General features: G+C 57.4%; 206 protein-coding genes, 1 tRNA gene and 1 pseudogene (1 of these 208 only partly in view). 94 read left to right on the forward strand and 114 right to left on the reverse strand.

All coding sequences use genetic code 11. The features are described 5' to 3' along the window. Positions 1-272, reverse strand: the start of a protein-coding gene (locus ACR0AY_RS14205; protein ID WP_170392952.1) for a sugar ABC transporter substrate-binding protein. 748 nt of this gene lie to the left of the window's left edge; only the first 272 of its 1,020 coding nucleotides appear in the window; it begins with the start codon at positions 270-272; its stop codon lies off the left edge, out of view. 186 nt (positions 273-458) lie between these two features. Between ACR0AY_RS14205 and ACR0AY_RS14210 the strand changes: the two genes are divergently transcribed. The 4 genes from ACR0AY_RS14210 (at position 459) to ACR0AY_RS14225 (ending at position 2,629) form a co-directional block, all read left to right on the forward strand. Then, complete coding sequence (locus tag ACR0AY_RS14210) at positions 459-1,658, forward strand: ROK family transcriptional regulator (RefSeq protein WP_170402926.1); 1,200 nt, start codon at positions 459-461, stop codon at positions 1,656-1,658. A 47-nt stretch (positions 1,659-1,705) separates the two neighbouring features. After that, positions 1,706-1,975, forward strand: coding sequence for an HlyU family transcriptional regulator (locus ACR0AY_RS14215; protein WP_170513166.1), 270 nt, complete (start codon positions 1,706-1,708; stop codon positions 1,973-1,975). 17 nt (positions 1,976-1,992) lie between these two features. Continuing rightward, entirely contained in the window at positions 1,993-2,313 is a 321-nt protein-coding gene (locus ACR0AY_RS14220; RefSeq protein ID WP_170513169.1) for an ATP-binding protein, read from the forward strand. A 181-nt stretch (positions 2,314-2,494) separates the two neighbouring features. Next, positions 2,495-2,629, forward strand: coding sequence for a hypothetical protein (locus tag ACR0AY_RS14225; RefSeq protein ID WP_480454316.1), 135 nt, complete (start codon positions 2,495-2,497; stop codon positions 2,627-2,629). A 1,104-nt stretch (positions 2,630-3,733) separates the two neighbouring features. Here the strand turns inward: ACR0AY_RS14225 and ACR0AY_RS14230 are convergent. Genes ACR0AY_RS14230 through ACR0AY_RS14240 form a run of 3 tightly spaced genes read right to left on the reverse strand, consistent with a single transcriptional unit; the run spans position 3,734 to position 6,362 of the window. Continuing rightward, positions 3,734-5,062 carry a sensor histidine kinase gene (locus ACR0AY_RS14230; protein ID WP_170513172.1) on the reverse strand — a complete coding sequence of 443 codons (1,329 nt, stop codon included), beginning with the start codon at positions 5,060-5,062 and terminating at the stop codon, positions 3,734-3,736. Next, complete coding sequence (locus tag ACR0AY_RS14235) at positions 5,062-5,721, reverse strand: response regulator transcription factor (RefSeq protein ID WP_170424792.1); 660 nt, start codon at positions 5,719-5,721, stop codon at positions 5,062-5,064. Before ACR0AY_RS14235 ends, ACR0AY_RS14230 begins: the two co-directional genes overlap by 1 nt. 38 nt (positions 5,722-5,759) lie before the next feature. Then, positions 5,760-6,362 carry a PepSY domain-containing protein gene (locus ACR0AY_RS14240; protein WP_480454317.1) on the reverse strand — a complete coding sequence of 201 codons (603 nt, stop codon included), beginning with the start codon at positions 6,360-6,362 and terminating at the stop codon, positions 5,760-5,762. A gap of 198 nt (positions 6,363-6,560) precedes the next feature. On the opposite strand from ACR0AY_RS14240, the gene ACR0AY_RS14245 reads away from it, so the two are divergent. After that, the gene (locus ACR0AY_RS14245; RefSeq protein ID WP_480454319.1) at positions 6,561-7,667 is read left to right on the forward strand and encodes a hypothetical protein; all 1,107 of its coding nucleotides are present in this window, start codon (positions 6,561-6,563) and stop codon (positions 7,665-7,667) included. 253 nt (positions 7,668-7,920) lie between these two features. Here ACR0AY_RS14245 and ACR0AY_RS14250 read toward each other — a convergent pair whose 3' ends face one another. After that, complete coding sequence (locus ACR0AY_RS14250) at positions 7,921-8,109, reverse strand: hypothetical protein (protein ID WP_170424798.1); 189 nt, start codon at positions 8,107-8,109, stop codon at positions 7,921-7,923. A 329-nt stretch (positions 8,110-8,438) separates the two neighbouring features. Between ACR0AY_RS14250 and ACR0AY_RS14255 the strand changes: the two genes are divergently transcribed. Continuing rightward, complete coding sequence (locus ACR0AY_RS14255; protein WP_480454321.1) at positions 8,439-8,825, forward strand: excinuclease ABC subunit A; 387 nt, start codon at positions 8,439-8,441, stop codon at positions 8,823-8,825. Positions 8,826-9,156: 331 nt separating this feature from the next. On the opposite strand, the gene ACR0AY_RS14260 is transcribed toward ACR0AY_RS14255, so the two are convergent. Further along, positions 9,157-10,035, reverse strand: coding sequence for a LysR substrate-binding domain-containing protein (locus tag ACR0AY_RS14260; protein WP_170513175.1), 879 nt, complete (start codon positions 10,033-10,035; stop codon positions 9,157-9,159). A 136-nt stretch (positions 10,036-10,171) separates the two neighbouring features. Between ACR0AY_RS14260 and ACR0AY_RS14265 the strand changes: the two genes are divergently transcribed. Both ACR0AY_RS14265 and ACR0AY_RS14270 read left to right on the forward strand, forming a co-directional pair. Continuing rightward, positions 10,172-10,897 (forward strand): SDR family oxidoreductase, encoded by a 726-nt coding sequence (locus tag ACR0AY_RS14265; protein ID WP_480444244.1) that lies wholly within the window; start codon positions 10,172-10,174, stop codon positions 10,895-10,897. Positions 10,898-10,908: 11 nt separating this feature from the next. After that, the gene (locus tag ACR0AY_RS14270) at positions 10,909-11,295 is read left to right on the forward strand and encodes an ectoine synthase (RefSeq protein WP_170513181.1); all 387 of its coding nucleotides are present in this window, start codon (positions 10,909-10,911) and stop codon (positions 11,293-11,295) included. A 123-nt stretch (positions 11,296-11,418) separates the two neighbouring features. Here ACR0AY_RS14270 and ACR0AY_RS14275 read toward each other — a convergent pair whose 3' ends face one another. The 5 genes from ACR0AY_RS14275 to ACR0AY_RS14295 all read right to left on the reverse strand — a co-directional run bounded on the left by ACR0AY_RS14275 (position 11,419) and on the right by ACR0AY_RS14295 (position 13,250). Next, complete coding sequence (locus ACR0AY_RS14275; protein ID WP_170513606.1) at positions 11,419-11,598, reverse strand: malonyl-CoA decarboxylase domain-containing protein; 180 nt, start codon at positions 11,596-11,598, stop codon at positions 11,419-11,421. A gap of 54 nt (positions 11,599-11,652) precedes the next feature. Beyond that, positions 11,653-11,820, reverse strand: coding sequence for a malonyl-CoA decarboxylase N-terminal domain-containing protein (locus ACR0AY_RS14280; protein ID WP_170513185.1), 168 nt, complete (start codon positions 11,818-11,820; stop codon positions 11,653-11,655). After that, the gene (locus ACR0AY_RS14285) at positions 11,805-12,044 is read right to left on the reverse strand and encodes a hypothetical protein (protein ID WP_170513188.1); all 240 of its coding nucleotides are present in this window, start codon (positions 12,042-12,044) and stop codon (positions 11,805-11,807) included. The genes ACR0AY_RS14280 and ACR0AY_RS14285 overlap by 16 nt, the downstream gene beginning before the upstream one ends. 111 nt (positions 12,045-12,155) lie before the next feature. Further along, positions 12,156-12,821 carry a GntR family transcriptional regulator gene (locus tag ACR0AY_RS14290; RefSeq protein WP_170513191.1) on the reverse strand — a complete coding sequence of 222 codons (666 nt, stop codon included), beginning with the start codon at positions 12,819-12,821 and terminating at the stop codon, positions 12,156-12,158. A 42-nt stretch (positions 12,822-12,863) separates the two neighbouring features. Beyond that, positions 12,864-13,250, reverse strand: coding sequence for a YciI family protein (locus ACR0AY_RS14295; RefSeq protein WP_170513194.1), 387 nt, complete (start codon positions 13,248-13,250; stop codon positions 12,864-12,866). Positions 13,251-13,334: 84 nt separating this feature from the next. Between ACR0AY_RS14295 and ACR0AY_RS14300 the strand changes: the two genes are divergently transcribed. The 10 genes from ACR0AY_RS14300 (at position 13,335) to ACR0AY_RS14345 (ending at position 21,547) form a co-directional block, all read left to right on the forward strand. Further along, on the forward strand, positions 13,335-14,219 hold the full coding sequence (locus ACR0AY_RS14300; protein ID WP_170392801.1) for a fumarylacetoacetate hydrolase family protein: 885 nt from the start codon (positions 13,335-13,337) through the stop codon (positions 14,217-14,219). Next, complete coding sequence (locus tag ACR0AY_RS14305; protein WP_170513197.1) at positions 14,216-14,881, forward strand: malonic semialdehyde reductase; 666 nt, start codon at positions 14,216-14,218, stop codon at positions 14,879-14,881. Before ACR0AY_RS14300 ends, ACR0AY_RS14305 begins: the two co-directional genes overlap by 4 nt. Positions 14,882-14,899: 18 nt before the next feature. Beyond that, on the forward strand, positions 14,900-15,355 hold the full coding sequence (locus tag ACR0AY_RS14310) for an OsmC family protein (protein ID WP_170513201.1): 456 nt from the start codon (positions 14,900-14,902) through the stop codon (positions 15,353-15,355). Positions 15,356-15,390: 35 nt separating this feature from the next. Further along, on the forward strand, positions 15,391-16,464 hold the full coding sequence (locus tag ACR0AY_RS14315) for a C4-dicarboxylate TRAP transporter substrate-binding protein (RefSeq protein WP_170513204.1): 1,074 nt from the start codon (positions 15,391-15,393) through the stop codon (positions 16,462-16,464). 30 nt (positions 16,465-16,494) lie between these two features. Continuing rightward, entirely contained in the window at positions 16,495-17,046 is a 552-nt protein-coding gene (locus ACR0AY_RS14320; RefSeq protein WP_170513207.1) for a TRAP transporter small permease subunit, read from the forward strand. Then, positions 17,043-18,347 (forward strand): TRAP transporter large permease, encoded by a 1,305-nt coding sequence (locus ACR0AY_RS14325; protein ID WP_480454324.1) that lies wholly within the window; start codon positions 17,043-17,045, stop codon positions 18,345-18,347. The genes ACR0AY_RS14320 and ACR0AY_RS14325 overlap by 4 nt, the downstream gene beginning before the upstream one ends. Positions 18,348-18,357: 10 nt before the next feature. Further along, positions 18,358-19,224 carry a dioxygenase family protein gene (locus tag ACR0AY_RS14330; protein ID WP_170513212.1) on the forward strand — a complete coding sequence of 289 codons (867 nt, stop codon included), beginning with the start codon at positions 18,358-18,360 and terminating at the stop codon, positions 19,222-19,224. Between the two features lie 21 nt (positions 19,225-19,245). Beyond that, complete coding sequence (locus ACR0AY_RS14335; RefSeq protein ID WP_170513215.1) at positions 19,246-20,052, forward strand: amidohydrolase family protein; 807 nt, start codon at positions 19,246-19,248, stop codon at positions 20,050-20,052. A 68-nt stretch (positions 20,053-20,120) separates the two neighbouring features. Continuing rightward, on the forward strand, positions 20,121-20,426 hold the full coding sequence (locus tag ACR0AY_RS14340; RefSeq protein ID WP_170511728.1) for a hypothetical protein: 306 nt from the start codon (positions 20,121-20,123) through the stop codon (positions 20,424-20,426). 8 nt (positions 20,427-20,434) lie between these two features. Then, positions 20,435-21,547, forward strand: a complete 1,113-nt coding sequence (locus ACR0AY_RS14345; RefSeq protein ID WP_170513218.1) for a cytochrome c peroxidase — start codon at positions 20,435-20,437, stop codon at positions 21,545-21,547. 58 nt (positions 21,548-21,605) lie between these two features. Here ACR0AY_RS14345 and ureG read toward each other — a convergent pair whose 3' ends face one another. The 9 genes from ureG to ACR0AY_RS14390 all read right to left on the reverse strand — a co-directional run bounded on the left by ureG (position 21,606) and on the right by ACR0AY_RS14390 (position 26,966). Beyond that, positions 21,606-22,247 carry an urease accessory protein UreG gene (ureG, locus tag ACR0AY_RS14350; RefSeq protein ID WP_170513221.1) on the reverse strand — a complete coding sequence of 214 codons (642 nt, stop codon included), beginning with the start codon at positions 22,245-22,247 and terminating at the stop codon, positions 21,606-21,608. Next, positions 22,244-22,897: an urease accessory UreF family protein gene (locus ACR0AY_RS14355; RefSeq protein WP_170508689.1), complete on the reverse strand. Its 654-nt coding sequence runs from the start codon at positions 22,895-22,897 to the stop codon at positions 22,244-22,246. Before ACR0AY_RS14355 ends, ureG begins: the two co-directional genes overlap by 4 nt. Beyond that, positions 22,881-23,333: an urease accessory protein UreE gene (locus ACR0AY_RS14360; RefSeq protein ID WP_170392789.1), complete on the reverse strand. Its 453-nt coding sequence runs from the start codon at positions 23,331-23,333 to the stop codon at positions 22,881-22,883. The genes ACR0AY_RS14355 and ACR0AY_RS14360 overlap by 17 nt, the downstream gene beginning before the upstream one ends. A gap of 28 nt (positions 23,334-23,361) precedes the next feature. Beyond that, entirely contained in the window at positions 23,362-23,586 is a 225-nt protein-coding gene (locus ACR0AY_RS14365) for a DUF1127 domain-containing protein (protein WP_170392788.1), read from the reverse strand. Between the two features lie 121 nt (positions 23,587-23,707). Beyond that, positions 23,708-25,417 (reverse strand): urease subunit alpha, encoded by a 1,710-nt coding sequence (ureC, locus tag ACR0AY_RS14370; RefSeq protein WP_170513224.1) that lies wholly within the window; start codon positions 25,415-25,417, stop codon positions 23,708-23,710. Then, complete coding sequence (locus tag ACR0AY_RS14375) at positions 25,417-25,722, reverse strand: urease subunit beta (RefSeq protein ID WP_170402578.1); 306 nt, start codon at positions 25,720-25,722, stop codon at positions 25,417-25,419. Before ACR0AY_RS14375 ends, ureC begins: the two co-directional genes overlap by 1 nt. Next, the gene (locus ACR0AY_RS14380) at positions 25,719-25,880 is read right to left on the reverse strand and encodes a peptidase M23 (RefSeq protein ID WP_170392785.1); all 162 of its coding nucleotides are present in this window, start codon (positions 25,878-25,880) and stop codon (positions 25,719-25,721) included. The genes ACR0AY_RS14375 and ACR0AY_RS14380 overlap by 4 nt, the downstream gene beginning before the upstream one ends. 14 nt (positions 25,881-25,894) lie before the next feature. Further along, entirely contained in the window at positions 25,895-26,197 is a 303-nt protein-coding gene (locus tag ACR0AY_RS14385; protein WP_170424902.1) for an urease subunit gamma, read from the reverse strand. A gap of 1 nt (position 26,198) precedes the next feature. After that, on the reverse strand, positions 26,199-26,966 hold the full coding sequence (locus ACR0AY_RS14390) for an urease accessory protein UreD (protein WP_480439375.1): 768 nt from the start codon (positions 26,964-26,966) through the stop codon (positions 26,199-26,201). A 443-nt stretch (positions 26,967-27,409) separates the two neighbouring features. Here ACR0AY_RS14390 and urtA point away from each other — a divergent pair, with 443 nt between their 5' ends. The 5 genes from urtA to urtE all read left to right on the forward strand — a co-directional run bounded on the left by urtA (position 27,410) and on the right by urtE (position 33,375). Further along, positions 27,410-28,690 carry an urea ABC transporter substrate-binding protein gene (urtA, locus tag ACR0AY_RS14395; protein ID WP_480454328.1) on the forward strand — a complete coding sequence of 427 codons (1,281 nt, stop codon included), beginning with the start codon at positions 27,410-27,412 and terminating at the stop codon, positions 28,688-28,690. Between the two features lie 63 nt (positions 28,691-28,753). After that, positions 28,754-30,706: an urea ABC transporter permease subunit UrtB gene (gene urtB / locus ACR0AY_RS14400; RefSeq protein WP_170513227.1), complete on the forward strand. Its 1,953-nt coding sequence runs from the start codon at positions 28,754-28,756 to the stop codon at positions 30,704-30,706. Positions 30,707-30,709: 3 nt separating this feature from the next. Then, positions 30,710-31,939 (forward strand): urea ABC transporter permease subunit UrtC, encoded by a 1,230-nt coding sequence (gene urtC / locus ACR0AY_RS14405; RefSeq protein WP_170513230.1) that lies wholly within the window; start codon positions 30,710-30,712, stop codon positions 31,937-31,939. Beyond that, positions 31,936-32,676 (forward strand): urea ABC transporter ATP-binding protein UrtD, encoded by a 741-nt coding sequence (gene urtD / locus ACR0AY_RS14410; protein WP_170392779.1) that lies wholly within the window; start codon positions 31,936-31,938, stop codon positions 32,674-32,676. Before urtC ends, urtD begins: the two co-directional genes overlap by 4 nt. A 3-nt stretch (positions 32,677-32,679) precedes the next feature. Then, the gene (gene urtE / locus ACR0AY_RS14415; protein WP_170513232.1) at positions 32,680-33,375 is read left to right on the forward strand and encodes an urea ABC transporter ATP-binding subunit UrtE; all 696 of its coding nucleotides are present in this window, start codon (positions 32,680-32,682) and stop codon (positions 33,373-33,375) included. A 265-nt stretch (positions 33,376-33,640) separates the two neighbouring features. Here urtE and ACR0AY_RS14420 read toward each other — a convergent pair whose 3' ends face one another. The 8 genes from ACR0AY_RS14420 to ACR0AY_RS14455 all read right to left on the reverse strand — a co-directional run bounded on the left by ACR0AY_RS14420 (position 33,641) and on the right by ACR0AY_RS14455 (position 44,023). Beyond that, positions 33,641-35,062 (reverse strand): AMP-binding protein, encoded by a 1,422-nt coding sequence (locus ACR0AY_RS14420; RefSeq protein WP_170513235.1) that lies wholly within the window; start codon positions 35,060-35,062, stop codon positions 33,641-33,643. Then, the gene (locus ACR0AY_RS14425; RefSeq protein WP_170513238.1) at positions 35,055-35,900 is read right to left on the reverse strand and encodes a hypothetical protein; all 846 of its coding nucleotides are present in this window, start codon (positions 35,898-35,900) and stop codon (positions 35,055-35,057) included. The genes ACR0AY_RS14420 and ACR0AY_RS14425 overlap by 8 nt, the downstream gene beginning before the upstream one ends. Continuing rightward, positions 35,897-37,228, reverse strand: a complete 1,332-nt coding sequence (locus ACR0AY_RS14430) for a hypothetical protein (RefSeq protein WP_170513241.1) — start codon at positions 37,226-37,228, stop codon at positions 35,897-35,899. Before ACR0AY_RS14430 ends, ACR0AY_RS14425 begins: the two co-directional genes overlap by 4 nt. Further along, positions 37,225-38,325: a DUF3419 family protein gene (locus ACR0AY_RS14435; RefSeq protein ID WP_170513244.1), complete on the reverse strand. Its 1,101-nt coding sequence runs from the start codon at positions 38,323-38,325 to the stop codon at positions 37,225-37,227. The genes ACR0AY_RS14430 and ACR0AY_RS14435 overlap by 4 nt, the downstream gene beginning before the upstream one ends. Next, positions 38,318-40,774 carry a PEP/pyruvate-binding domain-containing protein gene (locus tag ACR0AY_RS14440; RefSeq protein ID WP_170513247.1) on the reverse strand — a complete coding sequence of 819 codons (2,457 nt, stop codon included), beginning with the start codon at positions 40,772-40,774 and terminating at the stop codon, positions 38,318-38,320. Before ACR0AY_RS14440 ends, ACR0AY_RS14435 begins: the two co-directional genes overlap by 8 nt. Next, on the reverse strand, positions 40,771-41,682 hold the full coding sequence (locus tag ACR0AY_RS14445) for a UbiA family prenyltransferase (protein WP_170513250.1): 912 nt from the start codon (positions 41,680-41,682) through the stop codon (positions 40,771-40,773). The genes ACR0AY_RS14440 and ACR0AY_RS14445 overlap by 4 nt, the downstream gene beginning before the upstream one ends. Continuing rightward, positions 41,679-42,866: a hydroxymethylglutaryl-CoA reductase gene (locus tag ACR0AY_RS14450; protein WP_480454331.1), complete on the reverse strand. Its 1,188-nt coding sequence runs from the start codon at positions 42,864-42,866 to the stop codon at positions 41,679-41,681. The genes ACR0AY_RS14445 and ACR0AY_RS14450 overlap by 4 nt, the downstream gene beginning before the upstream one ends. Before the next feature lie 476 nt (positions 42,867-43,342). Further along, positions 43,343-44,023, reverse strand: coding sequence for a TetR/AcrR family transcriptional regulator (locus ACR0AY_RS14455; RefSeq protein ID WP_170513256.1), 681 nt, complete (start codon positions 44,021-44,023; stop codon positions 43,343-43,345). A 29-nt stretch (positions 44,024-44,052) separates the two neighbouring features. Here ACR0AY_RS14455 and ACR0AY_RS14460 point away from each other — a divergent pair, with 29 nt between their 5' ends. Next, the gene (locus ACR0AY_RS14460) at positions 44,053-44,997 is read left to right on the forward strand and encodes an alpha/beta hydrolase (protein WP_170513259.1); all 945 of its coding nucleotides are present in this window, start codon (positions 44,053-44,055) and stop codon (positions 44,995-44,997) included. Positions 44,998-45,085: 88 nt separating this feature from the next. Here the strand turns inward: ACR0AY_RS14460 and ACR0AY_RS14465 are convergent, their stop codons facing one another. Continuing rightward, positions 45,086-45,496, reverse strand: a complete 411-nt coding sequence (locus ACR0AY_RS14465; protein WP_480454332.1) for an alpha/beta hydrolase — start codon at positions 45,494-45,496, stop codon at positions 45,086-45,088. A 20-nt stretch (positions 45,497-45,516) separates the two neighbouring features. Between ACR0AY_RS14465 and ACR0AY_RS14470 the strand changes: the two genes are divergently transcribed. After that, positions 45,517-46,614 (forward strand): GlxA family transcriptional regulator, encoded by a 1,098-nt coding sequence (locus tag ACR0AY_RS14470; RefSeq protein ID WP_480439367.1) that lies wholly within the window; start codon positions 45,517-45,519, stop codon positions 46,612-46,614. Here the strand turns inward: ACR0AY_RS14470 and ACR0AY_RS14475 are convergent. The 9 genes from ACR0AY_RS14475 to ACR0AY_RS14515 all read right to left on the reverse strand — a co-directional run bounded on the left by ACR0AY_RS14475 (position 46,592) and on the right by ACR0AY_RS14515 (position 56,292). After that, positions 46,592-47,524: a 3-hydroxyacyl-CoA dehydrogenase NAD-binding domain-containing protein gene (locus ACR0AY_RS14475; RefSeq protein ID WP_170513265.1), complete on the reverse strand. Its 933-nt coding sequence runs from the start codon at positions 47,522-47,524 to the stop codon at positions 46,592-46,594. The genes ACR0AY_RS14470 and ACR0AY_RS14475 overlap by 23 nt on opposite strands. Next, a complete protein-coding gene (locus tag ACR0AY_RS14480; RefSeq protein ID WP_170513268.1) occupies positions 47,524-48,264 on the reverse strand; it encodes an SDR family oxidoreductase in 741 nt (246 codons plus the stop codon). Before ACR0AY_RS14480 ends, ACR0AY_RS14475 begins: the two co-directional genes overlap by 1 nt. Further along, entirely contained in the window at positions 48,264-49,682 is a 1,419-nt protein-coding gene (locus tag ACR0AY_RS14485) for a gamma-aminobutyraldehyde dehydrogenase (protein ID WP_480454334.1), read from the reverse strand. Before ACR0AY_RS14485 ends, ACR0AY_RS14480 begins: the two co-directional genes overlap by 1 nt. 10 nt (positions 49,683-49,692) lie before the next feature. Then, positions 49,693-50,625: a 3,5-dioxohexanoate:acetyl-CoA acetone transferase gene (gene kce, locus ACR0AY_RS14490; RefSeq protein WP_480454336.1), complete on the reverse strand. Its 933-nt coding sequence runs from the start codon at positions 50,623-50,625 to the stop codon at positions 49,693-49,695. Next, on the reverse strand, positions 50,625-51,416 hold the full coding sequence (locus ACR0AY_RS14495; RefSeq protein WP_480454337.1) for an SDR family NAD(P)-dependent oxidoreductase: 792 nt from the start codon (positions 51,414-51,416) through the stop codon (positions 50,625-50,627). The genes kce and ACR0AY_RS14495 overlap by 1 nt, the downstream gene beginning before the upstream one ends. An 8-nt stretch (positions 51,417-51,424) precedes the next feature. Beyond that, positions 51,425-52,951 carry a choline-sulfatase gene (gene betC / locus ACR0AY_RS14500; RefSeq protein WP_170513277.1) on the reverse strand — a complete coding sequence of 509 codons (1,527 nt, stop codon included), beginning with the start codon at positions 52,949-52,951 and terminating at the stop codon, positions 51,425-51,427. Then, positions 52,948-54,069, reverse strand: coding sequence for a ring-hydroxylating oxygenase subunit alpha (locus ACR0AY_RS14505; RefSeq protein WP_170513280.1), 1,122 nt, complete (start codon positions 54,067-54,069; stop codon positions 52,948-52,950). The genes betC and ACR0AY_RS14505 overlap by 4 nt, the downstream gene beginning before the upstream one ends. Positions 54,070-54,259: 190 nt before the next feature. After that, a complete protein-coding gene (locus ACR0AY_RS14510; RefSeq protein ID WP_480454339.1) occupies positions 54,260-55,627 on the reverse strand; it encodes a sensor histidine kinase in 1,368 nt (455 codons plus the stop codon). Further along, positions 55,624-56,292, reverse strand: a complete 669-nt coding sequence (locus ACR0AY_RS14515) for a response regulator transcription factor (RefSeq protein WP_170424968.1) — start codon at positions 56,290-56,292, stop codon at positions 55,624-55,626. Before ACR0AY_RS14515 ends, ACR0AY_RS14510 begins: the two co-directional genes overlap by 4 nt. Before the next feature lie 139 nt (positions 56,293-56,431). Here ACR0AY_RS14515 and ACR0AY_RS14520 point away from each other — a divergent pair, with 139 nt between their 5' ends. The 5 genes from ACR0AY_RS14520 (at position 56,432) to ACR0AY_RS14540 (ending at position 62,076) form a co-directional block, all read left to right on the forward strand. Further along, entirely contained in the window at positions 56,432-57,520 is a 1,089-nt protein-coding gene (locus tag ACR0AY_RS14520; RefSeq protein WP_170402506.1) for a type 2 periplasmic-binding domain-containing protein, read from the forward strand. Between the two features lie 79 nt (positions 57,521-57,599). Further along, positions 57,600-59,630 carry a tripartite tricarboxylate transporter permease gene (locus tag ACR0AY_RS14525; RefSeq protein ID WP_170513284.1) on the forward strand — a complete coding sequence of 677 codons (2,031 nt, stop codon included), beginning with the start codon at positions 57,600-57,602 and terminating at the stop codon, positions 59,628-59,630. Between the two features lie 92 nt (positions 59,631-59,722). Next, positions 59,723-60,811, forward strand: coding sequence for a 4-oxalomesaconate tautomerase (locus ACR0AY_RS14530; RefSeq protein WP_170513287.1), 1,089 nt, complete (start codon positions 59,723-59,725; stop codon positions 60,809-60,811). 51 nt (positions 60,812-60,862) lie between these two features. Beyond that, the gene (locus ACR0AY_RS14535; RefSeq protein WP_170513062.1) at positions 60,863-61,099 is read left to right on the forward strand and encodes a hypothetical protein; all 237 of its coding nucleotides are present in this window, start codon (positions 60,863-60,865) and stop codon (positions 61,097-61,099) included. Further along, on the forward strand, positions 61,096-62,076 hold the full coding sequence (locus ACR0AY_RS14540) for a D-2-hydroxyacid dehydrogenase family protein (RefSeq protein WP_170402496.1): 981 nt from the start codon (positions 61,096-61,098) through the stop codon (positions 62,074-62,076). The genes ACR0AY_RS14535 and ACR0AY_RS14540 overlap by 4 nt, the downstream gene beginning before the upstream one ends. Here ACR0AY_RS14540 and ACR0AY_RS14545 read toward each other — a convergent pair. After that, entirely contained in the window at positions 62,045-63,109 is a 1,065-nt protein-coding gene (locus ACR0AY_RS14545; protein ID WP_170513290.1) for an AbrB family transcriptional regulator, read from the reverse strand. The two genes, ACR0AY_RS14540 and ACR0AY_RS14545, sit on opposite strands and share 32 nt — an antisense overlap. Positions 63,110-63,187: 78 nt before the next feature. On the opposite strand from ACR0AY_RS14545, the gene ACR0AY_RS14550 reads away from it, so the two are divergent. The 3 genes from ACR0AY_RS14550 to tcuB are packed head-to-tail and all read left to right on the forward strand — an operon-like array spanning position 63,188 to position 66,334. Next, on the forward strand, positions 63,188-63,868 hold the full coding sequence (locus tag ACR0AY_RS14550; RefSeq protein WP_170513292.1) for a GntR family transcriptional regulator: 681 nt from the start codon (positions 63,188-63,190) through the stop codon (positions 63,866-63,868). 11 nt (positions 63,869-63,879) lie between these two features. Beyond that, positions 63,880-65,274 carry an FAD-dependent tricarballylate dehydrogenase TcuA gene (gene tcuA / locus ACR0AY_RS14555; protein ID WP_170513295.1) on the forward strand — a complete coding sequence of 465 codons (1,395 nt, stop codon included), beginning with the start codon at positions 63,880-63,882 and terminating at the stop codon, positions 65,272-65,274. Next, positions 65,264-66,334, forward strand: coding sequence for a tricarballylate utilization 4Fe-4S protein TcuB (gene tcuB / locus ACR0AY_RS14560; RefSeq protein WP_480454342.1), 1,071 nt, complete (start codon positions 65,264-65,266; stop codon positions 66,332-66,334). The genes tcuA and tcuB overlap by 11 nt, the downstream gene beginning before the upstream one ends. Positions 66,335-66,559: 225 nt before the next feature. Here the strand turns inward: tcuB and ACR0AY_RS14565 are convergent, their stop codons facing one another. After that, entirely contained in the window at positions 66,560-69,652 is a 3,093-nt protein-coding gene (locus tag ACR0AY_RS14565; RefSeq protein WP_480454344.1) for a hypothetical protein, read from the reverse strand. Between ACR0AY_RS14565 and ACR0AY_RS14570 the strand changes: the two genes are divergently transcribed. Next, positions 69,651-69,932, forward strand: a complete 282-nt coding sequence (locus ACR0AY_RS14570; protein WP_170513302.1) for a hypothetical protein — start codon at positions 69,651-69,653, stop codon at positions 69,930-69,932. The two genes, ACR0AY_RS14565 and ACR0AY_RS14570, sit on opposite strands and share 2 nt — an antisense overlap. A gap of 554 nt (positions 69,933-70,486) precedes the next feature. Here ACR0AY_RS14570 and ACR0AY_RS14575 read toward each other — a convergent pair. From ACR0AY_RS14575 to ACR0AY_RS14660, 18 genes are all read right to left on the reverse strand, one after another. Beyond that, positions 70,487-70,561: transfer RNA gene (locus tag ACR0AY_RS14575), tRNA-Phe, on the reverse strand. Positions 70,562-70,640: 79 nt separating this feature from the next. After that, positions 70,641-70,823, reverse strand: a complete 183-nt coding sequence (locus tag ACR0AY_RS14580; protein ID WP_170513305.1) for a DNA gyrase inhibitor YacG — start codon at positions 70,821-70,823, stop codon at positions 70,641-70,643. Further along, positions 70,820-71,842: a ribonuclease E/G gene (locus ACR0AY_RS14585; RefSeq protein WP_170513308.1), complete on the reverse strand. Its 1,023-nt coding sequence runs from the start codon at positions 71,840-71,842 to the stop codon at positions 70,820-70,822. The genes ACR0AY_RS14580 and ACR0AY_RS14585 overlap by 4 nt, the downstream gene beginning before the upstream one ends. Then, a complete protein-coding gene (locus tag ACR0AY_RS14590) occupies positions 71,839-72,417 on the reverse strand; it encodes a Maf family protein (protein WP_170513311.1) in 579 nt (192 codons plus the stop codon). Before ACR0AY_RS14590 ends, ACR0AY_RS14585 begins: the two co-directional genes overlap by 4 nt. A gap of 10 nt (positions 72,418-72,427) precedes the next feature. Further along, positions 72,428-72,646, reverse strand: coding sequence for a translation initiation factor IF-1 (gene infA / locus ACR0AY_RS14595; protein WP_005978431.1), 219 nt, complete (start codon positions 72,644-72,646; stop codon positions 72,428-72,430). Between the two features lie 90 nt (positions 72,647-72,736). Beyond that, complete coding sequence (locus tag ACR0AY_RS14600) at positions 72,737-73,612, reverse strand: carbon-nitrogen hydrolase family protein (protein WP_170513314.1); 876 nt, start codon at positions 73,610-73,612, stop codon at positions 72,737-72,739. 333 nt (positions 73,613-73,945) lie between these two features. After that, positions 73,946-74,182 carry a hypothetical protein gene (locus tag ACR0AY_RS14605; protein ID WP_170513318.1) on the reverse strand — a complete coding sequence of 79 codons (237 nt, stop codon included), beginning with the start codon at positions 74,180-74,182 and terminating at the stop codon, positions 73,946-73,948. Between the two features lie 134 nt (positions 74,183-74,316). After that, complete coding sequence (locus ACR0AY_RS14610) at positions 74,317-74,871, reverse strand: DUF333 domain-containing protein (RefSeq protein ID WP_170402456.1); 555 nt, start codon at positions 74,869-74,871, stop codon at positions 74,317-74,319. A gap of 86 nt (positions 74,872-74,957) precedes the next feature. Then, a complete protein-coding gene (locus ACR0AY_RS14615) occupies positions 74,958-75,302 on the reverse strand; it encodes a DUF427 domain-containing protein (protein ID WP_170392698.1) in 345 nt (114 codons plus the stop codon). Between the two features lie 63 nt (positions 75,303-75,365). Then, positions 75,366-77,156: an aminopeptidase P family protein gene (locus ACR0AY_RS14620; RefSeq protein ID WP_170513321.1), complete on the reverse strand. Its 1,791-nt coding sequence runs from the start codon at positions 77,154-77,156 to the stop codon at positions 75,366-75,368. 77 nt (positions 77,157-77,233) lie between these two features. Then, positions 77,234-78,400, reverse strand: coding sequence for an alpha/beta hydrolase (locus tag ACR0AY_RS14625; protein ID WP_170597488.1), 1,167 nt, complete (start codon positions 78,398-78,400; stop codon positions 77,234-77,236). Positions 78,401-78,665: 265 nt separating this feature from the next. Then, positions 78,666-80,543, reverse strand: a complete 1,878-nt coding sequence (gene cobT / locus ACR0AY_RS14630; RefSeq protein ID WP_170513326.1) for a cobaltochelatase subunit CobT — start codon at positions 80,541-80,543, stop codon at positions 78,666-78,668. 121 nt (positions 80,544-80,664) lie between these two features. Continuing rightward, complete coding sequence (gene cobS, locus ACR0AY_RS14635; protein WP_010437533.1) at positions 80,665-81,651, reverse strand: cobaltochelatase subunit CobS; 987 nt, start codon at positions 81,649-81,651, stop codon at positions 80,665-80,667. Between the two features lie 145 nt (positions 81,652-81,796). After that, on the reverse strand, positions 81,797-85,144 hold the full coding sequence (locus ACR0AY_RS14640; RefSeq protein ID WP_170513329.1) for an error-prone DNA polymerase: 3,348 nt from the start codon (positions 85,142-85,144) through the stop codon (positions 81,797-81,799). Next, the gene (locus tag ACR0AY_RS14645) at positions 85,141-86,616 is read right to left on the reverse strand and encodes a Y-family DNA polymerase (protein ID WP_170513332.1); all 1,476 of its coding nucleotides are present in this window, start codon (positions 86,614-86,616) and stop codon (positions 85,141-85,143) included. Before ACR0AY_RS14645 ends, ACR0AY_RS14640 begins: the two co-directional genes overlap by 4 nt. A 101-nt stretch (positions 86,617-86,717) precedes the next feature. Then, positions 86,718-87,449 carry an amino acid ABC transporter ATP-binding protein gene (locus tag ACR0AY_RS14650; protein WP_170513334.1) on the reverse strand — a complete coding sequence of 244 codons (732 nt, stop codon included), beginning with the start codon at positions 87,447-87,449 and terminating at the stop codon, positions 86,718-86,720. Further along, a complete protein-coding gene (locus tag ACR0AY_RS14655; RefSeq protein ID WP_010437538.1) occupies positions 87,449-88,282 on the reverse strand; it encodes an amino acid ABC transporter permease in 834 nt (277 codons plus the stop codon). The genes ACR0AY_RS14650 and ACR0AY_RS14655 overlap by 1 nt, the downstream gene beginning before the upstream one ends. A gap of 1 nt (position 88,283) precedes the next feature. Further along, positions 88,284-89,099, reverse strand: a complete 816-nt coding sequence (locus ACR0AY_RS14660) for an ABC transporter substrate-binding protein (protein ID WP_170402438.1) — start codon at positions 89,097-89,099, stop codon at positions 88,284-88,286. 322 nt (positions 89,100-89,421) lie between these two features. Between ACR0AY_RS14660 and ACR0AY_RS14665 the strand changes: the two genes are divergently transcribed. Beyond that, entirely contained in the window at positions 89,422-89,982 is a 561-nt protein-coding gene (locus ACR0AY_RS14665) for a CHAP domain-containing protein (protein ID WP_170392689.1), read from the forward strand. Positions 89,983-90,152: 170 nt separating this feature from the next. Here the strand turns inward: ACR0AY_RS14665 and ACR0AY_RS14670 are convergent, their stop codons facing one another. Further along, positions 90,153-90,578 (reverse strand): GFA family protein, encoded by a 426-nt coding sequence (locus tag ACR0AY_RS14670; protein ID WP_223116959.1) that lies wholly within the window; start codon positions 90,576-90,578, stop codon positions 90,153-90,155. 241 nt (positions 90,579-90,819) lie between these two features. Beyond that, a complete protein-coding gene (locus ACR0AY_RS14675) occupies positions 90,820-92,211 on the reverse strand; it encodes an aminotransferase class III-fold pyridoxal phosphate-dependent enzyme (RefSeq protein WP_170392687.1) in 1,392 nt (463 codons plus the stop codon). Positions 92,212-92,432: 221 nt separating this feature from the next. Here ACR0AY_RS14675 and ACR0AY_RS14680 point away from each other — a divergent pair, with 221 nt between their 5' ends. After that, the gene (locus ACR0AY_RS14680) at positions 92,433-94,061 is read left to right on the forward strand and encodes an acyl-CoA synthetase (protein ID WP_170513337.1); all 1,629 of its coding nucleotides are present in this window, start codon (positions 92,433-92,435) and stop codon (positions 94,059-94,061) included. Here the strand turns inward: ACR0AY_RS14680 and ACR0AY_RS14685 are convergent. The 6 genes from ACR0AY_RS14685 to ACR0AY_RS14710 all read right to left on the reverse strand — a co-directional run bounded on the left by ACR0AY_RS14685 (position 94,058) and on the right by ACR0AY_RS14710 (position 98,570). Further along, complete coding sequence (locus tag ACR0AY_RS14685; RefSeq protein ID WP_170402428.1) at positions 94,058-94,390, reverse strand: DOPA 4,5-dioxygenase family protein; 333 nt, start codon at positions 94,388-94,390, stop codon at positions 94,058-94,060. The genes ACR0AY_RS14680 and ACR0AY_RS14685 overlap by 4 nt on opposite strands. Positions 94,391-94,478: 88 nt before the next feature. Beyond that, entirely contained in the window at positions 94,479-95,117 is a 639-nt protein-coding gene (gene maiA / locus ACR0AY_RS14690; protein ID WP_170402426.1) for a maleylacetoacetate isomerase, read from the reverse strand. A 7-nt stretch (positions 95,118-95,124) separates the two neighbouring features. Further along, positions 95,125-95,667: a VOC family protein gene (locus ACR0AY_RS14695; RefSeq protein ID WP_170392683.1), complete on the reverse strand. Its 543-nt coding sequence runs from the start codon at positions 95,665-95,667 to the stop codon at positions 95,125-95,127. A gap of 4 nt (positions 95,668-95,671) precedes the next feature. Then, positions 95,672-95,869, reverse strand: coding sequence for a DUF2783 domain-containing protein (locus tag ACR0AY_RS14700; protein WP_170392682.1), 198 nt, complete (start codon positions 95,867-95,869; stop codon positions 95,672-95,674). A 5-nt stretch (positions 95,870-95,874) separates the two neighbouring features. Beyond that, positions 95,875-97,485, reverse strand: coding sequence for an FAD-dependent oxidoreductase (locus tag ACR0AY_RS14705; RefSeq protein ID WP_170402424.1), 1,611 nt, complete (start codon positions 97,483-97,485; stop codon positions 95,875-95,877). 134 nt (positions 97,486-97,619) lie between these two features. Beyond that, complete coding sequence (locus ACR0AY_RS14710; protein ID WP_170513340.1) at positions 97,620-98,570, reverse strand: MBL fold metallo-hydrolase; 951 nt, start codon at positions 98,568-98,570, stop codon at positions 97,620-97,622. A gap of 52 nt (positions 98,571-98,622) precedes the next feature. Here ACR0AY_RS14710 and ACR0AY_RS14715 point away from each other — a divergent pair, with 52 nt between their 5' ends. Continuing rightward, positions 98,623-99,186, forward strand: a complete 564-nt coding sequence (locus tag ACR0AY_RS14715; RefSeq protein WP_170513343.1) for a DUF2585 domain-containing protein — start codon at positions 98,623-98,625, stop codon at positions 99,184-99,186. A gap of 20 nt (positions 99,187-99,206) precedes the next feature. On the opposite strand, the gene fahA is transcribed toward ACR0AY_RS14715, so the two are convergent. After that, the gene (fahA, locus tag ACR0AY_RS14720; protein ID WP_170513345.1) at positions 99,207-100,466 is read right to left on the reverse strand and encodes a fumarylacetoacetase; all 1,260 of its coding nucleotides are present in this window, start codon (positions 100,464-100,466) and stop codon (positions 99,207-99,209) included. Positions 100,467-100,488: 22 nt separating this feature from the next. Next, entirely contained in the window at positions 100,489-101,112 is a 624-nt protein-coding gene (locus tag ACR0AY_RS14725) for a LysE family translocator (protein ID WP_170513349.1), read from the reverse strand. 65 nt (positions 101,113-101,177) lie between these two features. On the opposite strand from ACR0AY_RS14725, the gene ACR0AY_RS14730 reads away from it, so the two are divergent. Further along, entirely contained in the window at positions 101,178-101,630 is a 453-nt protein-coding gene (locus tag ACR0AY_RS14730) for a MarR family winged helix-turn-helix transcriptional regulator (RefSeq protein WP_170392676.1), read from the forward strand. Positions 101,631-101,692: 62 nt separating this feature from the next. Next, on the forward strand, positions 101,693-102,928 hold the full coding sequence (locus ACR0AY_RS14735) for an adenylate/guanylate cyclase domain-containing protein (RefSeq protein ID WP_170392675.1): 1,236 nt from the start codon (positions 101,693-101,695) through the stop codon (positions 102,926-102,928). Positions 102,929-103,060: 132 nt separating this feature from the next. Here the strand turns inward: ACR0AY_RS14735 and ACR0AY_RS14740 are convergent, their stop codons facing one another. Further along, complete coding sequence (locus tag ACR0AY_RS14740) at positions 103,061-103,870, reverse strand: division plane positioning ATPase MipZ (RefSeq protein ID WP_170402416.1); 810 nt, start codon at positions 103,868-103,870, stop codon at positions 103,061-103,063. A gap of 218 nt (positions 103,871-104,088) precedes the next feature. Between ACR0AY_RS14740 and ACR0AY_RS14745 the strand changes: the two genes are divergently transcribed. From ACR0AY_RS14745 to ACR0AY_RS14755, 3 genes are all read left to right on the forward strand, one after another. Then, positions 104,089-104,976, forward strand: coding sequence for an AEC family transporter (locus ACR0AY_RS14745; RefSeq protein WP_170513352.1), 888 nt, complete (start codon positions 104,089-104,091; stop codon positions 104,974-104,976). 118 nt (positions 104,977-105,094) lie between these two features. Beyond that, a complete protein-coding gene (locus ACR0AY_RS14750) occupies positions 105,095-106,684 on the forward strand; it encodes an MFS transporter (RefSeq protein WP_170392671.1) in 1,590 nt (529 codons plus the stop codon). Positions 106,685-106,735: 51 nt separating this feature from the next. Then, positions 106,736-107,413, forward strand: coding sequence for an SOS response-associated peptidase (locus ACR0AY_RS14755; RefSeq protein WP_170513355.1), 678 nt, complete (start codon positions 106,736-106,738; stop codon positions 107,411-107,413). An 85-nt stretch (positions 107,414-107,498) separates the two neighbouring features. On the opposite strand, the gene rpmE is transcribed toward ACR0AY_RS14755, so the two are convergent. Together rpmE and rplS are read right to left on the reverse strand one after the other, a co-directional pair. Beyond that, a complete protein-coding gene (gene rpmE, locus ACR0AY_RS14760) occupies positions 107,499-107,720 on the reverse strand; it encodes a 50S ribosomal protein L31 (RefSeq protein WP_170392669.1) in 222 nt (73 codons plus the stop codon). Between the two features lie 11 nt (positions 107,721-107,731). After that, positions 107,732-108,115 (reverse strand): 50S ribosomal protein L19, encoded by a 384-nt coding sequence (rplS, locus tag ACR0AY_RS14765; protein WP_170328369.1) that lies wholly within the window; start codon positions 108,113-108,115, stop codon positions 107,732-107,734. A 370-nt stretch (positions 108,116-108,485) separates the two neighbouring features. Between rplS and ACR0AY_RS14770 the strand changes: the two genes are divergently transcribed. Continuing rightward, positions 108,486-109,286, forward strand: a complete 801-nt coding sequence (locus ACR0AY_RS14770) for a glycoside hydrolase family 25 protein (RefSeq protein ID WP_170392668.1) — start codon at positions 108,486-108,488, stop codon at positions 109,284-109,286. Positions 109,287-109,288: 2 nt separating this feature from the next. Here ACR0AY_RS14770 and trmD read toward each other — a convergent pair whose 3' ends face one another. The 12 genes from trmD to ACR0AY_RS14830 all read right to left on the reverse strand — a co-directional run bounded on the left by trmD (position 109,289) and on the right by ACR0AY_RS14830 (position 116,748). Next, positions 109,289-110,092 (reverse strand): tRNA (guanosine(37)-N1)-methyltransferase TrmD, encoded by an 804-nt coding sequence (gene trmD, locus ACR0AY_RS14775; protein ID WP_170392667.1) that lies wholly within the window; start codon positions 110,090-110,092, stop codon positions 109,289-109,291. Then, positions 110,089-110,904, reverse strand: coding sequence for a hypothetical protein (locus ACR0AY_RS14780; protein ID WP_170425117.1), 816 nt, complete (start codon positions 110,902-110,904; stop codon positions 110,089-110,091). Before ACR0AY_RS14780 ends, trmD begins: the two co-directional genes overlap by 4 nt. Then, positions 110,904-111,407 (reverse strand): ribosome maturation factor RimM, encoded by a 504-nt coding sequence (rimM, locus tag ACR0AY_RS14785; RefSeq protein ID WP_170392665.1) that lies wholly within the window; start codon positions 111,405-111,407, stop codon positions 110,904-110,906. The genes ACR0AY_RS14780 and rimM overlap by 1 nt, the downstream gene beginning before the upstream one ends. Then, entirely contained in the window at positions 111,400-111,546 is a 147-nt protein-coding gene (locus ACR0AY_RS14790) for a hypothetical protein (RefSeq protein WP_170392664.1), read from the reverse strand. Before ACR0AY_RS14790 ends, rimM begins: the two co-directional genes overlap by 8 nt. Positions 111,547-111,548: 2 nt before the next feature. Beyond that, positions 111,549-112,184 carry a 5,6-dimethylbenzimidazole synthase gene (bluB, locus tag ACR0AY_RS14795; protein ID WP_170392663.1) on the reverse strand — a complete coding sequence of 212 codons (636 nt, stop codon included), beginning with the start codon at positions 112,182-112,184 and terminating at the stop codon, positions 111,549-111,551. A 12-nt stretch (positions 112,185-112,196) separates the two neighbouring features. Then, positions 112,197-112,586 carry a 30S ribosomal protein S16 gene (gene rpsP / locus ACR0AY_RS14800; protein WP_010437590.1) on the reverse strand — a complete coding sequence of 130 codons (390 nt, stop codon included), beginning with the start codon at positions 112,584-112,586 and terminating at the stop codon, positions 112,197-112,199. 43 nt (positions 112,587-112,629) lie between these two features. After that, complete coding sequence (locus ACR0AY_RS14805; RefSeq protein WP_170392662.1) at positions 112,630-112,926, reverse strand: chorismate mutase; 297 nt, start codon at positions 112,924-112,926, stop codon at positions 112,630-112,632. Further along, complete coding sequence (locus ACR0AY_RS14810) at positions 112,923-113,462, reverse strand: GNAT family N-acetyltransferase (protein ID WP_170513361.1); 540 nt, start codon at positions 113,460-113,462, stop codon at positions 112,923-112,925. Before ACR0AY_RS14810 ends, ACR0AY_RS14805 begins: the two co-directional genes overlap by 4 nt. Then, entirely contained in the window at positions 113,459-114,010 is a 552-nt protein-coding gene (locus tag ACR0AY_RS14815; RefSeq protein ID WP_170513364.1) for a GNAT family N-acetyltransferase, read from the reverse strand. Before ACR0AY_RS14815 ends, ACR0AY_RS14810 begins: the two co-directional genes overlap by 4 nt. Next, positions 114,007-114,519 (reverse strand): GNAT family N-acetyltransferase, encoded by a 513-nt coding sequence (locus tag ACR0AY_RS14820; RefSeq protein WP_170513367.1) that lies wholly within the window; start codon positions 114,517-114,519, stop codon positions 114,007-114,009. The genes ACR0AY_RS14815 and ACR0AY_RS14820 overlap by 4 nt, the downstream gene beginning before the upstream one ends. Before the next feature lie 41 nt (positions 114,520-114,560). After that, the gene (ffh, locus tag ACR0AY_RS14825) at positions 114,561-116,069 is read right to left on the reverse strand and encodes a signal recognition particle protein (RefSeq protein WP_170402391.1); all 1,509 of its coding nucleotides are present in this window, start codon (positions 116,067-116,069) and stop codon (positions 114,561-114,563) included. Between the two features lie 160 nt (positions 116,070-116,229). Further along, positions 116,230-116,748, reverse strand: coding sequence for a hypothetical protein (locus ACR0AY_RS14830; protein WP_170513371.1), 519 nt, complete (start codon positions 116,746-116,748; stop codon positions 116,230-116,232). 89 nt (positions 116,749-116,837) lie between these two features. Between ACR0AY_RS14830 and ACR0AY_RS14835 the strand changes: the two genes are divergently transcribed. Continuing rightward, entirely contained in the window at positions 116,838-117,368 is a 531-nt protein-coding gene (locus tag ACR0AY_RS14835; protein WP_170513374.1) for a prolyl-tRNA synthetase associated domain-containing protein, read from the forward strand. On the opposite strand, the gene ACR0AY_RS14840 is transcribed toward ACR0AY_RS14835, so the two are convergent. After that, positions 117,369-118,109, reverse strand: coding sequence for an aspartate/glutamate racemase family protein (locus ACR0AY_RS14840; RefSeq protein ID WP_170513377.1), 741 nt, complete (start codon positions 118,107-118,109; stop codon positions 117,369-117,371). 64 nt (positions 118,110-118,173) lie between these two features. Further along, the gene (locus ACR0AY_RS14845) at positions 118,174-118,755 is read right to left on the reverse strand and encodes an FMN-dependent NADH-azoreductase (RefSeq protein ID WP_170392654.1); all 582 of its coding nucleotides are present in this window, start codon (positions 118,753-118,755) and stop codon (positions 118,174-118,176) included. 120 nt (positions 118,756-118,875) lie between these two features. On the opposite strand from ACR0AY_RS14845, the gene ACR0AY_RS14850 reads away from it, so the two are divergent. From ACR0AY_RS14850 to ACR0AY_RS14865, 4 genes are all read left to right on the forward strand, one after another. Beyond that, a complete protein-coding gene (locus ACR0AY_RS14850; RefSeq protein WP_170513380.1) occupies positions 118,876-119,754 on the forward strand; it encodes a LysR family transcriptional regulator in 879 nt (292 codons plus the stop codon). Beyond that, positions 119,751-120,662: a DMT family transporter gene (locus ACR0AY_RS14855; protein WP_480454349.1), complete on the forward strand. Its 912-nt coding sequence runs from the start codon at positions 119,751-119,753 to the stop codon at positions 120,660-120,662. The genes ACR0AY_RS14850 and ACR0AY_RS14855 overlap by 4 nt, the downstream gene beginning before the upstream one ends. Before the next feature lie 57 nt (positions 120,663-120,719). Next, the gene (locus ACR0AY_RS14860; RefSeq protein ID WP_170513383.1) at positions 120,720-120,998 is read left to right on the forward strand and encodes a hypothetical protein; all 279 of its coding nucleotides are present in this window, start codon (positions 120,720-120,722) and stop codon (positions 120,996-120,998) included. Positions 120,999-121,079: 81 nt separating this feature from the next. Then, on the forward strand, positions 121,080-121,493 hold the full coding sequence (locus ACR0AY_RS14865) for a universal stress protein (protein WP_170513386.1): 414 nt from the start codon (positions 121,080-121,082) through the stop codon (positions 121,491-121,493). Here ACR0AY_RS14865 and ACR0AY_RS14870 read toward each other — a convergent pair. Further along, complete coding sequence (locus tag ACR0AY_RS14870; RefSeq protein WP_170392649.1) at positions 121,490-121,822, reverse strand: ArsR/SmtB family transcription factor; 333 nt, start codon at positions 121,820-121,822, stop codon at positions 121,490-121,492. The two genes, ACR0AY_RS14865 and ACR0AY_RS14870, sit on opposite strands and share 4 nt — an antisense overlap. Before the next feature lie 231 nt (positions 121,823-122,053). Between ACR0AY_RS14870 and ACR0AY_RS14875 the strand changes: the two genes are divergently transcribed. The 5 genes from ACR0AY_RS14875 (at position 122,054) to ACR0AY_RS14895 (ending at position 124,624) form a co-directional block, all read left to right on the forward strand. Continuing rightward, complete coding sequence (locus ACR0AY_RS14875) at positions 122,054-122,386, forward strand: AtpZ/AtpI family protein (protein ID WP_170392648.1); 333 nt, start codon at positions 122,054-122,056, stop codon at positions 122,384-122,386. 2 nt (positions 122,387-122,388) lie between these two features. Beyond that, positions 122,389-123,147 (forward strand): F0F1 ATP synthase subunit A, encoded by a 759-nt coding sequence (locus ACR0AY_RS14880; RefSeq protein ID WP_170392647.1) that lies wholly within the window; start codon positions 122,389-122,391, stop codon positions 123,145-123,147. A gap of 48 nt (positions 123,148-123,195) precedes the next feature. Beyond that, the gene (locus tag ACR0AY_RS14885; protein WP_005981269.1) at positions 123,196-123,420 is read left to right on the forward strand and encodes a F0F1 ATP synthase subunit C; all 225 of its coding nucleotides are present in this window, start codon (positions 123,196-123,198) and stop codon (positions 123,418-123,420) included. A gap of 86 nt (positions 123,421-123,506) precedes the next feature. Continuing rightward, positions 123,507-124,058 carry a F0F1 ATP synthase subunit B' gene (locus ACR0AY_RS14890; protein WP_170513389.1) on the forward strand — a complete coding sequence of 184 codons (552 nt, stop codon included), beginning with the start codon at positions 123,507-123,509 and terminating at the stop codon, positions 124,056-124,058. Between the two features lie 5 nt (positions 124,059-124,063). After that, entirely contained in the window at positions 124,064-124,624 is a 561-nt protein-coding gene (locus tag ACR0AY_RS14895; protein ID WP_170392645.1) for a F0F1 ATP synthase subunit B, read from the forward strand. An 81-nt stretch (positions 124,625-124,705) separates the two neighbouring features. Here the strand turns inward: ACR0AY_RS14895 and ACR0AY_RS14900 are convergent, their stop codons facing one another. Further along, the gene (locus ACR0AY_RS14900; RefSeq protein WP_170392644.1) at positions 124,706-125,476 is read right to left on the reverse strand and encodes a FadR/GntR family transcriptional regulator; all 771 of its coding nucleotides are present in this window, start codon (positions 125,474-125,476) and stop codon (positions 124,706-124,708) included. A gap of 151 nt (positions 125,477-125,627) precedes the next feature. Here ACR0AY_RS14900 and ACR0AY_RS14905 point away from each other — a divergent pair, with 151 nt between their 5' ends. The 5 genes from ACR0AY_RS14905 (at position 125,628) to ACR0AY_RS14925 (ending at position 132,190) form a co-directional block, all read left to right on the forward strand. Then, complete coding sequence (locus ACR0AY_RS14905) at positions 125,628-126,821, forward strand: aminotransferase-like domain-containing protein (RefSeq protein WP_170513392.1); 1,194 nt, start codon at positions 125,628-125,630, stop codon at positions 126,819-126,821. A 45-nt stretch (positions 126,822-126,866) separates the two neighbouring features. Further along, positions 126,867-127,262, forward strand: coding sequence for a hypothetical protein (locus ACR0AY_RS14910; RefSeq protein ID WP_170392642.1), 396 nt, complete (start codon positions 126,867-126,869; stop codon positions 127,260-127,262). Positions 127,263-127,403: 141 nt separating this feature from the next. Further along, positions 127,404-130,859, forward strand: a complete 3,456-nt coding sequence (locus ACR0AY_RS14915) for an AAA family ATPase (RefSeq protein ID WP_170513395.1) — start codon at positions 127,404-127,406, stop codon at positions 130,857-130,859. 54 nt (positions 130,860-130,913) lie between these two features. Then, on the forward strand, positions 130,914-131,267 hold the full coding sequence (locus tag ACR0AY_RS14920; RefSeq protein WP_170513398.1) for a hypothetical protein: 354 nt from the start codon (positions 130,914-130,916) through the stop codon (positions 131,265-131,267). Between the two features lie 125 nt (positions 131,268-131,392). After that, positions 131,393-132,190 carry a class II glutamine amidotransferase gene (locus ACR0AY_RS14925; protein WP_170392639.1) on the forward strand — a complete coding sequence of 266 codons (798 nt, stop codon included), beginning with the start codon at positions 131,393-131,395 and terminating at the stop codon, positions 132,188-132,190. A gap of 10 nt (positions 132,191-132,200) precedes the next feature. On the opposite strand, the gene ACR0AY_RS14930 is transcribed toward ACR0AY_RS14925, so the two are convergent. Genes ACR0AY_RS14930 through ACR0AY_RS14940 form a run of 3 tightly spaced genes read right to left on the reverse strand, consistent with a single transcriptional unit; the run spans position 132,201 to position 135,259 of the window. Beyond that, positions 132,201-133,364 (reverse strand): lytic murein transglycosylase, encoded by a 1,164-nt coding sequence (locus ACR0AY_RS14930; protein ID WP_480454351.1) that lies wholly within the window; start codon positions 133,362-133,364, stop codon positions 132,201-132,203. 12 nt (positions 133,365-133,376) lie between these two features. Continuing rightward, positions 133,377-134,297 (reverse strand): adenosylcobinamide-phosphate synthase CbiB, encoded by a 921-nt coding sequence (gene cbiB, locus ACR0AY_RS14935; RefSeq protein ID WP_170513402.1) that lies wholly within the window; start codon positions 134,295-134,297, stop codon positions 133,377-133,379. Next, positions 134,294-135,259: a threonine-phosphate decarboxylase gene (locus ACR0AY_RS14940; protein WP_170513404.1), complete on the reverse strand. Its 966-nt coding sequence runs from the start codon at positions 135,257-135,259 to the stop codon at positions 134,294-134,296. Before ACR0AY_RS14940 ends, cbiB begins: the two co-directional genes overlap by 4 nt. 181 nt (positions 135,260-135,440) lie before the next feature. Here ACR0AY_RS14940 and ACR0AY_RS14945 point away from each other — a divergent pair, with 181 nt between their 5' ends. After that, positions 135,441-135,803 (forward strand): response regulator transcription factor, encoded by a 363-nt coding sequence (locus tag ACR0AY_RS14945; protein ID WP_008756687.1) that lies wholly within the window; start codon positions 135,441-135,443, stop codon positions 135,801-135,803. Here ACR0AY_RS14945 and ACR0AY_RS14950 read toward each other — a convergent pair. Then, positions 135,785-136,774, reverse strand: coding sequence for a glutathione S-transferase family protein (locus tag ACR0AY_RS14950; RefSeq protein WP_170513408.1), 990 nt, complete (start codon positions 136,772-136,774; stop codon positions 135,785-135,787). The genes ACR0AY_RS14945 and ACR0AY_RS14950 overlap by 19 nt on opposite strands. Before the next feature lie 212 nt (positions 136,775-136,986). Between ACR0AY_RS14950 and ACR0AY_RS14955 the strand changes: the two genes are divergently transcribed. Continuing rightward, the gene (locus ACR0AY_RS14955) at positions 136,987-137,340 is read left to right on the forward strand and encodes a hypothetical protein (protein WP_170513411.1); all 354 of its coding nucleotides are present in this window, start codon (positions 136,987-136,989) and stop codon (positions 137,338-137,340) included. A gap of 90 nt (positions 137,341-137,430) precedes the next feature. Here the strand turns inward: ACR0AY_RS14955 and ACR0AY_RS14960 are convergent. Both ACR0AY_RS14960 and ACR0AY_RS14965 read right to left on the reverse strand, forming a co-directional pair. Then, positions 137,431-138,129: pseudogene (locus ACR0AY_RS14960) on the reverse strand (fumarylacetoacetate hydrolase family protein). Positions 138,130-138,159: 30 nt separating this feature from the next. Beyond that, a complete protein-coding gene (locus ACR0AY_RS14965; RefSeq protein WP_170513414.1) occupies positions 138,160-139,332 on the reverse strand; it encodes a MalY/PatB family protein in 1,173 nt (390 codons plus the stop codon). A 94-nt stretch (positions 139,333-139,426) separates the two neighbouring features. Between ACR0AY_RS14965 and def (ACR0AY_RS14970) the strand changes: the two genes are divergently transcribed. From def (ACR0AY_RS14970) to speB, 6 genes are all read left to right on the forward strand, one after another. Then, on the forward strand, positions 139,427-139,945 hold the full coding sequence (gene def / locus ACR0AY_RS14970) for a peptide deformylase (protein ID WP_170392632.1): 519 nt from the start codon (positions 139,427-139,429) through the stop codon (positions 139,943-139,945). After that, positions 139,942-140,436 (forward strand): peptide deformylase, encoded by a 495-nt coding sequence (gene def, locus ACR0AY_RS14975; protein WP_170513416.1) that lies wholly within the window; start codon positions 139,942-139,944, stop codon positions 140,434-140,436. The genes def (ACR0AY_RS14970) and def (ACR0AY_RS14975) overlap by 4 nt, the downstream gene beginning before the upstream one ends. 23 nt (positions 140,437-140,459) lie before the next feature. Further along, a complete protein-coding gene (gene fmt / locus ACR0AY_RS14980; RefSeq protein WP_170513420.1) occupies positions 140,460-141,374 on the forward strand; it encodes a methionyl-tRNA formyltransferase in 915 nt (304 codons plus the stop codon). 6 nt (positions 141,375-141,380) lie between these two features. Beyond that, positions 141,381-141,617, forward strand: coding sequence for a hypothetical protein (locus ACR0AY_RS14985; protein WP_170392629.1), 237 nt, complete (start codon positions 141,381-141,383; stop codon positions 141,615-141,617). Position 141,618: 1 nt separating this feature from the next. Further along, entirely contained in the window at positions 141,619-141,855 is a 237-nt protein-coding gene (locus ACR0AY_RS14990) for a GlsB/YeaQ/YmgE family stress response membrane protein (protein WP_170392628.1), read from the forward strand. Between the two features lie 62 nt (positions 141,856-141,917). Next, positions 141,918-142,739 carry an agmatinase gene (speB, locus tag ACR0AY_RS14995; RefSeq protein ID WP_170513426.1) on the forward strand — a complete coding sequence of 274 codons (822 nt, stop codon included), beginning with the start codon at positions 141,918-141,920 and terminating at the stop codon, positions 142,737-142,739. On the opposite strand, the gene ACR0AY_RS15000 is transcribed toward speB, so the two are convergent. The 7 genes from ACR0AY_RS15000 to ACR0AY_RS15030 form a co-directional block, all read right to left on the reverse strand. Further along, positions 142,736-143,335: a COG3904 family protein gene (locus tag ACR0AY_RS15000; RefSeq protein ID WP_170392626.1), complete on the reverse strand. Its 600-nt coding sequence runs from the start codon at positions 143,333-143,335 to the stop codon at positions 142,736-142,738. The genes speB and ACR0AY_RS15000 overlap by 4 nt on opposite strands. A gap of 24 nt (positions 143,336-143,359) precedes the next feature. Further along, positions 143,360-143,983 (reverse strand): trimeric intracellular cation channel family protein, encoded by a 624-nt coding sequence (locus ACR0AY_RS15005; protein ID WP_170392625.1) that lies wholly within the window; start codon positions 143,981-143,983, stop codon positions 143,360-143,362. Next, positions 143,980-144,447, reverse strand: a complete 468-nt coding sequence (gene rnhA / locus ACR0AY_RS15010) for a ribonuclease HI (protein ID WP_170513429.1) — start codon at positions 144,445-144,447, stop codon at positions 143,980-143,982. Before rnhA ends, ACR0AY_RS15005 begins: the two co-directional genes overlap by 4 nt. Further along, entirely contained in the window at positions 144,440-145,027 is a 588-nt protein-coding gene (locus tag ACR0AY_RS15015) for a class I SAM-dependent methyltransferase (protein ID WP_480454354.1), read from the reverse strand. The genes rnhA and ACR0AY_RS15015 overlap by 8 nt, the downstream gene beginning before the upstream one ends. Beyond that, a complete protein-coding gene (locus ACR0AY_RS15020) occupies positions 145,024-145,476 on the reverse strand; it encodes a DUF3429 domain-containing protein (protein ID WP_170392622.1) in 453 nt (150 codons plus the stop codon). The genes ACR0AY_RS15015 and ACR0AY_RS15020 overlap by 4 nt, the downstream gene beginning before the upstream one ends. Then, entirely contained in the window at positions 145,473-146,423 is a 951-nt protein-coding gene (gene ispH / locus ACR0AY_RS15025) for a 4-hydroxy-3-methylbut-2-enyl diphosphate reductase (RefSeq protein ID WP_170392621.1), read from the reverse strand. Before ispH ends, ACR0AY_RS15020 begins: the two co-directional genes overlap by 4 nt. A gap of 202 nt (positions 146,424-146,625) precedes the next feature. Then, entirely contained in the window at positions 146,626-147,201 is a 576-nt protein-coding gene (locus ACR0AY_RS15030) for a LabA-like NYN domain-containing protein (protein WP_039541714.1), read from the reverse strand. Between the two features lie 126 nt (positions 147,202-147,327). Between ACR0AY_RS15030 and folK the strand changes: the two genes are divergently transcribed. The 15 genes from folK (at position 147,328) to ACR0AY_RS15105 (ending at position 158,378) form a co-directional block, all read left to right on the forward strand. Then, positions 147,328-147,909, forward strand: coding sequence for a 2-amino-4-hydroxy-6-hydroxymethyldihydropteridine diphosphokinase (gene folK, locus ACR0AY_RS15035; RefSeq protein WP_480454356.1), 582 nt, complete (start codon positions 147,328-147,330; stop codon positions 147,907-147,909). A gap of 94 nt (positions 147,910-148,003) precedes the next feature. Next, on the forward strand, positions 148,004-148,357 hold the full coding sequence (gene rpoZ, locus ACR0AY_RS15040; protein ID WP_010437681.1) for a DNA-directed RNA polymerase subunit omega: 354 nt from the start codon (positions 148,004-148,006) through the stop codon (positions 148,355-148,357). Positions 148,358-148,382: 25 nt separating this feature from the next. Continuing rightward, positions 148,383-150,515, forward strand: a complete 2,133-nt coding sequence (locus tag ACR0AY_RS15045; RefSeq protein ID WP_170513441.1) for a RelA/SpoT family protein — start codon at positions 148,383-148,385, stop codon at positions 150,513-150,515. Positions 150,516-150,531: 16 nt separating this feature from the next. After that, positions 150,532-151,230 (forward strand): DUF2062 domain-containing protein, encoded by a 699-nt coding sequence (locus ACR0AY_RS15050; RefSeq protein ID WP_170392618.1) that lies wholly within the window; start codon positions 150,532-150,534, stop codon positions 151,228-151,230. Further along, the gene (locus ACR0AY_RS15055) at positions 151,223-151,969 is read left to right on the forward strand and encodes a pyridoxine 5'-phosphate synthase (protein ID WP_170392617.1); all 747 of its coding nucleotides are present in this window, start codon (positions 151,223-151,225) and stop codon (positions 151,967-151,969) included. The genes ACR0AY_RS15050 and ACR0AY_RS15055 overlap by 8 nt, the downstream gene beginning before the upstream one ends. Beyond that, positions 151,966-152,589: a LysE family translocator gene (locus tag ACR0AY_RS15060; RefSeq protein ID WP_170425202.1), complete on the forward strand. Its 624-nt coding sequence runs from the start codon at positions 151,966-151,968 to the stop codon at positions 152,587-152,589. The genes ACR0AY_RS15055 and ACR0AY_RS15060 overlap by 4 nt, the downstream gene beginning before the upstream one ends. 16 nt (positions 152,590-152,605) lie before the next feature. Beyond that, entirely contained in the window at positions 152,606-152,932 is a 327-nt protein-coding gene (locus ACR0AY_RS15065) for a Dabb family protein (protein ID WP_170513443.1), read from the forward strand. A gap of 27 nt (positions 152,933-152,959) precedes the next feature. Next, positions 152,960-153,937: an NADPH:quinone reductase gene (locus ACR0AY_RS15070; RefSeq protein ID WP_170513446.1), complete on the forward strand. Its 978-nt coding sequence runs from the start codon at positions 152,960-152,962 to the stop codon at positions 153,935-153,937. 1 nt (position 153,938) lies between these two features. Then, entirely contained in the window at positions 153,939-154,358 is a 420-nt protein-coding gene (gene acpS, locus ACR0AY_RS15075) for a holo-ACP synthase (RefSeq protein ID WP_170392613.1), read from the forward strand. A 59-nt stretch (positions 154,359-154,417) separates the two neighbouring features. Next, a complete protein-coding gene (gene lepB, locus ACR0AY_RS15080; protein WP_170513449.1) occupies positions 154,418-155,257 on the forward strand; it encodes a signal peptidase I in 840 nt (279 codons plus the stop codon). Next, positions 155,254-155,931 carry a ribonuclease III gene (gene rnc / locus ACR0AY_RS15085; RefSeq protein ID WP_170402298.1) on the forward strand — a complete coding sequence of 226 codons (678 nt, stop codon included), beginning with the start codon at positions 155,254-155,256 and terminating at the stop codon, positions 155,929-155,931. The genes lepB and rnc overlap by 4 nt, the downstream gene beginning before the upstream one ends. A gap of 109 nt (positions 155,932-156,040) precedes the next feature. Then, on the forward strand, positions 156,041-156,463 hold the full coding sequence (locus tag ACR0AY_RS15090) for a GNAT family N-acetyltransferase (protein ID WP_480454358.1): 423 nt from the start codon (positions 156,041-156,043) through the stop codon (positions 156,461-156,463). 168 nt (positions 156,464-156,631) lie between these two features. After that, positions 156,632-157,540, forward strand: a complete 909-nt coding sequence (era, locus tag ACR0AY_RS15095; protein WP_170513452.1) for a GTPase Era — start codon at positions 156,632-156,634, stop codon at positions 157,538-157,540. A gap of 55 nt (positions 157,541-157,595) precedes the next feature. Further along, entirely contained in the window at positions 157,596-157,925 is a 330-nt protein-coding gene (locus ACR0AY_RS15100; RefSeq protein WP_170402292.1) for a DUF1491 family protein, read from the forward strand. A gap of 129 nt (positions 157,926-158,054) precedes the next feature. Further along, on the forward strand, positions 158,055-158,378 hold the full coding sequence (locus tag ACR0AY_RS15105) for a SemiSWEET transporter (RefSeq protein ID WP_170392607.1): 324 nt from the start codon (positions 158,055-158,057) through the stop codon (positions 158,376-158,378). A gap of 9 nt (positions 158,379-158,387) precedes the next feature. Here ACR0AY_RS15105 and ACR0AY_RS15110 read toward each other — a convergent pair whose 3' ends face one another. After that, positions 158,388-158,777 (reverse strand): VOC family protein, encoded by a 390-nt coding sequence (locus tag ACR0AY_RS15110; RefSeq protein WP_170402289.1) that lies wholly within the window; start codon positions 158,775-158,777, stop codon positions 158,388-158,390. 168 nt (positions 158,778-158,945) lie between these two features. Between ACR0AY_RS15110 and recO the strand changes: the two genes are divergently transcribed. Next, on the forward strand, positions 158,946-159,671 hold the full coding sequence (gene recO, locus ACR0AY_RS15115; protein WP_170513454.1) for a DNA repair protein RecO: 726 nt from the start codon (positions 158,946-158,948) through the stop codon (positions 159,669-159,671). Here the strand turns inward: recO and ACR0AY_RS15120 are convergent. From ACR0AY_RS15120 to ACR0AY_RS15130, 3 genes are all read right to left on the reverse strand, one after another. Beyond that, positions 159,655-160,047 (reverse strand): META domain-containing protein, encoded by a 393-nt coding sequence (locus ACR0AY_RS15120; RefSeq protein ID WP_170513456.1) that lies wholly within the window; start codon positions 160,045-160,047, stop codon positions 159,655-159,657. The two genes, recO and ACR0AY_RS15120, sit on opposite strands and share 17 nt — an antisense overlap. Before the next feature lie 12 nt (positions 160,048-160,059). Further along, positions 160,060-160,602, reverse strand: coding sequence for a hypothetical protein (locus tag ACR0AY_RS15125; protein ID WP_170402284.1), 543 nt, complete (start codon positions 160,600-160,602; stop codon positions 160,060-160,062). 216 nt (positions 160,603-160,818) lie between these two features. Further along, entirely contained in the window at positions 160,819-162,510 is a 1,692-nt protein-coding gene (locus ACR0AY_RS15130; protein ID WP_170513458.1) for an acyl-CoA dehydrogenase family protein, read from the reverse strand. A 144-nt stretch (positions 162,511-162,654) separates the two neighbouring features. On the opposite strand from ACR0AY_RS15130, the gene ACR0AY_RS15135 reads away from it, so the two are divergent. Beyond that, positions 162,655-163,419, forward strand: a complete 765-nt coding sequence (locus ACR0AY_RS15135) for a sulfite exporter TauE/SafE family protein (RefSeq protein ID WP_170392601.1) — start codon at positions 162,655-162,657, stop codon at positions 163,417-163,419. Here the strand turns inward: ACR0AY_RS15135 and ACR0AY_RS15140 are convergent. From ACR0AY_RS15140 to ACR0AY_RS15150, 3 genes are all read right to left on the reverse strand, one after another. Next, positions 163,416-163,958, reverse strand: coding sequence for a hypothetical protein (locus tag ACR0AY_RS15140; RefSeq protein ID WP_255611805.1), 543 nt, complete (start codon positions 163,956-163,958; stop codon positions 163,416-163,418). The two genes, ACR0AY_RS15135 and ACR0AY_RS15140, sit on opposite strands and share 4 nt — an antisense overlap. A gap of 32 nt (positions 163,959-163,990) precedes the next feature. Next, on the reverse strand, positions 163,991-164,281 hold the full coding sequence (locus ACR0AY_RS15145) for a hypothetical protein (RefSeq protein WP_170392600.1): 291 nt from the start codon (positions 164,279-164,281) through the stop codon (positions 163,991-163,993). A gap of 320 nt (positions 164,282-164,601) precedes the next feature. Beyond that, positions 164,602-166,200 carry a phosphoenolpyruvate carboxykinase gene (locus ACR0AY_RS15150; protein ID WP_170513460.1) on the reverse strand — a complete coding sequence of 533 codons (1,599 nt, stop codon included), beginning with the start codon at positions 166,198-166,200 and terminating at the stop codon, positions 164,602-164,604. A 344-nt stretch (positions 166,201-166,544) separates the two neighbouring features. Here ACR0AY_RS15150 and ACR0AY_RS15155 point away from each other — a divergent pair, with 344 nt between their 5' ends. From ACR0AY_RS15155 to ACR0AY_RS15185, 7 genes are read left to right on the forward strand one after another with little or no spacing between them, the layout of a single operon-like run. Further along, positions 166,545-167,249 carry a response regulator transcription factor gene (locus ACR0AY_RS15155; RefSeq protein ID WP_170392598.1) on the forward strand — a complete coding sequence of 235 codons (705 nt, stop codon included), beginning with the start codon at positions 166,545-166,547 and terminating at the stop codon, positions 167,247-167,249. Between the two features lie 32 nt (positions 167,250-167,281). Next, the gene (locus ACR0AY_RS15160; RefSeq protein ID WP_170392597.1) at positions 167,282-168,991 is read left to right on the forward strand and encodes a sensor histidine kinase; all 1,710 of its coding nucleotides are present in this window, start codon (positions 167,282-167,284) and stop codon (positions 168,989-168,991) included. Between the two features lie 3 nt (positions 168,992-168,994). Continuing rightward, complete coding sequence (locus ACR0AY_RS15165; protein ID WP_170425232.1) at positions 168,995-169,465, forward strand: phosphoenolpyruvate carboxykinase (ATP); 471 nt, start codon at positions 168,995-168,997, stop codon at positions 169,463-169,465. Next, positions 169,462-170,343 (forward strand): RNase adapter RapZ, encoded by an 882-nt coding sequence (gene rapZ / locus ACR0AY_RS15170; RefSeq protein ID WP_480454360.1) that lies wholly within the window; start codon positions 169,462-169,464, stop codon positions 170,341-170,343. The genes ACR0AY_RS15165 and rapZ overlap by 4 nt, the downstream gene beginning before the upstream one ends. Further along, positions 170,340-170,732 (forward strand): PTS sugar transporter subunit IIA, encoded by a 393-nt coding sequence (locus ACR0AY_RS15175; protein ID WP_170392594.1) that lies wholly within the window; start codon positions 170,340-170,342, stop codon positions 170,730-170,732. The genes rapZ and ACR0AY_RS15175 overlap by 4 nt, the downstream gene beginning before the upstream one ends. Positions 170,733-170,748: 16 nt before the next feature. After that, complete coding sequence (locus ACR0AY_RS15180; protein WP_170392593.1) at positions 170,749-171,018, forward strand: HPr family phosphocarrier protein; 270 nt, start codon at positions 170,749-170,751, stop codon at positions 171,016-171,018. A gap of 34 nt (positions 171,019-171,052) precedes the next feature. Continuing rightward, complete coding sequence (locus ACR0AY_RS15185) at positions 171,053-171,952, forward strand: lysophospholipid acyltransferase family protein (protein ID WP_170392592.1); 900 nt, start codon at positions 171,053-171,055, stop codon at positions 171,950-171,952. 79 nt (positions 171,953-172,031) lie between these two features. Here the strand turns inward: ACR0AY_RS15185 and ACR0AY_RS15190 are convergent, their stop codons facing one another. Next, positions 172,032-172,907: a 3-hydroxybutyryl-CoA dehydrogenase gene (locus ACR0AY_RS15190; RefSeq protein WP_170513461.1), complete on the reverse strand. Its 876-nt coding sequence runs from the start codon at positions 172,905-172,907 to the stop codon at positions 172,032-172,034. A 163-nt stretch (positions 172,908-173,070) separates the two neighbouring features. Here ACR0AY_RS15190 and ACR0AY_RS15195 point away from each other — a divergent pair, with 163 nt between their 5' ends. Further along, on the forward strand, positions 173,071-173,889 hold the full coding sequence (locus tag ACR0AY_RS15195) for a DUF6473 family protein (RefSeq protein WP_480454362.1): 819 nt from the start codon (positions 173,071-173,073) through the stop codon (positions 173,887-173,889). Positions 173,890-173,952: 63 nt separating this feature from the next. Here ACR0AY_RS15195 and ACR0AY_RS15200 read toward each other — a convergent pair whose 3' ends face one another. From ACR0AY_RS15200 to ACR0AY_RS15225, 6 genes are all read right to left on the reverse strand, one after another. After that, positions 173,953-174,882, reverse strand: coding sequence for an electron transfer flavoprotein subunit alpha/FixB family protein (locus ACR0AY_RS15200; RefSeq protein WP_170402252.1), 930 nt, complete (start codon positions 174,880-174,882; stop codon positions 173,953-173,955). Next, positions 174,882-175,640, reverse strand: a complete 759-nt coding sequence (locus ACR0AY_RS15205) for an electron transfer flavoprotein subunit beta/FixA family protein (RefSeq protein WP_170425241.1) — start codon at positions 175,638-175,640, stop codon at positions 174,882-174,884. The genes ACR0AY_RS15200 and ACR0AY_RS15205 overlap by 1 nt, the downstream gene beginning before the upstream one ends. A 185-nt stretch (positions 175,641-175,825) precedes the next feature. Further along, positions 175,826-176,398, reverse strand: a complete 573-nt coding sequence (locus ACR0AY_RS15210) for a cob(I)yrinic acid a,c-diamide adenosyltransferase (RefSeq protein WP_170425243.1) — start codon at positions 176,396-176,398, stop codon at positions 175,826-175,828. 3 nt (positions 176,399-176,401) lie between these two features. After that, complete coding sequence (locus ACR0AY_RS15215) at positions 176,402-176,602, reverse strand: twin transmembrane helix small protein (protein WP_170392587.1); 201 nt, start codon at positions 176,600-176,602, stop codon at positions 176,402-176,404. A 79-nt stretch (positions 176,603-176,681) separates the two neighbouring features. Next, a complete protein-coding gene (locus tag ACR0AY_RS15220; RefSeq protein ID WP_170513467.1) occupies positions 176,682-177,509 on the reverse strand; it encodes an SDR family NAD(P)-dependent oxidoreductase in 828 nt (275 codons plus the stop codon). A gap of 69 nt (positions 177,510-177,578) precedes the next feature. Continuing rightward, positions 177,579-178,220 carry an SH3 domain-containing protein gene (locus ACR0AY_RS15225; protein WP_480454364.1) on the reverse strand — a complete coding sequence of 214 codons (642 nt, stop codon included), beginning with the start codon at positions 178,218-178,220 and terminating at the stop codon, positions 177,579-177,581. Between the two features lie 200 nt (positions 178,221-178,420). Here ACR0AY_RS15225 and parC point away from each other — a divergent pair, with 200 nt between their 5' ends. From parC to ACR0AY_RS15240, 3 genes are all read left to right on the forward strand, one after another. Further along, positions 178,421-180,769, forward strand: a complete 2,349-nt coding sequence (gene parC, locus ACR0AY_RS15230) for a DNA topoisomerase IV subunit A (protein WP_170513470.1) — start codon at positions 178,421-178,423, stop codon at positions 180,767-180,769. Between the two features lie 97 nt (positions 180,770-180,866). Beyond that, entirely contained in the window at positions 180,867-181,457 is a 591-nt protein-coding gene (locus tag ACR0AY_RS15235) for a hypothetical protein (protein ID WP_170392584.1), read from the forward strand. 116 nt (positions 181,458-181,573) lie between these two features. Continuing rightward, a partial coding sequence (locus tag ACR0AY_RS15240) for a GTP-binding protein (protein ID WP_036223564.1) occupies positions 181,574-181,664 on the forward strand: 91 nt, incomplete at its 3' end.

Below are 181,664 nucleotides of genomic sequence, written 5' to 3' on the forward strand. Positions count from 1 at the left end.
GCTGTCAGCAGAATGCCTTTTGCGCCATCGAGAATGCAGGTTTCAATGGCCTGAACCTGAGTTTCATGGTCGCCATCAACCTTGCCGGCAAACGCCTTGAGCGTCATGCCCAGCTCTTCTGCCTTGGCGGTTGCGCCTTCCTTCATCTTAACGAAAAAGGGGTTGGTGTCGGTCTTGGTAATCAGGCAGACGGTTTCACCAGCCGCTTGCGCGGATGCAGCGGCCAAAGTCAGCGCAGTCGCGGATGCGGCGAGCTTGAGTAGATTTCTCATGTTGTCCTCCCAGAAAATTGTTGTGGCCCCGCGCGGAATAGCGACAAGGCGGGCCTCCATCCTCCAATGAAGGTCCCGTTCAAGAAACCGTGATTCTAGCCTCTGTGTCAATAAATAAATAAAGTTTATTTATTAATTTGCCCACGTATCTTTTCATAAGAAAACAAGGTGTTTATGTTTAAGGTTATGGAAAGAGAGGCGTTGAAAATACTAACCGGCGGGGTAAGCCAAAGCGGTGTTCGTGATCATAACGAACGCCTCATTCTGACGGTTTTACAACGGCATGGACCTGCTGCCGGGGCGGACGTCGCGCGGCTGACGGGCCTGTCACCCCAGACCGTGTCGATCATTCTGCGTAAGCTCGAAAAGGACGAGATTCTCAAACGTGGGACGCCGTTGAAGGGCAAAGTTGGGAAACCTTCGATCCCCATGGAGCTCAATCCCGAAGGCATTCTGTCGGTGGGAATGAAGATCGGTCGCCGCAGCGCCGATCTTCTTTTGATCGACTTCACCGGTAAGCCACGCCAACAGCTCTCGACGACTTATGACTACCCGCTACCCGAAGCAGTGTTCGGGTTTCTGGAGGTAGGATTGGAAGAGCTTCTGGCCAATGAACCCCAGAAACTTCGGGACCGTGTATGCGGGATTGGAATCGGAACACCGTTCGAGCTGTGGAAGTGGCACGACCTTTCTGGGCTTGCGGCTCAGAAATTCAGGTCCTGGAGAAACGTGAACTTCTTTTCCGAGGTGGCCAAGTTCAGCGAACTGCCGGTCTTTGTGGTCAATGATGCTACTGCCGCGTGTCACGCGGAGCACCTCTATGGCCGCGGGGCTGAGTATCGAGACTATTTTTATTTCTTCATAGGCTCAATGATTGGCGGAGGCGTTGCATTGAATGGCACCGTATTTGAGGGCAACCAAGGCAATGCCGGTGCCTTGGGTGCCATGCGAACGACGGGTCCTTTGGGTGAAAGCCAGCAACTGATTGACACTGCATCGCTGTTCCTGCTCGAGGACAGGTTGATAGAAGCGGGTGTTGATCCGGGAATTTTGTGGAAAAAGCCGCAGGACTGGAGCAGCATTTCTCGCTATGTCGAACCATGGATCGGTACCACCGCGCAGGAACTGGCCAAAGCTGCGCTGTCTATTTGCGCAGTCATCGACTTTGAGGCAATTTTTATCGACGGCGCATTCCCATCTGAAATACGGGAGGAGTTGGTCTCACGGGTTCGTCGTTACCTAGTCAACCAAGATAAACGCGGTTTGATTCCTCCGGTTGTAGAAGCTGCGGCTGTCGGAGAAAACGCCCGCGGGATTGGGGCGGCAAGCAGCCCGATTTTCCGCCAGTTTCTATTGAACACTAATGCTGGGCTTTCTGGGATGTAGTCGAAATTCATAGGGGTCAAATTTCCTAAGTAGAAAGGAACCGCATAATGTCAATCTTCTCAAAACTCTTTGGTGGCGGTGAAAAGTCGGAGCTGCAACCGGTCTCGTACAAAGGGTTCGACATTTTCCCCGTTTTGATTGCCGAGGGCGGAAAGTATCGCCTGTCGGCCCGTATCGAAAAAATCATCAACGGAGATCGTAAGACCAATGCGCTGATCCGGGCGGATGTCTTCGAAAGCCGGGATCAGGCCGAGAGCTTTAGCATCACCAAGGCGAAACAGGTGATCGACGAGCAAGGCGAGTGTATTTTCGGTTAACCGAAGGCAATGAAGGGATGCTGAAACAGCTCTGCACAAACCTTTTGCAGAACTCAAACGGTCATTGTCCAGAACAGTCCAAAACTGTCCTGATTGTTGAGCAAGAAGAAAGCACCATTACGCTCTCGGTTGTTGGCGATGGTCCTGGCGTTCCCGAAAACACACTGGGTAAGCTTTTTATTCCATTCGATAAACTAGAAAGTGAACGGAACAGTGTTGGGAATGGTTTGGGATTGGCGCTGTTGAAAGCTATCGCATATCATCATTCATCGTTCTTATCGACCACAAATAACTCAACTGGGTTGACTGTCTCAATTCAATTCGAAGTTGCGTGGTGACACATAATAAGTGAGCGAAGCTAACTTGGTACTTATGAAACATGGGGCCATAGAAGGTAGTCAAACGATCGAGGCCGGGCGAAATTGTCTCGAAACAGCGTTAATTTAAGGTGCTGACAGGGCGAGGGATGTCCCGCTTTGATGTAATCGGGTAATTCGGCGCGGTGGTGTGGATCAATTAGTGGACCATAATTGGCTCAAGAAGAAGGACGAACTGCTGAAACGAGCTGAGTCGGATCTGACGTTGTACGACTTGATCCTGATAATGGCTTTGACAGCACCTTCTCTGGCCCGCTGGTCGTCGGGCCTCGATTGATCGAGTGTTCTTCAGGTTCAGCGTATTGGAAACGTCCCAGCGATTGACATCGAGTACCCGAACCGAATTAAATCGGTTTGTTCGGTCTTGATATGGTTGGCGAACTACCTGAGGACCGTGCGGACCGGAATATCGGGCTGCTCTGATGTAATGGAAAACCTTTGAGTTGCAAAAGGCAAAACCAGTGCGCCCAAAAAAGATCGAATGCCTCAAATTCAATGGTTTGCGTGTCGCCGAATGGCAAAAACTATGTGTCGCCCCAAATTCCTGTTGAACGTCGCACCAACCTGACCCTACCGTCTCAGTTGGACCAGAAACGAAGTGAGCGTTCGATATCGGAAGGCACCCCAGATGTTGGACATTAACTGATATTGACTTTCGCGTTTTAAACTGACCCAAGTTCCCCATGTTAATACTCCAGCAGAGAGTTACGTGTGATCTGGCTTTCCTTTTGGAGGATCAAGTCTGATTTGCAGATCAGACAGCGAAGCTGCCTGTTCCCGCTGATCTGCCACGTGGCGAACGCGGGAGAGGGTGAGGCTATGCTATTCGACAGGGGAAGTGCGGCCCGCAGGCACCGCCGAGGACACAGTATTGTCTAATAGGGGTGCCCGAGGGGAAGGCAGAGCCTTGTCCCTTACGGCCAGAGGCGTTTGGCTCGTCCAAATCCCGCTGGCCCAAAACAGGAGCGGCTGGGCGAGCTAAATAGTAACTAGTAGGGTCCAAACCAGCCTAAATTTCTGGGGTACGTCGTTAAGGAACATGCCGAGACCCAAACCGCCATTGTCGATGGTATGTGACAGCATATCGGGTACTCAACCAAAGATCGCTTCACTTAACATCCCTAGAGACATTCGCGCTTCCCTTCGATGTGGTCAAATCGCTCAGCGCTTGCGAAACTAGGCAATTTTGATGCCGTGCAGCCACAACCGCAATTCGTGCAATAGCGACGTTGGGACTACCATAGCCCCGCTACCAGCAGAGGTGCAGAGATAATTCAAAGCTGACAATGGATTGGATCTTGAGCGATCGATACTTTGCGGGCGAATGTCGTCTTTTGATTGCTTGCGATCAACGACTATTTCTAACCAGATGCGGCCACCTTTAGCTTGATATAAGTATTCGGCAGGCCAAGCCGCCAAGATCCGCTGATTTCTCCAGTTTTAGTTTGCCGCCGTAAGCGTTCATCAGATCAACACAGATTGCCAAACCCAATCCTGTGCCGCTGACAGAGGTATCCAACCGACCTCCGGATCGAACTACTCCCTCACGTGCATCCTTCGGAATACCTTGTCCGTCATCCTCAACGCAAATCTCAATGCCGCCGTCTACACGCTTTGCGGCGATGTGAATTGTTGTCCGACACCACTTGAGCGCGTTGTCGAGGAGGTTTCCCATCACCTCTTCGATGTCCTGAGTATCCATTCGAACCTGAATCCCATCCTCACAATCTGTCGTCAGAGATTTTCCTTCGCGTTCTGCCATGACCGAAAACAGTCTGGATAACCTGTTGACGGAATTGGTAAGGTCAGTTCGTGAATGCGTAAGTTCTGCGGTGTTCGACGCACGCATACGCGCAAGTGAGCGCTTTAGCTGAGCATCAATTCGATTTAACGCGTCATCTGCAGATTCGATATCTGCACCCGCGTCCGACAAAGTCGCCAGTTCATTTCTGAGAATTGCCGTCGGTGTTTTGAGCGCATGTGCCAGATCCGCAGCTTGTCGCCGAGAACCAGACACAATTTCACGATTCCTGTGCAGCAATTTATTTAGGTCCTGAACAAGCGGCGAAACCTCTTCTGGGTAATCTTCCGGAATCAAGTCATCTCCCTTGTCCCAGCGATGCACCACATCTGCGCGCAGTTTTTTGAGTGGGCCAATAATTGCTGACATCAACAACAACGAACCGGCAACTCCAATCAAACCAACCAATCCAAAAACCGGTAGCAAGTTGTTTTGCGCGGCTCTGCGTTCGCTTATCAGCTCTCGCCTGCTTTCGGCGACCGTTACGCCCCACTCGGTTCCGTCTTCGAATGTGATTCTCTGATATGCGCTACGAACGGCTTCGCTGTCCGGACCTGTGGTGTTCCAAACGATTGCCTCTTCGCTCACACGTACAGGTTCGGAAATTGTCTCGTCAAAGAGCGAGGCTGATGTGAATGTAGCCCCGTTTCCATCGGTAACCTGCCAGTATCTGCCTGAATACGGCGTTCCATAGGCTGGATCGAATATCAGTTCGCGCAATGCCTCAGGGTTATGCGTCGTTGCGCTCAAACCGACAACGAGTTGGGTGTGCCGGTCACGTAGCGTCTGGTCGAATTGTTCCAGAACACGTGTGTTGATGTACGAAAACACAATCAACGTTCCGACGCCGACAGAAAGCGCGCCTGTCGCAAGGCCGCCAAGCAAAGCGCGTTGGCGCAGCGATAACATCAGGCCGTATCGATCATATAGCCGCGTCCTCTGACCGTTGTAATAAGGTCAGAGCCCAGTTTCTTTCGCAGCCGGGTTATGAAGACGGCAATGGTGTTCGAATCCCTGTCACCGTCATATTCATAGATATGCTCTGACAACTCGGTACGTGACACCATGCGTCCCATGTTGTGGGCAAGGTATGTCAGAACTGCGATCTCTTGCGCCGTCAGATCAACAGGAATGCCGCTCACGCTGACGCGACCGTTTCGCGTATCGAGCATAACGTCCCCCATTTCGATAACCGGGTTCAACTGACCGCTTTGTCGGCGCAAGATGGCCCGTACACGAGCGGCCAGCTCGGGCATGTGAAATGGCTTGGTCATGTAGTCATCAGCACCTGCATCAAGACCATCCACGCGCTCGCTCCACCCATCGCGGGCGGTGAGGATCAACACAGGTGTCTTGACGCCCGCGCTGCGCCATTCGCGCAGGACAGAAATACCGTCGCGTTCCGGCAACCCGATGTCGAGGATGATCATGTCGTAAGGTTCGGTCGCACCCAGGTGCAGGGCGTCAGTACCATTCTTGGCCACATCTACCACGCGGCCTTCTGCGCTAAGAAGTTTCTTAATCTGCTCGCATAGCTGCGGTTCATCTTCGGCCAGAAGTACTCTCATATTCAAAAACTACAGTCACAAGGGCTTTGATTTAAGCCCTATTTTTTACCGTTGCCCTTGCCGTTCCCGCCAGAGTTGCCGCCGCCGTTACCACCGCTATTACCTCCGCCGTTTCCACCACCATTTCCACCTCCATTGCCGCCGCCGTTGCCATTGCCGCCGCCGTTGCCATTGCCGCCGCCGTTGCCACCGCCGTTTCCACCAGCATTGCCATTGCCACCGCTGTTGCCTTTGTTTCCACGGCTCGCAGAAGCTCCACGATTGCTGTTGGTGTCGCGGCTGTTGTTGGCGTTGGCGGGGTTCGAACGGGCTGCTTTCGATATTTGACGCCCAACACTGGATCGATTGGAAACGACTGTACCGGACTGGGCATTCACAATGACACTGACAATTTTTCCATCAGGCTTTTTGACAAGAATGCGATAGTAAATCTGATCGGACTGAAACGCTCGTGCATCGACAGGGGTGCCGCCATAGGCTTTTTCGACACCTTTGATAACCCGTTTCAAACGAATGGTGTCCCCGGTCAGGGTCGCTTTGCGCAGTTCACCTTGCTTGAGCTCGCGTGTCTGGGCAGCCGCTTCCCCAAAAGGCAAAGCAACAAGCAGGCTTGCAACCACCAAGATCACCTTCGCGCGCATGAAAGTCCTCGTATTTCGCGGCTAGAGACTACGTCTTTCGACATGAACCGATGATGAACAAGCAGTTAGCCCTGCGTTCAAGCACCCTCAAGTTAAATGGCAAGGAGCATTGGGGATTCGTGCGTGAATCGAGACTATTGAACATAGCGAGTTGTTTCAGAAAACTGATACCCGCTGATTTCCACCGAGGAGGTCGATATGAAAATCACCAGTTTGAGACTGCTAAAAGCATCGACCCTGGCAATCGCGTTGTTGGGATCTACAGCCATCGTAGCCACCGTTGCGGTGCCGGATATTGCATTTGCAAAGGAGGGCAAAGGCAATGGCGGTGGAAAGGGTAACGGTGGAGGCAACGGCAAAGGCGGCGATAAAGGAAACGGTGGAGGCAACGGCGGCGGAAAAGGCAATAGCGGTGGCAAAGGTAACTCTGCCAGCGGAGATCGTGGTGACCACAGTTTCGCCGGTAACAAAGGCGGAAAGAAAGGTGCCGACAAAAGTCTTGGTGGCCGAAACACCGGTAAATCCAAGACAAAATCTTCGCGCTCTGCTTTGGGCAAGGGCGGTCGTTTTTCCTTGAAGGATATCTTTAGCGGCAAAGGCAAGTCGAGAACGGTTGCCACATCTGGAAAACGCTCGACCACCAGCGGTAGCAAACAAAAGCCCAGGACGTACAAGAAGCCTTCGAAAACAGTAATTGTCGAAGAGTCCATTCGCCCAGCGGTCAGGGAAAAGGGGAACAAGATGGCGGCACTTCTTGGTGCCCACCCGTCTGAGTTAGGGGCGCTCAATGCCGCCAACGCCAGCGCAACTGCATTAGAAAATGCAGCGCCCAATTCCCGCGTAGGCCGAATTGCCAATTATCGAGATACCGTGTTGGCCGGAGAACCCTTGCGCGAAGAGCTTGAGGAACAATTGGAAGAGCTCGCTGGCTTGGAGCCACCGGAGCGGACTGTTCCTGAGATTGAAGAAGACCTCGAAGCCGCGTTGGGTGAAGTCCAGGAAAACCAGGAACGCGTCGAGGATCTCGAACAAGCGCTGGAAGACGCAGGCGGAACGGACCCAGAGATTGAGGAGCAATTGGATGAAGCCCGCGCTGATTTGGACTCTTCGATCGAAGCAGCGCAGGACCTGAAAGATGAACGTCAGGCTGCCGTCGAATACGAAGAAGCGACTGAACAGGTGCAAGAACTGGCTGACCAGGTCGAGGAACAGGAATTGACCGAACGGGAAGCACTGGAAGCCGCCGCAAACAAGCCCGTGACCGACGCCGTTGAACATGAGGTAAAGGCGCTGTTGGGTCTGTAACGAAAGACAACGGCTCTCTGCGTCAATCAACCCGCAGTACTGACCACTCACGGAAGTACTAAAGCCCGGGTCAGCCAAAGGCTTCACAGGATGGGTAGCGGCTGGCCGGATACTTTTGCGCATCAAGGGCTACGCCCTTTTTCCCAAAGGCATAAGAAAGAAATCCCGCCCCATAACTGGAGCGGGATTTAGTTTTCAATTCCAATATCTAGGACGAATACCGGGAATTGTGCGGGGGTCTGCTGAACTGCCTTCAGACGTTGTTATGTGCCTCGGAAAGCCGCTTGTTTTTGACGATCTGTGTTAATGCATTTTCGATAGGAGGGAAGCGACCACTGCTCGATTTGGTCGTGGTTGGCAAACGTTCTTCGGCGATTTTGCCGGAGGTTTGCATCACAGCTGTTGTGCTGGACTCTTCAGTCACAAAGGCAGACTTGATCATGCGTTTCCCCTTGTCAGCGATCAAATGGAACAACGTCCCGAATGATCCAACACCATCACTATGCCTGAGATTGTTTGAACACTCTGAGAATACATTGTTCACGTTCAGTTAATGTTGTTCGCGAAATAAAGACAAACGAATAGGCGGGCGACCAGATGGAAGAAGAACATCCCGTTTCGATGCTTTAGTTGAATTTGCGATGACAATCGCAGCCGATGATTTCAGCTCGTGAATAAACTGCTGCATCGGAAAGCGACTCTTCGCTTATGAACTCGCCAAGGCCCATTCAAGATCATATCTAGGCTAAGAAGCTGAAAAAGGCGCTGGGAATGAAAAAGATTGCTGGGATTCTGGCGGTGGCACTGACCGTGCAAGGCGCGTCATTTGCGAACGCCAGTGTCAGCTTGTGGAGCTTTAGCACGGGGCACGTTAGCGGAACCGGCGCTACCTCGCCGATCCATGTGAAATCCAAATCCGGACATTGTCCGCCGGGCTTGGCAAAAAAGGCAATCCCGTGCGTACCGCCCGGACAGGCAAAGAAATATCGACGTGGCGATTACATCTACGATGGGTATGTCCGCATTGATGATCCCAGCCGTTGGGGACTACGGCGCAACGGATATTACGTGCGTGCCGGAGATTATGTTTACGAAGTAAACCGTGAAACACATGAAGTGCTGAACCTGATAGGGGCAATTGCCGACATTCTGAATTGAGAAATGTTATCGTTTACTGACTTGCATCTCTGTTTGCCGCCATTCGGTTGGATAGCGGCAGTCAAAGGTGTGGGTGGTAGAAACAGACATTCTTCGCGTGAAGGATCAATTACTGCTATCTGGCTATTGAAGTAGTGTTTCGTTTGGTCCGTAAGCGAGCTGATCATTCAACTAGAGATCGCTTCGCAATACATCCGTTCAGAGATGTTTGCGGTTTATTGGACGGTACATCGACTACAAATCTGTTGGGCACATTAGATGAGTTGCAAAATGGGTATGTGTGACACACGAACCAGGGGCCGTTTTTGCTGCCATCAAAATAGCCCAAGCTCTAAATAGACATCAGCCAATTCTTGAAGGCTCTTACTGTGACCCGATCTTGATCTCCTGGGCGACAAACTAAGTAGAGGCCCCGGTTCAATGGAACGCGGCTTTCGTCCAAGCGAATTAGCCGGCCAAGCTTAAGGTCTCTCTCCGCCAAGAGGTGTCTCGCCAAGGCGACGCCTTGGCCGTCGATCGCCGCTTCTAGAAGGACGGCGCTGTCCACAAAATTGATGTTCCGCGCCTTAATGTGATCCGCGTCCAGCCCAACTTGTGTGATCCAACTGTCCCAACCTGCGTTGAAGTTGTCATGCAACAATGGGAAGTTTGCCACATCCTCGGCGCGCATCGGAAGCTGTGATTTTTCGACGAGCGTTGGTGCAGCGACGACGATCAATTCCTCTTGTCTGATTTGCTCATGATAAAGCCCATCCCAACCGGGTTCTCCAAACCTTAACGCAACGTCGACATCGGACCTGTCGAAATCTGCAAAGGTATCATTTGTATCCAGCAATAGCGCAATTTCCGGGTGCTCTTGCTGAAACAAACTCAGCAATGGCACAAGCCACTTCAGGGCCAGAGACGTCGACAAAGACACTGTGATCGACTGGCGTTGATGAAGGCGTCTCACCTCTGTCACGCCCATCTGCAACGCAGAAAACGCTCCACGCGTTGATTGATGCAGGCGTTCCCCGGCGTCTGTAAGATTTACGCCATTGGGGTGGCGGTGGAAGAGCGTTACGCCAAGATGCTGCTCCAGCAATTTGATCTGCCGGCTGATCGCCCCATGCGTTACGTTCAACACGCCCGCTGCCTTGGTCAGGCTGGAATGTGTCGCGGTCTCGTCAAAGGCCTGAAGGGCGCGAAGATGTCTAAGGCTTTTCGACATGTGAGAAAAACTAACAGGCTTATCAAATAAAATCGATAGGATCTATTGGTTACAAAGAGTTATAACGGGGTGACTCTAAGAAATCTCACGGGTTTATTTGGACGAAGGTCACATGTCAGCTTTCAAAGTTGCGCTCATGACAGGTACGGGGCAAGGCATCGGCCGAGGGTGCGCCGTTGAAATGGCTAAAGCCGGCTACAAACTCTCTTTAATGTCCCCGTCCAATCGTTCGTTAGCGTTGGCGGAAGAGCTTGGCGGCATTGGCCGTCGAGGCTCGGTTCTTGATGCGGATGATCTGCAGGCGTTGGTTGACGACACTATGCGCGAGTACGGCCGGATTGATGCCATTGTCAGTAACATGGGGCATGGCGGATCCGTGCCTGAGGCCATCAAAACCGTTGGCTTCGATCCTGACTTTGACGGACCGCTTTTGGAACTCAGCGACGAGTTATGGCACGAAAGTCTGGACATGTATGTGCTAAATGTCGTCAAGATCGCCCGTATCGTCACGCCCATTCTGATCGAACAAGGCGGTGGTGCATTCGTTAATATCTCATCCATGAACACAATCGAGCCACGTGCGCCCTATCCCATGAGCATGCTGCGTGGAGCATTGCATAGTTTCTCAAAGCTTTACGGGGACCGATATGCACGGCACAACATTCGCATGAACAACCTTCTGCCGGGGTTCTGCGAAAACGTGAACCTGTCCGAACAGGCACGCCGGGAAATCCCAGCACAGCGTGCGGCAACTTTTGAGGAAATCGGACAGGCGTGCGTGTTTCTCGCCAGCGAAGGAGCTCGCTATATCAACGGCCAGAGCATACTGTCTGACGGAGGCATGAACCGCGCGGTCCGATAGAGAACAGTGAAATGATTGTCAGAGCACTCAAAAATATTCTTGGAACAGAGCGGGACGTCTTTGGCCCGGGCTGGAACAGCAGACGGCTGCTTCTGGCCTCAGATGGTATGGAGTTCACGCTCACTGACACACTCATCAACCAGGGTGCAGAGTTGGAGCTTGAATACACCCATCATCTGGAGGCGTGCTATTGTATCGAGGGTAAGGGCAGAATCAGAGCAGCCGAAGATGAAACCTGGCATGCCCTTGTGCCATTCACCCTTTACGCGTTGGATCAACATGACAGGCATGTGGTGCAAGCCACAAAGGCCGATCTGAGGCTTGTCTGTGTCTTCACTCCACCGCTCAGAGGGCGTGAAGTGCACCGCGAAGACGGAAGCTACGGCCCGGGAACCTAACCGGGGCAGCTATTAGCAGAAAAACAAAATCCGGTCGCAAGGGCGTAGTTGAAAGCGGCAACAAGCAGCAAAAACAGAACGGTAAACCGGCTAACATTACTTTGCTGCCTTTCTTGGCCGTGGTTAGTGTCGCAGCAGCGTTGATAGAAGCGTGTCAATCGTATCTGGGATAACAGCAGTAAGAGCGACCTCAACGAATATCAGTTGCGCATCTGGGAACGCAGGATGAAAGGCCGCAAAATAACGACAATCTGGCTGATAGCGCATTCGCCCCAAATCGTCCAGATCGTTGATCCCGTGCATCGCCTCATAGGTGATGATCTTGTAAAGAAAACGGGCGGGGCTATCTCGGCTGATTTACTTTAGGACAAAGAAGCCTAAATTGAACCGGCTGCACAACAAATGGACGAAATAAATATCTGTTCGCTTGAGTTCCGGGTTGGATTGGAGAAAGCGCAGCATGTCGACGCGCATGGCCACAAGTTCCTGCGTCGCACCAGACGGCAGGTTCAACCGTCGCAACAACTCTTGCCGCCTTGGCCCTGAAACTTCACTAAGCCTTTATAAAGACTCACACTTCGATCATTGGCGTAGAGGCGGGCTGCTTCAGAAAGCTGATTTGCGTCCAACTCAAGTTGGTCATTCAAATAGACAAAAAAGTCTAGTTTTTCCGCATCATTCAGGGTGTGGTAGCGCTCAAGGATCGTAGACGCGAGCGTGAAACCTGATACTTCACCTTCGGCAGACAATAGCGCTTCACATAGTTCGGCAATGGACCGTTTGTCATCTTGGCCACGCCTATTTCAGTACGCTCCAGAAATTGGTTCAATAGATCACCCAGAAACCAATTCCGCTGCATTTCAGGGCTCCATCTGACTACTCAGGTATTCGCCTGTTCGACGATAGTGATCAACTAGGTGCCGAGTTGCGCTGTCCGCGTCGTGATTTAGTGCGGCGTCCAAGATTTGCTGATGCTCAGCGGCAATGTCCCGCTTCTTGTAGCTCGAACCGCCAGCCGCCAGATAGCGATAGCGAATGTTCAGGTCGTATAGCTGCGAGCAATACCGTAGCAGCAATGGCAGTTTTGCATTTTCCAACAAGGCCATATGAAACGCTTTGTGGGCGTCTTCGAAGTCAGGCGCACCTTTTTGACTGGCCTTTTTCATATGATGGTGACGCAAGACTAGCCTGTCCTCCCAAGCTCCGTCTGCATTGACGATGGAAGCGCGCAGCGCTGTTTCCTCGAGGTTGCATCGCAACAGAAGTATTTCTTCGAAGTTACACTTGCTGACCGGTGCTGCCCGAAATCCGCGCTGATCAATCCGCTCGACCAACATGTCCGATGTCAAAAGGCTAAGCGCTTCGCGAACCGGACTAGCGCCGGTGTCCAAAAGCCCCCGAAGCTGCTCGATCTTGAGTTTTTGCCCCGGAGGTAATTCTCCGGTCAGGATCATTTCGCGCAGCCTTCGATACGCGCCATGCGTGGCTGATGTCTCTTTACCCTCAGTATCAAGCATGGCGTCCATATCCGACCGTTCCTTTGTTCGAGGCAAAACTTTTGATTGCTCTTAACTGAGGGCACTCGTTCCAGTCGATGGGCCAACTGAAAGGCTCAGCGAGCCTTCGTTGATCATCCAGCGCCGAAGTTCAAATTCGCGCGCACCGCTTTGGTGCATCGGATCGTCCTCGGCCAGTTTTCGGGCAGCCTCAAGACTGTCAGCACGATAGATAATCAGGCCCATTCCTTGCATGTGCTCACCAGTCTCATCCGACATTGGCCCTGCAAAAGCCAGCTGTCCCGCGCGTTCAAGCTGTGCCTGATAGGCCAGGTGGTCAGGTAGCGACGCCTTTACATCTTCGGGTTTTTTGGCAGGAGTGCTGAGTACTACGTAGAGTTCCAAAGCAAGTGCACCACGGCTTTTTGCTTCTGATTTGTAGTTCGCCCAGGCAACCATTTGCGTCCTCCAAAAATATCGATATTATTTGACATATTGCAAAATAGTCGGCAAAAATCAAGTGAACTGACATGGATGGTGAAAATGAAATACCTGGTGGGAGAGACTTTGGATGGCACAGCGGTTTTTGCTGTAAACGGTGAAAACGCAGTGAATCTAACGGCTTTGAACCCTGTCGTCGGTTCGGATTTGATGGGTTTGATAGCCAAGCCTGAACTGGCCGACTCACTTGCCCCCAAAATTGACGCGGCAGACAGTGTGCCCGTGTCTTCCATCACTCCGGCATTGCCCGTTGCCGCTCCCGGAACGATCATTTGCATGGGGTTGAACTACACGGACCACATCAAGGAAGGCGGGTATGATATCCCGGAGTATCCGACGCTGTTTATGCGTGGGAAGAATTCGATCATGGCGGCAGGGCAACCTATGGTGCGGCCTACCTGTTCCGAGAAACTCGACTACGAAGCCGAGCTTATGCTGATCGTTGGAAAACGCGGCCGTCATATCTCGGAAGAGGACGCATTGGATTATGTCTTCGGCTACACCGTGTTTAACGACGGGTCGCTGCGGGATTATCAGCGTAAAACCGTTCAATGGACGCCCGGCAAAAACTTCGATGACACAGGCGCGATCGGCCCTTTCACTGTAACGCCGGAAGATTTGCCGGAGGGAGCATCCGGCCTGAAAATCGAAAGCCGCGTGGGGGACGAAATCCTGCAAAGCTCGAACACCGCCAACATGATCTGGGGGGTCCCTCAGGTCATCGCCACGATCTCGGAATATACCACGCTCGAACCCGGTGATCTGATTGCGTTGGGTACGCCGCCGGGTGTTGGTCACGCCAAAAAGCCCAATCCACGTTGGTTGAAGCCGGGTGAAACCGTCGAGGTCGAAATTGAGGGCATCGGCATATGCGCCAGCCCCGTCATTGACGAAAAGGACGCCGAGACTAAGGTGGCCGCAGCATGAGCGCACCAACCGGGGCAGAGCTGGAGGCACTTCGCGCAAAGGCGCAGCAAGATCATCGCGATCTGCGCGAGCGTATCCCACGTCTTTCAGACGACGCAATTGCCCTGATCCTCCGCGAATCCAGATCTCATTACGCCTGGACCGACAAGGCTGTTTCTAACGAATTGCTTGAAGAGATCTACGACATCACGATCAACGGCGCGACCAGCATGAACACGCTGCCCGCCCGCTTCGTTTTCGTGAAAAGTGCGGAAGGTAAACAGCGCCTAGCCAAGTCGTTAAAGCCGAAGAACGTGCCAAAGATGATGGATGCGCCGGTCACTGCGATCATTGCTTATGATATGGACTTCTGGAAGGAATTACCTTTTCTTTTCCCGCACGAAGATCGACGGCCACTTTTCGAAACTAATCCCGAATATGTAGCCGATACAGCGTTTCGCAATGGAACGCTTCAGGGCGCTTACTTTATGATCGCGGCCCGGGCTGTCGGGTTGGACGTCGGCGCCATGTCTGGCTTTTCAAACAAGATCGTCGACGAGGAATTCTTCGCGGGCACAACGCTCAAGTCGAACTTTCTTTGCAATCTGGGCTACGCAGACGAAACAGGATTGTTTCACAAGTTGCCTCGCTTCTCATTCGAAAAGGTTTGCTCTTATGCATGAGGAGGTGACGCTGTGGCGATGAAAGTCAAACCTGTCGTAACCTACCGTACGACAGCTCAATGCCCGACACACGCGCGAACCGAGATCCCAATTCGCGATCTGGACGTGATTATCGACGAGCCCGTGGAACGAGGCGGAACAAATCTTGGCCCGTCTCCGACCGAAACCGCAATGGCAGCCCTGATCGCCTGTACGAATGTCATCGGGCACAAGAACGCACATCGGTTGGGAGTTGACCTCGGCACTGTGACAATCGACGCGAAATGCAGGCTGGATCGGCGCGGTGTCCTGATGGAAGAGGAGATCGATGTTCCGTTTCCCGAAATCGAACTCACTGTGAAGTGCGATACGCCCGCCAGTCAGGAGGATCTGACACGCGTGGGCGAGGAGACAGCCAAGTATTGCGCCATCGCAAAACTGTTTCAAGCGGCAGGCACGGACCTGACCGTCAACTGGGTCAAAACCAACCAATAAAAATCGACAGGACCCGACTTTCTGGGAGGAGAGAAATGAAAAACTGGACTAAACGCAGCCTAATGGGATTTGCTCTGGCAGGCACCATGGCGTTGCCTCTTGCAGCAGAAGAGACCATTTCCGCCGTCGTGATTGATGGCTATCCCGATCGGGCCTTGTGGGTGAAAGAATTCACCAACTTCTTCATTCCAGAAGTGGACAAGCGGCTGGCCGACTCCGGCGACTACAAGATGAACTGGCAAGAGAACTATGGCGGTTCGATCGTAAAGCCGAAGGGCGTGCTGGAAGGGATCCAGCTTGGCCTTGGCGACATCGGCATTGTCACAACTATCTTCCATTCGTCCAAGTTGCCCAGTCAGGGGATATCGGGGTCGACCCCCTTCGTGTCATCGGACTCTCGCGCGGTAGCCAAAGCCGTGGATGAGATCGCGCGCGAATACCCAGCGATGCAAAATGAGTTCGCTGCGCAGAACCAAGTTTATCTGGCGACCGGTGTAGTGCTCGATACCTATCAGGTTTTTTGTACAGAGCCGGTCTCGGCTGTTTCTGATCTGGAAGGCCGAAAAGTGGCAGGGGCGGGACTGAACCTCCGATATCTCGAAGGTATCAAAGATGCAGCGGGGGTTCGTGGTGGCCTGACCGATTTCTACAATATGCTGCAAACCGGCCTTGTTGATTGTGCGATGCTGTGGCCTGAAGCCGCCAAGACCTTCAAGATCGCCGAAGTGGCTCCCTACATGCTCAAAGCTGACTTGGGTGCCGTGAACTCCAAGACGATCACGGTGAATTCTGACTATTGGGCAAAGTTGCCGGATGAAGTCAAAGGCGTTCTGCAGGCCGTCGCAATTGACTACCGTGATCATGTGGCCGGCATCGCTATGGACCGGGCTGCGGCCTCAAGGGACGCATACACCGAAGCCGGCGGGACGATTGTCGAAGTTTCGGACGAAGACCGAGCGGCCTGGGCCAACGCAATGCCAAATGTAGCACAGGAATGGGCAGCCACGCTGAATGAGAACGGTGAACAAGGCGACGCGATACTGGCCGCTTATCTCGGCAAGCTGCAGGACGCCGGTTTTATCGGAGTGCGTGACTGGACGGCCGAGTAACAGTCTGGCGATCCACGAAAGGGGCCTTTCATGCTGAAGACCGCAGTTGCTGGCTTGTCGCGGGTCGCCAATTCGCTTGCTATCGCCGCCAACGCATTGGGTACGCTTGTCGTCCTTGCGTTGGTGGTCATTCTGAATGTCGACGTCATTGCGCGCGGTCTGTTTTCGGCACCTCTGCGTGGCACCTATGAAATGGTGCAATTTTCGGTCGTGATGATCGTTTTTTTGCAGCTGGCCGACGTAGTCAGAGTGGATCGGCTGACGCGCTCGGACGGGTTTCTGAACCTGCTACACCACCGCCGTCCTGGGCTAACGGCCAACCTGAGGCGCATTATCAATGCCATCTCCGCAATTTTTATGGCGTTGATCGCCTATGTGACCTTTCCCGAATTTCTGCATATGTGGGAGACACAGGACTACTTCGGAGTTCCCGGTCTTTTCACATTGCCATGGTGGCCGGTCAAACTGGTCATCGCGTGCGGTACTGCGCTTGCCTGCGTGATCTTCTTTCTCAAGGTTGTCACGGCGCAGGACCGCCCGCATCTAATTCGCACCCCTGAACATGACGAGGCCGCAGAATGACGCCGATTGAGATTGGCCTGATCTCGGTCGTTGCCATCGTCTTTCTGATTTACGCAGGCGTCTACATTCCGATTGCTTTGGGCGTGGTCTCGTTCGTGTCGATCTGGCTGGTGCGGGACAATTTCACGCTTGCGCTCAACCTGCTGAAAGTGGCGGTCGGCGACAGCGCGATGGAATACAGCTTTGCAACCATCCCATTGTTTACTTTTATGGGGCTCATTGTCTCAAAAGCCGGGTTGGGCAGGGACATCTACGAAGTCATGACCATGCGATTTCGCAAGGTCAAAGGCGGTATCGGTATGGCAACCGTTGGAGCCAACGCCGTCTTTGCCGCAGTGACTGGGTCGTCAATAGCCTCCGCATCCGTGTTCACCAAGGTCTCGGTCCCGCAGATGATGGCGCAGGCTTATAACCCACGGTTTGCTGTTGGCGTGGTCGCCGGGTCTTCGGTTTTGGGGATGATCATCCCGCCCTCGGCGATGCTGATCATCTATTCCTTTGTCGCCGAGCAATCTGTTGGGGACATGTTCCTTGCGGGGGTTATTCCGGGGATCATGCTGGCGATCGCTTATGTAGGCGCGATTTGGGTTATGGGTCGTTTCACCCCAGCATTCGTCGGTGGCCGCGTTGTCGAAGACACCGAGTGGATGTCAGGGCGCGAGATAGCCTCCAAAACACTGCCGACACTGTTCATCATTACCATCGTCCTTGGTGGTATCTACACAGGTTGGTTGACTGCCGTAGAAGCAGGGGCCGCCGGAGCTCTCGTTGCGCTAATCATCGCGGTTGCCCGTAAGTCGATGTCACCACGCGCATTCTGGGACGCGTTGCTGGAAACCGGTCACATCACAACCGCGATCCTGTTCCTGATCACGGCCGCTTCAATCTACAGCCGCATGCTGGGGCTGGCCGGGCTGCCCAATCAACTGCAGGATCTGCTTGCGGGGAATTCCGCATCTTTCTGGTCGATCATGCTGCTCTATGTTCTGTTGATGCTATTTCTGGGGACATTGCTCGACACCGCGTCGATCATTCTGATTGTGGTACCGCTGTTCCTGCCCATGGCCGAAGCGCTTGATATGTCGCTGATCTGGTTTGGCATTATCACCGTGGTCGGGGCTGAAATCGGTCTTTTGACACCACCTTTGGGTATATCCTGCTTCGTTATCAAATCCACGATTAACGATGACCGCATATCACTTAAGGACGTGTTCATGGGCGCACTTCCCTTTGCGTTCGTGATGCTGATCGTTCTGTTCATTCTGATCGAGTTCCCGATCCTCAGCCTTGCCCTGATTTAAGGAGGACAAGATGCGCTCTGTCACCAAATACAATATCACCGACGTCTTCATGGGGTACCTGTCCAAAGATACTGATCCACGGATGCGTGAAATCATGGGCTCCCTGGTCAAACACCTCCACGACTTTGCGCGGGAAACCAACCTGACGCATGACGAGTGGCGGGCCGGGATTGCGTTTCTGGAAGGCTGCGCTGCGGTGGAAACCGAGGATAGGCATGAATTCGTGCTAGCCTCGGACGTGTTGGGCCTGTCGTCATTGGTTGATATGCTGCATTCCAGTGCCGATGCGACCAGTTCGTCCGTTTTAGGTCCATTTCACGTCTCGGGCGCCCCCCCGCTGCCAATCGGTGGCGATATGAAGCGTCACTACGGCGGGCCGGTTCTACTTGCAGAGGGCGTGATCCGCGATACCGAAGGTCATCCGATTGCCGGGGCAGAACTGGATATCTGGCAAACGGCACCCAACGGCCTCTACGCCAGTCAAGATGAAGAACAGGACACCTATTCTTTCCACGGGCTGATGTCAGTTGGCGATGATGGCAGATATGCGTTCACCACAGTTAAACCAGTTGAATACACCGTGCCGTCTGACGGGCCAGTCGGTGATATTCTGCGCGCTTGTGGTCGCCATCCATGGAGGCCCTCACACTTGCACTTTATCGTCAAAGCCCCCGGGTATCGCTCACTCGTGACGGAGATTTTTCCGGACAATGATCCCTATTTAGATCAGGATACTGTCTTTGGCGTTCGGGACGATCTGGTAATGACATATGTTGAACGACCTGCATCAGAATTTCCCGATGGCATGGAGCTTTCTGGTAAGATCGCCGAACCTTTCTTGCACGTGAATTTCGACGTGACGCTTGCCAGGGTCTGAATGATATTGAGGAGGCTTGAGGTGCTGAAACATATCTCCATTTTAAGTGCAGCGTTATTTTGCAGTACCGCCGTCGCAGAACAGCGACCGATCTTTGACGCACATATTCACTACAGCCACGATGCCGTCAAACTGGTTCCACCTGAACAGGTGGCCGAAATCCTTCGAGATGCAGGCGTGCGTAAAGCGCTGATTTCCAGCTCGGATGACAATGGCACTCAGCTATTGTTGGCCGTGGCACCGGACATCGTTGTTCCGGCGCTTCGCCCTTATCGTCGTCGCGGTGAGATCAACACCTGGATGCACGATGAAACTGTAATCGAGTATCTGGAAACAAACCTGGCAAAAAACAACTACGAGGCCATCGGCGAGTTTCACGCTTACGGAGATGACATCAAAACGCCGGTCATCCAACGCATGATTGCACTGGCGAAAGAGCGGAACCTAATCCTGCACCACCATGGTGATCGCGAGGCCGTTGATTTGATCTTCGAAACATGGCCGGAAGCTCGGGTATTGTGGGCCCATTCTGGGTTTGACGATCCAGCCAGTGTGGTCGATGCGCTAGACATCTATCCCGGGCTATGGGCCGATCTGGCATTTCGTTCGGACATGGTTTCGCGAGGCCGTGTCGACCCGGATTGGAGGGCTGCGTTCCAAGCCCATCCCGATAGGTTCATGGTCGGTACGGATACGTTCGCACCTGAACGTTGGTACTACGTAGGCCCTCATGCCGATTTTTCGCGTGAATGGTTGGATTTGCTGCCGGACCAGATCGCAGACAACATTGCCTATGCTAACGCAGAACGTTTGCTGGCATCAGAATGACCCACTGCGCTGCTTGGTTTCTTATATGGTCCAGCGCGGCGGTTGCTTGTGAAGCGACGGGGCAACGCATGAATTCGGAAGTTCAAAACGCACCCAAGGTTTATCTGGCGGTCGACGAAATTCCGTTGGCCCAACCGTTTTCGGTGTTGGTTTCAGTTTGTAGTGAAACTGCTGTGGGCCAAATGCGTGTGGATGCAATCATGCCCGATCATCAACATGGTATGAACTATACTCCCAAGGTTACCGCATTGGACGGCGGAGTGTTCCGAATTGATGATATGTTGTTTCACATGCCGGGTTTGTGGGAGCTGCAAATCGATGTCGACGTCAGTGGCCAATCGGTTTTCTACACGTCAGAAATTGCTCTGAAATGAAGCTGTGGATGACAGCTGCGCTAATTTTTCTGACCGGGGCAGTACGTGCAGATGTCTTGTTGACCGAAGACGAAATTGAACAAACGTTGTCCTTTGGGCCGTGGCCACCATCCTTCCAGCCGGATCCAAGCAATAGATTTTCCAAAGACGCCAGAGCAATCAAGCTCGGACAGGCTTTATTCAACGATCCGGTATTGTCAGTCGATGGTGCATTTTCCTGTGCAAGTTGTCATGATCCTGAACAGGCATTTACGACGCCGGAGGCGCGGGCACTCGGTCGTGATTTATTAAATCGAAACACACCATCACTGCGAAACCTTGCCGGGCTGCGCTGGTATGGTTGGGGTGGCAAAAGCGATAATCTTTGGGCAGCCAGCCTGCATCCGATCATCGAAGAACAAGAGATGGCGCATAGTGCCGAAAGCCTAAAGATAGCTATCTCTGAAAGTACCTACATAGATGATTTTGAAGCCATATTTGGTCACCTCCAGGATCAAAGCCCTGAACTTTTTCTGGTGAATACCGCAAAAGCTCTTTCTGCTTACTTGGAGACCTTAGCCACCGACCGGACGATATTTGACGATTTTCGCGATGCTTTGGAGCGCCGAGATATTGCAGCGGCTAAGGAATACCCCGAAGCAGCTCAGCGAGGTCTTCAGCTCTTTTTAGGGCGCGGGAATTGCGTATTTTGCCACAACGGTCCGAGGTTTTCCAACAACGAGTTCCATAACGCTGGTGTGCCATATTTTCTGAATGAAACCGAGGTTGACCAAGGTCGGTTCGGAGGATTGAACATTTTACTCTCTAGCCCCTACACATTGGACGGCGACTGGAACGACGATCCGGAAAAGAAAGATGCCTGGGCCGTGCGAAATGTACGCAGGAGCCATTCTGATTTTGGAACCTTTCGGACGCCCAGCCTGCGGGGAGTGGCTGAAACCGCTCCTTACATGCATGACGGCAGCTTAGATGATCTGAAATCTGTGATACGGCATTACAGCAAAATTGATACTGAAAGGCTGCACGCCGACGGTGAAGCCATTCTTTCGGAATTGAATTTGTCTGAGCAGGAGATTGCAGACTTAGTTGCGTTTTTGGTCACGCTCTCCAAGGATTCTTAATAAAGCACTGGTGTAAAGGGCTTGGGAATGGGCTAATTGGCGAGCTATCTTAGCCTTTTCATCTCTGGGTCCAATTCGCTTCCGAAATTCTTAAACCTCCGCCTTTCACAAGCAGATCCACAATTGCGTCGACCCCGCTTCTGTGACGAAGTGACGAAAACAAGAAGGGCCTTCCTTTACGCATCATTTTCGCATCACGTTCCATAACCTGCAGCGAAGCGCCAACATGCGGTGCAAGGTCGGTCTTGTTGATTACAAGGATGTCTGATTTCGTAATCGCCGGCCCGCCTTTCCTGGGTATTTCTTCGCCTGCAGCGACATCGATCACGTAGATGGTCAGATCCGCCAGCTCCGGGCTGAATGTGGCCGATAGATTGTCGCCTCCGCTTTCAATCAAAACAATATCGAGATCCGGATGACGTGTCTGCATCTCGGCGACGGCGGCCAAATTGATCGAGGCGTCTTCGCGAATTGCTGTATGCGGGCAACCGCCAGTTTCGACGCCGATGATCCTGTCCCGCGGCAGGACCTGCATGCGCATCAGCGCTTCGGCATCTTCCTGCGTATATATGTCGTTAGTAATAACTCCCACCGAACAGACATCGCGCAGCGCTTCAGACAAGGCGGCGGTCAAAGTGGTTTTTCCGGCTCCTACTGGGCCTCCAATACCTACGCGAAGCGGGCCGTTAATACTGGTCATGTGCGGAAAATCCTCGAATATTGTGTTTCGTGCCTCATGGCCGCAATGTCCCCCAAGAACGCGGTAGAGCTTAACTCGTCCAAGCTCGCCTTTTTTGCCCTTTCAGCAATCTGGGCGCACAACGGTGTCAGCTGGCGGATCAACCGCTGCGCATCGGTCTGTCCCAGTGGTACAAGGCGCGTCGCACAGGCGGCAAGGTTGCTTGCGAATGCTTGCAGAAACATCTTGGTCGTCAGCTGCAAGGGAAGGTTTTGAAGTCTTGCAGCCCGTCCAATCGAGACGGGGTAGGTGAATTGCCCAAGGTCCAATTCCCAGACACCTTTAGTGACGTTTCCAAAGGCCTGTCCCAGCAACTCGGTTTCCATGAGCCTTTCGGATGTCGCACAAAAGGCGCGCGCCGCGATATCGACGTTGATCAGTTCTTCTTTGTCATGCGCGTTGAAGGCCGCCACAACGAACACAGCATCATTCCACCCAGAGCCATGTTCAAGCACATCTGAAATCCAGGCTTCAGTATCCCGAGAATTCGCGACAGTTCCCCCGTCAATCGCAGCTTCAAGCCCGTGAGAGTAGGCAAACCCCCCAACAGGATAGGCAGGGGACAACCATTGTGTCAGCGTCAGGATGTCGGCGTCAGTGGGTGTGGCCATGGGTCCTGCCGTGGCCATAGGCCCCGCCTTCGGGGTTGAATGGTTCATTCACCTCTCGCACCTTTGCTCCGATTTTAAGAAGCATATCACGGATGACGTGATCGACTTGGATCAACAGGCGGGTCTTTTCGATCTGACAAGGCGTGTGCCGATTGCCGATATGCCAGGCGATACGTGTCAGGTCCGGTGCTTTTACCTCCAGCAACACTTCCGGTGCTGCCTGTATTTCCACTTCGCGACCGTCGTCCAAAACCAACGCGCCACCGTGGTTCAGTGAGGTCGTTTGCGCGAGATCGATGAGAATCTGTTCGCCGCTTTCGCAGGTAAGAACCTTACGCCGCAAAAAACGGTCGTCGTAGGTCAACGAGAGACAGTCTGCCGGATCGCCATGCGTGTGATCCGAATACTGGCGCGCAGTGCAGAGCAGGGCGGTCATACCATCACCTCCTCTGCAGCGGGAATAGTCAGAGCCAGATTGAGTCCGAGAACACTCGGTGCACGATCCGTTCGCGCGTCAGACCGCGGTTTTTCAGCTCTTCGTCGCTGAGCGATTGCAGGAATTCGACTTGCCGGACGCGAGATTGAGCTTCGGCTACACTGATCAGGGCCGAGTAAATTGACGACCCGATGGATACGATTAAACCGGCCAGCGAAAAGCGCGTGTTTGTATGTGTTGCTGAGTGTGCCATTTGGACCCTCGTAAACGTTGGTCCTCCCATGGGTTTTTATATCTGTCATATTGGCCTCACTTAGAAGTGCGTATTTGGTCATTGCTGCCTTGCACGCGCCGCAACGCAGCACATTTTTTGATCAGAATAAAAAATATCGTTGCGCCATCGGCAGCGTTTCGGCGGGTTGGCAAGTCAGCAATTCGCCATCCGCACGCACCTCGTAGGTTTCCGGGTCGACCTCGACATGCGGTGTCGCGTTGTTCAACAGAAGATCCTGCTTGCCAATTTCTCGTGTGTTTTGGACGGCGACGGTTTGCTTTGCCAATCCCAGTGTATCACCGATCCCATCTGCATGGGCCGCCTGCGAGACAAATGTGATCGCCGAGTTTTCCACCGACCGTCCGTAAGCGCCAAACATTGGGCGACTATAAACCGGCTGCGGTGTAGGGATCGACGCGTTAGGATCGCCCATTTGCGCGCAGGCTATGGTGCCGCCTAGCAGAACCATCTCGGGCTTCACGCCGAAAAAGGCCGGGTTCCAAAGGACGAGGTCAGCGCGTTTGCCTTCCTCGATGCTCCCGATCTCGTGGCTGAGCCCATGGGCAATAGCAGGGTTGATCGTGTATTTGGCAATATAGCGACGGACGCGAAAGTTGTCGTTCTCACCGGTTTCTTCGGGCAGGCGCCCGCGCTGTTTCTTCATCTTGTCAGCGGTTTGCCACGTGCGGATCAAAACCTCTCCGACCCGACCCATGGCCTGACTGTCAGAAGCGATGATGCTGAAGGCGCCCATGTCATGCAGGATGTCCTCGGCCGCGATGGTTTCGCGCCGGATGCGGCTCTCGGCAAAGGCCACGTCCTCGGGGATGGACTTGTCGAGGTGATGACAGACCATCAGCATGTCCAGATGCTCTTCGACTGTGTTCACCGTGAAGGGTCGCGTCGGGTTGGTCGAGGACGGCAACACATGGTTCTCGCCACAGATCTTGATGATATCTGGGGCGTGGCCACCACCTGCACCCTCGGTGTGGAAGGCGTGGATTGTACGGCCTTTCATGGCCGCCACAGTGTTTTCGACAAAGCCGGATTCGTTCAGCGTATCGGTGTGGATCATCACCTGAACATCCATCGCGTCGGCCACCGACAGGCAACAGTCGATGGCAGCGGGGGTGGTGCCCCAATCCTCGTGCAGCTTCAGCGCACAGGCCCCGGCCTTAACCTGTTCTTCTAGCGCGGCAGGCAGCGAAGCGTTGCCCTTACCTGCAAAGGCCAGATTCATCGGGAAAGCATCCGCCGCCTGCAACATCCGCCCGATATGCCATGGACCGGGGGTGCAAGTGGTGGCCAATGTCCCATGCGCAGGACCGGTGCCACCGCCCAGCATGGTGGTCAGGCCGGAATGCAGCGCGTCTTCGATCTGTTGCGGGCAGATGAAGTGGATATGACTGTCGAACCCACCTGCCGTCAGGATACGACCCTCGCCAGCAATGGCCTCGGTTCCGGGTCCTATGATGATGTCGACACCGGGTTGTGTATCGGGGTTTCCCGCCTTGCCGATCTTGGCGATCCGCCCGTCTTTCAGGCCAACGTCGGCCTTGTAGATGCCCGAGTGATCAACGATCAGAGCATTGGTGATGACCGTATCCACAGCGCCTTCGGCGCGCGTGGTCTGAGATTGCCCCATCCCGTCGCGGATTACCTTTCCGCCACCAAACTTGACCTCTTCGCCATAGCTGGTCAGATCACGTTCGACCTCGATCACAAGATCGGTGTCGGCCAGCCGCAGCTTGTCCCCTGCGGTCGGGCCGAACATCGCGGCGTAGTCTGAGCGCTTGATTTTTGCTGGCATCAGAGTGCCCCCATGACCTTTTGATTGAAGCCGTAGACCCTGCGCGCACCACTGATCGGGATCAGCGAAACTTCGCGGGCCTGCCCCGGTTCGAACCGCACAGCGGTGCCTGGCGCAATGTCCAGGCGCAGGCCACGCGCGGCAGTTCGGTCAAAGTCGAGCGCCGGGTTGGTTTCGGCGAAATGGTAGTGTGAGCCGACCTGAACCGGGCGGTCGCCGGTATTGGCGACCATCAAAGTGATCGCATCAGTGTCGGGGTTCAGGGTAATTTCACCATCAGCCGGGAACAGCTCCCCGGGGATCATTTGTTCAGCTTTGTGATCAGCGCGACAGCAGCCAGCGCAACAACCGCCAGCCCAACGCCCATCGCCGCATAATCGGTGCCGTGCGCGTGGATATGCGTTCCATTATGGGCGGCTGCCGGGCCAGCGAAGATCAGGGCGGGGAAAAGCATGCGTGTCATATTGGTTTCCTTTTTCAGCGAATGGGGTGGTGGACGGTCACCAGCTTGGTGCCATCTGGAAAGGTGGCTTCGACCTGAACTTCGTGGATCATTTCGGGCACACCTTCCATGCATTGCTCTCGGGTGATCACCTCGGCCCCGGCTTGCATCATGTCAGCAACTGAACGCCCATCGCGTGCACCTTCGACCACGGCATCGGTGATCAGGGCGATCGCCTCGGGGTGGTTCAGTTTGACGCCGCGGTCCAGCCGTTTGCGGGCGACTTCGGCGGCCATGGCGACCAACAGTTTGTCTTTTTCGCGAGGGGTCAGGTTCATGTCAAAGCATCCAGCATCGAGGCAGCGTGTCTTTGTTCAACCGACGTAAGATCGGCATCAATGTGCCACGGAGGGCAAAGCTGTTTTCGGCAAGAACACGAGCAACCAACAGGTTATTGCGGATCATAGTCGCACCTGCGGTGTCGGGCAGCATCTGACGAATGGCATTCAGATGACCTTCGGCTGACCCCGATACAAAGACGATCAACGCCATCGCACCCGCGCCGTTTGCAATATGCGGTTTGGACAGATGTTTGTGCCAATCACCCGAGAACTGGATCGCGTCAAGGAACACCTTTTTTCCTTGGTACCGTATCTCGATCCGATCGTTTAGACGGATATCGGTCAGCGTCTCGCCCATCGCAATGCGGCCGAAGACCAGCGGCTCTACCATCAGCATCTCGGCATCTGGCGCCATCTCGATTTTCAGGCGTCGCTCCAGAGCGCTGCCATTGAACAGAATAGTCTCTTGCGGCAACCAGTTCAGCCGGGCTTCAGTCTCAACAGTCAGATGATTGGTAATCTGGCCACATTCTTGCGGCTTGGCCTTGTAGGCGCGCTCGCAGGCTTGTGTTGTCAAAGTCAGCGCCGTTCCTTTTGCTGCTTTACCGGAAAGTCGAAATGAGTCGCCTCCGGTTACGCCGCCTGCCGTGTTAAGAAGAACCGCGTCAAGATCAGGTGTGTTGGTTCTGGGGAACAGACATTTATAAGACCCGGACTGGCGAAACTTGTTCAGCACCGTCCTGTCACCCAATTGCTTGGTACTCAAACTGACGGCACCTGCAGCGCGCGGTGGAATAGCACTGTGCGTGGGCAATATGGCTGCAACGTGGGTAATAGGGCACCTTTGGAGCTTTGATTGGTGCCACTTGTTTCTCTGTTGAAGGGGCGGAACACTAATCTACAGAGTCGAAATCTGCTTAATTCGACATCGCGCGGCTAAATTTTAGACAGCGACCTCGGTCTTGGATGAAAAAATAGGCGGATCGCGCCGATTTTCCGAATTGGGTTAAAGGTAAGTTGCCAAGCTTGCTGCGATGCAGAAACCGTATGGGTGCCACCGCGGAGATGACCCGGGGGTGTGTGACGGCTGCGCGAATTGGACCTCGAACACAACCGCCACACGGAACGCAACAACAGTTGCGGGGATCAGGTAGAAGAAGAGTGTGCCTTTGTGCAAGCCCTCTCTCCCGGCCCCGCCAGGAGGATCACATGAAATCGCTCAAATCCACACTCGCCGGATCGGCAGTATTTGCTGTCATGGCCACCGCCGCCTTGTCGACCGAAGACACGATCAAGGTAGGAGTGCTGCATTCGCTTTCCGGTACGATGGCGATCTCGGAAACGACGTTGAAAGACACTATGCTGATGCTGATTGACCAGCAGAATGCCAAGGGCGGTCTGCTGGGTAAACAGCTTGAAGCTGTCGTGGTCGACCCGGCCTCTGACTGGCCTCTGTTTGCCGAAAAAGCGCGTGAGCTGCTAACCGTCCACGAGGTGGATGTAATCTTTGGCAATTGGACTTCGGTGAGCCGCAAGTCGGTTCTGCCAGTGATCGAGGAACTAAACGGTCTTCTGTTCTATCCGGTCCAGTATGAGGGCGAAGAAAGCTCTAAAAACGTCTTTTATACCGGTGCTGCTCCGAACCAACAGGCCATCCCCGCCACGGACTATTTCCTGGAGGAACTGGGGGTCGAGAAATTCGCTCTGCTCGGCACAGACTATGTCTACCCCAGGACCACCAACAATATCTTGGAAAGCTATCTGAAGCAAAAAGGTATCGCAGAAGCAGATATCTTCGTTAATTACACGCCTTTCGGCCATTCCGACTGGTCCAAGATCGTGGCGGACGTGGTCGCGCTGGGCGCGGATGGTAAAAAAGTCGGTGTGATCTCGACCATCAATGGTGACGCCAATATTGGTTTTTACAAGGAATTGGCAGCGGCTGGTGTTTCGGCAGATGACGTTCCGGTCGTGGCCTTCTCGGTCGGTGAGGAAGAACTGTCCGGTTTGGACACCACCAACCTCGTCGGTCACCTCGCCGCTTGGAACTACTTCCAGTCGGCGGATACTGAGGCCAACGCGGAATTTGTGGACACCTGGAAAGCCACCATGGGTGATGAACGTGTGACCAATGACCCGATGGAGGCGCATTACATCGGCTTCAACATGTGGGTAAACGCCGCGACCGAGGCCGGTTCGACCGAAGTCGATGCTGTACGCGCCGCGATGTATGGGCAGGAATTCCCGAACCTGACCGGAGGCACCGCTGTGATGCTGCCGAACCATCACCTCGCGAAACCGGTTCTGATCGGTGAAATTCAGGAAGACGGTCAGTTCGATATCATCAGCGAAACCGACGTCGTGCCGGGTGACGCCTGGACCGACTTCCTGCCGGAGTCGGCTGTGCTCGTCTCCGATTGGAAAGAGCTGGGTTGCGGTATGTACAACACCGAGACCAAGACCTGCGTTCAGACCCTGTCGAACTACTAACCGACACGCAAGGCGGGTTTGTTTGCCCGCCTTGCTAAAATAAAGACATTCGGGTTTCACCACATGGTACGACTTTTCCTTGCGGGCCTCGCAATCCTGTGCGCCTGCCTGACTGCCAACGCTCAAGAGGTCGGTCTACAACCGATCCTGCAAGAGCATCAGGAGATCATCGCCAAAAGCTCGCGCAAGACGATCAAACCGGCGATTGATGCGATTGCATCAAGCGGCTTGCCTCAGGCGCAAGTGATGCTTGAGACATGGGCAGCCAAGAACATGTGGATGCGCAAGTCGGACGGTCTGTTCTTTTCTGGCCAGAAAGGAGAGGGGCGGTCGTATGAATTGACCGACTTCGATACCGGAGAAGTCGTCGGTACATTTGAGAAATCCGAGCTTAGGCAGCTGAAGCCCAACAGCGGTATCCGCGCGATGATCGGGACCGCTCTGGTCCAGTTTCAATTGACCGATCCGGATCGCGCAAAACGTCTGGCCGCATTGCAATCCATCCAACGTGATCCCGAAAGTGCACTCTTGGAGCCACTTCGCGCTTCGATAGGGGATGAACCCGAAGCAGAATTGAAGGCGCAAAAGCAGCGGCTGGAACGGTTGCTGACGATTGGTTTTGACGAAGATACCGCAGCCCGCGTGGCGGCGATCAAAGAAATGTCCGGCGATCTGGGCGTAGACGTTCGTGCGGCTCTGAACCCGTTGGTCGTCACTGCCCGCCAAGCCGCTACCGAATTGCCCCAGGACCTGAACGTCGCCGTTATTCTTGAAGCGGGGTCAGACGCCTTAAAATCTGACGAAGCATATGACTTGCTCGTTGCAGGAAACCTGGCCGCACCGCGTGTTTCGGCGGAAGATATCAGATCGGCACTGGCGGCCAATATAGAAGGTGGTCGTGTAGGGGGTACTCCCGTCGCACAGCTGAATTCAGATGCAATGCGCGCGCGTGCGTATACCTCTTTGGCAGAGGCGGGGACTGTGCCAGCCTTGGTCACGAACGCGGATGTCAACGCTGCAGTTAACACGCATGTATTCTTCGAAACCTACAGTGAGCCATCTGCCGAGGTCACAGAAGCAGCAGAGAAAGCCCTGCAACAGATCGAACTGAAGGTCGGCCTGAACCAAACACTCGACCTGACGCTGGACGCGATCTCACTGGCGTCGATCTATTTCCTCGCCGCCATCGGTCTGGCCATCACCTTCGGCGTGATGGGCGTGATCAACATGGCCCATGGCGAGTTCATCATGATGGGTGCTTATACCGGCTACGTGGTGCAGCAGATTATCCCTGATCATACGCTTTCGATCATGGTTGCTATTCCAATGGCTTTTGCCGTCACCTTCGCGATGGGCGTCGCTATGGAGCGGTTGGTGATCCGCTGGCTTTACGCTCGCCCGTTAGAGACGTTGCTGGCGACGTTCGGCATCTCAATTGCCCTACAGCAACTGGCCAAGAACATCTTTGGCACGCAGGCGCGCCCGCTGACTGCTCCAGGTTGGTTGGATGGTTCGTGGATGCTGAATGACGTGGTTTCAATCAGCTACATCCGCATTGCGATCTTCGTTCTGGCGCTTATTTTTCTGGGACTTTTCCTCTACGTCATCAAGCGGACGAGGCTAGGGCTTGAGATGCGTGCAGTAACGCAGAACTCGCGCATGGCGGCGTCAATGGGGATTAATCCCGGGCGAGTGAATATGCTGACCTTTGGGCTTGGCTCCGGCATTGCCGGCATCGCCGGGGTCGCGATTGGCCTATTCGCCAAGGTCACGTCCGATCTGGGCAGCGACTATATCGTGCAAAGTTTCATGACAGTGGTTGTGGGTGGTGTTGGTAACATCTGGGGCGCGCTTGCAGGTGCGGGCATGATCGGCTTCTTGCAGAAGGGGATCGAGTGGATGAACCCGTCGAACACCCTCGCGGCCCAAACCTACATGATCATCTTCATCATCATTTTCATCCAGTTTCGGCCGCGGGGCATTATCGCCCTCAAGGGTCGCGCGGCGGGGGATTGAGCCATGGAACGCAGCTTTATCGCCAAGAACCCATCCGTGCTGGTCTTTCTTGCCATCCTGTCCCTGTTCACCCTGAGCGTAACCATCCTGTCCGAGGGATTCGGGATCGGTGTAATCTCGACCAGTTTCGTCAAAACGCTGGGCAAAACCCTGTGCCTTTGCCTGATCGCAGTGGCGATGGATCTGGTCTGGGGCTTCACCGGCATCCTGTCACTGGGTCACTTCGCCTTCTTCGGGCTGGGAGGCTACATGATCGGCATGTGGCTGATGTACGAACGCACCCGCCTGATCGTCGTCGACTCGCTGGCACAGGCCGAAATTCCACCGACGTCGTCCGAAGTGGTGGACGCGATTGGTACACAAGTCTTTGGCGTTGTCGGATCGTCGGAGTTTCCGTTGATCTGGGCGTTCTCCCACAGCCTGACCCTGCAACTGATCCTGGTTGTGCTGGTCCCGGGTCTGTTGGCGCTGGTCTTCGGATGGTTGGCTTTCCGGAGCCGTGTCACCGGAGTGTACCTATCGATCCTGACACAGGCGATGACGTTGGCACTGGCCCTGTATCTGTTTCAGAACGACAGCGGGCTGCGTGGGAACAACGGCTTGTCCGGCCTGCAGAACCTGCCAGGTGTCACCGCCTCGCAGGACGTGGTGTCGATCTGGTTCCTCTGGGCCTCGGCGCTGGCCTTGGGTCTGGGCTATATGCTGGCGGCGTGGATCGTGTCAGGCAAGTTCGGATCGGTCATCCGTGGCATTCGCGATAACGAGGCACGGGTGCGCTTCCTTGGCTATTCAGTCGAGGTATTCAAGCTGGCCGTCTTCACCCTGACTGCTTGTATCGCGGCCATTGCCGGCGCGCTTTACTACCCGCAAGCAGGCATCATCAACCCCGAGGAAATGGCCCCTATCGCCTCGATCTATTTGGCTGTCTGGGTCGCCATCGGTGGACGAGGCCGATTGTACGGCGCGGTAATTGGTGCAGCTTTTGTCAGTCTTCTGAGCACGTGGTTCACGGGCGGACAGGCCCCGGATATTCCGCTTGGATTTTACACGATCAAATGGGTCGACTGGTGGCAGGTGCTATTGGGCATAACTTTTGTGTTGGTTACGCTGTTCGCCCCGCAGGGCATCGGAGGATTGTTCGACTTGTGGACCAACGGCCGCCACCCGGACAGGCATGGGGCAAATCTGGGACCAGATGACGGCGCCCTGCGCGAGAAGGAGGCCATCGAATGAGCACTTTGCTTGAGGTTAGCGGCGTTTCGGTCACTTTCGATGGCTTCCGAGCTATCAACAACTTGTCGTTTCAGATCGGCGAGGCCGAGCTTCGCGCCGTGATCGGCCCGAACGGGGCAGGCAAGACCACATTCATGGACATCATTACAGGTAAAACCCGGCCCGATGAAGGACGTGTCATCTGGGGAGAGAAATCCGTATCTTTGTTGGGGCTGTCCGAAGCAAAGATCGCGCAGGCTGGGATCGGAAGGAAGTTCCAGAAACCTACGGTTTTCGAAGACCAGACCGTGCAGGAAAACCTGTTGATGGCGCTTCAGAACAAACGTGGCTGGCTTCACGTGCTTTTCTATCGAACCTCCACTGACGATTTGCAGAAAGTTGAAGATCTGGCTGTCGAAATCGGCCTGTATCAGAATCTAAGCCGCAAAGCTGGTGAACTGAGCCACGGTCAAAAGCAGTGGCTGGAAATTGGCATGCTGCTGGCTCAGGAGCCACGACTTTTGCTCGTGGACGAACCCGCCGCCGGCATGACACCGCAGGAGCGCGAACACACCACCGACTTGCTAGTACAAGCCGCCAGAACCCGTGCCGTTGTTGTGGTGGAACACGATATGGAATTTGTCCGACGCCTGAATTGCAAAGTCACGGTTCTACACGAAGGGTCCGCCTTGGCTGAAGGCAGTCTTGATCACGTGACATCTAACCAGGACGTCATCGACGTATATCTGGGGCGCTAAACAATGCTGAAGCTAACAGATCTGACTTTGCATTATGGGCATTCGCAAATCCTCAACGGGATTTCCATGGAAGCCAGACAAGGTGAAGTGACTTGCGTCATGGGGACCAATGGTGTCGGGAAAACCAGCCTTATGAAAGCAATATCAGGTACGCATCCGCGATCGGGCGGCAGTCTGGAACTGGACGGGGAAATTCTGGGCGTCCTGCCTGCTCATCAAATGGCGTGGAAAGGTGTAGCCTATGTCCCACAAGGTCGTGAGATATTTCCTTTGCTCACAGTTCGCGAAAATCTTGAAACGGGGTATGCCTGTCTGCCTGCCAGCGAACATTTCATTCCAGGTGATACATTTGATATGTTCCCGGTCCTCAAACAGATGCAAAACCGTCGCGGAGGTGACCTTTCTGGCGGTCAGCAGCAACAGCTGGCGATCGCACGGGCATTGATAACACGACCACGCTTGCTTCTGTTGGACGAGCCGACCGAAGGTATTCAGCCCAACATCATCCAACAGATAGGCGAAGTCATCCGACACCTCAGAACCACGAGAGGAATGGCAATCATTCTAGTGGAGCAATACTTTGACTTTGCCTATGAACTTGCCGACAGATTTATCGCGTTGCGACGAGGAGAAGTCATAATCAACGGCACCAGGGAAGACGTGACACGCGATGAGTTGCTTCAGGCTGTAACAGTCTAGTGCTGATACTTGAAATTGCTTTCGGTATTGAAGGATGAAATCCAGATTTAGTTCGGGAAATAGTTTGACCCTACGAACATGTTAAGTACTAACAGTTTTTCCTTTTGAGATACCGTCGTTCGCTGACCCCAGCCTTGAGCGGAGAATAGTTTTGATCAAGTGAAGGACTTCATATCGTACTGAGGTTATGCTTGGCCTTTCTCCCAATTTGTATCGCAATTTGGGTAGTGGCGTGCAGGCTCAGTGGCCTACGAGCCATATTGCGTCAGGTTTCTATTATGCGTGTAAGTTTCGTACGATCGACTTTGGAGGCATGACGCTTGTCCATAGGAATGTGCTTAATCGAAATCACATTTGGAACGTCAAAACCAAGCGCAGATTTAGTCCAATCGTCGATGTGATCCGCGGAACCTTGGACGCAAAGTGTGGGGCCTGCTTTGGTATTGACGAGCGCGCATCGATCTACACCTGGCCATCGCTGTGCCGCGACTTCGATAGCAAAGGGGAAGAGCGTACCTGAAAAGACTTCAATTTCGGACCCGACGCGCCCCCATAACCATAAACGCCCGTCATCATCCAGCGCGCCAGCGTCACCGGTCCGGTGCCATATGACACCACCTTCTTCGATTTTGTTGTTCTTCGAATGGGTCGGGTTCAAATACCCGTCATTCACATGTGCGCCGGCGACCTGAATTTCATTGTCGCGGATGCGGAGCGTGATTTCGGGCACCGGGTATCCCACAAGAAGACCCCTTCCAACAGTCATGTCGCGGTGATCCTTCACCGAGATATCCGCGGCGTCGAGATGGGCAATCGGTTCAGCCTCGGTCGACCCATAAACGCACACAACCGACAGGCTGTGCCGGGTTCTCAACGCCTCGACAAGATTCGGAAACACCGGACCGCCGCCGGTGAACACCGTGTGCAACGGACCGGTATCGTCGGATTGAACCAGTTTTTCACATAGCGATGGTGGGATGAGGGCCCGGGTGATCTGTTGCGTTTGAAGCCAGCTTTCCAACTGCACAGTCGACATGCGGTCCAGCTTGCTGAACCTCCAGTTGGGTAGAACACTTGTGCGCCCGGCCGCCAGATTGATCAGCGTGAACACCGGAAAGGCCACCAGATCGCGCTCGGCCATACGGCTGTCGAGGAGGGGTGCGATGGCATCGTGCTGCGCCATCAAAAACGCGTGCGAGCGCGGAATGGCCTTGGGCTGGCCAGTAGTACCAGAAGTAAAGGAAATAAGGGCGATATCGTCCGGTTGTACCTTTTGCGCCACCGGGTTGCTGCGGCTTTTACCAGGCGTCAGCAGGGGCAGGGCCCAGAGATCCGGAACCAGAAATTTCAGCAAAGAATACGCACCCGCTGCACAGAACGCTTTTGGCTTCGTTGTTCGGGCGGCGTGGCGCAGACCGGCCAGCCCCAAGGCTGGCTCTGGTAAGACAACGGTTGCGCCAAGAGTCCAAAGCGCAGCCAGACTCGCATATAGGTCCGCGTTGACAGGCATGGCCAACAACACGCGATCACCTGACTGGATACCCTTGTCCTGCCACCGACCTGCCAAGTGCTGAACGCGCGTGCGCAGGGTTTGAAAGGTGATCTCGCGGCCCTTGCCGTCCACTATGGCTGTCCGGTCGGGAACCCGTTTAACCGCCGTGGCGAATTGGGACAGCAGGTCAGCCATTCAGCTTCCGTCCAAGCAAAGTATAGCGCCGGAATATTGTCGCGCCTTCCGCTGCACTGCGCTCGGCGGAGGTGTTGTCATCATGGATCAGCGCATGAATGGCGGTTTCGTACCCCATCCTGAGCGCCGCCTTGTGAAACCGGTGGGCCAGATGCCGTCCGGCGCCCGGTTCGAGACTTGCATAGGTCTTGAGGATTGCGGATGCCGGATTGGGGCCTTCGGCATAATTGGGAATGCCAAACAGAAACCCGGCCAATGTGCCGTCATGGCGGCGCGCAAAAAGGATCAGGTCGCGCTTCATCATCGGCACAACTGGCATATACATGGCCAGGAAATCTGCCTCGGATATCGGTTTGTAGAACGCGTTGCCGGAGAATGCGCGGGTTGACAGGTCGAAGACCTGACGAAACAGCGCCTCGGGGTCTGTTCCGCCCCACTCTTCCACCACGAACCCATCGCTTTCCGGCGGTGCTGACCCGGTTGCGGCTTGCAACGACACCCGGGCCGAAAAATACCGGCTGATCTCTGTAAATCCTGCCGACTGGAAAACCCTGGGCTCATGAAGTTTGTTGGTAGGCTCCATCAGGAACGGAGCGGACCCGTCGCTATCCGAGACGAACCGGTAACTGTGCCAGGTGTCGCCCGACATTGGCCCAATAATGCGGTTGAGGCCGGCGTCTTTCACCCTCTCGATCCCTTTGCACAGGATTTCGGCACCGGCTTCGGGCGTTTTGCAGGAAAAATCGCCGAAGGTCGCGGCGCGCGCGCCCTCCCAGATCGGACCGTTCAGATAAACGGTCAGCTTTGCATCCGCCGTTCTGATGATCTCATTGGTCATGAAAAAACTCCGGCAAAGAACCCACCACTTAGCGATCCAGCAACGATCCAAACGTAGTAAAGCAACGGCGGCGCGAGGGCCAACAGCGTCAGCCTGAGCACCCTATCTTTTTCGAACCAATGTGGTCGGAGCAACGGCGCTGCGGCTGAACAAGCTAATGAGAACAGGGCCAGTACAGTCAGCGGTTCAGCCCAGTTCGACTGTTCAGAATTCTGGGAAACAGCCCAAGTTCGAATGAAATAAAGGACAGCCGCAGCAAGTGGTATAACAACAGGAATGGGACGCAGCGCCACAGCAGTGAGCCCCATAGCTAACCCCATCGCACTGAGCCCAAAAAAGGAAACTGCATCCCATCCCGTTGCATTTCCCACCGCAAGCCAACCAAATCCCAAAAGCCCCAAGGCGGCTATGATATCCAGATCGGGGTACTTACTGTCACAAGGAGAAGCGGTACGCGCCCAGCCATGTGTGGCAAGAACCATGATCGGCAGTACTGTGTTCTGCAGCTTTGCGGCGGCCAGCAGCAAAAAAACCGCGACAACATAGACACGGGTCGCATGTTTGGTCAGGCCCAGTTTGGTTCCCACTACGCCGAAACTGGCAAGGGCGGCAAAGAACATGGCGGCCAACAGGGCGAGCTCTGCCAAAGAGCTGAAATAGTGGCCGTTTAGGAAAATCAACAAGCCAAGCGGCAGGAAAAGGTTGTCAAACCCGCGCCAGCTTTGTGCCTCGACCAATGTGCCAAAAGCCGCAACCATAAGGCACAACATCATGATGTTAGATGGCGGGAGTTTCGATAAGAACAAGAAGCAGATGATCGCAACCAATAGTGTTACGACAAAAAACACCACTGATCCTTCTAAGCTCTTGTCGCCATCTTCTACCACGTAGCGTTTGGTTCCATACGTGGTCCCGGCAAGCGCAGCGGCTGCATCCGCGAGTGTCAGAACGGCGATTGGCAGTATGTAGAACAGCGTGTTTTCCCCGGCTAGCAGAAAGCAAAGCCCAACTGACAGGGTGAGCAGAAAGTCGCCGTAGGACGTACGATCCACACCATGCAAAGTTGCACCCAGACCCGACGAAAAACGAGGCAGGCGTAGCACCAGCATCACCAGGATTGTGGCCGCAATCAGCATGTAAACCGGCCAGCGATCGGGAAACAACCAGGGCAGCAGCAACGCAAAGAGGCCGGTGCTGACATGCATAAGCTTGCGCTGCACTTCGGGTTTCAGGCCCGCTGTATTGGCCAGATTGCGTATGACCATCATTACGCCGACCAGAGCCAGCACCGACCCCGCCGCCAGCAGAATCTGCCCAATAACAGTCACGGTTGAAACTCTTCGACGACGAAATCCGAATAGAAGAATGCCATGTCGCGGGCCTTCTGCTGTGTTTCGATGTCGGTCAGGGTTTCAACCTTGTTTCTGAATTCCGGCGGAACCCTCCGGGGTGCCATCATGTTCCAATAGACTAGTCGGGCATTTGGCTCTGCAGCGGTCAGGATCGACCCGTAAACCTGATGGAAGGTCTCGGGCGACATGTACTCGAAGATGTCGGACAGGTTGAATCCTCTGGCTTTTTCGTCGGTCGACACAAAAGCCTCAAGCGATCCAAGGCGGATGTCGAGACGATCCAACCGGGATCGGATTGTCTCATAATGCTCGGAACGCCACGCCATCGGCAGCGCGTCGCCATGATCGCCTTTGAGAATCCAGTGCAGATAGGGATTTTGCGAGGGATCGGTGGTGACTCCCGCATGACGGATGCGGCGGGCGACATGTTGGGCCGGGCTACCCTCTACATGGTCGAAAAACGCACTGTCCCGGCCCATGCGGCCCATGACGAGGCGAGAGAAGAAGATGTTCAGCAAAAGACGCCATCGCACCGTGTTGAACCGCGTGTCGAAGAATGTCAGTCGCTCTGCGGGCGAGCGGGGAACAAACACTGCGTCGATGGTTCGGCGTGAATGCACAAGAGGCAGTAGCCAAGTTCGAAAGATGCGAAAATAGCGCTCGAACTTGCCGACGCCACCGATGCCGTGTTTTTCGACTTCCGTGATCAGAGTCCGCCAGAAAGCGCGCGTTTCGGCATCTGTGGCTTCCAAAACCTGGTTCAGCAATGCGCCCCGCCGGGTACTTCGCCGCGAGCCGGTGAGTTCAATGAATTCGGGATGGGTCAGCACTTTATAGGCCGCGATCCTGAGCTTAAGGCAGGCGATCTGGGCCGGTGAAAGATCCAGAACGACAATGCGCGCGGGATCGAGTGTCAGCATTGCCAGCGCATTATCCCCGGCAGAGCAGATGGAGACCAATGTCTTGCCCGCACAATCGCCCAGGGCGGAGGTGAGAACATCCGCGTCTTCCCACAGTTGGGCATAGCGGATATGGTCGAAATCCGCCTTTTTCTCAATCTCACTGCTATCCATCGCACCGCTCCACCGCGCCGCTTGCCCCGTCGACCCGGATCATCTCACCATCTTCGATCCAGTTGGTTGCGCCTTTCAAGCCAACCACGCAGGGGATACCCAGTTCGCGTGCGACAATCGCAGAATGTGACAACAGAGACCCCCGTTCGACGACGATGGCGGATGCGTTCGAGAATACGGCGATCCAGCCCGGATCGGTGTGGCGCGCCACGAGTATATCTCCGGGGTTTAAGGCCTCAGTGCGCGGGTCGCGGATCACGCGCGCGCGCGCCTTGATCTGACCTGCAGAACAACCTGTGCCGTGCTTCATCCGTGCAGTGTCCGCCTCCGCTTCTGCGTTCTCGGACCAAACCAGGGCGATGGCGGGGCCACGGATTTCGATGCGTTCCGGCGGATCTGGGCGTCGGGACGAGGCTTCGTCTTCCAGTTTGCGCTGCGCAACGATGCCTTTCAGATCAGGTGACAGGCTATAACCTTCGACTGCTCCGAGAACTTCATGTGTTGTCAGGAAGAATACATCCTTTGGCGATGAAAGCAGGTCACGGGCAGCGAATTCGCGGCCGATGCCCAGAAACACGCGCCGCGCATAACCAAATATGCGCGTGCGTTCAAAGCGCAGGTTTTCACGGTCGCGCACCCGCGCCTTGGTCCAGCCTAAAATCCATTTGGCGAAGTACCGTTGGAGTGGGTTTGACGGAAACAGAGCCTTCCAGTCCGGTTCATCGCCGTCCTGACGCCCGGAAGGTGGACGTTCAGCGCTGGCTGCAATGGCCAGCAACAGACTGGTCGGGTCATCGCGTAACGGAACGCTTTCCAGCTTGAGCTCTTCCGTACACCGGTCGCCGAACTTCTCAAGATACGCATCAACCTCGGCTTCGATTTGCCGGTGTCCTGACAAAACCGACAGATGTGCATTGGCCTTCAAAGGAGCGGCAAGCCCTGCCTGCCGAACCAACTCTCCCATCCGGGCGATGCGTTGCGCGGGTTCCGCCGAAACGATATCACCTTGCCCGATCATGAGGTCGTTGTGCAGGGTCAACCCGGCCTCGCCCAGCCACTTTTGCAGCAGGTTGCGCGAGCCGCCAAAGGCAATCATGCACAGGAAATCGTTGATCAGCGGGGCATCCCACCGATCCAGCAGAGTGCTTTCAATGCGCCGGTATTCCGCAGCCAGTTGGGTCGCGTTAGAGGCATCCACGTTCAGCCCCGTCTGTAATATGTCGTTCAGCCTGCGGTAAAAATCACGCCGGGTCTGCGGTAGGCGGATGGCCTGCCAGATCAGGCCGCCCGCAACCTTGGCCAGTTTCGCGTACTCCACGATCTTGTGCCAGCCGGTGGTGGGGGGTGGGGCAAGAGCATCCGTGACCTCACGCGGCATCGGTTCAGAAACGCCCATCATCGTTTCCATATAGTCGCGGTTCAGTGAAAACCCGGGCAACAGTGCCAGCGCGCGATACCAGTTGATCAGATTGTAATAGGCGCGCCCGTCCACCCGCCCCAGTAAATTGTCAAACACAGTGGGGTTCAGCGCGACCGTGTGCCGGGACACGCCCAGCAGCCTAACGAAAGCGCGATATACCTGAGAATACACGTGCAGGGCAAAGGAATAAGTCAGCGGGCTGACGATGCCCGGATAGCTTTCGACGATATTGGAATTGTCGAAAATGGTAAGCGTCTGATCTTCGAGCGGGGCAGGGCGCAGGGCCGTGGTGATCGGGCGGGCCTGCAGAATATGCAGCCCTTGCGCATCAATGGCCCATTCGATGTCCTGAGGAGAACCGAATAACGCCTCGGCCTTTCGGGCGAGGGCCGCGATGGATCGCGCCTCCGTGACGGTCAAATGTGCAGGGGCGTCAGGAGCGCTTTCCGGTAGGCCATCTGCATCGATGACCCAGTCTTCTCCGTCCGCTTCCCCTGACACAAGCTGCTCTGCAAGCCCGTCAATCGCTGAGATCACGACCACATCGCGCCGGCCACTGACCGGATCGGCGGAAAAGGCTACCCCGGCCGCTTTGGCATCGATCATGCGTTGCACGATGATCGCGGGGGCCTCGGCCTCGCCGCCGGATTTGACCGCGCGGTAGGTTTCGACCGTTGATGAGAAACCGGATTGCCAAACCTGCTTGGCCGCCGCGATCACACTCTTGCCGGGAACATTCAGGACCGTTGCGAACTGTCCCGCATGGCTGTGGTCCACGGCATCTTCGGACTGGCCAGAACTGCGTACCGCGTAAGGCCCGGACCCGAGTGTTTCAAGCGCGCTGGACACAGCCAGTCGCAGGCCTTTTTGCGCGATCGGGCCCGATTGCCCCATACGAAACGCGTCATTTGTGATGACAAAGAATGCGGGCGGGGAAAACCCGTGCTGTGTCAGATGCGACAGGGCTGCCGCTTTGCCTCCAACCACAGAGATGTCATTGGCATCCATTTGGTCGACGATGAAAGTCATGCTACGGCTCCGATCAGGTAGGGTAGGAAACCAGCCGTGGCATAGCAAAAAAATACCCACAGACCGGAAACAGTGTCCATCCTGTTTTGTGCTTTCACAGTGGGTGTCTGACCGTAGTGGAATACAGCAACCCCGCAGGGAACCAGCGCTAGTGCGCCGATCAGGGCGCTTGGCCAGCCAACTCCGGTGGCGCTTCCTGTGCCGACGAGAAGCGCGTAGGATAGCAGAACGCAGCCGATCCAGATACGTCCCGACATACGCGGACCCCATAGGGAGGAATAGCTGTCGACCCCTTCAATCTCGTTTTCGGGCGCCCACAATTTCCGCCCGATCTCAAGGACGCAGCCATTCACAAAGGACAACGCCAGGAACAGCCATAGTGAGGGCGCCGCGCCGCCTGCCGGCAGCCATTCGAGGCCAGTCAGCAATAGATCGATCAAGGGCATGATTGCCATATGGCTGAGCAGGTACAGAACCGGCCGGGCCTTCAGCCAGGCCGGGACACCGAATTCAATTGTCATCGCAGCGAGCCAGATCCAAACCGCGCCCAACAGCCACAAAACCGACGGGTGCCAGAACCAGGCAGCCGCAAGTGCAATTGGAATGGTCAGTAAGCCCAAGCTCCAAACTTCGCCTGGTGAGACCAATCCGCGTGGGATCGGCCTGTCGGGCCGGTAACGTCGATCATCCTCGGCGTCCTTGAACTCGTCACAGACCCGCATCTGGAAGAACAGCGCCATGGCCAGCACAAAACCGGCGGCAAAGGCGGGCCACTCGGGCAAGGGGCGATCTGCCAGACGGGCAGACACACAAATGCTGGCCGAGGAAAACACCAGCAGCAGGGGGACGGTTTTCTTAAGCGGAAAGCGCTCGGATTGGTAAATCCAAAATCGGTTCTGAAAGCTCATCTGTGGCGGGCCAGACTTTCATGGGCGCGGGTGAAATGACCGGCAGCAATCGCGGCGACAATGGAGATTTCGCCGCATAAACACGTGGCCGCAGCAACTTCGGCCAAAGCCGTGCCACACCCGCTGCCCCGTAGACCGAGTATGTTCAGCGCTGCTGCCTGGCTTGGCAAACCGGTTCCGCCGCCGACCGAGCCGACAAGGATGTTCGGAAGCGTGACCGAGCAGAATAGATTGCCGCCCCTAGGTTCCATACGCGTGACGCCCATTGCACTTTCGGCAACGCAGGCCGCGTCTTGTCCGGTTGCGATATAGAACGCAGCCAGCCCGTTGGCATAATGCGCCTGTGCGCCAAACTGGCCAGACAAATGTGCGCCCAGATTGGCGACACGGCCATAGTCCAGCATCGCCTCGACCGTCGTGCCCAGCGTCTTTTCGACAATCTCAGCCGGAAGCGTAACCGAGGCGCTGACTTTCCGCCCGCGCCCCGTCACCAGCCCCAGAGCCGAGGCCTTTTTGTCGCCCGAGAAATTACCTTCGACATACCAGTTCTCAATCGCAACAGGACAGCTATCCGCGATTGCGTGGCAAAGGGCGTCGGTGGCGATGGTCACCATGTTCTGACCTGCAGCATCACCAGTGGTATAGCGGCAAATCAGGAAAACGACGTTGGTGTCAATGAATGGCTCCAGTGATACAAGCTTGCCATGACGGGTCGTCGCTTCGGCCGCAGATTTGAGCCTGTCAACATTGGTCACCACCCAATCCACAAATTGCCCCGCTCTTAGCAGGCTATCGAACACAAAGGCCGGGGTCCGCAGCACGCCTTCGTATAAAACAGCGGTACTGATACCGCCCGACCGAGTGGCGGCGTAGGCGCCCCGGGCATAAGATGCGACCAGCGCTGCCTCGGTTGTTGCGAGGGGGACATGAAAGTCGCCGTTGGCGTTCATTCCGTTCAGGCGTAAGGGGCCAATAACCCCGACTGGAAGCTTAACCGTCCCGATGAAATTCTCGATATTGGCGCCATAGGTCTCGGCATCTTCGATAGCCGCCGAATCTGCAATTTGTGCCTGATCCTTGTCGCTGGCCGTTGGTTTCAACTTTTCCCAGAATCGTGCGACCATCTCCTTGGTCGGCTTGCGAGATGGGCGTAAGGTTGAAAACTCAGCATCGCTTGGCGCCATCTGCTGAGGTATCTGGTCAGCATCAAATCGTGCTTTTATGCGTTGAAGCATTTCCCGGACATGAAACGGAATTACCAATAGCGCGCTCCAATAGATTTTCTGTGCAACGCTGTTGCAACCAAAAACCGCTGCGAGGCAAGTTATCAGTCGTTTGATCGAAATCCAGTCAAATGTTCATCGATCAAGTGTTTGATCCCAAAGGGTCTCGCATTTGTCGCAGTTGAAAGTACCGGTAGGCCTGAGGACGATGATCTCGGCACGACACGCATCGCAAAAAGGGAGTGTAACCCTTTTGAAACTAAACGCTAAGCGTTCAAACTGGGGGTGCTTTTCAGATGCCTTGCTCTTTACCTGAGGTACAACCAGATCTCGCATCAGACATTATGACCAGCGAGCTACTCGGTTCATCACTATGCCGTCATTCACCCGGTGGGTGCAAGAACCCGCCATCCAAGATCTGTTTCGGTGATGATCGATCAAACGTCTGCTTTGTAGTGTGCCAGAAACATCGCGACGCAATCGTCCAATACATCTTTGGGCGTCGGGTTCTCGCCAAGGAAGAACTCTGGCCAGAAAAAGAAGTTTTTGATGAGCGCCAGAAGCTGGTTGGTCGCAAAAACCGGATCCGCCTTGCGGATCACGCCTGCATCCATGGCTTCGCTGATCAGTCTCGTTATTGGGTAATCGTGAGTTGCTGTTTCAGTGAAGAATTGCCGGGATCGGTCAAGGTCACGGATCAATTCTGCGATGACCATCCGGTTCAATCCGATGGCGGTCTCATCGGTGATCACCCCAATGTAACGCCACAAGGCTTCCTTCAATTGTTCGACGAAGTCACGATCCGGATCATAGGGCGCTGGCTCCATGCTCCGGTTTTGCTCCAGCATGATCTGTGAGATCGCCTCGAAAAGGGCCTCCTTGCTCTCGAAGTGATTGTAGAGCGTGCGACTCGATACGTTGGCTTTTTTGGCGATTGAAGTGGTCTTTGCCCCCAGAAACCCCTGCTCTTTGAACTCATCGATGGCCGCATCGATAATATCTTTTCGTTTTTTTTCAGTGCGTTTCAAGATTTCTACCTCAAAAAGTAAAAAGACGTGTTTACAAGCGCTACCTCCCCACCATAAGTAAACAAAACAATTTACTTTAGCAAGGCGCAAAGCTACCTGACCCCGAAAGGACCAAGACCATGACGACCCAAAATCTCACCGCGGGCAAAAACGAAGTTACCTTCAAATCCTTTGGCGTGGATCTGGCGGGCGATCTCTACCTGCCCGAAGGCTTTGATGAGACCAAGACCTACAAGGCCATCGTGGGGGCCAGCCCGTTCCCTCAGGTCAAAGATCAGATCCCGGCTACTTACGGGCCGGAAATGGCCGCGCGGGGTTTCATCTACCTCGGTTTCGATTACCTCGGCATGGGCTCGTCCCCTGCGCTGCCCGGAGAGTACAAGCAATCCCGCTACATGTTCCGGCTGATCGAAAACACCTGGGACGCTGTTTCCTACCTGGGTACGCTTCCTTTCGTTGACGAGATTTACGGTCTGGGTGTTTGCCAAGTCGGCTCGATCATCGCATCGGCTGCCGTGACCGATCATCGCATCAAGAAGATCGCCATGGTGTCGGGCATGATGGCGGCTGATGGTTTTCAATGGACCGACCGCGATATGGTCAACCAGCAGATCGCAGCCTCGAACGCCTCGATGCAGAAGATGTATGAAACCGGCGAGCCGGAATACGTTGCACCATTCGGGCTGAATGATGAGCAAACCCGAGAAGAATTTGTTGGATCGGGAGTCAACCCGATGGCCGGAGAATCCTATGACTACTACGGACGCGATGGGGTCAAAGGCCCTGTCGCGGTTCCGACATACACCAATATGCATATCGGCGATCAAGGTATGCAGTCTCTGATTTCCATTGGAGAAGCTTACGCCGACAAGATCGTGCAGCCATCCCTGGCAATTTACAGCAGCACGGCCTTCACAGCCCCTTGCTCAACGCAGTTCGTTGAGAAGCTGACGAATGAACATGAGGAATTGGCGTTTGATGAGTTCTCTCATGTGGACTTCTACTACAAGCCCGAGGCAGTAAAGGCGTCGACGGACGCTGTAGCAGAGTTCTTTGGCAGATAAACAGATTAGGCGGAGGTCATACAGTGGTCTCTGCCATTTCGATTGATGGAGCGCGTATCAATTGATCGTGCACTCGGGAATTTTACCGTCATCCCATGTGCTTGTCGAAGAACTCAATCATCGTTTCGGGATGTTCCCCGAAGAAGTTGTAGCCGATGAAGCGCCGCGTATCGCCGTCCTCGATCCAGTGCAGTTTCTTTTCTTCACCCGGATTCAGGTCAAAAGTGGTCTGAACGTCTTCGGGGATCGTCCAGACATCATCCTTGTTCTGCACAGTGTATGTCGGCATGGTAACGTTTTTGGCGTGAAGATGAGGGGTCATTTTGTCCAAGGGCAAGCCTTTAACCTTTTCAATCTCTTCGCCCAGAACGTTATGAAACGCAGCCAGCCCCATCGCGTCCATCGATACCATTGACATGACATTGATGGACGCGGGTTGCGTGCAAACAAACGCTTTCACGTCATCAATGTATTTGAGGCATTCCGTCATGGTGTGCATCACGACACTGAGCCCGTGAATTGGTAACTTTTGCACTCCTGCGAAACACGATTGACAATTTTGGACTCCATTTTACAGAATCGGCCATGATCCATCCAATTGATCGCAAGCTAGATATCGTTGTCCTGGTGAGTCCGCATTTCAATGTTTCGGCGACTACGTCTTTCGTGGATCCTTTCAGAATAGCCAATTACCTGACAGGTTCGGCTCGATTTTCTTGGACCTATGTCTCGGACCTCGGTGGACCAGTTGAGTCTAGCAGCGGCCTAGTCGTTGACACTGCCCCATTGGCGGCCGTGACGGGGCGCAAGCCCTGGCTGGTTCTGGTGAGTACAAGTTGGTCACCTGAACGTCACGGAACATCTCAGTTTAAGGTGGCCCTTCAGAAGTGGGAGGCGTGCGGAGCAATCGTTGGCGGCTTGGATACTGGTGCGATTGTTCTTGCGGCTGCTGGACTGCTTAAAGGCAAGACAGCGACGGTACACTATGAGCACATCGATGCCTTTGCTGAAATGGCCCATGATACCACAGTGTCAGAGAACATGATTGTTATGGATGGAAAGATGTTCACTTGTTGCGGGGGTTCCGCGGCGACTGATCTGGGTTTGCGGTTTGTGCACTCTGTCGATGGTGAGAGTATCGCCAATGCATCTGCGCGATATCTTTTTCATCACAATGTACGCGGTGAGGGCCAATCACAGAACCCCAAAGACGTGGAGCCACTGGGGTATGTCACCTCTGGGGTGGTAAGGGACGCAATCGACTTGATGGAGGCACATTTGGAAGCCACTTTGTCGATCCCTGAAATATCAGCGAGGTTGAAGATTTCGCAACGACAACTTAGCAGATTGTTTCAGCAATATGTCCAGAAGTCGCCGATCGAGTACTACCGTGACATACGCCTTGATCGCGCGCGTGGACTAGTAACCCAAACAGAGCTGAAATTCAGCGAGATTGCAGAAGCATCAGGATTTAACGGGCAAGTTCATTTCAGCCGGGCATATCGAAGCCGTTTTGGCCTCACACCAACTGCAGACCGTATTGAAGGCCGTACTCCATTCGAGTTCCGCGCGTGGCCAATGTTCAAGCCTGATATTAAGTCCGAAGGTGTTGGGTAGCTTTTTGCATCGCCGTAAGCATCTTGTCGCGTTGCGCTGATAACTCTTCGGTACTTTGCCCCTGAGTTTGATCGTTAATGCCATCGACCAGTTTATTGATGACATCCTCATCAAGACGAGGGTTGCCCAGGTCGTCCCACCAGCCATTGAATGTATCCTTGAAATGGTTACAGAAGGCCCGCAGACCGCCGTCGCCTGCACCTAGGTGGAAAAGCGTCGTCGGACCCATCGCGGCCCACCGCAATCCGGGGCCGGCCCACATCGCTTTATCGATGTCTTCGACACTGGCAACGCCTTCAATCGCCATATGGACGGCCTCGCGCCATACTGCAGCTTGTAAGCGGTTTGCGACGTGTCCGGGCATGCCCTTCTTGATCCGGATCGTGACTTTGCCCAGGTCTTCGTAGAACGTCTCCGTTCGGTTCAGAACATCTGAACCGGTGGCGTCGTTCGCCGTCAACTCGACCAGCGGAATGAGATGTGGCGGGTTGAACGGATGACCTAAGATGAGCTTACTCGGATCGCGCCATCCCTGTTGGAGAGCATCGAGTGTTAGGCCGGATGTTGAGCTTGAAACTATTACATCAGCGCTTAACTCTGGTTCAACTTCCGCATAGATGGAATGTTTGATCGGCAACCGCTCCGGCACATTCTCCTGAATGAACTGCGCGTTTCGCACGGCCTCAGCTGCGGTCGGTGCAAAGGTGATCGCATCTCGGGTAGCGTGGCCAACTTGGCCCAATTCTTCTAACGCAGGCCACGCCATTTCAATGTATTTACGGACGGATGCCTCAGCGTTCGGATCGGGATCAAATACGGTCACACTGCGACCCGACGCGAGAAACAGCGCTGCCCAGCTTGCCCCGATGACACCGGCTCCGAGAATGGCTGTTCTTTCGATTTCCGACATCAGAACAGTCCCGGATTCAGGGGGGAGGCCGCAGTCATACCACCGTCCACAGTGAACAGTTGGCCAGTCGCAAAAGACGACTCGTCAGAAGCTAGCCAAACAGCCATCGCAGCAATGTCTGCGGGCTTACCAAAGCGTTTGACCGCATGGCGTGCCAGCGCTTCTGTTCTAGCCTTTTCCGGGTCATGGGCGAGTTCGAATGCTGCGTCCAGCATGCCCGTCTCAATCCATCCCGGGCAGATTGCATTGCAGCGCACCGCAGGTCCATGGTCCACCGCGATAGAGCGTGTAAGCCCATGCACAAACGCTTTTGAAGCATTGTAGAGCGCCATCGATGGGTCAGCGGCATTGCCCGAGATCGAACCAATGTTGATGATCGAACCACCCTGAGACATTTTCGGAATAAAGGCGCGGCAACAGTTAAAAACGCCTCGTGCGTTTACTCCCATCACCAAATCCCAATCCGCGTCTGTGCTTTCGGTCACTGTTTTTTCGACCTGAACGCCGGCGTTGTTTACCAGGATATCTACCAGGCCGATTGTTCGGGCAGTACGTGCAACCGCTTCGGGATTGGATACATCCAGCGTGTACCAGGTTACTTGATCAGGTAGATCATCTGGTTGAGGGCCGCGCCCGCAGGTGGCGATAGCCGCACCTTCGGCTGCGAAGGCCTCAACGATGCCGCGACCAATGCCCTGTTTGCCGCCTGTAACAAAGGCGCGTTTCCCAGCTAACCGCATCAGTGTGCCACCATAACGTGACGGACTGCGGTGTAAGCATCCAGCGCATAGACCGACATATCACTGCCCGTGCCTGAGCCCTTCATCGCGGCCCATGGCATCTCGGGGGTCGCAACCCCATGCGTGTTTACCCAGGTGAATCCATAGCGCAACTTGGACGTCATTTGCATTGCTCTCCCAACATCTCGTGTCCAAACCGATGAGGCCAACCCGTAAGGTCCGTTGTTGGCGATCTTCAACGCATCTTCTGCCTCAGAAAACTGAGAGACAGTTACAACGGGTCCAAAAACCTCATTGCGGGCAATCTCTGCAGTGTTGTCGACATTGGCGATGACTGTCGGCTGGTAGAAAAAGCCGTCTTCTTCACCAGACGCCCCACCAGAAACGATTTCAGAGCTGCTGCGTGCGCGATCAACAAAACCCGCTACACGATCCCGCTGAGCCGCAGAGACAAGCGGGCCCATTTCCGTTCCTTCAGCTTTCGGTGCACCGATCTGGATCCGGCCAACCTGATCGGCAATCGCGGCCACAAGTTTGTCGTAAACACTGTCTGCAACCATCACGCGGCAAGGCTGTGCGCAGTCCTGACCGGCATTGAAGTAGCTGCCATAACGGATCGTCTCGGCCACAGCATCGAGATCAGCATCATCAAAGACAATGACCGGCGCTTTGCCACCCAATTCCAGATGAACGTGTTTAATTTTCTGGGAAGCAGCCCGCATTGCAGCCATGCCTGTCGCCGGAGAACCCGTAACACTGATCCCTTCCATCTGTGGGCTGTTCATCAGGGCATTCCCCACGCCGGGCCCGCGACCATGGATCACGTTAAGCACGCCTTTTGGCAGAACATCTTGTAACAGTTCTGCAAGTCGCAGAGTAGATAGCGGCGTGATCTCGGACGGTTTCAACACCACCGAACATCCTGCCGCAATTGGTGCAGCAATCTTCCAGGACGCCATCATCAGCGGGTAGTTCCAAGGGGCGATGGCGGCGACAGGGCCAATGGGGTCGCGCCGGATCATCGACGTATGACCCGCGACATACTCTCCAGAGGCAGACCCCATCATGGTGCGCGCAGCCCCGGCGAAAAAGTGAAAGACATCAATCGTCAGCGGCATTTCATCATCATGAGCCGATGGCCAGGGTTTTCCCACATCTAGGCTCTCAAGTTCTGCCAACTCCTGGCTGTTCGCCTCGACAACATCAGCTATCTGAAGCAAGATTGTAGCGCGTTCTGCAGGGGTCGTAACCGAAAAGGTCTCAAATGCCTCTGCTGAGCCGCGCACCGCCGCCTCGATCTGTGCATCGCTGGCTTCTTTTGCGGTACCAATAACCTCTCCTGTTGCAGGGTTCAGGATGTTCAAGGCGTCGCCGGTGCCTTCAACCATTTCGCCGTTGATCAACATGTTCGTCTGCATATGCGTCTCCTCAGAAGCCAACCTGATCGCCGCCTTTTAGTGCGAGCCGCATGCGCGCTTCTGCTGGCGTCGCGACTGTAAGGCCAAGGTTTTCAACGATTGATCGGATGCGCGAGACCTGTTCCGCGTTAGATTTTGCCAACTCACCCTTGCCGATGAACAGGCTGTCTTCGAGACCGACACGCAGGTTACCGCCCCGCATCGCGCTTTGGGTCGCAAATGGCATTTGGTGACGACCAGCGGCAAGGACCGACCATTCGTAATTCTCTGCTCCGAACAGCTTATCGGCTGTGTTGTGCATGTGTGTCAGATGGTCCGCATCTGCGCCAACGCCACCCAAGATGCCAAATACCATCTGAATGAAAAATGGCGGTTTGATCAGGCCCTGATCCACGAACCAGTTGACGTTGTAGAGATGTCCAAGATCATAGCATTCGAACTCGAACTTGGTGCCGTGATCTCCACCAAGTTTTTCGATGGCGTAACGAATTGTTTTGAAAGTGTTGGGAAAGATAAAGTCTTCCGTCATCTCCAAAAATGGCCGTTCCCAGTCGTGCTGAAACTCGGTGTATTTCTGCAGCATCGGAAAGATACCAAAGTTCATGGATCCCATGTTGAGCGATGCCATCTCTGGGCTGGTAGATGTCGCCGCCCGCAGCCGCTCATCCATCGACATCCCCAAGCCGCCGCCGGTCGAGACATTCATCACAACATCGGTGGACTGCTTGATTACGGGTAGAAATTGCTTGAACAGCTCAGGTCGGGGATCGGGTTTTCCTGTCTCCGGGTGCCGTGCGTGCAGGTGAATGATCGATGCCCCTGCCTGGGCCGCCTCAATACTGGCCGTCGCAATCTCGGCCGGTGTAATCGGCAGATGCGGTGACATTGACGGCGTATGGATGCCTCCGGTCGGCGCGCAAGTGATAATGACTGGCTTGGGCATCAGAGCTTCATCTGCTGCACTTGTGCAGACAGCCCCCCGTCCAGAACCCACAACTGGCCAGAGGCATAGCGCGCCTCGTCCGAGGCAAGCCAGTTGACCAGATTTGCAATATCCTCGGGCGTCCCGTAGGTCCGCATCGGATGAACATCGCGCACGGCCTTTTGCAGCGTTTCAATGTTGCCACCTCCTCCGCCGGATCCATCGCCGTTGAAGAAGCTCTGCAGCATTGGAGTGTCGATATAGCCAGGGCAGATGGCATTCACCCGGATACCTTCTGGGCCATGATCGCAAGCCATTGCGCGGGTCAAAGCGTGAACTGCACCCTTGGTCGCGCAATAGGCCGCAAGCCCAGGGTCTGCGATGAACCCGTCGTAGGAGCCAAAATTGATAAGGCTTGCGCTATTCCCTGTCTTCGCCGCTTCGCGCATCAATGGGATGGCGTATTTCGAGGTCAGGAACGTGCCCGTGGAATTAACCGCAAAGCTTTGATTCCATTCCTCCAACGTGGTCTCTTCAACCGTTTTTTCGATCTCAATCCCCGCCGCGTTCACTAGGATGTCCAACTTTCCGTGTGCGGCGCGCACATGATCCATCGCCGCAACCGAGTCTGCTTCTTGAGTCACATCCAGCTTAACAAAATGACTGCCGTCGTCGTCGTGTTGATCTAACGACCCTTCCGGTGTGAGGTCAGCGGCAAATACCGTTGCGCCTTCTCTTAGAAACCGAGCGACAATCGCGCGCCCGATTCCACCGCGGGCACCAGTCACGAGAGCAACTTTTCCGTTCAGCATCATTTGTTTCAATCCTTCAATGGCGGATAGCGGTAGCGGCGTGCAGCCACTGTCCAATCCATATTGTTGCGTACATACTGCTGACTTGCATCGGACGGCGGGTTGTAGTCCCAAGGCTCGCTGGCACCAGCCTCCATCGCGGCATGTAATGCACGGCGCGATTTTTGTGTGGCGATTATCTTCTTTCGCAAAGCACTGCCGTCCCACCGTTCGGCGACTTCAGCCGCAAAACGAGCTTTAGCGTCGGAGTAGCTTGGGTCCGAAGCTAAATTCTTCGTTTCCATCGGGTCAGCACTCAGGTCATAGAGCTGCGGTGGGTCGCTATCACAATGAATATATTTCAAGGGCCCGCGCCGGATCATGATCACAGGATAGCCCGTCATCTCGGCACAATATTCTCCGATCGCCTCATCAACTGAATCTTCTTCACCCCGAGCCAGAGGCATAAGGCTACGACCGTCGATCGGCTCTCCGATCATCGTCTCATCACCGCCACCGATGTCGATAAATGTCGGCAATAGATCAACCAGTGACACTGCATTTTGAGCGGCCCCAACAGCGATGCCTGGTCCGGCCATGACCAATGGAATTCGTGCGGAGTGTTCGAAGAAGTTCATTTTGTACCACAGCCCTCGTTCACCCAGCATGTCGCCATGGTCGGCTGTGACTATCACAATGGTGCTGTCCAACTCGCCCGTTTCTTCGAGTGTTTGAACCAGCTCTTCGATTTTGCTGTCGAAGTAACTGACGTTTGCCAGGTAGGCATGGCGCGCGCGCAGGATTTCTTCCTCGGTCAGTGGCACATAAGACGCTTCGATCCCATCCAATAAACGTCGTGAAAAGGGGTCTTGATCCTCCAACGCGGGCACAAACGCGGGCAAGTCAATTTCATCATCCGTATACAGGTTCCACCATTCGGGCCGCGCAACGTAAGGATCATGCGGGTGAATGAAGCTTGCAACCATCGCAAAAGGCGCGTCATTGCCAAGCGCTTTGTCTCGGGCCGCATCGAACAGCCAGCGTTTGGCAGCAAAACCGACCTCGTCGTCATAGTCGATCTGGAAAGTCGCGTGGGCAACGCCGCTTTCCTTCACCGTTTGCATGTTGTGATACCACTTGTCGATCCGCTCGTCCGGGGCCTCCCAATCCGGGGTCCACGCGAAATCAGCAGGATAGATGTCGGTTGTCACACGATCCTCAAATCCATGCATCTGATCCGGCCCGACAAAATGCATCTTGCCTGCCAAACATGTACGATAGCCCAGCGATTTCAGATAATGCGCAAATGTCGGCACCGAAGCCTTGAACTCGGATGCATTGTCGTAAGCTGCGATGCGACTGATGTGCTGACCCGACATAAAGGAAAACCGTGAAGGCGCACAGAGAGGGGAATTGCAGTAAGCTGCATCGAAGCGCATGCCGCGCGCGGCCAACGCGTCAAGATGTGGCGTCTTGGCGACCTTATGCCCGTACGCCCCTGTGAAATGCGGAGCCAATTGGTCCGCCATGACCACAAGGATGTTTGGCCGCGTCACGTGGCACCTTTTGCGTAAGCGTCCAAGACTAAGCCATGGAAGTGATGAACGGCGTGCTCGGACTTGCCGGACCCGTCCGGGTCATTGACGATCCGACCTTGGGTGAACGCAGGTGTATTCATCCCGCGCTGCACACTTTCGACAAGGCTGATATCTTCGACCTGAAGAACTTCGTCCAGATAGCGAATTGCGTCCAACTCCATCGCGTCGGGTTCCGGCGTCTCAAGGAAGAAGTCGTAAGTTTCAAGCGTCCGATCTGGCGCAACAGGTATGATGTTCAACACGATCATGCTGGACCGTCCGGGATATCGCATCAGGCAAGTGGTGGGATAGAGCCACCAAACCGCGTGAGTTTTCACCGTGGCGTTCGAGACGTCATAGGCGGTATTTGGACTGTTGCCTGCGTCAGCCATATGGCTGGAGTAGATGCCGTAGGTTGTAACCTTGTAGGTATCCATATCCACGAGGTCACAAAAATCCTTATGGGCCGTAGGGCAATGATAGCACTCAAGGAAATTGTCCACGACGTTCTTCCAATTCGACTTGATGTCGTAGGTCAGACGGTGGCCAAAAGTGAGTTGATCCACATCCGGCGCCCAATGGCGCACCTCGGTTTCCAGGTTTCCGGATTGCTCTGACAAAGAGGCAGCCGTCGGATCCAAATTGACAAAAACAAAACCGCAGAATTCTTCAACCTGCACTTCGTCGAGGCAAATCTCATCCTTGTTGAAGTCTTCGAGGTTTTCAGTATGTGGCGCACGCGCCAATTGCCCGTCAAGTTTATAGACCCAGGCATGATAGGGGCACATAATCCGTGTGGTATTGCCTTCGCCTGATAGCAGTTCATGGGCACGGTGTTTGCATACGTTGTAAAAGGCGCGAAGCTTACCCTCTTTGTCGCGCACAACCGCAATAGGTTGACCGGCAACATCCACCGTTACAAAGGACCCCGGCTCTCGTGTTTTCTCGACATGACACACCCATTGCCAAGTTTTGGAGAGGATGGAGCGAAGGTCTGCGTCAAACCACTTGTCCTGTGTGTATGCCGCAGCCTGTAACGAGCTAGAGCGTGATGGATCGACGTGATAGCCCAAGGAAATTGTTTCTGTATCGGTCATGCTGCCCTCTCCCGTTAAACTTAAACCTATTTCAAGTGAGATTCGGGGATATGCTTAATCGGCCGCTAGTTTGATCATTTTCGACAGTTATTTGACCTGCGGGGACTCTGTTTCAATCTCTCGAGCGCCGGATTTAGTCGAGGAGCAATTCAACCCTTGTAGGTGTCGGACTTGTCAAAAACGAAACAATTCAAAGGATTATCGGAAGCTCAAGCGTAACGCTCGCTCCTCTTTCGACTTGGTTGATTAAGACTGATCCTTCGTGGCGCTGCGCCACCGCAGAGACGATTGACAAACCCAGGCCACTGCCTTCGGAATATTCCAACTGGGAGAACCGACTAAATGCAGCTTCGCTTTGGTCGGGCGAAAGGCCAGCGCCGTCATCAGCGACAGTAAGCCTAACGTTTCCGCCGTCAGAACGCAGGACGACTGATATGCGGCTTAGTTTAGCGCCACCGTGCTTAACAGCATTGTCTAACAGGTTCTTTAGAGCTTCAGTTAGAAACACCTGATCACCTGATACTATGACCGCCGTCTCGGGCATCGTGACATCAAACTCGATGCCTTTTGCAAGAATGTGAACTCCCATTTCTGCGCAGGCTTCTTCGACAACCGAGCGGAAATCAATTTCAACCATTTGATCTTGGTGCGTCGGTTGCCTGAGCCGTTCAAGTGATAGCAGTTGTTCAGCGACAGTTGCTGAGTTCTTTGCCGCTGCGACAAGCTCGATGATGCGTTTATCGCGGTCTTCATCGGTTTTCGCATCTCGAAGCGCTTCGGCCATCGACTGAACGGCGGCCGCAGGGTTACGTAGCTGATGTGCCGCTTCGGATATGAACACCTGATGGGCATTGATACTTTTTTCCACCTGTCCAAAGAGTCGATTCAAGGTTTTGACGACACCTTGAACCTCGATCGGTACCGGGCGTTTGATCTCACTCAGGTCATCTGGTGAGCGCAGGTCGATTGCGTCCTGTAAATCCAGGAGGGGCCGCAGCCCGCGAGCAACTCCGAACCATACCACAAATGCCAGAGTGGCAAGTAGGATTCCCATGAGAATTCCTGCGCGGATTGACAGCTCATTTGCAAACGCGTTGCGATCCGCCATACGTTGCCAAACTGTGACCGTCGCATCTCCTATGAGATTTTCTATGGTCACACGTTCTGTCAGCTTAAGAACTCGCACCGGCTCGTCGCGATAGAGTGCTTCGAAAAACTGCGGCCTGTTCGCCTCTTGAGCAGACGAGTTCGCGGGTGCCGGAGGGTATGCATAGCCAGTCACGTAGATGCCACCCGGGCCCGTAACATGATAAAAGATCTCTCCGCCCGACGCGTCGCGGATCAAGCTGCGCGTGGTGGGCGAAAGTGCGTCACCTCCTGAAATCGCGACATCTCGTGAAATTGCAAGTCCGGCAGATAGCAGGCTGTCGTCGAACAGCTCCTGAGCCGTTTCCTGGGCAATCATAAAGCGCCAAAGCCCAAGAAGGATCGCAAGCAACACCAAGGGTGTCAGGATAAGAATGAAGAGTCGTAGCCTGAGGGAGCCGTGCCTGATCACTTCTGCACCTCAAGAAGGTACCCCAGACCGCGCGCTGTCTTGATCTTAATGCCGAGATTCTGAAGGCGTTTTCGTAACCGCGACACATGAGGTTCAACAGCTGAGTCATCGACATCGGCCCCAACGCCATAGACATAATCTGTGAGTTGGCTTTTAGGAACAATTCTGCCCCGACGCTCCAACAGGCATTCAAGCACCGCTATTTCCCGCCGTGGTATATCCATGACTTCGCCCTGAACACTAACCTGACGCGATGCGCGGTCGAATTCGAGGCTACCGATGCTCTCCCGCGCTCCGTAGTCAAGCTCTTTGCGCCGAGAAAGTGCTCGGACGCGAGCTTCTAACTCGTCCATTTCGAAGGGTTTGACCAGATAGTCATCTGCGCCCATATCCAAACCGGTCACCCGGTCGCTTGTTTCGGTGCGCGCTGTTAGCAGGATCACGGGCGCACTGTCACCACGTTCGCGAAGCGACCTCAGGATGTCCAACCCTGACCGGCCGGGTAGGTTGATATCCAAAACGATCAAATCCGCGCCTTCTTGTTGAAGGTAAAGGTCAGCCGCATCTCCGTCAGTCAGTATATCTGCCGCATGACCTCGGTCACGAAGGCGATAAGCAATGGCATTGGCGAGTGGCTCATTGTCCTCGACTATGACGATCCGCATCGGGTCTCCCGCAAGTTTCGCGCAAGGTTGGCGCTCCATGATTGCCAGATGGGAGGGGGAATCAACCCCACAGTTCTATTTGCGATCACGGTAGCGCCGGGGGCGATGACGTGATTGTCTGGTCAACAGGGAGGAACCAATGACCATTTCCAACTTCACCCGTCGCGCCGTCGTAGGGCTGATCGCCGCCGCCGGTATCGCTGCACCTGCCGCTGCCGAGGTTGATTTCTCGGGCAAGACCATCGAATGGGTCATCCCGTTCTCGGAAACGGGTGGTTCGGCGAAATGGGCCAACTTCTTTGCGCCGCTTCTGTCCGAAGCTCTTCCGGGTCAACCGACCGTGGTCGTGAAATTCATGCCGGGTGCTGGTTCGACCAAAGGCGCAAACTGGTTCCAGGAACAAAGCCACGATGATGGAACCTTGTTGTTCGGCACTTCCGGTTCAACTCAATTCCCTTATCTGCTGAGCGATCCGCGCGTGCGTTATGAATACAACGACTGGATCCCGGTTATGGCGTCCGGGACAGGAGGTGTCGCCTATCTGAACGCAGAAGATGGTGCCAAGTTTGATGGCTCCGCAAATGCGTTGAAAGACACGAACTTCATCTACGGCTCGCAGGGCGCAACGCGTCTGGATCTCGTGCCGCTGTTGGCATGGCAAATGCTGGGTATGAACGTTGAGCCAGTCTTTGGCATCAAAGGCCGTGGCGATGGTCGTCTGATGTTCGAACGTGGCGAAGCTAACATCGACTATCAGACCTCATCCGGCTATTTGGGTGGATCGGCCCCGCTGGTTGAGGCCGGTCAGGCTGTGCCGATGATGACCTGGGGGGCGCTGGATGCCGATGGAAACATCGTCCGCGACCCGACCTTCCCTGATATTCCAACCTTCAAAGAGGTTTGCGAGGCAACGGATGGCTGTGAAACCAGTGGCGAGGCGTGGGACGCTTGGAAAGCGTTCTTTGTCGCAGGTTTCCCGGTTCAGAAGTTGGCTTTTCTGCCTGGCGATACACCACAGGAAGTGGTCGACGCCTACACCGCAGCGTTTCAGGCTGTGACCGAGCGCGGCGACTTTGCTGATATTTCGTCCAAACGCGTCGGTAAGTACCCGGTATTTGTGGGCGACGGTTCCAAGGCGGCGCTGCAAACCGCGACAAACGTCGACGACAATGCCAAAGGCTACGTTCTGAACTGGCTCAAAGAAGCCTACGGTGTCGAGCTGAACTAAGCCCACACACCACAGCGCGCACCCCAATGTCGGGTGCGCGCTTTTTTAAACACAAGACAGTATATGAAAGGCGGCCGCTATGGAGGTTTTCGCCACCGCACTTCCTGCGCTCAATGATGCGTGGGGTTTGATCCTGCAACCTATCGTACTGGGATATCTTGTTCTCGGTGTCGTTATGGGACTGGCCGTAGGTGTTTTCCCGGGACTTGGCGGTATTGCCGGTTTGTCCCTGTTGCTGCCTTTCATGTTCGGGATGGACCCAATCCTTGGTTTGGCGCTGATGATCGGGATGGTCGCCGTTGTTCCGACCTCTGACACCTTTGCTTCTGTTCTTATGGGGATCCCCGGCAGTTCCGCCTCTCAGGCAACTGTCCTGGACGGCTTCCCAATGGCGAAGAAGGGTGAGGCTGCGCGGGCGCTATCTGCCGCGTTCGCTTCATCGCTGTTTGGCGGTTTGGTCGGCGCAACCTTCCTAACAATGTTCATTCTGGTCGCGCGGCCCATCGTTCTGGCGTTTGGTCTACCAGAGATGTTGATGATCACCATCCTCGGCCTTTCCATGGTTGCCATTCTGGCTGGGCGCATCCCCTTAAAGGGCGTCGCAGCTGCTGGGCTTGGGTTGATGGTTGGCACAATTGGTGAGGCGGACGCTGGCGGTTCGCTCCGTATGGCAACCTATGACATTCCGTATCTGACAGATGGTTTGAAGCTGGTCATCGTTGGATTGGGCATCTTTGCCGTTCCCGAAATCGTCTCGCTGCTGCGGCAGGATCGATCGATTGCCAAAGGGGCTTCGCTGGGGGCGGGTTGGCTGGACGGCGTCAAAGACTGGGCCGCGAATATCTGGCTGTCTGTTCGCTGCTCGATCATCGGGGTGGTCGTTGGCGTCATTCCCGGCCTAGGCGGTTCGGTCGTCGACTGGATCGCTTACGGCCATTCGGTTCAATCGACCAAAGATAAAAGCAACTTCGGCAAGGGCGAAGTGCGTGGCGTCATCGGGCCGGAAAGCTCAAACAACGCCAAGGAAGGCGGCGGGCTGGTGCCTACGCTACTGTTCGGCATTCCCGGCTCGGGCTCGATGGCGATCTTCATCGGCGCAGTGGCTCTGTTGGGGTCTGGCGACATCGAGGTCGGTCCAAGCATGCTCAAGGACAATCTCGACATCACCTATTCGATCGTTTGGCTTTTGGCGCTTGCTAACGTCGTGGGCACCATCCTGTGCATCGCGGCTTCCGGAGGCATCGCCAAGCTGACAACGATCCGCTTCACCTATCTGGCACCTTTCCTGTTTATGCTGATCAGCTTTGCAGCCTTCCAGTCCGGTCAGAACTTCGAAGACCTTCTGGCGCTGTTCGTGATCGGCCTGATCGGGATCTTCCTGCGCCGGTTCGATTGGTCGCGTCCGGCCTTTCTTATTGGGTTCGTGCTGTCGAACCCGGTTGAGAAGTTTACCAATCAGGCGTTCCAGATTGCCTCATTCCGGTTCCGCAAAAGCTTTGGTGAGGGCATGGAGTATGTCTTCAGCCCGATCGTGATTGTTCTGATCTTGGTCACTGTGGCTTCGGTCATTTTAGGAATTCGGCAGGCTAAGATGATCATGGCCGAAGGTGAAGTCCAGTCTGGCAGCAAGCGCGCGCCGTTGATCTTCCTGCTGGTGATCATGGCCTACCTAATCGCGGCATTGATCAACGCCAACATGATCCCAGACTACAACATGACCGACAAGATCATCCCGTTGGTGATCGGCGGTGTGTCCTTGTTCTGCTGCGTGATCCTGCTGATCCAGATGATGCGGAGACCCGAGGGTGATGCAATCTTTGCCGATAAGGAAATTGCCGGTGAAGATGCGAGCGCTCCGCATGGGCTTTGGTCGACGTTGGCGTGGTTTGCAGGTCTTATCGCGGCAACGTGGGTTGTTGGTTTCATCCTAGCCCTGATCGGGTTTCTGATTGCCTTCTTCCGCATTCGAGCCGGTTCAAGCTGGCAGATGACGCTGATCCTGACAGCCTGCGGCATCGGTTTCATGTGCATCATGGCAGGCGCTCTGAACCGGGATTTCCCACCGGGACTGTTGCAAGACATGGTGAGCCTGCCATGGCCACTGAAATGAATGCTCCACTGAGGTCCGGCCTGCGAAGCAGACAGGTCGGACAAAGCTGAAAACACAACAGTTTTTGACGGTTTGTAGAGGAGGGGTTCGAGATGACCCAGACAGCAATCCCGTATATTTTTATGCGTGGCGGCACTTCGCGGGGGCCCTATTTTCGTCGCTCTGACCTGCCCGTGGATATGGGCACGTTGGCTGATGTGCTGGTCGCTGCCCTAGGGGCTGGGCAGGCGTTTAACATTGACGGAATCGGTGGCGGTACTGCTGTGACGACCAAGGTAGCCATGCTATCTGTCAGCGATGATGAGTGGGCCGATATCGATTATTTCTTCGCGCAGGTTTCGGTTGAGGAAAAGCTGGTCGACTTCAAGCCAACTTGCGGAAACATTCTTTCCGGCGTCGCTCCGGCCGCAATTGAAATGGGTTTGTTTCAGCCTCAAGGCGATGAGACCGTGGTCCGGATACGCGCAGTTAATACGGGTGCGCGAGTGGTTGCCAAAGTGCAGACCCCGGGTGGTGAACTGGCCTATGAGGGCGATGCCGAGATTGCCGGAGTTCCTGGGCAATCTGCACCGGTACAACTGAGTTTTATGGGAGTTGTGGGTTCGGCAACAGGTGCATTTCTGCCCACCGGAAATCTGCGCGATACGGTGCATGGGGTCGAACTGACCTGTATGGATGTCGCGATGCCTATGGCTATGGCCCGCGCCACCGATTTTGGACTAACTGGGTATGAAAGCGCGGAAGAACTGGACGCCAACCGCTCTTTCTTTGCCCGGATGGAGGCAGTTCGGATCGAAGCCGGGGAACTGATGGGTATGGGGGATGTATCGAAATCGGTAACCCCCAAATTCGGGCTGTTGGCACCAGCCAAAGAGGGCGGAACCCTTGCAGTTCGGTATTTCATGCCATGGAAAACTCACCCGACAATGGCCGTTACGGGTGCGCAGTGCATGGCGTCTTGTGCTTTGACGCCCGGAACCGTCGCTGATGGGTTGTTGGACCGACCTAAGGCAAGCCCGGCTGAAGTTGTGCTGGAACACGCTTCTGGGAAGATTGATGTGCTGGTGGACTTCTCGAATGACGGGGACTTCAACGTAAACTCTGCTGGTCTGGTGCGGACTGCGCGAAAGCTTGCAGATGGGCATGTTTACATACCCGGATCTGTGTGGAGCGGCAGTTGAAACTGGGATCTCCGTTATGTATACTAAGGTATACAATATGAAGGTGCCACGATGAACAATTATTCTGAATGCCTCGATATTGCGCGTCAGGAACTCAGGCTGGCGCAGTCGGTCCTGCGGCGGGATATTGCAGAATACCCGACGCCGATCGCCGGGTGCGATGAGCAGTTCAACCATTTGCTGGATCAAAGCGAGCGGGTCCGCAATGCGCTTGCAGCACTCGATACGCTGCATTTTGTGCCGACGCCAAGAAAACTGAACACCGGGCAGGGTTTGGAAAGTCGATGAAGGTTCACATTCTGGATGATTGGTTTGATACTCTGCAGGGCTTGCCTTGTTTTGGAAAGCTATCCGACCATGAAGTGAAGATCTGGACAGATCATGTCGAGGATACCGATGAATTGGCAGCACGGTTGCAGAAGGCCGAAGCGTTGGTTCTGTTTCGCGAACGCACCAAAGTTACCCGCGAGTTGATCGAAAAGCTGCCGAACCTGAGATTGATAAGTCAGCGCAGCGTGTATCCGCACGTTGATGTGCAGGCATGCTCGGACAACGGTGTTCTGCTGTGTTCGAACATGCATGGTGGAACGCCTTCATATGCTGCAGCCGAACTCACTTGGGCGCTGATCATGGCTGGGATGCGCGATTTACCGGCGCAGATGGCCTCGGTCAAAGCGGGGCGGTGGCAGGCCGGAGTTGGCAAGACGCTGAGAGGGCGGCAGCTGGGACTGTACGGCTATGGCCGTATCGCACGCGTTGTCGCGGGCTACGCCGAGGCATTTGGAATGAATGTAGTCTGGTGGTCCTCAGATGAAGGCCGGGTTCGGGCGCAGGCAGATGGTGTTCAGGTCGCCGCGAACCGCGAAGCTTTCTTTGCCAACAGCGATGTTGTCTCGATCCATGTTCGCCTAAAGCCAGGCACAAACGGCATCATTACTGCGTCAGACTTCGCGCACATGAAGCCGGGATCACTGTTTGTGAATACATCTCGTGCTGGCCTTATTGCAAAAGGGGCATTGCTTGGGGCGCTGAATGCCGGCCATCCCGGGAAGGCCGCAATCGATGTCTTCGATTCCGAACCCCTCAATGATCCGAAAGACCCCTTGCTTTCGCATCCAAATCTGATTGCGACGCCGCATATCGGCTTTGTGACCGAGGATGAGTTCGATCTGCAATTTTCGGACATTTTCGATCAAGTGAACGCCTACGCTGCAGGCGCTCCGGTTCACATGATCAACCCCGAGGTTTGGACCAGCGCAGGATAAGGTTGGCCGCTATCGGCGCACCGATGATTACCAACACGATCCTTGTAAGATGATGCGTGATCACAAAGCCCAGATCCGCGCCTGAGACGATGGCCAGAACTGTCATTTCTGCCTGCCCGCCGGGGGCAAAGGCCAAAAATGCCTCGACTGGTTGGCCCAGCCCCAAGGTGGTGACAACGGCGGTGAAAGCGGCTGCCAGAACGGCGAGGACAATGACATAGGCGAATCCCGCCGCTACCACACGGCGTAGTTCGACCCATGTGACACCTACGAATTTCACGCCGATACCGCAGCCGATAAAGAACTGAGCTGCAAGGATGGCCTCGCGAGGCGGTCGGGTGTGAATGAAGTCGCCCAGTGACAACGCAGCCGTCAGGATCATTGGCCCTAGAATCGACGCTCCGAACAAGCCGATCCGCTCACCGCCTTTCCAGCCGACAAAGGCAGCAAGAACCATCAGCGCCAATTCATGTATCGGCAGGTTGCGCGCGGGCTCTCCGATTGGGTTGGTGAGTTGGGCGTCGTAAAACACCGTAAGAAACAGAGGGGCCAGCGTTACAATAATCAGAACGCGGGTTCCGTGGATCAGGGACAGCGTTCGCGGGTTAGCGCCAGCCTCGGCCCCGAAGATGATCATATCCTGCAATCCGCCGGGCATGGCCGCGTAAAACGCAGTCGTGGTATCAAAGCCCCAGACCCTGCGGAAGAAAGGCACTCCGACCAGCGCGATCAGCAGGATAAAGAACGGGATCAGTGCAATCGACGCTGCCATCTTCGGCAGTTCTGCAAATAGGGCTGGGGTAATCGAGGACCCCACAGCCACGCCAAGTATGGTTCGCGCCGCAATCGAGACCTGACCAAAGCCTTCCATTGGAGCATGAGCCAGAGCCGCAATCAGACACGCGCTCATCGGGCCGAACAGAAAAGGTAATGGCAGATCCAACGCCCAGAATAGCCCTGTGCCAAGAAGTGCCAAGCCCAGTGTTAAGGCCCGCTTTGCGAGGAGAGAAGGTGTTTTGTTCTGGGTGGGCAAAGTGCACCTTCCGACAATATTGACTCACTATGTATCCAAATGTATACAAATGGACGCAAGAAGACAAGTGAGCACGCGATGACCATTCAGGACGACCCCTTACAGCCTGGCCCGCAAGGCAATTCGGCGTATCAACGCCTGTTGGATGAGATTCGCGAGGGCACCCTTCTGCCCGGCGAGCGCCTGCGCGAGATTGAGCTGTCTGAACGGTTGGGTGTCAGCCGAACACCGGTGCGCGAGGCGATCCGGCAGCTGGAGACCGACGGCCTGGTCACGCATGTACCGCGGCAGGGCGCGACCGTCCGCAGTCTGGATTACGCCGAGGTGATGGAGCTCTATGAGATGCGCGCAGTGCTCGAAGGCACTGCGGCCCGTCTAGCAGCGCGTGCGGCGTCGGATGTCGAATTGGACGAGTTGGACGTTTTGAATGATCGTTTGGCCGAGGCTGGCACAGCTCCAGACGCGGCTCGGATCAACCGGATATTTCATGCCACACTTTTGGATGCAGCCAAGAACCGATTTCTCGCGAAATCCATGTTGTCCTTGCAGAAGGCGCTGCTGATCCTTGGGCCGTCGCAATTGTTGGACGGAGATCGGGCCGAAGCGGCAGTCGCTGAACATCGGCGTATCATGGCCGCGCTGAAGGCACGTGATGGCGCGGCGGCCGAGACAGAAATGCGCGGGCATATTCAGGCCGCACAACGAATGCGTATCCGGGCGTTGCAGGAACGCGATCGGACAACCGACGAAAATCACTAGGTAGACAGGATATGGCCACCCAAAAGGAAGCTTACGATATCGCTGTGATCGGTGGCGGGAACGCTGCTCTATGCGCCGCGATGACCGCCGCCGAAGCCGGTGCCCGCGTTCTGATACTGGAAACCGCGCCAAAACCCTATCGCGGAGGAAACTCGCGCCATACGCGCAATTTTCGCTGCATGCATGGTGGTCCTTTGGGCCCGTTGATCGAAGAGTATAGCGAAGACGAATATCTCGCGGACTTGATGAAGGTCACCGGTGGCAAAACTGATGAGCATCTGGCCCGCCTTGCGATCCGCACTTCCGAGGAATGCCTGCCATGGATGGAAGAGCACGGTGTCAGGTTTCAACCCTCTCTTTCCGGAACACTTTCTTTGGCGCGGACAAATGCCTTTTTTATGGGAGGCGGGAAGTCTCTGGTGAATGCTTATTACCGAACTGCGGCGGGTTTGGGTATCGATGTTTTGTACGAAGCCGCCGTCACGCATTTGGAGCTGAACGGGGATCGGATCGAATGGGTCGACTATACCTATGAAGGTCAAATCCACCGGATAATGCCAAAAGCAGTCATCGTCGCCTCGGGCGGGTTTCAGGCCGATACGGATTGGCTGACCCGTGCATGGGGTGAGCCTGCAAAAAACTTTCTGATCCGAGGCACTCCTTATAACCGAGGCGTGGTCCTGGCTGATCTTCTGGATCAAGGCGTCGAGAGTGTTGGCGACCCGACCCAATGCCACGCCGTTGCTATCGATGGGCGTGCACCGAAATTTGACGGTGGTATTGTGACCCGTCTGGATTGCGTGCCGTTTTCGATCGTCGTGAACAAGGATGCCGAGCGCTTCTACGATGAGGGCGAGGATGTCTGGCCCAAGCGCTATGCAATCTGGGGGCGCTTGGTGGCAGCCCAACCGGATCAAGTTGGCTATGTGATCATCGACGCCAATTCGTTGAATCTTTTCATGCCGTCGGTGTTTCCACCGCTGAAGGCAGATACGTTGGAAGAACTGGCCGGGATGATGGGCCTGCCTGCCGAAAGGTTGACCGCAACAATCGCTGAATTCAACGCCGCCTGCGGAGACACCAGCGCCTTTCATCCGACAGAGCTGGACGGCGTTTCAACATCTGGCTTGAACCCGCCCAAGACCAACTGGGCGCGTCCGATCACCGAGCCGCCATTTTACGGTTATTCGCTGCGTACGGGCGTAACCTTCACCTATTTGGGCCTCAAAGTCGACGATGCCGCGCAATGTTCGAGCGCCGACGGCAAGATCAAAAACATGTGGGCGGCTGGCGAAACCATGGCGGGCTCGATCCTTGGGCAAGGTTATCTAGCCGGTTTCGGCATGACCATCGGAACCGTCTTTGGACGCATCGCAGGACGTGAGGCCGCCGCTTATGCAAATTGAATTGATACAGGAAGCCCGCCGTCAGGCTGAAATTTGCAACGCCTGCCGCTATTGCGAGGGCTATTGCTCGGTCTTTCCGTCGCTTCATGCGGAACGCGCGTTCTCGGATGGGGACATCACGCAACTGGCCAACCTGTGCCACAACTGCCGCGGCTGCTACTACGCCTGCCAGTACACAGCCCCGCACGAGTTCGACCTGAATTTGCCGAAGGCTCTGGCCGAGGTACGGAGGGACAGCTGGGAAAGCTTCGCATGGCCGCAGCCGTTGGCGCGCCGATTTCACACCCATGGCGGGGCGATTGCGCTGGCACTTGTGGTCGGATTTGCCCTGTTGTTCTGGGCAATTCGCGCGATAGGTTCCAGCGGAGGGGACGGGTTTTATGCCGTTCTGTCGCATAATGCGATGGTTGCGATTTTTGCTCCAGCATTCTTGCTGCCACTCTTTAGCATTGCCATCAGCCTAAGGCGCTATTGGGCCGAGGTGGGGGGAAAACCCATCAAAATGGCGGACCTGCTGGCCGCCTTCAAACAAGCGGGTAAAATGCAGGATCTTGCCGCAGGTCATGGTGAAGGCTGTAATTTCGAAGAAGAAGACCGGTTCAGTCAGGCGCGACGTCATATTCACCACGCGATCATGTATGGCTTCCTGCTTTGCTTCGCGTCGACCTCGATTGCAACGGTTATGCATTATGGCTTTGGAATGCATGCGCCGTACGGGTTCTGGTCTTTGCCCAAACTATTCGGAATCTCCGGCGGTGTGTTGTTGACAGTGGGTTGCTGCGCCATGGCAATTCTCAAGCAAAGGTCCGATCGCAATCTCGGTGATGCTTCGGCATGGGGCGGCGATATCGGTTTCATCCTGTTGCTGGCATTCGTCGGTTTTAGCGGACTTGCTCTTTACGCTTTCGGATCAACGGCTTTGATGCCCGCGTTGCTTGCTATTCATCTTGGATCGGTCCTGACATTCTTCCTGCTAACGCCCTACACCAAGATGGCCCACGGTTTCTATCGGCTTGCTGCTCTTATCAAGGATGCGCAACGGAGAAGAGATAGTTACTAGGCTGCGGCGACCCTGTCGCCCCTTGGGAAGCGGTAGAAAAGTAAACTTAAATCGCAGCTTGAGGTCTGACTTTGGGATCAGACAGGGCGGTCCCATCTTGGTGTCGTTGAAGCAAATTGTCCTCCCGTATGTAGAGCGCAATCACGATCATGATGCAGCCTTGCGACCGGCACCTCTAGATCGCGCAGCCCGGGCCGATAATGGCCCGGGCCACCCCCAGTTGCTTTAGCTGGCCAGGCCGCAGGAGGAAGAGTCGCTGTTGTTGGTGGTGTCTGTCTCCGTCACACCATCGGCCGGATTGGCATTGACGGTGATCTTGAAGGGGATCTGCTCGCCACCTTTGACCTCGTCCGGGAATTCGAGCGATAGCGTGGTCTCATCCCCGTTTGGCCCCAGTGCTGGTGTCGGCAGATCAACCACCACGCCGCTCTGGAAGAAATCGACCCGCGTGGTCGAAGGCCCGGCAGCCCCTGCACCAATGTTACGCACAATGATCCTCAACTTGCGCGGCTCCTCACAATACCAAGCCGGGAAGGGTGGCGGGCCGGGAGGGAAGGGCTGCACCGGGATCAGGTCCGGCTTGTCCTCGGGTGGGGGCGGCGGCGGAGGTGGCGGTGGCGGGGGCGGTACCTTTTTGATCAGCCGAGGCACGACCGGTTCGACATCGATGGTTTCCACTTCGCCTTCACCATGGGCAGCGGTGTAGACCGCGACCACGTCCAGCGGTGTTTCGCTGTCGATAAAGACAAACCCTTTCAAGAAACAGCATTCGGCCACCCGCAGGTGTCGTGCCACATCTTCGCAATCGATCTCCATCGATTCCCAGGGACCGAGTTTGTTCTTCGTTCTGGCCGAGACACTACCCGGTTTTTCGTTTGGCAAGGCCGACGACACCCGTTTACGAAAACGCACAGCATCGCCGCTGCCGTTTCCGATGTTGATTGCTGTGTGATAGCGGCCCTGGGACAAAATGCGGCCCTTGGAACAGCCGCAGACGAACTTGACAGCGTAACGATAGGTCATCTTCGGTTCTTCCTCCTCGCAGCAAGGGGTGTCATCTTCGGCGCGGTTCACCTCCATTCGGCGAAGGGCGACGTTGTTGTCACCAAGCGCCAGTCGATCGACAGGCAGACTGCCTGCGATCGTCTCGACATTACTGCGGTCTTCTGGCGTATCCACGCTGGCAAGAATGTATTCCTCGCACAGGTCCTCGGGGCACCATGGGATCGGGCCGACGATCACTTCGTCGCCACAATGCACTGATTGGCCGATAGGTTCGCCTACGATCAGCGGATCCCAGTCATCCGGCCATGTGGTGCCCTTGCCTTCGGTCGCGCGGGCTAATGACAAAGTCACTGATTGGGCTGGGTAGTTGCCGCGATTGCCGATCCGGACATACAGATAATTCTCGACGCAGCGGCGCGGAGTCTCGTTGTCGGTGCCGCCGTCAGGGCGGTGCCGATTCCAGATGCCGGGAGCATTGTTGCCCGGTTGGTGCCAAGGGTATTCACCCTGCCGTCCGTCATCAATGAAGACGTCAACATCAGGCGGGGATCCGTTGTAGAGCGCCTGTTTCTCAAAGCCCCAGCGTACCACTTTGTGTGCCCAGCCTCCGGCTGCACCGTCGAATTGAGCAGTGTTCTCGTCTGATTCCTGCAAGGCGCGGGAAAAACCTTCGACTGTGTTGGGCACGATCCCGGCCAAAAGCGGCACCGCCTGCAGGATCAGATAGATCGTGTAGCGGCTGGCATGCAGCCTGTCGTCGAGTTCTGTGGAATCACCTCCGAGAGATCGATAGACTCGGCCCAAAGTAGTGGCATTGATCTCGGTCGACCGATATCCGCCCACGTCCATCGTGCCACCCCAGCCCCAACCCGAGGCGACCGACCGGTCCCATCGCCGGGTGATTAGGTTGCTGAAGGGGAAGGTACGGAAACGATCCGGCGCAATACCTTGAGGATCGTAGAGTATTGCCGCCAGCGCGTCACCAAAGCCATGACAAAAGCCGAAATTGGGCCAATTGAGATGATCCCATAGCACCGCGTGCCCGAATTCATGCGCCGATACGCGCGAGTCTGTGGCCATGCCGACTGTGGAGCCATTTGCCGCAAGCGCATAACGAAAGCGTAGCACACCATTGCCTATGGCATTGCCTGGCGCCTGAGCATTCACCGGTCCTGCAATGGGATTGAACCAGCGGTGATCAACATCCACTGGGAAGGTCACCCCGTCGAAATAGCTGGGCAGATCGAAGCCCAAAGACTGGACGAAGCGATACAGGAAATCATGGTTGTAGTACGCACAGACCGCCGCGAAATCGTCGCTGTCGGCGGGATAATCAAAGATCGATGCGGCACCGGCGTTTTCAGTCGGTGGGGCGATGTTTGGTGTGTCGAGATCCCGTACCGCCACCAATTCGCCGCTTAGTTCCACCGGTGCGCCACCGCCCGGTAATATCAACCGTTCCAGCGCCACCAGTTCGCGTTGCGCATCCAAAAGCGCAACCGGGGCCGTCGGATCAAGCTCTGAATCTCCTGAAAGTGATATCGGGTCGTCTGTGAAGACGTAACCCGAAACACACCCCACCAATGGCCGGATGTAAAGCACCGCGCCGGTTTCCCAATCGACCAATGCTCGCCAGTTCAGCTCTCCGTAGTCGGGAATTTTGCAGCCAAAATGCACTAGGCTTACGAAACGCCATTCGCCGTCCTTGATGCCCTTTGGTACACGACCGATCTCTGGCAGCGGGGTTAACTCGGCCCCTTCGATCTCGCCTGGTTCTTTGTGTGGCAGGCGATGTTCTGTGTCGTAGCGATAGACAAAGTCCCGGGTGTCATTAACCTTAAATTTTGTGAACTTGGCCCCTTTCACTGCTTCGCGCAGAACCGTGCCAGCTTGTTTGTCGCGGCCAGCAGGCGGAGTAGGGGCGTTGCTGAGTTCGATATCGGCAGCAACACTTGAGGACGAACCGGTGACCACATTGTCTGGGCCGGCCATGCGTAGTGTCAGACCGCGCTCCCAGACCGGGATGCCGTGATGTGTCTGACGAAATGTGTAGACCAGAAAGGACTGTACTGCCTTGGCTTCTTCCAGCCGCAGCTTGCTGCCCTCCTCGCGATTATACTTGCCTGAAACACTCTCGCCGAGCCTGTCAAGAAAATCGGGCTTTATCCGGTAAAGCCCCGCCACTTCGGCGGCATAAGCCTGCGCCACATCCAGCGCACTGGTTCCTTTAGAACGCCCTCCAAGAGGGTCGCCATGATGCTGAAGTCCAATGATCGCGCCGTCTGGCGCACGTTCAAATACTGTTTCGGGCATGTCTGCCTCCGTTCAAAAGCAATCTGAAACGCTGGCCCAGAGGCCCCGGATCGCCCGGCCGAACGGCAAAGAAAAAGAACTTGTTGTAATAAAAAAGAATAACGAAGCGCGATGGCCGGAGAGACCCAGCGGCGATCCTGCCAACAAAGCTATCGTAACATTTATTGTCGATTCCCGCAAAAATCTGCCCGCTAAGCCGGAAGGCGCGATCACCTTTGTTTTGCTATCGCCGCTCACCCGAGGCTCTCGGTCAATGCGAGCTGTAGGTGCAGGTATGTAACGGTTAGCGCCGTACAACTGGCATCGAATTTACAACGCCATTGCGGATGTAATCACTGTGTTGATGAAGAAGAGGGGCATCAGACTAGGAAGCTATGAATAACCACACGCTCTCTCAGCACCCTTGTGAAATGTTACGGGGCGTCCTTGGCCCCTCTGTGTAAGGTATATCTCGACTGCCTCTGACAACGGTACAGAGGCAGCAGAAGTCTCGTTCAGTACAACCGGCGTTGCGGCAGAATTGGCTGCGCCGAGTCGTAACATATGCTTTCCAGGCACTTGCATATCCTGCGACCTCAGATGAAACCAATATTCATCCAGTTGATCAACTGCTCTTCTTGTTCTCGTCGCCTATACGTTTGCCGAGTGAGCACGCAAAGAAAATCCGATCCAAGAAGAAAAGTAATAGCGGCAAAACTCCTTGTGGATGCGGTGACTGAAGAAAAAAACACCTTCTTTCACAAAGGTGTACTTCGGCGAAATGGTCTCTGAGATGGTCTACCGCTCCAACCTACGTTAAAAGCTGGAGTGAAACCAAGAGTTTACCTGAGGAAGTGGTGCCCGGGGGCGGAATCGAACCACCGACACGAGGATTTTCAATCCACTGCTCTACCCCTGAGCTACCCGGGCACGGGAATGGCGTTTGCCATTGGGTGGAGGCCTTCTATGACTTGCCACAGGCAGTGTCCAGAGGCTTTTTGACATTTTTTCAATGCGGGCGAGACGTGGGGCTTTCGGTTGGTTCCGAGGTCGTCTCGGCGTCTTCTTCACGTTGCGATGGCACCGCATAAGAACCGTTTAGCCATTTTGCCAGATCGATATCCGCGCAGCGTTTGGAGCAGAATGGTCGAAAAGCCTGCTGGGTATCTTCTCCGCAGATCGGGCAGCTCATTTCAGGATCTCCGTCAATGGGATACGACCACGTTTGCGCTGTAGTTCGAAATGGCCAAGCGGGGTCCAACCGGCCAGGATCGTCTCGTCAGGATCGGACTTGAATGCCGACCGCAAGGCCGATTCGAAACCCCTCCGGTCTTTCTTGGGCATCGGTGCAAGGTCCAGAGTGATCTGCCCCCCCAACCCGCGCACGCGCAGGGCGCGCGGCAGGGCTTTGGCGCAGGCGAAGTTAGCTTTGGTTCCCGCCGCGAGAGATGTGTCGGCGCCGGTGTTCACATCCACCGCAACCAGCGCGCGGGTCGGTTGGATATAGAGGTGTCCTCCACCGGGAAGCGTTTCGGAAATCCCCTTTGCTGTATCGAGCGCATCAACGACACCGTGGTCCTCAAATCCGCCGGATGTGGTCACGACCTCGGCCGGGTCCGTCCAATCACGCCAGGCCAGGATATGCGGACCATCGCCCTCGCTCAGCAATTCTGGTTCACTGCCCGTATCAGCCAATACCTGCTCGGCAAGTACCAACATGGCTGAGATATCTTCAGCGATTTCATCTGCATCCGCCATCTGACAGCACGAGCGCAGGATCAGGCCGTGCGTGCTGTTTCCCATTTGCTCATGCGCGATTTCGAGAAGTTGGTCGCGCATATCTTCATCACGGATACGGCGAGAGATGTTCAGGCCGGGCGCGCCAGGTGTCACGATCGCAAAGCGGCTTTTGAACAGAATACGGTTCGAGACGGGTATGGCTTTGCCGGGCTCGGCATATCCGGTCACCTGCACCAGTAGCAAAGCACCGGGTGCCAACCCTTTGACTTGCCTCAGAAAAGCCGGGCCGTCGGGTGTGGTGAGAAACATGCCGCCCTGACCTTTGACCGGGCGATCGGCGCGGGCGCGGTAGATCGTACCTGGCGCAGGGGCATCTGTGGCGATCAGGAAATCGTCGAGAATACCATCCACCATCAGAGCTGCAGCTTCGCGTCCCTGAATATGATCCAGAATGATGGTACGACCCTTCATGATACCTCGCGATATAAGGGATAGCCGATGCCTTGCAGCAGTGCAGCCGTTTCGGATAAGGGCAGGCCGACGATACCGGTGAACGAGCCTGAAATCCACGGGATAAACGCACCGGCAGGGCCTTGTATTGCATAGGCTCCGGCCTTGCCCTGCCAGTCATCCGTCGCAAGATAGGCATTGATTTCGCTGTCAGACAGACGTTTCATCTTTACCTGAGAAACCACGTCACGCTGGAGGATTTTATCCCCGCGCCGCACAGCGACCGAAGTGATCACCCGATGGCGTCGGCCGGACAGGGCGTGCAGAAACTCAGCAGCTTGTCCCGCGTCTTCGGGTTTGCCAAGAATGCGGCGACCCAGTGCGACCGTAGTGTCAGCACATAAGGTGATATCATCGCTATCAGCTTGAACAGCCTGAACTTTTTGCCGGGTAATGCGGCTGCAATAGGGGGTCGGCAGTTCGCCATTCAGCGGGGTTTCATCGATATCCGGCGGACGGATCGCATCGGGCCGAACGCCAAGCTGCGCCAGCAGGTCCAGCCGCCGCGGGCTGCCCGATCCGAGGATAAACGCCATGTACGAAGCGTTACTTGAAGCGATAGTTGATCCGACCCTTGGTCAGATCATATGGGGTCATTTCGACCTGAACTTTGTCGCCGGCCAGAACACGGATGCGGTTCTTGCGCATCTTGCCTGCCGTATGTGCGATGATCTCATGGCCGTTTTCCAGCTCGACCCGAAACGTCGCATTAGGCAGGAGTTCCTTCACGACACCGGGAAATTCGAGCGTATCTTCCTTGGCCATGTTGTCTCCATCATTAGGTTGCACCTGCAGAATCTGCAGATCGTGCGCTTAAATGAGCCTATTTCGGCCTTATTTCAAGGGCGAAGTCACCTAAAGGGGTGATATTGTGACTGAATCGACCCGAGCGTCTTGCTCGGTCCAGTGCGTGCGGTTCAACACCCACCCGTCTGCGCGGACGTTTGCAATTGTGGACAGGTCGGCCTCGGCATAGGTCCAGCCGGCGGTATTCAGCGTGCCCTCGGCAAGCACTCCCGACGGTGGGAACCCGATATCGGGCGGGCCAAACACGCCACCCATGCCGGTATTCATGTCGACTGCTTCGGACCATTCATTGCCGCCAACTAACGATGACATTACCGTAACACATTGATTTTCAAGGGCACGAGACATGGCACCGATCCGCACACGCCAATACCCGGACAGGGCTTCGGTGCAGGATGGAACGAGGATCAAATCGGCCTCGCTCAGGGCCCGACCCAAGAGAGGGAACTCACTGTCATAGCAGATCAGAACGCCGATTTTACCCAATGCGGTATCAAACAGTTTCAACGAACCGCCCGGGGCGATGTCCCAGGCCTCGCGTTCAAACCGTGTCATGATCTGCTTGTCCTGATGATCGAGACGACCGTCAGGAGCGTAGAACACTGCGCGGTTCACCGGGCGCCCTGGTCCGTCGATGACCGGGGCGGAAGCCCCCAGAATGTATGTGTTGTACATCTTTGCAAGGCGCGAATGCACAACTTGTACATCTTCCATCCGGTCGGAAACCGCCCGGATTGAGCGTTCGAGATCACCGGCCACCTTAGGGCCGTCGAGCGTCGACAACTCCATTGCGCCGTATTCGGGAAAGACCAGAAGGTCGGCACCTTGTCCTGCGGCCTCGGAAACCCATGCCTCAAGCTTGTCTTCATATTGAGCCCAACTATCGAGCCAATCGAGGTCGTAGGCGGCGGTGGCGATTTTCATTCCCAAGTCCTATGTCTGGTCGCTGCGCGACACTAGAACAGCAGATCGTCCAGGGCTACTGCAATCGCGGCGCGGGTGGTTCTGAAACCTATGTTGCGACTTACTGTTTCGAGGCGGGTGTGTGTTTATTGGCAGGCTTTCTCGGCTGCCGGTGCAGAGATTGCATCGAATGGCTGATCAGAGGTCGATTTGACCTATCGAAGAACCTGAACGAAACAGGCAAGGAACTCCACCTCGGGCATCAGTTTTTCAAGTTCCTCAAGCGTGCGAAGGGGCAGTTTTACATCAAGAACATTGGCCCCGGGGATATCGACTCACAAAAACAAGGCGTTGTCATTTGTAACGGCATCGTGCACCAAGGATGCGGCCAGAAGGGCAAATCCGGGGATCAGGTATGTCCTCGATCTGGTCGGTCAGGCTGGTTTGCGAAATCCCGAAAAAGCGGTGAAACGCCTTGTCCAGAGCTTCGTGAATCTCAAACCCTTCATCAAAGGCGAGGAAGGCGAACCCCAGTGTAATCAGCAGCCAGATAATAGGCTTGCGTTGCAGGAAAACCTGATAACTAGCCAAGGCGACTTAATGGACGCGATCAGGCTGTCGCAAAACGGTCACTACCACGCGCTCTGATCGTCGGTAAACTGCGGTTCAATCGGGGCTTCAAGTTCATTTTGGGTGTGGATGTCGGGCTTGATTACCGGATCGGATCACTCGGGATTTTCCGCACGGAACAGGGCCCATGCGTCCTGCGAGGTGCCGTCCGGCTTGGTGCATATACCCACCTGACCCGAACCAGTGTCTTTGATCTTGTAGCTGCCGCCGATCTCAAGGCAGTAGGCTGCTGCGGGGTTCACCACCTGATGCGTTTTTCCATGTGCCTTGCGGTACAGCTCCCATGCATCGGCGGACGTACCGTCGCTCAGTGCGCAGCGAGACGTGGTCAAGTCATATTCGCCTCCAATTGAGCCACAGTACACGGCGGCGGGATTTGCAAGGCCGACCGGCTTGCTGCCATCCGCGCCCGCATGGTGTTCACGAAAATAGGTCCAGGCATCGATCCGGGTGCCGTCGGGTAATTGGCAGATACCGCTCTGACCGTCCGGGCCGTCATGTATACCGTAGAGCCCGCCTTGCGCGATGCAATATGTTGCCGCGGGATTGGCCAGACCGGTGTTGGCAGAGCTTGCGGCGGGCAGGGCCATTGAAAAGGCCATCGTCAGGGCCGCAATCGGGCCTGCGGAATTCAATAGACGCTTTGTCATGGTCACCTCGCAACATTGTGGACAGGGCAGGTTCTGAGGATTTTCGCCGTTTTGCAGATCGATCCGGTCCTGCACGGATACTTGGATCAGAGTTGTTCCACCTTGATCGAGTCTGCGGGATAAAAGGCCAAGTGATCCTTGATTTCGGCCACTGCGTCGATCGGGTTTTCATAACTCCAAGCGGCGTTTTCGGTGACTGAGGATTTGTTTACGATCGAGAAATGCGTGGCGTCTCCCTTGCCTGCGCATTGGGTGACTTTGTTGGTCCGATCCAGAAAGGCCATCGCAATGTCCGCACGCGGGAAGTAGATAACCGGGTCTTTGTCGCCTTCCAGAAGTTCCAGCGCGTTGTTGGTTTCACCCAAAATCGCGCCGCCTGAGCGGACGCTCCATTTGCCCGGTGCTTTGCGGATCGTGATGGTGTCTGTCATTCCTGTTCCTTCCCTCGTCGTGTCAGGGCTTCTCCTCTGCCCAAACTATGTAACAATCCGGTGTCAGACCGGTGCGGTTGCGGCATCCAACCACAGTTGAGCGGCGTCGCCCAGCCTTGGCCGGACTTTTTCCGCCACGTCGCGGTGATAGGCGTTCAGCCAAGCACGTTCCTCTCGTGTCAGCATATCGACTACAATCAAACGCCTGTCGATTGGGACATAAGTCAGCGTACGCCAGTTCAGCATGGCGCGTTCGTCGTCACCGTTGGGCAGGTTTGGGGCCTCTTCCACTACGACAAGGTTCTCAAGCCGGATGCCAAAAGCACCCTCGCGGTAATATCCCGGCTCGTTCGACAGGATCATACCCGGCTCAAGCGGGACATGGCTGACCCGAGACAGGCGCTGAGGGCCCTCATGCACGCTGAGATAGGTACCGACCCCATGACCGACCCCATGGTTGAAATCCTGCCCGGCCAGCCATAGCGGCAGCCGCGCTACGCATTCGATATCGCGTCCTGCCAAGCCAACAGGCCAGCGTAGCATCGACATGGCGATCATGCCTTTGAGGACGCGTGTAAAGCAGGCCTTCTCCTCATCCCTAACATCGCCGATTGCAATTGTGCGGGTGATATCGGTGGTGCCGTCCAGATATTGCCCACCGCTGTCCAGCACCAGCAGGTGACCGTTTTCCAGCCTGCTGTCGGTTTCCTCGGTCACGCGATAATGCATGATGGCCCCGTTCGGCCCGGTGCCCGCGATGGTGTCGAATGAGATATCCTGCAGCGCGTTGTCCCGGCGGCGGCTTTCTTCCAGCCGCGTTACTACCTGTGTCTCGGTCAGGGTGCCGGGCTTCTGCGCGTCCAACCAACACAGCAGTTCGATCACCGCTGCGGCATCTCGCAGATGTGCCTCGGCCGTGCCTGCGATTTCGGCCGGGTTCTTGCGGGCTTTGGGCAGGGCGCAGGGATCGCCGCCATCGACCATACGGTCCCCCAACGCATCCGCTACGATCTGCGGAACCGTTCCCGGATCGACCTGTACCTTGCCTTCAAGTGCCTCAACCGCTGTCAGGAACGCGTCGGGTTGGTGTTGGGTGACCTGCGGGACCAGATGATCCTTCAGCCCGTTCAGTTTGGCAGCGGCCATGAACAGATCCACCCGCCCATCACCGTGCAGGATGGCAAAGCCATGGGCCACAGGGTTGTATGCGATGTCCGCGCCGCGGATATTCAACAACCACATGATCGAATCCGGCAAGGTGATCACCGCTGCCGCGCGATCTGCGCTCTGCAGGTCACTCGCGAGGCGCTTGATTTTGCTCTCGGCGCTTTCACCTGCAAATTCAATCGGATGTGCCCTGACAGGATTCATCGGAGGGTCGGGTTGATCCGCCCAAATTCGGTCTACAAGGTTATCACAGCGCACCAGTTCGACGCCGCTGCCTTCAAGCTCTTTCTGTGCAGACGAAATCTGTCCTGCAGCGTGGAGCCACGGATCAAACCCGACTTTGCCGCCATTTGGCAATTGCTCTTTCAACCAGGCGCTCAGGCTGACATCTGGCCATGGGACCGGCGTGTAATCCTGTGCGACCTGGGCCTTTACCTGAGTGCGATAGCGCCCGTCGATGAAAACCCCGGCAATGTCCGTGAGCGCCGCGCAAAACCCCGCAGAACCGGTGAATCCGGTAAGCCAGGCCAGCCTTTCATCCCGAGGGGCCACATATTCACCCTGATGCGCATCCGCACGCGGGATCAGGAAGCCCTGCAGGTTTTCGCGCGCCAGCTCGTCCCGCAAAGCGGCCAGTCGTGGTGGGCCTTGCTCGGGGCGTGCGGTCACTTCGAAACTCTGGAACATGGGCGGCCTCATTCGTCGGTCTTGCTGCGCGCAAACCTGCGGCCTGCGGTAGGAAATGTCCAGCGCCCCGGCGCACACTATTCTTCTGTCTCAAGAAAGCGTTGAATGGCCTGGATATATGGGTTGTAGGCCTCATTTCCAGGCAATGGTATCTGGTTGCCGGTCTCAAGGATCACAAGCGAGGCATTGGGGATTCCAGCCGCCAGTTTGCGCGCCTCGGACAGGGGGTGAACGGCTGTGTGCCGCCCGTGCAGAACCAGCGTGGGGCATTGCACCATCGGAAGAAGTTGCAGCACCGAGGTGCTATTGGCGATGTCACGGTAGTGAAGTCTTTCCTCGCTTGAATAAAGTGTCTGCAATTCATTGACCATGTGCCGAACGCTATCCAGCGGACCTTCTGGAAAATAGCTGAATTCAGCGCCCATAGCATAGCCGCTGCCCGGCGTGTTCCAGCCTTCCGCGATCAGTGACCGGATCGAGTCGGGTTGTTTGGTATCTTCTCGGTAATCTCGCCCTTCTGCCCATCCGCCGGAGACAACCAGCTTGTCAATCCGCTCGGGGTGCCTTGCGGCGAAGTGTAGGGCAGGGAAGGTGCCGCCCATTTCACCGAGAATGGAAAAGCGGTCAAACCCCGCTGCATTCACGACGGTCAGGATTTCTTCTATTCTGCGGTCATACACCGCCTGATGATCGATGTTTGAGCTGACGTCATTGTCCTTGTTGTAGCGTAACAGGCGGAAACGGTTTGCCATGTCCTGTAACCGGGTACGCTCGGACGGGATGCGCCATTCCGCCTCCAGATCGTGCACGACCGAACCGATGCGCAGCACCGGCAACCCATCACCGGAAAGCGTGTATGGAACAGCGCGGCCCTTCGCACCGCGCGCGTAACGCAGCCGTTGCGTATGGTTTTCTACGCCTGAACTGGTGTCGGCGTCGCAGGTAACATCCGCCGCCATTTGCAACCCGCGCCGTACGACTGTCCGAATGATCCGTTGCGCTTTGCCATCATCGCCGACTGCTTTACGCGCTGCTGCAATTCGTGCGCTGATGGTAGAATCCGAGACAAAGCGGCCACTCCATACCCGCGCGATGATCTCGTCCCGGGGCACCAGCTTACCTGGGTGCTGGGCCAAGAGGACCAACAGATCGAATACCTGAGGTTCGATTGCGACGGGCTCGCCCCGGCGGGTCAGGACGTGTCGATCCACATCCAGAATACAGTCTGCAAACTCATAGCGCATGGGGCAAATACACTCCGTTTCTCGCGGAACGACAAGGTTCAACAACAATCTCAAGGGTTTCTAGGGCGTATCTCAGGACCAGCTACAAGCAGGCCGGACAGGGTTGGGACACTATCCAAGCAGATAAACAGGAGAACGAATGATGTTCCTGCCCTTCGATATAGCGCTTATGCGCTATCCGTTACGCCACCATAAGCAAAGTCGCCTTCAGCGGTGCAAAAACTGGCTTGGATGGCACTAAGTCTGCACTGTCGAAGCAGGGCCGTCAACTGGCCCGCTTCATCCCCATCACGCGCGCGCGGGCGCGCGGGTCGCTGTCGAACAGTGCGGCCAACTGCTCGGTCATAGCACCTGCAAGCTGCTCGACATCGGTGATCGTCACGGCGCGGTCATAATAGCGCGTCACGTCATGGCCGATCCCGATGGCCAGCAATTCCACCATCTTGCGTTTTTCCACCATCGCAATCACGTCGCGCAGGTGTTTTTCCAGATAGTTCGCCGGGTTCACGCTGAGCGTTGAATCATCGACCGGAGCGCCATCCGAGATCACCATCAGGATCTTGCGGGCCTCACGCCGCGCGAGCATCCGGCGATGCGCCCATTCCAGCGCCTCACCGTCGATGTTTTCCTTCAGCAGGCCCTCTTTCATCATCAGCCCCAGATTGGGTCGCGCGCGACGCCATGGGGCATCGGCGCCCTTGTAGATGATGTGGCGCAGATCGTTCAGACGCCCCGGTTGCTGCGGGCGGCCATCGTTCAGCCACGCCTCGCGCGCCTGACCGCCTTTCCAGGCCCGGGTGGTAAAGCCCAGGATCTCGACCTTGACGTTGCAACGTTCCAGCGTCCGCGCCAGGACATCTGCACAGATCGCGGCAATCGAGATCGGACGGCCCCGCATCGAGCCGGAATTGTCCAGAAGCAGCGTCACCACCGTATCGCGGAATTCGGTATCTTTTTCGACCTTGAAGCTTAGTGGCGTGGTCGGGTTGGCCACGACGCGCGCCAGACGTCCGGCATCCAGAATGCCTTCCTCGCGGTCGAACTCCCAAGACCGGTTCTGCTGCGCCTGCAGGCGGCGTTGCAACTTGTTAGCCAGACGGCTGACCGCGCCCTTCAAGGGCTCCAACTGCTGGTCCAGATAGGCGCGAAGGCGTTCCAGCTCGGCCGGTTCGGCCAGATCTTCAGCTGCGATCTCTTCGTCGTGGGTGTTCAGATAGACCTTGTAATCCGGGTCCGCCTCGGACGCAGGTGGCGGGGCTGGCGGTTCTAGCGGAGCCTCGCCCTCGGGCATTTCAGCCTCATCACCCATCTCATCCTCGGCCATCTCGTCCATCGAGACCTGAGCCTGAGACTGGTCCTGCTGTTCTTCCTGAGTTTGTTCAGGGGTTGCATCGGCGTCCTGTTCGTCCTGATCATCCTGCCCGGTGCTGTCGGGATCGGGCTGCTCTTCGGCGTCATCTTCGGCCTGATCTTCCTGTTCGTCGTCCAGTTCATCCGGGTCATCACCCAGCTGATCGCCGTAACCCAGGTCTTTGATCATCTGTCGGGCGAATTTGGCAAATTCGGCCTGGTCCGAGAGGATTTCGTCAAGATTTTCCAGCGTCCCGCCGGCCTGTTCCTCGATAAATCCGCGCCACAGGTTCATGACATTCTCGGCGGCAGGCGGCATGTCGCGGCCCGTGGCCAGATGCCGGATCAGATAGCCCGCCGCCACAGCCAATGGCGCATCCGCAGGCTGTTTGCACTGATCATAGCCGCGCCGGATCGCCTCATGCCCGATCTTGACGTCGATATTCGACGCGGTGCCGGGCATGTCCCGCGCACCCATCGCCTCGCACCGGGCGGTCTCCATCGCCTCATAAAGATCCCGCGCCATATCACCTGGAGGGGCATATCGCGCATGGGTCGCGTCATCATGATATTTGCGTTGTAAAGCTAATGCGTCTGCCGTCCCGCGCGCCAACAGAACCTCTTCGCGCGTCATCCGGCGTGAGACCTGCGGCAAACGCATCGACTCGCCCGACAGGCCCGATGGATCAACAGTGTAGCTCACCGACAATTCGGGGTCGTCGGCCATAACTTTAGTAGCCTCGGCCAGAGCCTTCTTGAACGGATCAGCAGGATTGTCGTTCTTCTGCACCATGTTCAATCGCCCTTTGTGTTGCAGTGACCCGCCGCATCAATGCGAAACCGGATCCCCCTTCATCTGGCCAAAAATACCTCCGCCGGAGGCATTGCGCCCCGCAGGGCGCAATTCATATTGCTTAGCCCAAGCTCGCGCTCGCCGCGCTTTCCGGCAGTTCCTCATCAAAGCAGCGCTGATAGAACTCAGCAACCGTCTGGCGCTCTAGCTCGTCACATTTGTTCAGGAACGACAGGCGGAAGGCATAGCCGATGTTGCGGAAGATTTCTGCGTTTTGGGCCCAGTTGATCACGGTCCGGGGGCTCATGACGGTCGACAGATCGCCGTTCATGAAGGCGGTCCGGGTCAGGTCGGCGACGGTGACCATCTGGCTGACGGTCTTGCGGCCCTCGGCGGTGTTGTAATGCGGCGCTTTCGACAGAACGATCATCGTCTCGGCATCGTGGCTGAGATAGTTCAGCGTCGAAACCAGCGACCAGCGGTCCATCTGCGCCTGGTTGATCTGCTGCGTGCCATGATAGAGGCCTGTGGTGTCGCCCAGACCCACGGTGTTGGCGGTGGCAAACAGGCGGAAGTTCGGGTTCGGTGTGATGATCTCGTTCTGGTCCAGCAAGGTCAGCTTGCCGTCATGCTCCAGCACGCGCTGGATCACGAACATCACATCCGCACGGCCCGCGTCGTATTCGTCGAAGACGATGGCAACGGGGTTGCGCAGCGCCCAGGGCAGGATGCCTTCGTGGAATTCAGTGACCTGCTTGCCGTCGCGCAGTTTGATCGCGTCCTTACCAATCAGGTCGATCCGGCTGATATGGCTGTCGAGGTTCACGCGCACGGCAGGCCAGTTCAGACGGGCGGCAACCTGTTCGATATGGGTCGATTTCCCGGTGCCGTGATAGCCCTGAATCATCACCCGGCGGTTATGGGTAAAGCCCGCAAGAATCGCCAACGTGGTTTCGGGATCGAACTTGTAGGTCGGGTCGATCACCGGCACGCGGTCGCTGCGTTCGGCAAAGCCTTTGACTGCCATATCGCTGTCAATGCCAAACACCTCGCGAACCGAAATGTCCTCGGTGGGTTTTGCGTTGATGTCGATCGATCCGTCAGCCATGCGCCTTGTCCTTATCCTTTGGCCCGTTCACCGGGTTTGAACCCGTGTGTGGTGCAACATATTGCGGGCAAGGGCAAGGGAAAGAGGTGACCGGATCACGTTAGCCAGATGTTTCTTTGAAACTGGCCTTATGCTGGCGCGGGTTCTAGTGAAAATCCCGGCTTGGGAACAGACGCTTGGCCTGTTCGCGCGGATGGCGGGCGCTTGGGCCGTTCTGCCGGGGGCGCGGGGTGTCATCCGCTTGCGGTTGGGTGATGCCGATGACCTCATCCAGCGGATGCCCAAGCTCGGACAGTTTATGCGACATATCGGTGATCTCCTGCGCGATCAGATGCACGACGATCCCCTCGCGCTGCAGATACCCGCGAACCTGCAGCAACCGCCCGCCCATCACGATGCGGCGAAACCGTTCATAGACCTTGGGCCAGACAACCACATTGCTGACCCCGGTTTCATCCTCAAGCGTCAGAAAGATCACGCCCGAGGCAGTTCCCGGCCGCTGGCGCGTAATCACCAACCCGCAGACGCTGTAGCGGCCCAGCGGGATGTCCTGCAGCGTGGCATGCGGCACAAGGCCGGGCAGGGACGGGCGCAACAGCTCCATCGGGTGCGAGCGCAGGGTCAGGCGGGTCGAGACGTAGTCTTCGACAACCTCCTCGCCCAGATGCATCACCGGCAGGTTGACCTGCGGCTCATTGATGCTCTCGCCATCGATGGGGTCATTGAACAGCGGCAGGGCGGTCCGGCTGCGAATGGCTTTGACATGCCACAGGGCGTCGCGCCGGGTCAGGTCCATGCCGGAGAACGCATCCGCCTCGGCCAGACGGGTCAGAACATCCGGGCGCAGCCCGGCCCGCAGCCACAGCGTTTCGGGGTCCGGATACCCATTGCCCCGCGCGGCCACGATCCAATCCGCGTCCTCCTGCTTGAACCCCTTGATCTGGCGAAAGCCCAGCCGCAGGCCCAGCGCCCCGTCAGCACGACGTTCCAGCAGATTGTCCCAGGTCGAGGCGTTTACGCAGACTGGGCGGATCTCGACCCCATGCTCGCGCGCGTCGCGCACGATTTGGGCAGGCGCGTAAAACCCCATGGGCTGCGAATTCAGCAGCGCGCAGGCAAAGATCGCCGGGTGGTGGCATTTCATCCAGGCCGAGACATAGGCCAGCATGGCAAAAGCCGCTGCGTGGCTTTCGGGAAAGCCGTAATCGGCAAAGCCTTCGATCTGGCCAAAGCAGCGGTCGGCGACTTCGGGCGTATAGCCATTGTTCAGCATCCCTGCGATGAACTTGTCGCGATAAGTGCCAATGGTCCCCATGCGCCGGAATGAGGCCAGCGAGCGGCGCAGGTGATCCGCCTCTTCCGCCGAAAACCCTGCACCAACCACGGCGATTTGCAGGGCCTGTTCCTGAAACAGCGGCACGCCCAGCGTGCGCCGTGTCACCTCTTCCAAAGCGGGGCCGAAGGGTTCGGACTTTTCCAGCCCGTTGCGCCGCCGGATATAGGGCTGCACCATATCGCCCTGGATAGGGCCGGGGCGGACGATGGCAACCTCGATCACCAGATCGTAGAATTCGCGCGGCCTCATCCGGGGCAGGAAATTCATTTGTGCCCGGCTTTCGACCTGAAACACGCCCACCGCATCAGCGGCACACAGCATGTCATAGGTCGCCACGTCCTCTTGCGGGACGGTCGCGATGCTGAGGGTTTCGCTGTTGTGCTGTTGCATCAGGTCAAACGCCTTGCGGATGCAACTGAGCATCCCCAGCCCCAATATATCCACCTTCAGAATGCCAAGCGCGTCGATGTCATCCTTGTCCCATTCGATCACGGTGCGGTCTTCCATCGCGGCGTTTTCGATCGGGCATAGCTCATCCAGCCGCCCTTTGGTGATGACGAACCCACCCACATGCTGCGACAGATGGCGCGGGAAGCCGATGATCTCGCCAATCAGGCGAACCGTCTGCATCAGGCGCCGGTCTTTGAGGTCGAGGCCCAGTTCCTGCAGCCGCTCGGCATCAACGCCGCCATTGCTCATCCCCCAGATCTGGCCGGACAGGCCCGCGGTCACGTCCTGAGACAGGCCCATCACCTTGCCCACCTCGCGGATTGCCGCGCGGGATCGGAAATGGATGACCGTGGCACAGAGGCCCGCGCGGTGGCGGCCATATTGCTCGTAAATCCATTGGATCACCTCTTCGCGCCGCTCGTGTTCGAAATCCACATCGATATCCGGCGGCTCACCCCGGTATTTCGAGACAAAACGCTCGAACACCATGGCGATCATGTCGGGGCTGACATCGGTGATGCCCAGCAGATAACACAGGATCGAATTGGCGGCCGAGCCGCGCCCCTGACACAGAATGCCTTGCGAGCGGGCGAATTGCACAATGTCATGCACGGTCAGGAAATAGGCCGGGAAATCCAGATCGGCGACCAGCGCCAGTTCCTTTTTCATCAGGTTGATGGCCTTCTCGGTCGGGCCATCGGGATAGCGCCGTTTCAACCCCTCGCGCGCTAGACGTTCTAGCCGCGCCAGCGGGGTTTCAGTGCTGGCGATCTCGTCGGGGTATTCATAAGACAACTCACTTAAGTCAAAGCTGCAGCGGTCGGCGATTTCCAGCGTGCGGCGCAGCGCGCCGGGGTGGTCCTGAAACAGCCGGGCCATATCCGCGTAGCCTTTCAGCCGCCGCTCGGCATTGGGCAGGGCGCGGGTGCCGATCTGGTCAATCGTGATGTGTTCGCGCATGCAGGTCAGCACATCGGCCAGTTGGCGGCGGCTGCCACGGTGCATCAGCACATCGCCCACCGCCACCATCGGGGCCGAGGCCCGCAGCGCCGCCTGCGCACAGGCCGTCAGATAGGCCCGGTCGCTGCCGTCATAACGCGGCACGGCCCCCAGAAACACCGCATTGGGGAATTGCCGCCGGACGGTCTGAATATCGGGGATGGCCTGTTTCAACCCCGCCTGAGGCAGCGCGATCAGTATCATCCCCTGACAGGCCGCCAGCATGTCCTGCAGGTCCAGATGACAGTCGCCTTTCTCGGCCCGTCGCTTGCCCAGCGTCAGCAGCCGGGTCAGCCGCTGATAGGCGGCGCGGTCGCGGGGCAGGGCCAGCCAGTGCACCGCGCTGTCGCGCAGAACCAGACGGCAGCCGACGATCAACTTGGGCAGGGCGGGTACGTCCGGTTTGTCGATTGGCTGCACATGCCCGACCTCTTGTCGGGACGAAGAATCGAGGCGGTGCTGCGAGCGGATCTGAACCGCGCCTTCAGCCTCGCGCCGCAGTTCTTTCAACGCGCTCCAGCCCCGGACCACCCCAGCCAGTGAGTTCCGGTCGGTGATCGCGATGGCCTTCAGGCCCAGCTCTGCCGCGCGGGTCACCAGCTCTTCTGGGTGCGAGGCCCCGGTCAGGAAGGTGAAATTGGTGGTCACGCCCAGCTCGGCATAGCCGGGGTCCTGCGCGTGTGAGCTGGGCGGGTTCGGTTTGGTCATGCGAATTCCCCATGCACGAACCATCCCGGATTTTGCGGGGTGTAATACAGCCACAATCGCCGCCCCTGCCGGGTTTCAATCTGCCAGTAATCGCGCAGGCCCGTGCGCCAGTTCTCATCCTCCAGCCACCATTCGGGGCAGATGCGTTCGGGGCCGGTTGAGCGGCCTGTGGTCAGCGACATGCGCCGCCAGCGAAAGCGGCACGGCGGGTGTGGGCCTGATCCGGCGATGGGTTCCGGCGGAAACAGCTGCAGGGGGCGAGGGCGCAGGGCGACCCAACCGCCTGCAGGGTCGGAATAGGCGGCGGGCGAGATGATGAAGCTGCGTTCGGGGATATGGCTTTGCGCGGGCAGCAGGCGGTGGACCTGTTCCAACCCGATGCGGGTGCCGATGCGGGTGATCAGGTCATCCAGTTGATCTTTGCCCCGGCTTGCGGCGCGGCTGATCTGGCGCACCGGCAAGGGTTCCACCAGCGTGGCCTCGAGCCGCAGTTGATCGACGCCAAAGCCTGCATCCACCTCGGTCAATCCACGCTCGAACAGGGGCAGGATGCGATACGGATCACGCAGAGGGCGGGCCAGCCGCAGCTCGACCTGTTGGTGGTCCTGATCCACCCGGCGCAAGGTGATGCACAGCTTGCGCGCGCCCATTTCCTGCGCTTTCAGCTTGTCGCAGAGCCGTTCCAGCAGCCGTTCCGCCCCGGCCATCATGTCGGACAGCAGCCCAATGGGCTCGGGCAGGGTCATGCGCACGCCGTAATGGGGCGGATCGGCCAGCGGGGTAATCTGTTCAGGTTGATCCCCCAGCGCCTGATCCAGACGCATCAGTACCTCGGGGCCAAAGCGGCGTGTCAGCGGCGCGCGCGGGGTTTGCGCCAGTTCGCCAATCCGGCGCAGTCCCAGCCGTTGCAGCGCGACCGAGGTATCCTCATCCAGCCGCAGCGCTGCCACCGGCAGGGCGCGGATGGCCTTCAGCGTATCTTGGGTTGCGACCCCCTCGCCATAATGTGCCAAGGCCCAGGCCGCGCCGCGTGTCGGGGCCAGACCGATCTGCACCGTCAGCCCGGCCCGGGCCAGACGCCTGCGCATGTCGGTCAGCATCATCTCTTCCCCGCCCGCAAGATGCGCCGATCCTGTGATGTCCAGAACCAGCCCATCCTCACCCTCGAGCCCGACCCAGGGGCAATAGCGCGTGGCCCAGCGGCGCAGGGCGTGCAGAAACCGCTGATCTCCTTGCGGGTCGGCGGGATGGCTTTGCAGATCGGGGCAAAAGGCGCGGGCATCGGAATAGGGCATGCCGCTGTGCAGGCCCTGCCGCTGGGCCTGCACATTCAGGCAATACACCCGGTTTGCATTGTTCTGTTTCAGCGTCAGAACAAACGGCCCATCGACCGGGCGCACACGCAAAGCCCGGTCACTTGCCAGCCGGGGAAACCAGAGTGAAACGATGCGGCGCTGCATCCCGCCGAACATATAAAACCCCCAAATGTTCTACATTTGTTCTTATATGTTCTTGACCCTCAAAGAGTCGAGTCCTTGAGGGCCAGATCGTCAGGAATTCAGAGCCCGCGCGCTTACTTCAACGCCCGCGCCAAAAAGGCCTGCGTGGTCTGGTGCGAAGGGTGGTCAAACAACGCCTCGGGCGGGCCTTCTTCGATGATCCGTCCGCTGTCGAGGAAACAGATCTTGTCGGCGGCCTCGCGGGCAAAGCCCATTTCATGCGTGGCCATCACCATCGTCATGCCCTGTTTCTTGAGCATCAGCAGAACATCCAGCACCTCGCCCACAAGTTGAGGGTCGAGGGCCGAGGTGATCTCATCAAACAGCATGACCTCAGGCTGCATGGCCAAGGCGCGCACGATGGCGACGCGCTGCTGCTGCCCGCCCGACAATTGGTCGGGATAGTTGTTCATCCGGTCGGCCAACCCGAACCGGGTGAACAGCGCTTCGACCTCGGGCTGCAATTCAGCGCGCGTCAGCCCACGCACCCGGCGGGGCGCGAGCATGACATTCTCAAGCGCGGTCATATGCGGAAACAGGTTGAAGCTCTGGAACACGATCCCGATCCGGGCACGCACCGATTGCGGGTTCAGACCGGGGATCGAGATATCCTCGCCATCCAGAAAGATCGCGCCGTCTTCGATGGGTTCCAGCAGGTTGATACAACGCAGCAGAGTCGACTTGCCCGACCCGGATGCGCCGATCAAGCAAACCATTTGGCCCTCATCAACGGTGAGATTAATCCCGTCACAGACCGTGCGGTCGCCAAAGCGTTTCACCACGCCCTGAAGTTCTAGTTTGGGCATCAGCGCCTCTCTCGCATTTGGCGGGCCATCAGGTGATCGGCGTAGCGTGTGGCGGGGATGGTGACGATCAGGAAGATGATCGCCGCGCCCACATAGGGGGTGAAATTCGCCAGTAGCGATTTGAATACCCCCGCCTGACGGAAGATCTCGACCGGGCCGATAAAGCTGAGCAGAGAGACATCCTTTTGCAGCGCAATCAGCATGTTCATCTGTGAGGGCACCACGTTGCGGATCGCCTGCGGCAACACCACGTCGCGCATCACTTGCCGTTCCGACAGACCCAGCGACAATGCGGCGGCGCGCTGGCTGTGGTGGACGCTGTCGATGCCTGAGCGGAAGATTTCAGCCACATAGGCCGAGTAAGTCAGGATCAGCGCCAGCGAGCCCCATATGTAAGGCGAATTCCACGGGCGCGGCAGGCCCAGCCCCGGAATGCCGAAGCCGATCAGATAGACCGTCAGGATCACTGGCACGCCGCGGAAAATGTCGGTGAACGCCGCGCCAAAGATGCGCAGCGGAAACAGGGCGGGCGATTTGGCATCCCGCGCCAAGGCAATCAACAGGCCAAGCACGGCGATCGCCGGTGCGGACCACAAAAAGATCATCACGTTGATCCGAAACGCTTCAAGCAGTTTCGGGAAGGTTTTGACAAGCGTCTCGCCGTTAAAAAAGCTCTGCTGAACCTTCGACCAGCCCGGCGCGAGCGGCACCAGAAAGTAAATCGCGGCCACAACTGTGACCGTGCTTATCGTGGCGATCACCAACGACCTGCGTCGTTGGTGCGCCTCGTACCGTTCGCGGCGGGTCATCCCCGCCGCCTTATGATCTGCCATGTTACTTGATCAGAGGGACACCAGTGGTGTCCTGCAGCCATACGGCTTCGATTTCGGCCAGTTTGCCGTTAGCTGCCAGTGCCGCCAGCGCCTCGTCCACGCAGGCTTTCAGCGGGTTGCCTTCTTCCATCAGCATGCCGAAATGATCCGGATTGTCATTTTCATCCGCCGGGAACTGACCGATGACCTTTGAGCCTTCGATCATCACTGCGCTCAGGAACAGGGCGGTGGGCAGGTCGAACAGGGCCGCATCGATCTGGTTGGCCGACATGGCGGCGTTAACGTCAGCATTGTCACCATAAAGCAGCGGATCACTGTCAGGTTGGATGATGCTGGCCAGTTTTGGCACCGCCGTGGTCGAGCCAACGGCCCCCCATTGCAGGCCTTTCAGCGCTTCAAGCGTCGGGGCTGTGTCGGTCGAATTGGGGCTGACCAGAACTGCCATCGGGGCGGTGTAGTAAGGGGTAGAGAAATCAACCACCTGATCCCGTTCGGGCGTGATCGAGTATTGCTGCATGTTGACGTCAAATTCCTTGGCGCCGGGCTGGATCGCCTCGTCGAAGGACGAGCGGACCCAAACGACATCATCAGCTGCGAACCCCATTTCTTCAGCCACGGCATAAGCAACGGCTGCCTCGAACCCTTCGCCGCTTTCTGGCGCGTCATCGATCACCCACGGATAGTAGGCCGGGTTGCCCGTTGCGATGGTGAATTTGCCGTCTGTCAGCGTTTTGCCAGCAGCGCATTGTTCTTGCGCATAGGCCGCTGTTGACAAAAACAGAATTGAAGTTGCCGCGATCGAGAGTGTCTTGGACATCCGATACAAACCTCCTGTTGGATTGGGTTGCGGTCAAAGTAATTCTGCCTAACCCGACTGTCCAGCGGATGCTTGATCGTCGACCTGCAGGACGGGTTGGCGTTCATGTGTCCGATGACATTGTGCCGGTCTCTTCGCCTGCCAGGAATCCCAGGGACGGCACAGTGAGGAAACCTGTTGCATAAGTGACCGCACGCTCGGCCAACGGTCGGAATGCGGCGCAGGAACTGGCAATATTCTGCCGGAGAACAGTTGGGCTCTTTTCTTTTTCCTAAAGATATTATTAAAACTGCTTCACCACTCAAACCGGCAAAGAACCTTCTTGCAGTACAACGCACGCAATACCGATACGATCTGGTCGCGCCTGCCCGGCGTCGCGCGAATTGCCGTTGTTTTGGGACTTTTCAGTCTGATCTCGGCCTGTGCTAAGAATCCGAATGAGGTGGACTTGGATCCCGAACGTCAGGCCATGGCGTTGCAAGAGGTCTCAAGAAAACATGCGCTGGGACAAAGGGTGTGGTGCGTGCCCTACGCACGCAACCTCAGCGGCATCGAAATTCGTGGCAACGCCAAGGATTGGTGGGGCAAGGCCCGCAATGGGTTTGACCGGGGTAATGAACCGGAGGTCGGTGCGGTGATGTCGTTTCGGGCCACCAGAGGGATGCCCCTGGGACATGTGGCTGTCGTGTCCGATATTGTCACCGAGCGGGAAGTCATTGTGAACCACGCAAACTGGCTCCGGAATAAGGTGTCATTGCAGATGGGCGTGAGGGACGTGTCCAAAAACAATGATTGGACGCTTGTCCGGGTTGAAAGCCGGCCGGGCAGTTACGGCAGTTCGTACCCGGTGAACGGGTTTATCTATCCGAATTTTGGTGAGTAATCTAAGCTCTCCGCGCCCCCGCCGGTAGCTGATACGGTGAAGCCGAGCGTCCGACGTGCCGCTGTCATCCGGGCGCGTGTGTTCGGTGGCGGGTATGTTTACTTTGACACATGATCAATGACTGCAGGGCAGCGCAAAGCAGCCACTTGAAAACCAGGTGGCTTCCTCATCTAACGATATCCGTCTGGGTCGTTAGGGGTGTGTAGCAATGTGCCTTCAAACGCGTCGAGATCATCAGTCATTTGCAGCCAAGGCAATTTGCTTTGCTTGTTGACGTGAAAAGTCGGTTTGAAATCTTCCGGGTTTTCGAGCGACGCTGCGTAAAGGTGCATACCACCCGGATAATGATCGGCTTCAAATCCAATAGGTGATCCGCACGTCCCGCAAAAGTGCCTGAAAACGCCTTTGGAACTTTCATAAGTGCCGGGTTTATCGCCGGTCCACTCAAAGTTCTCTATCGGCACGCCTAACCAGGCAACCACCGGCGCGGCACAATTCCGACGGCAATCATCGCAGTGGCAATAGCATGCCCATGTTTGACTGCCCTGGTAGGCCCAGCTCGTTCTTTTACACAGACAATACCCGTGCGTCGCCATTCGATTTCCCTCCCAAACTCCTGAAACATAGGACGCAGGTAAGTTTTGAGATGGATATTTTGGGACGTTTCATCAGCAGAAAACGTCGGCGCTCAGGGCCAATTTGGACTCTTTCCCGCCATTTGAATGAAAATTGAGTATCTTTGGCATCAGCTCATACGCTTGGCTGATGTCCTCATGAAAAGAAACCCGCCGAAATTTGGCGGGTTTCATGTGGTTCAATGGTAGTTCGTTGCCTAGATCAGCCGAACACACGCCCCAGCGCGCCGTCTACGGCGTCGGTGATCTGATCGATGTCGTCCGCTGTCGCGATCAGCGCCGGTGAGAAGCACAGCGTGTTGTTGCGGCTGGGGATCGAGCGGTTGGTGGCACCGATGATGACGCCCTGCGCCATACAATCTGCGACAACGGCCTGAACGCGCTTTTCGTCCATCGGATCCTTGGTGGTCCGATCGGTTACTAGCTCGGCGCCAAGAAACAGACCCTTGCCGCGCACGTCGCCGATGACTTTGTGCTTTTCCATCAGCGCCTGCAGGTTGCCCATCATGCGATCACCCATGTCGACGCAGTTCTGCAGCAGGTTTTCATCCTGAATGATGCGCATGTTTTCAACCGCTGCCGCCGGACCGGCAGTGCAGCCGCCAAAGGTCGAGATATCACGGAAATAGTTCATCGGGTCTGCCGCGTCGTCTTTGAACATGTCAAAGACTTCCTCGGTGGTGACCATGCAGGCGATCGCGGCATAACCCGAGGCAACGCCCTTGGCCATGGTCACGAAGTCCGGCTTGATGCCGTACTGCTGATAGCCGAACCACGTGCCGGTCCGACCTACGCCGCAGACAACCTCGTCAATGTGCAGCAGGATGTCGTATTTCTTGCAGATCTCCTGCACGCGGGGCCAATAGCCTTCAGGCGCTTCGATGACGCCACCGCCTGCGGTCACGGGCTCAAGGCACAGGGCGCCAACGGTGTCGGGGCCTTCGCGCAGGATGACCTCTTCGATCTGATCTGCAGCCCATTCGCCAAAGTTCTCTTCAGGTGCGCCGTCCAGCTCGTGCTTGCGGTACTCCATGCAGTGAGGCACGCGCACGAAATCGGGTGCAAAGGGACCGTACTGCGCGGTGCGCTCGTCCTGACCACCTGCCGACATGGTCGCCAGGGTGGAGCCGTGATAGTCGCGGTCGCGATACAGGATTTTGGTTTTCTTGCCGCCATATTTCTTGTGCGCGATCTGGCGGATCATCTTGAACGCCTTCTCGTTCGCCTCAGAACCTGAATTGGTGTAGTACACGCGGCTCATGCCCGGCATCTTGTCGATCAGCATTTCCGCGAAATTCGAACCGGGGATCGAGCCTGCGGTGTTGGCGAAGTAGCACAGCTTCATCAGCTGGTCATAAACCGCCTTACAGATAGATTCGCGGCCATAGCCCACGTTCACGGTCCAGACACCGCCTGATACGGCATCCAGGTGCTCTTTGCCCTTTTGGTCCCACACGCGCATGCCTTTGCCTTCGACAATGATACGGGGATCGTTGGTCTCAAACGGCTTGTGCTGGATCAAGTGATGCCAGAGGTGGGCGCGGTCGGCTTCGACGACGCGGGAAAGATCGTTTTCGTTGAACGTGCCGTCCATGACATGTCCTTTCAAAAGTGGGGCGCGCGGGGAATCAGTAGGTCCCGGCGGGCGCAAAGTGACGTGATACTGCAGATCAACGCGAATGGTGCGCGTGAAGTAGGGCCAGATTAGCCCATAGGATATCTCCAGTGTAGCTCAAACTCGTATTAATACGGGTTTGTTATGACGTAAACTTTGTGCTCAATACGACAATCTGACGAGTTTGGGAGGATCGCCGGATGACAGCCACACCTATCTACCAGCAACATCTGGATAAAACCCCGGCGAATTTCACGCCGTTGTCTCCGCTGAGCTATCTTGAGCGGACGGCGGCAGTGTATCCGGATTACCCATCCGTTGTGTATGGCGAGCGCCGGTATAGCTGGGCAGAAACCTATGCGCGGAGCCGACGTCTGGCCAGCGCGCTGACTACGCGTGGCGTAGGCGTGGGCGATACAGTCTCGATCATCGCGGCCAATATCCCCGAGCTGTATGAGGCGCATTTTGGCGTGCCCATGGCAGGGGCGGTGCTGAACGCGATCAACACGCGGTTGGATGCGCCGATCATCGCCTTCATTCTGAACCATGCCGAAGCCAAGGTTCTGCTGGTCGATCCCGAGTTTTCAGGCGTCGTGAAACAGGCGTTAGCGCAGGTGGATCACAACATTCTGGTGATCGACATCGAAGACGCCAGTTTTGACGGTGGCAAGCGATTGGGAGATCTGACCTATGAGGCTCTGTTGGCCGAGGGTGATCCGGAGTTCGACTGGTCTTTGCCCGAAGACGAATGGGATGCGATCACGCTGAACTATACCTCGGGCACCACCGGCAACCCCAAGGGTGTAGTCTATCACCACCGCGGCGCGGCGCTGAACGCGACGTCGAACATTCTGACATGGGGGATGCTGCAGCATTCGGTCTATCTGTGGACCTTGCCGATGTTCCACTGCAACGGCTGGTGTTTCCCGTGGACGATGGCGGCCAATGCAGGCACCTCCGTCTGCCTGCGCGCCGTACGGGACGAACCGATCTATCGCGCCTTCCGAGAAGAGGGCGTAACTCATTTCTGCGGCGCGCCGATCGTGCTGAACATGCTGGCCAATGCACCGGATCACCTCAAGGATTTCACGCAGCAGATCAAGGCGATGACCGCTGGTGCTCCACCGCCGGCCAAGGTGATCGAAGCGATGGAAGGGATGGGTGTCGAGGTTACCCATGTCTATGGGTTGACCGAGACTTATGGTCCATCCGTCGTCTGCGCCTGGAAGGACGAATGGAACGACAAGAGTGCAGAAGACCGCGCTGCGCTGAAGGTGCGTCAGGGTGTGAAATACGTGGCATTGTCTGGCTTGATGGTCGCAGACCCTGAAACCATGGAGCCTGTTCCTTCGGATGGCGAAACCATGGGTGAGATATTCATGCAGGGCAACATTGTCATGAAGGGCTATCTCAAGAACGCCGAGGCGACCGACAAAGCCTTCAAAGGCGGGTGGTTTGCCTCGGGCGATCTGGGCGTGATGCACCCGGATGGCTACATCGCGCTGAAGGATCGGTCCAAGGACATCATCATCTCGGGCGGCGAGAATATTTCATCGGTCGAGGTTGAGGATACGCTTTATAAACACCCGGCTGTTATGGAGGCGGCGGTGGTGGCCCGCCCGGATGAGAAATGGGGTGAAACGCCGTGTGCATTTGTTGAATTGAAACCGCAGGCAGAGGCGAATGAGGCGGAGATCATCGCTTTCTGCCGGGATCATATGGCCCATTTCAAAGCACCCAAGACGGTTGTGTTTGGGGCGTTGCCCAAGACGTCGACGGGGAAGATTCAGAAGTTCATCCTGCGCGACCGGGCGCGTGAATTGGCTTAATCGAAGATCGACAGATCAAGTGGCAGCATCTCGCCCATCCAGATAGCGCGATCCCGGTGATCAGCCAAGTGATCGCCGGTTTCTGGATGCGTAAAGATGGTCAGCCCTTGCCGGTTCAGGATCAGCCAGGGAAAGACCTGATCAAAGGCTTCGGCTGGAAAGCCCAGCTGGCAACTCCATCGCGGATGCGGGCCAACATTGCGCGCATGCATGTGGCCCATCTGGACAGCGGGAAACAGACGCGCGGCCTCTTCACAGACCTGCCGTGCCGTGTCCTGAGTGTCGGCGTCGAAATAGACATGGGCGTGGTAGCCGGTGATCTTGGGCATGGGGTTCTCCATCTGTCGTTGCATAGAAACCTAAGGACGGCGCGAGGATTTGTGCACCCGCACCGCCACACAGACTCTGTGCGCCGGTTCAGAGCGGAGCGTGCAGGTCAGGATGGGCTGCGGCAAAGGCCGAATGCTCGGCGCAGACGGCCTCGACTGCTGTCAGGCGTGGCATATCGGATAGATCAACTTCCCACCGGCGCGCATTATAAAGCTGTGGGATCAGGCAGATATCGGCCAGACCCGGCGTTTCACCGGTGCAGAACGGGGATTGATCAAAGCCGCCCAGCAGCGATTCAAACGCGAGCAGACCCGGCCGGATGAAGTGACGCATCCAGTCGCCGGGCATGTCGCCTGCACCTTGGGTGAGCGCGGTGGCATGTTTGGCAACCGACAGATTGCAGACCGGATGGATATCCACCGCGATACTGTGCGCCAATGCCCGCGCCGCGGCTCGCTTGGCCGGATCGGTTGGCAGCAGACCCAGTTCGCGGGTCTCATCCAGATAATCGATGATCGCCAGCGATTGGGTCAACCGAACCCCATCGATATCCAGCACCGGGACCAGACCCTGCGGGTTGCGGTCCAAATGATCCGGGGCGCGATGCGCCCCGTTCACCAGATCCACGACGACCGGGCGGTAGGTGATCCCAGCCAGATTCAGTGCAATCCGCACCCGGTAACTGGCGGACGAACGCCAGTAATCAAACAGAACCACTTCGGACATACGATGGTTAGCCTTTGCTTAGTTCCTTGGCATGCAGCCAGTCGGCATGCTGAGGGGCTCGTTTGGTGCGCGACCATTCTTCGAGCATATCCCATTTGACCGAATCCAGCCGGGCCAGCATGGCCTCTTCCTCGGGGTCGGGGCAAGCCAGTTCCACCCGGTGACCGTTCGGATCGAAGAAATAGATCGAATGAAAGATCGAATGATCCGTGACACCCAGAACCTCGACGCCGTTGGCTTCGAGATGGTCCTTGAATGCGATCAGCTCATCACGGTCCTTCACCTTGAATGCGATGTGCTGCACCCAAATCGGCGTGTTGGGATCGCGCCCCATTTCCGGCTTGGTAGGCAGCTCAAAAAACGCCAGCACATTGCCATTTCCGGCATCCAGAAACAGGTGCATGTAGGGATCAGGTTCATGGGTGGAGGGCACATGGTCTTCGGCAATCGCCAGAATGAAATCCATGTTCAGCATCTTGCCATACCATTCAACGGTCTCTTTCGCGTCCTTGCAGCGATAGGCGACGTGGTGAATCTGTTCGATTTTCATGGGCTTACTCCTGTTTCAGGGCTGCGGCGTCCAACGCCTGCTTCAGCACCGCGTTGTCGCCGATGTGGTTTGCCAGAACCAGCACAAGGCGCGCGTTGAACGCATCGCTTTCGGCTTTCTCAAGCCCTTCATGGGCGGCCACCAGATCGGCATAGAAATCGTCTGCCTGGGTCAGATTGGATGAGAGGATCAGATCAGCCATGTCGCTTACTCCTTGCCTGTGGCGCGGCGCACCGCGTGCCGGAATGCATTTTCTTCGTAGGTGTCGCGGCGGGCGGCAACGTGCTGATCGGGACGGATCAGATAGACCGCTCCGCTGGCATCGCCTAAATAGCGGCGCTTCAGCGTCAGGGTCGGGTCGTCTTTGACCGAGAGTGCCAGGCGTTTGACGATGATGCCATCGACCTCGATCTCATCTGGTGCATCGGCGTCGATGGTCAGCAGCGTGAACTGTCCAGCCAGTTTAGGCAGTAGAAAGCCATCACCCAAAGGCGCATCGGGACAGGACGCTCCGGGGCGCGTCTGCGTCGGCCCGTTCAACGCATCCGCCGAATTCAGCGACGAGCCGTCATAGACGCAAGGTACGCTCAGGCGGCCAGAATTCACCATCGGGCGGGCGAAGTCATAGTGCTCGCTCAAGTCCAGCACCGCGTCGCGCAGGATGCGGGACATCTGCGATTTCGGGGTGATGAAATCGGTCGAGCGGGTCGAGTTCAGGATGTTTTCGTCCGCGCCGTGAATGCGTTCCTGATCGTAGCTGTCCAGCAAAGATTCAGGTGCGCTGCCATCGATCACCAGTTTCAGTTTCCAGCACAGGTTGTCGGTATCCTGCACGCCCGAGTTTGCGCCCCGTGCGCCAAACGGGCTGACCTGATGGGCACTGTCACCGGCAAAGATCACGCGGCCATGGCGGAATTGCTCCATCCGGCGGCACTGGAAGGTGTAGATGCTGACCCATTCCAGCTCGAAATTTACCTCCTCGCCCAGCATGGCCTTGAGGCGCGGGATCACGTTTTCTGGGCGCTTTTCGCGTTCCTTGTCGATATCCCATCCCAGTTGCAGATCGATGCGCCAGACGCCATCGGGTTGTTTATGCAGCAACGCAGATTGGCCTTTGTTGAACGGCGGATCGAACCAGAACCAGCGTTCCGAGGGGAAATCGGCCTCCATAATCACATCAGCGATCAGGAAGTTGTCTTCGAACACGCGGCCGACAAAATCCTTACCCATCATTGCGCGCATGGGTGAGCCCGCGCCGTCGCAGGCGATGACCCAATCCGCCTCGATGGTGTATGAACCCTCAGGCGTTTCGACCTCAAGCTTGACGTGATCGGGGTGGGTTCCAACGGCTTCGACCTTGTTGCGGCCGCGGATTTCGATCGGTGCACCCTGCGCTTGCAATTCGCGGACGCGGTCGACCAGAAACTGCTCGAAATAGTATTGCTGCAGGTTGATGAAGGCCGGGCGCTGATCGCCGCTGTCGGGCTGCAGGTCGAACTCGTAGACCTGACGTTCGTCGAAGAACACCTTGCCCTTGTTCCAAAGAACGCCCTTATCCACCATCGGCTGCCCGCAGCCCAGACGGTCGAGGATTTCCAGCGGGCGCTTGGCAAAACAAATGGCGCGGCTGCCGAAGCTGACCTTGTCGTTGTCGTCCAGCACCAGTACCTCGACCCCTTGCTGGGCCAGATCGATGGCGGCGGCCAGACCCACCGGACCGGCCCCAACGACGATGACCTTGTGGCGCACGGGCGCTGGCGCGGATTGATCCGGGCTGGCCTCGTAGGCATAAAGTGGAACTTCAAAAATCTTGTTCACTCTCTCTCTCCCATTTCTGGCGCATCGGGCGCACCCCATCTGTTCCCCGGCACAGTTGCGCCGGAGGTCTTGCGTTAGAGTTTCACCGTCAAATCCGGGCCGCCACGATCTGGATCAAATCCGGCCCGGAATTCTTAGCCCTGAAGGGCCTCCCACATCTCCAGATCGCGCTGGGCGGTCCAGATACGGGGCGTGTCGATGCCGCGGGCCTCGTCATAGGCGCGGGCAACATTGAAGGGCAGGCAGTGTTCGTAGATCGCATAGTCGGCGAATTTTGGGTCGCATTCTGCGCGCACGGCGTCCCATGCTTCTTTCAGACTGCCGCCGCGCGCCGCAACCTTGGCGGCCGGTCGGTAGTTGCTTTCTACGAAATCGCGGGTGTTTTCGATGGCCGCGTTGACCATGTCTTTACCGACCAGAGCGTCGCCGCGCCCCGGCGCGATAGCGTCTACGTCGAACCACTTGATTTCGTCCAGCGTATCTCCCCAGTCGCTGAAATGCCCATCGCCGCAGTAGCAGGCCGAATGGTATTCGACGATGTCACCGGTGAACATGACATTCTGATCGGGCACGTGGATGACGATATCGCCAGCGGTATGCGCACGGCCCAGATGCATCAGGTCGATCCGGCGGTTGCCCAGATAAACCGTCATTGTGTCGCTGAAGGTGGTGGTGGGCCATGTGAGGCCGGGGATGCTTTCGTGTCCTTCAAAGAGACGCGGGAAGCGTTGGAATTCGCTGTCCCAGTCTTCCTGACCGCGTTCAACCACCATGGCGCGCGCCATATCCGACATCAGGATCTGTTGCGCACCAAAGGCGCTCGCGCCCAGCACGCGTACTGCGTGGTAATGGGTCAGCGCCACATGGGTGATCGGCTTGTCAGTCACCGACCGCACGCATTCGATCACCTTGTTGGCCAGACGCGGGGTCGCCTGCGCCTCGACAATCATCACGCTGTCATCGCCGATGATCACGCCCGAGTTCGGGTCGCCTTCGGCGGTGAAGGCATAGAGCCCTTCGCCCACCTCGGTGAACGAGATTTTCTTTTCCGACATGTCCCCCTGGGACGCAAATGCCTTGGCCATATCAGTGATTTCCCTTCTGGACAGCGACTGGCTTTGATGATGTTGTCGCCATATGTTTGAACGTCGATTTTTGCCTTATTGGGCAACCGCTTGTGTTGTCATTGCCTGCGCCATCATCCTGCTGTGGATGGGCCGCGAACCGATTTGCAAATGCGGTTATGTCAAGCTGTGGCATGGTGAAACCTTCAGTTCCGAAAGCTCGCAGCATCTGACCGATTGGTACACGCCCAGCCACATCATTCATGGCTTTCTGTTTTACGGTCTTCTGTGGCTGGTGGCGCGCCGCCTTGCCGTTGGCTGGCGGTTGTTCATCGCCACCTTGATAGAAGTCGCGTGGGAGATTTCCGAGAACACCAATGCCGTGATCGAACATTACCGCGCGGTCACGATCTCGCTGGATTACTACGGCGACAGTGTCGTCAACTCGATCGCCGATATTGGCGCGATGATGCTGGGGTTCTGGTTGGCGCGTCGCCTGCCGATCTGGATGACGGTCACCATTGCGCTGGGATTCGAGATCCTGACCACCACGCTGATCCGCGATGGTCTGACGCTGAACGTGCTGATGCTGCTTTATCCCATCGAGGCCGTTAAGGACTGGCAGAGAGCGCTCTGAATATGCGGACTGGACCTGCATCAATCTCTGGCGAATGGATTTTCGAGTGCGGGCAGCACAGTGCCGGTGCAATCGCCGAACCCGATGGAATAGCCGTCGCCCTTGGCTGCGCCGGTCAGGGTCAGCGTGTCGCCGTTCTCGATGAAGGTGCGGGTCTCGCCTGTGTCCAGCGTCAGCGGCTCTTTCCCGCCCCAGCTGAGTTCCAGAAGTGATCCGCGCTCTGGCTTGTTCGGTCCCGAAATGGTGCCGGACCCCAACAGGTCGCCCGTGTTCATCGGACACCCAGACGTCGAGTGATGCGCCAACTGCTGCGCCGCCGAGTAGTACATCTCGCGATAATTGGTCCGTGCGATGGTCGTGGCGTCTTTATTCTCGGGCGCCATCGTCACGGCCAAATCGATGTCATAGAGCATCGGGCCGCAATCCTTCAGGTGGTCCAGCAGGGCAAACTCACGGTCGGGCGTATCGCAGCGGAACGGTTCCAGCGCCGCTTTGGTCACGATCCAGGGGCTGATCGAGGTCGCGGTCGCCTTGGCCTGAAATGGCCCCAGCGGCTGGTATTCCCAGGCCTGAATATCGCGTGCGGACCAGTCGTTTAGCAGGACATAGCCAAAGATGTTGTCATCGGCTTCCTGCACTGAAATTGGACCGTCAGACGGTGTGCCCACGATTGCACCCATCTCTAGTTCGATATCAAATCGACGGCTGGGCAGGAAAGCAGGCAGGTCCTGATCGGGCGATTTCAACTGACCCCAGGGGCGACGGATATCCGTGCCTGAAACGACAACAGACGACGCGCGGCCGTTATAGCCGATGGGGATGTGCAGCCAGTTCGGCGGCAACGCGTTTTCCGGGCCGCGGAACATGGTGCCCACGTTCTGGGCATGGTGGCGGCCCGCGTAGAAATCGGTGTACTCGCTGACGGCAAAGGGCATGTGCATCTCGGCCTCGTCCTGCGGGATCAGCAGACCTTCAATCTTGTGCTGTTCGTCCGAATCTTCAGCCAATAGCGTAGATAGGCGGTCGCGCAATGCAGCCCATACGGCAGGGCCTTCTTCCATCAGCGGATTCCAGAAGGGCAGATCGAACAGCGGCTCATCCGACAGCGCGATTAATCCATCAGCTTCGGCAGCAGTCATGTCGAAGATCATGTCGCCGATGGCAACGCCGCAGCGGGGCTCGGTGGTTTCGGTCGAGAACACGCCATAAGGCAGGTTGTTCAGCGGGAAGGGGTGGTCGGCGGAATTGGCTGATGCGACCCAGGATTTCTTCAAAGGCATATTGCGTCCTTATGTCTTTCGGTTACGAGGCGGCGCGCAGGGATTTGAAGCCCAGCAGGGCTGCCGCCAATATCATGAAGCTGCCACCGATCCGGTCGAGCCAAAGCCTTGCCGGCCCCTGCAGGCGCCGGGCCAGCCAACTGGCAGTGGAGCCATAGGCCATCAGAAACAACCCGTCTATGATCAGATATGTGGCCGAGAGGATGGCGAATTGCGGCCAGAATGGCAGCGCGCCATCGATGAACAGCGGAAACAGAGCGGCGAAGAACACCACCGCCTTGGGATTCGCGGCAGAGGTGATGAAGCCCTGCATCCAGAGCGCCCTGCGGCTGGCACGTAGCGCATCGTTGGTTTCGGCAACACGTGCCTTCACGATTTGCTTGACGCCGAGATAGACCAGATAGGCCACGCCCAACCACTTGATCACGGTAAAGGCGGTCCCGGACGTGGCGATCAGGGCAGCCAGACCCAGACCGGCGGCCAACATTTGAAAGAAATTGGCCGTCAAATCACCCGCAGCGGTAAAAAAACCTCGCCGCAGCCCATTGGTTGCCGAGTTCGACAGCATCAGCAACTGGCTTGGCCCCGGTGTGCTCATCAGCAACAACACCGTCGCCACATAGGTGATCCAGATATCAAAACTCATCTCGTCTCCGGTGATCCTTCAACTTGTCACTTGTCGAATAATAGTTGATTTTGTAACTAACAAGGATGACCCAGCCTAAAAATGACCAAAAAGATGAGTTTGATTTGCGAAATTTCCTGCCGTTCCTGTTGAATCAGGCGGCCGAGGAAAGTTCGCTTGAGTTTCAGCGCGTTTACAAGGATCGCTACGGAATGCTGCGCACCGAATGGCGGGTGCTGTTTCATCTGGGCAATCATGGTGAGATGACCGCACGCGACATTGTTGAGCGTGCCAAAATCCACAAAACCAAGGTCAGCCGTGCGGTCAGCCGATTGCAACAGCGCCGATATTTGCAAAGGTTGCGGGATGAAAATGACCGGCGGGTTGAGCGGCTATCGCTGACCTCGGCTGGCCAGAAGGTTTATCGCGAGTTAAGCGGTATCGCGCAGGATTATGATCAGAAACTGGCATCGCGTTTCACCACGGGTGAGGCCGCCTTGCTGCGCATGATGCTGCGACGTCTGGCCGGAATGGATTAGGGTACTGGTAATCCGGTACAGCTGCCCCCAGATCAACGTCATAACGGACACAGGAACGACACATGACAGCGCCGGATTCCCCAACGGCAAAATCCCATGATCTGATAGATTGGTTGGTGACCCGAGGCCTGGAAGGGGCCGACAAACAAGAACTTTTGGACGGGTATTGCACCCGTTTAGTTGATCTTGGTGTGCCCTTGATGCGCTTTCATGCGGCGCAACCGGCCTTGCATCCCGTCTATGGCGGAACGGGCTATAGCTGGTACCGCAGCAAAGGAAGTAATCTGGAAACCTTCGAGTATTCCGAAGAGCCCAGTGAAGTTTGGACACAAAGTCCGCTGTATGCCGTATTGCACGAAGATATCGATGCTATCCGTGAACGGCTGGTCGACCAGAACGAACCCAGCCGCTTTCCTCTGCTAAACGAGTTGCGGGAAAACGGAGCCACGGACTATTACGCGACTGGCATCAGCTTTGATGTGCCGGCTCAACGCAACCCCTATGATGCGAAAGAGGCAATCGACGGCGTCTTGATGTCCTGGTCCAGCAATGCGCCGGAAGGATTCTGCGACGATGATCTGGACGTGATCAATACGGCGCTACCGCATCTGGGGCTGGCTCTGAAGTCAGCCTCGAACGCGCGGGTGTCGAAAGATTTGATGCGGGTTTATCTGGGGCGCGATGCCGGTCGTCGGGTCTTGTCCGGTGAAATCCGTCGCGGGTCACTGCAGCAGATTGATGCGGTGATCTGGAACTTCGATCTGGAAGGGTTCACCAGCCTGTCGGAAGAGATGCCAGGGATCGAAGTCATAGATATGCTGAATGACTACCTGGGTGTGGTGGTCGATGTTGTTCATCAATGCGAAGGCAACATCCTGAAGTTCATGGGCGACGGTGTCATGGCGATGTTTGATGTCGGCGAGATCGATGCCGATGCCCGCGCTGCGCTGGCTGCGGCGACCATGCTGCAAGAGCGCATGGCCGAATTGAACACTCAGCGGAGTTCACGGGGGCAACCGGTTTCGAACTATACGCTGGCATTGCACTCTGGTGAGATCCTCTATGGAAACATCGGCTCCGAAAGTCGGCTGGATTTCACGGTAATTGGTCCGGCGGTCAACCAGACGTCCAGAATTGCGGGGATGCATCGGTCGCTGGGGCAGCGCATCCTGATTTCCGACGATGTAGCCCGCGCGGCCCATCCCTGCGATCAGGATCTGATCTCGGTCGGTCGCTATATGTTGCGGGGCGTGGCAGAGCCGAAAGAGCTGTTTACGATTTACAGAACGGCGGGCTAACCGATCACTGACACCTGTGCCAACGCGTGCGACTGCTGCTGCGCACGATTTCATAGAATGAAATCGATCCGGAAACTTTTAAATTTTCCGGGGTCTTGGGCGGATATGTTGGGTAATTCGAGCTGTGGTCGCTCAGAAATCGATCTCAACACCCGGCAAGCTCAGTTCCTTCATCATGTCGCGCAGTTCCTGGCGTGCGGCGATGTTGGAGATATTGAGCTGCTTGACCCCGATATCCTTGAGGTCCAGCAAAGTCAGTCCGCGCGGGAACAACTCGCGGAAAATCACTCGCTCGGAAAAGCCCGAGGCGACGCGGAAGCCGATGCGCTGTGACAGCATTTCGATCGCGCGTTGCATCTTTTCCTTGTTGACCATGCGCTGGGTCCCGACCCGGTTGCGCACCACTACCCAATCGATGGGTTTCAGCCCGGCCTGTGCACGCAATTGGCGCGCGTTCCAGACCATCTCGGAATAGACCGAGGGGCCAAGGATTCTCTCACCTTTGGAATCGATCCGCGCCAGCAGGTCAAAATCGATGAAACTGTCGTTCAGCGGTGTAATCAGCGTATCGGCCAGCGAATGTGCAACCTGGCTGAGTCGAGTGTGCGAACCGGGGCAGTCGATCAGGATGAAATCGCTATCGCTTTCCAGTTCGGCCACGGCGGCTGAAAGGCGGTGGTCATAGATGTTTTCACCGGGTTGCAGAGCGCTGGCGTCAATCTCGGGCAGGTCGTGGTGGCGTGGGCTGGGCAGAGACAGGTCCGAGCCGTTCAGGAAGTTCAAGCGGTTCTCGAAATACCGGCCCAGACTGCGCTGCCGCAGGTCAAGATCGAGCGTGCTGACCTTGTGCCCCAGCCGTGCCAATGCGGTGGCCACATGCATCGACACGGTTGATTTGCCTGCGCCGCCCTTTTCGTTCCCGACCACAATGATATGTGCCATGCCTGTATTCCCAAGTCCCGCCGTGTTTGCCTACACGTTGTTGGCAGCCACTATATGTTGTGTAGGCCGGGAAGGGAAGAACCTCGGGCCGTCTTGAGCGGTATTATCAAGCCTCAAATTGGAAAAGTGCTTGGTACTTGGGGGTTAGGGTAAATCCTTGCCAAACACACACCCCTGTTTCACTGTCCATCCTATGGATTTGTGATCGAGGGCAGCCATTGGATCATCTGTTTCTGAACGTTTTGAACGTGGTTCTGCCTGTCCTGATTTGCGCTGGAATCGGTTACGCTCTGGCTTTGATCAGGGCCCCCTATGACAACAAGGTTATTGGCGGGATCGTCTCGCGGGTCGGGTATCCGACGCTGATTATCTCGCACCTTTCAACCACCCAGATTGCGGTCGGCACCTTTCTTGATGTCATGATGGCCGCCGCTTTGGCGATTGCAGGTTTTGGGCTGTTGGGGCTTGTCGCGCTCAAACTGATGCGGCTGCCGGTGCGGGCATTTCTGACGCCACTGATGCATGGCAATGTCGGCAATATCGGCCTGCCCATCACCCTTTTGGCGCTGGGCGATGCGGGAATGGCCTATACGATGGCATTTGTGGTGGTTGTGCTGATCAGTATCTTCACGATCGGCATGTGGATTCCGGCCGGAGAATTCTCGCCCAAGAAACTGGCGACTTCGCCGATTATTTACGCGGTCGCACTGTCGCTGGTGTTGATGGCGACGGGCACCAGCCTGCCGCAACCGGTGGCCAAATCCTTTGATATTCTGGGTGGGCTCTCGATCCCGCTGATGTTGCTGACGCTGGGCCACACGCTGGCGACCCTGCGGATCAAAAGCCTTGGCCGAGCCGTTTTGCTGACAGCGCTGCACCTGCTGATGGCTGCGGTGATTGCCAGCGCGTTAGTCTGGAGCTTCGGCTTCACCGGGGCTGAGCGGGGTGCGGTGATCCTGTGCTGTTTGATGCCATCCTCTGTCGCGACCTATTTGTTTATCGATCAGCATGTGCCGGAATACGGACCCGATGTGGCCGGGTTCATTCTGGTTTCGACTCTGTCCACGATCCTGGTGCTGCCATTGGCGCTGTCCTACTGGATCTAATAGGCGCTGGGCGCGCAGCGCGCTAAAAACAGTATCTATCAGCAAAAAACCGTTTAATAATAGGCACAACACGGTGCCCGAAGGGCCAGCGCGCTATTCCTGAACGGGGGACAGGCAGATGCCAAAAGACGTCACTGAGGACATATCCGGCGCGGGAGGGGCACGTCTGGTTCTGGTGATGACCGCGCTGTGCATGATGGTTGTTGGCTTCAACACAACCGCCGTTGCGACGATCCTGCCAAATCTGAAGGCCGAGTTCGATCTGTCGCCTTCCAGCCTGCAATGGGTGATGGCGATCTATACGGTGGTTAGCGCGACCCTCGTTACCATCGTCAGCCGACTTGGCGATATCACCGGCAAGATGGGCGTCTTCTTTGCCGGAATGATCGTGTTCGGTCTTGGCTCGGCCCTTGTGTTGTTTTCACAGGATGCAGCCATGTTGCTGGCAGGCCGCGGGGCCCAAGGTGCCGGGGCGGCAGCGCTGTTTGGCACCTCGCTTTCGCTGCTGACTGCCGCCACGCCCGAGGAACAACGGGCCAGCGTCACCGGTGCCTGGGGCGCGATCGTCGGGCTGGCAATTGGTGTTGGTCCGATCGTTGGCGGCGCGTTTGCGCATTACCTCAGCTGGCGGGGCGTGTTTGCCACCGATCTGGCGCTGCTGATCGTGGCCTTTGCGGTCGGGTTGCGGGTCAGCAAAGAGCATTACGTCCCCGACACCCGTCTTGCAGGCGCAAAGTTCGATCTTGCGGGTGCAGTCGCATTGGTCCTGCTGCTTGGCCCGCTATCCTTCGCGCTCAGCAACGGGGAAAGCCACGGATGGGCCACAAGATCGACCCTGATCCCGCTTGCCGTGTCGGCTGTAGCGGTGATTGCACTGATCATCACCTCGCGCCGCAGCGCGGACCCTCTGATCGAGCTGCGCTACTTCCGCCACCCCCGTTATTTCATGGCGGCGGCAGGGATGTTCATTACCGGCTTCGCGCTGTTCAGCTTTTTCGTCTATTTCAACGTCTTCGTGCAATCGCCAGATGCGTTTGGCCTGTCCGCTGTTGGGGCGGGGGTGGCGATCCTGCCGTTGAGCCTCAGTATGTTCGTCGTGTCTGTGGTGGCTCCGCGTTTTCTTGCACCTTACAGTTTTCGATGGCCGGTGATCCTGGGCATGGGGTTCATGACCTGTGGGTTCATGCTGTTGACGACAACGACGAACACAACAGGCATGGGTGCGATTTGGTGGAAGCTGGTGATTATCGGGATCGGGCTTGGCATCGGTTTTTCGTTATTGCCGCGTCTCGGGCTGCGCTTGTTGCCGGAAGAACATATGGGGCAGGGCTCGGGCGTAGTGAATGCGTTCCTTTATTTTGGGGCCACGCTTGGTGCGGTTGTCGGCGGGTTGGCTGAAGCGATCACCACCCGGCGCGGCCTGACCGAAGTGATCAACGCCTTGCCCACCGGGTCCGAGCAACGGGCCGACCTGGCCCATGCACTGACACATGGCACCGCCAGTCAGGTGCAGCAGCTTATAGCGGCGCTTGATCCGACCACGGGCGAAGCGTTGGCGCGCGCCTTACGAGATCTGCAGGATGATGCATTTAACAGTGCCATGCTTGTCGCCGCTATCGCTGCGCTTTTGGGGATGATCCTGGCTGCCGTAATGCTGCGAGGCCCCGTGCCTCCACCGCACAGCGCGGTTGATCTGACAAGGGACTGATCGTCGGTGGGGCCACTTGTGACCGGCACCCAATCGGCCTAGGCTTTTGCCATGTGTGGAAAATTTGCAGCCGGTCACCTGACACAGCGGGAAATGCTGGCAATTACCGAGTATTTTCTCTACGGCAAGGTCTCGCCTGATCTGCCCGAACAGCTGCCTTCGGGTGGGTACAATGTGTCTCCGACCAATCGGGTTGGCATGGTCCGTTGGGACGGCGACCGGGCCGAGCTGGCGACGGCGCGCTGGCAGATCAAGGACCCGCGCAGCAAGAAGCCGATGATCAATTCGAAGATCGAAAATGTCAGCTTCTGGCAGCAATACTGGAACAAGGGGCGCTGTCTTATTCCGGCGCTGGGATATTACGAGTGGCCCAAGGACCAGGGCCATGATTGCCCGGTCTACATCACGGTTCAGCGCAATGCCCCGGTGATGTTTTTTGCGGGGTTTTACAGGACTGATGACAGCAGCCATAGCTGCACTATCCTGACCCGGACACCCAGCCCGCAGATCGCGCATATTCACAACCGCATGCCAGTGATCCTGACCCCGGATGAGATCGAAAACTGGCTATCAGGCGTCACGACCGCGCAAGAGGCGCAGCAGTCGTTGGGCACGCAGTACGAAGGCCGGTTTGAATATCACACCGTCAAACCCATCAAACGCGGAGCTGAGGGCGAAGATATGATTGAGCCTTACACGCCCCCGGTCCAGACCGGGTTTGATTTCTGAAACAGCCGCAAAGTGCAGTGGCGCAATTCCAAAACAAAAAAGGCCGCCCAAATGGACGGCCTTTCGCATTTCAACCAGGTCGGGATTAGAAGCCCAGACCTTCGTATTTCTTCTTGAACTTCGACACGCGGCCGCCTGCGTCCATCAGGCGCGACGAACCACCGGTCCATGCGGGGTGCACGGAAGGGTCGATTTCCAGAGCCAACTGGTCGCCTTCACTGCCCCAGGTGGATTTCATCTGAACCACAGAGCCATCGGTCATTTTGACGTTGATGACGTGATAATCGGGATGGATGTCTTTTTTCATCTTTCCGCTCCTTACGCCTCGGCGCCAGCCTTGGGCTTGTAGTTGGTGACTTCTGCGATACGCGCGGATTTACCACGGCGCGAGCGCAGGTAGTAAAGTTTGGCGCGACGAACGCGGCCACGGCGGACAACGGTGATGCTGTCGATATTGGTCGAATGCAGCGGGAACACACGCTCCACGCCTTCGCCAAACGAAATCTTGCGAACGGTGAACGAACCGGCGATGCCGCTGCCACCTTTGCGCGCGATGCAGACGCCTTCATAGTTCTGCACACGGGTACGCGACCCTTCGGTCACTTTAAAGCCGACACGGATGGTGTCACCGGCTTTGAAATCGGGGATGTCTTTCCCCAGGGCGGCAATCTGTTCCGCCTCAAGCTGTGCGATCAGGTCCATCGCAGTTACTCCTATCTGCTCGTGGTTGGTCCACGAAGTTTGGGCACGGCCTGAGAGCTCTTGGTCTTCACCGGGTCCTGCGTACAGCCCGCCAGAGGTCAGATCGAATGTTCCTTTTGGCTCGGTCCGCCCTGTCGCGCCGGTGCCGAAGAAAGCTGGGCGTCACGTCAGGATGCAAACCAAAACACCGGAGTCGCGTAACGCCACACCGGATTGCGCTGCTTTACGGGCTTTGCGGGCGGGGATCAAGCCTTATTCTTGGTGAAACAGGTGAGTTTTTGCCACCCGTCAAATCCACCGTTGCCTTGTTCACCAGATCAGGCATTCTGGGGTTAATTATAAGAGCAGATTTTTGATACAGGATCATAAGATGCGCAAAGCACTTCTGCTGGCCGTTATGGCGCTTGCACTTGTCTCATGTGGTCGCCGCGGCCCGCAACCTCAGGCGGTTGAGCCGCAGGCCTTCGCGGACACGACCCCGCCTTCGATCATCTACCCCGCCTTTGGTGACGCTGACCCGCACCCGTGGGAGGGACGTCATCCCGGCCATTACCCGGTGCATGGGCTGGATGTCTCGCGTTGGCAGGGGCCGATTGATTGGCGCACCGCGCAGAAGAATGGTGTCAGCTTTGCCTTCATCAAAGCCACCGAGGGCGGAGATTTTACCGACCCGATGTTCGACGAGCACCGACGCGGCGCACAAGCTGCCGGAGTGCCGTGGGGGGCCTATCACTATTATTATTTCTGCCGTCCGGCCCATGAACAGGCGCGTTGGTTCATCCAGAACGTGCCCAAAGGGGCCGACCTGCCGCATGTGCTGGATATGGAATGGACGCCCCATTCCAAAACCTGCACCTTGCGCCCTGATGGCCGAACCGTTCGGGCCGAGGCGCAGCGGTTCCTTGATATTCTCGAGCGCCACTATGGCCGACGCCCGATTGTCTACACGACGGTAGATTTCTACGGCGACACCGATATCGGACGACTTCCCAAAACTGAGTTCTGGCTGCGCTCGGTCGCGGGCCACCCGCGCAACGTTTATCCAGGCTCGGTCTGGCGGTTCTGGCAATACACCGGCACCGGGCTGGTGCCGGGGGTTCAGGGTAAGGTGGACATCAACACCTTCAACGGCACGCCGGAAACCTGGGCGTTGTGGAAGGCAACCCGTTAGTCTTAGCCCTTATCTTCTGATTTTCGATAGGCGTCCCACAGATCGGGCCGCCGTTCGCGGGTGATCTGTTCCGACATTTCATGACGCCAATCCGCAATGCGTCCATGGTGGCCTGACATCAGGATCTCGGGGATCGGGCGGCCTTTCCAGTCGGCGGGGCGGGTGTATTGCGGATGCTCCAATAAGCCAGAGGAAAAGCTCTCCTCCTCGGCTGAGGCCTGATTGCCCAGAACGCCCGGGATCAGCCGCACGGTGGCGTCGATCAGGGCCTGCGCGGCGATTTCACCCCCGGTCATGACAAAATCACCCAAGCTGATCTCTTGCACGCCGTAATGTTCCAGCACCCGCTCATCGACGCCTTCGAAACGACCACATAGCAGGGTCATGCCATCGCAGCGAGCCAGGTTTTGCATCATTTTCTGATCCATCCGACGCCCACGTGGGCTGAGGTAGATCAACGGCCAGTTGCCCCGGATGCCCGCCATCGTATGCTCAATGGCCTCACCCAGCACATCGGCACGCAGCACCATGCCCGCACCGCCGCCCGCAGGGGTGTCATCCACATTGCGGTGCTTGCCGATCCCGAATTGGCGCAAATCCACAGTTTCCAACTGCCATAGCCCTTCTTGCAGGGCCTTGCCGGTCAGGCTTTCGCCCAGAACACCGGGGAAGGCAGATGGGAACAACGTGATTATCTTGGCCTTCCACACCCCGTGCAGATCGGGCGTCGGCGTCATCAACTCGCGCGGCTTCAACGTTGGACGGATGGCTTTGCGGCCATGGGACTTTCCGGGTTTATCTGTCATCTCGAGCCGATCAGATCATTCTGGGTGCTTTGAACCAAAGCCGTCTTTTGATCGATCAGCGCAGCATCGTCCAGATCGGATCGGTTCATTTCCAGCATCTGCTGCAAGACATCCTCGGGCAGGCGTGGGTTTGATCGGGTCGGGCCTACCAATTCGGCGGCTTTGTCCGCAGGCAGGTCAAGGAATTCAGCAAAAGTGCTTCCAAGCCCATGTCGCTGGCCCTGCAGATCTTCCAGCCATTCGGTGCGGACCGAGACCGAGGGCAAACGGTCGCGCACAGCCGCAGCAGCAATCTGAGGCGACGGCACCGGTTCAAGCCGGGCGCGGAAAGTCTCAAAATCCTGAATTAGGCGCGAGCGTTGAAGATCATGTGCCCACAGGCTGCGCAGCCAGCTTCCGCGTTGGCGCAGCGAGTAGTAGATCGTGATATGCACCTCTTCCCCGGCAAACCGGTCGCGGATCAGGCCGACAAGGCACGAGGCGAGCTCGGGCGCGGCCTCATATCCCACCGCGACATTGCGGCTGGGGCGCAGGCCTGAGAAATTCTCTTCGCTCAGAACCAGCCCGCGCTTCTGGCCAAATTCCAGTGAATTCAGGAAGTGACGCATCTGATCCTTGAAATCGCTCATCGCGCCGGGGGTGCCGTAGACGGAATAGCGAGTGGCTGCTTCGGACAAGCCGGTTTTGCGGGTCCGATAGGGCAGGACCAACGCATGGTGCGGCCAGATCAGTGAGCGGTTTTCGAACAGAAAGGACTGTGCCGCCGTCGTCCCGGTCTTGTGCAGACCCAGATGCAGCAACACGCGGCGCATTACAGCAGGCCCTCGGGCGGATCAGCGATGATGCGGCCCTTGTCCAGATCAACGGTCGGAACGGATTCGAGTGTAAACGGCAGCAGCACGGTGGCCTTTAAGCCCGGCCCATGCAGTTCCAACAGATCCGCCGCACCGTGATTTTGCACCGATTTCACTCGGCCCAGCAGCGTGCCGCCGGTGTCATAAACCTCAAGCCCGATAAGGTCGGTGTGGTAAAACTCATCATCCGGCAGCGACGGCAATTGATCGCGCCGCGCATAAAGGCGCAGGCCATTCAGCGCATCCGCCGCTTCCTTCGTCTCAATGCCACCCAGCCGAGCGGCAAAGCCGTTCTTGATCGCGCGGGTCAGGACTACTGGATAGCGCTCTTTACCTTCTTCGTCTGTCAGCGGCGAGTAGCCCTCGATATCCTCGGGGACGGCACAGAAACTTTTCAGCCGCACCTCGCCGCGCACCCCATACGAGCCCGCGATGCTGCCTACGCAGATCAGATCACTCATTTCGACCATCCGTCACACATAGCCCGTCCCGCCATTGTCCGATCACCTCGCACGCCTCGCGCTGGTTCGAGCGTTCGAAGAATACGCCCACAATAAATGCGATCGCCAGCAGGATGGGAAGCCGTAACAAACCGAACATGACTAACGCACCTCGATCGGCAGAGAGGCGTCGCGGCATTCCCAGCCGACCTGCTCCAGCTCCGGCGTATCGGATTGGGCCTCGGGCCAGCCCAAGCAGAAATATCCGATCAACCGCCAGTCCTCGGGGACATCCAGATCGCGCACCATCTGGTCCGGGTCGAGGATCGAGACCCAGCCCAGGCCCAAGCCTTCTGCCCGCAAGGCGAGCCAGAAGAGCGTGATGGCTGAGACGACGGAATAACGCCGCATTTCGGGCATAGTGCCTGCGCCGAGACCTTGACCTTTGTCGGTGGCATCGTCGCAAAACACGGCCAGCTGCACCGGAGCTTCTTTCATCCCGGACAGTTTCAGCTGGCTGTACAGCTGCGCCTTTTCGCCGGAATACCCGCTCAGCGCCCGCTCGTTGGCCGCTTGGAAATTCTTCAGCGCCGCGTCGCGCGCGGCCTGACTTTCGATGCGGATCACGCGCCAGGGTTCGCTGAGCCCAACAGAAGGGGCCAGTCGAAACGCGTCGAGGCAGCGCGTAAGCACTGCCTCGTCAATTGCATCGGTGCGAAACCGGCGCACATCACGCCGGAGCCGCATCAACAGATCGAACTGCGTGCGAAAATCGTCGGAAAAGGCCTGATCCTGCACGCGCCCGACTGCTTATTCTTCTGCAGCAGCTTCTTCAGCCGGTGCAGCAGCCGCTTCGGCAGCTTCAGCAGCCTTGGCAGCTTTCTCTTCCGCGCGTTCCTGAGCTTTCTTGCCCGGAGTACCCTTGTTGGGGTTGTTGCGCTCGGCCTTGTCACGGGCGCCGGCAGCTTCCAGCATACGTGCGATCCGGTCGGTGGGCTGTGCGCCCTGATCCAGCCAGTACTGGATGCGCTCCATGTTCATTTTCACGCGCTCTTCGCTGTCTTTCGGCAGCAGCGGGTTGTAGGTGCCCAGTTTTTCGATGAAACGACCATCGCGCGGCATACGGCTGTCAGCCGCAACAATGCGATAGAAGGGACGCTTTTTCGAGCCGCCGCGGGCGAGACGAATTTTCATTGCCATGGTGGTATCTCCTTTAGATGGCGTTTACCGGGATCGTTTCCGGTTAATTCTGATGTTTCTTGTGGTGTCGGATGACTTCCTGAATGATGAAATTCAGAAAAGCCTTGGCGAAATCGGGGTCCAGATCGGCCTCTTTCGCCAGGTCTTCTAACCGTGCGATCTGCGCAGCCTCGCGCGACGGATCGGACGGGGGAAGGTCGTGTGCGGCCTTGAGCTTGCCAACGGCCTGCGTGTGCTTGAACCGCTCGCCCAGCGTATAGACCAGGATCGCATCCAGCCGGTCGATGCTTTCGCGGTGATCCTTCAACAGCGCGGCAGCTTGTGTCACGGGGTTGTTCATTGGCCGGTCCTTTCGGTGGTCAAATCAATCTGCGGATGACGCCAGATCTGAGCGTGCTTGCCCAAAAGCTCGGCTCTCTCAATCTCCAGCGTTGCGCCCAGCCGTTCGGCCAGCGCGCGCGAGCGGTCATTGGCATGGGCGATGTAGGAAATCACACCGTTCAGCCCCTGATGCCGAGCTGCATAGTCGCGTGCAGCCGCGGCGGCCTCAAAGCCCAGACCTTTGCCTTCGGCCTCTGCCATCAGCGTCCAGCCCAGCTCGGGCTCGGCCCAGCCGGGTACGTAGATCATGCCTGCCCATCCCACGAATGCGCCGCTGGCCTTTTCAGTCAGATGCCACAGACCATAACCGCGCAGCGCCCAATGACCCAATCTGTTCGAAAGAGAGCTCCAGCTTCCAAGCGCGTCCTTGGGACCACCAACCATATGGCTGCGCTCGGTCGCGTAGAACGCGGTCATCGCAGGCAGATCGTCCAGATGCGGTGCGCGAAGGATCAGGCGGTCGGTTTCGACGGTGGGTATAGTGAACGAGGTCATGCGTATGCCTCCACGCCACCGTTTACCAGATCGGCAGGCGCAGAATGACGCCAGACCTGCATCGCCCCGAAAGCCGGGTGTTTGAACATATATTCGAACTGCGCGCCCAGCCGTTCCGCGACAGCCTTGCTGCCCAGATTATCCGGATCGATCAGCGAGATTGCGGTTTCCCAGCCCAGCACGTCATAGGCATGTGCACGTGCAGCCAGTGCCGCTTCGGTCGCATAACCCTTGCCGGTGGCGTGGTTCATCAGGGTCCAGCCAATTTCGGGCTCGGGCCAGCTATGCGGGTTCCACAAGCCAACATGGCCTACATAGGTGCCCGTGTCTTTTTCCTCGACACCCCAGAAGCCATATCCCCGCATCGCCCAGTGGCCTAACAGCATCGCAACAGCGCGCCATGTCTCATCCGGGCGTTTCGGGCCGCCGACGAATTTCGAGGCGTCGCTGGCAAAAAACTCTGCCTCAGCCTCAAAATCGGCCTCGCAAGGGGCCCGCATGATCAGGCGTTCGGTTTCCAGCGTTGGTATGGCCATGGCAAGTGTCATGCCTGCACCTCGCCGTATCGCCAGACATGCTGGGTTGGGCCAAAGGCGCTTTCGGCAACGGCGTCGCGCGTTGCACCCAGACGCTGTGCCAATGCGTTCGAACGCGTGTTAGATTGCGAAACGTAACTTACGAACTGGCCGGATCCGAGCAGATCAAGCCCAAAATCGCGAACGGCGCTGCACGCTTCGGTCGCGTAACCTTGCATGCGGAACTTGCTATCGAACATATAGCCAAGCTCGGGCTCGTGGTCGTCCCATTCGAGGCCCAGAATGACGAAGCCAATGACCTGATCGTCGTCCTTTAGCGAGACCGTGAACAGGCCATGCCCATGCAAAAGCCAGCCCGATGTGTAGTAGGAAAACTCAGTCCAGGCGTCCTGTTCGGTATCGCCAAAGCTGTCCTTGCAGATCGATGTCCACACCGGCAGGTCGTCCAGAGTGGGTGCACGCAGAACCAGCCGCCGGGTTTCAATGACCGGCAGGGCCGCGCGATACTGCGCTGCTGCCATCGCCGCCTTTCCGGACGGGGGCTGGGTGCAGCGTGCTGACGTCACTTTTTCTTTCCAAAACCGCTCAACCCCGGGGGCAGGCCCATGCCGCCACCCAGTCCGGGCAGACCGCCGGGCATCTTACCGCCCATCGCTTTGGCGGCTTGTTCCAGCGCCTTGGGGTCCATGCCCGCAGCCATTTCCTCGGGGCTTGGGCCACCTTTGCCGAACATGCCTTTCATGGCCTGTTTCAGCATCTTGCCTTTGCCCATTTTGCCCATCTTTTTCATCATGTCGGACATCTGCCGGTGCATCTTGAGCAGCTTGTTGAGATCGCTGACCTCCATACCCGAACCGGCGGCGATGCGTTTCTTGCGGCTGGCTTGCAGCAGTTGCGGGTTGGCGCGTTCGCGTTTGGTCATCGACTGGATCAGCGCGATTTGCTGGCGCAGGATTTTATCGTCCAGACCGGCCTGATCCATCTGCTTGGCCATCTTGTTCATGCCCGGCATCATGCCCATCATGCCCTGCATGCCGCCCATCTGGATCATCTGCTCCAGCTGCATTTTCAGGTCGTTCATGTTGAACTGACCTTTGACCATGCGCTTCATCATGCGCTCGGTCTGTTCCATCTCCATCGTTTCCTGGGCTTTTTCGACCAGAGCGACGATGTCGCCCATGCCCAGAATACGACCGGCGATCCGGTCCGGCTCGAAGGTTTCGAGCGCGTCCATCTTCTCGCCCAGACCAACAAAGCGGATCGGCTTGCCGGTGACCGCGCGCATCGACAGCGCCGCACCGCCGCGCCCGTCACCGTCCATACGGGTCAGGACCACGCCCGAGATGCCGACCTTGGCATCAAACTCTTCGGCCACTTCAACAGCGACCTGACCGGTCAGGCCGTCGACCACCAGCAGCGTCTCACGCGGGTCGACCACGTTACGAACCTGCTCGACCTCGTCCATCAGGACTTCGTCGATATGCAGACGGCCCGCGGTGTCGAGCATATAGACGTCATAGCCGCCCAGCGTTGCCTGTTGCTTGGCGCGCTTGGCGATATCAACCGGCGTCTGACCGGGTACGATCGGCAGCGTATCTACACCAACCTGCGTGCCCAGAACCGCAAGCTGATCCATCGCCGCTGGGCGATAGACGTCGAGCGAGGCCATCAGGACCTTCTTGCCCTCTTTCTCTTTCAGGCGTTTCGCCAGCTTACCGGTGGTGGTTGTCTTACCGGAACCCTGCAGGCCGACCATCAGGATCGGGGCAGGCGGGTTGTCGATCTTCAGCGCACCGGGGTCTTCTTCGCCGCGCAGTGTATCGACCAACGCGTCGTGCACGATCTTAACGACCTGCTGGCCGGGCGTGATCGATTTGGTGACAGCTTGACCGGTCGCCTGTTCCTGTACTTTCTTGACGAACTCGCGCGCCACCGGCAGCGAGACGTCGGCCTCAAGCAGGGCAACGCGGACTTCGCGCAGGGCGGTTTTCACGTCTTCTTCAGACAGGGCACCCTGTTTGGTCAGCCGGTCAAAGACGCCGGAAAGGCGTTCGGATAGATTTTCAAACATGCCTTCGGCCTCCTTAGCCGGTTATCTGGTGGCGTGCCCTAGATAGGACGCGTCGGTTAAATGCACAAACGCCCCCACGGGCGAAACTCGCTGGTGGGGGGCGATCCCTGAACGACTCAAGGGACCGGAAGATCAAACGCTTCCGGATGTTGGCGGCGATTTAGGCCGATTGGCTGGCAGAGTCAACCTTGCGCGCCGGAAGCCAGTCATTGATCGCATCAACCAGCCGATGCGCGCCGCGCCCGCTGGAATAAGCCTCGACAATGGGATGCCGCCCGGCGCTCATGCCTTCATCCAGTATCAGGACAGGGCGATAGAGGGTCGATGTGCCATTGTCGCTACGCGAGGTCGTGCTTTCGGTTTCCGCGTGCGAGAGGTGCGAGAGCTCATGTTCCACGGCATCATATCCAAAGACTGACTGTCTGCGGATCAGGATGCTGTTTTTATTGCGATCCAGTATGACCTGCACGCGGCGGACAAAGGCGCAAAACGCACCAAAACCCATGCCTCCGCCGAATAGTGCGAAGAAAATGCCGAACAAGATACCCTCGCCACCTTCACTGGCCAAGATGACGCCCGCGCCGACAAATGCCAGAATGAAGAAAACCAGCGTGATGCCGATGAACCATGGCGTATTGGACAGGATCAGTTGGCTCGGAGTGTTGCGCGTGACTTTCATGGCGGCACGCTAGCACCGAATGCCGCGCCTGTCGTGGCTTGAATTTACCTGTCGGTTGGGCGATGAGCGCGCCATACGAGGAGGTTCCCATGGACGCATCATCTGTCTTTCAGGATACGTTGCCGCTCAGCTCGGATGCGCTTTTGGCGCAGTTGGATGAATGGGGGCTGCCCTATCGGTTGCATACTCATATCCCGCTGCGCACCGTTGAGGATGCCAAAGGGGTCGAGGGCCAGTTCATGGTGCCGGGTGAAAACACACTGCGGCTCAAGAACCTGTATCTGCGCGACAAGAAAAAGCGGAATTATCTGGTGACGCTGGAACAGAGCCGCGAGATCGACCTCAAGGCGCTGGGCGCGGAGTTGGGGGTTGGCAACCTGTCCTTCGGCTCGGCGGATCGGCTGTTCCAGAACCTCGGCATCCGCCCTGGCGCGGTCAGTCCGCTGGCGATGATCAACGGCGTTGAGAACAACGTTAAGTTCTTCATGGACGCCGCCGCGCAACAGGCCGATGTCATCAACATGCACCCTTTGGTCAACGACCGAACCGTCGTTTTGTCGCGCGAAGAACTGATGGTGTTCTTTGATAAGATCGGGTGCGAGATAAACTGGCTGCCGTGATCACCCTTCAAGCGCTTCGTTCAAAGCGGCAGCGACATGGGCGGCGGAGGGGTTGACGAACAGGTGACCGTCCGCCTCGAACACCGGATCGTCCAGATGATCGGGGAAGGCCAGAGGCAACTCGGTACAGGCCAGCAAGATCGCGGTTCCGGGTGTGGCGTGTTTGTTGCAGAAGGCCAGCAGGCGCGCATGTGCGGTGTCGGATGCGCCGCCGTAGAAATCACTGTCGATCATCGCCTGCATCTCGGCGATCTCAGGCTCGGGCAGGCGTGTGTTTGCCGTGATACCCTCGGCGGCCAGCCGGTCGGCATAGTTTGTGGCCTGCATGGTGACTGCGGTTCCAAGGACCAAAGCATTGGTGGCGCCGGTCGAGGCGGTCGCGTCGGCGGTTGCGTCAAAAATGCTGAGAATAGGCATGGAGACGCCTTCGCGGATCGCGTGAAGCCGCGCGTGTGGCGTATTGGAGGCGATGATGCCGAAATCGCAGCCTGCGTGTTCCAAAGTCAGCAGTGCTTCGCGGAACACCGCGTCGAAAGCGGCCCAGCTGTCTTCGTCACCGGCCACGCCGCGCAAGGCGCGGGTTTTGGCTTGGGTGACGGATTCGATGGTCATGGGTGGGATGGGCAGCGGCGATCCGTGGTCGCGTTCAGCAAAATACCGACCCGCGCCTTCAGCGATCGCCCGGTAGTAGTCGACAGTTGAGGCCCAGCCAACACCGCCCAATATTCCAATCTTCTTCATGTGAAACGCCCAGTCTGCCGATTTGCCTTGGCGCAGACTGGACGGTTCAAGGGGGTCAGGTCAATCAGGCTGCCAGCTTGGTGACAGCTTTCTGCGCATTGGACAGGGTTGTTTCGGGGTCCAGTGCCATGCGATCTGCGGCGATGACCTCGACATCATGGATGCCGATGAAGCCCAGAACATGCCGCGCATAGGTGGTGGCAAAGTCGATCTCGGAGCCCACCGCCGTACCGCCCGATGCAACAGCAAGGATGGCGCGTTTGCCTTCCAGCAGACCTTTCGGTCCTTCTTCGGAATAGGAGAATGTCAGACCGGCACGGGCGACCAGATCAATCCAGGCCTTGAACGCGGCGGGAACTGAGAAGTTGTAGATTGGCAGGCCGATGACGATCGTGTCGGCCTTTTGCAACTCGGACACCAATTCGTCCGACAGGGCCAGCAGGTCTTTCTGTACCGCGTCACGCTGGTCGGCGGGGGTGAAATTGGCGCCGATCCAGTCTTCGGTCAGCAGGGGCAGGGGAGTGGCCAGATCGCGGCGGATGATACGCCCGGCGTTCAGGTGGCGAACCACGCGGTCGGACAGATCGCGGGTGGCAGATCCAGTGCGGCGGGCCGAGGCGTCGATATGCAGGATGGTTTTGGTCATTTCGGGGCGTCCTTTGTTGCGGAATTAGCTTCTGTTGCCCCAATATGGCTGTTGCGTGCATGAACAAAACTCGGATATATCAACAAGCATTGTTAGAATTTGCACATTGGATCAGATGCAATGGACAATTGGGATGAAGTGAGAACCGCCTATCAGGTGGCGCGCATGGGAACGGTCAGCGGCGCGGCGGATGTGCTGGGTGTGCACCACGCCACCGTGATCCGCCATATCGATGCGATCGAGGCGCGGCTGGGCGTCAAACTATTCCAGCGTCACGCGCGTGGGTACACACCAACCGAAGCGGGTGAGGACCTGTTGCGGGTCGCGCAGGCAACCGAAGATCAGTTCAACCAGTTGGTCGGTCGCATGAAGGGGCGCGGAGACGATGTCTCGGGCGAGATCGTGGTCACCTCACTGGCCTCACTGGCCCCGCTCATCGTACCGACGCTGACCGAGTTCCAGCAGACCCACCCGGGATTGATCGTGCGCTATCTGACCGGCGACCGCCTGTTCCGGTTGGAATATGGCGAGGCGCATGTGGCGATCCGCGCCGGGGCCGCGCCGGATCAACCGGACAATGTGGTGCAGCCGTTCATTCCACAAGAGGTCGGACTATTCGCTAGCAAGGCCTATCTCGCGCGCCACGGCAAACCCGCGGACGTTGCAGATTTCGCCAATCACCACTTCGTCGGCAATGATGACGAAAACAGCCGCGCGCCGTTTTCCCGCTGGCTGCGTGCCAACGCGCCGGAGCAGGCGATCACTTTCCGCTGCACCAATAATTTCTGTATGCGAGAGGCTGTTCTGGCCGGTGCAGGCATCGGCTTTATGGCCCGTTGGGAGGCCGCGCGCGATCCCGATCTGGTCGAGGTGATGGCACCGTTACCCGAGTGGTCTGGCAAGCTTTGGTTGGTGACTCATGTGGATCTGCACCGGACCACTAAGGTGCAGGCTTTCCTATCCTTCCTGAAAGATCAATCCAAGGGCTGGCTGCCGTGACACCGCAGGCGCGCGGCCATCTGGCCATGCTGACATTCTCGGCTTTGGTGGCGGGCAGTTTCTCGCTTGGCTCAATGGCGGCAAATGAGATCGCACCGTCGGCGATCACGGCAGCGCGCTTTGCGATTGCGGCGGTTGTGATCGGCATCGCTGCGATTGCCACAACGGGCATTCCGCGCAGCGCGGCTCGGGCACCATGGCGCTATCTGGTTCTTGGCGGATTGTTCGGAGCCTACTTTGTCCTGATGTTCTACGGATTGAAAACCGCTCCCCCGGTCAGCGCGGCAGCGGTCTTTACGCTGACCCCGGTCATGTCGGCGCTGGCCGGGTGGGTGCTGCTGCGCCAGATCATCACCCCACGCATGGCGCTGGCCCTGACGGTCGGTGCGGTCGGTGCGCTGTGGGTGATCTTTAGAGCGGATTGGCAAGCCTTTCAGGTCTTCGAGATCGGAGGCGGCGAGATCATCTATTTCTGGGGTTGCGCCGCGCACGCCGTCTATACGCCGATGATACGGCGATTGAACCGGGGCGAGCCTGCGGTGGTGTTCACCTTCGGTACGTTGGTTGCGGGGTGTTTGATCCTGACGGTCTGGGGCTGGTCCGATATCCGTGCAGTAGATTGGGGCAACCTTCCCGGGATTGTCTGGGTGACGCTGCTTTACATCTCGTTGTTTGCGACCGCCGCCAGTTTTGTACTGGTTCAGTTTGCAGCCCTGCGTTTGCCCGCGGCAAAGGTCATGGCCTACACTTACCTGACGCCCAGCTGGGTGATCCTGTGGGAAATCGCCCTGGGACGTCCTGCGCCGACGGCATTGGTGTTGGTTGGTGCCGGGCTCACCGCTGTTGCGCTGTTGTTGCTGCTGAAAGGAGAAGACGCGCCTGCAAATACTCCGGTGCGCTCGAATTGAAGCTTGTGATTTCTACCTGATGTGGCAGCCTGCCTGTCACCACCAAGGAGCTGGGCCATGAAAACACTGTCACTTATTCCCGCATTGCTGGCGCTGTCCGCCTGTGCCCCCGGTAGCGCGAAAGACGCTGCAGAGGCGGACCTGCAAGCCAGCTGCGAAGCTCTGGTGGGCGCCGAAACCGGCACAGGGCCTGATGGTGTCAAAGCGATGTCGACCCAGTCCAGCCCGACAGGCTCGGTCACCAGCGTATTCGTGGCAGGGGCCGAGGTTCCGTGGCTCTGTCGTGCCGACCCAACGGGGGTTGTGACCGGGGTGGAATATAGCCGCGAGGGCTAAGCCTGCCGTTTGGATCGTCCCGACGGGTCAGACTGGCGAACCGCCCGGGTCGACATATCTCAGGATCAGGAGGACGCCAATATGTTCAATCACATCATGGTCCCGGTCGACCTGCACTTGCCGCCCGAGGTCAAGAAAGCCACCGAGGTTGCCGCGCAATTGGCCAAATGGCAGGGCGCCAAAGTGACCATCGTCAGCGTCACCGGCCCGCAGCCTGGGGATAGCCACCTGACAACAGACGCGATCAAACAAGAATTGCTGACCTGCGCCAGTGAAATTGCGATGCAAAGCGGCACAAGTGTGGACACACGCAACATTCACTCGGTTGATGTCGCGGTCGAGATCGACAAGGACCTGACCCACGCAGCAGAGGAAATGGGGGCCGATCTGATTGTTGTGGGAACCCACGCACCCCGGATCACAGACTATATCCTGTCCAGCCACGCGGGATATCTGGCCAAACACGCCAGCATGTCGGTCTTAGTTGTGCGTTAGGCCTCATCCGGGGGCAGTTCAACTTCTAGAAACCGCTCGAACGCATCCAGATTGACCGGTTCGAACTGTCCGAACCCCTGCATCCAAACCGAGGCCGCACGAAGCGCGTCGGGTTCAAGTTTGCACCACTTCACCCGTCCGCGTTTTTCCTGAGAAATCAGACCTGCTTTGGTCAGGATCACCAGATGCTTTGAAATCGCGGCCAGCGACATTTCGAACGGTTCGGCCACGTCGGTGACGGCCATGTCATCTTCCAGCAGCATCGCTAAGATGGCGCGGCGGGTGGGATCGGCGAGGGCTGCGAAGACAGTGTCGAGGTCGTTGGACATGGTTCCGCTGAACCATAGCCTGTGAGTTTGGTCAACCATTTGGTTGAATATGCGGATTCAGGCCTATCCGCCCGGTCAGCGAATTATACGCCATCGGCAGGTTTCGCGTGGTCTGTAATTTTATTATAAAAATCATATGCTTAGCGACGTTCATGCTGCGGCTTCATTGCCGTTGACTCTGCGCCCTCAGCCCCTTAGCACCCTACCCAAGACTGTGCGAGGGAAACGCCCGTGACCGAAGATGACCAAAAGCAGCGTATGGCGCAGCTGGAGGCCAAGATCGAAGCGGCGAAAAAGGCCAAAGCGCCGAAACCTCGTGCGGATGCTGACGTATCCGGAGGCGAGCTTGCCTGGAGGATGGTCATCGAAATGGTTTCCGGTCTGGGGATCGGATTTGGCATCGGATACGGGCTGGACAGCCTGCTCGGGACGATCCCGATCTTTCTGGTGCTGTTCACATTGCTGGGCCTTGTCGCGGGCGTGAAGGTTATGCTCCGCAGCGCGAAAGAGGTTCAAGAGAAACAAGCGGCCGCAAGCGCGACCGAGAAGGACGAGAGGGACTGAACGTGGCAACCGAGACCACCGCAGAAAAAGGCAGCAGCCTGGCTTTCCATCCAATGGACCAGTTTATCGTCAAGCCGTTGTTCGGCGACGGTGCGATTGCCTGGTACACGCCCACCAACGTGACCCTGTGGTTGTTCCTGGCGATTGCGGCGATCTTTGCCCTGCTGGTTCTCAGCACGTCCAAGCGCGCCATTGTTCCGACGCGGATGCAGTCGGTGGCCGAGCTAGCCTATGGTTTCATCTACAAAATGCTGGAAGACATCTGCGGCAAGGAAGGCGTCAAGTACTTCCCCTATGTCATGACCCTGTTCATGTTCATCGTCTGCGCGAACTTCCTGGGCATGTTGCCCATGTCCTTCACCACCACATCGCATTTCGCCGTGACCATCCCGCTGGCGCTGGCCGTGTTCCTGACCGTGACCGTTTTGGGTTTCGTCAAGAACGGCGCTGCGTTCCTGGGCTTGTTCTGGGTCTCCAGCGCGCCGCTGGCGCTGCGCCCTGTTCTGGCGATCATCGAGCTGATCTCGTACTTCGTACGCCCGGTCAGCCACTCCATTCGTCTTGCCGGTAACGTCATGGCAGGCCACGCGGTTATCAAGGTGTTCGCAGGGTTTGCCGCGATTGCCGTGATCTCGCCCGTGTCGGTTCTGGCGATCACCGCAATGTATGGCCTTGAGGTCCTCGTGTCCTTCATTCAGGCCTACGTCTTCACCATTCTGACCTGTGTGTATCTGAAAGATGCGCTGCATCCGTCGCACTAAGGTCCGAACCCCCAACATCGAAACTTCCAAATCGTAAGGAGAATTCTCATGGAAGGCGATCTCGCACACATCGGCGCAGGCCTGGCAGCAATCGGTTCCGGTGCAGCCGCAATCGGGGTGGGCAACGTTGCAGGCAACTTCCTGGCCGGCGCCCTGCGCAACCCTTCGGCGGCTGCTTCGCAGACCGCAACCCTGTTCATCGGTATCGCGTTCGCAGAAGCGCTGGGCATCTTCGCATTCCTGGTCTCGCTGCTGCTGATGTTCGCCGTATAATCTGCGGAACCTGATCCTTACGCGCAGGTGGGCCCAAGCCATAGCGGCCCATCTGTTGTAAAGACAACGTTCCGACGGAGGACATCATGGCGACTGAACCCATTGCTGAAGAAGTAGTAGGCACATGCGTTGATTCCAGCGGCTACGCCGTCGGGATGCCGCAGCTCTGCTTCGATTGGTTCCCCAACCAGATTTTCTGGCTGGTCATCACGCTGGTCGTCATCTTTCTGGTCCTGTCCCGCGTGGCTCTGCCCCGCATCGCGGCAATCCTGGCTGAACGCCAGGGGACCATTACAAATGACCTGGCTGCGGCCGAAGATCTGAAGGCCAAAGCGGTCGAGGCCGAAGAGGCCTATAACAAAGCGCTGGCCGATGCCCGTTCTGAGGCTCAGCGTATCGCGGCGGAAGCCCGCGCCGAAATCCAGGCCGGTCTGGATGACGCGATTGCCAAGGCGGATGCGGAAATCGCTGCAAAGGCGACTGAATCGGAAAAGGCAATTGCCGAAATCCGTGCAGGTGCGCTGGAAAGCATTCAAGTGGTTGCCAAGGATACGGCGGCTGAACTGGTCACAGCACTGGGCGGCGAGGCGGATGCCAAAGCCATCAACAGTGCAGTAGATGCGCAGACGAAAGGATAAGTGACATGCGGAACACTCTTGCCCTTATCCTGACCGTTGGTGCCGCCAGCCCCGCGCTGGCCGCAAGCGGCCCGTTCTTCTCGCTTGCCAACACTGACTTTGTCGTCACTCTGGGCTTCATCGTCTTTATCGCGGTCCTGTTCTACTTCAAGGTCCCCGGTATGATTGGTGGTGCGCTGGACAATCGCGCCGAAGGTATTCAAGCCGAGCTGGACGAAGCCCGCGCCCTGCATGAAGAAGCACGCAGCCTGTTGGCCTCGTACGAGCGCAAGCAGCGCGAAGTTCAGGGTCAGGCCGAAGCTATCGTTGCCGCGGCTAAGGAAGACGCGGTTCTGGCAGCTGAACAGGCTAAGGTGGATCTGGAAAAATCCATCGCGCGCCGTCTCGCGGCAGCGCAGGATCAGATCGCATCGGCTGAGGCATCTGCTGTCAAGGAAGTCCGCGATCAGGCCATCACCGTAGCGGTTTCGGCAGCCAACGCCGTGCTGGCCAAACAGATGACCGCAACGCAGGCGAACAAGCTGATCGATGCATCCATCGCGGATGTGGGTGAAAAGCTACACTGATCGCCTGGATCATATGATTTGAAAAACCCGAGGGCTTCAGGCTCTCGGGTTTTTTCTTTTCGTGGCTTCCAGTTTGAAGGATCAGACCTCTCCAGTCTCGTGCTTCAAACGCTGTTGCGCGATCTCTTCATTGCGCAGGGCCTTCTGCTGATCGGCCATGCAGCTTTTGACAAAGTTCAGATGATCTTCGACCGCCTTCCGTGCCCCTTTCGGGTCGCGGTCCTGCAGGGCTGTGTTGATGGCTCGGTGCTGGTCCAGAATTGCGTCGCGGGTGGTGCGTTGCTGGAACATGATCTGTCGGTTGTAGAATACGCCCTGCCGCAGCAGATCGAACATCGACCGCATCATATGCAGCATCACCACGTTATGACTGGCCTCGATGATCGCCATATGGAACTGGGCGTCCAGATGCGCCTCTTCTTCGGCTGCATTGCGAGCGTGGGCGTCTTCCATCTTGTCCAGTATGGTCTGCACCACCTTCAGATCGCTGCCCGAGCCCATGCGGGCGGCACGCTCAGCCGCTAGACCCTCCATGTCACGCCGGAATGAGAGATAGTCGAACACTGCCTCGTCGTGATTGCCGAACAACCGGATCAAAGCCGGCGCGAAGGCCGAGCCCAGAACCTCGGCCACATAGATGCCCGATCCGGCCTTGGCAGTCAGCAATCCCTGCTCCTGGAGGTCCGAGATTGCCTCGCGCAGCGACGGGCGCGACACGCCCATCCGCTCGGCCAGCTCCCGTTCTGAGGGCAGGCGTTCTCCGGGGCGCAGAATGCCGCGCAGGATCAGCAGTTCGATCTGGCGCACAACAGCCAGTGACAGTTTTTCGGTTTGAACTTTTTGAAAAGGCATCTGGCTACCACTTGGAATTGGTCAAGTCACCTGACCACGTTTGTAAGGGGCGTTCAAGTCGCTCACAGAGGTTGAAACATTAGGTCAGAATTATTGACATAAGAGGCGCATTGCCTAATCTGCGACCCAAGGGCGGAGGAGGCCCCCTACGATGGATCAGCTCTACGCCACCCGAACCGCTCGGATGAAGGCTTCCGAAATCCGCGAATTGCTGAAACTGCTGGGCGAGCCCGGTATCATTTCCTTCGCAGGCGGTATTCCCGACCCCGCTTTGTTTCCAGCAGAGGCTTTCGCCGAAGCGTTTCAAAATGCGCTTGGCCCAGATCAACAGGCGCAGGCGCTGCAATATTCGGTCAGCGAGGGCTATGCCCCGCTGCGTGAATGGCTGGCCGACCATATGCGTGGGATCGGCGTTACGTGCGGCATCGACAACATCCTGATCACCTCGGGCTCGCAGCAAGCGCTGGATTACTTGGGTAAGTTGTTCTTGTCACCGGGTGATACTGCGTTGGTGGGGTGGCCCACATATCTGGGCGCGCTCAATGCGTTTGACGCTTATGAGCCGCGCTTTGACCAGCTTAGCATCAATGGCAATCGTGGGGCTGCCGAATACCAGGCCGCCGCCGGCAACAGCCCGATCAAATTCGCTTATCTCTCCGCCGATTTTGCAAATCCGACTGGTGAGACGGTCGATCTGCGGGGCAGGGAGGCGCTGCTCGATCTGGCAGATGAATTGGATTGCGCAGTGATCGAGGACGGAGCCTATCAGGCGCTGCGCTATGACGGCGATCCGATCCCTCCGATCCTCGCGTTAGAACAGGCGCGCAAGGGATCGATCGAGAACTGCCGGACGATCTATTGCGGCAGCTTCTCGAAAACTCTTTCACCGGGGTTGCGGCTGGGTTGGGTGGTTGCAGCAAAACCGGTGATCTCGCAACTGGTGCTGCTGAAACAGGCGGCTGATCTGCATTCTTCTACGATCAACCAGATGGCGGTGTATCAGGTGGCACGGGATCGTTTTGACACTCATGTCCCCATGCTGCGCCAGACCTATGCCGCGCGCCGCGATGCGATGCTTGAGGCGCTCAAAGAGCACATGCCCAATGGCGCCGACTGGACCCGACCCGAGGGCGGCATGTTCATTTGGGTCACTCTGCCCAAGGGAATGAACGGCGCCGACCTGCTGGCGAGGGCGCTGGAAACGGTCAAGCTGGCCTTTGTCCCCGGTCAGGCTTTCTATCCCGACGACACCGGGTCCAATACCATTCGACTGAGTTTTTCCAACTCGGATGAGAACACGATCCGCGAGGGTATACGCCGGTTAGGAGAAGTGTTGCGCGCCTGAACCGGGGAAAGGTCTCATTAACCATATTGTCGCTAATAAAGCAGCATGATCCGTGTGCTCGCTTTCCTGTGCCTCGCCGCCTGCTCGGGTGGTACACCCTATTTTCGCGACTTGCCCGCAACGCGCGTCGCGGTGAATGGCAGTATCTTCGACGTCCGCGTCCGCAATGAACTGGCCGAGGCCGTCCGCGTGAACCCGCAATACGCGCCGCGTCTGGGTCCGATCCGCGATCGGGCTGCGCTGGCCATGGCGCAGGTCTCGGGCTGTCCGCTTCTGGATGTTCTTGGCGATGCGGCCGTCACTGTGGGCGTGCTGGGCTGCGACCAGGAACTGGGGGAAAAACTGATTTTCGGCGCACTCCTTCGCCGTCCCTATGAATGCGTTGATTACGGATATTACGAAGACTACGGATATCAGGTCTTTGAATGCTCGCCTTACTGAGATACGCGGGACTCCGCGTAGTTTTGCCAAGATGTTGTGGATAACTTGGTCCAATCTCCCATATCCTGCGCAATCACGTTGACACCTCCCCCATCCGTTGCGCAGACTTCTTACCCATAGGAATCATACCAAGAGCAGCCATTGCGCTTTAGCAAACTCAAACTGACCGGCTTCAAAAGCTTCGTGGACCCGACCGATCTGATCATCGCGGACGGGCTGACCGGAGTGGTTGGTCCGAATGGCTGCGGCAAGTCCAATCTGCTGGAAGCGTTGCGCTGGGTGATGGGTGAAAACCGTCCCAAATCCATGCGCGGTGGCGCGATGGAGGATGTGATCTTTGCGGGCGCTGCCACTCGGCCTGCGCGCAACTTTGCCGAGGTGGTCCTGACGATGGACAACTCGGAACGTTTGGCGCCATCCGGCTTCAACGACAGCGACCAGTTGGAAATTGTCCGCCGCATCACCCGCGATGTGGGCAGTGCCTACAAGACCAACGGCAAGGACGTGCGCGCCCGCGACGTTCAAATGCTGTTCGCGGACGCCTCGACCGGTGCGCATTCGCCTGCGCTGGTGGGGCAAAACCGCATTGCCGAACTGATCAACGCCAAACCCCGCGCACGACGTCGCATTCTGGAAGAGGCCGCCGGCATCTCCGGGCTTTATCAACGCCGCCACGAGGCAGAACTGAAACTGAAAGGCACCGAGGCCAACCTGACCCGCGTGGATGACGTGCTGGAACAATTGGGCGGGCAGTTGGCACAACTCGCCCGTCAGGCCCGGCAGGCGGCGCGGTATCGCGAGATCGGCGAGCTGTTGCGTCAGGCCGAAGGGATGCTGCTCTATCGCCGTTGGAAAGAGGCCGACATGGCCCGTCAGGCGGCCGAGGAAAAGCTACGCGACCGGATCACCGAAGCCTCTCGCGCCGAGGCATCCGCCCGTGAATCCGCCGCCAAACGCGCTGAGATCGAGGAAACCCTGCCGCCCCTGCGTGAGGAAGAGGCCATCGCCGCAGCCGTCCTGCAGCGCCAGCAGGTGCAGCGCGATCAGCTGTCGGATCAGGAAACCCGCGCACGCCAGACGATCGAGACTCTGACCAACCGTATCCAGCAATTGGGCAACGACATCGAACGCGAATCCGGTCTGAACCGGGACGCGGGTGAGATGATCGAACGGCTGGAATGGGAGGCCCGCGAGCTTGCAAAAGCCGCCGATGGCTATGACGAAAAGGTCGCTGAAGCTGCTGAAGTTGCGCGCGAGGCCGCGTCGGTGTTGCAGGATCGCGAAGATCACCTGTCGCAGGAAACCGAAGACATGGCCCGTCTGGTGGCTCGCCACCAATCGGCGCAACGACTGGTTGAAGACAGCCGCAAGACACTGGTTCGTTCCGAGGGCGAGGAAGAAAAGGCCCGCGCCGCCGTGGACGAGGCGCGCAATGCCCTTTCCCGTGCCAGCGAGGCGTTCGAGACCGCGCAAGAGGGTGAGGAAGAAGCTCGCGAAGCTGCTGAGGCAGCGGAAGAAGCACTGGCCGCCGCCGACGAGCTGCGCAACGATACACAGGCGCGTGAGGCCGAGGCCCGCGCCAAACGCTCCGAGGCCGAGGGTGAACTGGGCGCGATAAGGGCCGAGACCACCGCGCTGGCCAAGCTGGTCGAACGCGACACGGCTGAGGGTGGGCAAGTGCTCGACATGCTGCGGGTGGCAACGGGCTTTGAAAAGGCATTGGGGGCTGCGCTGGCGGATGACCTGCGTGCACCGTTGGTCGAGGGCGACGGACCTTCAGGTTGGGTGCAGGTAGCGGGCTATGACAGCGACCAGCCCTTGCCCGATGGGGCCGAGCCGCTGGCGTTGCATGTGTCCGGTCCCGACCGCCTGAGTCGCCGTATTGCGCAGATCGGTTTGGTCGATGCGGATCAGGGCGCGCGCTTGCAGGCGTCGTTGAAACCGGGTCAACGCTTGGTCTCACGCTCGGGCGATTTGTGGCGCTGGGACGGATTCCGCGCCTGGGCCGAGGATGCACCAAGCGCTGCCGCCCTGCGTTTGGAACAGCTCAACAAGCTTGAGGCGCTGAAACAGGAACTGACCCGCACCGAGGCGCAGGCCGAAGGTGCCCGCGCCGCGCATGAAGCGCTGTCACAGCAACTGGCCAATGTAACCGAGGCTGACCGCCGCGCCCGCGAGGCCCGCCGTGCCGCGGATCAGCGCATGGCGGAAACCGCGCGGATGCTCAGCCGGGCTGAGGCGGATCGAAATCTGGCGCAGGGCAAGCTGGAAACACTGACCCTCGCGGTCGACCGTCACAAGGAAGACGCCATGTCCGCCCGCGCACAACTGCGTGAGGCTGAAGGCGCGTTGACTGGCCTGGGCGATCTCGACAGCGCCCGCGCGCAGGTCGAGGACATCAAGCAGACGGTCGAGGCGGCGCGGATCACCATGCTGACCCACCGCTCGACGCATGATGAATTGCGCCGCGAGGGCGAGGCGCGCACCCGGCGCACGCAGGAGGTGACTAAGGACCTCAGCGGTTGGCGGTATCGTCTGGAAACGGCGGAAAAGCGGATATCGGAACTGGCCGAACGCAAGGAAAGCTCGGAAGAAGAACTGACCGAGGCGATGGCGGCCCCCAGCGAAATCGCCGAGGCACGGGAAGAACTGAACGAGCTGATCGAAACCGCTGAGGCTCGGCGCGCCGAAGCCGCCGACAAGTTGGCCGAGGCCGAGACCCAGCAGCGCGAGGTGGTTCTTGCCGAGCGCGAAGCCGAACGTCTGGCCTCGGAGGCGCGCGAAAGCCGCGCGGCGGCTGAGGCGCGTTGCGACGCCGCCAAGGAAAGCGTAGTCGCCGCAGCAGAACGCATTGCCGAGGATCAGCAACTGACGCCTAACCAGCTGCTGAACCAACTGGACGTGAACCCTGATCAGATGCCCGCCGCCGACGCACTTGAAGCCGAAGTGAACCGCCACAAGCGTCAGCGCGACGCCATGGGCGCAGTGAACCTACGGGCTGAAGAGGACAGCAAAGAAGTCCAGGAAGAATTCGACACGCTGAACGGCGAAAAGGCCGATCTGGAAGAGGCGATCAAGGCCCTGCGCAGCGGCATCGCCAGCCTCAACCGCGAAGGACGCGAGCGTCTGTTGACCGCGTTCGAACAGGTGAATTCCAACTTCGCCATGCTGTTCAAGCATCTGTTTGGTGGCGGCGAGGCCAATCTGGTCATGGTCGAAAGCGACGATCCGCTGGATGCGGGCCTTGAGATCATGTGCCAGCCGCCGGGCAAAAAGCTCTCGACTCTCAGCCTGCTGTCGGGCGGCGAACAGACGCTGACCGCGACCGCGCTGATCTTTGGCGTGTTCCTTGCAAATCCCGCGCCGATCTGTGTGCTTGATGAGGTCGACGCGCCGCTGGACGATGCCAACGTCACCCGCTTCTGCGACTTGCTGGACGAGATGTGCCGCCAGACCGATACGCGTTTCCTGATCATCACCCACCACGCGGTGACCATGGCGCGGATGGATCGGCTGTTCGGTGTGACGATGCAGGAACAGGGTGTCAGCCAACTGGTTTCGGTCGATCTGAAAAAGGCCGAGCAGATGGTCGCTTGATCGATCACTGCAACGTTATGAGCCATCACCCGTGTATGAGGGTAGGCTAGCATCATGATCCGATATTTCATCCTCGCATTGCTCGCGGCCAACCCCCTCTGGGCTGCCGAATGGCCCACGAAACCCGGTGACGTCCCCTTGACGCCAGAAGAATTGGAGGCTTTGGCCGGCCGCACTCTCACTTTCTACGACGACGGCCAGTCCAAATACTCGGCTGGAGGGGCCTATTCTTATACCTATGCCAGCGGAGAATCCGCCTTCGGCACCTATTCCATCGCCGGGGATGGCAGTGTTTGCATAGCGTATCGCAATGGGTTCAGCCGATGCGACCTATATGTCCGCAGTGGTGAGCGGTTGATCCTGATCGACGAGAAAGGCGATCGCTACCCGGTCAGAGCGAGTAATTGATCTGTTTTTCCCGATCAATTGGTAAATTTGATAGAGGCTTTGAGTAAAAACGGAAGAAAACGGGATAATCATCGTCAAATCAAGTTGTAGAATGCCCTGGATCGAAAAACTGATGGGGATGCCAAATGTGCCGTTTTTTGGCTTGGGTTGGGGAGCAGCGATATCTGGATGAATTGATTCAGGAGCAAGAGCAATCGCTTGTCATTCAAAGCCGCAACGCGTTGATTGGGAAGACACCAATCAATGCCGATGGGTTTGGACTGGCCTGGTATTCTGATCGCGAAACGCCCTGTTTCTACAAGGACACTCATCCCGCATGGTCCGATGCAAATCTCAAACAACTGGCTCATCACACACGATCACGACTGTTTTTGGCCCATGTAAGAGCGTCGACAGGCACTGCGACCTCGCGCAACAACTGTCACCCATTTGGATTTGGCAAATGGAGCTTCATGCACAATGGCCAGGCTGGAGGGCATGACCAAATCCGGCAGCAGCTCGATGCTATGATCCCGGCACATTTATACGGGCACCGAATGGGTGCGACAGAAAGTGAAGCGATCTTTTTGATTGCTCATGGCGAAGGTCTGGATTCAAATCCGATCGAGGCAATGGCACGGGCCGTGGGGCGGGTGGAAGCGCTGTCCCGACAATGCGGATCGTCGCCTTATATGCGGTTTGCTGCGTGCTGGTCAGACGGCAAGCGTGTATTTGCGGCGCGCTATGCGTCTGATCGTTATGCACCCAGTCTGCATTACCGAACCTCAGAAGACGGGATAGTGATATCGTCCGAACCGCTTGATGCAGACAGTGACGGCTGGGTTGAAATACAGCCCAATACCGCCATCGTCACAGAAGGCTCGCTGGTATCTATCCATGCGTTTGATCCGTCAGTGAAACGTGAACCTGCAAAGGTTGCCTAGGCGCTGACCCTTATAGCTGCTTCAGCAGCTGTGTCGTTGGCCACGCATCCGCTGGCAAACCCAGACGCAATTGTTCAGCCTGCACAGCCGCACGGGTTCCGGCCCCAAGGATGCCGTCGATCTTGCCTACATCATAACCCCGTGCCTGTAGCTTGCTCTGCAACTGCTTCATCTGTGCGCCCGTCAGCCCCGGCGCGGGGTTGCCTGCGTCGTAGATCTGCGCGCCTTCCAGCCGTGTGCCGAAATAGGCGGCGGTCAGGACGTAAACGAAGCTCTGGTTCCATTCGAAATAGACATCGAAATTCGGGTAAGCCAGAAAGGCGGGTCCTTTATGCCCTTGTGGCAGGATCAGCGAGGCAGGCAGATTTGCCAAAGACCCACTGCGCGCCTGCACGCCCATCGCCTGCCATTCGGACACCGAGCGGGGCTTGCCGGGGCCAGAGAGAGACCAGTCCATCAGCGCGGGCACGGTGACCTCTTGCAGCCATGGCTGACCCGGTTGCCAACCAAGATGCGACAGCATCTTGGCCCCGGACATCAGTGCATCCGGTGCCGAGGTTTTTAGCGAAACCTTGCCGTCTCCGTCCCCATCCACGCCGTTTTCCAGAATGTCGCGGGGCAGCATCTGGACCATGCCGATTTCACCGGCCCAAGCCCCGGTGGTGCGGGCGGGGTCAAAATTGCCCTGGCTGTACAGCTCGATCGCGGCGAAAATCTGCGGGCGGAACAACTCGGGGCGGCGGCAGTCGTGGGCCAGCGTCACCAGCGCGTTGCGAGTGTTGAAATCGCCTTGAAAGGACCCGTAGTCGGTCTCGAACGCCCAAAATGCCAGTAGCACACCCCGCGAAATGCCGTATTCCTGCTCAATCCGGTCAAACACCGCGTCGTATTTGCCCGACATGGCCTTGCCCCGGTCGATCCGGTTCTGTGAAATCAGGCGCCGCGAGAAGTCGATGAATGGTTTCTGGAATACGCCCTGCGCGCGGTCGGCTTTCAGAACGGCTCCGTCCTGCTGAACGCCCTTGAAAAAGCTGTTGACGGTGGATTTGTCGTAACCCTGCTGAATGGCTTCGGCTTTCAGCCCTTTGACGAAGGTATTGAACCCGCCGCCGCATTGGGCAAGCGCGGGCGAGGCGAAGAGGGCGGCGGCAATAAGGCCGGAAAGGAAACGCATGGGTCTGATCCGTCAGAATATGAAGTTGAACCCAACCCACACCGACACGAGCCCAAGCGCAAGCCCCCATACCTGCCAGAGCATGTCTGATGCGCGAAAAACCTCCGCCGCGTCGATATTCTGCCGCGCATTCCCGTTCACCCAGGCGAGATCCCGCATCTGCCCGTCATAGCTGCGCGGTCCTGCCAGCGCGATATCAAGCGCACGTGCCATCGCGGCCTCGGGCCAGCCTGCGTTGGGTGAGATATGGCGGCGTGCATCCTCAACCATCTCTCCCCAGCGCGACCATTGGCTGGACAGTGCCACGATCATTACAAAGGTCAGGCGTGCCGGGACAAGGTTCAGCAAATCATCCAGCCGCGCTGCTGCCCAGCCGAAGGCGCGGTATTTGTCGTTGCGATAACCGATCATACTGTCGGCGGTGTTGACGACCTTGTAAACCAGAAGCCCCGGCAGACCTGCGACCAGAAACCAGAAGGCTGGGGCAATCACCCCGTCGCTCAAGTTTTCGGCGGCGCTTTCGATGGCCGAGCGCGCCACCTGCGCCTCGGTCATATCTCGCGTATCGCGCGAGACAATCATGGCGACCTGCGCGCGCCCTTCGGCAAGCGAGGTCAACAGGCCTTCGCCAACTGCGCGAACATGGGTGATCAGGGATTTCTGGGCCAGAAGGATGGCGCAGACCACGATCTCGACGATCGGACCAAGCAGCTCCAGCAACCGGCCAAGGATGAGTGCCACCGCAACCAGGATGAGCACCGTCGCAACCCCTTTGAGGCGGCGATACGCCCCATGGTTCAGCCGGTTGTCCAGCCAGCCAATCGCGTTGCCCATCAGTACGGCAGGGTGGCGAATCCGCGACCACAGCCAATCCGGCTCACCCAATGCTGCGTCCAGACACATAGCGCAGACCAATAGGAACGCGGTGCTCACAGCGCTGCTTCCAACCGGGCCCAACCATCTGCTGGCGGTAATCCAAGGCGCAGGTAGGTCCGGGAATAGGGGAAAATACGGCTCCAGATATGCGCCCGCGCCAATCGGTCTTGCCAGGCGGTCGCGTCATCAACGTCGTAGAGGCGGAACAGGCTGGTGCCGCCAATCAGCCGCGCATCCTTGGCCGTTACAAGCTGATCCAACCGTGTTGCTTCATTTGCCAGACGCATGCGCGTTTCATCAGCCCATTTTACATCGTGCAACGCTTGCGCGCCGATCCGCAGTGCCGGGCCGGATACGGCCCATGGTCCGGTCAGGTCGTTCAATCGTGCAATCAGATCGGGATGGCCAATTGCAAAACCCAGTCGCAACCCGGCCAACCCCCAAAATTTGCCAAAGCTCTTCAGCACCACGATGCCGGGCCGCTGGGCCAGATGAATCAGCGAGGCTTCGGGCGTTACGTCGCAGAAGCTTTCATCGATCACCGTCAGCGGCGCGTCGACATCCGCGTCCTGCCAGATGCGCCCATCGGGATTGTTGGGGTGTACGATGACACGTGCCTGAGCCGGGCCGCGCTCGTGCACCGTCCACCCCTGAGCGGTGAATGCAGCGGCATGTTCGTTATAAGTGGGCATCGTGATCTGCACGCGGCCGGCTTTGGTCAGCGCGGGCACGCGGGCAATCACCGCAGAGGCACCAGGCGATGGCAGAATCTCGGCCCCATCAGGCACGTTCCAAAACACCCGCGCCGCGTCCGAGAGGCGTTCGAACGCGCCATGATCCGGCAGTTCCATCCAGTCCGGAGGCTGCAGGCCCGAGACCTCATAAGCATGCGGATTGATCCCCGTGGACAGATCGATCCAGTCTGCGCGCGTGCCCCCAAACCGCGTCATCGCGCCATCCAGCCCTCCGCCATGATCGCGCGCAGCCCGAGGGTTCAATCTGTCATCCTGTCCAACCATCTGCCCCAGCCGGAATCGCCTATTTCTCATGCTTCAAGCGGATTTTTGCCGTTCTTACAAGCGAATCCGCCCGATCACGGCGCTGTGCGGGCCTTGTTAACACTTTGTTAAGGAAATCGCGTGATCACGGACAACAGGGGTCGGCACCACTCACCCATATCACGTGCCGAGGTTGTTGCAAATGAAAGTACTGATTGTTGAGAGTAACCCCGATCTAGGTCGGGTCTGGCAGCGGCATCTGCAAAGGCAGGAGGCCGAAGTCACGCTGGTCGAAACGCAAGAGGCCGCGATCCTGGCACTGTATGGTACCGCATTCGATATCATCGTGCTGGATCTGGTTCTGGAAACCGGCAGCGCCTTGGCGGTTGCCGATTTCGCAAGCTATCGCAGGCCCGAGGCGCGGGTGATCTTCGTCACCAACACCACATTCTTCTCGGACGGATCAATCTTTGCCCATAGCGCCAATGCCTGCGCCTATGTCCAAAGCTCGACCCCGCCCGAGGATCTGGCGGCCATGGTCGAACACTACGCCGCCGGGCGCTGATCTCGTCCATGAGGTTCTGAATAGTCCAACGTTGGATTCACTGGAATAATTCGGTGCGGATTGATGCTGTCATGGCTGAAGTGATAGTGGCGCACGATGTGGTTCATGTTCACTGTCTGCGCCACGCCGGGCCATTGATATAGCTCCCGCGTAAAGGCCCAGAGGTTCGGGTAGTCCACCAACCGACGCTTGTTGCACTTGAAATGTAAATGATAAACCGGGTCGAACCGGATCAATGTGGTGAACAGGCGCCAGTCGGCCTCAGTCACGCGGTCACCCATAAGATAGCGGTTCCGGGCCAGACGATCCTCAAGCCAGTCCAGCGTGTCGAACAGAGGGCCAACCGCGGCGTCATAAGCTTCTTGCGAGGTGGCAAAGCCGGATTTGTAGACCCCGTTATTGACATCGGAATAGATGCGCGCGTTGACCTCTTCGATCTCGTCCCGCATTGCCTCGGGCCAGTAGTCGTCTGTGTTGCCGGTGATCCCGTTGAAAGCCGAGTTGAACATGCGGATGATTTCCGAGCTTTCGTTCGACACGATCGTTTTCTCAACTTTGTCCCACAGGATCGGCACCGTCACGCGGCCCGAATAGTTGGGGTCGGCACGGGTATAGATCTGATGGGCTAAATCATGCCCGAACAGTTTGTCGCCCGTCGCTCCATGCGCGTCCGTCTCAAAGGTCCAGCCTTTGTCCAGCATATCCGGATGCACCACCGAGACCGAGATGTGGTCGCTCAGCCCTTTCAACTCACGAAAGATCAGTGTGCGGTGCGCCCAAGGGCAGGCGTGCGAGACATAAAGGTGATAGCGCCCCGATTCCGCCTCGAACCCGCCGCGCCCCGAAGGGCCGGGTGCGCCATCGGCGGTGATCCAGTTGCGAAACTGTGCGGCCGAGCGTTTGAACGCCCCGCCTGTGGATTTGGTGTCATACCAGGTGTCATGCCATTCGCCGTCGACAAGCAGGCCCATCGTTATTCCTTTCGCATTGCGATTGGGTCAAAGATAGGCCGTCTTGCGCCACGATCCTATTTCACCGGGCGCGCATCAGGCCTGCATGCGCGCACAGGTGGGGTGCGGTGTCTGGGCACCAGAACCGCAATGCCAAAACTTATGTGACGCCGTTCACTGGATTTTTACAGGAATCGCGTCAGACTAATGAGTGTTAAGGGGGGAAGTTTATTATGAGTACCTATGTTTCCAAGGAAATTCGCGCCGAATTGGATGCGGCCCGAATCGCTACCCTCAAGAAATCCAGCCGTTTGCGGGTGGAGGTTGGCGACAATAGCTTCAAAATTTTGACATTGTGGAAGGATGGTTTCACCGTCGAGGCCGAAACCACGCCACGCCTGCGTGGGCTCGTCGATATCTATGACGGTGCCAATCACATGTATCAGTGCCTGATCATCGCAGATGAAGAAGCGGTGGGTGAGATGCGCTATGAGTTCAAGCGCAGCACCGTGGCGGCCGACAAGGCCCCGCTGGATTTCTACCGCGCCCCGGATGCACCGATCGCATTGCTCGAAAACCGAGACTGACGCGCGCACCGTTTGACCTTTGGCACCGACGCGCCACCGGCGCTCGGGCGGCAATGGTGCCACGAGATTCTCGGTATCAGGCCGGGCGGTTTAGTCGGAGGCCGTCAGGGTCAGGTGCACAGGAGCCAAACCATCGATGCCGCCTTCAATTCGGTCTCCGGCAACCACGGGCCCGACCCCGGCGGGTGTGCCGGTCAGGATCAGATCGCCGGGGCGCAAATGGTAGAAACCCGATAGATAGGAGATCAGTTCATCGATCTTCCAGACCAGCTCTGACAATGTGGCGTCTTGTACGACCCACTCATTGATGCTCAGATAGATGCGCTTGTCATCAGATGGGCTCCAGTCATCGGCGCGGGTCAGCGGAGCGAAGACCGCGCCGTTTTCCACATCCTTGCCCAGATCCCAGGGGCGCTGTTTGTTGCGCTCGCGGATCTGCAGGTCGCGGCGCGTCATGTCCAGCGCACAGCCATAGCCAAAAATCGCGTTGCGGGCCTCAGTGGCTGTGGCCCGAAAAACCGGTTTGCCGATTGCAACGGCCAGTTCCATTTCGTGATGATAATCCTCGGTGCCTGCCGGATACGGCACATGCGCTCCGGTAAAACCGCGTTGGGCGCGGATTTGGTGAAGTAAAACGGCGCCTGACGATCCACCTCATGCCCCATCTCGGCAGCGTGGGCGGCATAGTTGCGGCCCACGCAAAAAAATCCGCCCGATCGGATAGGTCGCCTGTTCCCCCTGCACCGGGATGCTTGGGATGTCCGGAAGCGTAAAAAGGTGGTTGGGCATGACGTGCCTCCGATTAATTGTGAACGGGGTTCATTGTAAATCGCCAAAGGCTGTCTTCAATCGCGCACAGGCTTCTTCAACCCGCTCGCGTTGGGTGGCCAGATTGAAGCGCTCGAAGGTTTCTCCACCGGTGCCAAAACCGGGGCCTGAGGATGTCGCGATCCGCGCATCTTCGCGTAGGCGGCGGACAAACTCATCGTGGCTCATACCCGTGCCCGAAAAATCGACCCATGCCAGATAGGTCGCCTGCAGAGGCATCGACCACAGGCCCGGTATCTCGGCGATGGCAGCATCAAACAGCTTCCGGTTCGCGTCCAGGTGGGCAATTTGTTCATCGACCCATTTTGCACCTTCCGGCGAATAGGCGGCAGTGATCATCGCCACACCCAACGCACTGGGGTCATAGTCCAGCGTGGTGATCCGGTGCCGCATCTCGGCCCGCAGCTTGGCATCGGGAATGATCATGTTGCCGGTACGCTGCCCGGCGATGTTGAATGTTTTCGACGCCGCGGTCAGTGTCACCGTCCACGGGCGCGCATCGGGGGCGGCCGTATCCATCGGTACGAAGGTATTGCCCGGATAAACCAGATCATGGTGAATCTCGTCCGACACAAGGATCAGCCCGTTGCGCTCCGCAAACGCCGCCACAGCGCGCAGTTCTTCCGGCGTCCAGACCCGACCTGACGGGTTCTGCGGCGAGCACCACAGCAGCAGCTTTTCTGATCCGTCCAACCGCGACTGCGCATCGTCCAGATCAAGCCCATAGCTGTCGCCATCGCGTACCAGCGGGCATTCCACCACGCGGCGGCCGGATTTGTTCACCTTATGGGCAAACTCATGGTAGACGGGCGTGAAGATCACGACGCCATCTCCCGGTTCACTCCAAACATCCAGACACAGGGCAATCGCATTGCCCAACCCTTGCGAGGTCAGAATCCAATCGGTGTCGATCTCCCAGTTGTGGCGTGTCTTCATCCACCACTGGATTGCATTCAGATAATCCGGGTGCATCCATGAATATCCAAACGCGCCATGATCGGCAGCTTCCCGCACCGCCTCGATCACGCAAGGGGCCGTGGCATAGTCGGAATCAGCCGTCCACATGGCCAGCCCATCCTCGGGGGCGACACCGTAAAGCTGCTCCATCTTGTCCCATTTTGATGAGTTGGTGCCCCGGCGGTCGATCAGGTCGTTGAAAGTCATGTCATCTCCATCTGTCGAGGCGAAAGCTAACCACAAATCCATAAGGTGCAAGGGGGCCGTTGCGGAGGCGGGCGCGATGGCCTAAATCAGCCCCATGAAACGCAATATCCTGATCCATCCCGATCCCCGCCTGAAAAAGGTCTGCGCGCCGGTAGCCGACATCACCGACGACCTGCGCAAACTGGCCGATGACATGCTGGAGACGATGTATGACGCGCCCGGCATTGGCCTTGCTGCGCCGCAGATCGGTGTGCTCGACCGGCTGATCGTGGTGGACTGTGTCAAAGAAGAAGGTGAGGCCCCACGCCCACTGGTGATGTTCAACCCCGAGGTCATCGCCTCCTCGGACGAGACCAACGTCTACGAAGAAGGCTGCCTGTCGATCCCTGAGCAATATGCCGAAGTCACGCGCCCGAAGACGGTTGATGTCACCTGGCTGGACCGTGACGGTAATCTGCAGCAGGAAACCTTTGATGATCTCTGGGCGACTTGTGTGCAGCATGAGATCGACCATCTGAACGGTAAGCTCTTCATCGACTATCTCAAACCGCTCAAGCGTCAGATGATCACGCGCAAAATGCAGAAGCTCAAGCGCGAAAAGGCCCGCACATGACGGTGCGGACCTGCCTGCCGTGGCCCGACAAGCGCCTGCGCACCAAGGCCGAGGACGTCCCCGAGATCACCGACGACATCCGCACCATCTGGGATGACATGATCGATACGATGGAGGCGATGCCGGGCGTTGGCCTCGCTGCGCCGCAGATCGGAGTGATGCTGCGGCTGGCTGTCGTGGATGGCTCGACCCAGCGGGGCAAAGCTGTGCGACTGGCCAACCCCGAGATTCTGCACAGCTCGGTTGAGCTGCGTGAACATGACGAGGCCAGCCCGAACTTGCCCGGCGTGTCCGCCAAGGTGAAGCGACCACGCGCAGTGACCGTGAAATTTCTCAACGAACAGGGCCAGATCGACCGCCGTGATTTTGTCGGCATCGAGGCCACCAGCGTGCAGCATCAGATCGACCACCTGAACGGGCGGATGTATTTCGACCGGCTCAGCAAGGTCAAACGCGACATGCTGCTGCGCAAAGCACAGAAGATGGGGTGAAACCCCATCCTACGGAGGGACGGATGCGTATCATCTTCATGGGAACGCCAGATTTCTCGGTGCCGGTGCTGGATGCGCTGGTCCGTGCCGGGCACGAAATCGCCGCCGTCTATTGCCAACCGCCACGCCCCGCCGGTCGCGGTAAAAAAGACCGTCCAACCCCGGTGCACGCGCGTGCCTTGGCGCTGGGCTTGGACGTTCGCCACCCCACCTCGCTGAAATCGCCCGAAGAACAGGCCAGCTTTGCCGCGCTGAACGCCGATATCGCGGTCGTCGTCGCTTATGGCCTGATCCTGCCACAACCTATTCTGGACGCGCCAACCCATGGCTGCCTGAACATTCACGCCAGCCTGTTGCCGCGCTGGCGTGGGGCCGCGCCAATACACCGCGCGATCATGGCAGGCGATGTGCAAACCGGTGTTTGTATCATGCAGATGGAGGCCGGGCTGGATACAGGCCCCGTTCTGCTGCGCGAGGCCACCGAGATCGGGATTGAGGAAACCACGGCGCAACTCCATGACCGCCTGTCGGGCATGGGTGCGGCGCTGATCGTTGAGGCGCTGAACACGCTGCCGAGCCTGACCCCCGAACCGCAGCCCGAGGTCGGCGTAACCTACGCCGCCAAGATCGACAAATCCGAGGCACGCATCGACTGGTCGGCCCCCGCGTCCGAAGTCGACAGAAAAATCCGCGGTCTCTCCCCGTTTCCCGGCGCATGGACCGAGGTCGAGGGTAATCGGATCAAACTGCTCGCCTCGCGGCTGGCCGAAGGACGGGGCACTCCGGGCGAGGTGCTGGACGACCACCTGCGCGTGGCTTGCGGCGAAGGCGCAGTTGAGTTGCTGCGCTTGCAACGGGCAGGCAAGGGCGCGCAGGATAGGGAAACTTTTCTGCGGGGATGGCCCATGCCGGCCGGGACCCGCCTGTCATCGGAGTAGGCGTACATGATCATGATCATGATGGGCACGGTCGTGATTGCCGGGATCGTAGGCTATCTGTCTGAACAGACTGGCTTTACCCATAACGGCTATCTGCAGTCGATCATCATCTGCGTGGGTGGTGCTTTCCTGTTCTATTTCGTGCGCATCATGTTCGGCATCAGCTTTGGCCCGCCGGGGTTGGACGCGGTGCTGTCCTCGATCGGTGCGCTGATCATCGTGCCCACGCATTGGAGGAAATGATATGCCGATCATCGCCCTGATCATCGTCGGAGCCGCTGCAGGTTTCCTCGCCACCCGCCTAATGCGGATCGAGGCCGATATTCCAACCACCATGCTGATCGGCATTGTCGGCGCTTTGGTAGGCGGTTTGGTCCTACGCACGCTCATCACCGTGATGGGATGGCTCTCAGGGTTTATCGGCGCCGTTCTGGGCGCGCTTTTGGTGATATGGATTTGGCAGACATATATCCGCCGCTGATCGCTTGACCCGACCGTGATCTGCGACCAATGTCCCGTCAATTCTTTGTTGAAAGGCCTCTCATGTCGCATGATCTGACCGCCGGAGACGTCGCGCTGATGGGCGTGCCGTTGGACCTGCATTCCTCATTCCTGCAAGGCCCCGCCTTTGCCCCGGGTCGCATCCGCGAGGCGTTGCATTCCGGCGCGGCCAACCTGACCGCCGAGGATGGCACTGATCTGGGCGCAACCGACCGCTTCAAAGACACCGGCGATCTGGATGTGTTCGAGATGATGGGGCAGGAACCCATCGACCGGATCGAGGCAGGGGCCGCCGCCCGGATCGAAGCCGGTGCACGATTATTGTCGTTGGGGGGCGATCACTCGGTCGCCTATCCGCTGATCAAGGCGCATGCGGACCGGTATGAGGGGCTGAATGTCCTGCATATTGATAGCCATCCCGACCTTTATGACAGCCAGCAGATTGGCCCGCTGGGTCATGGCTGTCCATTTGCCCGCGTGATGGAGACCGGCAAGATCAAACGTCTTGTTCAGGTCGGGATCCGCACCATGAACAAGCACCAACAGGAACAGGCCGACAAGTTCGGGGTCGAGGTGATCGACATGCGCAACTGGCGCCCCGATCTGGAGATCAGCTTTGACGGCCCGGTCTATCTGTCACTGGACCTCGATGCGCTGGATCCGGCCTTTGCCCCCGGCGTTTCACATCACGAACCCGGCGGTCTCAGCACGCGTGAGGTGATCGACCTGATCCATCGGTTCAAAGGCCAGTTGATCGGCGCGGATATTGTCGAGTTGAACCCGCACCGCGACCCCTATGGCATGACCGCCATGGTGGCGGCGAAATTCGTCAAGGAAATCGGCGCGCAGCTGCTCAGTCGCTAACGTTCGTCGCAGATTGCGGCAGTGCCAAGGCGAGGGGCGGACCGTGTAGTCATGTCGAACCGGTTCGCCTCGGACGCCGTCATCCAGTGCATCTCTTCCTCGGATGCTGCATCCAGCGTGAACCAGTAGAAGTCGGGATCGACGCCGATATCTTCGAAATAGTTCAAATACCGGTCATGCTCGGGGTGATCTTCGGGTAGCTCCGCAGCGACATAGCCGCCGCCGCCCCAGCTGTGTACGCCCACGCAGGCGCCGGGTTCCAGCACGCGTCGGTTACCGGCTAGAAACAAATCGGTGCCGCCCGAGGCCACCAGCCCGTTTGACGGAACCACCGTGTCGAACCCTTCCTCACGCACTACGCGACTGAAGACCACATTCGAGTCATCATCGACCGAACCTTCGATATTTTGCAGCACCAGCGTCTTGATCTCGGGGTTCTCGTCCATCACTTCTTCAAACGCGCTGAGCGTTGTGTGGTCGATCGTTCCGGACGCGACGATCTGATTGCCCACTGCCGTGAAGCTCACCGGGGCGTATTGCTCTGCACATGCCGTTAGCAGCAGTGCCGTGGCCAGAAACGAAAGTCTGTAGGTCATCGCGATCTCTTGTCCGTTTCTACCCTATTGCCGAGGCGGTCGGGCCTTGTAAACCGGCAACTGCCAACCGAACAGCAGAGATCCGGCGCGCAACGCCCAGCAAATCAATGCACATAAGCCCAATGCCAGCAGGCCTTCCAGCCCGAGGCGGGTGGCAAACACAGCGGTCAAGGCGCCGATAAAGGCGCAGGATACATAAAGCTCACCCTGTTTCAGTACCAGCGGCACCTCGTTGCACACCACGTCACGCATCAAGCCGCCCAAACAGCCCGTGGTCACCCCCATCAGCACTACGATGATACCGGATTGATCCAGTGACAACGCTGCTCCCGTGCCAGCAGCGACCGCGATGGACAGGGCGAAACTGTCCAACCAGACCAGCCAATTATACCGGCTTTCGACCAGATGAGCGGTAAAAAATACCAGCACCGCAGCGCCGCAAGCGATCAGGATATAAGCGGGCTGACCGACCCAGAAGATCGGATGTCGGTCCAGCAGCAAGTCGCGTACGGTACCACCGCCCACTGCCGTCAGACAGGCGATGAAGGCAAACCCGACCAGATCAAGCTGCGCTCGGCTGGCCACCAGCGCACCGGTCAGCGCAAAGACCAAAACCGAGGCGTAATCCAGCAGGGCAAGCCCGCTCACGCCTGCGCCTTCTTAGGTTTGAACGGGGCCATGCCGGCGCGTGCCAACTCATCCGCGCGCTCATTTTCGGGATGGCCCGCATGGCCCTTGACCCATTCCCAGGTCACCTCGTGGCGTTGCGCGGCTTCATCCAGTCGCTGCCACAGATCGACATTCTTGACTGGCTTCTTGTTCGACGTCTTCCAGCCGTTCCGCTTCCACCCGAAAATCCATCCCGTCACGCCGTTCTTCACATAAGCGCTGTCGGTGACGATGGTCAGTTTCGAGGGCCGCTCCAGCGTCTCCAAAGCACTGATTGCAGCCAGCAGTTCCATCCGGTTGTTGGTTGTCTCGGCTTCGCCTCCGCTCAGCTCGCGTTCTTTCAGGATGGTCTCGCCATCCATCGCGCGCAGCAGTACGCCCCAGCCGCCGGGGCCGGGATTTCCGGAACAGGCACCATCGGTATATGCAAAGAGATCAGGCATGAGCGAATACCAGAATGAACCCGTCGTAAGACCCGGCCAAACCCTTCCCCATTCCCTGCACGGTACGATCAATGGTGAAACCTGCTGAGGTCAGGGCGTCCTTGATCTGGGCCTCTGAATAATAAGTATAGTAACGGTCCAAATCATCACGATGCTCGCCCGTGCCCAGCTTCATTCCCAGGAACAGCTGCCCGCCCGGCTTCAGTGCGGTGTGGATCGCGTTCAGATGACGCGGGAAATCGGCGCGCGGGGCGTGCAGCAGGCAGAAACTGGCATAGACGCCGTCATACTCTGCTACCTCTGTGACGTCATCGAAGGTGCCAAGGTGGGCGTCAACACCGTTGCTCCGCGCATGTTCAACAAAGGCAGGGGTTGCATCCAGCGCCCGTACCTTCAGCCCTTGCCGCATCAGAAACGCGCTGTCTGATCCGGGACCCGAGCCCAGATCCAGCACATATCCACCCTCGCGGACCGCATCTAAAAAAGCCTGACGCGCCTCTAGCTGCTCGGCGGGCAGGGGGATCCTTAGGTAATCCGCAACGCGATCCGTGTAGGCCTTGATGGTCCGTTCATCACTCACAGGTAAACTCCCACAGCAAGACAGGTCAGCACGACAGCGGTTAGCAGGACGCGCAGCCGCATCCACCAGACCGGGGTCAACCGCCAATATGAGAACATGGCGTCCAGCAAAAGCAAGCCCGCAAACCCATACATCAGGTTGGTGCCCGCATTCACCGGACCGCCGCCGGTCGTGAAAAATGCCCAAAGTGCAGGCAACACCGACAAGGTGTAACAGGCCGCAGCTTTGCTGCCTGAGGTTTTGGTGGCGAAGCCCCACAGCACGCCCGACATGAAACTCAGGATCACCGAGCCATAGAATAGCTGAATATACGGCCCCACGAAGCGCGACCCCAGCGTCTGCCGACCCCAATCGTTCAAATCACCGTTCAGATAAGTCAGCGCGCCCCAGACAAACGGGATCAGCCCAGCCAAACCAAGGAATAACGGCGCGCGGGGGATGCCGCTCATGCTGGTTCCCGCAATACGCGGGGAACTTTGAACTCGACATTCTCGACAGCGGTTTCGACCAGCTCGACGGTGACATCGTAGTGGTCGCGGAATGCATCGATCACCTCGTTCACCAGCACTTCGGGCGCGGATGCCCCGGCGCTAACCGCAATGCTGGAAATTCCTTCCAGCGCACGCCAGTCGATCTCGGTCGCGCGCTGCACCAGCTGCGCATAACTGCATCCGGCGCGCGAGGCGACCTCGACCAGACGACGTGAATTCGATGAGTTCGGCGCACCCACCACCAGCAAGGCATCGGCTTTCGGAGCGACGGCTTTCACCGCTTCCTGCCGGTTGGTGGTGGCATAACAAATGTCTTCCTTGTGCGGCCCGACGATGGCGGGGAAGCGGGCCTCAAGCGCGGCAATAATGTCCTTGGTGTCATCCACCGATAGGGTTGTCTGGGTGACAAAGGCCAGCTTTTCGGGGTTACGCACAGCGACCTGCGCCACATCTTCTACCGTTTCAACCAGCAGTACCTCGCCATCGGGCAGCTGTCCCATGGTGCCGATTGTTTCGGGATGGCCCTTGTGACCAATCATGATCATCTGCAGCCCGGCATCCGCGTGGCGCTGCGCTTCGACATGCACCTTGGATACAAGCGGGCAGGTGGCGTCGACATATATCATCTCGCGCTGGGCTGCTGTGGCGGGCACCGATTTTGGCACACCGTGGGCCGAGAAGATCACGGGGCGATCATCAGGGCATTCGTCCAGCTCCTCGACAAACACGGCACCCTTCGCGCGCAGACCGTCGACGACGAATTTGTTGTGAACGATCTCATGGCGCACATAGACAGGCGCCCCCCATTTTTGAAGGGCCATTTCCACAATCTTGATGGCACGGTCCACACCAGCGCAGAATCCGCGCGGGGCGGCCAGATATAATGTCAGCGGCGGCTTTGTCATTCGGCGATCTCCTGGACCGAACACCTAGGTCTTTTCATTGCCATGGTCCAGACAGCACTGCGTCATTTCACTGACATGAATCGCTGTTAGCACAAGGGTGTTTTCAGCACCTATACCTTTAAAGTCGCGCGGCCAGGGCTTCTGGCCCTGGCCGCGCATATTCTTGCCAACCCCCATTGGTGAGTGGTGGGGTTTGGTGGGGTCAGTGCCCGCCTGCAGCTGCGACGCTGCGGGGTTCAGTCGGCATCTCTCGCGGAGGGCGGCCGATCACGTCGCGCAGGTCTTCCAGCTCAATGAAGTTATCGGCCTGGCGGCGCAGTTCGTCCGAAATCATCGGCGGCTGGCTACGGATGGTCGAAACAACGGAAACACGTACGCCCTGCCGTTGCAGGCTTGCGATCAGCGGGCGGAAATCCCCATCGCCCGAAAACAGTACGATATGATCAACGCGTGGTGCCAGTTCCATGGCATCGACGGTAAGCTCGATATCCATGTTTCCCTTGACCTTCCGACGCCCCATGCTGTCGGTGTATTCCTTGGCCGGTTTGGTGACCATGGTGAAGCCATTATAGTGCAGCCAGTCCACCAGAGGCCGGATCGGGGAATACTCGTCATTTTCCAGTAGCGCTGTGTAGTAGAAAGCTCTAAGCAGTTTGCCTCTGCGCATAAATTCCTGACGCAGCAACTTGTAGTCGATGTCAAACCCCAGTGCTTTGGCGGCTGCATAAAGATTCGAGCCGTCGATGAACAGCGCTAGCCGTTCGTCCTTGTAAAACATAAAATGGTCCTTCCGGTATAAGCCACCGCACCGTGAGCTCCGTGAGTGATAAAGTAATAGGTCAGTGCAATGGTGTCCTTAAAATAGGTGTTTTAGGCTTTATCGCAAGTATTCTCTGGTCCGAATATGGGGTCTGAAGTGGACAAAACCTTGTCAAAAGCGGTCATTGCCCTAGGGGCAAATCTCAGTCTGAGAGGTTGTGGGCCCAAGGTGACACTTGAGCGGTCGCTGATCGCGATGGCCGAGGCGGGCTTGGTGATTCGCAAGACAAGCCGGTTTTTTGCCACCCCATGCTTTCCGGCAGGGGCAGGGCCGGACTATGTCAACGCAGCGGTTTTGATCGAATCGGACCTCACGCCACAGGGTGTTCTGGACCTGCTGCACCGCATCGAACATGATTTTGAGCGCGCCCGTGAACAGCGTTGGGGCATGCGCACTCTGGACCTCGATCTGGTCTGTTGGGATGAACTTGTGCTGCCGGATGACGCCGAATTTCAGCGCTGGCTGACCCTTCCCCCCGAAGATCAGACCAAATCTGCGCCGGAACACCTTATCCTGCCCCATCCGCGCTTGCAGGACCGCGCTTTTGTGCTTGTTCCCATGATGGATGTCGCCCCCGATTGGCGCCATCCCGTTCTGGACCGGACAGTGACGCAGATGGTTGCAGCCTTGCCGCCCGATGAGGTGGCAGAGGTCAAGCCTCTGTGATCCTCGCATTTGCGGCATTTCTTGCTTGTCAAGGCGGGGATTCGCGCTTAGATAAACCCCTTCCTGCCACGGATTCATTTACGGAGAGCGCCCCATGGCCCGCGTTACGGTCGAAGATTGTGTAGACAAGGTCCCGAACCGGTTCGAACTGGTGATGCTTGCAGCCCACCGGGCGCGCGAGATTTCTGCTGGTGGCCCGATCACCGTTGACCGCGATAACGACAAGAACCCTGTCGTCTCGCTACGCGAAATCGCCGACGAAACCCAAAGCGCTGATGAGCTGCGCGAACGTCTGATCGAAGCCAACCAGACCCAGATCGAGGTTGATGAGCCCGAAGAAGATCAGATGGCCCTGCTGATGGGTGCGGAATCTGACAAGCCTGCGGATGACGACATGTCGGAAGAAAAGCTCCTGCGCGCTCTGATGGAGGCCCAGGGCCAGGGGTAACCCAAGCGACAAAGGTGCGGACCGGATGATTTCAGAAGAAGACCTGATTGCGCTGGTCCGCAATTACAATCCCAAGACAAATGCCGACCGCATCGAAAGGGCCTATGAATTTGGCCAACAGATGCATGAAGGCCAGTTCCGCCATTCCGGCGAGCCCTATTTCTCTCATCCCGTTGCCGTTGCCGCCATCCTGACCGAACAGCGTCTGGATGATGCGACCATTATAACGGCCCTGTTGCACGACACGATCGAAGACACCAAAGCCAGTTATGGCAAGGTTACCGAACTGTTCGGGGATGAGGTCGCCAAGCTGGTCGATGGCGTCACCAAGCTGACCAACCTGCAGCTGTCCAGCCGAGAGACCAAACAGGCCGAGAATTTCCGCAAGCTGTTCATGGCCATGTCCAAGGATCTTCGGGTTATTCTGGTCAAGCTCGCCGACCGTCTGCACAACATGCGCACGATCAAGGCGATGCGCCCTGAAAAGCAGGTGCAAAAAGCGCGTGAGACAATGGATATTTACGCGCCGCTTGCGGGCCGGATGGGGATGCAATGGATGCGCGAGGAACTCGAAGACCTTGCCTTCCGCGTACTGAACCCCGAAGGCCGCCAGTCGATCATCCGCCGCTTTATCACTCTGCAACGCGAAACCGGCGACGTGATCCATCGCATCACCGGCGACATGCGGCACGAATTGGAAAAGGCGGGCATTGAAGCCGAAGTCTTTGGTCGCGCCAAGAAACCCTATTCGATCTGGCGCAAGATGCAGGAAAAGGATCAGGGTTTCTCACGTCTGTCCGACATCTACGGGTTCCGCATCATCACCCAGACCGAAGAAGACTGCTATCGCACACTCGGTGCCATCCACCAGCGCTGGCGCGCCGTGCCAGGGCGATTCAAGGACTATATCAGCCAGCCGAAATCGAACGGTTATCGCTCGATCCACACAACGGTTTCGGGGCGCGACGGCAAACGGGTCGAGGTCCAGATCCGCACTCGTCAGATGCACGATGTGGCCGAAACCGGCGTTGCAGCGCACTGGTCCTATCGCGACGGTGTGCGGTCCGAAAACCCCTTTGCGGTTGACCCGGCAAAGTGGATCGCAAACCTGACCGAGCAATTCGACAGTGAGGATGATCATGAGGATTTCCTCGAAGCTGTGAAGCTCGAGATGTATTCGGACCAGGTATTCTGCTTCACCCCCAAGGGCGATGTGGTGAAACTGCCGCGTGGGGCGACGCCGATTGATTTTGCTTACGCAATCCACACCCGCATTGGTCATGCCTGCGTGGGGGCCAAGGTTGATGGCATTCGTGTGCCGCTCTGGACCCGGCTCAAGAACGGTCAATCGGTGGACATCATCACCGCCGATGGCCAGAGCCCGCAGGTCACTTGGCTTGAGATCGCGGTTACCGGCAAAGCCCGCACCTCGATCCGCCGCGCGTTGCGCGAGGTCGACCGGGAACGCTTCATCAGGCTGGGTAAGGAACTGGCCCGCGCCGGGTTCGAAAACCTGGGCCGCAAAGCCACCGACAAGGCGCTGGAAACCGCTGCCAAACACCTGCGTTTAAAAGATCGGGACGAGTTGCTGGCCCGTCTGGGCAGTGCCGAGTTGACCGCCCATGAGGTGGTCGAAGCGGTATATCCCGAACTCACCAAGGATGATGGCGACGCGATCTCGCCCCGTCGCGCTGTGATCGGGCTTGAACCGGGCCAGAAATTCGATCGTGCCCCCTGTTGCCAGCCACTGCCGGGCGAGCGCATCGTCGGAATTACATATCGCGGCAAGGGTGTTGTCGTGCACGCCATCGACTGCGATCGCCTGACCGAGTTTGAAAATGAACCCGAGCGCTGGGTTGATCTGCACTGGCATTCGGGCACCCACCCCGCCGTCTATGGCGCGACGCTGGATTTGACCATCGGCAATGATGCCGGGGTGCTGGGGCGTATTTGCACATTGATCGGCGAGAAAAAGGCCAATATCTCGAACCTCGAATTTGTCGACCGCAAACCGGATTTTTATCGGCTGATGATCAATGTCGAACTTCGCGATCTTGAACAGCTGCATTCGCTGATGCTGATGCTCGAGGCTGAAAGCGACGTTGCTGCGGTCGAACGGTACCGGGAAAGTGCGAAACCCGCCGTTGCGGCTGGCTGAGAAGGGGTGATCACGAGTGGTTTTCAAGCGCCGAGATCGCCGCTCGCCTGTCCAAGTCGCGTCAGAGTTCGTCTATCCGCGCGGCGGATGGACCCGTGCCTTTCACTATGTCAAACATCGGGTTCGGCGCCTGCCTGACAGCCCGGAACGCATCGCGCGTGGCATCGGGGCAGGGGTGTTTGCCTCGTTCACGCCTTTCTATGGCTTGCATTTCCTGGTCGCCGCCGTGCTGGCGCGGCTGCTGAACGGCAACATTCTTGCCGCGCTCAGCGGCACGTTCTTTGGCAATCCCCTGACCTATGTGCCGATCGCGGTCATAAGCCTGCAAACCGGGCATTTCCTGCTGGGGACCAAGTTCCGCAAAGACGATACCGATGGGTTGATGGGGAAATTTGCGGATGCGATGGGCGATCTCAAGGACAATTGCATCGCTATGTTCACCCATCGCGAGGCGGACTGGCACGGGCTTAGCCGGTTCTATGACGATGTGTTCTTTCCTTATATGATCGGCGGGGTCATTCCAGGCATCGTGGCCGGAGTGATCTGCGCCTATCTTAGCCTGCCGCTTATCCGTACTTATCAGCAACGCCGCCGCGCCAGAATCAAAGCGAAGTTTGAACAAATTAAACGCCTTGCTCAGGCAGAGGCTGACGTTCCCCCGACAAAACCACTAGGCTCGACCTCAGGGACAATGAAGGATTCGAAAGATGTCTGACAACCGTTTGCGTCTGGGCGTGAATATCGACCACGTAGCCACCGTGCGGAATGCGCGCGGCGGGGCCTATCCGGACCCACTACGCGCCGCCCGGATCGCGGAAGAGGCCGGGGCCGACGGCATCACAGCACATCTGCGCGAAGATCGCCGCCACATCTCGGACGCCGATATCGACGGGTTGATGGAGATCCTGTCGGTGCCGCTCAACTTCGAGATGGCCGCAACGGACGAGATGCAGAAAATCGCTCTGCGCCACAAGCCGCACGCCGTCTGCATCGTTCCCGAAAAGCGCGAGGAACGCACAACCGAAGGGGGGTTAGAAGTCGCGCGCGAGGAAAATAAGCTGGCCCATTTCATTGCGCCCTTGCGCGATGTGGGCTGCCGCGTGTCCATCTTCATCGCCGCCGACCAGCGCCAGATCGACGCCGCCCACCGCATCGGGGCCGAGGTGATCGAACTGCACACCGGTGCCTATTGCGATTTCCACGCCGAAGGCAAACTGGACGACGCCGCGCGCGAACTGGAAGCCCTGCGCGAGATGTCCGCCTATGCCCATTCGCTGGGTCTTGAAGTTCATGCGGGTCACGGGCTGACTTACGACACCGTACAACCGGTGGCAGCCTTCCCTGAAGTGCGAGAGCTGAACATCGGCCACTTCCTGATCGGCGAGGCCATCTTTCGCGGCCTCACCCCGGCGGTTCACGAAATGCGCCGCCTGATGGACGAGGCGCGGGCATGATCACACCCGGTTTTGTGGCGATCTGGTTTGCATGGCTCATGGCCGGGGGCTCTCCGGGCCCTGCCACCATGGGCATCGCCGGAACCGCCATGAACGAAGGCCGCACCGCCGGTCTGGCCTTTGCGCTGGGCATCTGCGCCGGGTCCGCCGCGTGGGGCATCGCCGCCGCACTGGGGCTGTCGGCGATTATGCTGGCCAATGTCTGGGTGTTCGAGGTGATCCGCTATATCGGCGTCGCTTATCTGGGCTGGCTGGCGCTCAAGGCGCTGCGCCGCGCGCTGACTTCGGATGAGGTCGCGCTGGGCAATCCAGTCACCGGCTCATTGGGTACGATATTTGCCAAAGGTGCGGCGATCCACCTGACCAACCCCAAGGCGATCCTCAGCTGGGGCTCGATCTACGCCATTGTTGCGCCAAATGACGCCAGCCTTGCTATGCTGCTGGGTTATTTCGCCATGCTCTATGCGGGTTCACTGCTGATCTTCATCGGCTACGCCTTCCTGTTTTCGTCTGCGCGCATGGTCAACGCCTATCGCCGCGCCCGCCGCTGGTTTGATTTTGCCTTCGCGGGTTTCTTTGGCGTGGCCAGCTACAAGATTCTCACGGTGCGCCTGTCATGACCTCTGAGGTGCAATGATGATCCGCCATTGCGTGATGCTGCGACTCAAGCCCGATCACGACACCGCAGAGCTTGCCGCTGTGATGGATGGGCTGGGCGCGGTCGCAGACCGTTTGTCGGGCTGCGGTGGCTTCATCCACGGCCCCAACCGCGATTTTGAGGCAAAATCCCCAAGCTATCCCTACGGCTTCACACTGGATTTCGCGGCTCAGGCCGACCTACAGCGCTATGCCAGTGACGAAACCCACCAGCAACTTGGCGCACGGCTTGTCGCGCTGTGCATGGATGGGGCCGAGGGCGTCTTGGTGTTCGATCTGGAAACGCCCGACGCGGCTGACCAATAGCTGACCAATAGGAGACGAGGGACTGTCATGAAAGCAATCACCTATCGCGGATTTGGTGCGGCGGCGGATGTCCTTGAGTTGGTCGATCTGCCCACGCCCAACCCCGGCCCAGGCGACGTTCTTGTCCGGGTCCATGCCAGCGGCATCAACCCCTCAGATGTCAAGCTGCGCGGCGGCGCGCGCCCTGGCGCTGTGATGCAATACCCTATGGTTGTTCCCCACTCGGACGGGGCCGGAGTGATTGAGGCCGTAGGCGAAGGGGTCGATCCCGCGCGCGTCGGCGAACGTGTCTGGATCTGGAACGGCCAATGGCAACGCGCTTTTGGCACTGGGGCCGAATACACTGCGCTACCCTCCGAACAGGCCGTATTCCTTCCAGATACGACCGGCTTCGCCGAGGGCGCGTGTTTTGGTATCCCAGCCTTGACTGCATGGTACGCGCTCTATTGTGACGGACCGATCACTGACCAGACTGTGCTTGTGACCGGCGGTGCAGGCACGGTCGGACGCTACGCCTGCCAGATGGCCGCGCTGGGTGGTGCGCGCGTTATCACAACGGTAAGTTCAGATGAAAAAGCCGCCCATTCCGGCGCGTCCGAATGGATCAACTACCGCACGCAAGACGTGGCCGAGGCGGCGATGGACATGACCAACGGCGTAGGCATAGACCGCATTGTCGAGGTTGATTTCGCAGCCAACCAACCCGCTTCCCTTTCTATGATCCGCCCCGGTGGCACCATCGCCAGCTATGCCTCGGCTTCGCAAATGAAGCCCGAACTGGATTTCTATGGCTTCATGTTCAAGAACATCCGCCTGCATATGCTGATCGTCTACCAACTCGACGCCGCGGCCCGCCGTCGCGGCGAGGCGCAGTTGGGCCAGTGGCTGGAACAAGGCGCACTGTCCCACGCCGTCGTCCCTGGCGGAGGGCTGATGGATGCGGCAAATGCACACGCAATGGTCGAGGCGGGGCAAAAGCTCGGGACCGTTGTGTTGGAGGTCTGACATGATCCTCGGCATCGGCACCGACCTCGCAAATATTGATCGCATTCAGGGCACGCTCGACCGGTTCGGCGACCGCTTCCGTAACCGTGTCTTCACTGAAACCGAACAGCGCAAGGCTGAGCGTCGCGCCGATACTGCGGGCACCTACGCCAAACGCTGGGCCGCGAAAGAGGCTTGTTCAAAAGCCCTGGGCACCGGTCTGCGCATGGGCATCGCGTGGAAGGACATGGCGGTGACCAACTTGCGCACGGGCCAGCCCGTCATGCACGTCACCGGCTGGGCCGCCGAGCGTCTGAAGGAAATGACCCCAGAAGGACACGAGGCGATCATCCATGTCACCCTGACCGATGATCACCCCTGGGCGCAGGCCTTTGTGGTGATCGAGGCCCGCCCGCTTCAAGAAGCGCCCGCGCAGCCTTGACTTGCCCCCAACTGACCCGCATGTAGCACCCCAACCACGCAGAGACTGGAGAGAGCAGTATGGCCGAGGAAGCCAAATCCGGAAACGCCATTTGGGAGACGATCAAAACCATCGTCTATGCCCTGCTGATCGCGGGCATTTTCCGCACCCTGTTCTTTCAGCCGTTCTGGATTCCTTCCGGGTCGATGAAGCAGACCCTGCTGATCGGGGATTTCCTCTTCGTCAACAAGATGGCCTATGGCTATTCCTATGCCTCGTGCCCCAGCCTCATTATCCCCAGCGTTGGCCTCAACATCGATGCCGAAGACATCTGCGGCTGGATGCAGAGCGATGACAACTCGCGCCTGATCGGCGGCGACCCTGAACGCGGCGATGTCATCGTCTTCCGCCATCCGGTCACAGGCCGTGACTATATCAAACGCCTGATCGGCCTGCCGGGTGATCGTATCCAGATCCGCGAAGGCCAGATCATCCTGAACGACACTCCTGTGCCGCAGCAACCTGACGGTGTGTTCACGGAAGTTGCTGAACCGCAGGGCCCACAAGGCCTGCGTCCGCGCTGTTCCAACGGTCCCGTCGGGATCGGCGGTGTTTGCGAAAAGAACCGCCTGATCGAGACCCTGCCAAATGGCGTGTCCTACGACGTGCTGAACATCGGCAATCAGGGCTCCGACAATACCGGGGTCTATACCGTACCCGAGGGCCACTATTTCTTCATGGGCGACAACCGCGACAACTCGGCCGACAGCCGTCTGCCGCAATCCGCCGGAGGCGTTGGCTTTGTGCCGTACGAAAACCTGATCGGTCGCGCCGACCGGATCATGTTCTCCTCCGCAGGTCGCTCGATGCTGTTCTTCTGGACATGGCGCGGTGACCGCTTCTTCAAGGCGGTCAATTGAAGCTATCGGCTGAGATAAGGGCGTTCCAGCAGCGCTTGGGGTATGAGTTTTCCGACCCTGAACTGCTGGTGCGCGCGCTGACCCACGGCTCGGTGTCTTCTGCCACGCGCCCCGACAATCAGCGTCTTGAATTTTTGGGCGACCGCGTCCTGGGTCTCGTCATGGCCACTGCTTTGCTTGAGGCCGACAAGAAAGCTTCCGAAGGCCAACTGGCCCCCCGTTTCAACGCGCTGGTGCGCAAGGAAGCCTGCGCCGATGTGGCCCGCCAGATTGATCTGGGTGCGGTGCTGAAACTGGGCCGGTCCGAGATGCTGTCCGGAGGTCGTCGCAAGCAGGCCTTGCTGGGCGACGCGATGGAGGCGGTCATCGCGGCCATCTACCGCGACGCAGGGTTCGAGGCTGCCCGAGACGTGATCCTCGCCCTCTGGGGCGATCGCATCCACAAGGTCGAGGCCGACGCCCGCGATGCAAAAACCGCCCTGCAGGAATGGGCACAGGCCCGCGGCCAGAAACCACCCAGCTATGTCGAGGTCAAACGCACCGGCCCTGACCATGCCCCGATCTTCACGATCGCCGCTCGTCTGCAGAATGGTACCGAAGCTCAGGCCACCGCAGGCTCCAAGCGACAGGCCGAACAGGCAGCGGCAAAGGCGTTGTTGGAACAGTTGTCTTGATCCTCTGCGCAGCCAGATCATGAAAATCAGACCCGCCCAATAAACCGACGCCGCCAGCCTCGCGGCCCTGTCGATTGAGGTCTGGATCGGAGCATATCTAAAGCGTGGTGTGAACGCCTTCTTTGCCGAGTTCGCACTGTCCGAGTTCACGACCGCCCGGTTCGAAGCCATATTGGAGGACGGCCAAGACCTCTTGATGGTTTCCGAAAACGAAGACGGGATCGACGGATATATTCGGCTTGCGGAAAATCGCATCGCACCTGTGGACGGGCTTTCTGACCTAGAAATCGTGACGTTCTACGTCCAGCACCGCCATCAAGGTAAAGGCATCGGCTCAGCGCTGCTCGATATCGCGATTGACTACATGCGTGAAAAAGGGCGCCCGTCGATTTGGCTGACAACCAATTCCGAGAATACGCCCGCAATCGACTTCTATCTAGCCAAAGGGTTCCGGCAGGTCGGAGTCACAGATTTTCGGATCGGGGACCAAGCCTATCCGAACCAAGTTCTGGCGTTGAACACTACAACCTGATCGCGCGATCAAGCCCGGCCAATGCCGGCACCGGTCGACCGGGCAGCGTCGCCCTATGGGCCGCAGACTGGCCTTCGCTCACTGATATCCGCAATGCGACAAATCCCTCTGGCCCGTCCGCGCATTCTGCTATAGGGGTGCGCACTTGCAAACAGGATCGCAGGACACATGAGCACACGCGCCGGATTTATCGCCCTGATCGGAGAGCCCAACGCAGGCAAATCCACCCTTCTGAACCGCATGGTCGGAGCCAAAGTCTCGATCGTGACGCACAAAGTGCAAACCACCCGTGCTCGTATCCGTGGCGTGGCAATGGAGGGCGATGCGCAACTGGTCTTTGTCGACACGCCGGGCCTCTTCAAACCGCGCCGCCGTCTGGACCGTGCCATGGTAGCCGCCGCTTGGGGCGGGGCTGCAGATGCGGATGTGGTCGTGCTGATGATCGAGGCGCATCGCGGTATCACCGAAGGTGTCGAACGCATCCTCGAAGGCCTGGAAGAGATCGGGCAGGGCCGCACCATCGCACTTGCGATCAACAAGATCGACAAGGTGCCGTCCGAGAAACTGTTGGCCCTGACCAGCGATCTGAACGCGCGCTACCCGTTTTCTGAGACCTTCATGATCTCGGCCGAAAAAGGCCACGGCGTTGACGATTTGCGCAACTGGCTGGCCTCGGAACTGCCCGAGGGCCCGTGGCTCTATCCGGAAGACCAGATTGCGGATCTGCCTCTGCGCATGATCGCGGCTGAGATGACGCGCGAGAAACTGACCCTGCGCCTGCATCAGGAACTGCCTTACCAGCTGACCGTCGAGACCGAGAACTGGGAAGAGCGCAAGGACGGCTCGGCCAAGATCGATCAGGTCATCTATGTTATGCGTGATGGCCACAAAGGGATTGTGCTGGGCAAACGTGGTGAGACCATAAAGGCCGTCAGTCAGGCGGCGCGTGCCGAGCTGGAAGAGTTTTTGGACCGCAAGATTCACCTGTTCTTGCAGGTGAAAGTCCGGCCCAACTGGCTGGAGGAATCCGAGCGCTACTCGGAAATGGGTCTGGATTTCAAAGACGGCAACGCATGACCCGGGCCAAGAATTTTCGTCGAAAATTCTCAACGCCTACGGAAAGGTCAGAACCATGACCCGGCTGACAGCTGAATTCTGGGTGCATGCCTATCTGGCGCGGCTGCGGTTTCAGGAAATACCGGCTTTTGTTGTGGCGCATGGGGATGACACCGCTGGGGCGGTGCTTATCAAACTCAACACACTCAACGGGCGGGCCGCAGCCTTTCAGCGCAGTTTTGATCTGATGAGCGGCGAGCGCAAATGGGTGGAGCTCTCATCCGGAGAAGAGGCAGACGTAGATGCCGCCATCACCCGCCAACGCAGTTTTGACCCCGACCTTTGGGTAATCGAGGTGGAAGACCGCCAAGGCAGGCACCTGCTGGGTGAAGAAGGTCTGGACTAACCCGCGCCAAATGATCTTGGACGTACGGCGCAAAGCGACTATTTTGCTTTGCAACCGGCTGTTTGCTTTGCAACCGGCTGAATGAAACGGCCCAATCTTCCGGGGGCCGCAGGAACAGGAGGGGGTTGAGTGGCTGAAACGCTTGCCCAGAAACTGGAAAACTCAAATCTCGGTCACTGGATGCAGCGGTTCGAGGGGTTCATGGTCTTCATCGGCGTCGTTGGCCCCTTCGCCACGCTTCCACAACTGATCAAGCTTTATTTCACCCACTCCGAACATGCGACCGGACAGTCGCTGCTGTCCTGGTCTCTGTATGCTGGGCTGTCGTTTTTGTGGTTCGCCTATGGGCTGGTGGTGGGCAAGTTGCCCATCTATGTGGGCAACGGTATCTCAATGGTGCTGAACCTGCTGATGGTTATCGGCATTCTGATTCACGCAGGTATGACGTTCTAGGTCGCACGATCAGCCTGCATCGCTAAAATAGACAAAGCTCATCTTGTTGCCATCAGGATCGCGCGCATAAGCGCCATAGAAGTTCGGGCCATATTGAGGTCGATCTCCGGGGTCACCTTCATTTGTTCCGCCATTGGCAAGAGCCTCGGCATGTACCTCGCGAACTTCCGCTTCACTTTCGCAAAGCAAGCCAACCATGTTGCCGTTTCCAACCGTCGCGGCCTCTTTGTCAAAGGGCGTCGCGACCCACATGGACCCACCGCCCCGCAGCTCGTAACAAACAGCGTGGGGCATATATTCAGCAATAACCTTGCCGCCGATTTTGGGCACAACCGCATCGTAAAAGCTTCGCGCTTTGACGACATCATTTGAACCGATCATGACATAGTTAAGTGACATTTCTTAAATTCCTCCGTGTAGAACATAAAGTGAACACTATTGCGTGAACAGATGTCACGCAACGTGTTTTTGGTGTTCCACAGGGTCAACCTGACGCGTTTCCACCTTGAACCTGCAACGGCCATAAGATTTCCTGCGTATATATCTGTTGACCTGACGAGGCCAAACTTGGACTGGCGTGATCACGGCATTCTTCTGACCTCTCGCCGTCATGGTGAGACAGCGGCGATCATCGAGGTCTTTACCGAAGCCCATGGTCGTCACGCCGGCATTGTGCGCGGAGGCACCAGCCGCAAGATCGCCCCGATCCTGCAACCCGGCGCGCAACTGGACGTGCTTTGGCGCGCGCGGCTCGAAGAACATCTTGGTACCTTTCAGGTCGAACCCCTGCGTTCGCGTGCTGCAGCGGCGTTTTCAGGGCGGCTGGCGCTGGCCGGATTAAATGCGGTGGTGGCGCTGCTGTCCTTTTGCCTGCCCGAACGCGAGCCTCATCCGGCGATCTATCAGCAAACAGAACAGTTGATGGACCTGCTAGGGCAGGATGACGTCTGGCCACTGGCCTATCTGCGCTGGGAACTGGCGCTGCTGGAAGAGTTGGGCTTTGGCTTGGATCTTTCGGCCTGCGCAGTGACAGGGGCGACCGAGGGGTTGGTCTATGTCTCTCCGAAAACCGGCCGCGCGGTCAGTGCGGCGGGGGCAGGGGACTGGGCCGATAAGCTGCTGCCTTTGCCCCCCTGCCTGCGCGGCGAAGGCGCGGCTCCGGATACCGAGATTGCTGAAGCCTTGCGCACGACCGGGTATTTTCTGGAAAACCATCTGGCTCCGTCGCTGGGTCATACGCCTTTGCCGGACGCACGCGCGCGATTTGTGGCGCAGTTTACTCGGCGGCTTTGAACACCATCTCGTGCCCGTCCTCATTGCGCAGGATCAGCACATCGCCGGACACCTCGGACTGGGTCATCGCCATCAGTGCGGCGAAATAAAACCCCTCGGCTTCAAGCCCTGCGCAAGCCGCGCGGGTGGCGACAAGATCGGTGATCTCAAACCACGGGTAGGGTGCATTCAGTGTACCTGAATAGGTGTTGCACGGGGCATTGCCCTCAATCCTACCCTCTTCGGGGAATCGCAAAAGGGTGCTGGCCTCAAAAGGCTGCCCGTCGATCTCTTGCAAAGCCCATGTCTGATCCGCTGCGCCATAGGCGGCGACAGTCTCATCCTTGTCGCATTGGAACAGGGTTAAAAGGGGCAGGAACAAGGCCAGACGTAACATCGCAATATCCTGTCAGTAGGGGTTCACACCGCTGATTAACTCTTCGCGCACTTCAAGGCGGGGGCGCCAGTTGTATTTGGTGTCCTCGCGCACCTGATCCCAATAAAGCACCCCGCTGTTGCGCCACGGGTCAAGGATGATGCCTTCATACATTGAATCTCCCTTAGCGCTGATCAGAGCCGAATGGTGGATGATCCGGAACGCAGTTGGAGGCGACGTGGCCCAGTGCAAATCCAGAGTGCGAAAGTTCTCTTGCTTCAAACGCGTGGTCATAGCCTGCGCCCAATCATTGCACAGACCTTTTTCGCGAAATCCGTTGATGACCTTTGCGTTGTGGATGATGGCTGGATCGGTGACGTTCCAGTCCTGTTTCAGTTGATTGGAATAGGCATAAGATATCTCGGCTGCACGCCGCGCCTCGGCAGGGTCAACCTTGGGGTCAAGCTGCTGGATCGCTTGTGCCAACTGGTCCACATCATCGGGCCCGGTGTTTGGTGCCATGGCGCATCCGGCAAGGGCCATGCAGGTGGCCAAAACTGCGATGATGATCTTCACGCTCGATTCTCCTCTGGCCAGCTTGGGCGCTGGGTTTGGTTGACGCCCTTTACCCGATTTCTGCGCTCGATCCGAGGGGGAAGTTTCGCCCATTAAGCCCTGAAACCGAGTTGTACAACTCGGAAGAAATAGGCCTGAAGGTCCGTACAACACGGAAGAAAAAGAAAACCCGGCGCAAGGCCGGGTTCAGTTGGGGAAACCGCGTCGCTTCGGGCGTCAGCCCAGCAATCGACGCGCGATGACTTGCGCCTGTATTTCTGCGGCGCCTTCAAAGATATTTAGGATGCGCGCGTCACAAAGCACGCGGCTAATTTTGTATTCCAGAGCGAAGCCGTTGCCGCCATGAATCTGCAGCCCGTTATCCGCCGCAGCCCAAGCAACTCGAGCGCCCAGCAGCTTGGCCATCCCGGCCTCAAGGTCGCAACGTTGACCGTGATCTTTTTCCCAAGCAGAATAATAAGTTAGCTGTCGCGCGATCATGATCTCGACCGCCATCATCGCCAGCTTGCCCGAGACGCGAGGGAAATTGATCAGAGATTTGCCGAACTGCTTGCGGTCTTGTGCATATTGCATGGCAATGTCCAAAGCACTCTGCGCTACGCCGATGGCGCGGGCAGCCGTTTGGATGCGGGCAGACTCGAAGGTTTCCATTAACTGCTTGAAACCTTTGCCTTCTTCGCCGCCCAGCAGGTTTTCGCCCTTCACTTCGAAGCCGTCAAATCCCAGCTCGTATTCCTTCATGCCACGATAACCCAACACCTCAATCTCACCACCAGTCATGCCGGGCGTGGGGAAGGGGTTCTCGTCGGTTCCAGGTGTCTTTTCAGCCAGGAACATGGACAGCCCACGGTGATCGGTACTGTCGGGATTAGTCCGCGCCAGCAAGGTCATCACATGGGTGCGCGCCGCGTGCGTGATCCATGTTTTATTTCCTGTTATCTTATAGTTACCATCTTCACCCTTGACGGCCCGCGTGCGCAGGCTGCCCAAATCCGATCCGGTATTGGGTTCAGTGAAAACAGCGGTTGGCAGGATCTCGGCGCTGGCCAGTTTTGGCAGCCAGTTGGCCTTTTGTTCATCCGTACCGCCCGCGATGATCAGTTCTGCGGCGATTTCGGACCGTGTGCCCAGAGAACCCACACCGATGTACCCGCGCGAAAGCTCTTCCGAGACCACACACATTGAGGCTTTGGATAGGCCGAACCCGCCGAATTCTTCGGGGATGGTCAGACCGAACACGCCCATCTCGGCCAGTTCCTCGATAATCTCGATTGGGATCAGTTCGTCCTTCAGGTGCCATTCGTGGGCATTAGGCTCAACCTTTTCAACGGCATAGCGGCGAAACTGGTCTCGGATCATCTCCAGTTCTTCGTCCAGACCAGACGCACCAAACATGGTGGCACCGGACTGGTCCTGCATCAACTCAACCAGACGCGTGCGCGCGGCCTGAGAGTTGGCTTGCGCCATCAGTGTCTGCACTTCGCTGCATTGGAATCCCGACAGAGCATCCCAGCCAAGGCCAAGATCCTGCAAACGTACAACCTCGCCCTGGTTCATCGGAATACCACCGGCGATCTGATGCAAGTATTCCCCAAAGGCGATCTGATGCAACAGCTGCTCCATCTCGCCGAATTTTCCCTCGGCCTGAAGCGCCTCGGCCCAGCGCTGCATCTGCTGCAGCGACTGGTGGTATGTGGCCAGCCAAGCCAGCCCATGTGCGGCTGTCTGATTGGCCTCGATCAGTGCGCCCGATATTCGCCCTTCGCTAGTCACCTGCGCGCGAACCGATTCGACCGCCTTATCGAACACCGCTTGAACGCCGGGCAGGGCGGCTGCGCTGAGTGTTAGAAGATCGGGCAAAACCGCTGGCTGCGTCATGTTCGTCACATCCTGTCCGTCATGGGCCATGAATCACGTCCTCTGCTGGGTTGTCTGGTCATATCATGCTGCACATGCAGCGCAACAAAAATACGCAAATCATCCATAAAAAGTTCAAAAATTGCTTAGTGACTTTTGCAGTGCAGAAATTTTTTGGACTGGTATGAAGGGTCGATGGGACTGTTTTCACTTATGTCGCCGCAGGATTTCTGTCTGGCTTTGGTCGTTGCCTTCGTCGCGGGCTGGGTCAAAGGCATGGTCGGTTTTGCCATGCCAATGGTGCTTGTTTCTGGTCTTAGCATGATGCTGCCGCCTGAGCTGGCGCTGGCAGGTCTAATCTTGCCCACGCTGGTGACCAATGGGGTGCAGGCCTTGCGGGAAGGTTTACCTGCGGCGGCGGCGTCAGTTCGAAAGTTCAAGGTATTTCTGAGCGTTGGACTGGTCTGTCTATTGGCCAGCGCGCAGCTGATCAACATCTTGTCGCCCAAGGCATTTCTGCTGATCTTAGGCGCACCAGTTTCGTTCTTCGCTCTGATGCAACTACTGGGGCTGAAACTGACGCTGCAAGCGCCCTCAATGCGGGTTGAGGCTATGGTGGGTGCGGTGGCCGGTGCTGTCGGCGGCATCTCGGGCGTGTGGGGACCACCAACCGTGGCCTATCTGACAGCCTTGAATACACCGAAGAAGGATCAGATGCGGGTACAGGGCGTGATATACGGTCTGGGCGCCGTGGCGCTTATTGTGGCGCATCTGGGTTCGGGTATTCTAAGGACTGACACAGCGGTGTTCTCAGCGCTGCTGATTATCCCTGCCTTGGTGGGAATGCGCGGGGGTCAGTTTCTGCAGGATCGTATCGATCAGGCACAGTTCCGCAAACTCACTCTGCTTGTACTGCTGATTGCAGGGCTGAACCTGCTGCGCAGGGGTCTTTTGGGTTAGTTGCGTCTTTCAGCAAATCGAAAGGCGAAATAGAGGCCCAACATTAGGAAAAAAAGACCTGAGATATCACCGATCAGATAGGCGATATACTCGGCCGTTGCGCTGCCGAAGGCCATGTTGGTGAGAACGGACACCAATACCGATGTGATGATTCCAACGCCCATCACGCATAACCAGCATGGCTTCCGATCGACGCGCGGAAACAAATCCCAGCCCAACGCCTTGCAGACATAAAAAACCGCTGGAACTGTGGTGACCGCGATAGTGATCGCCAGCAATCTGCTGGGCAGAAGAACATCCCAACCGCCCACAAGAGCAAAGACGATGGCAACGCCGGGCAACAGTGCGAATATCGCCCTCCATCCCAATAACCAGGCCGACAGAACCCGCACGCCGTGCGGCAGGAACAATAAGCTGGCATAGCTGGGGTATGCGGGAAAAAACACGTTTTGAAGCGGCATCAGCACCTGGAATGTTAGGAACGATGCAGCGACATAGGCCAAAGAGGCATAGAATGTTTCAGAGGCCCATCTGCGCACGGGGTCAGCCGATTACAGATCTGGGGTGGCGATCACCTGGGCGCATGAACCAGATACCGTCCGCGATTGGCGCTACCGCTTTGTGACAGATAACCCTTTTGAACCAGAGACTTCAGCGCGCGGAAAAATGTCGGGCGAGATACGCTTTTGACCAGCGTGTGTTCGATCAGACCAAAGGTGCGTACTTCGCGATCATCTTTCGACAGTTCTTCGGCGGCATAGTAGATGTCGCGCTCGACCGGTGAGAGTTCTTCCAGCCCAAGAGTGCGCTCCATGCTTTGCATCAGTTTGCGCAGTTCGGTGAGTTTTGAGATTTCAGTCATTACTTGCCTATAGTTTCCGTGACGGACCGAGGCAGTTCGAAAGGCTGACCTTTTGAACACATCACGCCGACACCCATCCCCGTGTAGAAATAATCATTACCTTGTTGAACGGCCCGAGACATGATGTGAGTAAGCTAGCCCGGATCGCCCGATGTTCAAATTTAACAGAAGCCGCTGCCAAAGGACGCCGGGCTTCGAAGCGTCTTGGGTAAATTGCGATAGCGCATGTTGCACGTTATCGCAATGAACTTGTCTGTGTGCACAAGGTGCCGATGCGTAAGCTTTGGTGGGTCAGGGGCCATGATGGCCCCTGAATTCGATCAACCGATCGCGACAGCTTTGATGTCTTCGTCGATGAAGGGCAGGTACTGCTCGAAGTTTTCCGCGAACATGTGCACCAGCTTTTCCGCCTGTTTGTCGAAGGCTTCCTGATCGTCCCAGGTGCGGCGCGGATCCAGCAAGACCTCGGGCACACCAGGGACAGAGACCGGCACATCGAAGCCGAAATTGGCGTCCTTGCGGAATTCCGCATCGGTCAGTGATCCTTCCAGTGCAGCCGTCAGCAGCGCGCGGGTGGCCTTAATTGGCATGCGGCTGCCCACGCCGTAGGCACCTCCAGTCCAGCCGGTGTTGACCAACCAGCAGGTCGCGCCATGCTGAGCAATCTTATCGCGTAGAAGGTTGCCATAAGCCTCGGGGCGGCGTGGCATAAAGGGCGCGCCAAAGCAGGTCGAGAAGGTGGGCTGCGGTTCGGTCACGCCACGTTCGGTCCCGGCGACCTTCGAGGTAAAGCCGGAAAGGAAGTGATACATCGCCTGCGCAGGCGTCAACCGAGCGATCGGAGGCAAAACACCGAACGCATCGCAGGTCAACATGATGATGTTCTTAGGATGCCCGCCCAATGCAGTTTTCGACGCGTTGGAGATGTATTCCAACGGGTAGGCGCAGCGCATATTCGCTGTCAGAGAGTCGTCGTTGAAATCCAGCTCTTTGGTCTCGGGATCAAAAACCATGTTCTCGATCACCGTGCCAAATTTCGAGGTGGTGGCGTAGATTTCTGGTTCGGCTTCGGCGTTCAGGTTGATGGTCTTGGCATAGCAACCACCTTCAAAGTTGAAGGTGCCTCGATCCGACCAACCGTGTTCGTCATCACCGATCAAGGTGCGCGACGGGTCGGCAGACAGGGTGGTCTTGCCGGTGCCGGACAGGCCGAAGAATACGGCGGTGTCGACCGGGTTGCCAACCGCGTGGTTAGCCGAGCAGTGCATCGGCATCACGCCTTTTTCGGGCAGCATATAGTTCAGCAGGGTGAAGACGGACTTCTTGTTCTCGCCGGCGTATTCGGTGCCGCCGATCAGGATCAGCTTGCGGTCAAAGTTCAGTGCAATCACCGTTTCGCTGCGGCAGCCATGCTTTTTGGGGTCCGCCTGGAAGCTGGGACAGTTGATGATAGTAAAGTCAGCCGTGAAATCATCCAGATCCTCACGATCCGGGCGGCGCAGCAGGTGGCGGATGAACAGGTTGTGCCACGCCAGCTCGGTTACCATGCGCACATTGATCGAGTAGCTGGGGTCAGCCCCACCCACGAGGTCCTGCACGAAGTAGTCGCGGCCTTTCATATGGGTCAGCATATCTTCATAGAGCGCGTCAAAACCTTCAGGGCTCATGGCGGCGTTGTTTTCCCACCAGATGCTGTCGGCAACACTGTCTGTCTTGACAACATGCTTGTCCTTGGGCGAGCGGCCAGTGAATTTGCCGGTGGTGACCAGAAAGGCGCCGCCATTGCCAAGGGTGCCTTCGCCGCGCTTCAGCGCTTCTTCGATCAGCGCCGGTTCCATGAAGTTGTAATAGACATTGCCCAGACCCTCGATGCCCTGATCTTCGAGGCGGAATTGCGGGTTAACCCGTCCAGATGTCATGTGTGTCTTCTCCTGTGGCGGCGCGAGGGCCTTGGGCCGGGTGCACCATTGGGGCGGATACCGGAAAGAGCCGGCGGTCAAGCGCCTCTTATCACGGTATTTTGGGACATGAACAGGAGGGTTGGGGGTAGTTAGCGCAACCAAGTTGAGGTTTAGCGCCATCACGATTTGTCTGCCGTAAATCAAGGCAGCTATTTGGGCGCAGCAAGGCAAATTTGCCGCATACCTGCCGCAAGAATGGCACGATTCGAGGTTACGAGTTGATTCGGTGGCTCAAAACCGCCAACAATGCCTTACAAAAAAGCGTATTATTGCGCGAGTGAGCAGGAATAGGGGTGAACCCGATGTCAAAGATTGCACTGGTGGACGACGACAGAAATATCCTGACGTCCGTGTCCATGACACTCGAAGCCGAAGGGTTTGAGGTCGAAACATACAACGATGGTCAGGCTGCGCTGGACGCTTTCAACAAAAAGCTGCCAGACATGGCCGTACTGGATATCAAGATGCCGCGGATGGACGGCATGGATCTTCTGCAAAGGCTGCGGCAGAAAACCCAGATGCCCGTGATTTTCCTAACCTCCAAGGATGATGAGATCGATGAGGTTCTGGGCCTGCGGATGGGCGCGGATGACTACGTCAAGAAGCCGTTCTCGCAACGGTTGCTGGTGGAACGGATTCGCGCCTTGCTGCGCCGTCAGGAAGCGGTCGATGGTGATGTGACCAATGCGGCCTCGGGCGATACAAAAGTGATGGAGCGGGGCGAGCTGCGGATGGACCCGCTGCGCCACGCTGTCAGCTGGAAAGGCAATGATGTCTCGCTGACAGTTACCGAGTTTCTGCTGCTGCAGGCCTTGGCGCAACGTCCGGGCTTTGTCAAAAGTCGCGATCAGCTGATGGATGTGGCTTATGATGATCAGGTCTACGTGGATGACCGCACCATTGACAGTCATATCAAGCGACTGCGTAAGAAGATGCGCGCAGCCGATCCCGAGTTTTCGGCGATAGAAACGCTGTACGGTATCGGGTATCGTTATAACGAAGAATAGGCGCGGCCGTTTTATCAAGCCGAAGGGGTCTCGTGCGCGATACTGAACAAGCCAACCAAGTGCACGACGCAGACGTCGTTCTTGGGGATGACTGGGTCATCCCCCAAGACCCTGATGCTGCCGAGCTACAGGCCAAGCGTTCGCGACGAAACCTGTTTTCTATGCGCTATTCGCCCCTGGCGCGCAGGATCATCACCTTCAACCTCATTGCCCTTGTCATTTTGGTGGCAGGGCTGCTGTATCTGGACGACACGCGAAAAGAACGGGTTCAACAAACCGCGCAGAACCTGGTCGGTGATGCCCAACTTGTCAGCAACGTTTTTGAAACCCAGCTGCGTCAACCCTCTGCCAATGGTGCAGGCACATTGGATGTCCGTGATACGCTAGCGGGTCTCAGCTTGCCCGAAGGCGGCGAGGTTTTTGTTTATGACGGCACGGGCACTCTGATCGGTTGGACACGCGGGGCGTCCATGGCCGACAAATTGCCCAGCCTTTTGCATCAGGACGCCGACAGCGCCACTGGAAGCACTTTGATCAGCGACGCATTGAATGCGGTTTGGAATGGTGTGTCTGCGGTCTTTAGCGGTTCTTCCGAAAGCGAGGCTCCGACGCTGGCGCAACGGGTGCAGGAAATGATCCCGCAGGCGCTGAACGGCGGATTGCAAGTACAGGCCGTGCACGACGATAAAGGCAAGACGGTGATTGTCGCCGTGGCCCCGATCCTATTGGACGATACGCCTGTGGGTGCCGTTGCTATGGCGGGCCCGGCGGGCGAGATCGATGCGCTGGCCCGCAAGGAGCAAGAGCGGATCCTGCAGATGTTTGTGGTGGCACTGCTGGTCTCGATCGGTCTGAGCCTCGTTTTGGCCTCAACGATTGCCAATCCTCTTGCTGATCTGGCCGCTGCTGCCGAGATGGGCAAGGACCGCGGAGCCGGAGTGAACCCCGGACGTATCCGCATCCCGGATCTCAGTGCGCGTCCGGATGAAATCGGCCGCCTGAGCCAGGCTTTGCGCGGGATGGTCACGGCGCTTTACAACCGCATTGACGCGAACGAACAATTTGCGGCCGATGTCGCGCATGAGATCAAGAACCCGTTGGCCAGCCTGCAATCCGCCGTGGGCACCATGCGTATGGTCAAACGCGATGATCAGCGCGAAAAGCTATTGGGCGTGATTGAGCATGATGTGCGGCGATTGGATCGACTGGTCAGCGATATCTCGAACGCATCGCGGCTGGATGCGGAGTTGGTGAAAGAAGAAGAGCAGCCCTTTGACCTGCTCAATCTGCTTGGCAATATCAGTCAGTTTCTGGGTGAAGATGCCCGTTCGAAAGGCATCGAATATATCACAGACCTTCCCTCGGACCCCATCGTGGTCAACGGGCTCGAGGCGCGTCTGGCGCAGGTCTTTGTCAACCTGATCACCAATGCGATTTCGTTCTGCGAGGACAAAGACGCCATCCGGGTCTGGGTCCGCCGTCGTGACAACCGCGTGCTCGTGGTGGTTGAAGACACCGGTCCCGGCATTCCTGATCAGGCGCTGACCAAGATCTTCAAGCGTTTCTATTCCGAACGCCCCGAAGAGCATTTCGGCAACAATTCGGGCCTTGGATTGGCGATTTCGAAACAAATCGTCGAGGCGCATGGTGGTGTGATCTGGGCAGAAAATATCCGTCCAACCGAGGCCGATATCACCTCGGACCCACTGGGTGCGCGGTTTGTTGTCGGGCTTCCCGTCTAGGTTATGAGCACCACCCCACTTTCTGAGATAGCGGATCAAGGGTCGGCCTGCATTCATGGGACCTGTGTTGCGCTTCAGGAAAAGGGCGTATTGATCATTGGCGCCTCGGGTACGGGCAAATCTTCTTTGGCGCTACAGATGATGGCGCTTGGGGCGCAGCTTGTCGCTGATGACCGGGTCGAATTGACCGGACAGGCCGATCACGTGATGGCAGCTGGACTTCCGCAGATCCGCGGCCTGATTGAAGCGCGCGGCATCGGGTTGCTGCGGGCCGAAGCCGCGAGGCCGGTCCGATTGGCATTCGTTGTGGATATGGACCAACCCGAGCCCGCGCGGTTACCTGAACCCGCTGAAATTCTTGTGTTGAAGCAAACTGTTCCCTTGCTTCGGGGGGCTGGCGTGCCCAATTTGGCTGCAGGACTTATTCAACTTGTGAAAATGGGGCGCGTAGCCCCGGAATGGCCGAATACATGACAGCACAACAGCGCGTCGTTCTGATAACAGGTCCTTCCGGTGCAGGGCGATCGACCGCAATTCATGTGCTTGAAGATCTGGGGTTCGAGGCGATTGACAACCTGCCGATGGGGTTGCTGGCTCGCCTCGTCGACAATTCGGAGCCTGCGCGCCCTATGGCTTTGGGTATAGACGCGCGCAACCGCGATTTTTCAACCACCGGGTTTATCGAACTTGCCGCCAAACTGGGCCGGATGGAGAATGTCGACCTGACGATCCTCTATTTGGATTGCCGGGACGAGGTGCTGCTTCGTCGCTTCTCGGAGACCCGCCGCCGTCACCCGGTTGCGACTGATGCCAGCCCGGAAACCGGCATTTGTCAGGAAAAGGAACTGTTAGCCCCAATTCGCGAGTTTGCCGACACGCTGATCGACACCAGCGCGTTGAATGTGCATCAGCTGCGGGAAGAGGTCGAACGCTGGTTCGCCCCAAAGGGCGGGCGGCATCTGGCGGTGTCGATCGAATCCTTCTCGTACAAGCGGGGCTTGCCGCGCGGTTTGGACATGGTGTTCGATTGCCGGTTTCTGGCCAATCCATACTGGCGGCCTGAACTGCGGGATGCGGATGGTCGAAACTCGGATGTGGCGGCCTATGTTCAATCAGATGCAAACTATGGCGTCTTCTTTGACCGGGTGGTCGACCTGCTGATCGAACTGCTTCCGGCCTTCCGTGAGGAAGGCAAAGCGCACCTTTCAGTTGCATTTGGGTGCACCGGAGGGCAGCACCGCTCGGTCGCGGTGGCTGAAGCAGTTGCAAAGGCCCTTGCAGAAGGGGGGCAGCAGGTGGCAATTAGGCATCGCGAAATGGAACGACGCGCGATGAATGTGAGGCCGGAGTGATCGGGATCGTTATTGTTGCACATGGTGGGTTGGCTCAGGAGTATCTTGCGGCCACGCAGCATGTGGTTGGAAAGCAACCCGGACTGGTGGCCATCCCGATAGAAGCCGACCATGATCGCGAAGCGAAACAAGTTGAAATCTGCCGCGCGGCGGACGAGGTCGATATGGGCGATGGCGTCGTTGTGGTGACCGATCTGTTTGGCGGCAGCCCCTCGAATCTGAGCCTGCGCGCATGTGCGCCACAAGACCGGCGAATCCTTTACGGGGCCAACCTTCCCATGCTGATCAAACTGGCCAAAAGTCGCCACTTGCCACTGGCGGAGGCCGTGCGTTTGGCTTTGGAAGCTGGACGAAAGTACATCAATGCGCAAAATGTGACATTGGATTGACACCGGATAAATTCATATGACGACCAAGAGTTTGAAAATTATCAATGAAAAGGGCCTTCACGCCCGCGCTTCTGCCAAGCTGGTCGAGGTGGTCGAAGGCTTTGATGCGCGCGCCGAGGTGTCACGAGACGGGCTTTCTGCCTCGGGCGACAGTATCATGGGCCTTTTGATGTTGGCAGCGTCGCGCGGAAGCACTATTGACGTCGAGACGTCCGGCCCGGATGCTGAGGCGTTGGCAGAGGCTTTGGAAACATTGGTGAACGATAAGTTCGGCGAAGGGTTCTGACAGCCACGACACCAAGGACGGAAAGACAAGGCAATTGGCGGAAACCACGCACGATACCAAGACAGGTCCTGTAGTGGATCACGACACCGATCAGGGTGAAATCTACGACCGCAGAACCCTGACCTACGCCAACTCGTTTGACGATGCCTGGACGTCTACGGCCATTCGCGCCATCGAATGGTGCACAGGCAAGCTGACCATCTTGCGCATGGTCAACAAGTTCGAGAAGCAGAACGAACGCTATCGAGGTCAGAAGTTCTGGGGCGGTGCGCTCAAGACCATGGGTATCGAGCTGACAACCCCAGCCGAACAGATCGCCCGCATCCCAAAAGAAGGCCCCGTAGTGGTCGTCGCGAACCATCCGCACGGCATGGTTGATGGCATGATCTTCGCTGAACTCATCGGCCGGGTCCGCAGTGACTATCGCATCCTGACCCGCTCAGTCCTGACTGGGTTGGATGAAGCTGCGACCTCATTCATGATCCCGGTGCCCTTCCCGCATGATCCTGAAGCGCAGGCCAAGATGCTCGAGATGCGCAGCAAGACGATGAAACATCTGGCAGATGGGGGCGTTGTCGCGTTATTCCCGTCAGGTGTTGTGATGTCTTCGGATGATTGGTTCGGACCAGCCATCGAGCGGGAGTGGAATGTCTTCACCGCGAAGATGATCCGTAGGTCGGGTGCCAAGGTCGTGCCGATCTTCTTCCCTGGCAGCAACTCGCGCTGGTATCAAATTGCCAACCGGATATCGCCCATCCTGCGCCAGGGCCTACTGCTGCACGAAATCGTCCGATCCTGCAACAGGCCCCAGTCGCCGGTGATCGGTGACCCGATTTCGGATAAAGACATGGACCTGCTGGAACGCGACCCCCGCGGTTTCATGGCATGGCTCCGTGATCACACCATGGCGCTGGGCAAGACGCTCAAATCCTGATCCGCCCCTTCATCTGGCCAAAAATATCTCGGGAGTGAATTGAGCCATAGGCTCAAGAGAGGGCTGGCCCTCTCAGATTCTACCGTGTGGGTACCGGAACCTCGCCTCGATAATCATAAAACCCGCGTTCGGTTTTGCGTCCCAGCCATCCGGCTTCGACATATTTCGTCAACAGCGGGCAGGGACGATACTTGGTGTCTGCCAGTCCGTCATGTAACACGTTCATGATCGCCAGACAGGTATCCAAGCCGATGAAGTCCGCCAGTTCCAATGGGCCCATAGGGTGGTTTGCGCCCAGTTTCATCGATTGGTCAATGGACTGCACATTCCCGACACCTTCATACAATGTGTAAACCGCCTCATTGATCATGGGCATCAGAATGCGATTCACGATAAAGGCCGGAAAATCTTCGGCGCTGGCTGAGGTTTTGCCAAGCCGGTCCACTACGGCTTTACAGGAGTTAAAGGTTGCTTCATCGGTGGCGATGCCCCGGATCAACTCGACGAGCTGCATCACAGGGACCGGGTTCATGAAGTGGAATCCCATGAAACGTTCGGGCCGGTCGGTGCGGCTGGCCAGCCGGGTAATTGAGATCGACGAAGTGTTCGATGTCAGGATCGTATGTGGCTGTAGGTGCGGCAACAGGTCTTCAAAGATTGCCTGTTTCACCGTTTCCCGCTCGGTCGCGGCTTCGATTACAAGATCGGTCTGCCCCAAATCCGGCAGATTCAGCGTCGTCGTGATCCGACTCAACGCGGATTTCACTGCATCATCCGAGATTTTGCCGCGTGACGCTTGACGCGCCAGGTTGGTTTCAATGGTTGCCATAGCGCTGTTTAGCGCGTCCTGGCTGACATCGTTCAGTAGAACATCATACTCTGCCAACGCCATAACATGAGCAATCCCGTTGCCCATCTGTCCAGCGCCGATCACTCCGACTGATTTTACGTCCATTTGTTCGATGCCCTTGTTCGCAGAATATGGCGACATTATCGGCAGTTCCCTATGGGCGGCAAGGGGACGGGGACAGTCAATTTCGCTTCAAATGCGCGCATTAGGACTTTCTCAAGACTTGCGGCGGCAAAATGGCGGTTGGGTGAATATTTGGGTGAGTGTGATGAGCTATCAATCGATCAATGCGGTCCATTCCGCGGAAACGACGTGCGAATATGAAAATTCGAAACTACGTTTCAGGGGCCCTCAAAGGGCGTTGAACAACCCCTATGTGGCATGTTTGGGGGGCGAAGAGACTTTTGGCCGTTTCGTGGAAACCCCCTTTCCCAATGAGTTGGAACGTCGTCTGGATCGTCGATGCGTCAACCTTGGCAGCCTGTTCTGCGGTGTCGAAGCGTTGACGCAGGACAAAGGGCTACTGGAGATCGCAAACCGATCTGATATATGCGTCCTGCAGTTACCCGGCATGCTGGGGCTATCGAACCGATTCTACCGGGTGCACCCACGACGCAATGACCGTTTCGTTGCGCCAAATGCCGATCTGGTTGCGCTGTATCCCGAAGAAGATTTTACGGATGTCCATTTTGTACAGCACTTGCTGAATCGCCTGTCGGCACGCTCGGATGCCCGAATTGAACTTGTGGAACAAGAGTTGCGCAATGTCTGGATCGAAAAGCTCGGCAAGTTTCTTGCAGAAGTAGGCCCGCCCGTCCTGCTTTTGCATCTGCAAGTGGAGAGGAGCGATTTGGATTCGACACCGGGTGACGGCTTTGCAATCAACCCCGAGATGATTGAGCCTTTGAGACCCCATTGTACGGATATTTTGTCCTTGCAGGTTCAGGTGTCCGGCGTATCCGATGAGCTTGAAGACATGTTGTTTGGCACCCTGCAACAACCGATTGCCGAGCATATGATCGGCCCAGCCACACATCGCAATATCGCTGGCTCACTTGCCCAAGTGATCAACGACCTGGGCGTATAAACAGCAAAGGCCCGCCAGTGGCGGGCCTTCTAAGATTTTTCGTCGAGAAATCTTTGTCTGAAATCAGCCGAGTTTTTCGGTGAGTTCCGGCACGGCCTGGAACAGGTCTGCGACCAGACCGAAGTCTGCGACCTGGAAGATCGGCGCTTCTTCGTCCTTGTTGATCGCAACGATGACCTTGGAGTCCTTCATGCCCGCCAGGTGCTGGATCGCACCCGAGATGCCGACTGCAACGTAAAGGTCAGGGGCAACAACTTTACCGGTCTGACCCACCTGCCAGTCGTTCGGGGCGTAGCCCGAGTCAACTGCGGCGCGTGAGGCACCAACGGCGGCTCCCAGCTTATCGGCTAGGCCTTCGATCAGTTTGAAGTCGTCTTCCGAGCCAACACCACGGCCACCCGAAACAACAACACCAGCCGAAGTCAGTTCAGGACGGTCGCTTTCAGCAACCTTGTCCTCGACCCACGACGACAGGCCGGGGTTTTCGCCGACCGAGATGGTCTCGACCGCCGCCGAACCACCTTCGCCCGCCGCATCGAAGCTGGCGGTCCGGATGGTCACGACTTTCTTGGCGTCGTTCGATTTCACGGTCTGGATCGCGTTACCCGCGTAGATCGGACGCTCGAAAGTGGTGGCATCGACCACGCCAGACGCGTCCGAGATCACCATCACGTCCAGCAGGGCTGCAACGCGCGGCATCACGTTCTTGGCGTCGGTGGTGGCAGGGGCAACGATATGCTCGTACCCATCGGCCAGACCCACGATCAGGGCTGCGGTCGATTCCGCCAGGCGATGACCCAGCGAGGCGTCTTCGGCCACCAGAACCTTGGATACGCCATCGATCTTGGCAGCGGCCTCACCAGCAGCAGCGGCAGAACCACCTGCGGCCAGAACGGTGATGTCGCCCAGCGACTTGACAGCCGCTACGGTCTTGGCGGTGGCGTCAACCGACAGCTCACCATTGTTAACCTCTGCGAGAAGAAGAACAGCCATTACACAGCCCCCGCTTCTTTGAGTTTCTCGACCAGCTCATCAACCGAGCCCACGATGATACCTGCGGCGCGTGCCGGCGGCTCTTCGGTCTTGACGATTTCCAGACGCGGCGTGACGTCGACGCCATAATCGGCGGCGGTTTTTTCATCCAGCGGCTTTTTCTTCGCCTTCATGATGTTCGGCAGCGACGCGTAGCGCGGCTCGTTCAGGCGCAGGTCGACGGTCACGATGGTTGGCATTTTGACGGAGATGGTCTGCAGACCGCCGTCAACCTCACGGGTGATCTTGGCAGTGTCGCCTTCGATGTCCAGCTCGGATGCGAAAGTGCCTTGGCTCCAGCCCAGCAGGGCCGACAGCATCTGACCGGTGGCGTTCATGTCATTGTCGATCGCCTGCTTGCCCGCCAGAACGATGCCGGGCTGCTCTTCTTCGACCACTTTGGCGAGGATCTTGGCAACTGCAAGCGGTTCGATGTCCTGATGCACGTCATCCGCCGCGACAACCAGAATGGCACGGTCGGCGCCCATGGCCAGTGCGGTCCGCAGGGTTTCCTGCGACTGTTTCACACCGATCGAAACGGCAACAACCTCATCGGCCTTGCCCGCCTCTTTCAGGCGGATCGCCTCTTCCACGGCAATTTCGTCGAACGGGTTCATCGACATTTTTACATTGGCGAGATCAACGCCGCTGCCATCCGCTTTCACACGAACTTTCACGTTGTAGTCAATCACGCGCTTGACAGGCACGAGTACCTTCATTTTTGCGTATGCTCCTTACAAAAACGGCAAGCCGCGCAGCGACTCCACCAATGCTCTCGCTGGCTTAGATAGCGGGTCGTGATGTTCTGCGACAGAGCAAAATCGTCACGTCATGGTTTCGAGACGTCGCGTTTTGTCATTTTTTGGACCAGAAACGAAATTTAGTTTCCCGACGGCAGGCGCGATCACCGGTTTGCGCCGGGAATCCAGAGCACATCATCGTGCCCGCCGTTGTTGGCACAGCGCGCGGCGACAAAGAACCAATCGCTCAGGCGGTTGAGGTATTTGACAGCCACCTCATTGACCGGTTCCATGTTTGTCAGCTCAACCGCCAACCGCTCGGCCCGGCGCGAAACTGTTCTGCACACATGCAGATGCGCGGCCAAACGTGAGCCACCGGGTAGGATGAAACTGCGCAAGGGCTGGAGCGCTTCATTCATCGCATCGATCTCGGCTTCAAGCCGGTCGATCTGAGCGGAAACGATACGCAGGGGCGGATAGTCGGCCTCGGCATCCTTATCCATGTCGGGGCGGCAGAAATCGGCACCCAGATCAAACAGGTCATTCTGGATACGGGACAAGGCGGCTTCGACTTCTCCGTCTGCTTCGGTCCGTGCCACGCCGACAAAGGAATTAAGCTCATCCACAGTGCCATAGGCCGCGACACGCCCGGAATATTTGGCGACGCGCTCGCCATTGCCCAGAGCGGTTTTCCCATCATCGCCGGTGCGCGTGTAAATCTTGTTGAGAACGACCATGCCTTACCCTCCCTGCCCACGCAGATAGACGTAAAGTACGATCAGCAGCACCGCAATGAACTGAAACAGGATCCGCAGGCGCATCAGTTTGTTGCTTTTCAGCGCGGCCTCTTTGCCGGGTTTTCCAAAATTGGCAATGCCCATCACCAGCACGACGACGACCGCCGCCATGGCCAGAAGCAGTATGACCATCGTTAGGTCCATAGCTCACCGTCCGTGTTTGTTCAGTTGTTGAGCTGTCATCTAGCGTTGATAGCGGCAAAAGCGAACAGGTAATTTCGCCTCATATGTCCGAGAGGATGCGATCAATGGCCCGGGTGGGCAGAATACGGCGCAGATATCCGGCGACATATGTGGGCGTCGTCACATAGTATCGCGGACGTGGGCGCTTGGATTCAACCGCATGGGCCAATTTGGCGGTAACAGCCGAGGCAGGCAGTTCGAACTTGTCAGGTCCGGAGGATTCGTAGAGGCGTTTCAGCAGCGTATCCTCGTATCTCTGTCGCAGGGCTGAGCTTTTCCAGTCAATAAAGCGTTCGAAGACAGGGATCGCGTTCACACGGATCTTCGAGGTGACCGGGCCTGGTTCGATCAGGATGACCTTGATGTCGGTGTCTCGTAGCTCTAGGCGCAAGGTATCGGTCAGGCCTTCGATGGCGTATTTGGTGGCGACGTATGCCCCGCGCCAGGGGAACGCGACCAGTCCCAACACTGATGAGTTCTGCACGATGCGCCCATGGCCCTGAGCCCGCATCACGGGAATCACTTGCCGGGTCAGTTCGTGCCAGCCAAATACGTTGGTCTCGAAAATTAGGCGAAGCCCTTCGATTGGGACATCTTCAACCGCGCCGGGAAGGCCGTGAGCGCCATTGTTGAACAACGCATCCAGCGTACCACAGGTCGCGTCCAAAACCTGCTGCAGGCCTGAGGTAATGCTATCGGAATCGGTATAGTCGATCAGCGGGCTGTCGAAACCCTGTGCCCGTAGCCGATCACAGTCACGCTGTTGACGGCATGAGGCAAAAACGCGCCAACCGCGCGCGCGCATCCCGTGCGCCGCGTCCAGACCGATCCCGGATGAGCAGCCTGTGATCAGAATTGATTTCTGCATATTGCCCCCGCCTCTGTACTTCGCCCATAGCTATGGCGAGCTTTAGGTCAGGACAATGACACAGTTGCGTCAGTTTGTTGGTTTCCGAACCAGTGAGGCAGAAATCCAACCCACACGCTGATCAGGGTATAACCGCAAACGCAGCCAGCCGGTGCCGGAATCGCTGAGAACCTCGACGCGCTGGCCAAGTTTGGCTTTGGCGATGATGGGGTAAATCGTTCCGGGGCCATCGCGCATATTGACCCGCGTGCCCGAGATTTCGCGGATATCTTTCTCGGGCTCGATGACCTGATTCACAGGTGTGATGTCATCCTGCACCTCGGCCTCGACCTGCAACAGTCCGGCGGCTCCGTCTTCAAGCGAAGCCAGAGTAAAGCTGACGCCGTTCTCGTCAAATGCAGAGAACTGAGACAGCGGATCGTTGGTGACTTGTGACAGGACGACCGCGGCATCCTCCTCTACTTGTGGCTCGGGCTGAGCGCGCGCCTGTACAATGCGCGCGGCAACGTTGGTCACAAGGTCTTCAGCCCGAGGTGCGTGGTCGTCTTTAGCCCGAGGTGCGTGGTCGGATGCAGGCTCATGTTCTGGCACAGAGGCAACGCGAACCGGTTGCTCGGTGCGGGTGCCGCGCGGTTCGAAATCCGGGCCCCCGCTCATCACATAGAAGCTCCAGCCGAGCATGGCGAAAGTGATAACAATAACACGCTTCATGGCGCACCCCCTGGCAATCGTAACATCAATAAAAGGCAGCAGTCTTAATGTTCGAAAGCCTACCATAGATTCAGCTTCGAGTCGAAAAGCGGGGGAAATCCGATACTTGCCTCCCCCTGTTGCAAAAAGCCCGACTTGTCCCCAGCAAAATATGCGCCGATTGCTTTACCCGCGCGCGCTTGCGTCGTATCACATCATGTATGAACGATACGATCGACGACCCCAATATGGAGACCCCTGACAATGGGGGCGAGGTAGCCGAGCCGCTGCGCCGCGCAATTGGCGAGCGCTACCTGACCTACGCGCTTTCCACCATCATGCACCGCGCTTTGCCAGATGCGCGCGATGGATTGAAGCCGGTTCACCGGCGAATCCTCTACGCGATGCGCGAGTTGCGACTCAGTGCGACGGGCGGTTTCCGTAAGTCAGCGAAAATCTCTGGCGACGTGATGGGTAACTATCACCCTCATGGCGACGCGGCGATTTACGACGCAATGGCGCGCTTGGCACAGGACTTCAACGTCCGATATCCACTGGTCGACGGGCAGGGGAATTTTGGCAATATCGACGGCGATAATCCGGCGGCCTCTCGATACACCGAGGCGCGGATGACCATCGTCGCCGAAGCCCTGTTGGAAGGGTTGAACGAAGACGCTGTCGATTTCCGCGACAACTATGACGGCACACTGACCGAACCGGTCGTGTTGCCCGCACAGTTCCCGAATCTACTGGCCAATGGCGCCAGCGGTATCGCGGTGGGCATGGCGACGAATATCCCGCCGCATAATATTTCCGAGCTGTGCGACGCTTGTCTGCATCTGATCAAGACGCCGGATGCGCGTGACGATACGCTATTGAATTACGTTCCCGGCCCGGATTTTCCAACCGGGGGCGTCATTGTCGAGCCGCCCGAAAATATCGCGCAGGCCTACCGCACCGGGCGTGGATCCTTCCGGCTGCGCTGTAAATACGAGGTTGAAGATCTGGGGCGTGGCCAGTGGCAGATCATCGTCACCGAGATTCCCTATCAGGTTCAGAAATCCAAGCTGATCGAAAAGATCGCGGAACTGATCCAGACCAAGAAAATCCCGATCCTTGCCGATGTCCGCGACGAATCCGCTGATGACATCCGCCTGATCCTTGAACCACGCTCTAAGAACGTGGACCCCGAGGTGCTGATGGGCATGCTCTATCGCAACTCGGACCTTGAGGTGCGCTTCAGCCTCAACATGAACGTGCTGATTGACGGGGTGACGCCCAAGGTCTGTTCGATGAAGGAAGTGCTGCGCGCGTTCCTTGACCACCGGCAAGAGGTGCTGATCAGGCGGTCGCGTCACCGCATGGCCAAGATCGACCACCGCCTTGAGGTATTGGAGGGCTTTATCGTCGCCTTCCTGAACCTCGACCGGGTGATCGATATCATCCGCTACGACGACGACCCCAAGGCCGCTCTGATGCGCGAAGATTGGGGCATCGATCACGTCCGCGCAACCGATGAGTCCGATTACGTCTCGCCGAAGCCGGGTGAGGGCGAACTGTCCGAGGTGCAGGTCGATGCGATCCTCAACATGCGCCTGCGCAGCTTGCGCCGTCTGGAAGAGATGGAACTGGTACGCGAACGTGACGAACTGATGCTGGAACGCGCCAACCTCGAAGACCTGCTGGCCGACCCCGCCCTTCAATGGGCCAAGATCGCCGAGCAACTCAAAGAGACCAAGAAGACCTTCGGCAAAGACTATGAAGGCGGCGCGCGCCGGACACAATTTGCCGAGGCAGGTCAGGTCGAGGAAGTGCCGCTTGAGGCGATGATCGACAAGGAACCGATCACGGTCGTCTGCTCTCAGATGGGTTGGATCAGGGCAATGACCGGCCATATCGATCTGAAGCGCGAGTTGAAGTTCAAAGATGGTGACGGCCCGCGTTTCATTTTCCACGCGGAAACTACGGACCGCCTGCTGGTCTTTGCGTCAAATGGCCGATTCTATACCGTCAGCGCCGCTAACCTGCCTGGCGGGCGTGGCATGGGCGAACCGCTACGTCTGATGGTCGACCTGCCGAACGAGGCGCAGATTATCGACATCCTGATCCACAAACCGGGGCGCAAGCTGCTTGTGGCCTCAGATGCGGGCAACGGCTTTATGGTGCCGGAAGATGACGTTCTGGCGCAGACCCGGAATGGCAAACAGGTGCTGAACGTCAAAGGAGACGAGACGGCGATGATCTGTAAGCCGGTTGAGGGCGATCATGTTGCTGTCGTCTCGCAGAACGGGAAATTCCTAGTGTTCCCGACAGAGGAACTGCCCGAGATGACCCGTGGTAAGGGTGTCCGCTTGCAGAAGTACAACATGGCGCGTGGGCGGCAGGGCACACTGGAATTGGATGGTGGGTTATCCGATATCACCACCTTCAACTGGGAAGAGGGACTGAAATGGTCCATGGGCGGCGACAAAACCCGGCACGAGGCAGATATGTCCCAATGGCTGGCCAAGCGCGCAGGTGTCGGTAAAAAAGCACCTTATGGCTTTCCGAGGGATTACAAGTTCTCGTGATATGCTGTCCGCTTGGTGAAAATCTGCCGATACTGCTTGGCACAACCCGTATCGGTGCGCTACATCCAAAGAAAACAGGCCTATCGAGACGAGAGACATGCTGCGCATTCTGACACTGATCACCGGGTTGGCCCTGATGGGCGCATGCACCCAAACGCAGGTTTATGAAGACCCCGAGTCGCTGGGTGAATTCAAGCTACGCGTGAATTATGCCTTTGCGGAAAAGGCCGTTCAAGGACCGGTTTCGCGGGATGCTACGCCGGATGAATGGACCAAAGCGATCCAGAATGCAGTGGACATCAGGCTTGGCCGGTATGAAGGTTCACAGGAATACGACATTGGCATCAGTCTCGAGGGCTACATGTTGGCACCTCCGGGAATTCCTGTGATTTACAACCCCAAAAGCACCGCCATCGTTCTGGTAAACGTCTATGACGTCGAAAAGAAAGAGTTCCTTGCTAAAGGCAAGCAGTTTCAGGTGCTCGAAGATACCACCGGTGAAAGCGCCCTTACAGGATCAGGAAATGCGCGCACCCGAGAAGAACAGATGAACGGTCTGGCCTTGAAGGTTGCCGACCGGGTTGAGGAATGGCTGGCCGAAGAGCACAAGGATGATGGCTGGTTTGACAAGCGTCCCAGCTTGATCCAGCCGCTTGAAACCGAAGCTGTCACACAAAATCCGGCGTGATGGATGCATTTCCCTCAGGATGTGCTTGATTTTCCCCCCTGAACCAAATATCTCGCGCGCGCAGATGTAACCACGGGACCAAGGGTCCCCCAAATTGCAAAAAGGGCGCCTGAGGAATGGCAAAGGAAAAGTTTGAGCGTAATAAGCCGCACGTCAACATCGGCACGATTGGCCACGTTGACCACGGCAAGACCACGCTGACCGCAG

It is taken from the genome of Ruegeria sp. A5, from assembly GCF_056543005.1.

Bases quoted from the DNA above. Each gene is read 5' to 3' on its own strand.
- ACR0AY_RS14210 (WP_170402926.1), top strand. From the start codon at position 459: ATGGAAAGAGAGGCGTTGAAAATACTAACCGGCGGGGTAAGCCAAAGC.
- ACR0AY_RS14215 (WP_170513166.1), top strand. From the start codon at position 1,706: ATGTCAATCTTCTCAAAACTCTTTGGTGGCGGTGAAAAGTCGGAGCTG.
- ACR0AY_RS14220 (WP_170513169.1), top strand. From the start codon at position 1,993: ATGCTGAAACAGCTCTGCACAAACCTTTTGCAGAACTCAAACGGTCAT.
- ACR0AY_RS14230 (WP_170513172.1), bottom strand. From the start codon at position 5,062: ATGTTATCGCTGCGCCAACGCGCTTTGCTTGGCGGCCTTGCGACAGGC.
- ACR0AY_RS14235 (WP_170424792.1), bottom strand. From the start codon at position 5,721: ATGAGAGTACTTCTGGCCGAAGATGAACCGCAGCTATGCGAGCAGATT.
- ACR0AY_RS14240 (WP_480454317.1), bottom strand. From the start codon at position 6,362: ATGCGCGCGAAGGTGATCTTGGTGGTTGCAAGCCTGCTTGTTGCTTTG.
- ACR0AY_RS14245 (WP_480454319.1), top strand. From the start codon at position 6,561: ATGAAAATCACCAGTTTGAGACTGCTAAAAGCATCGACCCTGGCAATC.
- ACR0AY_RS14250 (WP_170424798.1), bottom strand. From the start codon at position 8,109: ATGATCAAGTCTGCCTTTGTGACTGAAGAGTCCAGCACAACAGCTGTG.
- ACR0AY_RS14255 (WP_480454321.1), top strand. From the start codon at position 8,439: ATGAAAAAGATTGCTGGGATTCTGGCGGTGGCACTGACCGTGCAAGGC.
- ACR0AY_RS14260 (WP_170513175.1), bottom strand. From the start codon at position 10,035: ATGTCGAAAAGCCTTAGACATCTTCGCGCCCTTCAGGCCTTTGACGAG.
- ACR0AY_RS14265 (WP_480444244.1), top strand. From the start codon at position 10,172: ATGACAGGTACGGGGCAAGGCATCGGCCGAGGGTGCGCCGTTGAAATG.
- ACR0AY_RS14270 (WP_170513181.1), top strand. From the start codon at position 10,909: ATGATTGTCAGAGCACTCAAAAATATTCTTGGAACAGAGCGGGACGTC.
- ACR0AY_RS14275 (WP_170513606.1), bottom strand. From the start codon at position 11,598: ATGCACGGGATCAACGATCTGGACGATTTGGGGCGAATGCGCTATCAG.
- ACR0AY_RS14290 (WP_170513191.1), bottom strand. From the start codon at position 12,821: ATGGACGCCATGCTTGATACTGAGGGTAAAGAGACATCAGCCACGCAT.
- ACR0AY_RS14295 (WP_170513194.1), bottom strand. From the start codon at position 13,250: ATGGTTGCCTGGGCGAACTACAAATCAGAAGCAAAAAGCCGTGGTGCA.
- ACR0AY_RS14300 (WP_170392801.1), top strand. From the start codon at position 13,335: ATGAAATACCTGGTGGGAGAGACTTTGGATGGCACAGCGGTTTTTGCT.
- ACR0AY_RS14305 (WP_170513197.1), top strand. From the start codon at position 14,216: ATGAGCGCACCAACCGGGGCAGAGCTGGAGGCACTTCGCGCAAAGGCG.
- ACR0AY_RS14310 (WP_170513201.1), top strand. From the start codon at position 14,900: ATGAAAGTCAAACCTGTCGTAACCTACCGTACGACAGCTCAATGCCCG.
- ACR0AY_RS14315 (WP_170513204.1), top strand. From the start codon at position 15,391: ATGAAAAACTGGACTAAACGCAGCCTAATGGGATTTGCTCTGGCAGGC.
- ACR0AY_RS14320 (WP_170513207.1), top strand. From the start codon at position 16,495: ATGCTGAAGACCGCAGTTGCTGGCTTGTCGCGGGTCGCCAATTCGCTT.
- ACR0AY_RS14325 (WP_480454324.1), top strand. From the start codon at position 17,043: ATGACGCCGATTGAGATTGGCCTGATCTCGGTCGTTGCCATCGTCTTT.
- ACR0AY_RS14330 (WP_170513212.1), top strand. From the start codon at position 18,358: ATGCGCTCTGTCACCAAATACAATATCACCGACGTCTTCATGGGGTAC.
- ACR0AY_RS14340 (WP_170511728.1), top strand. From the start codon at position 20,121: ATGAATTCGGAAGTTCAAAACGCACCCAAGGTTTATCTGGCGGTCGAC.
- ACR0AY_RS14345 (WP_170513218.1), top strand. From the start codon at position 20,435: ATGACAGCTGCGCTAATTTTTCTGACCGGGGCAGTACGTGCAGATGTC.
- ureG (WP_170513221.1), bottom strand. From the start codon at position 22,247: ATGACCAGTATTAACGGCCCGCTTCGCGTAGGTATTGGAGGCCCAGTA.
- ACR0AY_RS14355 (WP_170508689.1), bottom strand. From the start codon at position 22,897: ATGGCCACACCCACTGACGCCGACATCCTGACGCTGACACAATGGTTG.
- ACR0AY_RS14360 (WP_170392789.1), bottom strand. From the start codon at position 23,333: ATGACCGCCCTGCTCTGCACTGCGCGCCAGTATTCGGATCACACGCAT.
- ACR0AY_RS14365 (WP_170392788.1), bottom strand. From the start codon at position 23,586: ATGGCACACTCAGCAACACATACAAACACGCGCTTTTCGCTGGCCGGT.
- ureC (WP_170513224.1), bottom strand. From the start codon at position 25,417: ATGCCAGCAAAAATCAAGCGCTCAGACTACGCCGCGATGTTCGGCCCG.
- ACR0AY_RS14375 (WP_170402578.1), bottom strand. From the start codon at position 25,722: ATGATCCCCGGGGAGCTGTTCCCGGCTGATGGTGAAATTACCCTGAAC.
- ACR0AY_RS14380 (WP_170392785.1), bottom strand. From the start codon at position 25,880: ATGACACGCATGCTTTTCCCCGCCCTGATCTTCGCTGGCCCGGCAGCC.
- ACR0AY_RS14385 (WP_170424902.1), bottom strand. From the start codon at position 26,197: ATGAACCTGACCCCTCGCGAAAAAGACAAACTGTTGGTCGCCATGGCC.
- urtA (WP_480454328.1), top strand. From the start codon at position 27,410: ATGAAATCGCTCAAATCCACACTCGCCGGATCGGCAGTATTTGCTGTC.
- urtB (WP_170513227.1), top strand. From the start codon at position 28,754: ATGGTACGACTTTTCCTTGCGGGCCTCGCAATCCTGTGCGCCTGCCTG.
- urtC (WP_170513230.1), top strand. From the start codon at position 30,710: ATGGAACGCAGCTTTATCGCCAAGAACCCATCCGTGCTGGTCTTTCTT.
- urtD (WP_170392779.1), top strand. From the start codon at position 31,936: ATGAGCACTTTGCTTGAGGTTAGCGGCGTTTCGGTCACTTTCGATGGC.
- urtE (WP_170513232.1), top strand. From the start codon at position 32,680: ATGCTGAAGCTAACAGATCTGACTTTGCATTATGGGCATTCGCAAATC.
- ACR0AY_RS14420 (WP_170513235.1), bottom strand. From the start codon at position 35,062: ATGGCTGACCTGCTGTCCCAATTCGCCACGGCGGTTAAACGGGTTCCC.
- ACR0AY_RS14425 (WP_170513238.1), bottom strand. From the start codon at position 35,900: ATGACCAATGAGATCATCAGAACGGCGGATGCAAAGCTGACCGTTTAT.
- ACR0AY_RS14435 (WP_170513244.1), bottom strand. From the start codon at position 38,325: ATGGATAGCAGTGAGATTGAGAAAAAGGCGGATTTCGACCATATCCGC.
- ACR0AY_RS14440 (WP_170513247.1), bottom strand. From the start codon at position 40,774: ATGACTTTCATCGTCGACCAAATGGATGCCAATGACATCTCTGTGGTT.
- ACR0AY_RS14445 (WP_170513250.1), bottom strand. From the start codon at position 41,682: ATGAGCTTTCAGAACCGATTTTGGATTTACCAATCCGAGCGCTTTCCG.
- ACR0AY_RS14450 (WP_480454331.1), bottom strand. From the start codon at position 42,866: ATGGCGCCAAGCGATGCTGAGTTTTCAACCTTACGCCCATCTCGCAAG.
- ACR0AY_RS14460 (WP_170513259.1), top strand. From the start codon at position 44,053: ATGACGACCCAAAATCTCACCGCGGGCAAAAACGAAGTTACCTTCAAA.
- ACR0AY_RS14465 (WP_480454332.1), bottom strand. From the start codon at position 45,496: ATGCACACCATGACGGAATGCCTCAAATACATTGATGACGTGAAAGCG.
- ACR0AY_RS14475 (WP_170513265.1), bottom strand. From the start codon at position 47,524: ATGTCGGAAATCGAAAGAACAGCCATTCTCGGAGCCGGTGTCATCGGG.
- ACR0AY_RS14480 (WP_170513268.1), bottom strand. From the start codon at position 48,264: ATGCGGTTAGCTGGGAAACGCGCCTTTGTTACAGGCGGCAAACAGGGC.
- ACR0AY_RS14485 (WP_480454334.1), bottom strand. From the start codon at position 49,682: ATGCAGACGAACATGTTGATCAACGGCGAAATGGTTGAAGGCACCGGC.
- kce (WP_480454336.1), bottom strand. From the start codon at position 50,625: ATGCCCAAGCCAGTCATTATCACTTGCGCGCCGACCGGAGGCATCCAT.
- ACR0AY_RS14495 (WP_480454337.1), bottom strand. From the start codon at position 51,416: ATGCTGAACGGAAAAGTTGCTCTCGTGACTGGTGCCCGCGGTGGAATC.
- ACR0AY_RS14505 (WP_170513280.1), bottom strand. From the start codon at position 54,069: ATGACCGATACAGAAACAATTTCCTTGGGCTATCACGTCGATCCATCA.
- ACR0AY_RS14515 (WP_170424968.1), bottom strand. From the start codon at position 56,292: ATGCGGATCGTCATAGTCGAGGACAATGAGCCACTCGCCAATGCCATT.
- ACR0AY_RS14520 (WP_170402506.1), top strand. From the start codon at position 56,432: ATGACCATTTCCAACTTCACCCGTCGCGCCGTCGTAGGGCTGATCGCC.
- ACR0AY_RS14525 (WP_170513284.1), top strand. From the start codon at position 57,600: ATGGAGGTTTTCGCCACCGCACTTCCTGCGCTCAATGATGCGTGGGGT.
- ACR0AY_RS14530 (WP_170513287.1), top strand. From the start codon at position 59,723: ATGACCCAGACAGCAATCCCGTATATTTTTATGCGTGGCGGCACTTCG.
- ACR0AY_RS14535 (WP_170513062.1), top strand. From the start codon at position 60,863: ATGAACAATTATTCTGAATGCCTCGATATTGCGCGTCAGGAACTCAGG.
- ACR0AY_RS14540 (WP_170402496.1), top strand. From the start codon at position 61,096: ATGAAGGTTCACATTCTGGATGATTGGTTTGATACTCTGCAGGGCTTG.
- ACR0AY_RS14550 (WP_170513292.1), top strand. From the start codon at position 63,188: ATGACCATTCAGGACGACCCCTTACAGCCTGGCCCGCAAGGCAATTCG.
- tcuA (WP_170513295.1), top strand. From the start codon at position 63,880: ATGGCCACCCAAAAGGAAGCTTACGATATCGCTGTGATCGGTGGCGGG.
- tcuB (WP_480454342.1), top strand. From the start codon at position 65,264: ATGCAAATTGAATTGATACAGGAAGCCCGCCGTCAGGCTGAAATTTGC.
- ACR0AY_RS14570 (WP_170513302.1), top strand. From the start codon at position 69,651: ATGTCTGCCTCCGTTCAAAAGCAATCTGAAACGCTGGCCCAGAGGCCC.
- ACR0AY_RS14565 (WP_480454344.1), bottom strand. From the start codon at position 69,652: ATGCCCGAAACAGTATTTGAACGTGCGCCAGACGGCGCGATCATTGGA.
- ACR0AY_RS14580 (WP_170513305.1), bottom strand. From the start codon at position 70,823: ATGAGCTGCCCGATCTGCGGAGAAGATACCCAGCAGGCTTTTCGACCA.
- ACR0AY_RS14585 (WP_170513308.1), bottom strand. From the start codon at position 71,842: ATGAAGGGTCGTACCATCATTCTGGATCATATTCAGGGACGCGAAGCT.
- ACR0AY_RS14590 (WP_170513311.1), bottom strand. From the start codon at position 72,417: ATGGCGTTTATCCTCGGATCGGGCAGCCCGCGGCGGCTGGACCTGCTG.
- infA (WP_005978431.1), bottom strand. From the start codon at position 72,646: ATGGCCAAGGAAGATACGCTCGAATTTCCCGGTGTCGTGAAGGAACTC.
- ACR0AY_RS14600 (WP_170513314.1), bottom strand. From the start codon at position 73,612: ATGAAAATCGCCACCGCCGCCTACGACCTCGATTGGCTCGATAGTTGG.
- ACR0AY_RS14610 (WP_170402456.1), bottom strand. From the start codon at position 74,871: ATGACAAAGCGTCTATTGAATTCCGCAGGCCCGATTGCGGCCCTGACG.
- ACR0AY_RS14615 (WP_170392698.1), bottom strand. From the start codon at position 75,302: ATGACAGACACCATCACGATCCGCAAAGCACCGGGCAAATGGAGCGTC.
- ACR0AY_RS14620 (WP_170513321.1), bottom strand. From the start codon at position 77,156: ATGTTCCAGAGTTTCGAAGTGACCGCACGCCCCGAGCAAGGCCCACCA.
- ACR0AY_RS14625 (WP_170597488.1), bottom strand. From the start codon at position 78,400: ATGCGCTATGAGTTTGCAGACTGTATTCTGGATGTGGATCGACACGTC.
- cobT (WP_170513326.1), bottom strand. From the start codon at position 80,543: ATGGTGCAGAAGAACGACAATCCTGCTGATCCGTTCAAGAAGGCTCTG.
- cobS (WP_010437533.1), bottom strand. From the start codon at position 81,651: ATGGCTGACGGATCGATCGACATCAACGCAAAACCCACCGAGGACATT.
- ACR0AY_RS14640 (WP_170513329.1), bottom strand. From the start codon at position 85,144: ATGACCAAACCGAACCCGCCCAGCTCACACGCGCAGGACCCCGGCTAT.
- ACR0AY_RS14645 (WP_170513332.1), bottom strand. From the start codon at position 86,616: ATGTTCGGCGGGATGCAGCGCCGCATCGTTTCACTCTGGTTTCCCCGG.
- ACR0AY_RS14650 (WP_170513334.1), bottom strand. From the start codon at position 87,449: ATGCCCAAACTAGAACTTCAGGGCGTGGTGAAACGCTTTGGCGACCGC.
- ACR0AY_RS14655 (WP_010437538.1), bottom strand. From the start codon at position 88,282: ATGGCAGATCATAAGGCGGCGGGGATGACCCGCCGCGAACGGTACGAG.
- ACR0AY_RS14660 (WP_170402438.1), bottom strand. From the start codon at position 89,099: ATGTCCAAGACACTCTCGATCGCGGCAACTTCAATTCTGTTTTTGTCA.
- ACR0AY_RS14670 (WP_223116959.1), bottom strand. From the start codon at position 90,578: ATGGCGACGCACGGGTATTGTCTGTGTAAAAGAACGAGCTGGGCCTAC.
- ACR0AY_RS14675 (WP_170392687.1), bottom strand. From the start codon at position 92,211: ATGGACGGCACGTTCAACGAAAACGATCTTTCCCGCGTCGTCGAAGCC.
- ACR0AY_RS14680 (WP_170513337.1), top strand. From the start codon at position 92,433: ATGACAGCCACACCTATCTACCAGCAACATCTGGATAAAACCCCGGCG.
- ACR0AY_RS14685 (WP_170402428.1), bottom strand. From the start codon at position 94,390: ATGCCCAAGATCACCGGCTACCACGCCCATGTCTATTTCGACGCCGAC.
- maiA (WP_170402426.1), bottom strand. From the start codon at position 95,117: ATGTCCGAAGTGGTTCTGTTTGATTACTGGCGTTCGTCCGCCAGTTAC.
- ACR0AY_RS14695 (WP_170392683.1), bottom strand. From the start codon at position 95,667: ATGAAAATCGAACAGATTCACCACGTCGCCTATCGCTGCAAGGACGCG.
- ACR0AY_RS14700 (WP_170392682.1), bottom strand. From the start codon at position 95,869: ATGGCTGATCTGATCCTCTCATCCAATCTGACCCAGGCAGACGATTTC.
- ACR0AY_RS14710 (WP_170513340.1), bottom strand. From the start codon at position 98,570: ATGGCCAAGGCATTTGCGTCCCAGGGGGACATGTCGGAAAAGAAAATC.
- ACR0AY_RS14715 (WP_170513343.1), top strand. From the start codon at position 98,623: ATGTTTGAACGTCGATTTTTGCCTTATTGGGCAACCGCTTGTGTTGTC.
- fahA (WP_170513345.1), bottom strand. From the start codon at position 100,466: ATGCCTTTGAAGAAATCCTGGGTCGCATCAGCCAATTCCGCCGACCAC.
- ACR0AY_RS14725 (WP_170513349.1), bottom strand. From the start codon at position 101,112: ATGAGTTTTGATATCTGGATCACCTATGTGGCGACGGTGTTGTTGCTG.
- ACR0AY_RS14730 (WP_170392676.1), top strand. From the start codon at position 101,178: ATGACCCAGCCTAAAAATGACCAAAAAGATGAGTTTGATTTGCGAAAT.
- ACR0AY_RS14735 (WP_170392675.1), top strand. From the start codon at position 101,693: ATGACAGCGCCGGATTCCCCAACGGCAAAATCCCATGATCTGATAGAT.
- ACR0AY_RS14740 (WP_170402416.1), bottom strand. From the start codon at position 103,870: ATGGCACATATCATTGTGGTCGGGAACGAAAAGGGCGGCGCAGGCAAA.
- ACR0AY_RS14750 (WP_170392671.1), top strand. From the start codon at position 105,095: ATGCCAAAAGACGTCACTGAGGACATATCCGGCGCGGGAGGGGCACGT.
- ACR0AY_RS14755 (WP_170513355.1), top strand. From the start codon at position 106,736: ATGTGTGGAAAATTTGCAGCCGGTCACCTGACACAGCGGGAAATGCTG.
- rpmE (WP_170392669.1), bottom strand. From the start codon at position 107,720: ATGAAAAAAGACATCCATCCCGATTATCACGTCATCAACGTCAAAATG.
- rplS (WP_170328369.1), bottom strand. From the start codon at position 108,115: ATGGACCTGATCGCACAGCTTGAGGCGGAACAGATTGCCGCCCTGGGG.
- ACR0AY_RS14770 (WP_170392668.1), top strand. From the start codon at position 108,486: ATGCGCAAAGCACTTCTGCTGGCCGTTATGGCGCTTGCACTTGTCTCA.
- trmD (WP_170392667.1), bottom strand. From the start codon at position 110,092: ATGACAGATAAACCCGGAAAGTCCCATGGCCGCAAAGCCATCCGTCCA.
- ACR0AY_RS14780 (WP_170425117.1), bottom strand. From the start codon at position 110,904: ATGCGCCGCGTGTTGCTGCATCTGGGTCTGCACAAGACCGGGACGACG.
- rimM (WP_170392665.1), bottom strand. From the start codon at position 111,407: ATGAGTGATCTGATCTGCGTAGGCAGCATCGCGGGCTCGTATGGGGTG.
- ACR0AY_RS14790 (WP_170392664.1), bottom strand. From the start codon at position 111,546: ATGTTCGGTTTGTTACGGCTTCCCATCCTGCTGGCGATCGCATTTATT.
- rpsP (WP_010437590.1), bottom strand. From the start codon at position 112,586: ATGGCAATGAAAATTCGTCTCGCCCGCGGCGGCTCGAAAAAGCGTCCC.
- ACR0AY_RS14805 (WP_170392662.1), bottom strand. From the start codon at position 112,926: ATGAACAACCCCGTGACACAAGCTGCCGCGCTGTTGAAGGATCACCGC.
- ACR0AY_RS14810 (WP_170513361.1), bottom strand. From the start codon at position 113,462: ATGACCTCGTTCACTATACCCACCGTCGAAACCGACCGCCTGATCCTT.
- ACR0AY_RS14815 (WP_170513364.1), bottom strand. From the start codon at position 114,010: ATGACACTTGCCATGGCCATACCAACGCTGGAAACCGAACGCCTGATC.
- ACR0AY_RS14820 (WP_170513367.1), bottom strand. From the start codon at position 114,519: ATGGCAGCAGCGCAGTATCGCGCGGCCCTGCCGGTCATTGAAACCCGG.
- ffh (WP_170402391.1), bottom strand. From the start codon at position 116,069: ATGTTTGAAAATCTATCCGAACGCCTTTCCGGCGTCTTTGACCGGCTG.
- ACR0AY_RS14830 (WP_170513371.1), bottom strand. From the start codon at position 116,748: ATGAAAGTCACGCGCAACACTCCGAGCCAACTGATCCTGTCCAATACG.
- ACR0AY_RS14835 (WP_170513374.1), top strand. From the start codon at position 116,838: ATGGACGCATCATCTGTCTTTCAGGATACGTTGCCGCTCAGCTCGGAT.
- ACR0AY_RS14840 (WP_170513377.1), bottom strand. From the start codon at position 118,109: ATGAAGAAGATTGGAATATTGGGCGGTGTTGGCTGGGCCTCAACTGTC.
- ACR0AY_RS14845 (WP_170392654.1), bottom strand. From the start codon at position 118,755: ATGACCAAAACCATCCTGCATATCGACGCCTCGGCCCGCCGCACTGGA.
- ACR0AY_RS14850 (WP_170513380.1), top strand. From the start codon at position 118,876: ATGGACAATTGGGATGAAGTGAGAACCGCCTATCAGGTGGCGCGCATG.
- ACR0AY_RS14860 (WP_170513383.1), top strand. From the start codon at position 120,720: ATGAAAACACTGTCACTTATTCCCGCATTGCTGGCGCTGTCCGCCTGT.
- ACR0AY_RS14865 (WP_170513386.1), top strand. From the start codon at position 121,080: ATGTTCAATCACATCATGGTCCCGGTCGACCTGCACTTGCCGCCCGAG.
- ACR0AY_RS14870 (WP_170392649.1), bottom strand. From the start codon at position 121,822: ATGTCCAACGACCTCGACACTGTCTTCGCAGCCCTCGCCGATCCCACC.
- ACR0AY_RS14885 (WP_005981269.1), top strand. From the start codon at position 123,196: ATGGAAGGCGATCTCGCACACATCGGCGCAGGCCTGGCAGCAATCGGT.
- ACR0AY_RS14890 (WP_170513389.1), top strand. From the start codon at position 123,507: ATGGCGACTGAACCCATTGCTGAAGAAGTAGTAGGCACATGCGTTGAT.
- ACR0AY_RS14895 (WP_170392645.1), top strand. From the start codon at position 124,064: ATGCGGAACACTCTTGCCCTTATCCTGACCGTTGGTGCCGCCAGCCCC.
- ACR0AY_RS14900 (WP_170392644.1), bottom strand. From the start codon at position 125,476: ATGCCTTTTCAAAAAGTTCAAACCGAAAAACTGTCACTGGCTGTTGTG.
- ACR0AY_RS14905 (WP_170513392.1), top strand. From the start codon at position 125,628: ATGGATCAGCTCTACGCCACCCGAACCGCTCGGATGAAGGCTTCCGAA.
- ACR0AY_RS14910 (WP_170392642.1), top strand. From the start codon at position 126,867: ATGATCCGTGTGCTCGCTTTCCTGTGCCTCGCCGCCTGCTCGGGTGGT.
- ACR0AY_RS14920 (WP_170513398.1), top strand. From the start codon at position 130,914: ATGATCCGATATTTCATCCTCGCATTGCTCGCGGCCAACCCCCTCTGG.
- ACR0AY_RS14925 (WP_170392639.1), top strand. From the start codon at position 131,393: ATGTGCCGTTTTTTGGCTTGGGTTGGGGAGCAGCGATATCTGGATGAA.
- ACR0AY_RS14930 (WP_480454351.1), bottom strand. From the start codon at position 133,364: ATGCGTTTCCTTTCCGGCCTTATTGCCGCCGCCCTCTTCGCCTCGCCC.
- ACR0AY_RS14940 (WP_170513404.1), bottom strand. From the start codon at position 135,259: ATGGTTGGACAGGATGACAGATTGAACCCTCGGGCTGCGCGCGATCAT.
- ACR0AY_RS14945 (WP_008756687.1), top strand. From the start codon at position 135,441: ATGAAAGTACTGATTGTTGAGAGTAACCCCGATCTAGGTCGGGTCTGG.
- ACR0AY_RS14950 (WP_170513408.1), bottom strand. From the start codon at position 136,774: ATGGGCCTGCTTGTCGACGGCGAATGGCATGACACCTGGTATGACACC.
- ACR0AY_RS14955 (WP_170513411.1), top strand. From the start codon at position 136,987: ATGAGTACCTATGTTTCCAAGGAAATTCGCGCCGAATTGGATGCGGCC.
- ACR0AY_RS14965 (WP_170513414.1), bottom strand. From the start codon at position 139,332: ATGACTTTCAACGACCTGATCGACCGCCGGGGCACCAACTCATCAAAA.
- def (WP_170392632.1), top strand. From the start codon at position 139,427: ATGAAACGCAATATCCTGATCCATCCCGATCCCCGCCTGAAAAAGGTC.
- def (WP_170513416.1), top strand. From the start codon at position 139,942: ATGACGGTGCGGACCTGCCTGCCGTGGCCCGACAAGCGCCTGCGCACC.
- fmt (WP_170513420.1), top strand. From the start codon at position 140,460: ATGCGTATCATCTTCATGGGAACGCCAGATTTCTCGGTGCCGGTGCTG.
- ACR0AY_RS14985 (WP_170392629.1), top strand. From the start codon at position 141,381: ATGATCATGATCATGATGGGCACGGTCGTGATTGCCGGGATCGTAGGC.
- ACR0AY_RS14990 (WP_170392628.1), top strand. From the start codon at position 141,619: ATGCCGATCATCGCCCTGATCATCGTCGGAGCCGCTGCAGGTTTCCTC.
- speB (WP_170513426.1), top strand. From the start codon at position 141,918: ATGTCGCATGATCTGACCGCCGGAGACGTCGCGCTGATGGGCGTGCCG.
- ACR0AY_RS15000 (WP_170392626.1), bottom strand. From the start codon at position 143,335: ATGACCTACAGACTTTCGTTTCTGGCCACGGCACTGCTGCTAACGGCA.
- rnhA (WP_170513429.1), bottom strand. From the start codon at position 144,447: ATGCCTGATCTCTTTGCATATACCGATGGTGCCTGTTCCGGAAATCCC.
- ACR0AY_RS15020 (WP_170392622.1), bottom strand. From the start codon at position 145,476: ATGAGCGGCATCCCCCGCGCGCCGTTATTCCTTGGTTTGGCTGGGCTG.
- ispH (WP_170392621.1), bottom strand. From the start codon at position 146,423: ATGACAAAGCCGCCGCTGACATTATATCTGGCCGCCCCGCGCGGATTC.
- ACR0AY_RS15030 (WP_039541714.1), bottom strand. From the start codon at position 147,201: ATGTTTTACAAGGACGAACGGCTAGCGCTGTTCATCGACGGCTCGAAT.
- folK (WP_480454356.1), top strand. From the start codon at position 147,328: ATGGGGTCTGAAGTGGACAAAACCTTGTCAAAAGCGGTCATTGCCCTA.
- rpoZ (WP_010437681.1), top strand. From the start codon at position 148,004: ATGGCCCGCGTTACGGTCGAAGATTGTGTAGACAAGGTCCCGAACCGG.
- ACR0AY_RS15045 (WP_170513441.1), top strand. From the start codon at position 148,383: ATGATTTCAGAAGAAGACCTGATTGCGCTGGTCCGCAATTACAATCCC.
- ACR0AY_RS15055 (WP_170392617.1), top strand. From the start codon at position 151,223: ATGTCTGACAACCGTTTGCGTCTGGGCGTGAATATCGACCACGTAGCC.
- ACR0AY_RS15060 (WP_170425202.1), top strand. From the start codon at position 151,966: ATGATCACACCCGGTTTTGTGGCGATCTGGTTTGCATGGCTCATGGCC.
- ACR0AY_RS15065 (WP_170513443.1), top strand. From the start codon at position 152,606: ATGATCCGCCATTGCGTGATGCTGCGACTCAAGCCCGATCACGACACC.
- ACR0AY_RS15070 (WP_170513446.1), top strand. From the start codon at position 152,960: ATGAAAGCAATCACCTATCGCGGATTTGGTGCGGCGGCGGATGTCCTT.
- acpS (WP_170392613.1), top strand. From the start codon at position 153,939: ATGATCCTCGGCATCGGCACCGACCTCGCAAATATTGATCGCATTCAG.
- lepB (WP_170513449.1), top strand. From the start codon at position 154,418: ATGGCCGAGGAAGCCAAATCCGGAAACGCCATTTGGGAGACGATCAAA.
- era (WP_170513452.1), top strand. From the start codon at position 156,632: ATGAGCACACGCGCCGGATTTATCGCCCTGATCGGAGAGCCCAACGCA.
- ACR0AY_RS15100 (WP_170402292.1), top strand. From the start codon at position 157,596: ATGACCCGGCTGACAGCTGAATTCTGGGTGCATGCCTATCTGGCGCGG.
- ACR0AY_RS15110 (WP_170402289.1), bottom strand. From the start codon at position 158,777: ATGTCACTTAACTATGTCATGATCGGTTCAAATGATGTCGTCAAAGCG.
- ACR0AY_RS15120 (WP_170513456.1), bottom strand. From the start codon at position 160,047: ATGTTACGTCTGGCCTTGTTCCTGCCCCTTTTAACCCTGTTCCAATGC.
- ACR0AY_RS15130 (WP_170513458.1), bottom strand. From the start codon at position 162,510: ATGGCCCATGACGGACAGGATGTGACGAACATGACGCAGCCAGCGGTT.
- ACR0AY_RS15135 (WP_170392601.1), top strand. From the start codon at position 162,655: ATGGGACTGTTTTCACTTATGTCGCCGCAGGATTTCTGTCTGGCTTTG.
- ACR0AY_RS15145 (WP_170392600.1), bottom strand. From the start codon at position 164,281: ATGACTGAAATCTCAAAACTCACCGAACTGCGCAAACTGATGCAAAGC.
- ACR0AY_RS15150 (WP_170513460.1), bottom strand. From the start codon at position 166,200: ATGACATCTGGACGGGTTAACCCGCAATTCCGCCTCGAAGATCAGGGC.
- ACR0AY_RS15155 (WP_170392598.1), top strand. From the start codon at position 166,545: ATGTCAAAGATTGCACTGGTGGACGACGACAGAAATATCCTGACGTCC.
- ACR0AY_RS15165 (WP_170425232.1), top strand. From the start codon at position 168,995: ATGAGCACCACCCCACTTTCTGAGATAGCGGATCAAGGGTCGGCCTGC.
- rapZ (WP_480454360.1), top strand. From the start codon at position 169,462: ATGACAGCACAACAGCGCGTCGTTCTGATAACAGGTCCTTCCGGTGCA.
- ACR0AY_RS15180 (WP_170392593.1), top strand. From the start codon at position 170,749: ATGACGACCAAGAGTTTGAAAATTATCAATGAAAAGGGCCTTCACGCC.
- ACR0AY_RS15190 (WP_170513461.1), bottom strand. From the start codon at position 172,907: ATGGACGTAAAATCAGTCGGAGTGATCGGCGCTGGACAGATGGGCAAC.
- ACR0AY_RS15195 (WP_480454362.1), top strand. From the start codon at position 173,071: ATGAGCTATCAATCGATCAATGCGGTCCATTCCGCGGAAACGACGTGC.
- ACR0AY_RS15200 (WP_170402252.1), bottom strand. From the start codon at position 174,882: ATGGCTGTTCTTCTTCTCGCAGAGGTTAACAATGGTGAGCTGTCGGTT.
- ACR0AY_RS15205 (WP_170425241.1), bottom strand. From the start codon at position 175,640: ATGAAGGTACTCGTGCCTGTCAAGCGCGTGATTGACTACAACGTGAAA.
- ACR0AY_RS15210 (WP_170425243.1), bottom strand. From the start codon at position 176,398: ATGGTCGTTCTCAACAAGATTTACACGCGCACCGGCGATGATGGGAAA.
- ACR0AY_RS15215 (WP_170392587.1), bottom strand. From the start codon at position 176,602: ATGGACCTAACGATGGTCATACTGCTTCTGGCCATGGCGGCGGTCGTC.
- ACR0AY_RS15220 (WP_170513467.1), bottom strand. From the start codon at position 177,509: ATGCAGAAATCAATTCTGATCACAGGCTGCTCATCCGGGATCGGTCTG.
- ACR0AY_RS15225 (WP_480454364.1), bottom strand. From the start codon at position 178,220: ATGAAGCGTGTTATTGTTATCACTTTCGCCATGCTCGGCTGGAGCTTC.
- parC (WP_170513470.1), top strand. From the start codon at position 178,421: ATGAACGATACGATCGACGACCCCAATATGGAGACCCCTGACAATGGG.
- ACR0AY_RS15235 (WP_170392584.1), top strand. From the start codon at position 180,867: ATGCTGCGCATTCTGACACTGATCACCGGGTTGGCCCTGATGGGCGCA.